209 protein-coding genes and 2 riboswitches (1 of these 211 running past the window's edge) are annotated in these 227,516 nt (G+C 59.4%); of the genes, 114 read left to right on the plus strand and 95 right to left on the minus strand.

Annotated elements, in window-relative coordinates; translation table 11 throughout:
* The first annotated feature begins 174 nt into the window (after positions 1-174).
* From BUC04_RS00005 to BUC04_RS00015, 3 genes are all read left to right on the plus strand, one after another.
* Entirely contained in the window at positions 175-666 is a 492-nt protein-coding gene (locus BUC04_RS00005; RefSeq protein ID WP_067664673.1) for a VC2046/SO_2500 family protein, read from the plus strand.
* A 132-nt stretch (positions 667-798) separates the two neighbouring features.
* Positions 799-1,080: a DUF406 family protein gene (locus BUC04_RS00010; RefSeq protein ID WP_067664671.1), complete on the plus strand. Its 282-nt coding sequence runs from the start codon at positions 799-801 to the stop codon at positions 1,078-1,080.
* Positions 1,081-1,166: 86 nt separating this feature from the next.
* On the plus strand, positions 1,167-3,302 hold the full coding sequence (locus BUC04_RS00015) for a putative bifunctional diguanylate cyclase/phosphodiesterase (RefSeq protein WP_067664669.1): 2,136 nt from the start codon (positions 1,167-1,169) through the stop codon (positions 3,300-3,302).
* On the opposite strand, the gene BUC04_RS00020 is transcribed toward BUC04_RS00015, so the two are convergent.
* Positions 3,283-3,744 carry a YchJ family protein gene (locus BUC04_RS00020; RefSeq protein ID WP_067664667.1) on the minus strand — a complete coding sequence of 154 codons (462 nt, stop codon included), beginning with the start codon at positions 3,742-3,744 and terminating at the stop codon, positions 3,283-3,285. The genes BUC04_RS00015 and BUC04_RS00020 overlap by 20 nt on opposite strands.
* Complete coding sequence (locus BUC04_RS00025; RefSeq protein ID WP_143165477.1) at positions 3,745-4,308, minus strand: YybH family protein; 564 nt, start codon at positions 4,306-4,308, stop codon at positions 3,745-3,747.
* Between the two features lie 162 nt (positions 4,309-4,470).
* Between BUC04_RS00025 and smrA the strand changes: the two genes are divergently transcribed.
* Complete coding sequence (gene smrA / locus BUC04_RS00030) at positions 4,471-5,049, plus strand: DNA endonuclease SmrA (RefSeq protein WP_200804640.1); 579 nt, start codon at positions 4,471-4,473, stop codon at positions 5,047-5,049.
* Between the two features lie 94 nt (positions 5,050-5,143).
* Here the strand turns inward: smrA and BUC04_RS00035 are convergent, their stop codons facing one another.
* Both BUC04_RS00035 and rimO read right to left on the minus strand, forming a co-directional pair.
* The gene (locus BUC04_RS00035) at positions 5,144-6,751 is read right to left on the minus strand and encodes an AbgT family transporter (protein ID WP_067664661.1); all 1,608 of its coding nucleotides are present in this window, start codon (positions 6,749-6,751) and stop codon (positions 5,144-5,146) included.
* A gap of 239 nt (positions 6,752-6,990) precedes the next feature.
* Complete coding sequence (gene rimO / locus BUC04_RS00040; protein ID WP_067664659.1) at positions 6,991-8,421, minus strand: 30S ribosomal protein S12 methylthiotransferase RimO; 1,431 nt, start codon at positions 8,419-8,421, stop codon at positions 6,991-6,993.
* 268 nt (positions 8,422-8,689) lie between these two features.
* On the opposite strand from rimO, the gene BUC04_RS00045 reads away from it, so the two are divergent.
* Positions 8,690-10,735 carry a S9 family peptidase gene (locus BUC04_RS00045; protein WP_067664657.1) on the plus strand — a complete coding sequence of 682 codons (2,046 nt, stop codon included), beginning with the start codon at positions 8,690-8,692 and terminating at the stop codon, positions 10,733-10,735.
* A 77-nt stretch (positions 10,736-10,812) separates the two neighbouring features.
* Here BUC04_RS00045 and BUC04_RS00050 read toward each other — a convergent pair whose 3' ends face one another.
* Complete coding sequence (locus tag BUC04_RS00050; protein WP_373277986.1) at positions 10,813-12,591, minus strand: M2 family metallopeptidase; 1,779 nt, start codon at positions 12,589-12,591, stop codon at positions 10,813-10,815.
* A gap of 328 nt (positions 12,592-12,919) precedes the next feature.
* Here BUC04_RS00050 and BUC04_RS00055 point away from each other — a divergent pair, with 328 nt between their 5' ends.
* Complete coding sequence (locus BUC04_RS00055) at positions 12,920-13,579, plus strand: TetR family transcriptional repressor PsrA (RefSeq protein ID WP_067664653.1); 660 nt, start codon at positions 12,920-12,922, stop codon at positions 13,577-13,579.
* Between the two features lie 18 nt (positions 13,580-13,597).
* Positions 13,598-15,871, plus strand: coding sequence for an acyl-CoA dehydrogenase (locus tag BUC04_RS00060; RefSeq protein WP_067664651.1), 2,274 nt, complete (start codon positions 13,598-13,600; stop codon positions 15,869-15,871).
* A 64-nt stretch (positions 15,872-15,935) separates the two neighbouring features.
* On the opposite strand, the gene BUC04_RS00065 is transcribed toward BUC04_RS00060, so the two are convergent.
* On the minus strand, positions 15,936-17,204 hold the full coding sequence (locus BUC04_RS00065; protein ID WP_067664649.1) for a cytosine deaminase: 1,269 nt from the start codon (positions 17,202-17,204) through the stop codon (positions 15,936-15,938).
* A gap of 2 nt (positions 17,205-17,206) precedes the next feature.
* A complete protein-coding gene (gene codB / locus BUC04_RS00070) occupies positions 17,207-18,451 on the minus strand; it encodes a cytosine permease (protein ID WP_067664647.1) in 1,245 nt (414 codons plus the stop codon).
* 143 nt (positions 18,452-18,594) lie between these two features.
* Here codB and BUC04_RS00075 point away from each other — a divergent pair, with 143 nt between their 5' ends.
* Together BUC04_RS00075 and BUC04_RS00080 are read left to right on the plus strand one after the other, a co-directional pair.
* Complete coding sequence (locus BUC04_RS00075; protein WP_067664645.1) at positions 18,595-18,969, plus strand: PH domain-containing protein; 375 nt, start codon at positions 18,595-18,597, stop codon at positions 18,967-18,969.
* Positions 18,970-19,049: 80 nt separating this feature from the next.
* Positions 19,050-20,063, plus strand: coding sequence for an endonuclease/exonuclease/phosphatase family protein (locus tag BUC04_RS00080; RefSeq protein WP_067664643.1), 1,014 nt, complete (start codon positions 19,050-19,052; stop codon positions 20,061-20,063).
* Positions 20,064-20,612: 549 nt separating this feature from the next.
* Here the strand turns inward: BUC04_RS00080 and BUC04_RS00085 are convergent.
* From BUC04_RS00085 to BUC04_RS00115, 7 genes are all read right to left on the minus strand, one after another.
* Positions 20,613-21,320: a class I SAM-dependent methyltransferase gene (locus BUC04_RS00085; RefSeq protein ID WP_067664635.1), complete on the minus strand. Its 708-nt coding sequence runs from the start codon at positions 21,318-21,320 to the stop codon at positions 20,613-20,615.
* Positions 21,317-22,186 carry a DUF547 domain-containing protein gene (locus tag BUC04_RS00090; protein ID WP_067664633.1) on the minus strand — a complete coding sequence of 290 codons (870 nt, stop codon included), beginning with the start codon at positions 22,184-22,186 and terminating at the stop codon, positions 21,317-21,319. The genes BUC04_RS00085 and BUC04_RS00090 overlap by 4 nt, the downstream gene beginning before the upstream one ends.
* Positions 22,183-23,637: a radical SAM protein gene (locus tag BUC04_RS00095; RefSeq protein WP_067664631.1), complete on the minus strand. Its 1,455-nt coding sequence runs from the start codon at positions 23,635-23,637 to the stop codon at positions 22,183-22,185. The genes BUC04_RS00090 and BUC04_RS00095 overlap by 4 nt, the downstream gene beginning before the upstream one ends.
* Before the next feature lie 88 nt (positions 23,638-23,725).
* On the minus strand, positions 23,726-24,124 hold the full coding sequence (locus BUC04_RS00100) for a hypothetical protein (RefSeq protein WP_067664629.1): 399 nt from the start codon (positions 24,122-24,124) through the stop codon (positions 23,726-23,728).
* Positions 24,125-24,239: 115 nt separating this feature from the next.
* The gene (locus tag BUC04_RS00105) at positions 24,240-25,130 is read right to left on the minus strand and encodes a LysR family transcriptional regulator (protein ID WP_067664627.1); all 891 of its coding nucleotides are present in this window, start codon (positions 25,128-25,130) and stop codon (positions 24,240-24,242) included.
* A 39-nt stretch (positions 25,131-25,169) separates the two neighbouring features.
* Positions 25,170-25,499 (minus strand): hypothetical protein, encoded by a 330-nt coding sequence (locus tag BUC04_RS00110; protein ID WP_143165478.1) that lies wholly within the window; start codon positions 25,497-25,499, stop codon positions 25,170-25,172.
* Positions 25,500-25,691: 192 nt separating this feature from the next.
* Complete coding sequence (locus BUC04_RS00115) at positions 25,692-28,277, minus strand: glycoside hydrolase family 3 protein (protein ID WP_067664623.1); 2,586 nt, start codon at positions 28,275-28,277, stop codon at positions 25,692-25,694.
* Positions 28,278-28,719: 442 nt separating this feature from the next.
* Here BUC04_RS00115 and BUC04_RS00120 point away from each other — a divergent pair, with 442 nt between their 5' ends.
* Complete coding sequence (locus BUC04_RS00120) at positions 28,720-29,721, plus strand: LacI family DNA-binding transcriptional regulator (RefSeq protein ID WP_067664621.1); 1,002 nt, start codon at positions 28,720-28,722, stop codon at positions 29,719-29,721.
* A 152-nt stretch (positions 29,722-29,873) separates the two neighbouring features.
* On the opposite strand, the gene BUC04_RS00125 is transcribed toward BUC04_RS00120, so the two are convergent.
* Both BUC04_RS00125 and BUC04_RS00130 read right to left on the minus strand, forming a co-directional pair.
* The gene (locus BUC04_RS00125) at positions 29,874-32,780 is read right to left on the minus strand and encodes a TonB-dependent receptor (protein WP_067664619.1); all 2,907 of its coding nucleotides are present in this window, start codon (positions 32,778-32,780) and stop codon (positions 29,874-29,876) included.
* 953 nt (positions 32,781-33,733) lie between these two features.
* A complete protein-coding gene (locus tag BUC04_RS00130; RefSeq protein WP_067664617.1) occupies positions 33,734-34,219 on the minus strand; it encodes a VOC family protein in 486 nt (161 codons plus the stop codon).
* A 294-nt stretch (positions 34,220-34,513) separates the two neighbouring features.
* Here BUC04_RS00130 and hmgA point away from each other — a divergent pair, with 294 nt between their 5' ends.
* The 3 genes from hmgA to maiA are packed head-to-tail and all read left to right on the plus strand — an operon-like array spanning position 34,514 to position 37,836.
* Positions 34,514-35,812 (plus strand): homogentisate 1,2-dioxygenase, encoded by a 1,299-nt coding sequence (hmgA, locus tag BUC04_RS00135; protein WP_067664615.1) that lies wholly within the window; start codon positions 34,514-34,516, stop codon positions 35,810-35,812.
* An 18-nt stretch (positions 35,813-35,830) separates the two neighbouring features.
* The gene (gene fahA / locus BUC04_RS00140) at positions 35,831-37,147 is read left to right on the plus strand and encodes a fumarylacetoacetase (protein ID WP_067664613.1); all 1,317 of its coding nucleotides are present in this window, start codon (positions 35,831-35,833) and stop codon (positions 37,145-37,147) included.
* Positions 37,148-37,206: 59 nt separating this feature from the next.
* Positions 37,207-37,836 (plus strand): maleylacetoacetate isomerase, encoded by a 630-nt coding sequence (gene maiA, locus BUC04_RS00145; RefSeq protein ID WP_067664611.1) that lies wholly within the window; start codon positions 37,207-37,209, stop codon positions 37,834-37,836.
* Position 37,837: 1 nt separating this feature from the next.
* Here maiA and BUC04_RS00150 read toward each other — a convergent pair whose 3' ends face one another.
* Positions 37,838-38,272 (minus strand): DUF4174 domain-containing protein, encoded by a 435-nt coding sequence (locus BUC04_RS00150; RefSeq protein ID WP_067664609.1) that lies wholly within the window; start codon positions 38,270-38,272, stop codon positions 37,838-37,840.
* A gap of 67 nt (positions 38,273-38,339) precedes the next feature.
* On the opposite strand from BUC04_RS00150, the gene BUC04_RS00155 reads away from it, so the two are divergent.
* From BUC04_RS00155 to BUC04_RS00170, 4 genes are all read left to right on the plus strand, one after another.
* Entirely contained in the window at positions 38,340-39,269 is a 930-nt protein-coding gene (locus BUC04_RS00155) for a ChaN family lipoprotein (RefSeq protein WP_159437640.1), read from the plus strand.
* 104 nt (positions 39,270-39,373) lie between these two features.
* Positions 39,374-41,353, plus strand: coding sequence for a DNA topoisomerase III (locus BUC04_RS00160; protein WP_067664605.1), 1,980 nt, complete (start codon positions 39,374-39,376; stop codon positions 41,351-41,353).
* 67 nt (positions 41,354-41,420) lie between these two features.
* Entirely contained in the window at positions 41,421-42,278 is an 858-nt protein-coding gene (gene yghU, locus BUC04_RS00165; protein WP_067664603.1) for a glutathione-dependent disulfide-bond oxidoreductase, read from the plus strand.
* 202 nt (positions 42,279-42,480) lie between these two features.
* Positions 42,481-42,861 (plus strand): cytochrome b562, encoded by a 381-nt coding sequence (locus tag BUC04_RS00170; RefSeq protein WP_067664600.1) that lies wholly within the window; start codon positions 42,481-42,483, stop codon positions 42,859-42,861.
* A gap of 418 nt (positions 42,862-43,279) precedes the next feature.
* On the opposite strand, the gene BUC04_RS00175 is transcribed toward BUC04_RS00170, so the two are convergent.
* Positions 43,280-45,097: a PAS domain-containing protein gene (locus BUC04_RS00175; RefSeq protein WP_067664598.1), complete on the minus strand. Its 1,818-nt coding sequence runs from the start codon at positions 45,095-45,097 to the stop codon at positions 43,280-43,282.
* 425 nt (positions 45,098-45,522) lie between these two features.
* Here BUC04_RS00175 and BUC04_RS00180 point away from each other — a divergent pair, with 425 nt between their 5' ends.
* Both BUC04_RS00180 and BUC04_RS00185 read left to right on the plus strand, forming a co-directional pair.
* Positions 45,523-46,359, plus strand: a complete 837-nt coding sequence (locus tag BUC04_RS00180) for a hypothetical protein (protein WP_067664596.1) — start codon at positions 45,523-45,525, stop codon at positions 46,357-46,359.
* Positions 46,360-46,710, plus strand: a complete 351-nt coding sequence (locus tag BUC04_RS00185) for a VOC family protein (protein WP_067664594.1) — start codon at positions 46,360-46,362, stop codon at positions 46,708-46,710.
* 21 nt (positions 46,711-46,731) lie between these two features.
* Here the strand turns inward: BUC04_RS00185 and pdxY are convergent, their stop codons facing one another.
* Positions 46,732-47,586 carry a pyridoxal kinase PdxY gene (gene pdxY / locus BUC04_RS00190; protein ID WP_067664591.1) on the minus strand — a complete coding sequence of 285 codons (855 nt, stop codon included), beginning with the start codon at positions 47,584-47,586 and terminating at the stop codon, positions 46,732-46,734.
* Between the two features lie 267 nt (positions 47,587-47,853).
* Between pdxY and BUC04_RS00195 the strand changes: the two genes are divergently transcribed.
* The gene (locus BUC04_RS00195) at positions 47,854-48,279 is read left to right on the plus strand and encodes a BamJ family beta-barrel-assembly machinery protein (RefSeq protein ID WP_200804648.1); all 426 of its coding nucleotides are present in this window, start codon (positions 47,854-47,856) and stop codon (positions 48,277-48,279) included.
* A gap of 159 nt (positions 48,280-48,438) precedes the next feature.
* Here the strand turns inward: BUC04_RS00195 and BUC04_RS00200 are convergent, their stop codons facing one another.
* The 4 genes from BUC04_RS00200 to BUC04_RS00215 all read right to left on the minus strand — a co-directional run bounded on the left by BUC04_RS00200 (position 48,439) and on the right by BUC04_RS00215 (position 51,984).
* Complete coding sequence (locus BUC04_RS00200) at positions 48,439-50,400, minus strand: monovalent cation:proton antiporter-2 (CPA2) family protein (RefSeq protein WP_067664587.1); 1,962 nt, start codon at positions 50,398-50,400, stop codon at positions 48,439-48,441.
* Positions 50,393-51,019, minus strand: coding sequence for an NAD(P)H-dependent oxidoreductase (locus tag BUC04_RS00205; protein ID WP_067664641.1), 627 nt, complete (start codon positions 51,017-51,019; stop codon positions 50,393-50,395). The genes BUC04_RS00200 and BUC04_RS00205 overlap by 8 nt, the downstream gene beginning before the upstream one ends.
* 85 nt (positions 51,020-51,104) lie before the next feature.
* A complete protein-coding gene (locus tag BUC04_RS00210; protein ID WP_067664585.1) occupies positions 51,105-51,503 on the minus strand; it encodes a MerC domain-containing protein in 399 nt (132 codons plus the stop codon).
* Between the two features lie 88 nt (positions 51,504-51,591).
* Complete coding sequence (locus BUC04_RS00215) at positions 51,592-51,984, minus strand: hypothetical protein (RefSeq protein WP_067664583.1); 393 nt, start codon at positions 51,982-51,984, stop codon at positions 51,592-51,594.
* 136 nt (positions 51,985-52,120) lie between these two features.
* Between BUC04_RS00215 and BUC04_RS00220 the strand changes: the two genes are divergently transcribed.
* Positions 52,121-53,887 carry a mechanosensitive ion channel family protein gene (locus BUC04_RS00220; protein ID WP_082766793.1) on the plus strand — a complete coding sequence of 589 codons (1,767 nt, stop codon included), beginning with the start codon at positions 52,121-52,123 and terminating at the stop codon, positions 53,885-53,887.
* 212 nt (positions 53,888-54,099) lie between these two features.
* On the opposite strand, the gene BUC04_RS00230 is transcribed toward BUC04_RS00220, so the two are convergent.
* Both BUC04_RS00230 and BUC04_RS00235 read right to left on the minus strand, forming a co-directional pair.
* Positions 54,100-55,119 carry an acyltransferase gene (locus BUC04_RS00230; protein ID WP_067664579.1) on the minus strand — a complete coding sequence of 340 codons (1,020 nt, stop codon included), beginning with the start codon at positions 55,117-55,119 and terminating at the stop codon, positions 54,100-54,102.
* 227 nt (positions 55,120-55,346) lie between these two features.
* Positions 55,347-56,831 carry a methyl-accepting chemotaxis protein gene (locus tag BUC04_RS00235; RefSeq protein ID WP_067664577.1) on the minus strand — a complete coding sequence of 495 codons (1,485 nt, stop codon included), beginning with the start codon at positions 56,829-56,831 and terminating at the stop codon, positions 55,347-55,349.
* A gap of 308 nt (positions 56,832-57,139) precedes the next feature.
* Between BUC04_RS00235 and pheS the strand changes: the two genes are divergently transcribed.
* The 3 genes from pheS to BUC04_RS00250 are packed head-to-tail and all read left to right on the plus strand — an operon-like array spanning position 57,140 to position 60,832.
* Positions 57,140-58,123, plus strand: a complete 984-nt coding sequence (gene pheS, locus BUC04_RS00240; RefSeq protein ID WP_067664575.1) for a phenylalanine--tRNA ligase subunit alpha — start codon at positions 57,140-57,142, stop codon at positions 58,121-58,123.
* Positions 58,124-58,137: 14 nt separating this feature from the next.
* On the plus strand, positions 58,138-60,525 hold the full coding sequence (gene pheT / locus BUC04_RS00245) for a phenylalanine--tRNA ligase subunit beta (RefSeq protein ID WP_067664574.1): 2,388 nt from the start codon (positions 58,138-58,140) through the stop codon (positions 60,523-60,525).
* Positions 60,526-60,529: 4 nt separating this feature from the next.
* Entirely contained in the window at positions 60,530-60,832 is a 303-nt protein-coding gene (locus tag BUC04_RS00250; protein ID WP_067664572.1) for an integration host factor subunit alpha, read from the plus strand.
* A 59-nt stretch (positions 60,833-60,891) separates the two neighbouring features.
* Here BUC04_RS00250 and BUC04_RS00255 read toward each other — a convergent pair whose 3' ends face one another.
* Both BUC04_RS00255 and BUC04_RS00260 read right to left on the minus strand, forming a co-directional pair.
* Positions 60,892-61,656 (minus strand): hypothetical protein, encoded by a 765-nt coding sequence (locus BUC04_RS00255; protein ID WP_067664570.1) that lies wholly within the window; start codon positions 61,654-61,656, stop codon positions 60,892-60,894.
* Between the two features lie 173 nt (positions 61,657-61,829).
* Entirely contained in the window at positions 61,830-64,145 is a 2,316-nt protein-coding gene (locus BUC04_RS00260) for a TonB-dependent receptor (protein ID WP_067664568.1), read from the minus strand.
* Between the two features lie 212 nt (positions 64,146-64,357).
* On the opposite strand from BUC04_RS00260, the gene BUC04_RS00265 reads away from it, so the two are divergent.
* The 7 genes from BUC04_RS00265 to BUC04_RS00295 all read left to right on the plus strand — a co-directional run bounded on the left by BUC04_RS00265 (position 64,358) and on the right by BUC04_RS00295 (position 72,330).
* Positions 64,358-65,029: a TetR/AcrR family transcriptional regulator gene (locus tag BUC04_RS00265; protein ID WP_067664566.1), complete on the plus strand. Its 672-nt coding sequence runs from the start codon at positions 64,358-64,360 to the stop codon at positions 65,027-65,029.
* A gap of 73 nt (positions 65,030-65,102) precedes the next feature.
* A complete protein-coding gene (locus BUC04_RS00270; protein WP_067664564.1) occupies positions 65,103-66,476 on the plus strand; it encodes an aldehyde dehydrogenase family protein in 1,374 nt (457 codons plus the stop codon).
* On the plus strand, positions 66,476-67,615 hold the full coding sequence (locus tag BUC04_RS00275; RefSeq protein ID WP_067664562.1) for an alanine racemase: 1,140 nt from the start codon (positions 66,476-66,478) through the stop codon (positions 67,613-67,615). The genes BUC04_RS00270 and BUC04_RS00275 overlap by 1 nt, the downstream gene beginning before the upstream one ends.
* 7 nt (positions 67,616-67,622) lie before the next feature.
* Positions 67,623-70,022, plus strand: coding sequence for a penicillin acylase family protein (locus BUC04_RS00280; protein ID WP_082766791.1), 2,400 nt, complete (start codon positions 67,623-67,625; stop codon positions 70,020-70,022).
* A gap of 2 nt (positions 70,023-70,024) precedes the next feature.
* The gene (locus BUC04_RS00285; protein ID WP_067664558.1) at positions 70,025-70,972 is read left to right on the plus strand and encodes a pyridoxal-phosphate dependent enzyme; all 948 of its coding nucleotides are present in this window, start codon (positions 70,025-70,027) and stop codon (positions 70,970-70,972) included.
* Between the two features lie 90 nt (positions 70,973-71,062).
* Entirely contained in the window at positions 71,063-71,605 is a 543-nt protein-coding gene (locus BUC04_RS00290; RefSeq protein ID WP_067664556.1) for a GNAT family N-acetyltransferase, read from the plus strand.
* Between the two features lie 5 nt (positions 71,606-71,610).
* Positions 71,611-72,330, plus strand: coding sequence for an aspartate/glutamate racemase family protein (locus tag BUC04_RS00295; protein WP_067664554.1), 720 nt, complete (start codon positions 71,611-71,613; stop codon positions 72,328-72,330).
* A 28-nt stretch (positions 72,331-72,358) separates the two neighbouring features.
* On the opposite strand, the gene BUC04_RS00300 is transcribed toward BUC04_RS00295, so the two are convergent.
* Positions 72,359-72,751, minus strand: coding sequence for a DUF4345 domain-containing protein (locus BUC04_RS00300; protein ID WP_067664552.1), 393 nt, complete (start codon positions 72,749-72,751; stop codon positions 72,359-72,361).
* 296 nt (positions 72,752-73,047) lie between these two features.
* A riboswitch (cyclic di-GMP riboswitch) is annotated at positions 73,048-73,125 on the plus strand.
* Positions 73,126-73,141: 16 nt separating this feature from the next.
* Between BUC04_RS00300 and BUC04_RS00305 the strand changes: the two genes are divergently transcribed.
* Positions 73,142-73,723, plus strand: coding sequence for a hypothetical protein (locus tag BUC04_RS00305; protein WP_067664550.1), 582 nt, complete (start codon positions 73,142-73,144; stop codon positions 73,721-73,723).
* 124 nt (positions 73,724-73,847) lie between these two features.
* Here the strand turns inward: BUC04_RS00305 and BUC04_RS00310 are convergent, their stop codons facing one another.
* Positions 73,848-74,129 carry a DUF427 domain-containing protein gene (locus tag BUC04_RS00310; protein WP_067664549.1) on the minus strand — a complete coding sequence of 94 codons (282 nt, stop codon included), beginning with the start codon at positions 74,127-74,129 and terminating at the stop codon, positions 73,848-73,850.
* A 367-nt stretch (positions 74,130-74,496) separates the two neighbouring features.
* On the opposite strand from BUC04_RS00310, the gene BUC04_RS00315 reads away from it, so the two are divergent.
* Both BUC04_RS00315 and BUC04_RS00320 read left to right on the plus strand, forming a co-directional pair.
* A complete protein-coding gene (locus BUC04_RS00315) occupies positions 74,497-75,225 on the plus strand; it encodes a glutathione S-transferase family protein (protein WP_067664547.1) in 729 nt (242 codons plus the stop codon).
* A complete protein-coding gene (locus BUC04_RS00320) occupies positions 75,218-75,856 on the plus strand; it encodes a DsbA family oxidoreductase (RefSeq protein WP_067664545.1) in 639 nt (212 codons plus the stop codon). The genes BUC04_RS00315 and BUC04_RS00320 overlap by 8 nt, the downstream gene beginning before the upstream one ends.
* A gap of 73 nt (positions 75,857-75,929) precedes the next feature.
* Here the strand turns inward: BUC04_RS00320 and BUC04_RS00325 are convergent, their stop codons facing one another.
* A complete protein-coding gene (locus BUC04_RS00325; protein WP_143165479.1) occupies positions 75,930-76,331 on the minus strand; it encodes a hypothetical protein in 402 nt (133 codons plus the stop codon).
* Positions 76,332-76,349: 18 nt separating this feature from the next.
* Positions 76,350-76,425: riboswitch (cyclic di-GMP riboswitch) on the minus strand.
* Positions 76,426-76,646: 221 nt separating this feature from the next.
* On the opposite strand from BUC04_RS00325, the gene BUC04_RS23815 reads away from it, so the two are divergent.
* From BUC04_RS23815 to BUC04_RS00335, 3 genes are all read left to right on the plus strand, one after another.
* Positions 76,647-76,817 (plus strand): hypothetical protein, encoded by a 171-nt coding sequence (locus tag BUC04_RS23815; protein WP_156480045.1) that lies wholly within the window; start codon positions 76,647-76,649, stop codon positions 76,815-76,817.
* Positions 76,818-76,855: 38 nt separating this feature from the next.
* The gene (locus BUC04_RS23495; protein WP_143165480.1) at positions 76,856-77,206 is read left to right on the plus strand and encodes a hypothetical protein; all 351 of its coding nucleotides are present in this window, start codon (positions 76,856-76,858) and stop codon (positions 77,204-77,206) included.
* Positions 77,207-77,329: 123 nt separating this feature from the next.
* Positions 77,330-78,493 (plus strand): acetyltransferase domain-containing protein, encoded by a 1,164-nt coding sequence (locus tag BUC04_RS00335; RefSeq protein WP_067664639.1) that lies wholly within the window; start codon positions 77,330-77,332, stop codon positions 78,491-78,493.
* 156 nt (positions 78,494-78,649) lie between these two features.
* Here BUC04_RS00335 and BUC04_RS00340 read toward each other — a convergent pair whose 3' ends face one another.
* Positions 78,650-79,327, minus strand: a complete 678-nt coding sequence (locus BUC04_RS00340; RefSeq protein WP_067664539.1) for an endonuclease III domain-containing protein — start codon at positions 79,325-79,327, stop codon at positions 78,650-78,652.
* 104 nt (positions 79,328-79,431) lie between these two features.
* On the opposite strand from BUC04_RS00340, the gene BUC04_RS00345 reads away from it, so the two are divergent.
* Entirely contained in the window at positions 79,432-79,800 is a 369-nt protein-coding gene (locus tag BUC04_RS00345) for a hypothetical protein (protein ID WP_067664537.1), read from the plus strand.
* A 24-nt stretch (positions 79,801-79,824) separates the two neighbouring features.
* Here BUC04_RS00345 and BUC04_RS00350 read toward each other — a convergent pair whose 3' ends face one another.
* The 3 genes from BUC04_RS00350 to BUC04_RS00360 form a co-directional block, all read right to left on the minus strand.
* Positions 79,825-80,301, minus strand: a complete 477-nt coding sequence (locus tag BUC04_RS00350) for a CHRD domain-containing protein (protein ID WP_067664535.1) — start codon at positions 80,299-80,301, stop codon at positions 79,825-79,827.
* A gap of 109 nt (positions 80,302-80,410) precedes the next feature.
* Entirely contained in the window at positions 80,411-81,007 is a 597-nt protein-coding gene (locus BUC04_RS00355; protein WP_067664532.1) for a TetR/AcrR family transcriptional regulator, read from the minus strand.
* Entirely contained in the window at positions 81,004-81,867 is an 864-nt protein-coding gene (locus BUC04_RS00360) for an alpha/beta hydrolase (RefSeq protein WP_067664530.1), read from the minus strand. Before BUC04_RS00360 ends, BUC04_RS00355 begins: the two co-directional genes overlap by 4 nt.
* Before the next feature lie 265 nt (positions 81,868-82,132).
* Here BUC04_RS00360 and BUC04_RS00365 point away from each other — a divergent pair, with 265 nt between their 5' ends.
* Both BUC04_RS00365 and BUC04_RS00370 read left to right on the plus strand, forming a co-directional pair.
* Positions 82,133-82,450: a hypothetical protein gene (locus BUC04_RS00365; RefSeq protein WP_067664528.1), complete on the plus strand. Its 318-nt coding sequence runs from the start codon at positions 82,133-82,135 to the stop codon at positions 82,448-82,450.
* A gap of 159 nt (positions 82,451-82,609) precedes the next feature.
* Positions 82,610-82,915, plus strand: a complete 306-nt coding sequence (locus tag BUC04_RS00370; protein WP_067664526.1) for a hypothetical protein — start codon at positions 82,610-82,612, stop codon at positions 82,913-82,915.
* Here BUC04_RS00370 and BUC04_RS00375 read toward each other — a convergent pair.
* The gene (locus BUC04_RS00375) at positions 82,912-83,850 is read right to left on the minus strand and encodes a LysR family transcriptional regulator (protein ID WP_067664524.1); all 939 of its coding nucleotides are present in this window, start codon (positions 83,848-83,850) and stop codon (positions 82,912-82,914) included. The two genes, BUC04_RS00370 and BUC04_RS00375, sit on opposite strands and share 4 nt — an antisense overlap.
* A 141-nt stretch (positions 83,851-83,991) precedes the next feature.
* Between BUC04_RS00375 and BUC04_RS00380 the strand changes: the two genes are divergently transcribed.
* Together BUC04_RS00380 and BUC04_RS00385 are read left to right on the plus strand one after the other, a co-directional pair.
* Positions 83,992-84,282 carry a putative quinol monooxygenase gene (locus tag BUC04_RS00380; protein WP_067664522.1) on the plus strand — a complete coding sequence of 97 codons (291 nt, stop codon included), beginning with the start codon at positions 83,992-83,994 and terminating at the stop codon, positions 84,280-84,282.
* Between the two features lie 265 nt (positions 84,283-84,547).
* Entirely contained in the window at positions 84,548-85,033 is a 486-nt protein-coding gene (locus tag BUC04_RS00385; RefSeq protein ID WP_073325479.1) for a DUF6789 family protein, read from the plus strand.
* A gap of 152 nt (positions 85,034-85,185) precedes the next feature.
* On the opposite strand, the gene BUC04_RS00390 is transcribed toward BUC04_RS00385, so the two are convergent.
* From BUC04_RS00390 to BUC04_RS00430, 9 genes are all read right to left on the minus strand, one after another.
* The gene (locus BUC04_RS00390; protein WP_067664520.1) at positions 85,186-88,836 is read right to left on the minus strand and encodes a response regulator; all 3,651 of its coding nucleotides are present in this window, start codon (positions 88,834-88,836) and stop codon (positions 85,186-85,188) included.
* A gap of 7 nt (positions 88,837-88,843) precedes the next feature.
* The gene (locus tag BUC04_RS00395) at positions 88,844-90,163 is read right to left on the minus strand and encodes an AAA-like domain-containing protein (RefSeq protein WP_067664518.1); all 1,320 of its coding nucleotides are present in this window, start codon (positions 90,161-90,163) and stop codon (positions 88,844-88,846) included.
* Positions 90,164-90,278: 115 nt separating this feature from the next.
* Positions 90,279-93,848: a response regulator gene (locus BUC04_RS00400; protein WP_082766788.1), complete on the minus strand. Its 3,570-nt coding sequence runs from the start codon at positions 93,846-93,848 to the stop codon at positions 90,279-90,281.
* A gap of 209 nt (positions 93,849-94,057) precedes the next feature.
* On the minus strand, positions 94,058-94,786 hold the full coding sequence (locus tag BUC04_RS00405) for a cysteine hydrolase family protein (RefSeq protein WP_073325480.1): 729 nt from the start codon (positions 94,784-94,786) through the stop codon (positions 94,058-94,060).
* Positions 94,787-95,003: 217 nt separating this feature from the next.
* Positions 95,004-95,861: a sulfite exporter TauE/SafE family protein gene (locus tag BUC04_RS00410; RefSeq protein ID WP_067666208.1), complete on the minus strand. Its 858-nt coding sequence runs from the start codon at positions 95,859-95,861 to the stop codon at positions 95,004-95,006.
* 238 nt (positions 95,862-96,099) lie between these two features.
* Positions 96,100-96,828, minus strand: coding sequence for a cysteine hydrolase family protein (locus BUC04_RS00415; protein ID WP_067666216.1), 729 nt, complete (start codon positions 96,826-96,828; stop codon positions 96,100-96,102).
* Between the two features lie 250 nt (positions 96,829-97,078).
* Positions 97,079-97,360: a glutaredoxin family protein gene (locus BUC04_RS00420; RefSeq protein WP_067654012.1), complete on the minus strand. Its 282-nt coding sequence runs from the start codon at positions 97,358-97,360 to the stop codon at positions 97,079-97,081.
* Positions 97,361-97,471: 111 nt separating this feature from the next.
* Complete coding sequence (locus BUC04_RS00425) at positions 97,472-97,720, minus strand: hypothetical protein (RefSeq protein ID WP_067654016.1); 249 nt, start codon at positions 97,718-97,720, stop codon at positions 97,472-97,474.
* Between the two features lie 284 nt (positions 97,721-98,004).
* Positions 98,005-98,751 carry a cysteine hydrolase family protein gene (locus BUC04_RS00430; RefSeq protein ID WP_067654019.1) on the minus strand — a complete coding sequence of 249 codons (747 nt, stop codon included), beginning with the start codon at positions 98,749-98,751 and terminating at the stop codon, positions 98,005-98,007.
* Positions 98,752-99,133: 382 nt separating this feature from the next.
* On the opposite strand from BUC04_RS00430, the gene BUC04_RS00435 reads away from it, so the two are divergent.
* Both BUC04_RS00435 and BUC04_RS00440 read left to right on the plus strand, forming a co-directional pair.
* A complete protein-coding gene (locus BUC04_RS00435) occupies positions 99,134-99,424 on the plus strand; it encodes a putative quinol monooxygenase (protein WP_067654022.1) in 291 nt (96 codons plus the stop codon).
* Between the two features lie 231 nt (positions 99,425-99,655).
* The gene (locus tag BUC04_RS00440) at positions 99,656-101,086 is read left to right on the plus strand and encodes a DUF1254 domain-containing protein (protein ID WP_200804641.1); all 1,431 of its coding nucleotides are present in this window, start codon (positions 99,656-99,658) and stop codon (positions 101,084-101,086) included.
* A 269-nt stretch (positions 101,087-101,355) separates the two neighbouring features.
* On the opposite strand, the gene BUC04_RS00445 is transcribed toward BUC04_RS00440, so the two are convergent.
* Positions 101,356-101,982, minus strand: a complete 627-nt coding sequence (locus BUC04_RS00445) for a hypothetical protein (RefSeq protein ID WP_067654028.1) — start codon at positions 101,980-101,982, stop codon at positions 101,356-101,358.
* 139 nt (positions 101,983-102,121) lie between these two features.
* Here BUC04_RS00445 and BUC04_RS00450 point away from each other — a divergent pair, with 139 nt between their 5' ends.
* Positions 102,122-102,307, plus strand: a complete 186-nt coding sequence (locus tag BUC04_RS00450) for a DUF1214 domain-containing protein (protein WP_067654031.1) — start codon at positions 102,122-102,124, stop codon at positions 102,305-102,307.
* Between the two features lie 6 nt (positions 102,308-102,313).
* Here the strand turns inward: BUC04_RS00450 and BUC04_RS00455 are convergent, their stop codons facing one another.
* On the minus strand, positions 102,314-103,693 hold the full coding sequence (locus BUC04_RS00455) for an FAD-containing oxidoreductase (protein ID WP_067654034.1): 1,380 nt from the start codon (positions 103,691-103,693) through the stop codon (positions 102,314-102,316).
* Positions 103,694-103,724: 31 nt separating this feature from the next.
* Complete coding sequence (locus BUC04_RS00460; protein ID WP_073325574.1) at positions 103,725-104,315, minus strand: heme-binding beta-barrel domain-containing protein; 591 nt, start codon at positions 104,313-104,315, stop codon at positions 103,725-103,727.
* A gap of 242 nt (positions 104,316-104,557) precedes the next feature.
* Between BUC04_RS00460 and BUC04_RS00465 the strand changes: the two genes are divergently transcribed.
* Positions 104,558-105,331, plus strand: coding sequence for an isochorismatase family protein (locus BUC04_RS00465; RefSeq protein ID WP_067654040.1), 774 nt, complete (start codon positions 104,558-104,560; stop codon positions 105,329-105,331).
* Positions 105,332-105,461: 130 nt separating this feature from the next.
* On the opposite strand, the gene BUC04_RS00470 is transcribed toward BUC04_RS00465, so the two are convergent.
* From BUC04_RS00470 to BUC04_RS00495, 6 genes are all read right to left on the minus strand, one after another.
* Positions 105,462-105,917 carry a hypothetical protein gene (locus tag BUC04_RS00470; protein WP_067654043.1) on the minus strand — a complete coding sequence of 152 codons (456 nt, stop codon included), beginning with the start codon at positions 105,915-105,917 and terminating at the stop codon, positions 105,462-105,464.
* A 752-nt stretch (positions 105,918-106,669) separates the two neighbouring features.
* Positions 106,670-107,662, minus strand: coding sequence for an alpha/beta hydrolase (locus BUC04_RS00475; protein ID WP_067654046.1), 993 nt, complete (start codon positions 107,660-107,662; stop codon positions 106,670-106,672).
* Positions 107,663-107,761: 99 nt separating this feature from the next.
* Positions 107,762-108,217 carry an aconitase X swivel domain-containing protein gene (locus BUC04_RS00480; RefSeq protein WP_067654049.1) on the minus strand — a complete coding sequence of 152 codons (456 nt, stop codon included), beginning with the start codon at positions 108,215-108,217 and terminating at the stop codon, positions 107,762-107,764.
* A complete protein-coding gene (locus tag BUC04_RS00485) occupies positions 108,214-109,401 on the minus strand; it encodes an aconitase X catalytic domain-containing protein (protein WP_067654052.1) in 1,188 nt (395 codons plus the stop codon). The genes BUC04_RS00480 and BUC04_RS00485 overlap by 4 nt, the downstream gene beginning before the upstream one ends.
* On the minus strand, positions 109,398-109,733 hold the full coding sequence (locus tag BUC04_RS00490) for an immunity protein Imm33 domain-containing protein (RefSeq protein WP_159437642.1): 336 nt from the start codon (positions 109,731-109,733) through the stop codon (positions 109,398-109,400). The genes BUC04_RS00485 and BUC04_RS00490 overlap by 4 nt, the downstream gene beginning before the upstream one ends.
* Positions 109,720-111,462 (minus strand): thiamine pyrophosphate-binding protein, encoded by a 1,743-nt coding sequence (locus tag BUC04_RS00495; protein WP_067654057.1) that lies wholly within the window; start codon positions 111,460-111,462, stop codon positions 109,720-109,722. The genes BUC04_RS00490 and BUC04_RS00495 overlap by 14 nt, the downstream gene beginning before the upstream one ends.
* Before the next feature lie 101 nt (positions 111,463-111,563).
* Here BUC04_RS00495 and BUC04_RS00500 point away from each other — a divergent pair, with 101 nt between their 5' ends.
* Positions 111,564-112,868 (plus strand): omega-aminotransferase AptA, encoded by a 1,305-nt coding sequence (locus tag BUC04_RS00500; protein WP_067654060.1) that lies wholly within the window; start codon positions 111,564-111,566, stop codon positions 112,866-112,868.
* Between the two features lie 487 nt (positions 112,869-113,355).
* A complete protein-coding gene (locus tag BUC04_RS00505; protein ID WP_067654063.1) occupies positions 113,356-114,204 on the plus strand; it encodes an enoyl-CoA hydratase/isomerase family protein in 849 nt (282 codons plus the stop codon).
* A 65-nt stretch (positions 114,205-114,269) separates the two neighbouring features.
* Here BUC04_RS00505 and BUC04_RS00510 read toward each other — a convergent pair whose 3' ends face one another.
* Both BUC04_RS00510 and BUC04_RS00515 read right to left on the minus strand, forming a co-directional pair.
* Positions 114,270-116,345: a M13 family metallopeptidase gene (locus BUC04_RS00510; protein WP_067654066.1), complete on the minus strand. Its 2,076-nt coding sequence runs from the start codon at positions 116,343-116,345 to the stop codon at positions 114,270-114,272.
* Between the two features lie 140 nt (positions 116,346-116,485).
* Positions 116,486-117,298, minus strand: coding sequence for a tellurite resistance TerB family protein (locus BUC04_RS00515; protein WP_067654069.1), 813 nt, complete (start codon positions 117,296-117,298; stop codon positions 116,486-116,488).
* A gap of 348 nt (positions 117,299-117,646) precedes the next feature.
* Between BUC04_RS00515 and BUC04_RS00520 the strand changes: the two genes are divergently transcribed.
* From BUC04_RS00520 to BUC04_RS00540, 5 genes are all read left to right on the plus strand, one after another.
* A complete protein-coding gene (locus BUC04_RS00520) occupies positions 117,647-119,158 on the plus strand; it encodes a leucyl aminopeptidase (RefSeq protein WP_067654072.1) in 1,512 nt (503 codons plus the stop codon).
* 522 nt (positions 119,159-119,680) lie between these two features.
* Positions 119,681-121,033 (plus strand): DUF5336 domain-containing protein, encoded by a 1,353-nt coding sequence (locus tag BUC04_RS00525; RefSeq protein ID WP_067654075.1) that lies wholly within the window; start codon positions 119,681-119,683, stop codon positions 121,031-121,033.
* Positions 121,030-121,800 carry a penicillin-binding transpeptidase domain-containing protein gene (locus BUC04_RS00530; RefSeq protein WP_073325482.1) on the plus strand — a complete coding sequence of 257 codons (771 nt, stop codon included), beginning with the start codon at positions 121,030-121,032 and terminating at the stop codon, positions 121,798-121,800. Before BUC04_RS00525 ends, BUC04_RS00530 begins: the two co-directional genes overlap by 4 nt.
* An 84-nt stretch (positions 121,801-121,884) precedes the next feature.
* Entirely contained in the window at positions 121,885-122,358 is a 474-nt protein-coding gene (locus BUC04_RS00535) for a GNAT family N-acetyltransferase (RefSeq protein ID WP_067654079.1), read from the plus strand.
* Positions 122,359-122,481: 123 nt separating this feature from the next.
* Complete coding sequence (locus BUC04_RS00540) at positions 122,482-123,171, plus strand: zinc metallopeptidase (RefSeq protein ID WP_067654081.1); 690 nt, start codon at positions 122,482-122,484, stop codon at positions 123,169-123,171.
* A gap of 54 nt (positions 123,172-123,225) precedes the next feature.
* On the opposite strand, the gene BUC04_RS00545 is transcribed toward BUC04_RS00540, so the two are convergent.
* Complete coding sequence (locus tag BUC04_RS00545) at positions 123,226-126,255, minus strand: Ig-like domain-containing protein (protein ID WP_143165482.1); 3,030 nt, start codon at positions 126,253-126,255, stop codon at positions 123,226-123,228.
* Between the two features lie 175 nt (positions 126,256-126,430).
* On the minus strand, positions 126,431-126,847 hold the full coding sequence (locus BUC04_RS00550; protein WP_067654085.1) for an MAPEG family protein: 417 nt from the start codon (positions 126,845-126,847) through the stop codon (positions 126,431-126,433).
* 126 nt (positions 126,848-126,973) lie between these two features.
* On the opposite strand from BUC04_RS00550, the gene BUC04_RS00555 reads away from it, so the two are divergent.
* Positions 126,974-127,489, plus strand: a complete 516-nt coding sequence (locus tag BUC04_RS00555) for a transcriptional regulator OhrR (RefSeq protein WP_067654087.1) — start codon at positions 126,974-126,976, stop codon at positions 127,487-127,489.
* A gap of 17 nt (positions 127,490-127,506) precedes the next feature.
* Here BUC04_RS00555 and BUC04_RS00560 read toward each other — a convergent pair whose 3' ends face one another.
* Together BUC04_RS00560 and BUC04_RS00565 are read right to left on the minus strand one after the other, a co-directional pair.
* Positions 127,507-128,778, minus strand: a complete 1,272-nt coding sequence (locus tag BUC04_RS00560) for an MFS transporter (RefSeq protein WP_067654089.1) — start codon at positions 128,776-128,778, stop codon at positions 127,507-127,509.
* Between the two features lie 18 nt (positions 128,779-128,796).
* Entirely contained in the window at positions 128,797-130,230 is a 1,434-nt protein-coding gene (locus tag BUC04_RS00565) for a pyridoxal phosphate-dependent decarboxylase family protein (RefSeq protein WP_067654091.1), read from the minus strand.
* Between the two features lie 93 nt (positions 130,231-130,323).
* On the opposite strand from BUC04_RS00565, the gene BUC04_RS00570 reads away from it, so the two are divergent.
* The 5 genes from BUC04_RS00570 (at position 130,324) to BUC04_RS00590 (ending at position 135,543) form a co-directional block, all read left to right on the plus strand.
* Positions 130,324-131,691 (plus strand): NAD-dependent succinate-semialdehyde dehydrogenase, encoded by a 1,368-nt coding sequence (locus BUC04_RS00570; protein ID WP_067654093.1) that lies wholly within the window; start codon positions 130,324-130,326, stop codon positions 131,689-131,691.
* Between the two features lie 3 nt (positions 131,692-131,694).
* Positions 131,695-132,654 (plus strand): ornithine cyclodeaminase family protein, encoded by a 960-nt coding sequence (locus BUC04_RS00575; RefSeq protein ID WP_067654096.1) that lies wholly within the window; start codon positions 131,695-131,697, stop codon positions 132,652-132,654.
* A gap of 72 nt (positions 132,655-132,726) precedes the next feature.
* On the plus strand, positions 132,727-133,485 hold the full coding sequence (locus tag BUC04_RS00580; RefSeq protein ID WP_067654099.1) for a hypothetical protein: 759 nt from the start codon (positions 132,727-132,729) through the stop codon (positions 133,483-133,485).
* A gap of 133 nt (positions 133,486-133,618) precedes the next feature.
* The gene (locus tag BUC04_RS00585) at positions 133,619-134,725 is read left to right on the plus strand and encodes a M20/M25/M40 family metallo-hydrolase (RefSeq protein ID WP_067654101.1); all 1,107 of its coding nucleotides are present in this window, start codon (positions 133,619-133,621) and stop codon (positions 134,723-134,725) included.
* A gap of 218 nt (positions 134,726-134,943) precedes the next feature.
* On the plus strand, positions 134,944-135,543 hold the full coding sequence (locus BUC04_RS00590; RefSeq protein ID WP_067654103.1) for a TetR/AcrR family transcriptional regulator: 600 nt from the start codon (positions 134,944-134,946) through the stop codon (positions 135,541-135,543).
* A gap of 83 nt (positions 135,544-135,626) precedes the next feature.
* On the opposite strand, the gene BUC04_RS00595 is transcribed toward BUC04_RS00590, so the two are convergent.
* Positions 135,627-136,571 (minus strand): LysR family transcriptional regulator, encoded by a 945-nt coding sequence (locus tag BUC04_RS00595; RefSeq protein ID WP_067654105.1) that lies wholly within the window; start codon positions 136,569-136,571, stop codon positions 135,627-135,629.
* A gap of 132 nt (positions 136,572-136,703) precedes the next feature.
* On the opposite strand from BUC04_RS00595, the gene BUC04_RS00600 reads away from it, so the two are divergent.
* From BUC04_RS00600 to BUC04_RS00610, 3 genes are all read left to right on the plus strand, one after another.
* Positions 136,704-136,946, plus strand: a complete 243-nt coding sequence (locus BUC04_RS00600) for a hypothetical protein (protein ID WP_067654107.1) — start codon at positions 136,704-136,706, stop codon at positions 136,944-136,946.
* A 119-nt stretch (positions 136,947-137,065) separates the two neighbouring features.
* Positions 137,066-137,581: a hypothetical protein gene (locus BUC04_RS00605; RefSeq protein ID WP_067654109.1), complete on the plus strand. Its 516-nt coding sequence runs from the start codon at positions 137,066-137,068 to the stop codon at positions 137,579-137,581.
* Between the two features lie 331 nt (positions 137,582-137,912).
* Complete coding sequence (locus BUC04_RS00610) at positions 137,913-139,433, plus strand: hypothetical protein (protein WP_067654111.1); 1,521 nt, start codon at positions 137,913-137,915, stop codon at positions 139,431-139,433.
* A gap of 220 nt (positions 139,434-139,653) precedes the next feature.
* Here the strand turns inward: BUC04_RS00610 and BUC04_RS00615 are convergent, their stop codons facing one another.
* Both BUC04_RS00615 and BUC04_RS00620 read right to left on the minus strand, forming a co-directional pair.
* Positions 139,654-140,334 (minus strand): glutathione S-transferase family protein, encoded by a 681-nt coding sequence (locus BUC04_RS00615; RefSeq protein ID WP_067654113.1) that lies wholly within the window; start codon positions 140,332-140,334, stop codon positions 139,654-139,656.
* A gap of 65 nt (positions 140,335-140,399) precedes the next feature.
* Positions 140,400-140,942, minus strand: a complete 543-nt coding sequence (locus tag BUC04_RS00620; RefSeq protein ID WP_067654115.1) for a carboxymuconolactone decarboxylase family protein — start codon at positions 140,940-140,942, stop codon at positions 140,400-140,402.
* Positions 140,943-141,343: 401 nt separating this feature from the next.
* Between BUC04_RS00620 and BUC04_RS00625 the strand changes: the two genes are divergently transcribed.
* The 3 genes from BUC04_RS00625 (at position 141,344) to BUC04_RS00635 (ending at position 144,351) form a co-directional block, all read left to right on the plus strand.
* Entirely contained in the window at positions 141,344-142,183 is an 840-nt protein-coding gene (locus tag BUC04_RS00625) for a DUF3626 domain-containing protein (protein WP_143165483.1), read from the plus strand.
* A 100-nt stretch (positions 142,184-142,283) separates the two neighbouring features.
* Positions 142,284-143,198: an AraC family transcriptional regulator gene (locus tag BUC04_RS00630; RefSeq protein ID WP_067654120.1), complete on the plus strand. Its 915-nt coding sequence runs from the start codon at positions 142,284-142,286 to the stop codon at positions 143,196-143,198.
* Between the two features lie 226 nt (positions 143,199-143,424).
* On the plus strand, positions 143,425-144,351 hold the full coding sequence (locus tag BUC04_RS00635; protein ID WP_067654122.1) for an alpha/beta hydrolase family protein: 927 nt from the start codon (positions 143,425-143,427) through the stop codon (positions 144,349-144,351).
* Positions 144,352-144,435: 84 nt separating this feature from the next.
* On the opposite strand, the gene BUC04_RS00640 is transcribed toward BUC04_RS00635, so the two are convergent.
* Together BUC04_RS00640 and BUC04_RS00645 are read right to left on the minus strand one after the other, a co-directional pair.
* On the minus strand, positions 144,436-145,026 hold the full coding sequence (locus BUC04_RS00640; RefSeq protein ID WP_073325485.1) for an NAD(P)H-dependent oxidoreductase: 591 nt from the start codon (positions 145,024-145,026) through the stop codon (positions 144,436-144,438).
* 53 nt (positions 145,027-145,079) lie between these two features.
* Positions 145,080-145,979, minus strand: a complete 900-nt coding sequence (locus BUC04_RS00645; RefSeq protein WP_067654124.1) for a haloalkane dehalogenase — start codon at positions 145,977-145,979, stop codon at positions 145,080-145,082.
* Positions 145,980-146,339: 360 nt separating this feature from the next.
* Here BUC04_RS00645 and BUC04_RS00650 point away from each other — a divergent pair, with 360 nt between their 5' ends.
* From BUC04_RS00650 to BUC04_RS00660, 3 genes are all read left to right on the plus strand, one after another.
* A complete protein-coding gene (locus tag BUC04_RS00650) occupies positions 146,340-146,933 on the plus strand; it encodes a TetR/AcrR family transcriptional regulator (RefSeq protein WP_067654126.1) in 594 nt (197 codons plus the stop codon).
* A 296-nt stretch (positions 146,934-147,229) separates the two neighbouring features.
* On the plus strand, positions 147,230-148,069 hold the full coding sequence (locus BUC04_RS00655; RefSeq protein WP_067654128.1) for an SAM-dependent methyltransferase: 840 nt from the start codon (positions 147,230-147,232) through the stop codon (positions 148,067-148,069).
* 316 nt (positions 148,070-148,385) lie between these two features.
* Positions 148,386-148,784 (plus strand): hypothetical protein, encoded by a 399-nt coding sequence (locus BUC04_RS00660; protein WP_067654130.1) that lies wholly within the window; start codon positions 148,386-148,388, stop codon positions 148,782-148,784.
* A 120-nt stretch (positions 148,785-148,904) separates the two neighbouring features.
* Here BUC04_RS00660 and BUC04_RS00665 read toward each other — a convergent pair whose 3' ends face one another.
* Positions 148,905-150,473 (minus strand): amidohydrolase family protein, encoded by a 1,569-nt coding sequence (locus BUC04_RS00665; RefSeq protein ID WP_067654132.1) that lies wholly within the window; start codon positions 150,471-150,473, stop codon positions 148,905-148,907.
* A 352-nt stretch (positions 150,474-150,825) separates the two neighbouring features.
* Between BUC04_RS00665 and BUC04_RS00670 the strand changes: the two genes are divergently transcribed.
* From BUC04_RS00670 to BUC04_RS00695, 5 genes are all read left to right on the plus strand, one after another.
* Positions 150,826-151,662, plus strand: coding sequence for an alpha/beta hydrolase family protein (locus BUC04_RS00670; RefSeq protein WP_373277922.1), 837 nt, complete (start codon positions 150,826-150,828; stop codon positions 151,660-151,662).
* A gap of 108 nt (positions 151,663-151,770) precedes the next feature.
* The gene (locus BUC04_RS00675) at positions 151,771-152,271 is read left to right on the plus strand and encodes a DUF3299 domain-containing protein (protein ID WP_073325486.1); all 501 of its coding nucleotides are present in this window, start codon (positions 151,771-151,773) and stop codon (positions 152,269-152,271) included.
* A gap of 345 nt (positions 152,272-152,616) precedes the next feature.
* Positions 152,617-153,135, plus strand: a complete 519-nt coding sequence (locus BUC04_RS00680; RefSeq protein ID WP_067654136.1) for a phosphoribosyltransferase — start codon at positions 152,617-152,619, stop codon at positions 153,133-153,135.
* 126 nt (positions 153,136-153,261) lie between these two features.
* The gene (locus tag BUC04_RS00685; RefSeq protein ID WP_067654138.1) at positions 153,262-153,918 is read left to right on the plus strand and encodes a DUF4386 family protein; all 657 of its coding nucleotides are present in this window, start codon (positions 153,262-153,264) and stop codon (positions 153,916-153,918) included.
* A gap of 421 nt (positions 153,919-154,339) precedes the next feature.
* Positions 154,340-154,729, plus strand: a complete 390-nt coding sequence (locus tag BUC04_RS00695; protein ID WP_143165484.1) for an MAPEG family protein — start codon at positions 154,340-154,342, stop codon at positions 154,727-154,729.
* Positions 154,730-154,893: 164 nt separating this feature from the next.
* Here the strand turns inward: BUC04_RS00695 and BUC04_RS00700 are convergent, their stop codons facing one another.
* Positions 154,894-155,772, minus strand: coding sequence for an SDR family oxidoreductase (locus BUC04_RS00700; RefSeq protein WP_067654144.1), 879 nt, complete (start codon positions 155,770-155,772; stop codon positions 154,894-154,896).
* 81 nt (positions 155,773-155,853) lie between these two features.
* Between BUC04_RS00700 and BUC04_RS00705 the strand changes: the two genes are divergently transcribed.
* Positions 155,854-156,204 (plus strand): MerR family transcriptional regulator, encoded by a 351-nt coding sequence (locus tag BUC04_RS00705; protein ID WP_067654146.1) that lies wholly within the window; start codon positions 155,854-155,856, stop codon positions 156,202-156,204.
* 251 nt (positions 156,205-156,455) lie between these two features.
* Here the strand turns inward: BUC04_RS00705 and BUC04_RS00710 are convergent, their stop codons facing one another.
* On the minus strand, positions 156,456-156,920 hold the full coding sequence (locus tag BUC04_RS00710) for a threonine/serine exporter family protein (protein WP_067654147.1): 465 nt from the start codon (positions 156,918-156,920) through the stop codon (positions 156,456-156,458).
* Complete coding sequence (locus BUC04_RS00715; protein WP_067654149.1) at positions 156,917-157,699, minus strand: threonine/serine exporter family protein; 783 nt, start codon at positions 157,697-157,699, stop codon at positions 156,917-156,919. Before BUC04_RS00715 ends, BUC04_RS00710 begins: the two co-directional genes overlap by 4 nt.
* 279 nt (positions 157,700-157,978) lie before the next feature.
* Here BUC04_RS00715 and BUC04_RS00720 point away from each other — a divergent pair, with 279 nt between their 5' ends.
* Complete coding sequence (locus BUC04_RS00720; protein ID WP_067654151.1) at positions 157,979-158,533, plus strand: peroxiredoxin-like family protein; 555 nt, start codon at positions 157,979-157,981, stop codon at positions 158,531-158,533.
* Between the two features lie 58 nt (positions 158,534-158,591).
* Here BUC04_RS00720 and metC read toward each other — a convergent pair whose 3' ends face one another.
* Positions 158,592-159,779, minus strand: coding sequence for a cystathionine beta-lyase (gene metC, locus BUC04_RS00725; RefSeq protein WP_067654153.1), 1,188 nt, complete (start codon positions 159,777-159,779; stop codon positions 158,592-158,594).
* 196 nt (positions 159,780-159,975) lie between these two features.
* Between metC and BUC04_RS00730 the strand changes: the two genes are divergently transcribed.
* Positions 159,976-160,359, plus strand: coding sequence for a nuclear transport factor 2 family protein (locus tag BUC04_RS00730; protein ID WP_067654155.1), 384 nt, complete (start codon positions 159,976-159,978; stop codon positions 160,357-160,359).
* A gap of 65 nt (positions 160,360-160,424) precedes the next feature.
* Here the strand turns inward: BUC04_RS00730 and katG are convergent, their stop codons facing one another.
* Positions 160,425-162,695, minus strand: a complete 2,271-nt coding sequence (katG, locus tag BUC04_RS00735) for a catalase/peroxidase HPI (RefSeq protein ID WP_082766517.1) — start codon at positions 162,693-162,695, stop codon at positions 160,425-160,427.
* 284 nt (positions 162,696-162,979) lie between these two features.
* Between katG and BUC04_RS00740 the strand changes: the two genes are divergently transcribed.
* Complete coding sequence (locus tag BUC04_RS00740; protein ID WP_073325488.1) at positions 162,980-163,528, plus strand: cytochrome b; 549 nt, start codon at positions 162,980-162,982, stop codon at positions 163,526-163,528.
* A gap of 73 nt (positions 163,529-163,601) precedes the next feature.
* On the opposite strand, the gene BUC04_RS00745 is transcribed toward BUC04_RS00740, so the two are convergent.
* Positions 163,602-164,333, minus strand: a complete 732-nt coding sequence (locus BUC04_RS00745; protein WP_073325490.1) for a DedA family protein — start codon at positions 164,331-164,333, stop codon at positions 163,602-163,604.
* A gap of 396 nt (positions 164,334-164,729) precedes the next feature.
* Here BUC04_RS00745 and BUC04_RS00750 point away from each other — a divergent pair, with 396 nt between their 5' ends.
* Positions 164,730-165,632: a LysR family transcriptional regulator gene (locus BUC04_RS00750; protein WP_067654159.1), complete on the plus strand. Its 903-nt coding sequence runs from the start codon at positions 164,730-164,732 to the stop codon at positions 165,630-165,632.
* A 40-nt stretch (positions 165,633-165,672) separates the two neighbouring features.
* Here BUC04_RS00750 and BUC04_RS24065 read toward each other — a convergent pair whose 3' ends face one another.
* Positions 165,673-166,173, minus strand: coding sequence for a hypothetical protein (locus BUC04_RS24065; RefSeq protein WP_200804642.1), 501 nt, complete (start codon positions 166,171-166,173; stop codon positions 165,673-165,675).
* Positions 166,174-166,278: 105 nt separating this feature from the next.
* Positions 166,279-167,220 (minus strand): NAD(P)H-dependent oxidoreductase, encoded by a 942-nt coding sequence (locus BUC04_RS00760; RefSeq protein ID WP_067654160.1) that lies wholly within the window; start codon positions 167,218-167,220, stop codon positions 166,279-166,281.
* A gap of 134 nt (positions 167,221-167,354) precedes the next feature.
* Between BUC04_RS00760 and BUC04_RS00765 the strand changes: the two genes are divergently transcribed.
* Complete coding sequence (locus BUC04_RS00765) at positions 167,355-168,257, plus strand: LysR family transcriptional regulator (protein ID WP_067654162.1); 903 nt, start codon at positions 167,355-167,357, stop codon at positions 168,255-168,257.
* Positions 168,258-168,399: 142 nt separating this feature from the next.
* On the plus strand, positions 168,400-169,224 hold the full coding sequence (locus BUC04_RS00770; protein WP_067654164.1) for a DUF4437 domain-containing protein: 825 nt from the start codon (positions 168,400-168,402) through the stop codon (positions 169,222-169,224).
* Between the two features lie 118 nt (positions 169,225-169,342).
* Here BUC04_RS00770 and BUC04_RS00775 read toward each other — a convergent pair whose 3' ends face one another.
* Complete coding sequence (locus BUC04_RS00775) at positions 169,343-169,774, minus strand: GNAT family N-acetyltransferase (RefSeq protein ID WP_067654848.1); 432 nt, start codon at positions 169,772-169,774, stop codon at positions 169,343-169,345.
* Between the two features lie 820 nt (positions 169,775-170,594).
* Here BUC04_RS00775 and BUC04_RS00780 point away from each other — a divergent pair.
* The 12 genes from BUC04_RS00780 to BUC04_RS24070 all read left to right on the plus strand — a co-directional run bounded on the left by BUC04_RS00780 (position 170,595) and on the right by BUC04_RS24070 (position 182,153).
* Positions 170,595-172,553: a TonB-dependent receptor plug domain-containing protein gene (locus BUC04_RS00780; RefSeq protein WP_067654166.1), complete on the plus strand. Its 1,959-nt coding sequence runs from the start codon at positions 170,595-170,597 to the stop codon at positions 172,551-172,553.
* Complete coding sequence (cobN, locus tag BUC04_RS00785; protein ID WP_067654170.1) at positions 172,553-176,470, plus strand: cobaltochelatase subunit CobN; 3,918 nt, start codon at positions 172,553-172,555, stop codon at positions 176,468-176,470. The genes BUC04_RS00780 and cobN overlap by 1 nt, the downstream gene beginning before the upstream one ends.
* Before the next feature lie 13 nt (positions 176,471-176,483).
* Positions 176,484-176,996: a MotA/TolQ/ExbB proton channel family protein gene (locus BUC04_RS00790; protein WP_067654172.1), complete on the plus strand. Its 513-nt coding sequence runs from the start codon at positions 176,484-176,486 to the stop codon at positions 176,994-176,996.
* A gap of 10 nt (positions 176,997-177,006) precedes the next feature.
* Complete coding sequence (locus tag BUC04_RS00795) at positions 177,007-177,318, plus strand: DUF2149 domain-containing protein (RefSeq protein ID WP_067654174.1); 312 nt, start codon at positions 177,007-177,009, stop codon at positions 177,316-177,318.
* Positions 177,319-177,596: 278 nt separating this feature from the next.
* Complete coding sequence (gene rsgA, locus BUC04_RS00800; protein ID WP_067654176.1) at positions 177,597-178,652, plus strand: ribosome small subunit-dependent GTPase A; 1,056 nt, start codon at positions 177,597-177,599, stop codon at positions 178,650-178,652.
* A gap of 269 nt (positions 178,653-178,921) precedes the next feature.
* On the plus strand, positions 178,922-179,329 hold the full coding sequence (locus BUC04_RS00805) for a hypothetical protein (RefSeq protein WP_067654178.1): 408 nt from the start codon (positions 178,922-178,924) through the stop codon (positions 179,327-179,329).
* A 40-nt stretch (positions 179,330-179,369) separates the two neighbouring features.
* Entirely contained in the window at positions 179,370-179,609 is a 240-nt protein-coding gene (locus BUC04_RS00810) for a DUF7661 family protein (RefSeq protein WP_067654180.1), read from the plus strand.
* A 150-nt stretch (positions 179,610-179,759) separates the two neighbouring features.
* Positions 179,760-180,158, plus strand: coding sequence for a hypothetical protein (locus BUC04_RS00815; RefSeq protein ID WP_143165485.1), 399 nt, complete (start codon positions 179,760-179,762; stop codon positions 180,156-180,158).
* 135 nt (positions 180,159-180,293) lie between these two features.
* Entirely contained in the window at positions 180,294-180,701 is a 408-nt protein-coding gene (locus tag BUC04_RS00820; RefSeq protein WP_159437643.1) for a nuclear transport factor 2 family protein, read from the plus strand.
* 62 nt (positions 180,702-180,763) lie between these two features.
* Positions 180,764-181,156 (plus strand): hypothetical protein, encoded by a 393-nt coding sequence (locus BUC04_RS00825; protein WP_067654186.1) that lies wholly within the window; start codon positions 180,764-180,766, stop codon positions 181,154-181,156.
* A 203-nt stretch (positions 181,157-181,359) separates the two neighbouring features.
* Positions 181,360-181,836 (plus strand): acyloxyacyl hydrolase, encoded by a 477-nt coding sequence (locus BUC04_RS00830; protein ID WP_067654188.1) that lies wholly within the window; start codon positions 181,360-181,362, stop codon positions 181,834-181,836.
* 152 nt (positions 181,837-181,988) lie between these two features.
* Positions 181,989-182,153, plus strand: coding sequence for a hypothetical protein (locus BUC04_RS24070; RefSeq protein WP_169799572.1), 165 nt, complete (start codon positions 181,989-181,991; stop codon positions 182,151-182,153).
* Positions 182,154-182,221: 68 nt separating this feature from the next.
* Here the strand turns inward: BUC04_RS24070 and hisIE are convergent, their stop codons facing one another.
* Genes hisIE through hisG form a run of 8 tightly spaced genes read right to left on the minus strand, consistent with a single transcriptional unit; the run spans position 182,222 to position 189,393 of the window.
* Complete coding sequence (hisIE, locus tag BUC04_RS00835; RefSeq protein ID WP_067654190.1) at positions 182,222-182,842, minus strand: bifunctional phosphoribosyl-AMP cyclohydrolase/phosphoribosyl-ATP diphosphatase HisIE; 621 nt, start codon at positions 182,840-182,842, stop codon at positions 182,222-182,224.
* A complete protein-coding gene (gene hisF / locus BUC04_RS00840) occupies positions 182,839-183,612 on the minus strand; it encodes an imidazole glycerol phosphate synthase subunit HisF (protein ID WP_067654192.1) in 774 nt (257 codons plus the stop codon). Before hisF ends, hisIE begins: the two co-directional genes overlap by 4 nt.
* Entirely contained in the window at positions 183,594-184,346 is a 753-nt protein-coding gene (hisA, locus tag BUC04_RS00845) for a 1-(5-phosphoribosyl)-5-[(5-phosphoribosylamino)methylideneamino]imidazole-4-carboxamide isomerase (RefSeq protein WP_067654194.1), read from the minus strand. Before hisA ends, hisF begins: the two co-directional genes overlap by 19 nt.
* Positions 184,343-184,945: an imidazole glycerol phosphate synthase subunit HisH gene (hisH, locus tag BUC04_RS00850; protein ID WP_067654196.1), complete on the minus strand. Its 603-nt coding sequence runs from the start codon at positions 184,943-184,945 to the stop codon at positions 184,343-184,345. The genes hisA and hisH overlap by 4 nt, the downstream gene beginning before the upstream one ends.
* 10 nt (positions 184,946-184,955) lie before the next feature.
* Complete coding sequence (gene hisB, locus BUC04_RS00855; RefSeq protein WP_067654198.1) at positions 184,956-186,059, minus strand: bifunctional histidinol-phosphatase/imidazoleglycerol-phosphate dehydratase HisB; 1,104 nt, start codon at positions 186,057-186,059, stop codon at positions 184,956-184,958.
* Complete coding sequence (hisC, locus tag BUC04_RS00860; protein WP_082766520.1) at positions 186,059-187,198, minus strand: histidinol-phosphate transaminase; 1,140 nt, start codon at positions 187,196-187,198, stop codon at positions 186,059-186,061. Before hisC ends, hisB begins: the two co-directional genes overlap by 1 nt.
* Complete coding sequence (gene hisD, locus BUC04_RS00865) at positions 187,195-188,481, minus strand: histidinol dehydrogenase (protein WP_067654851.1); 1,287 nt, start codon at positions 188,479-188,481, stop codon at positions 187,195-187,197. Before hisD ends, hisC begins: the two co-directional genes overlap by 4 nt.
* 12 nt (positions 188,482-188,493) lie before the next feature.
* Positions 188,494-189,393, minus strand: a complete 900-nt coding sequence (gene hisG, locus BUC04_RS00870; protein WP_067654200.1) for an ATP phosphoribosyltransferase — start codon at positions 189,391-189,393, stop codon at positions 188,494-188,496.
* A 368-nt stretch (positions 189,394-189,761) separates the two neighbouring features.
* Here hisG and BUC04_RS00875 point away from each other — a divergent pair, with 368 nt between their 5' ends.
* The 14 genes from BUC04_RS00875 to BUC04_RS00945 all read left to right on the plus strand — a co-directional run bounded on the left by BUC04_RS00875 (position 189,762) and on the right by BUC04_RS00945 (position 203,092).
* Positions 189,762-191,672, plus strand: a complete 1,911-nt coding sequence (locus BUC04_RS00875) for a DNA repair helicase YoaA (protein ID WP_067654202.1) — start codon at positions 189,762-189,764, stop codon at positions 191,670-191,672.
* Positions 191,672-192,364 carry a tRNA (adenosine(37)-N6)-threonylcarbamoyltransferase complex dimerization subunit type 1 TsaB gene (gene tsaB, locus BUC04_RS00880; protein WP_067654204.1) on the plus strand — a complete coding sequence of 231 codons (693 nt, stop codon included), beginning with the start codon at positions 191,672-191,674 and terminating at the stop codon, positions 192,362-192,364. Before BUC04_RS00875 ends, tsaB begins: the two co-directional genes overlap by 1 nt.
* 29 nt (positions 192,365-192,393) lie before the next feature.
* Complete coding sequence (locus BUC04_RS00885; RefSeq protein WP_067654207.1) at positions 192,394-192,675, plus strand: hypothetical protein; 282 nt, start codon at positions 192,394-192,396, stop codon at positions 192,673-192,675.
* An 820-nt stretch (positions 192,676-193,495) separates the two neighbouring features.
* A complete protein-coding gene (locus BUC04_RS00895) occupies positions 193,496-193,816 on the plus strand; it encodes a hypothetical protein (RefSeq protein ID WP_067654210.1) in 321 nt (106 codons plus the stop codon).
* 30 nt (positions 193,817-193,846) lie between these two features.
* Positions 193,847-194,230, plus strand: coding sequence for a hypothetical protein (locus tag BUC04_RS00900; protein ID WP_067654212.1), 384 nt, complete (start codon positions 193,847-193,849; stop codon positions 194,228-194,230).
* Positions 194,227-194,451 (plus strand): hypothetical protein, encoded by a 225-nt coding sequence (locus BUC04_RS00905; RefSeq protein WP_067654214.1) that lies wholly within the window; start codon positions 194,227-194,229, stop codon positions 194,449-194,451. The genes BUC04_RS00900 and BUC04_RS00905 overlap by 4 nt, the downstream gene beginning before the upstream one ends.
* A gap of 183 nt (positions 194,452-194,634) precedes the next feature.
* Positions 194,635-195,444 (plus strand): class I SAM-dependent methyltransferase, encoded by an 810-nt coding sequence (locus BUC04_RS00910; RefSeq protein WP_067654216.1) that lies wholly within the window; start codon positions 194,635-194,637, stop codon positions 195,442-195,444.
* Between the two features lie 76 nt (positions 195,445-195,520).
* The gene (locus BUC04_RS00915; protein WP_067654218.1) at positions 195,521-196,399 is read left to right on the plus strand and encodes an alpha/beta fold hydrolase; all 879 of its coding nucleotides are present in this window, start codon (positions 195,521-195,523) and stop codon (positions 196,397-196,399) included.
* A gap of 77 nt (positions 196,400-196,476) precedes the next feature.
* Positions 196,477-198,150, plus strand: coding sequence for a long-chain-fatty-acid--CoA ligase FadD (gene fadD / locus BUC04_RS00920; RefSeq protein ID WP_067654220.1), 1,674 nt, complete (start codon positions 196,477-196,479; stop codon positions 198,148-198,150).
* Positions 198,150-199,271, plus strand: coding sequence for a ribonuclease D (gene rnd / locus BUC04_RS00925; protein ID WP_067654222.1), 1,122 nt, complete (start codon positions 198,150-198,152; stop codon positions 199,269-199,271). Before fadD (BUC04_RS00920) ends, rnd begins: the two co-directional genes overlap by 1 nt.
* Positions 199,272-199,465: 194 nt before the next feature.
* Positions 199,466-201,136: a long-chain-fatty-acid--CoA ligase FadD gene (gene fadD, locus BUC04_RS00930; protein ID WP_067654224.1), complete on the plus strand. Its 1,671-nt coding sequence runs from the start codon at positions 199,466-199,468 to the stop codon at positions 201,134-201,136.
* A 157-nt stretch (positions 201,137-201,293) separates the two neighbouring features.
* A complete protein-coding gene (locus BUC04_RS00935) occupies positions 201,294-201,584 on the plus strand; it encodes a YcgL domain-containing protein (RefSeq protein ID WP_067654226.1) in 291 nt (96 codons plus the stop codon).
* A gap of 14 nt (positions 201,585-201,598) precedes the next feature.
* Positions 201,599-202,573: a lytic murein transglycosylase gene (locus BUC04_RS00940; RefSeq protein WP_067654228.1), complete on the plus strand. Its 975-nt coding sequence runs from the start codon at positions 201,599-201,601 to the stop codon at positions 202,571-202,573.
* 57 nt (positions 202,574-202,630) lie between these two features.
* Positions 202,631-203,092 (plus strand): YcgN family cysteine cluster protein, encoded by a 462-nt coding sequence (locus BUC04_RS00945; RefSeq protein ID WP_073325500.1) that lies wholly within the window; start codon positions 202,631-202,633, stop codon positions 203,090-203,092.
* 636 nt (positions 203,093-203,728) lie between these two features.
* On the opposite strand, the gene dsbB is transcribed toward BUC04_RS00945, so the two are convergent.
* Both dsbB and nhaB read right to left on the minus strand, forming a co-directional pair.
* Positions 203,729-204,250 (minus strand): disulfide bond formation protein DsbB, encoded by a 522-nt coding sequence (gene dsbB / locus BUC04_RS00950; protein WP_067654230.1) that lies wholly within the window; start codon positions 204,248-204,250, stop codon positions 203,729-203,731.
* 52 nt (positions 204,251-204,302) lie between these two features.
* The gene (nhaB, locus tag BUC04_RS00955) at positions 204,303-205,880 is read right to left on the minus strand and encodes a sodium/proton antiporter NhaB (protein WP_067654232.1); all 1,578 of its coding nucleotides are present in this window, start codon (positions 205,878-205,880) and stop codon (positions 204,303-204,305) included.
* Between the two features lie 292 nt (positions 205,881-206,172).
* Here nhaB and fadR point away from each other — a divergent pair, with 292 nt between their 5' ends.
* Positions 206,173-206,892 carry a fatty acid metabolism transcriptional regulator FadR gene (fadR, locus tag BUC04_RS00960; protein WP_067654234.1) on the plus strand — a complete coding sequence of 240 codons (720 nt, stop codon included), beginning with the start codon at positions 206,173-206,175 and terminating at the stop codon, positions 206,890-206,892.
* Between the two features lie 81 nt (positions 206,893-206,973).
* On the opposite strand, the gene BUC04_RS00965 is transcribed toward fadR, so the two are convergent.
* The 4 genes from BUC04_RS00965 to sodB all read right to left on the minus strand — a co-directional run bounded on the left by BUC04_RS00965 (position 206,974) and on the right by sodB (position 212,736).
* Entirely contained in the window at positions 206,974-208,482 is a 1,509-nt protein-coding gene (locus tag BUC04_RS00965; protein WP_067654236.1) for a SpoVR family protein, read from the minus strand.
* A gap of 82 nt (positions 208,483-208,564) precedes the next feature.
* The gene (locus BUC04_RS00970; RefSeq protein WP_067654238.1) at positions 208,565-209,836 is read right to left on the minus strand and encodes a YeaH/YhbH family protein; all 1,272 of its coding nucleotides are present in this window, start codon (positions 209,834-209,836) and stop codon (positions 208,565-208,567) included.
* Positions 209,837-209,857: 21 nt separating this feature from the next.
* On the minus strand, positions 209,858-211,792 hold the full coding sequence (locus tag BUC04_RS00975) for a PrkA family serine protein kinase (protein ID WP_067654240.1): 1,935 nt from the start codon (positions 211,790-211,792) through the stop codon (positions 209,858-209,860).
* A gap of 362 nt (positions 211,793-212,154) precedes the next feature.
* Positions 212,155-212,736 carry a superoxide dismutase [Fe] gene (gene sodB / locus BUC04_RS00980; protein ID WP_067654242.1) on the minus strand — a complete coding sequence of 194 codons (582 nt, stop codon included), beginning with the start codon at positions 212,734-212,736 and terminating at the stop codon, positions 212,155-212,157.
* Positions 212,737-213,011: 275 nt separating this feature from the next.
* Here sodB and BUC04_RS00985 point away from each other — a divergent pair, with 275 nt between their 5' ends.
* The gene (locus BUC04_RS00985; RefSeq protein WP_067654244.1) at positions 213,012-213,350 is read left to right on the plus strand and encodes a Grx4 family monothiol glutaredoxin; all 339 of its coding nucleotides are present in this window, start codon (positions 213,012-213,014) and stop codon (positions 213,348-213,350) included.
* Positions 213,351-213,415: 65 nt separating this feature from the next.
* On the opposite strand, the gene speB is transcribed toward BUC04_RS00985, so the two are convergent.
* On the minus strand, positions 213,416-214,336 hold the full coding sequence (gene speB, locus BUC04_RS00990) for an agmatinase (protein WP_067654246.1): 921 nt from the start codon (positions 214,334-214,336) through the stop codon (positions 213,416-213,418).
* A gap of 229 nt (positions 214,337-214,565) precedes the next feature.
* On the opposite strand from speB, the gene BUC04_RS00995 reads away from it, so the two are divergent.
* Positions 214,566-215,612 (plus strand): tetratricopeptide repeat protein, encoded by a 1,047-nt coding sequence (locus BUC04_RS00995; protein ID WP_143165486.1) that lies wholly within the window; start codon positions 214,566-214,568, stop codon positions 215,610-215,612.
* Between the two features lie 33 nt (positions 215,613-215,645).
* Here BUC04_RS00995 and BUC04_RS01000 read toward each other — a convergent pair whose 3' ends face one another.
* A complete protein-coding gene (locus tag BUC04_RS01000; protein WP_067654250.1) occupies positions 215,646-216,290 on the minus strand; it encodes a nitroreductase family protein in 645 nt (214 codons plus the stop codon).
* 124 nt (positions 216,291-216,414) lie between these two features.
* Here BUC04_RS01000 and BUC04_RS01005 point away from each other — a divergent pair, with 124 nt between their 5' ends.
* The 3 genes from BUC04_RS01005 (at position 216,415) to ilvN (ending at position 219,552) form a co-directional block, all read left to right on the plus strand.
* A complete protein-coding gene (locus BUC04_RS01005; protein WP_067654252.1) occupies positions 216,415-217,080 on the plus strand; it encodes an MliC family protein in 666 nt (221 codons plus the stop codon).
* A gap of 250 nt (positions 217,081-217,330) precedes the next feature.
* The gene (locus tag BUC04_RS01010) at positions 217,331-219,049 is read left to right on the plus strand and encodes an acetolactate synthase 3 large subunit (RefSeq protein WP_067654254.1); all 1,719 of its coding nucleotides are present in this window, start codon (positions 217,331-217,333) and stop codon (positions 219,047-219,049) included.
* Positions 219,050-219,051: 2 nt separating this feature from the next.
* Positions 219,052-219,552, plus strand: coding sequence for an acetolactate synthase small subunit (gene ilvN / locus BUC04_RS01015; RefSeq protein ID WP_067654256.1), 501 nt, complete (start codon positions 219,052-219,054; stop codon positions 219,550-219,552).
* A 65-nt stretch (positions 219,553-219,617) separates the two neighbouring features.
* On the opposite strand, the gene BUC04_RS01020 is transcribed toward ilvN, so the two are convergent.
* Complete coding sequence (locus tag BUC04_RS01020; RefSeq protein WP_073325501.1) at positions 219,618-220,715, minus strand: cytochrome-c peroxidase; 1,098 nt, start codon at positions 220,713-220,715, stop codon at positions 219,618-219,620.
* Positions 220,716-220,783: 68 nt separating this feature from the next.
* On the opposite strand from BUC04_RS01020, the gene mtoX reads away from it, so the two are divergent.
* Both mtoX and BUC04_RS01030 read left to right on the plus strand, forming a co-directional pair.
* Positions 220,784-222,115 carry a methanethiol oxidase gene (gene mtoX, locus BUC04_RS01025; RefSeq protein ID WP_067654260.1) on the plus strand — a complete coding sequence of 444 codons (1,332 nt, stop codon included), beginning with the start codon at positions 220,784-220,786 and terminating at the stop codon, positions 222,113-222,115.
* Positions 222,116-222,174: 59 nt separating this feature from the next.
* Positions 222,175-222,888: an SCO family protein gene (locus BUC04_RS01030; protein WP_159437644.1), complete on the plus strand. Its 714-nt coding sequence runs from the start codon at positions 222,175-222,177 to the stop codon at positions 222,886-222,888.
* A 610-nt stretch (positions 222,889-223,498) separates the two neighbouring features.
* Here the strand turns inward: BUC04_RS01030 and BUC04_RS01035 are convergent.
* From BUC04_RS01035 to rimJ, 4 genes are all read right to left on the minus strand, one after another.
* Entirely contained in the window at positions 223,499-224,401 is a 903-nt protein-coding gene (locus tag BUC04_RS01035; RefSeq protein WP_067654264.1) for a bile acid:sodium symporter family protein, read from the minus strand.
* Between the two features lie 706 nt (positions 224,402-225,107).
* Complete coding sequence (locus tag BUC04_RS01040) at positions 225,108-225,455, minus strand: DUF6966 domain-containing protein (protein ID WP_067654266.1); 348 nt, start codon at positions 225,453-225,455, stop codon at positions 225,108-225,110.
* Positions 225,456-226,083: 628 nt separating this feature from the next.
* The gene (locus BUC04_RS01045; protein ID WP_143165487.1) at positions 226,084-226,383 is read right to left on the minus strand and encodes a hypothetical protein; all 300 of its coding nucleotides are present in this window, start codon (positions 226,381-226,383) and stop codon (positions 226,084-226,086) included.
* Between the two features lie 616 nt (positions 226,384-226,999).
* Positions 227,000-227,516: the 3' portion of a ribosomal protein S5-alanine N-acetyltransferase gene (gene rimJ, locus BUC04_RS01050; RefSeq protein WP_067654270.1), read on the minus strand. 47 nt of this gene lie beyond the right edge of the window; 517 of the gene's 564 nt are visible here — the last part of the coding sequence; the start codon falls outside the window, past its right edge; the stop codon is at positions 227,000-227,002.

A 227,516-nucleotide genomic window follows, 5' to 3' on the forward strand; every position in this document is an offset into this window, starting at 1 on the left:
GAGCCGACAGATTTACAATCTGTTCCCTTTGGCCACTCGGGAACCCCTCCACAAGTGCGGGGCGTATACTAACAGCCAAATCGGCCCTGTAAAGCCTTGAAGTCAAATTTCTTCTAAAGTTTTGGCTGCTTAGGGCGATAAATCGAATGAATCAACGATTTTTGGATATTTTGTATGCGCACCGACGCCATCTTGGTCAACGAGCTTCAACTGGGGGATGCCCTTAACCAGGCGGTCCTGCAGGACCGTCGTGGCGAGTTCGGCCTGCTGTTGTCGATGCTGGTACAAGATGTGCGTTTTCAAAGCCAGTTCCAGTTGCAACGTGATGAGCTGGGTGAGCCCATCGACGCCCGTCGGGCGTTGGAGCTGCCGGAGCCGGCGCCACTGGAGCAGGAGTACCGTGAGGCCCAGGTGAGTGTGGCCGAGGCGTTCCAGCAAGGGGGCCTGGTGCAAAGCCGGTTGCAACACTGCCTGGTGCCTGAGCCGGTCTCCAGTCGGGGCGAGCATGGCCATGGCCTGACCGAAGCACTGAGCAATGCCGAGCCCTGGAGCGATCGACCCGCCGCGGTGGCGCAACAGATGCGACAACTGCCGCCGCAGGTCGACCTGGCGGATCTGATCGCCCAGCAGCGACTGCAGAGTGAAGCCCTCCACCGGGCAGCCTAATCGCCCACTTCGATTAAGTCTCCCATCCCCGTCAGTGCTTTACCCTTCGTTTGCGTGATCCGCTTGGCAGTTTTTGCCGGGACAGTGCCTATAATCACAGCTGATTCATTGTCCCCATGAAACGAGGTACGCATGGAAAACAAAACGCAGGATCTGATCACCGAGTGCTGCGGCGCCTTTATGGACGTCGGTGCCGTGATTGCCGAAGAGGATACGGTGCTGAGCCTGCCCATCACGGCGGACAATCAAGCCGCTGCCGAGGCGAAGTTTGCCGAACTGGCAGAGCGGGCCAAGAAGCGCTTTGACGATGTGCAGGTGAACGCCGATTGGCAGGAGCAAGATAAACGCCTGACCGGCACCCTGACCTTCTCTTGTGCGGCAGAACGGCTGATCTTCGAGATGGAATTGCAATAAATGTAAATACCGCTTTAACGCGTTGAAAAGATTAGGCTTGCACGTTAGTGTAAGCCTAATTTTTTGCCACCCATCATGAAGGTTGCATGGAGCAAGGAAGTGGCGCACTGCTTGAGCTGTTGCGTCAGCGCCATGGATTCAGTCATTTCTACCCGCTGGCGCGGGAGTGTTGTCGAGAGATCCAGCTAGAGTATCCCCAATGGCACGTCGCCATCTGGCTTTATGACCCCCAGCTGCAGGTACTGTTGCCGCTGTGTCAGCAGGGGCCTGAGCCACATCCGCTGGCCGGTTGCCTGTTGTCGGCGGCCCCAGAGCTGCTGGCAGATCTGCACAACCACCCCTTTCTCAGTCGAACCCTAACCCCCGGCGCCGCGCCTCTGCCGTCCCTCTCCCTGGATTCCTGTCAGGCCCTGCTGCATCTTCCGCTGGTTGAGCAAGGGCGCTGTTGGGGGGTGTTGGCACTGGAGAGCGGCGACGTGGCCACACCGCCGCCGGCAAGCGCACTGCTGCCAATAGCCCGTGAGCTGGGCCGTCACCTGGGACGCCATCGTTCCGTGCTGGAAAGCGAGGAGATGGCGCTGTACCGGGCTGCCCTGGCCACGACCCATACCGCGGTGGCGGCGCTGACCCTGGGAGATCTCACCCTGCGTCAGGCCAATCCGGCCTTCTTCGAGCTAACTCAGCTGGAGCCCCAGCGGGTGCTGGGGCGCTCACTGCGCCAACTGATGCGGCGTCTGCAGCTGCCCAAACAGCTGCCGGGGCTGGTGCACCAAGCGATTGCCGAGGGCGAGGCCAGCGGTGAGCTGGCGATGGGGCCCGATGGCCAGTGGCTGGGCTACCGGCTGACCCGGGTGGATGAACAGCCTGGCTACCTGCTGGTGCAGTTGGAGGATGTCAGCCGGCTGCACCGCCACCAACAGGACCTGGAAGCCAAGGCATGGCGCTGTCAGCTGACCGGGCTGGGCAATCGCCTGGCCCTGCAGCAGCGTCTGCAGGGCGACGGGCCCTGGGGGCTGATGCTGATCAATGTGGTGGGCTTTCGCGCCATCAACGATCACTACGGCGACTCGGTGGGGGACAAGATCCTGATTGAGCTGGCCCGCCGCCTGCGCCACGGTGGCCAGATGCTGGAGACCGACGCGCTCTACCGCATCGGCGCCGATGAGTTTGTGCTGCTGTTTGAGCGCCGTCCGCCGGCCAGCCTGGCGGAGATCGCCGCCTTGCTGCGCAAGCGCCTGCAGGGGCAGATGGTGTTTGGTATCCACAAGTGTGCGGTCAACCTGAGCCTCTCCTCACTGGTGTTGGAGCAGGTGCAGCAGCAGGACCAGCTCTCGCCCCTGGCAGCGCTGGAGTGGGCGATGACCCGGGCCAAAGAGGGGACGGGCTACCAGGCCTTTGACGCCCCCCTGTTGGCGCAGTACCAGGAGCGACGGCGAATTGAGCAGGATCTGGAACTGGCCCTGGGCAAGCGCCAGTTTGAGCTGCACTACCAGCCACTGGTGGACGTAAATCAAGGTCGCATCCTCGGTGCCGAAGCGCTGCTGCGTTGGCACCATCCCAGGCTGGGCCTAATGCTGCCGGGCCGGTTTATCGAGCTGGCGGAGCGCAGTGGCCAGATCGAGACCATTGGCCGCTGGGTGCTGGAAACGGCACTGTACCAGCTGCACCTGTGGCAGCGGCGCTGGCCGGCGCTGCAGATGCACGTCAATGTCTCGGTTAAGCAGCTGCTCAGTGGCGAGCTGTATGACATCTGTTGGGCCCAGTTGAACCGGTACCGGGTCAAGCCCGGTACCCTGGTGCTGGAGATCACCGAGACCACTTTGCTGGAGGATATCCAGCTGGTGACCAAGCTGTGCGACCAATTGGGCGAGCTGGGGATCGTACTGGCGATCGATGACTTCGGTACCGGCTACAGCTCGATGCGCTATCTCAAGCAGCTGCCGGTTAACAAGCTGAAGATCGACCGCTCTTTTATCGCCGATCTGGAGAGCTCACCGGAGAGCCAGCAATTGGTGCCGGCGATCATCGCCATGGGCAAGGCGCTGGGTTTGTCTATAACCGCGGAAGGGGTGGAGAACGAATACCAGCGCCAGTTCCTGGCGGCGCTGGACTGCGACGAAGCCCAGGGCTTCCTGTTCAGCAAGGCGGTGCTGCCTCAGACCCTGGAAACCCTGTTGGAAGCGGAGATCGACCTGCTACCCGCTAGCCGCAGCAGCGCTTAAACTTCTTGCCCGAGCCACAGGGGCAGGGGGCATTGCGACCCGCGGCCACCGGCTTGGGGTCAAACTCCCCGTCGCAGTAAAGCCAGCGACCCTGCTGCAGGGCAAAGCGGGAGCGCTCATGCAGTATCCCCTCATCCTCCCCCTGGTGAAAGCGCGCCTTAAACTCCACCACGCCCTGGCTTCCCTGGGGCGCCGGGGCTGCGACGATGGTCAGGCCCAGCCACTGGGTCTGCTGACTGGCCTCGGCCAGTTCATCGACGCTGAGGCCAGCGCGAAACTCCGGGTGATGGGTGTCATAGAGGTACTGCGCCTGGCCTTGGACAAAGGCACAGTAGCGCGAGCGCATCAGTTGTTCAGGGGAACTGGCCTGGGTCTGACCCAGGTGGAGGGGCTGGCAGCAATCGGCGTAGGGCCGGGTGCTGCCACAGGGGCAAAGCATCATTCAGGGCTCGGGGTGGCTGTCTTGGGCGGCCATTATCTCGAACGGCTCCGCAAAGTACAGGCCCTGTTTGGCGGTGGCCTGGTGAAACAGCTCAGCCTTGACCCGGCTGGCGGAGTCCACCTCGATCTGCCACTCGCCCTGGTCGTCCTGGCGGAAGGTCATGATGAACTTGCCGGCAAACTCTGACGGCGCTTGCTGGCTGCTCTCCGCTGGGCTGTAGCGGATCAGGTAAAAGCCGGCGTCGGTAACGGTTTCATCGCTGACGTTACGATTGACCACCCGGAAGCGGATGTCGATTGAGCCCTCTTTGGCGCGGATCTTGTCAAACCAGCGCTGGTAGGCAGTGCGGATCTGTTCCGGCCCTTCGAAGAAGCCATCCCGCTCGGACACCCCCATCATGCAGGCCTTTACGCCATAGCGCTGGGACAGTGGAGCGGCGTCGAGTTGCTGATAAGCCTGCACAAACAGGTCGTAGATGGGGTTGATCTCGGTATTGGGATCCACCACCTCCATGGCATGCGCCCAGGGCGCAAAGAGCAGGCCAATCATTAAAAAGCGGAACACGTGCACTCTCCTAAATCTCAATGTTAACAATTTGGCGGCAGCGCCGGCGTATGTAAAGCGAGGAAGGTTTACAAAATGTTAGCGAGGGGCCTAAGGGACTCCCCGACGGCCGGGAGCGAGGTATACTGGCTGCAAAGCAACAGACCCAATGCGGAGGTTATGATGGGGAAAGAGGAAACGGATCTGTTTCTTGAAGCGATGTCCGATGTGGTACCGCTCAACTCCGCGGATAAGGTCGTACAACAGGAACGACAGCAGGCCAGTGAGGCCCAGTTGGCCCGACGGGCGGCAGCGCAGCGGGAGGAGGATCCGGCCCAGGACGCCCTGACCCTGGAGGCGGTGGACCTGGTAGATCCAGACGACGTCATCGGTTGGACCCGCGGCGGCATGCAGCATGGAGTGTATAAGAACCTGCGGCTGGCTAAGTATGAGCTGGAGGCGAGGCTGGACCTGCATGGCCACACGGTGGAGCAGGCTCGACACGCTCTGCTGCAGTTCGTGGCCGATTGTCAGCGCAACGACATTCGCTGTGCCCTGGTGCTGCACGGCAAGGGGCTCAACTCCAAGCCCCATCGCGGGGTGCTGAAAAGCTACGTGGCCAAATGGCTGCCGATGATCCCTGAGGTGCTGGCCTATCACACTGCGCTGAAACAGCACGGCGGCACCGGTGCGGTTTATGTATTGATGCGTAAGAGTCCGGCCCAGAAGCTGGAGAACCGCGAACGTCATCAGAAGAAGTGAGAGCAGCCGGGCACGGGGTGAAGCCACGTAGCCCAGCAACTTCAGCAAACAAAAAGCCCGCTCATCTGAGCGGGCTTTCTTATCACCTTGGGGCTTAGCCGCCCGGGGTGTAGTAGGTCGGGGAGCCCGGACCCACCGGCATGCCCAGTACGAACACGTAGAGCACGAACAGGATGGTCCAGCCGATGAACAGTACGATGGAGTAGGGCAGCATGGTGGCCACCAGGGTACCGATCCCCAGGTCCTTCTTGTAGCGACAGGCCACCGCCAGGATCAAACCGAAGTAGCTCATCATCGGGGTGATGATGTTGGTCACCGAGTCACCGATACGGTAAGCCGCCTGGATGGTTTCCGGGGCGTAGCCCACCAGCATCAGCATCGGCACGAAGATCGGCGCGGTCACCGCCCACTGGGCCGAGGCTGAGCCCACCATCAGGTTGATGAAGGCGCACACCATGATGAACAGGATGAACAGCAGCGGGCCGTCCAGACCGATGCTGTTGAGGAAGTTCGCCCCCAGCACCGCGGTGATGGCACCCAGGTTGGTCCAGCTGAAGTAGGCAACAAACTGGGAGGCGAAGAACACCAGCACGATGTACATGCCCATGGTGGACATGGCGTGGCTCATGGCGTCGATCACGTCACGGTCGGTCTTCATGGTGCCCACCACCTTGCCGTAGACAAAGCCCGGGATGGCGAAGAAGAAGAAGATGAAAGCAACGATGCCACGTAGGAACGGCGAGCCAGCGACCATGCCGGTCTCCGGGTGACGCAGCGGGCCCCACTCCGGTACCACGGTCAGTGCCAGCAGCGCGGACAGACCCAGGATGGTCAGACCGGCAGCCTTCAGGCCACGCTTCTCTTGTGCGGTCAGGTGCTGCATCTCGTCGTGTTCGACGTCGTCAGCGGCCTCGGACTCATCGTACTTGCCCAGCTTGGGCTCGACGATCTTCTCGGTGACGAAGGTCGCCAGGCTGGCCACCACGAAGGTGGAGGTCATCATGAACCACCAGTTGGCCTCGGGGCCGACTGTGTAGCTGGGGTCAATGATGTGGGCAGCGGACTCGGTGATGCCGGACAGCAGCGGGTCAACGGTGCCCAGCAGCAGGTTGGCGGAGTAGCCACCGGATACACCGGCAAAGGCTGCGGCCAGACCGGCCAGCGGGTGACGGCCCAGGGAGTGGAAGGTCAGGGCCGCCAACGGCACCAGAACCACGTAACCCAGCTCAGAGGCGGTGTTGGACAGGATACCGGCCAATACCACGATGAAGGTCACCAGGCGCGGTGAAGCGCCCATCACCAGACCGCGCAGGGCGGCGGAGATCATGCCGGAGCGTTCGGCAACGCCGACCCCCAGCAGGGCCACCAGCACGGTGCCCAACGGGGCGAAGCCGGTGAAGTTGGTCACCATGTTGGAGACCATCATGCGCAGGCCTTCGGCACTGAGCAGGCTGAACACGGTGATCACACCGTCGGCGCTACGGCCAGCGGCACCTTCAGGACGGGGATCCGCCACAGACAGGTCGAAGAAGCCAGCGATGCCACTGATCAGGATGATGGCGGCACAGAAGATGGCGAACAGGGTGATGGGGTGCGGCAGCAGGTTACCGAGGCGCTCGACGACGTCGAGAAAGCGACGAAAGGCACCACTTTGGGCCATCTCCATCGGGTCCGTGCTGTTTTGAGCAGGTTTAGAACTCATGAAAAACTTCCAACGTTTAGGTCATTGTTATTGTGTTTTATGACAACTCGTACAAAGGCGAGACCGACCGATTGTAGGGGCGACCGGACGGCAAGAACAAGCTTTTCCTGGCGAATGTGACGCGTTGGTGACCGAGTCATTGCCTGTGGGGGTTGAGTTGTGTGAACGAAAGTCGGTGGTCAAGGGTTTTTATGGCGAAAAAAAAGCCGCTTACGCGGCTTCTTTCATTTCATGGGCGATCATTCGTCGTCTTCCACCAAGGTACCAAACAGGTCGTGATCATCCGCAAATTCGATGCTGACCCAGACCATGTCACCGGGGTTGAGATCGTACTCGCCGCCGATCACTACCTTGCCGTCGATCTCCGGGGCGTCGGCGTAGCTGCGACCGATGGCGCCGTCTTCACCGATCTCATCCACCATCACCAGCATCTCCTGGCCGACCCGGTCCGCCAGTTTCTCCCGGCTGATCTGTGCCTGCAGTGCCATAAAGCGCTGGTAGCGTTCCTCTTTTACTTCTTCCGGCACGGCGTCCGGCAGGTCGTTGGCGACGGCACCGTCCACCGGGCTGTACTTGAAGCAGCCGACCCGGTCCAATCGGGCCTCGGCCAGCCAGTCCAGCAGCAGCTCAAAGTCCGCTTCGGTCTCACCGGGGAAGCCGACGATGAAGGTGGAGCGGATCACCAGGTCCGGGCACTGCTCGCGCCAGGATTGGATCTGTTCCAGGGTACGCTCGGCGTTGCCCGGGCGCTTCATCAGCTTAAGTACCCGCGGGCTGGCGTGCTGGAAGGGGATATCCAGGTAGGGCAGGATCTTGCCCTCGGCCATCAGCGGCATCAGATCCGCCACGTTGGGGTAGGGGTAGACGTAGTGCAGTCGCACCCAGATCCCGAACTCCGCGAGCTTTTGCGCCAGCTGCAGCAGAGCAGTCTTCACCGGCATGCCGTTCCAGAAGCCGGTGACATGCTTGCTGTCCACACCGTAGGCCCCGGTGTCCTGGCTGATCACCAGCAGCTCCTTAACCCCGGCGTCCTTCAGCCGTTTGGCCTCGTCCAGAACGTTGCCGATGGGGCGGCTGTCCAGCTGACCGCGCATGGAGGGGATGATGCAGAAGGTACACTTGTGGTTGCAGCCCTCGGAGATCTTCAGGTAGGCGTAGTGACGGGGGGTCAGCTTAACGCCGTGATCCGGGATCAGGCTGGTCATCGGGTCGTGCTGCGGCTTGGGCAGGTGGGCGTGGACCTGCTCCAGGACTACCTCGTAGGCGTGGGGGCCGGTGATCCCCAATACCTTGGGGTGGATCTGCTTGATCTCGTCCTCTTTGGCGCCCAAGCAGCCGGTCACCAGCACCTTGCCGTTCTCCTTCAGCGCCTCGCCGATGGTGTCCAGAGACTCCTGCACTGCCGAGTCGATAAAGCCGCAGGTGTTGACGATCACCAGGTCGGCACCCTCGTAGGTGTTGACGATGTCGTAGCCTTCGATCCGCAGCTGGGTCAGGATCCGCTCGGAATCCACCAGGTTCTTGGGGCAGCCCAGGCTGATAAAGCCGATGCGGGTGCCGTCACCGGGGTTGGTCTGGCCCATCGCCGGCGCCACCTTGGTGGCGTGGGTGGTGTTGGGCTGTACCGCGGCGGGCTGGGACTCGGACGGGTCAAAGGTCTTTACGGTCATATCGTACGAAGGTTTCCTGGTTGAGCTGGCAAAAAGTCGGCGGATTATACCCAATGGCGATTGCAGATACAGCCATGGCTGGCGATTTATTGTACTGTTGAAGGACTAAGCGCTTCTGGTTACAGGTTATTTAGTTCAATTACCGGTAAATACCGGCTTTTCACTCAACTTTTAGTCCAAGCCATTGATTGTTAGCTACCTTTACTTAGGCATTGGCTCGGCTGCGGCCATGACGCGCCCCCTCCTCAACCGCGCAAGGACAGAGAACATGAAAAGGACATTCCCCGCCCTGGGCAGTCTGTTGCTGTGTGTCAGCCTTATAGGCTGCAGCAGCGAACCCACCGAGCCGCCGGCCGCTGCCGCAGCGCAACCTGAGCTGATCGATCGCCAGGTGCTGTTTGGCAACCCGGAACGCTTCCAGGGCCGTCTCAGCCCTGACGGTGAAATGATGAGCTTCCGTGCCCCGCTCAACGGGGTGATGAACCTGTGGGTGGCCAAGCGGGGTGATTTTGCCTCTGCCCGGGCGATCACCGAGGACACAGGTCGGGGGATCCCCAGCCACGGCTGGGCGCTGGACAGCGAGCATGTGATCTACAGCCAGGACATCGGCGGCGATGAAAACTGGCATCTTTACAGCGTGGCACTGACCTCCGGTGACGTGGTGGACCTGACCCCCTATGCCGGGATCTCCGCCCAACTGGTGGCACAAAGCAGCCAGGTACCGGGCATGGTGGCGGTGGGGATCAACGACCGCGACCCCAAGTGGCACGATCTCTACCTGGTGGACCTGGCCAGCGGTGAACGCACCCTGCTGGCGCGCAACGACGGCTTTGCCTCACTGCATGTGGACAACAGCCTGACGGTTCGACTGGCCACCCGCTCCGAGGCGGATGGCGGTGCCACCGTGCTCAAGGCACTAGGGGATCAGTGGCAGCCGCTGCTGACCATCCCGTTTGAGGACATCCTGCTGACCGGGATACTGGGCTTCGATCAGGACAACCAGGGCTTCTACATGGTGGACAGTCGCGGCCGTGACAAGGCTGCGCTGGTCTACGTTGACCTGGAAAGCGGCGACAGCCGGGTGCTGGCCAGTTCCGAGCGGGTGGATGTGAGCAACGTGCTGCTGCATCCGCAAACCCATCAGCCCATCGCCTATGCCGAGGATTATCACCGGCCCCGCTACCAGGCGGTGGATCCCCAGTACCAGGCCAGCATTGACCAGCTCAACGCGCAGCTCAGCGGCGGCGCCAGTGTGCTGGCCCAGACCCAGGACAATCGCTACTGGACCCTTTATACCGACGACAGCAACCGTTCGCCGGTCTACAAGGTGTTTGACCTTGAAAGCGGCCAGCTGAGCGAGCTGTTTGTCACCCAGCCGGCGCTGGAGGGGCTGAACCTGGCCAAGATGCAGGGCGTGACCATCCCCTCCCGCGATGGCCTGGAGCTGGTCTCCTATCTCACCCTGCCCAGCGGCAGTGACGGCAATGGCGATGGCCGACCGGAGCAGGCGCTGCCCATGGTGCTGCTGGTTCATGGTGGCCCCTGGGCCCGGGATGTGTTTGGCTACAGCCCCATGGTGCAGTGGTTAGCCAACCGCGGCTATGCGGTGCTGCAGGTGAACTTCCGCGCCTCCACCGGCTTTGGTAAGGCTTTCGTCAACGCCGGTAACGGCGAGTGGGGCCGGGCGATGCATGACGATCTGCTCGATGCCAAGGCCTGGGCGGTGGAGCAGGGCATCGCCAAGGCGGATCAGGTGGCGATCATGGGCGGCAGCTACGGCGGCTATGCCACCCTGGCGGGCCTGACCATGACCCCGGAGGCGTTCAGTTGCGGCGTCTCCATCGTTGGCCCCTCCAATCTGCAGACCCTGATGGCCTCCATCCCGCCCTATTGGGAGTCGTTCCGCCAGGTGTTCGCCCGCGCCATCGGTGACCCGCAAACCGAGCAGGGGCTGGCGCTGTTGCAGGAGCGCTCGCCGCTGACCTACGTAGAGCAGATCAAGCGGCCGCTGCTGATTGCCCAGGGGGCCAACGACCCCCGGGTCAAGCAAGCGGAATCAGATCAGATCGTGGAGGCGATGGTCGCCAAGCGGATCCCGGTAACCTATCTGCTCTACCCGGATGAGGGCCATGGCTTTGCCCGTCCGGAGAACAACATCTCCTTCGTGGCGGTGGCGGAGAACTTTCTGGCGCGCTGTAACGGTGGCTACGCCGAGCCTGTCGGTCAGGACTTTGCCGGCTCCAGCATCCAGATCCTGCAGGGAGCCGAGTTCCTGCCGGATCCGCTGCGCACGGTGATCACCTCCGCCCGCTGATCTTCGTCCCGGGGTTGCCCCTAGGAACCAAAAAGGCACGCCGGATGGCGTGCCTTTTTATTTCTTGTTGTTGCTATCTACCAGCCGCAGCGGCGGCCGGCCCAGGCGTTCTGGCGGTTGAGCCAGTCTTTTAAAGGGGCGAAGTAGTTCAGCATCGCCTGGCCACTCATCTGTTCTTCGCCGGTCACCAGCGCCAGGGCCTGGGGCCAGGGCTGACTCAGCCCCAGCTTGAGCATGGCGTCCAGTTTCTCGCCGGCTTCCCGACTGCCATAGAGGGTACAGCGGTGGATAGGCCCCTGGTGCCCGGCCTCCTTGCACAGCGCCTCGAACAACTGGAACTGCAGCAGGTGAGCCAGGAAGTAGCGGGTGTAGGGCACGCTGGTGGGGACGTGGTACTTGGCGCCCGGGTCAAAGTCCAGCTCGGAGCGGGGCACAGGTGGAGCGACCCCCTGGTATTCCAGGCGCAGATCCCACCAGGCCTGGTTGTAGTCAGACGGGGCTATCTCACCGGAAAACACCTGCCAGCGCCATTGGTCCACCAACAGGCCGAAGGGCAGGAAAGCCACCTTTTCCATCGCTTCCCGTAAGAGCAGGCCGATGTCACTTTCCGCTGGTGGCTCCTTCTCCAGCAAACCGATCTGCTTGAGGTAGGCCGGGGTGATGGACAATGAGATCACATCGCCGATGGCCTCATGGAAGCCATCATTGGCGCTCTCTTTGAACAGGAAGGGCTGATGCTGGTAGGCCCGTTGGTAGATGTTGTGACCCAGCTCGTGGTGGATCACCCTGAAGTCCTCACCGGTGCGCTGAATGCACATCTTGATGCGAAGATCCTCACGGTTATCCAGGTCCCAGGCGGAGGCGTGACACACCACGTCCCGGTCCTGCGGCTCGACAAACAGCGAACGCTGCCAGAAGGTATCCGGTAACGGGGCGAAGCCCATGGAGGTGAAAAAGCGTTCCGCCTGCTGCACCATCTTGAGTTCGTCGTAGCCGTGTTCGGACAGCAACAGGGTGAGGTCGTAGCCGGGGCCGGGCAAATCCTCCGGGGCCACCAGGTCATAGACGTTGCTCCACTGCTGGGCCCACATGTTGCCCAACAGATGAGCAGGGATCGGCTCAGACTGGCTCACCACCTCGTCGCCGTACACCTCGCCCAGCTCCCCTCGGACATAGCAGTGCAGCGCTTCATACAGCGGTTTCACCTCGAGCCAGAGCGCGTCCACCCGTTCGGCAAACTGGTCTGCGGGCATGTCGTACTGGCTGCGCCACATCTGGCCGACATCGTCAAACCCCAGCTCCTCGGCCCCCTCGTTGGCCAGGCTCACCTGCTCAGCAAACAGCGGCCGCATCGGTGGCGCGATGCTGCGCCAGCCAACCCAGGCCTGCAGCAGCTCATCCGGATCACGGCTTTGGTCCATCACGGTGGAGAGCTGCGGCAGTGACAGGCAACGTTCCGGTGCCATGCAGAATCGTCCGGTGCTGTAGAGTCGATTGAGTTCGATATCCAGCTCCGCCAAGCGCTGACTTTTGGCCTCATCACTGGGGGCGGGCAAAATCAGGTTACGCAGCAGCACCGACAGCTTGCGCTGATCCAGCGGCGAGAGGGTGGTGGGGTCGAGCTTTGCTGCGGCCGTGGCATGACGCACCGCCGCCTGGGTGAAGGCCAGGTTGGCTTCACTGGCCAGGGTGGCGGTGTCGGTGGTGATGTAGTTCTCGTAGATCCACTGGGCGCGGTTGGCCTCAGCGTCAAGCTGAGCCAGTTCCTGCTCGGCCTGTTGCAGCAGCGCCGCAGGTTCGGTCTTAACCCGATGGGCGGATTCCTGGCCGGTAGGACTGCAACCGGCCAACGCCATGGCCACGACAAGCGGCACTAAGCGGGGCACCAAAGCCATAGGGTGCACTCCTGATGTTATCGTTTGATTACGATGATAATGCACCCATGTTGCTGAGTGAAGGGCAAAAAAAAGCCCGATGGGGAATGACAGATTGGGTTCCACCGGGCCAGGGAGAGCGTTGTGTCTGTTTGACTGGGCCGGGACAGAAAGGTTCCGCAAGTGACTCAATAAGAGATAAAAATCTTTGTATAAGGGGTATTGCGGATTGAGCGTACGGCTGTTTTGACTTCTGAGTTTGAGCAGCTTATTTTAAACAAACGTTTGATTCTTCCGCGGGCTGACCATAATGGCTAACAGACTCAGTACCAAAGAACGCATTTTAAACGCCGCTGAGAAGCTGTTTGCTGAACGCGGCTTTTCGGAAACCTCCCTGCGGCTGATCACCAGCAAGGCGGAGGTAAACCTGGCGTCGGTAAACTATCACTTTGGATCTAAAAAGGAGCTGATCCAGGCGGTATTGGCCCGCTACCTCGACCACACCATGCCGAGCATGCAGGTGGCGCTTAAGCCACTGGAGTCTCAGCCGGGGCTAACCCTGGAACAGGTGTTCGAGGCGATGGTGCAGCCGCTGATGGAGGCCAACCGGATCCGTCCCAACGGCACCGCCATCTATCTGCAGCTGCTGGGCCGGGGCTACATCGAGAACCAGGGCCACCTACGCTGGTTTATGACTACCCACTACGGCAGCATCCTCACCCTGATCGGGGCGCTGGTGCATCGTGCTGCTCCCCATGTCACCCCGGTGGAGGTGTTCTGGCGCCTGCACTACGCTCTGGGCACCCTGGTGTTTACCATGAGCTCGTTCGATGCCCTGTGTGACATTGCCAATGCCGACTTTAAGCAGGATAACGACGTCGAATCTGTCCTGCGCCGTATCATTCCCTACGTGGCTTCCGGGGTCTCTGCCCCGCAGCCTCAGGCCCAGCCTGAACGCCAATTTGGTTAAGAAGAATAAGGATATCCCATGACCTTGCTGTTTCTGCTCATCATTGCCCTGGTAGTGATATTTGGTATCAAGGACATCCGGAGACAGGTCATCTCCCGACCGGCCTTCGATTTTATGAAGCGGGTGTTGCCGCCGCTGTCGCAAACCGAACGGGAAGCGATGGAGGCGGGCAACGTCTGGTGGGACGGTGAACTGTTCCGCGGCGCCCCGGACTGGAACCAGTTGCACAGCTACCCCAGCAATCGTCTGACCGAGGAGGAGCAGGCGTTCCTCGATGGCCCGGTGAACGAGCTGCTGGCGATGATCGACGACTACCAGATCGTCCGCGACGGCGACATGCCGAAGGAGATGTGGACCTTCCTGCGCAAAGAGAAGTTCTTTGCCCTGATCATCCCTAAATCCTATGGTGGCCTGGAGTTCTCCGCCTACGCCAACTCCACCATCGTGTCTCGTATCGCTACCCGCTCGCTGAGCGTGGCGGTGACCGTGATGGTGCCCAACTCCTTAGGCCCCGGTGAGCTGCTGGCCCACTATGGCACCCAGGAGCAGAAGGATCGCTGGCTGCCGGCTCTGGCCGATGGCACCGAGATCCCCTGTTTTGCCCTGACCGGCCCCACCGCGGGCTCCGATGCGGGCTCCATCCCGGACCAGGGCATCGTCTGCAAGGGCGAGTTCGAGGGCGAAGAGGTGGTGGGGATCCGCCTCACCTGGGACAAGCGTTACATCACCCTGGCACCGGTGGCCACGGTGCTGGGTCTGGCCTTTAAGCTGCGTGACCCGGATGGCCTGCTGGGTGAACAGGAAGACCTGGGGATCACCTGTGCCCTGATCCCCACCTCCCACCCGGGGGTGGAGAACGGCAACCGCCACAACCCGCTGGGCATGGCCTTTATGAACGGCACCACCCGGGGTAACGAGGTCTTCATTCCGCTGGATTGGATCATCGGTGGCGTTGAGTACGCCGGTCGCGGCTGGCGCATGCTGGTGGAGTGTCTCTCCGCCGGGCGTGGGATCTCCCTGCCGGCGCTGGCCACCGCCACCGGCCACATGGCCACCCGCAGCACCAGCGCCTACTGTGGTGTGCGCAGCCAGTTTGGCGTCAACATCGGTGAGTTCGAGGGGGTGCAGGAAGCCCTGGCCCGTATCGCCGGCAACACCTATCTGCTGGAGTCGGCCCGTAAGCTGACCCTGACCGCCATCGACAGCAAACAGAAGCCCTCGGTGGTAACCGCCATCGCCAAGTACCACATGACCGAACTGGGCCGTCAGGTAATTAACGACGCCATGGACATCCAGGCCGGTAAAGGGATCCAGTTAGGAAAGAACAACTACCTGGGCCTGAACTACATCGCCAGCCCGGTCTCCATCACCGTGGAGGGGGCCAACATCCTCACCCGCAACCTGATGATCTTTGGCCAGGGTGCCACCCGCTGTCACCCCTATGTGTTGGCGGAGATGGAGGCGGTAGCCGACAGCGACAGCGATAAGGGCCTGGCCCGCTTCGACAGCCTGCTGATGTCCCACATGGTCTACGCCACCCGCAACGCCGTGGTGTCGCTGTTCCATGGCCTGACCGGCTCGCGCTTTGCCGACAAGCCGGTGGCCGGACCGACCGCGCCCTACTACCAGCAGCTGACCCGACTCTCAGCCAACCTGGCCATCGTCTCTGATCTGGCGATGCTGACCCTGGGGGGCGATCTCAAGCGCCGTGAGATGATCTCGGCCCGCCTGGGTGATGTGCTCAGCCAGCTCTATCTGGCCTCATCCGTGCTGCGTAACTACGAGATGGACGGTCGCCAGCAGGGGGATCTGCCGCTGGTGGAGTACGCCCTGGAGAGCTGTCTGAAAGAGGCCCGCGAGGCACTGGCTCAGGCTCTGCGTAACTTCCCCAACCGCCCGGTGGCCTGGCTGAGCCGCATCCTGGTGATGCCGCTGGGCAACCACCACCATGGCCCCAGCGACGATCAGGCCAAGGCCGTGGTGAAGGCGGTGTCCCAGCCTGGCTGTGTGCGCAATCGCATCACCCACCTGTGCCAACTGCTGGACAGCGATGAGGGTGGCGTTGCCGAGGTTGAGCAGGCGTTCCTGGCCCAGCAGGCCAATGCCCCGCTGTACAAGGCACTGAAGAAAGCCCAGCGTGCTGGTCAGTTGCCTAAGCGTCCGGTGGATGCCGAGCTGCTGACCCTGGCCCAGGAGGCGGAGATCCTCAGCGCCGAGCAGGCCGAGGGGCTACTGGCAGCCCAGGCCCTGGTACGCAAGGCGATCGACGTGGACGAGTTTGCCAAGCTGTAACGGCAATATCGCAAACAAAAACACCGCCTTTTGGCGGTGTTTTTTTATCTGGCCGGGTTTGCGCCTAGCGACGAAAGTCGAGGGTTTCCGGTTGTTCCAGCATCAGCTCGGTGTGGGCGGGCTGGGTCTGGGCCAGCAGCCGGCCCTGGCGGATGGAGTAGCGCACCGGCACCTGGCGGCGCAGGGCGTCGAACTGGCTCTCGGCCGGCAACACCAGCAGGCTCATCGGCTTGCCGACTTCAATGCCATACTCCGACTCCACCTGCAGGGTGCGGGCGCTGTGCTGACCAATCAGCTTGAGGCTGTCGTTGAGCTGGTCGTAGCCCATCATCTGGCACACGTGCATCCCCATATGCAGTACCTGCAGCATGTTGGCGGTACCCAGCGGGTACCAGGGATCGAACACGTCGTCGTGGCCAAAGCAGACGTTGATCCCCGCCGCCAACATCTCCGGCACGCGAGTCACGCCGCGGCGCTTGGGGTAGCTGTCGAAGCGGCCCTGCAGGTGAATGTTCACCAGCGGGTTGGCGACAAAGTTGATGCCGGACATCTTCAGCAGCCGGAACAGCCGCGAGGTGTAGGCGCCGTTGTAGGAGTGCATGGCGGTGGTGTGGCTGGCGGTGACCCGGTGGCCCAGGCCTCGCTCCAGTGCCAGGGTGGCCAGGGTCTCGACAAAGCGCGACTGCTCATCGTCGATCTCATCACAGTGCACGTCCACCAGGGCGTCAAATTCGTCCGCCAGGTTGAACATGTAGTGCAGTGATTCCACTCCGTATTCGCGGGTGAACTCGAAGTGGGGGATCGCCCCAATCACATCGGCGCCCAGCTCCATCGCCTGACGCAGCAGATCCTTGCCATTGGGGAAGGAGAGGATCCCCTCCTGGGGAAAGGCGACGATCTGCAGGGTGACCCAGGGCTTCATCTCGTCGCGCAGGGCGATCATCGCCTTGAGGGCGGTCAGCTCGGGGTCGGACACATCCACGTGGGTGCGGACAAACTGCACGCCGTTGGCGATCTGCCATTTGAGGGTCTGGCGGGCCCGGGCCTGCACATCCTCGATGGTCAGCTGGGCCTTGCGCTCGGCCCAGCGCTCGATCCCCTCGAACAGGGTGCCGGAACGGTTCCAACTGGGCTGGCCGGCGGTCTGGGTGGTGTCCAGATGGATATGCGGCTCGATAAAGGGTGGCACCGCCAGGCCCTGTTCGCCATCGAGCTGCGGCCCTTCGCTATCCACCGCAGCGGTCATTGGCTCGATCGCCTGGATCACCCCGTTGTGCCCCAGGATCTGCCACAGGCCCTCACGGTCGGGTAGGCGTAGGTTGATGATCCGCATGGTTAAGCCCCTTCGCTGTTAACGGTTTGAGCCCTAGTATCCTCCAGACGGCTGAGCAGCACAAAGCTGGCGGCCGCCGCCAGTACCGCGTTGATCGGCACCACGCCGGGCAGCAGGTGACCGGCACCGACGCCAATGGCCACCGCCGCCAGGGCACTCCAGCGCACCGAGGCAAACTGGGCGTTGGCAAAATCGCGGTAACGGGCCCGGTTGAGCAGGTAGTCGGCGATCAGTACACCACCGATGGGTGGAATGGCGGCGGAGAGGAAGGTCAGCCAGCCGACAAAGTTGTGGTAGAGCCACATGGCGAACAGGGTACCGAGCAGGCCGTTGAGCATCGACAGGCTCTTGGCGTCAAAGCCGGTGATGTTGGCAAAGCCCAGGCCGGAGGCGTACAGAGCGTTGTCGTTGGTGGTCCAGATGTTCAGGCCCAGGACGATAATAGCGGGGACCAGCAGCCCCTGCAGCACCATCACCTCGGAGATGTCTGCCTGACCTGTGGCGGCGGCACCGGCCGCGCCGAACAGGAACATCAGCGAGTTGCCGATAAAGAAGGCGATCAGGGTGATCAGCACCGCCGCCTTGGGACTGCGACCGTAGCGGACAAAGTCGGCGGTCAGGGTACCGGCGCTGATAAAGGAACCCACCACCATCGCCAGGGCCAGGTTGAAGTCGATGGGCTCCTCCGGGGTCAGAGCGGCAAAGGCGGACCAGCCGCCGATGCTGTCGCTGGCCAGGTAGACCGAATAGCCTCCCAGTACCGCGATGGCCGGCACCGCAATGGCCGACAGCACCATTAGCGCTGAGATGCCGAAGTAGACGGTGGCGGTCATCGCCAGCCCCGCCACCATTACCAGGATGTGGGCATCGGCGCCGGTGAACTTCTGCACCGGGTAGGCAAACATGGCGACGCCGACCCCAAACCAACCCACCTGGGTGCCACCGAGCAGAGCGGAGGGCAGCCAGGAGCCCTTCACCCCAAAGGAGTAGCGTGCCAGCAGGTGGGTAGAGAGCCCAGTCTTAGCGCCGATGTAGCCCAGCGTGGCGGTGTACGCCCCCAGCAACAGGTTGCCCAGCAGCACCGCCCAGAGAAACTGGCTGAGATCCAGTCCGGTGCCCAAGGCTCCCCCGGTCCACATGCTGGCGGAGAAGAAGGTGAGGCCGAGCATCACCAGGGTGAGGGAAAGGAAGGGCTTTCGGGCGTGGCTGGGAACGGGTTCCAGGCCGTATTCGGTATCCGCCGACATGAGTCCGGGATCTCCTGTGGTGTGAGGGCTGGGCAAATTGCGAGGCAGTCTAGAGCATGCTGAGCTGCGTTCAAGTCGGCGGCTTGCTAATTTCGCCCGGGGTCACGAAACTGGGACAGTGCCAAACCACAAGGAGAGCAAGGATGGGATTTTTGAACGCCCTGATGGGCAACGCCAGTGAGGTCGATCTGGAGGAACTTAAGGAGGAGCTGGAGCCGCTGCTGGCCTCGGAAGAGCAGCTGCAACTGGCCTATAAGGTGGTGCGGGATCTGTTCGTGTTCACCGACAAACGCTTGTTGCTGATCGACAAACAGGGGATGACCGGCAGCAAGGTCAGCTACCACACTGTGCCCTTTAAATCGATCACCAGCTTCCGGGTGGAAACCGCAGGTCGTCTGGACATGGAAGCGGAGCTGAAGATCTGGATCTCCGGCCATAAGGAGCCGATCGAGTGGGAGCTTAAGCGTGGCACCGACGTGGTGGGCATTCAAAAAGCGCTGGCGGAGCTGGTGCTGTAACGGCGTCGGTGGGGCTGGTATCCACCGGCCCCAGGCCGTAGGTTAAGGGCACAGTCCCAAGGGTTTTCAAGAGGTTTGTAGTGTCCCTTCTGTCCGGCTTTCGGCTTGCCAGCTTAAACCTGTTTAACTACCTGGCGCCGCCAGGGGCCTACTACGAGCAGGCCAACATCTACAGTGCGTTGGAGTGGCAGCGCAAACAGGGCTGGTTGCACCGCTACCTGGCGGAACTGGCACCGGACGTGGTGGCGATGCAGGAGGTGTTCAGCCCCAATGCCCTGGCCCAGCAATGCCATGCCCTGGGCCTGACTCACTTCGTTTGCCTGGACCAGGCCAAACAGGACGAGTTTGTCCATTTCTCCCCGCCGGTGGCCTTGGCCAGCCGCTTCCCAATCCGCCAGGCGCGACTGGTGCATCCGGACCCCCGGGTGCTGCAATGGCTGGCGCTGCCGGACTTTGCCTTCAGCCGCCATCCACTCTGGGTGGAGCTGAACCTGCCGGGCTTTGGCCCACTGCAACTGGTGGTGGTGCACCTCAAATCCGCCCGTCCAGACCTGCCCGACCCGCCGCAGGATGACTCGCCGTTGTCGCAATTGTGGCTGAGGCCCCGCCTTGGGCATTGGCATTCCGCCCAGCAACGGGGCCAGGAGGCGGCGGTATTGATGGCCACCCTGGCGCTGCAGGCCCGGCCCGGCCCCCTGGTGGTGCTGGGGGACTTCAACGACCAGCCCCAATCGGAGACCCTGCGGCTGTTCCAACGCAGTCTGCGTCGACCGCTGCTGCCGCCGGGCTGGGGCATGTCGGAGCAGGCACTGGAGGCGCACCTGGCCCAGTGGGCTCTGGCCGACGGATTCGAGCTGGCCAAGGCACAGGGCAGCCGCTCCGCCCCGGTGCCGACCCACTACTGGGGCCCCCACGGCAGTCGGATTGATCATGTGCTTCTGTCGGGGGATTTCGACTCGGCCGCCCCCCAGAGTTTGGCTTCGGTGGCCGATGCCTGGGTGGCGGACCGCCACCTGGTGCGACCGGATGGCGAGGCGGACCGCCAGTGCAGCGATCATGCGGCGGTGGTGATGGACATTGAGGTGCGACACTAGGTACTAGGTACTAGGCACTAGGCACTAGGCACTAGGTACTAGGCACTAGGTACTAGGTACTAGGTACTATGTACTAGGTACTAGGTACTAGGTACTAGGTGCTAGGTGCTAGGTACTAGGTACTAGGTGCTGGTTGCTGGGTGCTGGGTGCTAGGTGTGAGGTGCTGGGTGCTAGGTGCTAGGTGCTAGGCACTGGGTGCTGGGTGCTGGGTGCTAGGTGCTAGGTGCTAGGTGCTAGGCGCTGGGTACTAGGTGCTAGGTGCTAGGTGCTAGGTGCTGGGTGTTAGGTACGAGGTGCTAGGTGCTAGGTGCTAGGTGCTGGGTGCGAGGTGCTGGGTATTAGGTGTTGGGCACTAGGTGCTAGGTGATGGGCGCTAGGTGCTAGGTGCTAGGTGCTAGGTGATGGGTGCTAGGTGCTGGGTATTAGGTGTTGGGCGCTAGGTGCTAGGTGATGGGTACTAGGCGATAGGCGATAGGCGATAGGCGCCAGGTGCTAGGCGCGAGGTGCTGGGTACTGGATTTTGAATGCCAGGTGGTGGGCGGTGAGTACTAGGTATTTTCTTTCCGGGCGAACCAGGCGCCGTAGCGGATCTGGCCGGCCTCGATGCGCTCGGCCAATTCACTAAACTGTGCTGCCTGCAGCTGCAAGGCGGTGGGGGCGGGCAGCCATTCCAGCCGCTGGCGGATCTGAGCAACGAACTGGCGCAGCTCCTGGTGGCAGTCGCGGTAGCGTATCGAGCCAAAGCCCGCTTGTTGGAGCAGGGCCTGGGTCGCCTCCGGGCTGCGGGCACCAGACAGGCACAGGGCCTGGGTCAGGGTGGTGTTGAGGGCGTCGGGCAGTGGCTCGGTCAGCACCATATCACTCAGTCCCAGCCAGGCCCGGGGCTTGAGCACCCGGTAGCATTCCTTCAACACCTGCAGCGGTTGGGCGAAGGTGCTCAGCGCGCATTCACACAGCACCGCATCCATGCTCTGGTCGGCGAGGGGCAGGGTATGGGCGTCGGCCTGCAATTGGGTCAGCTGGGATTGCGGGTCGACCTGGCCAGCATCCAGGGCGATCACCTCACAGCCCAGTTGCTGCTGCAGGCTCAGTGCGGTCTGGCCGGTGCCGGCAGCCAGGTCCAACACCCGGCTGTCGCGGTGAACCAGGCAACCCTGGGCCAGGGTCAGGCTTAGCGCTTCACCACCGGGATGAAACCGGCCCTGCAGCAATTCGTTGAGCCAGGGCAGGCGATAGAGGGCGACGCAGCAGTTCATGGCGGACTCTGATTGATCGACCAGTCGTAATCAAAGTACACCAGCTGGTAGCTATCCGCTTCGGACAATGCCGGTTGCATCTCCGGCGGTGCGATGGCCTGCAGGTAGCGGATCACCGCCTGGTCGTCGTTGTCGTAGTCCAGCCCGAGCTGGTCGCTGCCACGGACAAAATCCTCCTGGTACCAGTCGAAGATCTCCGAAACCCGAACCTGGCGACTGCTATGGTCCACCCGAACCCCGTCGGCCTGACGGAGAAAGTCCCAGCTGGCCTGCTGCAAGGTGGCCTCCATGTCCTCACTGGCGGGCGGAATAGGCCGCAGCGGTGGGCAGCTGGTGCTGGCGCAGTTGAGGACGAAATGCAGCCGGGGCTCCTCGATGCGCTTTAAGATCTTGTCCCGCTCCAGCTTGTACAGGTTGGTGGTCTCGCCCCCCACCTGGATCTGCAGGCTGTAGAAGAAGCCATAGCCCCGCACCAGCTCGACCCGGGCGGTGACATCCTGCACCGACTCCAGCGGCCAGTGGGTCAGCACCGCTTTGATCACCCAGGCGTTGTAGGCGTTGACCCAGTAGGCCAGACGGTCTGCCGGGGTGGGGAAGCGGTCGGGATCACTCTCGGGACTGATCTGAGCCACCTGGCTGAGGTAGCGATCCAGCTCGGCCCGGTCCTCGGGGCTGTCAAACCAGGCCTGGTAGTGTACTCGGCCCTGCTCATCCAGGTAGCGATCCAGCAGTCGGGCAAACGGGGCGTGATCGATGCCCTGGCTGGGCAGGGTGGATTGATGGTCCAGGTTCAACTGGGTATGGCCGGTTAACGTGGCACAGCCGGCCAGTACCAGGGTAGTCAGCATCGCCACCATCAGTTTCATCGGCCACCTCCCAGGCTAATGGGGCCACCCATGGGCAGGGTGGCGTCCCGCAGCGGCGCCAACACCTGCTGCTCCAGTTGGTCACGGTAGAGCAGGTTGTAGGTATCGAAGGGGATCACCCGCTCCCCGTCCGGGTGGACGATGTGAACGCAGCTTTTGCGGATCGAGCGCAGATCGAAGTTATGGGCATCGATGAACTCGACGATCATCACCCGGAACACCTGGCCGTAATCGGTGCTGGCCAAACTGGGCTGTTCAGCCTGGTTGAGCATCTCAGACAGGGCCTCCCCCTGGGAGTGGGGGTTGTGATGGGTAGAGAACAGGTTGAACAGGCTCTGCTGCAACCCGGTTTCCTGCTCGTAGCTGATGGTGTTGCCCGCCGCCTGGATCAGCAGTTCAGGGGTCACCAGCCGGGTCAGCGGGATCAGGTTATTGCCCTGGCGCAGGCCATAAGCCATGGCCACCGCATCGGCGTGGCAGGGCACCGGAATGATGTCCTCGGGGATAAAACGATCGCTTTGGGCCAGCAGGCGACGACGTACCTCAGACAGCGGCAGGCGATCGCGGTCGACCTGGTAGCCGTCCGGGTACTGCTCCAGTCGTCCGGCGGCCTGCACCGGCTGGAACACCACGCCGCGCACGTTGGGCCAGGAGAGGGCATGCTCGACGATGGCACCGAGCTCCTTGTCGTTGACGCCCCGGCGCAGGGTACAGACCAGGTTCACCGGCATGCCGATCTGGGCCAGGGCGCTCAGTGCCCGCTGGCGGGTCTGGGTCAGGTCCTCGCCGCGCAGGGTCAGCAGCGGGCCGCTCTCCAGGCTGTCGAACTGCAGGTAGATCTCCACCTGGTCACGATACTGACTCAGCCGCTCGACAAAGGCCGGATCCCGGGCCAGGCGAACACCGTTGGTGTTCACCATCAGGTGGCCCACCGGCCGGGCCAGCGCGGCATCCAGCACCTCAAAGAACTCCGGATGCAGGGTGGGTTCGCCGCCGGAGATCTGCACCACGTTGGGCTCGCCTTCGTTGGCCACCGCCCGGTCCAGCATCCGCTCAATCTGCGTCAGCGGCCGGTGGCTGAGCCGCTCCGGGCCGGAGTGGGCGTAGCAGGTGGGGCAGCGCAGGTTACAGCGATCGGTGATCTCCACCAGCAGGATGCAGCCATGTTGCTCATGATCCGGGCAGATCCCGCAGTCATAGGGGCAGCCGTAGCGGCTGGGGGTGTTGTAGCAGCGGCTCTGTTCCGGGGTCTTCAGATAGGTCTCTCGACAGGCGCGGTAGTAGGGGATGTCGTCACTGATCAACACCTTCTGTGCGCCGTGCTCGGGGCAGCGCTTGAGCATCCAGACCGCGCCATCCTGGAACACGATCTTGGCATCAACCCGGCGCAGGCAGTGAGGACAGAGCGAGACAGCAGTGTCGTAGAACTGGTAGGGACGTTCGGCGGCCATGGCTGCCTCCTTGTGGCTCAGTGCTAAGGAAGACCGGCGGATCTCCCTTAGGCTTTCATTGCCAAAGGATAGGTGGAGCAGGGCAGGGTCAGTCGACGCTGATAAGCGCCAGTGCCAGCAGGCCGGTGATGGCGCCGACGACCAGGGAGAGTTGGAACTGGTTGCGCTGTTGCGAGCGCAGCAGGCGGGATTTGAGGTAGGCGACCAGGGCCGGGTGGCCCACCAATTGCTCCGGCTTGGTCATAGGGTTGCCCTGGTGGTGCTGGACGATGGTGAACTCCGGCTGTGCCAGGTCGTCATTCCAGCGAGCCTGGATGGCCAGCTCCAGGTTGGCACTACAAAGCTGGATGATCCCATCGGCGTCCGGCGGCCAGATGGTGCCCAGGGTCGGCAGGGAGGAGAGCAGTCGGGCCGCCTCGTGAAAGGCCCCCAGTTGTGCCAGTCGATCCTGTTCGCTTTCCGCCAAGTTGAGGGTAGAGCTTTGCATAACATGCACCTGATGGATAAAAAAATGCATCCTATTTGCAACAAGGTGAACCGCAGCTGAACGGCCCCGGGCTTTTCCCGGGGCGTCGACCAAGGGTGCTGTTATTGCTCGGCAATTAGATCGGGTGCTGCGCTGGCATCAGGGCGCCGGCCATGGTCTCCAGCAGCAGCTCAAACCGCTTGGGCAGGGCCTGGTAGCGCCGCTGCACCCGGTACACCGTCTCCTCCACCGGGTTGGGCAGAGGGTGGATGCGAAGCGCGCTTTGGGGGGCAAAGGCCTGGACGGCGTTGGCGGGCAGCACGGTGAAGCCCAGTCCCCGGGCCACCGGGGCGAGAATGGTGCCGATGTTGTTGCTGAAGGCCCGCAGCGGTAGCGGATCGTCCTGTTCAAACTGGGGGAAATTGGCCCCCAGCAGCAGTCGGGCGTGGTGTTCGCCGTCCGGGTGGCCAACAAAGCCCAGGGATTGCAGGGTCGGCCAATCCACCTCGTGGCAGTGAGACGGGGTCACCAGCAGCAGTTGCTCGCTGGCGAAGGGCTCGCAGCGCAGCTCCGCCAAGGCGCTGGGTCGGGTCATCAACGCCAGGTCCAGCCGTCGTTCCGACAGGTCCCGCTCGATGCCGTCGTTGGGAGCAAAGCGGTAATCCAGGCTGAGACCGGGGTGACTGACCAGTTGCTCCAGTAACAGGGGGTAGAGCTTCAGCCCCAGGCTACCGGGAGAGGCCAGCCGGCAGTGGCCCTGGTAGGGGTCGTCGGTGGCCAGGCTCTGCTCCAGCTGGCTCAGCTGGGCCAGGGATTGACGCCCCTGACGATAAACCTGCTCGCCGGCGTCGGTGAGGCGAAAGCGTTTGCCCTCCCGCTGCAGCAGGTTTTGGCCAAAGTGCTGCTCCAGCTTGCGGATCTGCTGCGATACCCCGGGTTGGGTCATTGCCAGCTTTTCGGCGGTGCGAGTGAAGTGCCCGGTTTCCACCAGGGTGCAGAAGGTTTGCAGCCAGCTGAGATTGACCATAGCCATTCCTTATCAAAGAGACTGACTAGGATTCTAAATCTAAATGATAAAGGGGAACAGCACCGGGGTCTCAACGGCCGGTTTCAGTTCTGGGTCCAGGTAGCGCACCAGGCCCGACCCACGCACTGGCTCTTTTGTTGGCTCGGTGGCGATCACCACCACATCTTTGGCGTCGGTGTACCAGCTGATCACGAAACGGCTGTGGCTGGAGCGGTCACACTGGATGAGGCAACGCACCAGGGAGGGCAGAAAATCGGGCGGGATCAGCAGCGGTACGCGTCGACGATAGGGGCCGATGGTGCCGAGCAGCCCCTCCTCCAGCAGGGAGAGAGACCATGGGGGGTGAGCGCAATCCAACTGCAGCAACACGACACTTCCTTGTCATTGGGGTCAGGCCGGGCAGGATATCGGACTCAACTGAACCGCGGCTGTACCTTGTAAGCGGTTGTTGCCTGAGCGCAGGCTGATGAGTGAGATGGGGTGGGCGAAGTGGGGCTGAAGGTTCAGTCAATAATAAAAAGAGGAAGCCGGGGCTTCCTCTTTTTGTACTCAGGGCCGTGGTTACTGCGGGCAGGTCAGGGTGGCGGGCTGCTCGCTGCCGGGCAGCAGCAGCACCTCACCGAAGCTCAGCTTAGCGGCGGCCTGGCTGCTTAAACCGAAGGGCGAGAACACCCGGGCCAGGTTGATGCCCTGCTCGGCAAAGCAGTGCAGATCCACGGTGACCGTGGTCCATTCAGTGCCCTTAAGCTGCGGTGCGATGTCGATGCCACGGCGGACGCCCTCCTCGCTGAGCATGCTCAACTGCAGCGGCTGGGTGAGGGGCGCATCGGCCTTCACCTCGACACTGAGGCGGCCATTGGCCTCACTGAAGGCGCGCAGGTCGACCGGGAAGTTGCCCTGCAGGCTGACGATGCCGTTGCCCTTGCCATCGAACACCACCCGGCGGGCGTCTTCCTGGATCACCCGGTCGATGGTACGGATGGCCACCGAGCCGTGGCTCTGCACGTTAGAGGTGATCGCCTCGGCATCCAGGTTATCGCCTGCCAGGGTACCAATCACCATGTGCCAGGGGTCTTTCACCCCTTGCTGGAACAGCGGGCGCGGTGCCAGCAGGCTGGCATCGTAGCCACTGTCCTCGGACAGGTCATTGGCCAGGGTGCTGGGCTGGCCATACTTCAGGCCGAAGCCGTAGGGCAGCAGCGGGGTTTCCCGATCATCGTAGAAGTTCACCACCGCCTGCTGTGGCGTGGCCGGCCAGGAGAAGGGCAGGGTGCCGTGGAAGTCGTAACGGACTGCGCCCTGGGCATCGGTAAACAGCACATCGGCAACGCCGGCGCCCTCGGTGCCAGGCAGCCACACCGCGACAAAGGCGTCGGAGGCATTGAATTCCGGGTTCACCCACAGCGGACGGCCACTGATGAACAGTGACACCACCGGGATCCCCTGAGCCTGGAGCGACTGGAGCAGCGCCAGGTCGCGCTTGTCACCGCGCTGGTACTCCAGGTTATCGATGTCGCCGTTGCCCTCGGCGTAAGGGTCCTCGCCGAACACTACGATGGCGACATCGGGCTGCTCAGCGGCATCGAACAGGCCGTCCGGGCGCAGCAGGGTGCGGCCGCCGCTGGCCTGGACCACCTCGTTGATGCCGTCATAGATGGAGCTGCCACCGGGGAAGTCGCTGTTCTGGTTGCCGGTGCCTTGCCAGGTGATGGACCAGCCGCCGGATTGCTTGCCGATGTTGTCGGCGCCGTCACCGGCCACCAGCACGGTTTGACCCGGCTTGAGCGGCAGCAGCTGATCGTTGTTCTTGAGCAATACCAGGGACTCACGTACCGCCTGGCGGGCCACGGCCCGGTGATCGGCGTGGCCGATAAGCTCGGTGCGACCGGACAGGGGACGGTTGGCCGGGCTGGGCTTGTCAAACAGGCCGGCGCGGAACTTAACCCGCAGGATCCGGCTGACCGCATCGTCGATCCGAGCCTGGCTGATCTCACCGTTACGAACCTGCTCGATGGTGTTGTAGTACAGCGGCTTCCAGGCGTCGGTCGGAACCATAAAGATATCCAGACCGGCGTTGATCGCCTGCGGGCAGGAGTCGTTGCGGCAGCCGGCGATCTGGCCGTGGCCATTCCAATCGCCCACCACCAGACCATCAAAGCCCATGCGGGTCTTGAGTACGTCGGTCAGCAGGTACTCATCGCCGTGGATCTTCTTGCCGTGCCAGCTGTTAAAGGAGGCCATCACCGTTTGCGCCCCGGCGGTCAGGCCGCCGACGTAGCCCTGGGCGTGGATGTCGAACAGCTTCTGTTCGCTGGACAGGTTGTTGCCCTGGTCCTCGCCAAACTCGGTGCCGCCATCGCCGAGGAAGTGCTTCACGGTGGAGACCACCCGTTGATCAGACAGGAAGTCCTGGTCGAAGCGGCCCTGCAGACCTTCGACGATGGCGCGGGAGTAGTCGCGCACCACCGCCGGGTCTTCGGCGTAGCTTTCATAGGTGCGACCCCAGCGGTCGTCCTCCACCACGGCGACGGTGGGGGCGAACACCCAGTCGATACCGGTAGCCATCACCTCCTTGGCGGTGATGGCAGCGATCTGTTCGATCAGCGCCGGGTTGCGGGCCGCACCCAGGCCGATGTTGTGAGGAAACAGGGTGGCGCCAATCACGTTGTTGTGGCCGTGCACCGCATCCGTACCCCACATGGTGGGGATGGCGATGCCGTCCTCGCTGTCGTCCATTGAGGCCTGGTACATCGCCTCAGCCAGGGCGATCCAGTCGGCGGGGGTGGCGTGTTTGTCGTTGTTGGGGAAGGCACCGCCGCCGTTGAGGTAGGAGCCAAAGCCATACTTGCGCATGTCCTCGACGGTAAAGTCACGGATCTCCGGCTGGATCATCTGCGCGACCTTCTGCTCCAGGGTCATCTGGGCCAACAGTGACGCGACCTGCTGTTCGATGGCCGGATCGTTCTGTCCGGGGATCGCCAGTTGCGGCCAGATCTCGATGTTCTTGCTCGGCGGCGTGTCCACATTGCCTGACTCTGTTGCCGAGACAGCTTGCTTGTCGGTGCCGCTGCAGGCCGCCAACAGGGCGGCTGAAACCAATACGCTGCTGCGAAGTAACCCCGTCACGGGGCGTGTTGCGTGATCCATGCGTTTCCTCTTTATCCTTTCACCACATCGTCTCGTTCAAATCACCGGCAAGGGGATCGAGCTGCTGAGCCGAAATTCACAAGTGATTATTATGATTGACGATCTGGGACTGCTTTATTAGTTTGTGAAAGCGCTTACATTTTTGCCAGTGGAGCGAACCGGTGTCAATAGGCCAATGGCGGTTGTCGGCTCGGTTTTTACAGCGTCAAACCCTGGCATCAACGAAGGCAGCCCGAACGGGTCGCTTCAACGTATAGCAAGAGCCGGGTGTGTGCTTGCTGCCGGGCCTTGGTCAGTGGCTAGGCAAGGGTGCCAAACACCGGTTTAGTAAGGCGGTGGCCGAGGCTGCCATCTATTGTTATTTCTATTTAAATCATAATCTTGGCTTCAGGTTGGCTGTGTTACCATGGCCCCGAAGCAGACCCAACAGGAAACGCATTCTATGGCCACGATCTACGATGTATCGGTGATGGCGGGGGTGTCACTGGCGACCGTATCGCGGGTGGTGAACAACAACGCCAAGGTCAGTGAGAAGACCCGCAAGAAGGTGCTCGCCGCAATGGAGGCACTGGACTACCGTCCCAACGCGATTGCCCGGTCACTGGCTTCCAGTCGCTCCAACAGCGTTGGGGTGCTGGTGTCGCAACTGGATGGCCCCTACCACGGGCCGATGATGTCGATGATCGAGAGCGTGCTGCGCGACGCGGGAAAGCACGTGATCTTCGCCGCCGGCCGCTCCGACGAGGAGCGGGAGCGCGCCTCGGTCTCTTTTCTGCAAGACCGGGGCTGCGATGCCCTGGTGCTCGACATCGAAGCGGTGAGCGATGATTACCTGGTTGAGCTGGCCAAGGGTCAGACGCCCATTGTGCTGATCAACCGCTATGTCGAGCCGATCGAAGACCGCTGCATCTACCTGGACAATGAGCAGGGCGGTTACCTGGCGACTGAGCACCTGATCAAGCTGGGCCATCGCTCCATCGCCTGCATCTCCGGCCCGCTCTACAAGCTTGATGCCCGTCAACGCCTGGCAGGGCACAAACGAGCCCTGGCCGAGGCGGGGCTGCAGTTTGACCCGCGACTGTGCGTGGAGGGTAACTTCGATCAGCGCAGCGGCCGGGAAGGGGTGAATAGGTTGCTCGAGCAGAAGCGGCCCTTTACCGCCCTCGTTTGCGCCAACGATCGTATGGCCTCCGGCGCCATCGCCGGCTGCATGGCGCAAGGGCTGAGTGTGCCTGCGGATCTGTCGGTGATGGGCTACGACGACTTCCCAGTGCCGGAATACATCACCCCTAAACTCAGCTCGGTCAGCAATCCTATCCATGAGATGGGCAAGATGGCCGCCAACTGGGTGTTGCAGCACGTCTACCAACTTGAGGGGGCCCCGTTGGCTCGCCGTTTTGAGCCTGTGCTCAAGGCCAAGGAGTCCACCGGGATGAATCGCTAGTTTCGAGCGTTATCCTTAATCCGCATCCGTAAGGCCGGGCCTATGGCCCGGCCTTTGTGATCCTGCAGCGATATTGTCTGCGCCACCGGCCACGCTTCAGACGTAAAAAAGCCGCTGTTATGACAGCGGCTTTTGCGTTCTTTACCCGACTGTTACCAGGTGTAGCGGGTACCGATGGCGTAGCGGGCCTCGTTGTTCTGGGCCAGCAGCAGCTGCTCCTGGTAGCGGCCGTGGATCCGCATGTCCTCCTCGAGGATGTTGATCCCCTCGGCAAACACCACCCAGCGTTCGGTGAGCTGATAGCTGGCGCTGAAGTCCAACTGGCCGTAGGCCTCGGTGAACTGCGGGGCCGGACCACCGGACTCCGCTTGACCCGTGGCGGACAGGAACTCGTCGCGCCAGTTGTAGGCCAGGCGAGCCTGGAAGCCGTGCTTGTCGTAGAACACGGTGAAGTTGGCAGAGTCACTCAGCCCCGGCAGGGCAAACTGCTCGTCGACGCGTTCGACGTCGTAACTGGTGTCGCCGGAGACAAAGGTCGCGTTAGCAGCAACACCAAAACCACTCTCGCCGAACATGTGCTGGATGGCCACCTCCCAGCCGCGGACACTGAGATCCTCGACGTTGTTGGGGCGGCTGATCAGCCACTCCGCCACCGGGTCATCGGGGTTGGCGACGATGTTGCCATTGCCGTCGCCGTAACCGTTGGCAATCAGCCAGTCGAACACGGCGTAGTCACTCGGGGTGCCACCGGCGGCGATGATCTCCGAGCGAGCCTGCTCGGCCGCCGCACCCAGGTAGGGATCGCGGATGTGGTCGTAGAAGGCGCTGTCGATGGTGTTGACCAGGAAGTTCTCCACGTACTTGGCGAACCAGCCCGCCGACACGTAGCTGCCGACGTTGTAGTAGTACTCGAACGACAGGTCGAAGTTGTCGGACTTGTAGGGGCTGAGCTGGGTATTGCCGGCAAAGCCGGTGCGCGAGCCTACCTTGGGCTGGGAACCCAGTGAGGTGGTGGCACGCATCGCATCCAGGCTGGGACGGGTCATGGTCTTGCTGTAGGAGGCCCGCGCCACCAGGTCATGGGTCAGGTCCAGCTTGGCGTCGATGCTGGGCAGGAACTCCTTGTAGCTGTGGGTTTCGTTGCTGTAGGTGGCGTCATCGGCGTAGACGGTCACCCACTCGGTGGGGGTCAGCCATTTGATGTAGCTGGCCTCCTGCTGCAGGCTGCGCGCGTCCACATCGGTCTGCTCATAGCGCAGGCCCGCCACCACATCCAATGGCATGCCATTGAACTCGCTCTCAATGTTGAACTGGATGTAGGCAGAGGTGGTTTTCTCTTCGATGAAGTGATCGTCGGTGAACGGCGCTGCAACGTATTCCACCCCGTACTCGTTCTCGGCCCAGCCCACCATGGTGTCGAAGTCATAGGTGTAGTAGTAGGGGATGAGGATATCGCTGCCGCCGCCGCTGAAGCCGCCAAGGAAGTCGCCGCCCAGCCCGGCGTATTGCATCATGTGCGCCACCGCCCCCTTGTTGCCATACCAGCTGGCGTGCTCCTGGTGGTAGCTGCCCTGGGCACGGGTATCGAAGGTGGTGTGGGCCAGACCGAAGTCGATGGAGGCCAGCGAGTCGTGGCTGTCATTGATCAGGGTGCCGTCAAACTGGAACTGGGTGACCTCGGTTTCGTTCTTGCCGGCAACAATGCCGGAGAACAGGGTGGCGTAATCCTCCGGCTGCAGGTGCGGTCCGCCATTGGGGTTCAGGTTGACGAAGTTGGCCCCCATGATAGGGATCTGGGTGTTGCTGACGTCGTAGGTCTTGTCGGCAATGTTCAGCGCGCCGGCGATAAAGAAGTGGGCCGAGGTGCTGTTGCCCAGTGACCCCTCAGAGGTGGCGGTGGAGTTGTGGGCATCAAAGCGCAGGGTGAGCAGTTCGGTGGCCTGCCACTCCACGTTGAAACCCAGCGACTTGTTTTCGTTCTCGCTGCCGGACTGGGTCATGGTGCCGGAGTAGTCGCCGCCCACTTCGGTAACGTTCACAAAGGTGCCGTTCTCATTAATGGTGGCGCTGGTGGCGCTGCCCGGGCCATCGAACCACAAGCCCCAGGAATCGTTGATGCCACTGTCGCGCAGGCGCGAGTAGGTGTAATCCGTGGTAAAGGTCAGGGTGTCGGTGGGGGCGTACTGGAACACCACCTGGGCATTGGCCCGCTCACGCTCGACGTCGGTGATGTTAAAGCCAACATTACGGGCGTAGAAGGTGTTGCCGTAGGGGTTCTGGTTGTTGTCGGTGACATCGGCATTGGGGTTCATGTCGCCGTGGATGTTCTGCCGCCAGCCGTCGATGGTGGCGGAGGTGCTGCGGAAGTCGCGCTCCTGGTAGGAGGCGGACACGCCCAGGCCGATCTTGCGGTCCAGGAACACGTTGCTGAAGATCCCGGAGAACTCCGGGGTGATGTCATCGCCGTTGACCACACTGGTGTCGTGCAGTCCTTTGGCGCCAAAGCTGGCAACCAGGCCGTCCTGCTGCAGCGGACGAGCGGTTTGGATGTTGATGGTGGAGCCAATACCGCCGGAGGTGACGTTGGCCTTACCGGTCTTGGAGATCTCAACCGCGCTGACGCTCTCCGAGGCGATGTTGGCGAACTCGAACGATCGGGTGGAGACGCTGTTGGCCTGTGCCGTGGGCATCAGGCGATTGTTGAGCATCACCAGGTTAAAGTCCGGGCCGAAGCCACGCACCGTGACCTTACTGCCCTCACCATTGTTGCGGTCGATGGAGACACCGGAGATCCGCTGCAGAGACTCAGCCAGGTTGGTATCAGGGAACTTACCGATATCCTCTGCGGTGATCACGTCCACCACACCATCAGAGTCGCGCTTGATGTCCATGGATTTGATCAGGCTGTCGCGCATGCCGCGAACAACAATGGTTTCAACCTTATCTTGTTGGGCCGCGCCAGGGTCGTCGGCGGCGATGGCGTGAGTGGTAAAGCCCAGGCCCAAGGCCAGGGCCAGACTGCTAGCAACCTTTGTTTTTTTGAAATCTTTGGAGTCCATCATGATTCCCGTCAGGCTTATTGTTGAAGCCGCTATCGCGGCCCTTTTTTGTCACTGGATCAGGCAGCGCATTTCCATATCTGGACCCGATTCAAAAGTCCATGTAAGCGCTTACACGGGACATTAAAAAACAATAAATATATTGTCAACAAACGACAGTGTGACTGTCACATTTAGGTGGGAACGGTTGAATTTACCCTGCCGGTTGGTCTTTCGTTTTGCCACGGATTGGCTTATTGGTGGAGTCCGTCTCTTTGCGTTGAAGTTTCTTTCTTTTCAGCTTGAATTGGCGGGATTTTGCACAGGGTAAATAGGGCATTCCCGCCAATATGAATGAACAACTTCAACCCGTATTGATCGACATCATTAATTCGATAGTGACTTTAAGCGCGGGTATAGGACGGCATGCTGTTGGTATTGTGCGTGTGTGCATTGAGCAGGGGAGTGCCCCAGTTTGGGCCTGACACTTTTGCCGGTAATGCCCGTAATGCCAGAAAAGCCTGTCTGGCAATCTTTGCTTATATCGCTTTGGCGCTGCCTATTTATAATTAACCGGAGTGAACCTATTAACCGCAGTTAATACTGGTTGGTTTGAGTTGTAAGTGGATTTATGTGTCATCCATTCAAGCTAACTTTGCAGTGATGACTTATTTAAAGGTGTTTGCGAGTTAAATCTTGGCTATTATGTTTTCGCGCCCTATTCAATGGGCTGGTGGTGGGAAAGCAACGCAGCAGGCACTAGGCGAGAGAGATAGAGATAGCGATAGAGATAGAGAGGGCAGGGCGTGGCCAAAACAAGGGGGAACCCTAACCCATAAGGGTGATGCTGACCTGAATGGGTCTGGCTGGCTTGAGCGTTACACAGTGGTATCGAACCAAGCTGATAGCTGGCTTTTGCTCCGAGCGCGAAAAGGCGCCAGTGAAGGAGGATTCCACTGGCGCCGAAGCAAGGGTTACTCGTACTCGGAGGCGTAGGTCTCGGCGTAGGAGTGTGAGTACAGCTCAAACAGGTTACCGAAGGGGTCTTCCAGGTAGACCATCTTGGCCGGCTTGCTGTCGTCTTCCGGGTGGTAGCGCATCACCTCCATCCGCTGTTTGCCGCCGTACTTCAGGGTCTTCTCGATTACCCCTTCAAAGTCCTTAGTCTCCAGGCTGAAGTGGAAGATACCGATGCGGTTGAAATCCACCTCGTGGCGTGGCTGGCGGTGCTTCATCTCGAACAGCTCCACACCGATGCCGTCACTGGTGACCAGGTGGGCGATGTTGAAGCTGTCAAAGCCCTCACCAAACACGGCGATGCACATGCGGCCGATGGCGGTTTTGCGCTCTTCCAGCACCTCGCTCTTGCCCATCACCACTTCCAGGCCCAGGGCCTGGGTGTAAAACTCGATGGCCTGGTCCATGTCGCTGACCATAATGCCTACGTGACTCATCTTCATAATCTGCTCCTGCTCTGGCTATATTGGATTTGGCTGGATTTGGCTGGACACCAGCGTGTCCGTTGTCGATGTGGAGCAGTATAGGGCGGCAATCTAATCACCTGAAATTATCACTGGTGATTTATATGATTTCGTTTTGTTATGAATTGGCCGAGCCAGCCAGCGGCATTGCGATGGGCGTCATGACGGCTTTACGCCGGTGCAGGACGCTGCCATGGGGCGGGGTTGTATTGGCCAGGCGTTGTCGCTACATTTAGTTGCAAGTGAAACTAAATGGGTCTAGAGGATGGAGCCATGAACGAGACGCTGAGTTACCTGCACGGATTTGGCAACGAGCATGAGACAGAGGCACTCCCCGGTGCGCTGCCCCAGGGCCAGTTCTCCCCCCAGCGCTGCCCCTACGGCTTATACGCGGAGCAGTTCTCCAGCACTGCCTTTACCGCCCCTCGCGCAGCCAACCGGCGCAGCTGGACCTACCGGATCCGCCCCTCCATCGTCATGGGGGAGTATCAGCCGATCCCCCACGAGCACTGGTGTACTGCGCCTCAGCAAGGCGTGGCGGTGCCGCCCAACGTGATGCGCTGGGATCCGCTGCCACTGGACGACCAGCCGATGGATTTTGTCTCCGGCATGGTGACCATGGCGGTAAACGGCGATGCCAAGGCCCAGCACGGGGTGGGGATCCACGTCTACCGGGCCAACGTGGGGATGGGCGACAGCGCCTTCTACAACGCCGACGGTGAGATGCTGTTGGTGCCGCAGCAGGGCCTGTTGTTAGCGACCACCGAGCTTGGCCGCTTGCAGGTGGGACCGGGGGAGATCCTGGTGATCCCCCGTGGCATCAAGTTCCGCATCGACCCGCTGGACGGGCCGATCCGCGGCTACGTCTGCGAGAACTACGGTGCCCCCTTTATCCTGCCAGAGCGCGGCCCGGTGGGGGCCAATGGTTACGCCAACGACCGGGATTTCCAGTACCCGGTGGCCTGGTTCGAGGACAAGGAGACCCCGCATCGACTGATCACCAAGTTCTGCGGCGGTTTTCACCAGGCGATGTTGGGTCACTCTCCCTTTGATGTGGTGGCCTGGACCGGCAACAGCGCCCCTTACAAGTACGAGCTGGCCCGCTTCAACGTGATGAACACGGTCAGCTTCGATCACCCGGACCCCTCTATCTTTACCGTGCTGACCAGCCCCAGCGATACCGAAGGCTGGGCCAACCTGGATTTTGTTATCTTCCCACCGCGCTGGATGGTGGCGGAGAACACCTTCCGGCCGCCCTGGTATCACCGCAACATCATGAGCGAGTTCATGGGGCTGATCGAGGGCAGTTACGATGCCAAAGAGAGCGGCTTTGAACCCGGTGGCATGAGCCTGCACAACTGCATGACCCCCCATGGGCCGGAGGCGGCGGTGTTTGAGAAGGCGACCAAGGTCGAGTTGGCGCCCCAGCGCTATGAGGACACCATGGCCTTTATGTTCGAATCCCGCTACGCCATTGAGCCAACCCCCTATGCCCAACGCTGCCCCCAGCGCCAGCAAGACTACCTGCGCTGTTGGGATGGCCTGAAGAAACACTTTAATGGACAGGCTTAAGCCTAAGAGAAGGACGCTATGTACCAGTTAAACGAAACCCACGATCCCGCCCTGCGCAGTTGGGTCGCGGGGGCCAATCGCCCCGACGGCGATTTCCCTATTCAGAACCTGCCGTTCGCTTCCTTGCGCCCGATGGGCAGCAACCAGGCGTTTCGCGGTGCCGTGGCGATTGGCGATCATGCCCTGGATCTGGCCGCGGCCCTGGCTGCCGGGGTGTTTGATGCCGAGCTGGAGCCGGTGGTGCGCGCCGCCGCTCAGCCCAAGCTGAACGGGTTTATGGCGCTGGGCCCCGAGGCCTGGTCGGCCCTGCGTCTGGCCCTGTCCCGCTTGCTGCGCGAGGGCACTCCCCAGCAGGCGGCGCTGGCTCCCTGCCTGTTGCCGCTGAGCGAGGTGGAGTACCAGCTGGCCCACAACATCGGTGACTACACTGACTTCTACACCTCAGTCCACCACGCCACCGCCGTCGGCCGTCTGTTCCGTCCGGATAACCCGTTACTGCCCAACTACAAGTGGGTACCCATCGGTTACCACGGTCGGGCTTCTTCGGTGGACGTTTCCGGTCAAACCTTCCACCGTCCCTGCGGTCAGCTCAAGGCACCGGATGCGGCCGAGCCCAGCTTCGGCCCCTGCAAGCGTCTGGACTACGAACTGGAGCTGGGGATCATCATCGGTAAAGGCAATCCCCTGGGCCAGCCCATCGCCATTGAGCAGGCAGAGCAGCACGTATTCGGCGTCTGCGTGTTCAACGACTGGTCGGCCCGGGATATCCAGGCCTGGGAGTACCAGCCGCTGGGCCCCTTCCTGTCGAAAAGCTTCGCCTCCACCGTCTCCCCCTGGATCGTCACCCTGGAGGCACTGGTGCCGTTTCGGGCCGGATTTGTGCGTGACGCCAGCGACCCGCAGCCGCTGCCCTACCTTGACAGCGACCACAACCGCCAGGCCGGCGCGCTGGATATCCAACTGGAGTGTCTGCTGCAGACCGGCGCCATGGCCGAGCGGGGCGAATCCGCCACCCGCCTGTCCACCTCCAGCTTCCGCCACTCCTACTGGACCGTGGCGCAGATGGTGACCCACCACACGGTCAACGGCTGCAACCTCCAGCCCGGTGATCTGTTTGGCTCCGGCACCCAGTCCGGCCCGAAACCGGAGGAGGCCGGCTCGCTGCTGGAGCTGTCGGCGGGGGGCAAGCAGGCCATCACCCTGGCCAACGGCGAGCAGCGCACCTTCCTTGAGGACGGCGACACCGTGGTGATGCGGGCCCATTGCCAGCGCGAAGGCGTGGTTCGCATCGGCTTTGGTGAGGTGGTCTCCACCGTGCTGCCCGCCAAGGCATAACCCATGTTGAACCCCCAAGAGGGCGCCCGTGGCGCCCTCAGGTTGCAGGAGTGTCAGGGATGAAACTGTACGGCTACTTTCGCTCTTCGGCGGCCTACCGGGTGCGCATTGCGCTGAATTTGAAGGGATTGGATTACCAGTCGGTGCCGGTGAACCTGCTCAAGGGGGAGCAGCGTGAAGCGGCCTATCGTGAGCTTAATCCGCAGCAACTGGTGCCGCTGCTGGAGCTTGAGGACGGCACCAGGCTAAGCCAGTCCGGTGCCATCCTGGGTTACCTGGAGCAGGTCTATCCGCAAACCCCACTGTTGCCCCGGGACCCGTTGCAAGTGGCCCAGATCCAGGCGCTGTGCCAGGTGATCGGCAGCGACATCCACCCCATCTGCAACCTGCGGGTGCTCAAGTACCTGGTGGGCGAGCTGCAAACGGAGGAGGAGGGCAAGCTGGCCTGGATCCGCCACTGGATAGGCCAGGGCTTTGCCGCCCTGGAGCAGCAGGTGGCGGGAAATCCGCTGGTGAAACCCGACCAGCCCAACTTGTTCCATGTCTATCTGGTACCGCAGATCTTCAACGCCCTGCGGTTCGGCGTGGATATGGCCGACTACCCCAGCCTGATGGCCTGTTACCAGGCCTGCAACCAGCTGCCCGCCTTTATCGACGCTCAGCCGGCCAACCAGGCCGACGCAACCTGAATCAGATGGCGCAGGGATCGCCCCTCTGCGCCATCTCCACCTTGCGCATCGGCATGTCGTCGACCCATCCGGCCACTTTCTGCCAATCGGTGGCACCCTGCCAGCGGTGTTTGATGCCGCCATCCTTGCCAATCAGCACCGCGTTGTGCTGCGCTTCATCCAACTGGTAACGATCCATCAGCGCTTCGGTGTCCTGGGCTAACACCAGATCGTGGGGGTGTACGATCCCCTTTGGCGTCAGCACCATCAGGTGGATCTGCCGATCCTCAAGCTGACATTCGTGCATCGCCGCTTGCAGCAGGAATTGGTCGACCTGATCGTCCAGCTGCGGCGCAAAGTACACAATGGTGCGATGGTTCCAGTGATGGGAGTCGACGGGGTAGGCCAGCAGCGCAGGAATGCCCAGGGCCAACATCAAGGGGAGCAGGATCTTCATGGCAACACCTCCGTACAAGTCCAGTGTATACGCCCGGGGGCGCCGAAGAGCTCATAAGGAGAACAGGATGAGAATCACCGGAATGTTGTTGGCGATGCTGTTGAGCGTGGTTGTGTTGCTGCTGCCACATCCGTCGCAGGCTGAACAGTGGTTGAGCCCCCAGTTGCAGGAGCATCCGCTGGTGGGGCAGGTGATCCGCACCCGCGATGGGGCGGTGCTAAGCCAGTCCGAACTGGTGCTGGCGCTGGCGCCGGTACCTTATGTGTTGCTGGGTGAGAAGCACGACAACGCCGATCATCACCAGTTGCAGCAGCAGTTGATCCGTCAATTGACCAATGCCCAGCGTCCGCTGGTGCTGGAGATGCTGGCCGAGGGGCAGGGGGTGGTCGCGGGCCAGCTGACGGCGCAGGCCGATGAGCCGTCAATACGCCAGGCGCTGTCCTGGCCCGAGCGCGGCTGGCCCTGGCCCAACTACGGGGGCCAGATCCAGGCCGCTCTGGCCCAGGGCGGTGGTGTCGAGGGGGCCAACCTGTCCCGCGACGAGATCATGACCCTGATGCAGGATCCGACGGCTGAGCTGGCGCCCCGGCTGGCCAGTACCGACCAGATCCTGCCCCGGGTGGAGGCCGACTTTATCGAGGTGCTTTATGAGCAACACTGCGAGGTGATGCCCCGGGAGCAGCTCGGTGGCATGGCGCGGGTACAGGTGGCCCGGGATGCCAGTATGGCAGCGGCGCTGATGCGCCATGGCGAAGGTGGGGTGCTGCTGGCTGGCGGTTTCCATGTGGTTAAGCCCACCGGGGTACCGGCCCACCTGGCCCTGGCTGAGCAACCCAGCGTTAGCGTACTGATGTTGGAGGTGGCGGAGGACCTGGCGGCCTGGCAGGCCTACGGCGACGATCTGGCGCGGGATTTTGATTACCTCTACTTCACCCCCCGGGCCGAGGAGGTGGATTACTGCGCGGCGCTGAAAGAGAAGCATGGCCACACCGATTAGAGTCGAACGAGGCGCAATAACTGAGGTTTTATACAGTGTTTCTATTGCGCCGTAATACCCGCTTCAGTACCCTTTGAAGCCTTGATACCCAAACGCTTTCCCCCATGTCCCGACTCTACATCGCCGAGAAGCCCAGCCTCGGCCGCGCCATTGCCGCCGTGCTGCCCAAGCCCCACAAAAAGGGCGAGGGCTACATCGAGCTTGGCAACGGCGACACCGTCACCTGGTGCGTCGGCCACCTGCTGGAGCAGGTGGAGCCGGAGCACTACGATGCCAAGTACAAGACCTGGCGGTTGGAGCACCTGCCCATCGAGGTCGACCAGTGGCAACTGAAAGCCCGTCGAGGCATGGCCAAGCAGCTGGCCACCATCAAGCGACTGATGAAGCAGGCCAGTGAACTGGTGCACGCCGGCGATCCGGACCGGGAGGGGCAACTGCTGGTGGACGAGGTGATCGACCACCTGGGCGGTGCGGCCGCCCGACAGGGGGTGAAGCGGTTGCTGATCGCCGATCTCAACCCGGCGGCGGTCACCCGGGCCCTGGGCCAACTGAAGGACAACCGGGACTACGCGCCCCTGTCCCAATCCGCTCTGGCCCGCAGCCGGGCCGATTGGCTCTATGGCATGAACCTGACCCGGGCCTACACCCTGTTGGGGCAGAAGGCCGGCTACCGTGGGGTGCTGTCGGTGGGGCGGGTGCAGACCCCGGTACTGGGGCTGGTGGTGCGTCGCGATGCGGAGATCGCCGCATTTGAACCGCGCCCCTTCTACCAGTTGGATGCCCTGATTGAGCATCCCAAGGGCACCATTGCGGCGCGCTGGCAGCCCAGCGAGGCCTGTGCCCAATGGCAGGATGACGAGGGCAGGCTGTTGTCGCGCAAGCTGGTGGAACACGTGGCGGGGCGGATCCAGGGTCAGCCGGCCCAGGTGACCGACTCGCAACACAAGGAGAAGCCCCAGGGGGCGCCGCTGCCTTACTCCTTGTCGGCACTGCAGATCGACGCGGCCAAGCGGTTCGGTATGTCCGCCAGTGAGGTGCTGGCCTGCGCCCAGAAACTGTATGAAGGCCACCAACTGATCACCTACCCCCGCTCCGATTGTCGCTACCTGCCCAAGGGCCATTGGCAGGAGGCCAAGGCGGTCAGCGACGCTATCGCGGCCACCGATCCCAGCCTGACCGAGGCGGTGGCTGGGGCGGATCTCAGCCTCAAGAGCCGGGCCTTCAATGACGCTAAGGTGGGGGCGCACCACGCCATTATTCCCACCCCCAAATCGGGCAAGCTGGCCTCGTTATCGGCCAAAGAGGCCAAGGTTTACCAGCTGATCGCCCGGCAGTACCTGATGCAGTTCTACCCGGCGGCGCGCTACGCCGAGTCCCGGCTGGCGTTTGAGATCGCCGGCGGTCAGTTCGTCGCCAAGGGGCGGGTGCTGACCGCGCCGGGCTGGCGGGCGCTGCTGGGCCGCCCTGATCGCAACGACCGCAGTGAGCTTAATGAGGGGCAGGGGGGTGATCCCAGCACGGTTTTGCCTCGTTTGCAGGTCGGCGAGCAGTGGCCCTGTGTCGATAGCCGCATCAAGGACTGCATGACCGAGCCCCCCAAGGCCTTCACCGAGGCCAGCCTGCTGCAGGCGATGACCGGCATCGCCCGCTTTGTCCAGGACGCCAGCCTCAAGGGGATCCTCAAGGAAACCGATGGACTGGGCACCGAGGCCACCCGAGCCGGCATCATCGAGCTGCTGTTTAAGCGCGGCTTCCTGTTGCGCCAGGGCAAGGCGATCCACAGCAGCGACGCCGGTAAAGGCTTGATCGGGGCGCTGCCGGAGCAGGCCACCTACCCGGACATGACTGCACGCTGGGAGCACGAACTGCAGGCGATGGCGGAGCGCCAGCGCAGCTACAGCCCCTTTATGGCGGATCTGACCGGTCAGATCGCCCAGCTGGTGGACCAGGTGCGCACCGCGCCGCCGCCCAGCAGCCTGGCTGGGCTGAAAAGCGCGCCGCCCCGTCGACGTCGCAGGGGCAAGACCGGCGCCAGCCGCAGTGGCGCAGGCACACGCCGTCCGCGTAGCCGGGCGACGGGTTGATATCCGGCCTCGCCGCCCACAGATCCCAAGCAACAACGGATCTCACCACCGAGTAAAGAGGATTGTGATGGACAACAGCTACACCCCACCCAAGGTTTGGACCCACGACAGCGAGAGCGGCGGCCAGTGGGCCAAGATCAACCGGCCGGTTTCCGGCGCCACCCACGAGCAGCCGTTGCCGCTGGGCAAGCATCCGCTGCAGCTCTACTCCCTGGCCACCCCCAACGGCCAGAAGGTCACCATCCTGCTGGAGGAGCTGCTGGCGGCCGGCCATAAGGGCGCCGAATACGATGCCCACCTGATCCGCATTGGTGAGGGCGACCAGTTTGGCTCCGGCTTTGTCGAGGTAAACCCCAACTCCAAGATCCCCGCGCTGGTGGATCGCAGCAGCGATCAGCCCATCTCGGTGTTCGAGTCCGGCGCCATCCTGCTCTACCTGGCGGAGAAGTTCGATGCCTTCCTGCCCAAGGATCCTGCCGAGCGCACCGCGGTGATGAACTGGATGTTCTGGCTGCACGGCTCCGCCCCCTACCTGGGCGGCGGTTTTGGCCATTTCTACGCCTACGCCCCGGAGAAGTTCGAGTACCCCATCAACCGCTTCACCATGGAGACCAAGCGCCAGCTGGATGTGCTGGACAAGCAGCTGGCCCGCCACCCCTTCGTGGCTGGGGAGAGCTACAGCATCGCCGATATGGCGATCTGGCCCTGGTACGGCAACCTGGTGCTGGGTCGCCAGTACGAGGCCGCAGAGTTTCTGGACGTGGACAGCTACACACATGTGCAGCGCTGGGCCAAGATGATCGATGGCCGTGCCGCGGTGCAGCGGGGTCGCATCGTTAATCGAAGCTGGGGCGAAGCCTGGGAGCAGCTGCCCGAGCGTCACAGCGCCGCCGATATCGACCAGGTGCTGGCGCTCAAGCCTTAAGCATTGGGTATTTATCTAAGGCGCACCGGCTTAGCCGGTGCGCCTTTTTTGTGCCTGGGCAAAATCAGTCAAGGCATGTTGCGCACTTGTGAGGGCGTTTGTGGCGGGCTTGTGCTCACTTGCTGCATAAAGGAAAAGTCGATTGAGATGCGCTTGATTCAAAGGCAGATTCTATGTGATTAAGCTCAAAGGAGAGAGAAATATGCGATCTTACATCCCCGCTTTGCTGGCCTGTCTGGCCCTGACAGCCTGCTCTGGCCCGGCGGCTTCCGATAGTGACGGGGTCAACCTGCAGCGCACCATGAAGGCGATGGGGCAGGAGTGGCGCGGACTCAATCGCAGCGGCGACACCGAGCAGCAGGTCGCCCATCTTAATGAGCTGCGCCAACAGGCGGAGCAGGCACGCCAGGGTATGGTCCGCCGCGGTGAGCAGAGCCAGTATGAAAGCGGTATGGCCGAATTCATTGAGGCCCTGGACGCGGCGCTGGAGGCGCTGCAGGGCGAGGACATCGCGGGTCTGGCTGACCACCTGCAGCGGCTCGATGATCTGCGCAAACAGCACCATCGAAGCTTCAAACCCTGACGGCTCTTGTAGTTGTTAGTGACCAATGAAACCTCAGCAGTGTGTGATGTTGAGAACGACGTCTTTATTCCCAAGAATGTGTTGAAGAGCCCACTCTCAAGGAGGGGGCGGTTCTTCAGCCGACTTCGAGATGCCTGAGTGGAGACGTTTTTGACTAGGTAGAGGGCCAGGATGGCCCGAATTGCCAGCGGAGAAAGGGACGTCGACTCTGGCTAGTGCCGTCAGTCAATAACGCCGGAACAAAGAAGCAGCATCGAGTGGAGGCTACGGGGGTTCCAAGGGGGCGAGTCGCCCCTTTGGTTGGCCGCTCTAATGCATCCCTGCAGTCGCGGCATTGGTGCTTCCTGCACGGCCTGTCGCCAATGCGACTGGCAAAAAAAAACCACCCAGACTGCGGGTGGTAATCAAGGGAGGATCCTTATCCTGTTCGGCCCAGTGGCGGCCTCTCTTGCCGCAACACCCGGGCATCGACGCTCAGCACCAGTTGCTGGCCACTATTGGGGACGGGCGCCAGGGTTGCCAGCACCTGCAACCGGGCGCCATCGGCACGCACCAGCGGGATCACCCGGGGCGGCTCGCTCTGATTGGTCTGCTTAAGCCGGCTCAGGGTCGCAGTCATCTGCTCCGGTGTGGCCCGGGCCAGGCGGTGCTGCAGCGACTGGCCTACCAGTTGATTGGGATTAAGGCCCACCAGCTCCGCCAGGGCAGGGCTGATCTCGGCAATGGTGCCATCGGGGTTGAGCGCCAGCCGCTGCTGTTTCAGTGCCGCGGCACTGGCGCTGGGCTCAATCACTCCAACGAAATAGGCTTCGCCCTGGTGGTGGTGCTCACGGAAGCGGATCCGACCATTGATGCCATCCGGGCCACTGTCCAGTGGCAGCCAGCGGCTGTGGCTGGCCTGGGTGCCCAGTTGGATGGGGCGGCTACTCCGCTGCAGCAGGGCAAAGACGTTCTGACCGCAGATCCGCAGCCGGTCGTCACCGAGCCAGGCCTGGGCCAGCTCATTGCTGCTGAGGATGGTGCCTTTGGCGTCGCACAGCAGCAGGCCGTAGGCGCGCTGCTCAGTCAAGGTGGTGAGCTGGGCCTGTAACTGGAACAGCTGTTGCCCCACCGAGGCCTGTTGCTGGCTCTGGGCCAGTTGCTCGGTCAGATCCCAGGCGCAACCCACCAGGTAGCCCGGGTGATCGGGAGCCGCCTGGTATTGGCCGCAGAGTCGTAGCTGACGATGCTGGTGGCCGCCGCAACGGATCCGGGCCTGGAGGTCAAACCCGGTTTTACGTCGGATCGCTTGCTGGATCTGCTCCTCGACCCGCTTACGCTCCTCCGCCGGCAGCAGCCCCTGCAGGGCCATCACCGAACGGGTTTGTTGTGGCTTCAATCCCAGTCCTTCCAGGGCGGCTTCGCCGGTGATCTCCAGCTTGCGATCCGCCAGGCTCACCCGCCAATGGAGAATGCCGCTGCGCTCGGCACTGATCCGTAACTGCTTAGCCAGTTGGGCGTTGTTTTGCTGCAACGCCTTGTTGGCCTTGGCCAGCCGCTGTGCCCGGGCGGTGATCTGGCGTATCTGTTTCTCCACCGCGTGGACCAGGTAGGTGTCCTGATCGGTGCAGAGTGGGGCCTTGGTGAGGTTGTGCCGTTGCCAATAGCTGCTGCGCAGCAACTGACGCAAGGGCTTGACCAGGATCCGGCGCTGGCGCAGACCCAGCCAGGCCATCAGCATCACCATCGCCAGCACCAGTGCCAGGCCGATGACATTGAGGCGCTGGGTCAGTGGATTGGCGGCGTAGGCCAGGTCCAGCTGCACCAGCACGATGCCCTTGGCCCGACTGGGATCGATACCCGGCAGCTTGACCCGCTGGGTGTAGTTGAGGCGGTAGCCGTTGCCTCCGGGCTGGGCAAAGGTGCGGGTGTTATAGCGTTGTCGACGCAGCTGCTCTGAGCGGGCCAGGGTGGGCGCTTCGAACGGAGCGGTGATGGTGCGATCCAGGGTGGAGACCAGCAGCGCACCGGAGTTTTCATGGTAGACCTCAATGTTGAATACATTGGGCAGGGTAGCCAGATTGCGCACCAGAGTGTCTAAGGCCTCAGGATCGGAATTTTGCGACTGCATCGCATTGATACTGAGTGCAATCTGGTTTCCGGTTCGCATGGCATCGCTGCGCATGGCCAAGGCGCCGATCTGGTCCAGGACGATCAAGGTAGAGACGGATAGACTGAGTAGAACCAGCCAGGGCATCAGGGACACGGATCCCCTTTGCACCCAGCGTCTCAGCAGAGCACTGATGCTGTTCACTACAACCCCCAAAGTAACCTATGGTGCGGCGCTGACCCTCTTAAACGGGGCGGGCGCTCTTTGCTTTGTTGGACCTCGCCTGGGCGAGGTCTTGCGCTTAGTGTTGGTTATCTTGTCCAGTCACTGCATTTCGGCTGGGCGTTCATTAAACCTAGTAAAGGGTCTGAAATACCGCCAACTTTTAACTGAAAAAATGTCCAAATAGACGGCAGGGCCCGACAGCGCTGAATCCACATGGATGCCTACATACTATATCGACATTGAGGCTTCAGAATGAGGCCGGCAGATTACGGCGGCAACACTTCCGCACTGGCCTTTTTCGGGGCCGATTGATACTGTTTTGGCAAGGTCTAACAGAGTTGTTTTTTATGGCTAAATTGGTATCTACCTCGGCCCTTGCCAAGGCCCGCGGCCTGTCCGCCAAGGTGATGTTTGAGCGGCTGGAGCGGGCTGGTTACCTGGTGCGCAGTGCCCAGCAGTGGCAGCTAACGCCCCTGGGACAGAGCCAGGGCGGGGTGTTGCAGCAAAGCGAGAAGTTTGGCCGCTACGTGGTCTGGCCCGACAGCCTCAACCTGGGAGATCCCAAGGGGCTGCTCACGCCCCATGCCTTGGCAGAGCGACTGGGGATCGATAAGGACACCCTGTTGCTACTGTTGCAGGAGCTGGGTTGGTTACGTCGCGGCGCCAGTGGCTGGCAGGTGACCGCAGATGGTCAGAAGGGCGGCGGGGTGCCACAGCGTCAGTACGGCACCGGACGTGCCGGCAGCCTTTGGCCGGAAAGCATGGTGGATCAACCGGTGTTGAAGCAGCGCCTGGCCCAGTACCGCGGCGAGGTGGTGGGTTCCACCCATGAAAAGGTGGAGCTGTTCAAGCAGCGATTCGATGCCAAACTGCAGACCATGGACGGCCACTACGTGCGTCACGCCGACGAGGTGCGAGTGGCCAACTTCCTCTATCTGCACGGCATCAGTTATGCCTATCAACGACCGGTACCCGGTCAGGTCCAGTGGCAATCGGATTTCTATCTGCCCAGCCCCGGTCTCTACCTGGAGACCGACGCGCCCGACCCACTGCGTGAGGAGCGCCTGGCCTGGTATCTGGCGCAGGGCTGGCCCTTCCTTCACCTGGACTCCGACGGCCTGGATGCTCGCCGTTTTCGCGAGTTGCTGGGGGTGATGGGGGTACCACTGCCGGGAGGACAATAGATGACGGCACGGATCAACTACCTGGAGTTTCCGTCGCAGGACTTAGCGGCGACCAAGGCCTTTTTCAGCGAGGTGCTGGATTGGCAGTTTACCGACTACGGGCCGGATTACACCGCCTTTGCCGCCAAGGAGGCCGGTATCGACGGTGGCTTTTACCGCTCCGACACGCCAGCCCGCGTAGCAACCGGCTCCGCTCTGGTGGTGCTCTACACGGCGCAGTTGGAAGCTCTACAGGACCGGGTGATCGCCGCCGGAGGCAAAGTCTCAACGCCGATCTTTGCCTTCCCCGGTGGCCGTCGCTTTCACTTTATCGCGCCGGGCGGGTGTGAGCTGGCCGCCTGGTCTGAGTAGACGGCCAACGCTACCGCCTCGTTAGACCGATTGCGCGTCGAAGCGCTTGGGCGGGCAGACCAGGGCATCCTGGCTTGCGATCAACAGCAGTTCCCGGCTGTTCTGCTCATGGGTGTGGGCAAACAGGGCGTACATGGCGGCGGCGACGTGCTCCAGGCTGTCACGCAGGTTGCGAGTCTTCAGGTACTGAGCCAGGAACAGCGCAGTGGTGGCATCACCGGAGCCGTTCATCGGGGTGGGGAAGCGCAGCAGCGGGGTGGTGACCAGCCAGGCCTCCTGCTCACTCACGGCCAGCATCTCGATGCTGTCGGCATCGCCGTCCTGACGCATCAGTGAGGTGACCAATACCACGGAAGGCCCTTTGGCCAGCAGGCTTCGAGCCGCAGCCAGCGCTTGCGCCAGGGTTTCCACCTTGTCGCCCACCAGGTACTCCAGCTCGAAGTGATTGGGGGTGATGATGTCGGCCTGGGCCACCACGGTGTCACGGAAGTGCTCTGGAACTCCGGGACGAACAAAGATCCCCCGGTCCACGTCGCCAATCACCGGATCGCAGCAGTACAGGGCGTCGGGGTTGGCCTGTTTGACCTGGTGGGCCGCATCCAGGATGACATTGGCCATCTCCGGTGCTCCCATGTAGCCGGACAGCACCGCGTGGCACTGGGACAGAACCCCGCGCTCGCCAATGCCGGCAATCACATCTGCCACGGTATCCGGGGCAAACACCGGCCCACGCCAGCTGCCATGGCCGGTGTGGTTGGAGAACATGACGGTGTGCACTGGCCAGACGTTGCAGCCCATGCGTTGCAGCGGGAAGACCGCGGAGGCATTGCCCGCATGACCGTAGGCAACGTGGGACTGGATGGAGAGAATGTTCATTGGAAAACCTGTGACGGGGAAGATCAGACACGCTTTGTACCAGATAGTATGGCACCAGGCGAGCATTGCGATGGAAAGGATGCCCGGTGAGTTATCTTCTTTAGCGAGTTGGCTCAGTGAGTTAGCGCCCAGTTTCTGTACCCGTAACGCGAAGGATTCTGTCCAGAATCGACAACCTCTGCTAAAGTCCGGCTAATTCGACAGCTTAGGAGACCTGACGTGGTCAAGACAGTTATCGCCCTGATCATCATCGCGATTTCACTTTTTATGTTGCAACGCTCCATGGCCAACAAGAAGCTGGCCAAGGCCAACATCGAGGCCGGTGAGCGCTTCCTTGAGGAGAACGGCGGTCGCGAAGGGATCGTCACCACCGATAGCGGCCTGCAATACGAGGTGTTGGAGAACGGCAGCGGTGCCGTGTTCCCCCGTGCCACCGACAAGGTCACCGTGCACTACCACGGTTCGCTGATGGATGGCAGTGTGTTCGACAGCTCGGTCAATCGCGGTGTGCCCGCGACCTTTGGTCTGAACCAGGTGATCCCTGGCTGGACCGAGGGGGTGCAAACCATGGTCGTGGGTCAGAAGAACCGCTTCTATATCCCGGCCCGTCTGGCCTACGGTAATCGTGGGGTGGGCACCATCCCGCCGGGGTCGGTGCTGATCTTCGATGTGGAACTGCTGGACATCGATTAAGCCAGGCAGGTTAAAGCACAAAGGAGGGCTCAGGCCCTCCTTTGTCGTTGATGGCGCAGGGCAGGGATAGCAATCAACGCAGTGTGAGTGTTGGATGCTTGCCGCACTGAACTCCGCCATCAACAGCAACAACGGGGAGGCCAAGGCCTCCCCGTTTCGTTACGGCTTATCCGGATGTGGCGTGACCTCGCCGGGGTCTTCACCGCCTTGGGCCGGCTCCTCGGAGAAGTCGTCGGTGTAGTTCTTCGGTGGCGGCTGCCAGGCACGATGGCCGGCATCGAAGCCATCCTCCCGGTCCAGCTCCATCAGCGAGCTGGCCCGCTGCACCATGGCGATAAATTGAGCACGGTAGGCGGTATTGGAGAAGATGTTCTGGTCCTCCAGCCAGTGCTCGTACAGCTCGTTGAGGGTGCCCTCTTCGTAGCGGCGGAAGTTACGGATCTTCTGCTCGGCGTCAAAGGCGTGCATCCCCATTGCCTTGAGAGCCTGGTTGGCCACCTTGAGCGAGCCCTCAAAGGTTTCCCGGGTTAACCAGTCGGCGCCGGCCCGCTTGAGGTTGTAGTAGGCCCCGCGGTCGTAGGCGCGACACATCACCTTGATGTGGGGGTAGTGGTGCTTAACGTGTTTGACGATCTCCAGCGCCTTGTCCATGTCGTCGATGGCGACGATCAACAGCTGTGCTTTGTCGATGCCCGCGCTGTGCAGCAGATCAGGGCGGGAGGCGTCGCCGTAGTAGGACTTGATGCCAACGATGCGCATCGCCTCAATCTGGGTGGGGGAGAGGTCGAGGATCACCGGCTTAATGCCATTGGCCACCAGCACCCGGCTGACCACCTGGCCAAAGCGCCCCATGCCAGCAATCACCACCTTGCTCTGATGGCCGATCTCGTCGGCATCGCGCTCCTCGTTGTCGCTGAATTTGGGCAGGATCACCCGGTCAAACAGGATGAACAGTGCTGGGGTTAGCAGCATCGACAGGGCCACTACAAGGGATAGGATGGGCATCAGATCCGGTGGGATCACCGCGTTCTGGCTACTGAAGGAGAGCAGCACAAAGCCAAACTCACCGGCCTGGGCCAGGGACAGACTGAACAACCAGCGATCCGCCAGCCGTACCTTAAAGACAAAGCTCAGCACCAGCAAAATGGTGGCCTTAAGTAGCATGATCCCCAGGGTCAGCCCCATCACCAGAAAGAAGTCGTTGAACAGGATGTCGAAACGGATCCCGGCGCCGACGGTGATAAAAAACAGCCCAAGCAGCAGCCCCTTGAACGGCTCGATGTCGGACTCCAGCTCATGGCGGAACTCACTGGTGGCCAGTACCACGCCGGCGAGGAAGGTGCCCAGCGCCGGCGACAGCCCCACCAGCGACATCAGTACCGAGATGCCAATGACCAGCATCAAGGCGCTGGCGGTGAAGATCTCACGCAGGCGGGTGGCTGCGATCATCCGAAACAGGGGGCGGGTGGCGTAGTGGCCGCCCAGCACCACCACCGCGATGGCGCCAGCCACCACCAGGGCATTGGCCCAGCCCGGCAAGCCGTCCACCAGGCTGATGTCGCCATGATGGCCATCGTCGGCATGGACGGCGGCCTCGGTCATCAGCTCCGGTAGGGCCAGCAGTGGGATCAGCGCCAGCATCGGGATCACCGCGATGTCCTGGAACAGCAGCACACTGAACGCAGCGCGGCCGCCTTCGGTCTGGGTCAGCCCCTTCTCCTGCAGGGTTTGCAGCACGATGGCGGTGGAGGACAAAGCGAAGATCAAACCGATGGCCAGGGCCAGACGCCAATCCAGGCCGATCACCAGGCCGAAACCTGTGATGGCAGCAGCGGTCAGGCCGACCTGCAGGCCGCCCAGACCCAGCAGCTTGCCGCGCATCTGCCACAGCATGCTGGGCTCCAGCTCCAGGCCCACCAGGAACAGCATCATCACCACGCCAAACTCGGCGAAGTGCTGCAGGGTTTCGGTTTCCGAACCGACCAAGCCAAGGACCGGGCCGATCACCACCCCGGCGATGAGGTAACCCAGTACCGAGCCCAAGCCAAAGCGGTTAGCCAGGGGGACGGCGATGACCGCCGCCACCAGGTAGATAAAGGCGTAGAGCAGGATCTCAGTCATGGCTGGCCTCCGGTTCAAACGCCTGGTTCAGCAGCGGCAGGGCTTCCAGCTGGTCAAGATCCAGCGGTTCCCGGTGAAGCTGGTCGATCAGTTTGGTGACCGACTCGATGTGGGTCTTCAGCCGTCCCTCGTCCGCGGCTTTACGGGCAGCAAACAGGAAGAAGGGTGGCAGATAGCGCATGTGGCAGAGATTGGCGGTCATCTCCAGCGGGCGCATCAGTTCGCGCACCGGGAAATGGTTGTAGCCGCTTTTCGAGTAAGCGCTGGCGTCGCCGCCGGCGCTGACGACGGCAAGGAACAGCTTGCCCTCGAGCTCCCGACCATGGTGTCCGTAGGCAAAGCCGTATTCCAGCACCAGGTCCTGCCACTCCTTGAGGATGGCGGGGGTGGAGTACCAGTAGAAGGGGAACATGAACAACACCACGTCATGCTGGCGTAAGCGCTCCTGCTCACGACGTACGTCGATCTCCAGGGTGGGGTACTCGTGGTAGAGATCGACGAAGGTCACCCCGGGCAGATCGCGAACAGTGCGCGACAGCGGGCGATTCACCTCGGATCGTTGCTGGCTCGGGTGAGCGAACAGGATAAGAATGCGGCGGGTGTTTTGGGCTGTTGTCATGGCGTTGGGCATAAAGGACTTATGCCCAACAGGTTAGTACAGGGTTGTTGCTTTTTTGTAAAGGTCAGATTGTGACTTTGTGGATTCAGTGCTGGCAATTGCAGCGGCGGCACAGGCTGTAATTGCGGTAATGAGCCAGCACCAGCAAAGCGGTACCCACCAGGGTGATGACGGTTTCGGCATCGTGCCCCAGCGCGTCGTGGGCCCAGAAGGCCGCCAGCAGCAGGGTCGCCAGTCCGGACAGGCCCAGGCCGACGACCTTGGGATCGCGGTGCTTGCGACAGCCTAGGAAGAACGCCAGCGAGCTGACCGGGATAACGAAGAACAGCATCAGCTCGTGGAAGTGCGCCTCGTCGGCAAAGAACGCCGGGACGGTGGCACCGAGCAGGAGGAATACCGGTACCGCCAGGCAATGCACCATACAGATCAGTGACATACCGATGGAGAGGTAATCCAGACGTTTTTGGTTTTGCAGGCTGCTCATGGGCTTCCGATTCTTCAGCTTTTAAACGGGCGGCATTTATAGCACGGCGATGTCCACGACTCAACAAAAAGGGTGAGACGCATTCTCATTAAGATGCGGTGTTCAGCGCCGCCTTACAGGGCTCCTGGTATTGCGCCATCAAGGGCCGCAGGCTGTTGGGATCCGGCAGCGAGGCCAACTGTTGGTCCTTGGCCTGGGCGATCGCCTCATTCACCTCGGTTTCGCTCATGGTGCCTCGCAGCAGCTCCCGTGCCTTGGCGGCAGACTGGGCCAGGCGTCCCGCTACCGGCATCATCTGCGGTACCTGCATCCGATTGATGGTCTCGGTGCTCAGCTCGTAGTAGGCGGCACACTCGAGCAGTCCTTGCAGTTCCGGGGTACGTTGCGCCTTGGGCTGGGCACTGGTCTGCATCATCACCCAGTAGCTGGCAACCAGGCCAACCAATACCACCAGTACACTGATCCAGGTTGCTTTCTTCACGTAACTCTCTCCTTGAGTAAGTGGCCGCAATGGCCCTTGATTGGGGCCAAGCTAGTGGATCCAAACAGGATGCGCAATCCCGGCTTGGGCTCATCGTCACCTAAACTGGCTATGGGGTCGTGTGAAGGGGAAAAGGATGAAATGGCAATGTGCGTTGATAGGCGTGGTGCTTTCGATGGCCGCCTGGGCGGAACCGGAGACGGAGCCACCCGAACCCTCGCAGGAGAGCCTGGAGCAGCAACAGGCCTTCTCCGAGGAGGTGCGAGAGCAGGTCGAGTCACTGCGGGCCACGCTGTCGGAGGTCGAGCGGGACGTGGCCGGCTGGGAGCGACAGTGGCAGGGCACCGAATCGGAGTTTAATCGTCAGTTTCTGCAGCAGCAGATCCTCCAGTCTTCATCGCGCTTAAGCCGACAGATGGACCAGTTTATTCGCAAAGCGGTCGAGGATCGGCGCCTGGCCTATACCGATGGGGCAGTTAACCTGCTGCTGGAGGAGACGCGCTACCTCGACGGCCGGTTAAAAAGTGCCCGCACTGCCGTGGTGGATGTGTATAGCCGCTACGAGAAGGCGTTCTACGAGGAGGGCAGCACCCAGTGGGTTTCCATCAATGACATGTTCACCTATCTCAACTGGCTGCTGCAGGAGAAGGTGCGCAACGTTAACTACCTGAGGGAACTTAACGTTGCCGTGGCGGAGACCGAGGAGCAGCTGGCTGAAGAGCTCACCACCTATGCCGATTACCTGGCCCTGGCGCTCAAGGCCAGCAGTCATCAGATTGATGTGCTGGAGCAGGAGATGAAGCAGGTGCCGGAGGGCGTGCTGGGGGAGCTGCAAGCCGGGTTGCAGTCGCACCAGCGGATGGAGCGGATCAGCCTCGACAGCCTGCGGGAGCTGGTGCGGCTGATGGAAAACCTCGACATCAATACCAGCGAGTACAACGAGCTGATCTTCAAAAACACCGGTGATCTGGTGGAGGTGTTCAGCAGCTGGGATGCGATGAAGGCGGTGGCCCGTGGGCTGATGCAGGATTTCGAGACCTGGCGCGAGGTCAATATGGGATCGCTGCTGTCGCGGATGCTGCTGTTTGCGATGGCGGTGGCGGTGGCCTGGCTGGTGTCCCGTCTGGTACAGCACATGGTCAGCCGCGCGGTCAGCCACGAGAAGAGCAAGCTCTCCAACCTGGTGCAGGACTTCCTGGTGGGGATCACCGGCCGTACCGTATTGATCATCGGGATACTCTGGGCCTTGTCCCTGGTCGGACTGGACCCCACACCGATCTTCGCAGGTCTTGGGGTGGCGGGTATCGTCATCGGCTTTGCCTTGCAGGATACCCTGTCCAATTTTGCCTCGGGGATGATGATCTTGATCTACCGACCCTTTGACGTGGGCGACTTCGTTGAAGCCGGCGGTGTGGCGGGCAAGGTGGGCAAGATGAGCCTGGTTAATACCACCATCCGCACCTTCGACAACCAGGTATTCGTGGTACCCAACACCAAGATCTGGACCGATACCATCAAGAACATCACTGCCGAGCGGGTGCGTCGGGTGGATATGGAGTTTGGTATTGCCTACGAGGATGATGTGCCCAGGGCGGAGGCGCTGCTGGCGGAGATCGTCGAGGCCCACGAGATGACCCTGGCCACGCCTGAACCTACCATCAAGCTGCATCGGCTGGGGGAGTCGTCGGTGGACTTTATCGTCCGGCCCTGGGTGCGCACCGAGGACTATTGGGACGTCTACTGGGACATCACCCGAGAGGTGAAGATCCGCTTTGACCAGGAAGGCCTGACGATCCCCTATCCCCAGCGTCAGCTGCATCTGAGCGATAACGTCGATGTATCTGCGCTACCTCCACCGAATAGTGCTGATACCAGGCCTGCCGACCCAGGCGTTGAGCGCTGAGGTGCTCGCTGTCGCGTTTCCAGGCCAAGATATCCGCCTCGCTGTCCCAATAGGACAGTGCCACCTCGTCCTGGCCCTCGGTCAGTGCCACGAACTCGCGGCAACCGAACTGATTTAGGGCGCGGTCACGCAACTCAGTGGCCAGCGCGGAGTAGCGCGAGTCCAACTGGGCGATGCGGGCTCGGAAGATCACCACGTACATGCCGGGCTCCTTAGGGCACCAGTTGACGGATCACTGGGATACGGGCCAGAGCGGCGGTGATGGCCCAGGCTACCAGCAGGGTCACCAGGGTGATCGCCGGGATCGCCAGCAGGCTATGACCGAACCAGCCATACACGCCGTTACTCAGGTTACGGACCGGGATCAGCAGCAGCGGGTGCAGCAGGTAGATCCCCAGGCTGTACTTGGAGATGCTGGTGATCACCGCGCGGGCCTTGTCACCAAGGCGGTCGCCGTAGGCCTGGGCCAGGACAAAGATCATGCCACCAATCAACACGGTGTTGAGGGTCTTGTAGCCCATGAACATGGAGCTGTAGTCCCCCTTCCATTGGGAGAAGTACCAGGTCCCCACCAGGTTGACCACGGCTGAGCCCAGCCCCAGCCACAACCACAACTTGAGCTGCGGCCGGTTATCCCGGTTGATCAGGTACCAGCCAAGAATCAGGTAGCCGGTGTAGAGGATGAGATTCTCACGCAACGGCGTTTCCACCCGCAGCAGGTTCATCAGGGTCAGGGTGAACCAAGCCGCCAGCAGGATCTTGACCTGCTCCTCGGTCATCGCCTTGAGCAGCGGCGCCAGCAGTGGGATGACAAAGTAGAGCGGGATGAAGTCGTAGAAGAACCAGAGGTGATACCACACCGGCTGGTTGGGGGACTCGACCAAGGCACCCAGAGTGCTGCCCCAGTCGCCGGCCTGCCAGCCGATTACCACGGCATAGAGCACCGTCCAGGCGATGAAGGGCACCACCACCTTACCCAGTCGGCGCTGCAGGTAGTGGCTGCAATCGAACGGCTTGTTGGAGGAGAGCAGCAAGGCACCGCTGATCATCATAAACACCGGCACCGCCCAGCGGGTCAGGGCGTTGATCCCAATGGCACCAAACCAGTCGTGCATCGGCAGCAGGCCGTAGAAATCCCGGTAGGGGCCGAGAACATGGATGGCGATCACCGCGATGGCGGCCAGGGTACGCAGCAGGTGCAGGTAAAAGATATCTTGTCGAGGGGCGCTCATGGGCAAAAAGGGCAAGGATGCTTTGCACTTATGCTACGGCGCAGACAAAAAAAACGCGACAAAAAATGTCGCGTCAAGATCTTCTATGCAGGGAATGAGACGATGTCAGGTTATTCATCGCTCACAAGGTCAGACCCAAGCCACATAGAGAAGTTCAATCCGTAGGCAAAAAAATAAAAACCTTTCTGCCTACGCACTGGGCTTTCACAGTAACCGGTTGAGTGCCCTTACACTTTCAGCCCGCTGAGCTGATCGGCCAGGGTCTTGCCGGTGTCGCTGACGGTGTCGGTGGCGGAGACGGAGTTCTTGGCTGCCAGTTCCAGCTCGTGGGACTGGTTGCGGATCTGCATCAGGTTGCCGGCGATCTCATTGGCCACCTGGCTCTGCTGTTCCGCTGCAGTGGCGATCTGGGTGCTCATGCCAAACACCTTGTCGGCGTGTTGGGCGATGCGCATCAGGTCATCGCCGGTCTGGCCCACCATCTCCCGACCCTGCTCCGCCAGGTGCACGGTACTTTGCATCACCTGCTCCAGCGCCCCGGTGCCGGTCTGCAGCTCTTCGATCATCTGCTGGATCTCCACCGTGGCACTCTGGGTCCGGCCTGCCAGGGAGCGGACCTCGTCGGCTACCACGGCAAAGCCGCGGCCCTGCTGACCGGCCCGGGCGGCCTCGATGGCCGCATTCAGCGCCAGCAGGTTGGTCTGCTCAGAGATGCCGTTGATGGTGGTGACCACCGCATCGATGCGCGCGGCGTTGGAGGTCACTTGGGATACGGCACTGGAGGCGTTGTGCACATCCGCTACTAGCTGCTCGATGGTGCCAATGGTCTGCTGGATCTGCTGATGGCCGCGTTCCGCCTCGCTGTTGGCCTGCTGGGTCTCCAGCGAGGTCTGCTCGGCGTGGTTGGCCACCTCACGTACCGTGGCGGTCATCTCCTCCATGGCGGAGGCCAGGCTGTCCATGTGCTCACGCTGGCTGACTGACAACTGGCTGCTGCTGTCCGCTTCCCGCTGCAGGGCGTTGGCGGCGCAGCTCATCTGCTCAGACACCACCAGCAGCTCCTTCACCACCCGCTGACGGGTCGCAATCAGCGAGTCGATCTGCTTGGCCAGGGGGCGGAAATCGTCCCGTCCCGGGGCAAAGTTCATTCGTACCGTCAGGTCGTTGTCGGTGGCCCGGCCCATGATGTGATGCATAAAGCCCAGGGTACCGGTGATAAAGATCTGGATAGTGCGAGAGATGTAGATGGTCAGGGCCAGCATCACCAGCAGGGCAATCAGCATGGTGCTGTGCTCCTGCAGCACCGCGCTGAAGGGTACCACCTCGGATCGGACGGCCAGGTAGTGGTCATCGCCCACTCGAGCTGAGGCGCGATAGAAGCCGTCCTGCTCCAATACCTGGCCGCTGTCGGCCATTTGCGCCAGCTCAGAGCGATCCAGCGGTTGGATCTGCACGTCTCCCAGCGACTGGCTCAGTTGGGCCAGGGTCGCCGGGTTGTGTGGGACCGCGTTGAGCACGGTAGCGAGTTCCTCGGCCCGATGGATTACCTCGTCGTACTCGTGCTGATTCTCCCGCTGCCAGTCCAGCTGCAGAGACAGGCCAACGAACACCAGCAGGGTGAGGGTGGGCAGCATGTACAGGGCCACCAGCTTTTCACGAATGGTGAGGTGGATCAGCTTCATATCCCAGAAGCTCGGACGGAAATCACTCATTAAAGGCTCTTTGAAGGGAGTTTGGGTCACAGGCGTTAGTCGGCATTGAATCCCGTTTCTGAAGCGCTGTGCGGTTCGGACTGCGCTAACTTTGATGGGGATCACACCGGCGGTCTACACTGGTTCAGATTGTGACCAGAGCGGGACAGGGCCAGGCTCGAACAGGCAGGGGTGGCGTAAAATTAACCTATGAAAAGAAAAGAGCTTTCTGCCCTTCAATGGGTTTTTATGACGGCCACAATGCAGTAGAATTTGTACCCTTTTGTAATCCTATTCCTACCTGTCGGATCGGTACCGAGAAACTACAGATGCAGCAATTAGCAGATATCGTTGCTCAGGCGTTGGCGGCCATTGACGCCACTGACGACCTGAAAGCACTGGACGAACTCCGGGTTAACTACCTGGGGAAAAAGGGTGAGATCACCGCTCTGATGAAGTCCCTGGGGCAGCTTTCCGCCGAGGAACGTCCCGCTGCCGGGCAGAAGATCAACGCCGGCAAGCAGCAGGTGCAACAAGCCCTGAACGCCCGCATTGAGGCACTGCAAACCGAAGCGCTTAACGCCAAGCTGGCGCAAGAAGCGGTGGACGTGACCCTGCCGGGTCGCAAACTGAGCACCGGTGGCATGCACCCGGTGAGCCGCACCATCGAGCGGATCGAAGCGTTCTTTGCTGATCTGGGCTTCTCCGTCGCCAGTGGTCCGGAGATCGAGGACGGCTTCCACAACTTCGATGCGCTGAACATCCCGCCGCATCACCCGGCCCGTACCGATCACGATACCTTCTTCTTCAACCCGGACCTGATGCTGCGTACCCACACCAGTGGTGTGCAGATCCGGACCATGGAGAAGCAGCAGCCGCCGATCCGCATCATCTGCCCGGGTCGCGTCTACCGTAACGATTACGATCAAACCCACACCCCGATGTTCCACCAGGTGGAAGGCCTGCTGGTGGCGGAGAAGGTCTCCTTCGCCGAGCTCAAGGGTGTGCTCTACGATTTCCTGCGTAACTTCTTCGAGGAAGACCTGGAAGTGCGTTTCCGTCCCTCCTACTTCCCCTTCACTGAGCCGTCCGCCGAGGTGGATGTGCGCCGTAAGGGTGACAAGTGGCTGGAGGTACTGGGCTGCGGCATGGTGCACCCCAAGGTGCTGGAGTCCGTGGGCATTGATCCGGAGAAGTACACCGGCTTTGCCTTCGGCATGGGCGTTGAGCGCCTGACCATGTTGCGCTACGGCGTCAACGATCTGCGTTCGTTCTTCGAGAACGATCTGCGTTTCCTGAAGCAGTTCCAGTAAGAGGGCAATCCAAGATGAAATTCAGCGAATCCTGGCTGCGCGAGTGGGTGAACCCTCAGATCACCACCCTCGAGCTGTCTGAACAGATCTCTATGGCCGGCCTGGAAGTGGACGGCGTTGAGCCGGTGGCCGCGGAGTTCACCGGCGTGGTGGTAGGCGAAGTGGTTGAGTGCGGTCAGCACCCTGACGCCGACAAGCTGCAGGTGACCAAGGTCAATGTTGGCGGCGACGAGCTGCTCGACATCGTCTGCGGTGCCAAGAATTGCCGTCTGGGCCTGAAGGTGGCCTGCGCTACCGTCGGTGCCGAGCTGCCCGGTGGTTTCAAGATCAAGAAGGCCAAGCTGCGCGGCCAGCCGTCCCACGGCATGCTGTGCTCCTTCACCGAGCTGGGCATCGATGTGGAGTCCGATGGCATCATCGAACTGCCGAGCGATGCGCCGGTGGGTACCGACATCCGCGAGTACCTTAAGCTGGACGATCGTCAGATCGAGATCGACCTGACCCCCAACCGCGCTGACTGCCTCGGTATCGCCGGCGTGGCCCGTGAGGTTGGCGTGCTCAACAGCGTTGACGTCAGCGAGCCGCAAGTGGCAGCTGTGGCGGCGTCCACCGCCGAGCAGATCGGCATCCAGGTGGCGGCACCGGAGCACTGTCCTCGCTACCTGGGTCGGGTGATCACCGGCATCAACGCCCAGGCGGAAACCCCGCTGTGGATGCAGGAGAAGCTGCGTCGTGGCGGTATCCGTGCCATCGATCCTGTGGTCGACATCACCAACTTCCTGCTGCTGGAATACGGCCAGCCGATGCACGCCTTCGACCGCGCCAAGCTGTCCGGCGACATCCAGGTGCGTCTGGCCCAGGCCGGCGACAAGCTGACCCTGCTGGATGGCAGTGAGGTGGAGCCCCGTACCGACACCCTGCTGATCGCCGACGACAAGGGCCCGCTGGCCCTGGCCGGGATCTTCGGTGGTGAGCACAGCGGTGTGACCAGCGAGACCACCGACATCGTGCTGGAGTGCGCCTTCTTCAACCCGCTCTCCATCATCGGCAAGGCCCGTTCCTACGGTCTGCACACCGACTCCTCCCACCGCTTCGAGCGTGGCGTGGACAGCGAGCTGCAGGCCAAGGTGATGGAGCGTGCGACCGCCCTGTTGCTGGAGATCTGTGGCGGCGAGGCCGGCCCGGTGGTGGAGGTGAAATCCGACGCTCACCTGCCCAAGGCTGCCACCATTACCCTGCGTCGCACCAAGCTGGATGCCCTGCTGGGTCATGTGATTGATGACGCCACCGTGGCCAACATCCTGACCCGTCTGGGCTGTCAGGTGACCACCGTCGATGGCGGCTGGCAGGCGGTTGCGCCGAGCTGGCGCTTCGACATGGCCATCGAACAGGACCTGATCGAGGAAGTGGCCCGCATCTACGGCTACAACAACATCCCCAACCTGGCCCCGGTGGCGCCGCTGGAGATGACCGATCACACCGAAGCCAACCTGACCGTCAAGCGGGTGCGCAGCCTGCTGGTGGATCGCGGCTTCCAGGAAGCGATCACCTACAGCTTCGTCGATCCCAAGATGCAGGCCCGCCTGCACCCGGGTGTGGACGCCAAGATCCTGCCTAACCCCATCTCCTCCGAGATGTCTGCCATGCGCCTGTCGCTGTGGACCGGTCTGCTGGGCGCCGTCGCCCACAACCAGGCCCGTCAGCAGGCCCGTGTGCGCCTGTTCGAAAGCGGCCTGCGCTTTGTTCCGGACGCCGCTGCCGAGAACGGCATCCGTCAGGAGCCGATGCTGGCTGCGGTGATCGCCGGTACCCAAAGCGAAGAGCATTGGGACCTGGCCGCCAACACCGTTGACTTCTTTGACCTGAAAGGCGATCTGGAAGCGGCTCTGGCGCTGACCAACGATCCCTACAGCTTCACCTTCCGTCCGGCTCAACACCCGGCGCTGCACCCGGGCCAGTGTGCCGAGATCCTCAAGGGTGACAAGGTGGTCGGCCTGATCGGCGCGGTTCATCCGCAGCACGAGAAGAAGCTGGGCCTGAACGGTCGTACCGTGGTGTTCGAGATTGAACAAAGTGCCATCGAGCAGCGCCAGCTGCCCAAGGCGCAGCCGGTCTCCAAGTTCCCCGCCAACCGCCGTGATATCGCCGTGGTAGTCGAGGAAAAAGTGGGCGCCGGTGATGTGATCAACTTGATCAGAAAAGTTGGCCAAAATCAGTTGGTTGCCGTAAACTTGTTTGACGTATACCGTGGTAAGGGCGTGGCTGACGGGCATAAGAGCCTGGCCATCGCACTGACCCTGCAGGATGTCGAGCGGACCCTGGAAGAGAAAGAGATTGCCGAAGCAGTAGATGGCATCGTGGCTTCGCTGACCTCTGAGTTCAATGCACAATTGAGGGATTGAGCCCATGGCGCTGACCAAAGCCGATATGGCAGAAAAACTTGTGGAAGAGCTGGACCTGCATAAGCGGGACGCCAAAGACCTGGTGGAACTCTTTTTCGAGGAGGTTCGTCTTGCTTTGGAACGTGGTGAGCAGGTGAAGCTGTCGGGTTTTGGTAACTTCGAGCTGAGGGAGAAGAACGAACGACCCGGTCGCAATCCCAAGACCGGTGAGGACATCCCCATCAGCGCTCGCCGTGTGGTGACCTTCCGCCCTGGCCAGAAGCTCAAGGCCCGCATCGAGGAGTCAGACTCCTTGGGTGAAGAGTAACCTGGTAGTTAACAGAAACGCCGTCCATTGGACGGCGTTTTTTTATGGGTATTTGGCTTCTATTCGTTGGCCATGGAGAGGTCGTCGCGCAGCTGATACAAGGTGTAGCTGGTGCTCTCAAAGTTGTCGGCCCAATCCTCCATCAGGTCTTTGGCGCGGGACTCCGATTGCATCTGCTCTTTGAGCATGTCCATGAAGGTGACCTCCGGCGTCGCCATACCGGCGTAGTTCTCGTAGGGCAGCACCAGACTCAGGTTGTTGCCGCCGTCCACCGGCCAGCTCCAGGACCAGTTGTAGGGCCAGTTGCCCTTCTTGGCATGGTCACTGATCTTCTTAAGGTGCTCATTGGTTTCACCGCCATGGCCAGCTTTGACATGGTAGGTCACCACGCCAAAGTACTTGAAGGCGCTGTCGTCCTCCGGCCAGTTGGAGTTGTCCATGTCCACCTCAGACATATTGTGAGCCATCTTGCCCACCAACGGGGCCACGTTGCTCATCCAGTGTTCGACGATCTTGGACTCCTCCGCCCACGCGCGATACTTGTCGAACTCGGCCCATTCGTAGCAGCAGGCCCGCACGTAGTAGGTGTTGTTCATCTCACCGGTAACCTTGGTGTAGACCTTCCACTGGCGCGGGTCGCCACGCTTCTTGCGCTCTTCGACGTGGGCTTTGAAGGCGGCTTCAAACTCGGCCACCTTGCCCTTTTCCGGGGTAAAGACCCACATGTCGGCGACGGCGTCTTTGGCCTGTACGGGAGCGAGGGACAGCATAAGAGAGACACAGAGGGAGGGCAGAACCCATCCGGCACGTTGCAGGATATTCATGATGACTCCTTTTGGCCCTGTAGGGGCAGGGAAAAAGTGCGCCGGTAAGGATGGCAAAGATTTGAGGGCTTTGCCGAACAATCAAGGGCAGGGGAGTGAAATGGCGGAAAGGGGAGTGAACAGTTCGGCCCACCTCCGAAGGGGTGGGCCGAGTTACCGCAAAGCGGGGAGGATCAGAATCGGAACTTGTAGCTGGCGCCGAAGCGACGCGGCTCACCGACGATCATCTGGCGACCGTTGATGTAGGTCTCCAGCCCCTGGCTGCCGACCAGGTAGAACTCGTCCGCCAGGTTTTCCACGTACAGGGTGAACTGGTGGGTGCCGTTGTCCAGCTGGTAGCGAGCATTGGCGATGCCGTAGCTGTCCAGGCGGCGCTCCTCGCTGTTCTCCACGTCGGTGTACTGCTCATCCATGTAGCTGTACTCCAGCCGCAGGCGGCCGTCGAAACCGGAGATCAGGTCGTACTGGAACCAGTCCGCCGCCAGGTTGTAGGTCAGCTCCGGCGCATAAGGTACGGCGTTGCCGGTGGCGTCGATGATCTCGTTGTCGGTGGTGATCGCTTCCTTGAAGTCATCAAACTCCACCTCCTGGAAGCCGATACCGGCGTGGAACTTGAGGCTATCGATGGGCTCCCAGCTGACGTCAAGCTCGATGCCCTGGGCATGGGCTTCGGCGGCGTTCTGGATGAACTGACGCTGGGTCAGCACGTCCTGGCCACGCACCTGCAGATCGGCCCAGTCGAAGTAGTACAGCGCAGTGCTGTAGCGCAACTGGTTGCCCATGGAGCCCTTGATGCCGAACTCGTAGTTGACCCCGGACTCCTCGTCGAACTGGTCCAGCCCCTCCATATCCACGTTGGGGTTGAAGCCACCGGCCTTGTAGGCGCGGGAGACGGTGGTGTAGAGGGTCAGATCCCGGCTCGGCTGCCAGGTCAGATCCGCCCGCGGCGAGAAGTCGGAGAAGTCGCCTTCCCGGGTGCTGTTGTTGACCGGGTTGATCAGGTTGGGTCGGGTCACCTCGGTAAAGGTCACGGTATCGCTGGAGTAACGGCCGCCCAGACCCAGCTTCCAGTGGTCGGTCAGTTGGTAATCCAGGTTACCAAACACCGCCCAGGTATCGGTTTCGTTGATCCGGTCCACGTCTTCCAGCAGGCCGATACTGATGCCGCTGCCCAGGGCGGGGATCAGCTCCGGTGGCTGACCGAGGATGTCCCAGAAGGCGATATCCCAGTACAGCATGTAGGGATCGCTGGCCAGGTGCTCGGAGTAATCGGTCTCTTCAATCTCATCGTGGCCGACAATGGCACCTACCAGCCAGTTGAGGCGGTTGTTACCACTGGAGCGCAGCTGGAACTCCTGGCTCCAGGCCTTCATGGTGCTGTCGCGGCTGACCAGGAAGGAGGGGTAGACGGTCATGTCGCCGTCGCCCGCTTCGGCGAAGTCGTTGTTGATGTAGCCGGTAATGGAAACCAGCTCGGCCGCGCCCAGATCCCAGGTCAGGCGGGCGTTGGCGATGGTGGTTTCCGCTTCGCTGTCGCGGTTGAGATCGGTGGAGAGGGTGTCTTCGTTGTCCGGCAACAGGCCCGGACCGGCGACCGGCCAGGGATCCAGACCGAGATCCGGACCGGAGGGCACACCCAGCGCCGGCATGCCGTTGTTAACGATGGGGGCGATCATCGCCGGGATGCTGGAGAGCTGGCCGCTGGGCAGCATGTTGTAGTTGTCCTGCTGCATCTTGGAGTAGGACAGGGCAGCATCGGCGCTGAAGCGGTCGGTGGGCTGCCAGTTAAAGCCCACCCGGCCACCGTAGTTCTCGCCGGAGTTGCCGTCGGCGGAGCCGGCGTTATCGAGGAAGCCGTCGGTCTGGTCGTAGTAACCGGTGACGCGCATGGCAGCGGTGTCACCCAGCGGCACATTCAGGGCACCTTTGCCCTCAATGGTGTTCCAGCTGGAGTAATCCAGGGCGAACTCGCCGCCAACGGCGTCGCTGCTCGGTTGTACGGTACTGATGTTGAGTACACCGCCCATGGTGTTTCGACCGAAGTAGGTGCCCTGGGGGCCACGCAGGACTTCAATCTGAGCGGGATCAATCAGTTTCATGTCGGCAGTACGGGAACCGCCTGCCACGGTCACGTTGGGGGCGATGTTAAAGCCGTCAACGTAGATCCCGACGTTGTTGGCACGGCCGCCGATGTTGGCGATACCGCGGATGGTAACGCGAGTGTCGGCCCGGCTACCACGGCTGGAGACACTGACGTTCGGTGCTTTTTGTGCCAGATTGGTCAGGCCGTCCATACGGGACAGGGCCAGTTCCTGCTCATCGATCACGGCGATGGACACCGGCACATCCTGCAGCCGTTGTACCCGTTTCTGTGCCGTGACCTCGATAACCTCAATGTTCTCCTCGGCCTGTTCCTCAGCTTGCGCACCCCAGCCATAGAGGGCGGTGGCAACGGCGAGGCTCAGTACGTGGTGCTTCCTTGTCAGCATGGCATATCTCCCCAGTAGAGTTCTTCACCGCTTCGGTGGCGGTGTATGGCCGGGATCGAATTAATGATTGGTATGTGATCCCTGCACCAATTTGCACATATGTACAACAAGAACATATTTTTAATTGCACAATAGTGCAACAATTTTGTTTACTGAATCTAACCGGTTCGCCGTGGTAGGATCTCATAGTAACGAATTGAAAAGGAAAGCGTATGGAAAAGGCTGCAGAGAAGCCGCCGACCAAGCGTCGCGCCAAGGGTGAACAAACCCGTAGCAAGATTTTGGATGCCGCCTTACGGGTAATTGCGCGCCAGGGGATCCGTAGCGTGACCCACAGAGCCGTGGCCACCGAGGCCGAGGTGCAGCTGTCGTTAACCACCTATTACTTTAAGGACATTAACGACCTTATCTCCGAAGCCTTTGTCCGCTACACCACCCGCGGTCGCCCGGAGCTGGATGACCTCTGGGCCAAGGTGGAAGTGGCGATGGATCGTTTTCCCCCCGCCGAGCGCCGCCGTATCGAGCAGAAAGAGATGCTGTGTGCGCAACTGAGCGCCCTGGCGGAGGAGTACATCGCCGGCCAGATCCAGGAGCACGGTGACAACCTGGTGGTCGAGCAGGTGTTCTTTGCCGAGTTGAGCTTGGGTCCGGAGATCAAGCAGCTGGTGGATGAGCACCGTCAGGCGTTGTACCAGCCCTTGGTGACCCTGTGTCGCCGCTTTAACCGCAAGGATCCCGAGGTGGAGGCAGAGATCCTGCTGCGCACCATCCTCAGCTACGAATACGACGCCATCAGCAAGCCCTTTGATGACGAGGCGCGTCAACATCTGGCCCGCCTGGTGTCGCGGCTGATGGGCTGGGTCATGGGGCTGAAGCGGCAGTAATCCAGTAAATCAAAGTTGCACAAATGTGCAAAAATGGTAAAGCTATGGCTAACGCATCTGAAGGAATCGTGCCATGGAAAGCCAATACCAGCCTCTATGCCAACGCCTGCGCCAGCACTTTGACCAGGGGGTGACCCGCCCGCTGGAGTGGCGCCGCCAACAACTGACGGCGCTGCGTCGCCTGATCACCGAGAACGAGCCGGCCCTGCTGGCTGCCCTGCATCAGGACCTGGCCAAACCGGCCATGGAGGCCTGGTCCACTGAGCTGGCCTATGTCACCGGCGACATCGATCACAGCCTCAAGCGACTGAAGCGCTGGAGCGCCCCCCGTAAAGCCACCACCCCTATCGTTGCCCAGCCGGGCCAGGCCTGGGTCCAGCCCGAGCCACTGGGACTGGTGCTGATCATCGGTACCTGGAACTACCCGCTGCAGATCTGCCTGGCGCCGCTGGTAGCGGCACTCAGTGCCGGTAACTGCGCCATTCTCAAGCCCTCGGAACTGGCCCCCGCCACCGCCGCCATTCTCACTGAGCTGTTGCCTCAGTACCTGGATAACGAAGCGGTTGCCGTGGTCAATGGTGCCGTGGCGGAAACCACCGAACTGCTCACTGAGCGGTTTGACCACATCCTCTATACCGGCAATGGCGCGGTTGGGCGCATCGTGATGAGCGCGGCGGCCAAGCACCTGACCCCGGTGACCCTGGAGCTGGGGGGGAAAAGCCCGGTGTTCGTCGATGACAGTGCCGATCTCACCATTACCGCCCAGCGACTGGCCTGGGGCAAATGGCTCAATGCCGGGCAAACCTGCATCGCACCGGATTACGTGATGGTCACCGCCAAGCAGGCGGGGGCGCTGATGGATGCCCTGGCCAGCGCCGTTCACCAGATGTACGGGGGGGAGCCGAAGTCCAGTGACTCCTACGGTCGCATCATCAACGAGCGTCACTGCCAACGGCTGATCACCTACCTCGACGGGCACGAAGGTGTAATAGGTGGTGAGCACGATCTGGCCCAGCGCTACCTGGCCCCCACCATCGTACAGACCGATGACTGGGGCTGTGCCCTGATGCAGGAGGAGATCTTCGGACCCATCCTGCCGGTGCTGGTGGTGAAGGATTTTGATGAGGCGGTGTCTCGGGTACGTCAGGGTGAGAAGCCCCTGGCGGCCTACCTGTTCAGTAAGGATGGCGAGCAGCAGCGTCGCTGGGTCGAGCAGGTGAGTGCCGGTAACCAGTGCCTGAACGACGTGCTGATGTTCTCTGCGGTGCCGGATCTGCCCTTTGGTGGCGTTGGCGCCAGTGGCATGGGGCGCTACAGCGGTCAGGCCGGCTTTGATACCTTCAGCCACCTCAAGGCGGTGCTTAAGCGCGGCTGGCTCAAGGATCTGCCGCTGCGCTTCGCTCCCTACAGCGCAGATAAGTTCAAATGGCTCAAGCGGGTACGCTGATGACGCCGTTTCCTCAGCTGCAGCAGGCGCTGGAGCAATCCGGGCGGGCCGAGCCCAGCCTGGTGATCGATCTGGCGGCACTGGACCATAACCTGGCCCTGGTGCGGGACAAGCTGGCGGGGCAGGGGATCCGCCTGGTAGTGAAATCCCTGCCCTCTATCCCGCTGCTGCGCTACTGCCTGGAAGCGTTGCAGACCGATCGGCTGATGGCGTTTCACCGCCCCTTTGTCTCCCAGGTTCTGACTGAGTTGCCTCACTGCCGAGTCATGATGGGCAAGCCCTTGCCCAGGGCGGCGGTGGCGCAGTTGCTTGGTGCCCATGGACAGCGTGCTGCGGATCAAGTGCAGTGGCTGGTGGACAGCCCGCAGCGGCTGGAGGAGCTGGGCCAGTTAGCCCAGGACAGTCAACACAAGCTTAAGCTGGCGGTGGAGATCAACGTCGGCATGGAGCGTGGTGGCCTGGACAGTCCCCGGCAGTTGGTGACCCTGGCCCAGCGGATCCAGGCTCACCCCTGGCTGGAGCTTTCCGGGGTGATGGGGTACGACGCCCATGTGGCCAAGGCGCCATTGGGGCGTCGCCAAGCCGCCAGCGACCGGGCCAAAGCACGATACCTGGCGTTTCTCTCCGCCCTGACCAATCAGGCGGAAGGCCCCACACCTCAGCAGTTGGACTGCAATGGGGCCGGCAGCCCGACTCTGCCCTATCACCGGGCCCAGACCCCGGTGAATGACGTCAGTCTGGGCTCTTTGTTGCTCAAACCCTGCGATTTTGACCTGCCGGATCTGGCGGAGTTTCTTCCCGCGGCGTACATCGCCACCCCCATCCTCAAGCGCCTGCCTGGTGTGCGATTGCCCTTCTTAGGCCGGCTTAGTCGCAAACGGGACACCCTGTTTCTCTATGGCGGTCGTTGGATGGCCCAGCCGGTCTGGCCCGAGGGGATGGCGGAGAATCGTCTCTATGGCCTGAGCTCCAATCAGCAGATGATGACGGTACCGCAACAATGCCCGGCCCAGATCGACGATTGGGCCTTCTTTCGCCCCACTCAAAGTGAGGCGGTGCTGCTGCAGTTTGGCGACCTGCTGGCAGTGAGAGAGCACCAGGTGGTGATGCAGTGGCCACCGCTACAACAACAAGGATAATGACAAGATGGAAGCAAGCGTCGGACGGTTGGAGGCCTGGAGCGTGACTCGTTGGCTAAAGCGCACCCTTATTAGCCTGTTGATCCTATTGCTGCTGGCCGCGGCTGGGCTTTACGCCGTGATCGCAGGCTCCAAGGGTAAGCTCAGCGGCGAGGTGAGCGTGGCGGGGCTGGAACAGCCGGTCAGCATTCACCTGGATGACCTGGGTCGACCTCATGTTCAGGCGCAAAACCTGGCGGATGCCCTGGCCGCCCAAGGCTATCTGCATGGCAGCGAGCGCTTGTGGCAGATGGAGCTGTTTCGCCGGGCCGGCCAAGGCCGTTTGGCAGCGCTGTTTGGCAGTGACATGGTGGAAGCCGACATTGAGCTGTGGCGTATGGGCGTGCCCCAGCTTGGCCAACAGCTACAGCAGCACGCCAGTGACAGCATGAAGCAGTGGGTGACAGCCTATGTCGCCGGCATCAACCAGGCCATTGAGCTGCAGCGCAGCCGACCGCTGGAGTTGTGGCTGCTGCAGGGGGAGATCAGCCCCTGGACCGAATCCGATGTGTTTGCCGTGGGGGCATTGATCGCCTTTAACTCCGCCAACAACCACAAGAACGAGCTGCTACGCCTGGCGCTGGCACAAGCGCTGACCCCGGCCCAGTTTGAGCGCTTCCTCGATGACGGCTCCGATACCGCGGGCTTCCCCTTTATCCTGGCTGGAGAGGGCGAATCCCAGGCCTTGCTGAGCCCCAGCGCCATGCTGGACCCGATGGACAACCCCAATATTCCGCGGCTGCGCTTTGGCTCCAACGGTTGGGTGGTGGCGCCGGACAAGACCGCCGAGGGTCAGGCGCTGTTTGCCTTTGATTCCCATGACTACCTGGGCTTGCCCAACCTGTTCTACGAGGTGCACCTGCACTTTGGCCAGCAGCAGATCCGTGGCTGGTCGGTGCCGGGCTTGCCCGGGGTGATCAACGGCTACAACGATAAGATCGCCTGGGGCTTTACCAACATCGGCGATACCCAGGACTTGTTTATCGAGACCCGCCACCCGGACAAGCCGGATCACTTCCTGCTGGATGGCCAGTGGCTGCCCGCGGAGGTTAGCCAACACAGCCTGCCGGTGAAAGGCTCGGCCCCGGTGGCGTTCACCATTACCCGCACCCACAACGGACCGCTGATCCGCGAAGAGCCGCTGTTGTCGTTTCGTTGGACCATGCACCAGTTTGACCAGTTCGCTGACAGTGGCATGGGACTGGAGGGACTGCTAATGCTCAACCTGGCCACCGATTGGGACAGCTTCACCGCCGCGATTGATCGTCATGCCGCCCCGACCCTGAACGCCACCTACGCGGACAGTGACGGTAATATCGGTTTTCGTACCGCCGGGCTTATCCCCGAGCGGGGCCTGGGCGAGGGGCTTTACCCACTGGATGGCAGCCGCAGCGAGCACCAGTGGCAGGGCATGGTGCCGGTAACCGAGATGCCGCGCCGCTACAATCCACCGGAGGGCTTTCTGGCCGCCGCCAATGCCCGGGTTAATCCCCGTGGGGTTGGCCCGATGGTGTCGGCGGATAACGCGGCGCCTTACCGTATTGCTCGCTTGCAGCAGGTACTGGCCGAGGATAACGCCATCACCTTTGAACAGATGCAGCGTTGGCAGATGGACTGGCACGATGGCCAGGCCCAGGCACTGCTACCGGCGCTGTTGCGCCAGGCCCAGGCCGGTGGCGTCGACCAGGATGCCCGCTTTGCCGAGGGGATCTCCCTGCTCAAGGCCTGGCAGACGCAGCCGCTGGCGGATACCGACAGCGCCGCAGCGCTGATCTTCCAGCAGTGGTATCTGCAGATCGCCGACGCGGTGTTTGCCCAGCCGCTGGGTGAGTTTCTCTATGGCCAGTTGCTTAAGCGCAATTACGTGCTTAATTTTGCCCTGGATGGCCTGATCCTGGAGGCGGAAGACCCGCAATGGTGGGTGGAGGGGCGTGACGATATGGTGGCCAATGCATTGGCCCACACCCTGGCCAGCCTGCACGGCGAGCTGGGCGGCGAGCCCCGCACCTGGCGCCTGGATCAGAAGCAATCCGTCGCCTTGCCTCACGAGATCGGCAAGGCCGTCCCGGCACTGGGGCGTTGGCTCAATGGCGAGCAGCAACCCTGGGGCGGGACCCCGGCGGCGGTAGGGCGGGCCAGCTACCGCTACGACCGTCCCTTCAAGGTCAGCCATGGCGCAACCGTAAGGGTGGTGGCCCAGATGGGCGAGCAGGTGAAAGCCGCTTCGGTGATCCCCGGCGGTCAGTCTGGCCACCCCCTTAGCCCTCATTACCGAGACCAATACGATCTGTGGCGTGAGGGGCAGCTGATCCCCGTTGAGGACGCCCCCGCATCTGCGCCGCAGCTCACCCTTTTGCCTTTGGAGTAATCATGACAGTCACCCTGGACGACATTCGCATTGCGGCAGAGCGGATCCTGCCCCATGTACATCGGACCCCCATCCTCAGCTCAGCGCAGCTCGATGCCATTGCCGGCTGCGAGTTGCACTTCAAAGGCGAGCATCTGCAAAAGGTGGGGGCCTTTAAGGCCCGGGGCGCGCATAACGCGGTGTTTGCCCTGAGCGAAGAGCAAGCCCGGCTTGGGGTGGCCACCCACTCATCGGGCAACCACGCCGCGGCCCTGGCGCTGGCGGCCAAGCGCCGCGGGATCAGCGCCGACATCGTAATGCCCAGCAATGCCCCTCAGGCCAAGGTGGATGCGGTCAAGGGTTACGGCGGTCACATCCATTTCTGCGAGCCTACCCTGGAGGCACGGGAAACCACCTTGGCTGCGGTCCGGGCAGAGGGGGGACAGACTGAGATCCATCCCTACGACAACGACCAGGTGATTGCCGGTCAGGGCACCACCGGGCTTGAGATCACCGAACAGTTGGCGCAGACACCGCCGGATGTTGTCATCACCCCGGTCGGTGGTGGCGGCTTGCTGGCGGGCACGGCGGTGGCGATTAAATCCCTTTGGCCGCAATGCCAGGTGCTGGGGGCGGAGCCCAGCGGAGCGGATGATGCCCAGCGCAGCTTTCGCGCCGGTCGACTGATTGAGCAGACCGGCCCGGACACCGTTTGCGATGGCCTGCTGACCTCCTTGGGGGTACGCAACTTTGCCCTTATCCAGCAGCACGTGGATGACATCCTCTGCGCTGACGACTCCACCATCATCGAGGCGATGCAGCTGATCTGGAGCCGCCTTAAACAGGTGGTGGAGCCTTCCGCCGCGGTGCCTTTAGCCTGTGTGCTGGCCCACCCGGAACGCTTTGCCGGTAAGCGCGTGGCCATCGTGTTCTCCGGTGGCAACCTGGACCTGGCCAAACTGCCCTGGTGACGCTGGAGCTCGCTGCCCCTTTACGTTAGATTCAATCCTTCGCAGTACAGCGACTTACGCCTTAGTCGCTGGTGAAAGGAGGCAATCACAATGTTTAAGATGCGGGTAGACGAAGAGTTGGAGTTGGTACTGGTCTGCCAGGAGGTGATCGCCGATTTTCAGCGTTTGCGTTTGAGCAACCTGGGCTACCTCAGCCAATGGCTGATGTGGGTGCCGGTGTGCGTCAGCCGCAACGATTTTCAGAGCTATGTGGATGAGTCCGTGCGTGGCTATGGCCGGGGCGAGTCGATGAACTGTGCCATCCTGTATCGGGGCGAGGTGGTGGGTGCCGCTGCCTTTAACCAGATCCACCGTCAAACCGGCCGGGTCGAGATCGGCTACTGGCTCGACGAGGGCCACCAGGGCCGAGGGATCATCACCCGTTGTGTCCAGTTCCTGATTGACTACGCCTTTGAGCAGCTGAACATGGAGAAGGTGGAGATCCGTGCCGCGGTGGACAACCGTCCCAGCCGCAACGTGGCTGAGCGGTTGGGGATGAACCTGGAAGGGGTCCAAACCCGGGCCGAGTGTGTGGGAGACCGGGTGCTCGACCACGCCATCTATGGCCTGTTGAGAAGTGATTACCACAAGTGAGAAGCATGAAAACTTTAGGCGTGCTCGGTGGTATGAGCTGGGAGTCCACCGCCAGTTACTACCGATTGCTCAACCAAGGGGTTAAGGCTCGTCTGGGTGGGTTGCATTCGGCCCGGCTGCTGCTGCACAGCGTCGATTTTGCCGAGATCGAAGCTCAGCAAAGGGCAGGGCAGTGGCACCAGGCGGGCCAGCTACTGGCCCAGGCCGCCGAGGGGTTGGAGCGGGCCGGTGCCGAGGGGATCCTGATCGCCACCAATACCATGCATAAGGTCGCTGAGCAGGTGGCTGCTGCGGTGTCGGTCCCGCTGCTGCACATCGCCGATGCCACCGGGGCCCAGCTATGTGCCGATGGCATTAACAAGGTCGGCCTGTTAGGCACTGCCTTCACCATGGAGCAGGCCTTCTACCGGGAGCGATTGGAACAGCGCTTTGATTTGGAGGTCGTCACCCCGACCGAGGATGACCGGCAAACCGTGCACCGCATCATCTACGAGGAGCTTTGCCAGGGCCTCTGCCTGGATGCCTCCCGAGCCGCTTACGTCGCCATCATCGACAAGCTCAAGGCCCAGGGGGCCGAGGCGGTGATCCTCGGCTGCACCGAGATCGGCCTGCTGATCCAGTCCAAAGACAGCGTCCTGCCGCTGTATGACACCACCGAACTGCACGCCAGTGCGGCGGTAGATTGGATGCTGTCCCAGAGCAGCTCAGCCTCAGTCTTGGATTGAGCCAAAGCCCACATTCAGTGGGCTTTGCTCAATCAGGCTGGCGCAGCAACCATAGGCAGATGGGTACCATCAGCAGCTCCAGCACGATGTAGAACACCAGGATGGGCGAGGGCCATCCGTCGACCACGACACTGACAAGCCGACCCAGCACCAATCCCCCACAAAACAGGCACAGTACCAACGCCCCCGCGTCTCGATAGCGGTCGCTAAAGGCGCTCCACAGCCAGAACAGACCCAGTGCGAGGTACAGCATCATCACAGCTCTCATGATGTGGGCCTGGTCCACGCTGGGTGGAATGGGCGAGTCCAGAAAGGTTGCAAAGAACCAGCCCGGTGAAACGCCGTAGAGCAGGGCGATGACGCTGACAGTGGCAAAGGCGATCACCAGTAGCCCTTGTTTCAGCCTTAACCTTATTTCCATGGGGTTATCCGCATCCATCCAGGTTACGACCCAGTGTAGCGGTTGATGATGGGGCCGCGTCGGCTTTTCGGCGTGCATTAGTCCTAAGTAGCATTGATATTTAGAGAGGGAAGGTCGTGTGGGGCGAAAGGGAATTATCCTAATGAAATGTCATTTTGTGAATTTAACTCAGCGCAAACTCTGGTTGAAAAGGCAGTAAAATCCTTTACCCCATTAGCCACCTTTTTATAATGGATATTGGTTGCAGCCGTTGGGATGGAATCCAGTGAAACGGTTGCTGCAGCCTTAACCTAATCATTAAATTAGGCCAAACCTGTTGTGAGGCAGGGACGGAAAGCCACGGGTCTTTATTAAAAGACAGCCGGGTTGCAAGGCAAAGGAACTTATGCCATGAAAAAGCTGTTAGTTGCGTCTCTTTTCGCGCTCTCCCCCGCCGTATTGGCGACCCCGCTGGGGCCCTTCGAAATCACCTTACCCCAAGATAAGTACACCGGAACTCCTAGTATCAATGACACCGATTTTAGCTGGGTGGATACCAAACCGGGCAAAAAAGGTACCCAGATTGATGTGGTGGTGGAGCAGGTCGCTCCGAATAAAATTGAGGTCAATGGCATTGATGGCAATGACCTGCGCAGCTACTGGTCTTATGGCGTGAACGACGCCTCCATCGCTGTTGCTATCGTTTCCGCCATTCGGGTCAAGAAAGGCTTACAGGTGCAACTGGTGGTCACCGAATCCAAGTGCGGTAACATCGACTGTGCTGATTACACCGGCACCAACAAGAATAAGGTCAACACCAAGACCAACTACCCGGTGGGTCGTACCTTCGCGGTTGGCTTTGCCTTTAACGACAGCTATGGCAAGAATCTCGATATCGAATACGGCTCCAATAACGAAAAAGAGTATCGCAAGATGAACGAGCTGGGCTCAGAGAACAAGATGCTGGTCAATCCGGCGCCTTTCTTGCCCTAAAGCGTCATTGAGGCTGCTTTCTCCGGTCTGTAATCTGACCTGGATTTAGTCCCTAAGATAAATAAAAATGCCAGTGCTGATGCACTGGCATTTTTTGTTTCCGTGTTTTGAGTGAGTCGATACGCTAGTCGGAAACGATGACGCCATTCCAGAACGCCACCCAACCCTCGATATGTTTGGCCTTTTCCTTGGCTTCGGGGTAATACCAGGCCGCGTCCTTGAGGGTTTCACCTTCAATCTCGACGCTGTAGTAGCGCGCTTCGCCCTTCCAGGGGCAGTAGCTGGTGGTGTCACTGGGATGAAAATACTCAGACTTAATGGCCGACGGCGGGAAGTAGTGGTTGCCTTCCACTTGAGTGGTTTCGTCGCTTTGGGCTATCACGACGTCGTTCCAGATCGCTTTCATGGTGGGCCTCGAGGTGGTTGCCTGTGTCTGACTTCAGTTTACGACCGGGGCCTGAGCTCAGATCGACGAGACAGTGAACTTGAGTGGTTTGGGCGGTCTGATCCTGCTCTGAGCTATTTACCGCTTGTTTTGAAAGTGCAACAGGCGCAATTGGAGCCGTTGCCTTGCTCCTGCAGAGGAGTTTGTCGCGCACTCTTTGTCAGCCTCCATATTTATCAGCGATGTCAAATGTTTATAGCCAACATTCCTTGAGTGGTTACAAAAAGTATACTGGTTGACGCTAGTTATCTGTGTTTCATAATGGGCCCCAACACAAGCGCCTCTGTCAGAATCTGGAGGCGCAAACAGCGCAAAAGGGGTACGCGTTATGAGCAGCAACAACGACATCGTCCTGTACACTGCCTCCACCATGAACGGATGGAAGCCGGTGATCTTTCTTGAAGAGGCCGGGGTGGACTACGACCTGGTGCCCATCGACTTTTCCAAGCGAGAACAGAAGGCGCCGGAGTACCTTAAGCTCAACCCTAACGGCCGCATTCCCACCATCGTGGATCGCAGCAACGACGACTTCGTGGTATTCGAATCCGGTGCCATCCTCTGGTACTTGGCACAGAAGTACGGCAAGTTCCTGCCCTCCGATCCCAAGGCCCAATCCGAGACCTTGCAGTGGCTGATGTTCCAGATGGGGGGCATCGGTCCGATGATGGGCCAGGCGATGTACTTCCAGCGCATCGCCGCCAAACAGGGCGAGGAGCACCCCTTTGCTATTAAACGCTATGTGGATGAGAGCCGCCGCCTGCTGGAGGTGCTCAACACCCGGTTGGAGGGGCGCCAGTACCTGGTAAACGAAGAGTTTACCATCGCCGATATCGCCACCTACCCCTGGGCCCGGGCATTCTACTGGGCCAATGTGTCGGTAGAGGGGCTGCCGCATCTGCAGGCTTGGTTCGATCGCATCGATGGGCGGGAGGCGACCCAGCGGGCCCTGACCATCCCCAAACCCTTCTGGGCCTTCTTTGGCAGAGGCGATGTGGCCGCTCAGGAGCGAGAGAATGCCGACCGGTTTAAGACCGACGTAAGGAAGGACAATGAGTAAGCAACCGTTGCGGATCGATATCGTCTCTGATGTGGTGTGTCCCTGGTGCATCATCGGCTACAAACGACTGGAGCAAGCGTTGGCGTCCTTGGGTGAGGAAGTGGAGGCCGAGATCCATTGGCACCCGTTTGAGCTCAACCGACAGATGCCGGAAGGCGGTGAGAACCTGCGCACGCACCTGGCGGAGAAATATGGCACCACGCTGGAGGGCAGCATCAAGGCCCGAGCCAACCTGACCCAGATGGGGGCCGAGCTGGGCTTTCGCTTCGACTACTTCGACGAGATGCGGATGTACAACACCTTCAAGGCCCATCAACTGCTGCATTTTGCCCGCTTGCAGGGTAAGGAGAGCGAGCTGAAACTGCGGTTGTTCTCCGCCTTCTTTGGCGAACGCAAGGCGGTGGATGAGACTGAGGTGCTGGTGGCGGAAGGGGTCAGCGTGGGCCTGGATGAAGCCCAGTGCCGTGAGGTTCTCACCAGTGGACGCTATGCGGACGCCGTTCGAGAGGAGCAAGACCGCTGGATTCAAGCGGGCGTGCGCGCCGTGCCGACCTTTGTCTTTAATGGCGAGCAGGGTGTCTCCGGTGCCTACGACAGCGAGGCCCTGGTGGAGCTGATTCGAAGCCTTTGAGAAAGGCATCCGCCGGAGGACACGAGAAAGGCCACCTAAGGGTGGCCTTTTGCTTTAGCTGGTGCAATTCCCTTTACGGCTTGGCGATGAAGTCTGCGCCTTTGCCGATGCAGTTAAGCTCCGCTTTTTTGCCGACGATGCCCCAGGTGCCGCCGCCAGCTTTGTGGGCTGTAGTGGCTTTGACCAGCAGGGTACCGTTGGCGCCACCGCCTGTGGCGTGGCAGGTAAGCTTGCCACTGGTTTGGGGCACGCCGTCAATGGTGTAGAAACCCCCGGTATTTTGGCCCACAATCCAGGCCTTGTGGGAGCTGCCGTTACCGGTACCTACCTGTTTCACTGGCACCTCTATGCAGATGTCCTCCCCGTAGCTGTTCATGCCACAGCCTTTAAAGACCCGGTCGACCGTTTCTGTATTCCAAGCCAAAGCCGGTGCTGCCAGTAAGCTCAATCCAAATACGCCCAGAACTTTCTTCATTGTTGCGTCTCCATTCGCTGATGCAGCCCGGCTGTCTTTGACAAGACCCGTGGCTTTCCGTCCCCACCTCACAATGGGTTTGGCGATTGGTGTTTTGTGCAATGAAAAGCTAGTCGCTGAATGGTCGTCACGCCAATCAAATGAATCAAATTTTGTATGAGATATTACCGTTACAATTCAATGCTCTTAGCTAGGAATGTCGGCATGTGTCTTCCAATGCGAATCGCGCATTGCGCTATAGCAAATGCGTTGTTTCTCTCGGCTGTAGGAACCCTTGATTCCGTCTTGTGAAGCGTCGCCAAAGCGGTGGACAAAATGGCAGGCATCATCGACCTCGGTGAGCTGGGAGGCAATCTCGACACCATGGTCGGGATTGAGCGTTTAGCCTGGGTCTGCCAGCGCAGCACGATGGGCCGTCTGACAGACCCGGCTTGGACTGCTGTGCTGACGTGTTTTGCCATTGAGCAGGGTGGGGCTGCGTGGTAAGGTCGCGACCCCTTTGGTTTCACGGGCGATTTTTGCTCTTGTATCGCGCTCGTTCACCCCGCTACCTGGCGGCTTGCTTTGCACTTTGGATTGGCCTGCTTGGCCAAGGCCTGGTGCTGTCTGCGATGCACGAGGGCGAGCACCAGTTTGCGCTGCTCACAACGGAGCTTGCCGAGTTCAGCGCCGCCTATGAGCAACATCAGCAAGGGGATTGTCTGGCCGATGTTCTGCTGGAGCATTGCGTCGCCAGCCTGACGAACTGGGTCAGTGCGATGGCGGCGGTACCAGTGCCAAGCCTGCCGTTGCTGAGCTATCACCATCAACTACTCCTTGGCCTACGCCTCACCGGGACAATCCGTGGCCCACCCGCTCTGCTGCAGCTTGGTTAGTTCGTCGACAGCGTCCTCTTTTTATCCCGGATAGTTGTCGACCAATCCCCTTTAGGCGTTGCCGCTTAGAGGGAGCCCTTTGCTAGTCTCTGGCCCTATATGCTGGAGCGGGAAACCCAGATTTTGACGACTCAAACCTTACCAACCGGGGCGCCGGTCAGCACCCGCCTGGCCTCCATCGACCTGCTACGCGGCACCGTGATGCTGTTGATGCTGCTCGACCACGTGCGCGAGCGCTTTCTCTATCACCGCCAGGTGGCGGATCCCATGGATCTGGATGTCACCGATCCCGGCCTGTTCTTTACCCGCATGCTGGCCCACCTTTGTGCGCCGGTGTTTGTCTTCTTGACCGGTCTGTCCGCCTGGCTCTACGCCAACCCGGTGAAGGGTCAGGCACGTGATGCCAGCGCCTTCCTGTTCAAGCGGGGCCTGTTTCTTATCCTGCTGGAAGCCACCTTGGTAAACCTGTCCTGGTTTGGTCGCTACGAGACCCTGTATCTGCAGGTGATCTGGGCCATCGGTGTCAGCATGCTGGCGCTGGCGGCGCTATGCCGTCTGCCCCGGCCCGCTGTGTTTGGCTTGGGCCTGCTTATCGTCTTTGGCCACAACCTGTTGACCCCCATCAGCTTCGAGCCGGGCCAATGGGGCTACACCGCCTGGAGTATCCTGCACGACCGCGGCACCATCTTTACCAGCGAAGCCCTCACCATCCGCGCGTCCTACCCGGTATTGCCCTGGATCGGCGTGATCCTGCTGGGCTTTTCCGCTGGCCCGCTGTTCTCAGCAAAAGTTGATTCAGATACCCGCATCCGGCTGTTGGTGCAACTGGGCCTGGCGGCCTTGGCGATGCTGCTGGTGCTGCGTGGCCTTAACCTTTACGGCGAGACGGTGCCATGGCAATCCCAGGCCAGTGTGATTGAGACGGTGATGGACTTCTTCAACTACACCAAGTACCCGCCCTCACTGGATTACCTATTGCTGACCCTCGGCATTGGCTTTTTGCTGCTGGCCCTGTTTGAGCGGGCCCGGGGGTCGCTGGCCCTGGCGGTCTCGACCTTCGGCTCGGCGCCGATGTTCTTCTACTTGCTGCACCTGTACGTGCTGCTGCTGGGCTACCAGTTGGCGATGGCGTTCATTGGCCCCAACTACGGTGAGCTCTACGCCTTCGATAACCTCAGCCAGATCTGGTTGGTGACGGTCATCCTGGCGGTGGTGCTCTACTTCCCCACCGTGGCCTTTGCCCGCTTTAAGCGGCGCACCTCCTGGGGCTGGGTGAAGTACTTCTAAAGTCAGTCGGCAACCCAAAAGCCACGACCCTGGTCGTGGCTTTTTTGTGCTCTCAGGGTTGGGGTACGCGCCGCTGAACGGCCAAGGATGCTATTGCCGCGATAGTGAGGTGCTAGTGCCGTACTATCGCAACACTAGTGCGCTGCTAGTGCGCTGCTATTGCGCCGGGGAAGTCGCGAGTTGTGCGTCGGGGCAATTGGCGCGTAGCGGGCATTGTTGGCACTGTGGCCTGGGCCGACAGAACGCCTGGCCATGCTCGACAATCAGGCCGTGGAAGTAGGCGTGGGTCTGGTAGTCGTTGGGGACGGCCTGCTCGATCAATTGCTGAAACGCGCCGTAGCGTTTGGGCACCGCCAGGCCGTTGCGGCTGAACAGGCGCCGGGCATAGGCATCGATAACGAACGACGGCTTGTGCAGGGCATACACCAGGATGGCGTCGGCGGTCTCTTGCCCCACCCCCTTGATTGCCAACAGCTCCTGTCGCAGTTGTGCTTTGGGCTGCTGTCGAGCCAGCTCGATGTCGTAGTCGTAACTCTGGTACCAGCTCATCAGTGCCTTTAGCTTGGCGGCTTTCTGGTTGTAGTAGCCGCTGGGCCGGATCCGCTGTGCCAGCTCCTCTATCGGCAACCGGGCTACGCCCTCAGCACTAAAGTGCTCTCCAAGGTTGGCCATCGCCTTATCGGCGTTGCGCCAGTTGGTGTTCTGTACCAGCACCGCACCGAGCAAAATCGACAGCGGCGGTTGGTCAAGCCACCAGACGAAGGGGCCAAAGTGGTCGCTCAGGTCGGAAAATACGCTTTGGATTAGCGTGGGGTCATCGCTGGGGTAGGGCATGGCAGATCAGATATACAGGGCGAGGGGCCAGTATAGAGGGTGAACCGAGCGGATGGGAGTGCAGTGCTAAGCTGTGCTGTGGCCAAATCCACCGGGAGACCAAGATGCGACTGTCACTGCAGCTTTCCCTACTGTTGTTTTCCCTACAGCTGCCCCTGAGTGCTCTGGCGGCACCCGAGTTGACCGCCGAATACCTTGAGGGACGTTGGTGCCTGGAGTCGATGGACTTTGGTGGCGCACCGGAGCCGGAGAACCGTAACTGGCAGTTCGAACCGGATGGCCACTTCTTCCATCAAAACTCGGTGATGTCTTCGGAGATGAGCCATGGCGGTCAATGGCTGATTGAAGAGGGCAGGCTGCAGATCAAGCCGGTCTACCTGGGCGGCTTCCAGCGGGTTACCGTGGAGTCAGAATCCCGCTTTGTCTTTCACTGGAGCGCGGATATGAACATCAAGCGGGGCCCCTGTCCCTAGGGCCCCAATCGTTTTACACCAGCCTCAGTCTGCCATCTCCAACTGGCCGCGGATCTCGCCACTGGGATTGGCCAGGCTGTGTACGTTGATGTAGGTCCGTCCCTCACCCATCGCCACCAGCAGCTCCGCCAGGGTCGCACCGCAATCGGTGGCAACGATGTTGGCCTCGGTCAGAGTACCGCTGACCACCACGCGTCCATTTAATCCCGCCTCCATGCCGCCGGCCAGAAAGGCCACCACCGGGCCGTTCTCTTCCGCGGTGCCGCAGTGGATGTGTGCGCCAGGCCCGGCGAAGATCCCGGTGGCGCGGGTGATCGCCATGGTGAAGTCGATCTCGCCGGCCTCTTCAATCACGTCGACCTGGGCCAGGCCACGGGTGGCGGTGGCGACCGGTTCGGGTACCTCGGATAAACCACTGAGCTTGGCGCGGAAGCTGTCGTGGTTGTCTGCCAGGGCAGGGGCGAAAAGCAGGGGAAGCAGTAGGGGAAGCAGGGGTTTCATAGGACTACCTCTTTAACCATCGAAGTCGTATGTGGGGTGCAAAACACCGCAGCGGAGGATAGTCAAAGCTGGCGCCGTGGCCAGTGTAGGGAGTCAGAAAAGTGGTGAATCAGTGCTGATAGGGGCTCAGCCAGGCCCGAACCCGCTGTTCAAACCATTGCGGGCTGTTGGGGTCTGGGTTGGCAGACTGGGCAATGGTGTGGCCCAGGTTGAGTGCAAACAGCTGGTAGGCGAGGGCATCGGCGTGGGTGCCCGGTGCCAGCTGGTGGGAGTCGACCGCCCGCTGCACCAGCTTACCCAGGTAGCTGAGCAAGCGGGCTTGCTGGTCCAGGGCAAAGCGTTTGACCGCCGAATCCGGCCGGTGTTGGAACTCTACCAGCGCCTTGATCAGCGGGCAGCTGGTCTGCTCCTGCTCCAGCATCCGTACGGTCCAGCCCTGCCAGAGGGTAAAGAGTTGGTGCAGGTGGGTGAGCGGATCAGGGTCTCGGGCAGGCTTGAGCACCCATTCAGTAAAGCGCAGCTCGCTGTATTCCAGGATGGCGATCTGCATATCTTCCTTGTTCTTGAAATGCGAGATCACGCCTGTGCGAGACAGGTCGCACAGGCTGGACAGGTTGCCGATGGTGACATCCGCCAGGCCAAACTGGCTGCTGAACACCAGGCCCTGGTGGAGGATCTGCTGACGGGTGCGTTCGCCTTTGCTCATGCGGCCACTATCCGGTTGATCTTCGCGATGACCTCAGTGTCGCTCAGAATGCGGCGATGGCCAAGCCCTTCGGTGGCGGTGAGGGCCAAGCCGGCTTTCTCGGCAAAGGCCTGGATATCGGCAAACGGGGCGAAGCGGTCGCTGCGATCGTGGATCAGGTGTACCTGACCGTGGAGTTTGGGGATCTGGCGCTCACCCAGCAGCGACTGCCAGTCCACCTGGTATTGTGAGGCGATGCTCTCCAGCACCCGAACCATGACCCGGCGGGAGATCCCCACCCGCTCCAGGGTATGGAACATCTGGTCGAAGAAATTGATGGGGGCGGAGATCAGCACCACCTTGCGCTGGCGCAGCAGTGCCTCCGGCAGGTTGAGGGTGGCGAAGGCGCCCATAGAGTGGCCGATGATCGCTTCAACCTGTTGGCCGTCCGCTTCCAGCTGATTCATCAGGGCGGTCATCGCCTCAATAAAGGCCAGCAGATGGGCACGCTTGCCTTCCGATTTGCCATGACCGACGTGATCCAGTGCAGCGACCCGGTAGCCCTGTTCGATCAGCTGGTTGATCAGCGCGTGGAAGCAGGTGCTGTTGTCGGCCCAGCCATGGCTGAGTACCACGGTACGCTCTCCGTTACCAAACAGGTGGGCACGGGCGTTGCCCAGGCGGGTAGTCAGATCCCATTGCTGGGTGGGCTGGTGAGAGCCGAAATCGTATTGGCGTTTGCCATTGGGCTGGATCAGGAACTGTTGGCCCAGGCGGCCGGTCAGTTGTGGCAGCCAGCGGCTGAGCTGGCCGGTGACAAATCGACCCATGCCGGTAAACAGTGCGGCGGCCTGGTTTTGGTGAAAGTAGTTAAAGCGCATGACGATGCCTCTAAAAAAGTACAACTGCACTTTTAAAATAGTGCGACTGTACTTTAATGCAAGGTCGATCCTCGTTCAATACGGGGGTTCTGATTTAAGCTGCTGCTTCTATTAAACCTTTTCCGTCAGAGTGATTTGTTCTTAGGTCATGCAAGAACGCGTTACGTCTATGCTTGGCTAAACCCAACCCCACCGGCAGGTTGGAACAAAGGCGAGGTTGATAGAAGAGATGACGGTGTTGCGAGGGGCCCGGTATGCGGGCGTTTTGGCCCTGTTGATGCTGCAGGCCGGTTGTGGCCCGGCTAAGCCTATTCTGACAGAACAGGAGGCGGAAGCGCGCTGTGTCGAGCTGCGTCAGCTGGCGGCCTCGGTGATGCAGGCCCGTCAACAGGCGGTGAAACTGCCAGAGGCAAGCAAGCTGGTTGGCGAGGCGCCGTTGGAGCAACAGATGCTGACGGAGGCCTTTGGCCACAACATCTACGCCAATCCCCAGGTGGTGATCCGGGTGATTGAATCCTTCCGCCAGCGCTACTTCGAGTTGTGCCTGGAGCAGATGGAGGAGCAATACGATCTGACTAACTAATGGCCGTGCTCTTCAACTGACATTCCGCTCGTTCCTCTCCTCTCTTATCTGTTGCCTTAATGGAACCATGATCTTGATTTTTCATCACTTTCCTTGTTTTTGGATAAGCTGCTGCACTAGCCTGTGGTGGCGAAGTACGCACTCAACAAGGAGCGAGAGATGAAACGAGCATTGAGTATCGGCCTGATTGTCGCGGGATTAGCGGCGTGTACCGGTGGTGGTGAGACAGTGATCAGCGGTATTGGCAACTCCGGTAACCGATTTGGCGATGAGAGCGATCTGGAGCTGCTGGCCCGGGCGGTTGCCCGCCACGATGGCACCGAGAGCGTCACCGACGAAGAGCTGGCTAAGATCTTTGTCACCCTCAAGCAGCAGGCGATCGACGGCAATGCCGAGTCCGCCTTGGTGGTCTATCGCGTTGCAGCGATACAGCGGCGCAAGCAGGCAGAGGCCGAGGGCGGTTAATCCCCCAGCCGGTCAGCATCAAGTAGGCCGGCCTTCACCAGTGAATCCAGCCGGGCTTTGCAGTGCCCGGTCAGGCTTTCCCGCAGAAGCCGCACGGCGGGGGTGATGGAGGGCCGGCTGGGGCAGATCAGCCACAGCTCGGTGCCTTTGGGCTGGGAGTTGGTCAGCAGCGGCTGCAAGCGCCCGGCTAGCAGATCGTCGGCCAGATCCAGGCAGGACTTTACTGCCAGCCCTTTGCCTGCCACGCACCAGCGCCGCACCAGATCGCCGTCATTGGCGGCACGGTCACTGGGCATCTTGACCTTAATGTCCTGGCCGTCGCGCTGGAAGGTCCAGGTATCGTAGGTGATGTCGTACAGCTGGTAGAGCAGGCCGTTGTGGTGGGGCAGGTCCTCCAGAGACTGCGGCGTGCTGGCACGGGCCAGGTACTCGGGTGAGGCCACCAGCAGTCTGGGCACGCTGCAGATCTTAAAGCCGTAGAGGCTGGCATCGGTGGGGGAGCCATAGCGCAAGGCCAGGTTGATGGGGTCGCGGTAGAAATCCGCCTTGCTGTCACTGAGGTGCAGCTTCAGGCTCAGTCCCGTGTGCTCAGCCATCACCTCATCCAACCAGGGCGCGATCACATTGCGGCCCAGATCGGAGGCGGCGGCAATACGCAGTTCGCCCTCGATGCGTTCAGCGTCCTGTTGCAGGTTCTGTTGGGCCTGGGCCAGTAAGGTCAGGGCCTGCTCGCACTGGGGCAGGAAGCGCTCACCGGCACTGGAGAGGCGCAGTTGCCGGGTGGTGCGGACAAACAGCTCTGAGCCCAGGGCTTGCTCTACCCGCTTCAGTGCCGCGCTGGCGGTGGCAGTCCGCATATCCAGGCTGTTGGCGGCGGCGGTGATGCTGCGAAACTCCGCGACTTTGAGCACCACGTGAAGATCAGACAGCTGCATATTTTCAAATCTTGTTTGAGAATGATTCTGTCATTGTAGTGTTTATTGCATGGTAATAGGGCACTAAGCTGTATCTCGTTCGCTGCTTGGTACCACCGAGGTAAAGCAGCCCCCAACTCACAGAGGATACGAGGACCCGTTATGGCCAAGCTCACCATCGTTGCCAACATCATCGCCCACGCCGACAAGATTGACCTGGTTAAAGCGGAGCTGCTTAAGCTCATCGACGTTACCCGCGCCGAAGAGGGCTGCATCAACTATGACCTGCACCAGGACAACGACAATCCAGCCCACTTTATGTTCTACGAGAATTGGACCAGCCGCGAGCTGTGGCAGGTTCATATGAACAACCAGCACCTCAAGGACTACATGGCCGCCACCGAAGGCGCCGTTGAGACCTTTACCCTCAACGAGATGAGCCAGATCGCTTAATCTCAAACCTGCCTTGAAGCCCGCCCAGTTACCTTGGCGGGCTTTTTCGTTGTTGTCTCACTGATGTTTGCGCCTTACTGCGCTTGGTGTCCTTGGGAGTCACGCTCCTGGTAACAAAACACACATTGTCACCTCATGAAGACACATATTGATGTCGGTCAGCCGGGCAATATGAAAGCCATCGAAGACGGAGCTGAGTGCTCAGCTTCGCCGGAAATCAAAGTTTGCTGTAACGACTGACAATGCCGACAACCAGGAGTGTCCCATGAAGATTTCACGCAAAGAATTACTGAATGGTTTTATCGCAGGCCTGACCGCCACCGTTGTTTTAACCCTGATCATGATCATGAAGAAGTTGGTTGGCATTGCCCCGGCACTCGACCCGATAGAGATGCTTACAGAGATGGCCAGCGACCGGCTTGGGGTTGCTCTGGGTCCTGGCATCGGTTGGTTTATGCACTTTGTCATCGGCTCGGTGACCTGGGGCGGGGCGATGGCCATTTTCAGCTCGTTTCTGCCGAGTCAAAGCCAAACTCTCAAAGGGGTGGTGTTGGCAGTCGGTGCCTGGTTGCTGATGATGGTCGTGTTGATGCCGATGGCCGGTGAAGGTTTGTTCGGCCTGGCTATCGGGCCTCAAGCTCCGGTGATGACTTTCATCTTCCATGCCATCTTTGGTGCCGTGCTCGGGGCGACCTATCGTCTGCTGAATGATGAGCACACCCTGTTTAGCTTCAAGCAAGCAGAGGGCTAAGCCCAACCCCAACGCAAAAGGAGGCCACAACCGTGGCCTCCTTTTTGGATCTGTCACTGCATAAGTTAACAGGGGGCGGCGCCCTGGGTTTCACCGGAGAACGCCCTGACCGGCCCAATCTATTGTCTCGCCCGTCATCGTTGCAGACGCGATCAGCGGTTCTTCGCTGGTAAATGGCTGAGCCGACGTTTCAGTAGGGTGAGGTTCAAGGGAAGTGGCAAGACGTCACTTACCCCCTTTGCCAGGGCCTGGGAAACGAAATCCGGATCTGTTGAAGCGGTTGCCAGCAACAATGGGGCGGGCTGGAGTTGGGCACAGGCACTGACGCACAGCGACAATGCCGCTTCATCGTCACCAATGTCTGCCACGACCATCGCTTTCAGACTTTGGCTTGTCCCTTCGACTTGCTTTAGCAGTGCCAGCGCTTTGTCCGCATGGTTGGCGATCATGACCTTGTAATCGGACTTCAACTCGGTGATCTGGGTTTGATATCTGGCTGGCGTTTGGTCGACCAGGATCAGCACCGGCTTTTGCACGCCGCTTGCGGTGTGGGCGCTGTTTGACGCTGTATGATGCCTGGACTTCAGGGCGTGTTCGGAACGTGACAGGATCTGCCTGCACCGTTTCTTCAGCAGGAGTGACAAAGCATGCAGCTGGTTGGGGTTAGGGGACTGACCAAGGCGACAGAGCTGCTCCAGTTCACCGGCGCTGTCTGCAATCACATCAAGCCCGAGACGGCTGGCTTGGTTTATCAGCTCATGACATCGCCGAGAGAGCTCATCAAGAGGCAAATCGGAAAACGCCAGCCCATCGCGATAGTCAGTGGCAAACTGTTTGAGCAATGAGAGATACCTATCCCACTGGCCATCACATCGGCTCAGACCGGTTGCCGTGTCAATGTCATACAGGTCGGCCAGCTCAAGTCTGGCCAACTCCGGACTTAATGGGATGGCTGGCGTTCCCATCGGCAGCCAGCGGTTCAATACCTGATTCAGTCGAGCCGGATCTAACGGCTTTGTCAGGTGGTCATTCATTCCGGCCGCCAGGAATCGCTTTCGATCGCCGACCATCGCGTGCGCTGTCATGGCGATCACTGGCAGTTGCTCCAGACTGAACTGAGGCCGCTTTCGAAGGCGAGCGACCGCTTCGAGCCCATCCATCACGGGCATCTCTATGTCCATCAGAATGAGGTCAAAGGCTTGCTCTGATAGAGCGTCCAGAGCTGCCCGACCATCCCCAACCAGGACCACCGACAGCCCGAGCTGACCGAGCATCTCTATTACGACCTGCTGGTTGAATTCATCGTCTTCAGCCACCAGCACGCGGTATTGCTGCTGCGGCTGTGCGTTGGCAACGGGGCGAGCGACCGCTCGAGTGGCGGCAAGATCCTGGGCAAGTCGACGCAAGCTGCAAGGGGAGCTCAGAGCGGGTTTCAGTGCCAGTAACTCCAGACCTTCGGGCAGTTGTTCACCCAGGGCCAATAGCGGGTGCACGGACAAGGTCGGGTAACGGTCCAGAATGGGCAATAACACCGTGGGGTCAGTCAGTGAGGCGATGTCGACAATGAGTCGGTCGTACCGGTCCCATTCGACCTGGTTCAAGTCGGAAAGGGAAACCTCTTGGGTTTGATGACCCAATGCCAGTAGTTGCTCGCTGATCGTACTGCCGGAGCGGCTGGCGGATTGGGCAAGCACCACTTGCCAACCACTGTCGGGCGGTGAGGTGGCTTGGTCATCGGCTTCGAAGCTGAGGTCAAAAAAGAAGTGGCTGCCATGGGCGGGGTCACTTTCCACCTCCAATGCGCTGCCCAGCAGTGACAGCAGTTCGCAACAAAAGCTCAAGCCCAGTCCCGGCTTCATGACTGAGGCGCCGGTGCGATTAACCCGCCCTTGGGTGGGGCGGTCAGCGACACCGCAGCCTGTGTCGATCAGGCTGAAGCGCAATGACAGCCGACGTTCGCTGCTTGATAGCTGGGCCACCTGCAGTTCAATGCCGCCGGACTCGGTATAAAGCACCGCATTGTTAGCCAGGTTGAGCAACAACTGCTGCAGCCGCTCAGCGTCGCCCATGAGCGGTGGCAGCAGCTGCTGTGGTTGATGCAAAGCGAAACTAAGCCCTTTGCTATTGAGGCTGGGGGCAATCATGTCCAGCAGGTTATCCAGCACGGTATCCAGCAGGAAGGGTTCGCGCTTCAGGGCCAGCTCGCCGCGTTCCAGCTTGTTGATGTCCACCATGTCATCGACCACGGCCAGCATATGGCGGGTGGCACGGTTGATCTTCTGGAGGTAGTCCCGGTTTCTCGGATGGACGACGTGCCTCAGAGCCAGGTGGCTTAGGCCCAACACCGAGTTGATTGGCGTGCGCACCTCGCGGCTGACCCGGGTCAGAAAGTCGGTTTTGGCTTGGTTGGCTTGCTCGGCATCCCGCTTGGCGTGTTCGAGTTGATCCAGTGCCTCCTGCAGCTTCAACTGTGCTTGCTGCCGTTGCTCTACCTCCGCTTGAAGGCGCTGATTCCATTGCTGGACCTGTTGCTGGACCTGTTCTCGGCTGGCGCCAAGAAAGCGGTGATCGATCTCGGGCAGGTGTTTACCTTCGGCCCATTCGATGGCCGCCTGGAGTTCGCTGCCCTGCAGCAGACTCTCGGTGTTGCCCTGTTGCCAGGCGTGCAGCGCCTTGGCGTAGGGCCGTCGCTGGTCCAGCTGGGCCTGGAGCCAGTGTTCATCAAACACCCGGCGGTAGACTTGGGTACGTGGGCGTATTGTCCCCTGTTGCACGGCGATGAGGCCGGTAAGGTAGAGTCGATGGTAGTCGCCGGCGGATTCGACCGGCAGCGTCTCGTCGGGGGAGGACAGCAGCTGGGCGTAGCCGGCGAGGTTCACCGTGCTGTATTTCTCATCAAGCAGCATGCGGTCACGAATGGTACGCAGGTGTTCCGGGTTATCGTGGCTCTCCCAGTCGTTGATCAGCCTGCGATTGACCAGGCCGTCGACCCAGGCTTGTGTATCTGGGTTGGCGTCGTCGTCCCCATCAGCCGATGCGTCATTGATCATCTGGCACAGCTTCTGGGTCAAAAAGGGCTGTCCGCCACTGCACTGCAGTATGGCGGAGAGGACCTGGCTCGGATTGCGCCCAGGGCAGATCAGCCCCTGGCTCAAAGGTTGGGCTTCCTGCTCAGAGAACCCCTCCATGGCGATAGCACGGCCAATATTAAAGGGGGAGCGGCGCTCATCCTCGATAAGATCGGAGGGCAGGGCTACGCCAAAGAAGGCAAAGCGGATTTGGCTCATGCGTGCGTCATCTGCCCGTAGGTTGTAGCAGGCACGAAGCACAGAGAAAAAGTCGTCGGCAGGAAACGGCAGGCTCAGGACGGCGTCAATCTCATCGAAAAACACCACCATCTCCTGATCAGGGTAGGCACTGAGCAGCTTCCCCTGGAAGAAGGAGGCCAGTTTTAGTGCGGGAGGAATGTCACCTAACGAGTGCCACCAGGACAGCATCGCTTGCCCTGGCGGCAGTTCAAAGCCCCGCCACAGCTCCGAGATGATGCCGGCAAACCACTGCTGCTCGGTAATGTTGACGCTGCCCACGCGACTGAGATCAAGAAAGCAGCACTTTACTCCCTGTTGCTGTAAGCGGGTTTTGACCTCGAGCAAGAGCGAGGACTTGCCCATTTGGCGGGAATTGAACACGTAGCACAGCTCGCCCTGGACCAGGGCGTCAAACAGCTCCTGATCCGCACGGCGGGGAATATAGATGGAGGTTTGGCCGGAGATGCTGCCGCCGACTTGAAAGGATTGGCTCATCGTTGTCCTAGGCGTCATGGCTCGCCAGGTAGTCGGTCAGCAGGTGGCGCCCTGCGATGGGCTGGCCGTTTTGGATGCTCACCAGGCCAAGTCGTTCCAGCTGGTACATCTCAATGCGACTCAAAGGGTCTTCCTGGTCACTGCGTAACTTTTTGAATCCGCTCACTGCGTCAGCGTTGGCGCTGTAATCCTGCAGTAGCTGCTGCAAGAACTCGCTGAACAGTCCGCCGGGGGCCGAGGCCCCAGCCAGCAGTTGTTTTAACCCCTGGGAGGGGCTTTCCATAAAATCAGCCTGGTTAGCCAGTTCATACAGGGTCAGCTGGCACAGATAAGGGTGGCCCCCCAGCGACGTCAGCAGCAGTTGAATGGGGCTGCTGGCATTACCGTCGTTACGCCAGTTAAATCCGTAGACCGAGGCCAGTGCCGCGATTTGGTCGCCGTCAAAGGGCTTCAGCTCAATGGGAAGGCCCACGTTAAAGGGAGACAGGTTCATGTCTAACTGGACGTACACCTCAGTGGAGTAGACCAACATCTGACGGAGCTTTTGCATGTTTGTGTTGTGCTTGGACTCTTCGTGCCAGGAACGCAGCAGCGGCAAGAAATCCCGGCTGACGTTGTCGTCGTCAAATACCAGGTTGAGCTCATTGATCACCAGTAACATCGGCTGGTCCAACTTTGCCAGCACGGCCTGTTGCAGGAAGTTGCTGGCGCTGAGTTTGCTGCCGATCAGCTCGTTCCAGTGGTCTTCCAGCTTAACGTCCAGGCCCAATTGGCTGGCGGCCTGCAGGCAGACCCAGCGCAGTAGCCGGTCCAGATCGGTCAGGATCGCTCTGTCTGCTTGCAGAAAGTCGATCTTGACCAGATGAAAGCCCTCACTCTCTGCCTGATCGATGACTCGAAGCATCAGTGAGCGTTTGCCCATCTTTCTCGGACCCTTGATCCGCAGGATCGAGCCGGGGCGCTGTATCTCCTGGTAGGCTCGCGCTTCCTCTTCGCTGCGCTCTATGTAAAAGGGGGAACTGAACTGCATCGCGCCGCCGGGGTACTCCAGGCGTTGACTCCGCTTGGCACTGTCCGCCGCCCAGGTGGCTTCCAGCAGCGGGCGAAAATTGCGCTTGGTAATGCTCTGGCCCAATGCCTGGGTCAGCTCTTTCCATAATTGAGAGCCCGCTTTGCGCACGTAGTCGTGGTCGTAGCCACTCTCTTCGGCCACCACGTTGTAGCCCTTGCCTTCCCATGAGAGCCGGAAAACCTCTACTTTGATGAGGCTTAAGCTCTCTTCTGGCAGCAGAGTAATCAGCAGATCTTTGGCTTCCTGGTGGTTCATTGTTGCCCTTTCTCGTTCGCTTTTGTGTCTATCAAAATGGTTTCCTGGCCTGCCGTTATACGACTGAGCGGTTCCTTCAACTCTAGTGCGCTACACCTGTCGCTGTGGCCTGGCATTACTGCAGGCGGCCAGACTCGAGGGCGGTGACGGTGTCCAGCGCGGTATCGAAGTCATACTGGGCCAGCGCTTCGCTGAGCTTGGTATAGTCAGCGTCGGGGACCATGCCTCGCAGTGATGCCAGTTGCTCAGCGGCTTCGCTATCACACTCTTCGAGCATGGAGCGCAGTCGTTGAAGCTGCTGGGCTAAGGGTATTGAGTTGACGCCAGGGCTTGGCTCGGCCAGCTCTGCCTCCTCCTGGCTTGGCTGCAGGACCTGCAAGCCACGAAGGACGCGATTCAGTTCGGATTGCACTGCAGCTAAAGGCTCAGCGATGGTCTGGGCACTGAGGTTGGCGTCGTCGCTCAGCTCATTGCAGCGCAACTCCAGAGCGGCAGCCAGCTGTTGAAGCTCTGCTGCACCCAGGCTGCCCGCAGCCCCCTTGAGACTGTGGGCACAGCGACTGGCGGCTCGGCGATCTGTGTCGCTGAGTGCTTGCTGAAATTGCACGCTGAAATCTTGTTTTACCGTGTGGAACTTAATCAGGAGTCGCCGGTATAGCGGCAGGTTGCCGTGGCAATGATGCAAGCCGACCTGAGTATTGATCCCAGGCAGTGGCGGCAGCGGAGACTCATCTGAAACACTGGCGGTAGCAGCGGAGCGGGTGGGTTCTGGATCGGCAGGCGTAATCCAGCGCGCCATGGTATTGAACATCTCCTCCACCTTAATCGGTTTGCTGATGTGCTCGTTCATGCCGGCCGCCAGCACCTTTTCTCGGTCACCCACCATGGCGTTGGCGGTCATCGCCAGTATCGGCAGGTGGCGATGACTGGCTTGTGCCCGGATCCGGCGGGTCGCCTCGTAGCCGTCCATGACTGGCATCTGGCAGTCCATCAGCACACCATCGAAACGTTCTCTCGCAATGGCATCGAGAGCTTCCTGTCCGTTGTTGGCCAATACCACCTGCAGGCCATTGTTGACCAGTAACTCGTGGGCCAACTCCTGGTTAATGGCGTTGTCCTCAACCAATAGCACCTTGGCGCCTGCCAGATGAGTCAGGGCCTGTTCCATCCGATTGCTGCGATAGTGGGAGCGGTTGGGGTATAGGGGTTGTCGCCCCATGGAAAGCATGACCGCATCCAACAGCGCTGAAGGGGTGACCGGCTTACTAAGGATATTCTCCGGCGCCGCTTTACCCGCGGCGAGGCTAAGTTCATCCGTTCCATGGGCAGTGATCATGATGATGCGCGGTGGACGTGTTAGCGCATCGTGCGCCCGTATCCGCTCTGCGGTGGCCACGCCATCGGGCGGTGGCATTCGCCAGTCCAACAGGACCAGGTCGAACGGCTCCTCGCTGTCAGCTTGAACGAGCCGCGCCAGGGCCTGTTCACCGCCATTGACGGACGCGGTTCGCAGGCCAAAGCCCTCGAGCATGGTGCACAGCAGCTCACGCGCGGTGGCGTTGTCGTCGACCACTAACACCCTCAAGGCACCGATGGCACTTTGAGGAGGGGGCAGGGGGGTGACGTGCTGTTGAACCTGCACGGGACAGGTAAAGCGAAACAGGCTACCCACACCGAGGGTGCTCTCCAGCTCAATCTGGCCCCCCATCAACTCGACCAGGCGTTTGCTGATGGCCAAACCCAGCCCGGAGCCACCGAATTGTCGGGTGGTCGATGCGTCGGCCTGACTGAAGGACTCAAACAGCTTGGCCTTTTGTTCATCGCTGATGCCGACACCGGTGTCGGTGACGGAAAACTCCAGGGTCAGAGAATCACCTTGGTGTTGCACCGGCCTAACCCTGACCACCACCTCGCCCTGCTCGGTGAATTTCACTGCGTTGTTGCCGAGGTTTACCAGTACTTGGCTCAATCGCAAGGGGTCGCCAACCAGGTGTGTCGGCAAGTCAGCAGGGAGGTCGAACATCAGCTCCAACCCTTTTTCTTCCGCTCGAAGGCCGACCAGGTTGGCCAGGTTGTCGAACAGCTCCTCCAGCCGGAACTCGGTCTTTTCTATGTGCAGCTTGCCAGCCTCGATTTTGGAGAAATCGAGGATGTCGTTGATGATCCCAAGCAGGGACTCGGCAGAGCGGTGGACCTTATCGATGTAGTTGCGTTGTCGATGATCCAAGTCGGTTTGCAGGGCCAGGTTGGACATGCCGATGATGGCGTTCATCGGTGTTCGGATCTCGTGACTCATGTTGGCCAGGAACTCACCCTTGGCACGGTTAGCCAGTTCAGCGCGTTTGACCGCGACGGCCAATTCATCTGCCAGGGTACGCTGTTCGGTGATGTCACTGACGGTGCCACTGGTGCGGTACGCGCTGCCATCGGCTCGGCGTAAGGATTTAGCTCGGGCTCGGAACCAACGGTACTCGCCGGATTTGGTGCGCTGGCGGTACTCAATGTTGTAAGGCGTGTCGCTGCTGAGGTGGGCTTGGAAGGCGGCCTCGGTGGGGGTGAGGTCGTCGGGGTGAAGAAAGCCTCTCCAGTTATCCAGTGAGTGTTCTATCTCACCCTCGCGGTAGCCAAGAAGTTCCAGATAGCGTGGAGAGAACCAGTTGGTTTTGCTTTCATCATCGTACTCCCACAGCGCGTCACCTGAGCCTCGCACCGCCAACTCAAAGCGCAGCTGTGAGTCCTTCAGATCGGCAGTACGCTCGGAGACCTGCTGTTCCAGGTTGTCCCGCTCCTGTCGCAGTGCCTGCTCCAACTGCGCCTCTACCCGGTAGGTGTGCAGGTAGTCCAGCAGCAGGCCCAAGAAGGGAACCGCATAGGCGACGATCTTGAGGAAGTGGGCAACATTAAAATGGCTGTCGTAGATGGCGGTAGACCCAAATGCCATGTGCAGTTCGGTCATGGTCTGGGGGATCAGGCTGATCCAGAGCGCATGGGTAAACAGAGATGGACGGGCGCGATAGAAGCGCGGGTAGAGCCATAGGGCACAGAACAGGTAGATCATCAAAGGCCCGACGTCCCATGGACGGGTGATCCAGGCATCGGGGTAGGTGGTTTGAGGCAGCTCAGCCTGAGTCGCGCAGTACAGCACAATGGCGTAGGCCAGCGCGCCGAACGAGGCGCTGACCAGCAGAAGAAAGCCAGGGCTGGTTTCCCGCTGCCCTCGAACCATCAGCAGTATCACCCCCACGGTGGTAATACTGGCGTTGAATACTCGGCTGATGGCCCAGGTGAAGGGCACCAGGTTTTCGTTGGCGGCGGTGGCGTTGATCAGTCGATCGGCGGCCAAGGTGTGGAAGGCATCCATGCAGCCCGCAGTAAAGAGTGCGACACCAATGATGGGGGTGACCGCATCCTGCTTAATTTTAAAGTGGGCAAAGGCCAGGATCACCGTCACCATGGCGATGGTGATGGAGGTCCACTCCAAAATGGTGTGAGTAAAGCTGCCTTCCAGGTTGGCGTACATCAGGTCGCGAAAGGCGTTGTACTCCAGCTGATTGGCGAGCTCGGGCTTGAAAACGCCCGAATGAGAACCGAAATCCACCCCCAGCTGGATGAGCAGTAATGGCAGGGTCGAAACCAGGGCCACTCCCCAGACAAAGCTCGATGGAACGCGAGTCGCAGTTGGCATGAATATCGCTCTCACCGATGGCCAAAACCGGCAGTAATGCCATCGTATCCCCGCTCAATTGAAACGGGTTTGTGACTGTAATGTTGCGAGTTTCTCACACGGTGAGGCGCTTTCACAGTCCAAGGTTGAGTGAGCCGGGCAACCGAATCCCATCAACAACAAGGCCGCCATGGCCTGGTGGGCCATGGCGGCGGTAGGGGAAGTCGAGGTTATTTGGCTTCGTTGATGTTGGCGACCGCTTGCTTGGTGGACCAGATGTCACTGGCGATCATGCGGTAGTTGGTCAGGGCGGCGAGCATGCCATCCAGGCCGGGCACCTTGGCGGCGGCGCTGGCGTCGGCCACCACGGTGACCTCGAAGCCACACTCCACCAGTTCACGCAGGTGCGACTCGACGCACAGGTTGGCAGACATTCCGGCCAGGATGACCTTGTCGATGCGTTGCTTGCGCAGCTGCAATACCAGGTCGTTGTTTTCCGGACCAAACACCTTGTGTGCGCCGCAGATAACGGTGTTGCCGTTGTTGATGGCGGGCTTGAACTCCTCCATCCAGTCGGCGCCACTGCCCTCAAAGCCTTCCACATCCAAGGTGCCCTTGCGGTCAAACATCTTGATGGCGTGCATCAACTTCTCTAGGGTGCCCTCAAACTTCCATTTGTGGTCCGTCGGGAAGTAGTAGTGCGGGCTGATGAACAGGGGCAGGCCAGCTTCGACCGCGGTGTTCATCAGTTGCTCCAGGTTAGCGACGGTGTTGTTCTCCAGCACGCTTTCGCCAACCGCGCCCCAGGCCACCCCATCGGGATGGAGAAAATCACGCTGCGGGTCGGTGATAACCAGGGCAGTACGGCCCTTTTCGATGTCAAAGCCGGTTACCGGCAGGCCGTGGTCTTTGTTCACTTCCAGCCATTGTTCAACGCGGTTTTTCTGTGAGTCAGTCATGGTGTAATCCTTATGGGTTTCAGTCGTTAATGAGGCTTGGCTCGGTGTGTGCCTTAAGCTTGGAACCCATTTTAGGGAGAGGCGGTGGGTAAGGATGTGTGCTGCTAAGAGGGGAATGTGTGCAGTCCGAGGCACAAAGTGGTGGCCGGTGCTGAAAACAGAAAAGGCACGATACTCAGTGCGAGCATCGTGCCTTGGGCATGGAAAACGGGGGGAGTTAAACCAGGGTGTAGAGCATGAAGGCACCAATCAGCAGAAAGGCAATGGAGATAGCGACCTTCATCTTGTCTTCTGGCACCAGACTCTGCAGTTTGGGGCCGATCTGGCCGCCGATGATGACCCCGGGAACGGTAAAGATGATGATATTGATCACCTGGTTCAGAACATCGCCCCCTTCATGGAAAAACTCGTAGAAGTGGCCCACCGAGGCAGCCAGAACGGTTACCACAACCACAAAGATGGAGGTGGCCACGGCGACCGGCGTCGGCACTCGGCAACGTGCAACCAGGTGGTACTCCTGCAGCTCAGCCAGACCGACGGAGATCATGCCAACAAAGCCCCCGCCGATGGCGGCAAAGCTTTTGCCCATCCAGGGGTTGCAGATGGTGTAGCGGTACACCTTGCCCTGTTTATCGGTTAGCTCGGACTCAAAGGACTCGGCAAACTCTTCACGGGTTGCTTGCTCGTGCTTCTCTCGTTCCTCTTTACGCCAGGCCGAAAACAGCTGGGTGCCGATAAAGATCAGTCCTACCGCAAAGATGGCTTTCAGTACGACGGCGGGAACCCGATCTGCGTAAAGTGACCCGATTATGGCTGCTGGAACGGAAAACAGCAGCAGCTTCCTGGCCAGGCTGAAGTCGATCAGTCGGGCTTTGAGGTAGGCGACCAGACCGCTACCAAAGCCGGCCAGCTCGGTGGCCAATGCAGCGCCAATGGCGATTTGTGGGTCTAGCCCAAGGGCCAGCATAAACAGGGGTGAAAAGAATACCGCGCCGCCAATGCCGCTGGACATAGCGATGGTGGCGATGCCGATGGCGATGGGTAACAGGTACCAATATTCAGTGCTGAGTTCCATAACAGTACTTCCCGTGAGCTAGGTTAACGTTCGTGGATTTGCGAATCTGGGGTTACGATACCGGGTCACTGGAATGGGGTATGTGTGCCGCAAGACCGCCAATGTGTGTTGTGAACCAGCGCCTGTGGCCTGTGTAAACAGGACGTGCTCAGATGGTGAGGGGGCCGGAACGTCAGCCCCAAAGACGAGTAAGCCGCCATGGCCTGGGGGGCCATGGCGGCAGTGGGAGAAATCGAGGTTATTTGGCTTCGTTGATGTTGGCGACCGCTTGCTTGGTGGACCAGATGTCACTGGCGATCATGCGGTAGTTGGTCAGGGCGGCGAGCATGCCATCCAGACCAGGCACCTTGGCGGCGGCGCTGGCGTCGGCCACCACGGTGACTTCAAAGCCACACTCCACCAGTTCACGCAGATGCGACTCGACGCACAGGTTGGCAGACATGCCGGCCAGGATAACCTTGTCGATGCGTTGCTTGCGCAGCTGCAGCACCAGGTCGTTGTTTTCCGGACCAAACACCTTGTGTGCGCCGCAGATAACGGTGTTGCCGTTGTTGATGGCGGGCTTGAACTCCTCCATCCAGTCGGCGCCACTGCCCTCAAAGCCTTCCACATCCAAGGTGCCCTTGCGGTCAAACATCTTGATGGCGTGCATCAGCTTCTCCAGGGTGCCCTCAAACTTCCATTTGTGGTCCGTCGGGAAGTAGTAGTGCGGGCTGATGAACAGGGGCAGGCCAGCTTCGACCGCGGTGTTCATCAGTTGCTCCAGGTTGGCGACGGTGTTGTTCTCCAGCACACTTTCGCCAACTGCGCCCCAGGCCACCCCATCGGGATGGAGAAAATCACGCTGCGGATCGGTGATAACCAGGGCAGTACGGCCTTTTTCGATGTCAAAGCCGGTTACCGGCAGACCGTGGTCTTTGTTCACTTCCAGCCATTGTTCAACGCGGTTTTTCTGTGAGTAAGTCATGGTGTAATCCTTATGGGTTTCAGTCGTTAATGAGGCTTGGCTCGGTGTGTGCCTTAAGCTTGGAACCCATTCTAGGGAGAGGCGGTGGGTAAGGATGTGTGCTGCTAAGAGGGGAATGTGTGCAGTCCGAGCCACAAAGTGGTGGCCGGTGCTGAAAACAGAAAAGGCACGATACTCAGTGCGAGCATCGTGCCTTGCCAAACAACAGAGCTAAGAAGATCGGTCAGCAGCAACGGCGTGTTATCAGCCGCTAACGCGTTGCTGAGCCGAACTGCTGGTCAAGGTAATGGGCGATGTCCCTGGACTCCGGCATCCATACTTCGCTGCCGTCGGCTTTGGTGATGCGAAGCACCGGGACGGTCGCGCGCCCTCGGGCACGGACCAGTTGTTCGAGATACTCGGGTTCCTCATGAATGTCTCGCAATTCAACCTCGACATTGTTTCGAGCAATGGCCCGCTGGACGATGGTGCAAAAGGGGCAGCCGAAGAATTGATAGAGGGCCAGTTTGTCGGCTTGCGATTTGATGGTCATGGCATTTATCTCCAAAGGATGGGCTTGGGGTTATTGTCCGCTCTGTGTCGTTGCCATGATGTGTGTGGATGGTGTGCGAATGTGTGATTTGCCATTGCACCCTAGACCGCATTAACAGCGGTTTGCCGACCTCAGACATGGGGAGAGGGCATATCGTATGTGGAGAGGGTCTTGGCGTTCGTTGGGGTCGTAGTTTTCTGAACCATCCTCGGCGATGATGGTGAAGCCGATAGGTTCATCGGCCCATCTGGGCTTGGTGATCGCCTCCGGATTTTTCAGGTGAGTCTGCAGCAGGCTGTCATCTTGTGCTTCCTGGCACCTGCGATGATCCACGTACTGCTCTAGGGTCATCTCTAGCATCGCGAGATACTTGTTCAGATGCTCAAATTTTCAGATGTTTAGGGGTGAAATCGGTCAGCGGGTCAACTAGCTGGGCGCCGAGGCAGCGCGCGCAGCATTTTTCATCTGTCATCTCCCCAGGGTCTTCATCCAACCTGTATCGATACCCTGGTTTTATCAGGCGGCCAACTCAACATGGAGCGTAACCTCGCCACCGTAGGACAAGCCCAAAAAAAGCCGCCCATGGGGGCGGCGAAAGGTTGGAAAGGTGCCCGAAGGCATACATTACAGAGGGGCTTTGGTTCTTACAGTTGCTCGTCAATTTGCTTCAGTACCTCCTCTGTGGTTTTTACGGAGTTGGCAATCATCCGCACGTTGGTCATGGCTGCGGCGTAGCCATCCAGACCTGGCAGTTGTGCGGCTGCGGTGCCATCGGATACCACCTGAACCTCGAAGCCTTGCTCCATGAATTCACGCAGGTGTGATTCGGTACAAAGGTTGGCAGACATGCCTGCCAGGATAATCTTGTCGATGCCGCGCTTGCGCAACTGCAGTACGGTATCGTTGCTGTCCGGCCCGTAGACCTTGTGGGGTGTTGCCACCGCGGTTTTGCCATTGTTGATGTATTTCTTGTACTGGGGCATCCAGTCAACGCCGGTGCCTTCGGGGAAGCCATCTTGGTCGATTCGCGACTTGCTCTCAAACATGTGAATACCGTGCATCGCATGCTCTAGTGCACCACCGTGCTGAAAGGTCAGGTCCGTCGGTGCATAGAAATGGGGGGAGATGATCAGCGGGATGTCTTTCTCCCCAGCAATTTTCATCAGCTTCTCGATGTTCTCTACGGTGTTGTTGGCCTCGACACTCTTGCCTACGAGCTTCCAGGACACCCCTTTGGGGCTGAGAAAGTCGATTTGCGGATCTGTGATGACAATAGCGGTACGGCCTTTGGCGTAGTCCATGCCGGGGTCGGGAAGTTCCGCTTTTGCGCTGCTGGTGAAGGTCAGAAGGCCGATGCTCAGGGCGGCAACAGTGTTGGTCAGTGCGTTCATGATGGTGCTCTCCGTGGTACCTGGTCTTGAAGTCGATGGTTGATAACGCTGTTATCCGTTTTGGGCGTTGCCGCCCTTTCGAATATGGAGCCATGGTGCCGCAACGAAGGGTGTCTGGATGTGTTAGGCGATCCCGGCAATGTGTGATCTGGCCGAGCGGATGTGTGGCATGAGATCCGCCGTTCCCTCCAGCAGTGGTAGGTGATGCCTTGCCAGATTGACCGCTGTCGCTTTGGATCCTTGGCTATGGTTACCTCACCCAAACCAGGGCAAAACCTGAGGTGGTGATGGGTGGTTGGCCTCTGGTCAGGAATTGGGACTGGCAGGGTCGGACACTCAGGGCAGCACACTTCGAATGCACTCAGAACAAAGAGGATTTGTTATGGCCAAGCTCACCGTCGTTGCCAGTATCACCGCCCACGAGGACAAGATTGACCTAGTGAAGTCAGAGCTGCTCAAGCTTATTGATGTCACCCGTGCTGAAGAGGGCTGCATCAACTACGACCTGCATCAGGACAACGACAATCCCGCTCACTTCCTGTTCTACGAGAACTGGACCACCCGGGAGTTGTGGCAGGCCCACTCAAGCAATCAGCACCTTAAGGACTACCTGGCCGCCACTGAGGGCGCCATCGAGCGCTTTACCCTGACCGAACTCAGCCACATCGCCTGACCCGGGCTATCGACAACAACCTGCCTAGCCGGAAAACCGGCGGCAGGCTGTTGTTCTCCTTCCCAACGCAATCAACACCCCCGTCCTCGGCTATGGTTACCTCAACTCAGGATGGTGGAGGAGAACAGGGCGATGAACAGGAAAGGGCGAGGGAAATTGGGGCAGTGGCTGGCTGGATTAATCTCCACAGCAATGTTCAGCGGAGCGATAGCGGCCACTGAACCTCCGAAAATGCAGATGACCACCGCGATCCCGGAGGGGATCACCACTCCGGATAACGTCGATACCCGCCTGGGGGAGCTCAGTTTCTTCGATGGCGTGCCGGACCCGGCCTCGGCCCAAAAGATCTACGACTTCATCGACTTTCAACACGCCTATCAGGCCTACATGAGCGGCATCCAGATCGCCTCCATGTACGCTATCCGTCAGGGCCTGCTGGAGTTTGGTCCCGCTAACACCACTGCGGTCCAGTTTGCCGATCTGATGGACTCCAAGGCACTGTTTCTCACCGCCAACACCACCAGTGTGTACCAGATGGCCTGGTTGGAGCTGACTGATGAGCCGATGGTGATCGAGACACCGCCGGATGTGCTGGGGATCGTCGACGACCATTGGTTCAAGTACGTGGCGGACTTTGGCCGGCTGGGGCCGGATCAGGGCCAGGGCGGCAAGTTTCTGATTCTGCCACCGGGCTACGAGGGTGACGTGCCCGAGGGCTATCATGTGGCCCGCACCAATACCTATGGCAACTGGGTGATCTGGCGTGGCTTTCAGGTGGATGGTTCGACCGAGACGGCGGTTAAGGCAACGCAGGAAAAATTTAAGATCTATCCGCTGTCGCAAAAGGCCAATCCACCCAAGATGACCTTCATCAATGTGTCAGGCAAAGAGGTCAATACCATCCACCGGATGGATGCGGCGATCTTTGAGGAGATCAATGCGGTGGTGCAGGCTGAGCCAAGCATGGGAGAGAGTGAGGAGATCCTGGGCATTCTTGCTTCGATTGGCATCAAGAAGGGGCAGAAGTTTGAGCCCGATGAACGAATGCAGGGCATTTTGAGTGCAGCTGCTCAGGCGGGCGCGGTGAGCGTCAAAACCATCATGTCACGGCCACGGGATGAGATGTTTTACTTCTATCCTGGGGAGAGCGTGTGGATGAATCCCTTCCCCGGCGGCAGTTACCAGTGGCTGAACGAAGGGGCCAAGCTGCTGGATGCCCGGGCGGGGTTCCACTATTACGCCACCGGTATCACCCCGGCGATGGCCAAGAAGATCATCGGCAAGGGCTCTAAGTACGCCTATACCTTCCTGGACAAGGAGGGTTACCCGCTCAATGGCAGCGAGACCTACCGGGTCCATGTACCCGCCAATGTGCCCGCTAAGGACTTCTGGTCCTTCACCCTCTACGACAACCAGACCCGTTCGATGCTGCAGACCGACGCCCGCTTCCCGGGCATCGACAACAACCGCGAGGGGATGGTGCAGAACGAGGACGGCTCCTTTGATGTCTACTTCGGGCCTGAAGCGCCCCCGGGTCAGGAAAATAACTGGGTGCAGACCATACCCGGGCGGGGCTTTAACCTGATCTTCCGGCTCTACGGCCCGCTGGAGCCCTGGTTTGACAAGACCTGGCGGCTGGCGGATCCGGAGTTATTACCATGATGCGCCACGTTGGATAAAAGAGGCTAGCTGAGGTGTCAGGCCTAAGCTTTCATGGCAGAACTTTCATGGTAGAGCTAGGAGTGCGGTTGCACGAACTATCAGACTCTCTAAAAGCGCCTGCTCAAGGTGATTGAATCCTTCACGAATATTAAAATGACAAAAAAGGAAATAATGGCCAAGAATACTAAAACAAAAGGTGAACCCTACTGGTTCACCTTTTGTTATAACTCTTCGTCATGGCCATAGCCAATTGAACTAATGCACACGTCCTACTCTTCTTGAACACGGATTGTAAATACGACGGAGAAGGGCATATAGGTCTCGCGGTTTTCATAGCAAATGCCCATCATGTCGTCCGTTTTACAATCAGGGTCAGTGGCATCTTCCGTGTAGGCGGTGAGCTGTGTCGCTATGCCGGATATGGCGCCACTTAACACGTGATCGCTGTAGTCATTGAACTGAAGCAGCATGCCATCCGAATTATCTGGGTAAGTGTCTACGTTCAGTTCCGTAACCGGTTGCCGATGTGAAAAATACACATCTGTTTTTTCAGTGCTTTGATCAGGGAGTTTCAGTCTGAAATCAAGATAGTTGAAGTGCTCGGAGAGCGTCTGTAACGAATAGCTGTCGACGATCTCTGGTCCAAAAGAGAGATATATGTAGATGTTCTCATCTTCGAAGACCTGTGCTCGATAATCGAAGCTCTGATCACAGCTCACCCCTTCAGGGCAGCTAATTATCAGTTCACTGGAGGTCGCATAGGCTATTTCGGTCGTTTCGCCATTGAGATCGTAGGTCAACTGGATGCCGGCTTCTTCTTTTTGAAGAACATCATCAGAACTATTTAAGTCACACCCAGGTAGTAGCAGTAAAAACAGTAACCAGGTTATTCTCACGCGAACCTCCTTCGCCGAATTTCAATCATCCCTTTTGAGCTCCCCAATTGGCCGAGCGTACATTGATATTATTCTTCTCCGAGTGAGAAAGTACACGGGGCATTTACATTGGTGTGATCCTCTTAACAACCCGGAGGGGATGGTGCAGAACGAGGACGGCTCCTTTGATGTCTACTTCGGGCCTGAAGCGCCCCCGGGTCAGGAAAACAACTGGGTGCAGACCATTCCCGGGCGGGGCTTTAACCTGATCTTCCGACTCTACGGCCCGCTGGAGCCCTGGTTAGACAAGACCTGGCGGCTGGCGGATCCGGAGCCGGTAGAGTAGGGCGACCTACTCCAGCGGTTGCAACGACTGCAGTACCGTTGGCAGCAACTCCGTCACTGTGGGGTGGATGTGGACGGCCCGCGACATCACCGTATAGGGCTGCTTGGCGTACATCAGGGGCAGCAGCGACTGGATCACTTCATCGCCAGTCATGCCCAGGATTGATGCGCCCAGTATGGCCTGACTGTCGGCGTCCACCAGGATCTTGATAAAGCCCCGGGTGTCGCCAAACTCCTTGGCTCGGCCGACACGCGTCATCGGGCGGGTGCCCATCAGCACGCGTTTGCCTGAGGCTCGGGCCTGGGTTTCGGTCATCCCCACCCGGCCAAGAGGGGGGTCTATGAACAGGCCGTAACAGAGCAGCCGGTCGGTGACACGGCGGGGATCCTGGTCCAGCAGATTGGCGGCAACGATCTCAAAATCGTTGTAGGTGGTGTGGGTGAAGGCTCCGCGCGCGTTGACCTCGCCCAGAGCCCAGATCCCTTCAACATTGGTACGAAGCTGATCGTCCACCACGATGTAGCCGCGAGCATTGGTGGTTACGCCGGTGTGCTCCAGACTCAATGAATCCGTATTTGGAACCCGACCAACCGCAATCAACACATGGCTGCCGTCCAGTGGGGTTGCATCCTGCTGGCAGTCGATCTGCATACGAACGCCCATGGGGCCGGGCTCGAAGGCCAGACACTCCGCCCCGGTCCGGACCGTAACGCCTTCCCCCTCCAGGATCTCCTGTACCGCAGAAGAGACGTCTGGGTCTTCCCGGCCGATCAGCCGATCCTGCATCTCAATCACCGTGACCTTAGCGCCAAAGCGTCGATACATCTGGGCGAACTCCAGGCCGATGTAGCTGCCGCCGACGATCAGCAGGTGCTTTGGCAAGCTGTCCATCGCCATCATTGAGGAGTTGGTCAGATAGTCGACCTGGTCCAGGCCGGCAAAGTCCGGCACCCGGGCGCGGGCGCCAACGTTGATAAAGATGCGATCCGCCGTAAGAGCCTGACCCTCCACGTCGAGGCTCTTGGGACCGGTGAAGCGGGCGTGGCCACTGATCAGGGTGACGTTGTCCATGCCCTGTATCCAGGCCATGACATTGGCGTTAGCTCCGCCAGAGACCTCATCCTTGCGCGCCTTGACCTGTCGCATGTCCACCTCAACCGAGCCGTTGATGGTGACGCCAAACTCCGCCGCCTGACGGGCTGCATGGGCCACGCGGGCACTGCCCACCAGGGTTTTGGTGGGGATACAGCCTACGTTGACACAGGTTCCTCCCACCAAGTGGCGCTCGATGATGGCCGTTTTCATTCCCGATTTGCCAAGCCGTTCGGCCAGTGGCGGACCGGCCTGGCCAGCGCCGATGACAATCGCATCAAAGTGTTGCGCCATCTGAGTGATCTCCATAAGTGGTGCAGAGAGGTTAATCCACCATCACCTGGCCTTCCCGGTGCAGGGTGTTGCTATCAGTGTGGTCAAATCCTCGATGCTGATAGATATCCAGCGAAGTGGTTTGGGTGTAGCTAAGCTGGTTGCCGCTGAGCGTAAGCTGGTGAGTAAAGCCGATGGTGCTGGCGTGTTCTTGTAAGAAGGCCGTTTGGGCGATGCCATGGCCTTCAGCGCGGGTTTGCACCGAAAAGGTAATGCGCTCCTGCTCGATAGCGGACGCTGGCAGCTTACCCTCTGCTACCACGGCCACGCCCCTGGGGGTGACAAAGCACTCGAACAGGGCCTCACGCTCTTTGTCCCACAACCAGTAACCATGCTGCTCATGAAACTCCTGGTGATCGCTTTGTCGGTTGACTCGGCGATGGTAACGCAGCGCCACAAGACGCTGAGATTCGGCATTGGTGATTTGGCCTGCAGGACGGAAGATGAGGGTTTCGTAAAACGCGTTCTGCTCTGCGCCATCGGGTTCGGGCGAGCGGTCTTGCCCCTGTTCGCCTCGCCATTCCCCCAGCAGTCGAGCCAAGGGACCATAATCCACGCCATTAACTTTTGTGTCTGATGCCATCTGGGTTTTGCTGATTGGGCTGGGTGACTCAAGCATAGCCGCTAGCGGCAGCGGTCCAACTTAAGTTCAGCATGGGTGACGGGCAGTGATTGGACAGTGTTCAGAGGCGCCAACTACAGTTTCAAGACTTTGCCTGAGCGGGATTCATGTTTTGTTGGGTTCCTCTTGAAGACTGAATGCTCTTTTGATGTTGAGATAACGCTCGGCAGGTACTGTGAAGCAATCAACAGGAATAGAACATCATGCAAAAGTTCCAAAAGCTCGCTACCGCTCTGTCACTTGCCGCCTTGCTTGGTACCAGCGGCGCATTCGCCGCCGGTAACGCCGAAGACGGAGGGGATGGCCTGCCAAACCCTGGTGTGACCCTGGTAAAGGGTCAAACAGCCATCGTGATTACCGATCCGCAGATCGATTTTCTCTCGCCCAAGGGCGTTGCCTGGGCCCTGGTTGGCAAGAATGTTGAGGCCAACAACACCGTTGAAAACATCGAACGGCTGATGAAGATCGCCGGCGAGAAAGACATCCCGTTGATCATCTCCCCCCACTTCTACGCACCGACGGATCTGACCTTTAAACACGGTGGGGCGCTAGAGCACGCCATGCACGGCATCAAGATGTTTGAAAGCAGTTCCCGGCTGGACCAGGACGGCTTCCCGGAAGGCAGCGGTGTAGACTGGATGCCGCAATACAAGAAGTACATCAACAACGGCAAAACCGCGGTTTCCACTCCGCACAAGGTGTATGGGCCGGACACCAACGACACGGTGCTGCAGCTGCGCAAGCGCAACGTCAGCAAGATCATCCTGGCGGGCATGTCCGCTAACCTCTGTACCGAATCGCACATGCGCGAGTTTATGGAACAGGGCTTTGAAGTGATGGTGGTGAAAGACGCCTCTGCGGCTGCGCAACTGCCGGACTATGATGGTTACGCCGCGGCACTGGTGAACTGGCGGATGATCGCCAACTCGGTGAAGACCACCGATGAGGTGATTAAGCAGATCAATAAAGAGCTCTAAAGCGTTAAACGCGTGAATTTATAAAGGCACCAAGTCGATAGGGCTGGTGCCTTTTTTATTGCGACGACTTCTCAGTGAGTCTGCGCAGCGGTCATGGTGACGAGAGCTTGGTAACGAGCGCTAGCTCAGGCTAAGTGGGGCAGTGATGTTCTTTATGGCCATGCCTTTTCGAAGAGAAGTAAGAGGCAGCGATCAGGCATGTCGGGAGGACCATCATCGGAATGTAAAACACGCTGTCCGACACCTGGAATGGACTCCGTATTGGCCCGCCGTAGACAATGGCGATGCCAACGGAGGAGTAGAACAATACCGAGAGATAACAAATGACACTGTTAAGGAGCCAGTGTGAGGGACTGAGTCTTGCCAAGACACAACCGGCCAGCAATGCCCAAGGTCCAAAGCAAATAAAGTGCTCAGCTATCCCTAAAGGGATAAAGGCAACTCGAATATGCATGTGTTGGTGAAACCACAAAAAGTAGCCTTCCGGGATGGCGATGGCCGCGACGTATCCAAAGAAAAATGTCGCGATTGCGCCAATGAGTAAGCCGGCACATATTGCGATAATAATGAGCTTGGTCTGATTCATCTGTGTCCATCCTTAGACAATGATCTCGACCGACTAAACCAGTGCCTTTGTGCCAAAGCTGGCAAGGCTACCTGGCTTAGTCGCTGCACGGGTAAGAGCTGCGCGAAGGGCAGGCTAGTGATTAAACACTCGGGTTCATTGCAGCCTTTTCCAACTGTTGCTCTTTAAGTGCGTTGGTCTCTACGGCTTAATGTCAGGGCAAGAGATAGACTTGATCTCTTCATTGGTAAGGCCCACCCATTGAACAGACTTACAAAGCACCAGTTTTACCCTCAAACCGCGGGCAACCGTATCAACGATATGCTCATACCACTTTGCCAGGGACCAGTTCTTTATCGGCGTTGATATAAAACCTTTCGACACCGGGTCCCAGTAGACCCCGCTAGCTTCTCGGTAGATATATTGATACCCCGCGTTACCGCCGCTCGCTATTGAAACTAGCAACTCCCCTGACTCCAGCAGTGAAATCTGGTCTACCTGTTCAATCTGTACGATGCACGGGTCCTCAGGGTTGCGTGTGACGCAGTTGGATAGAACACATGGCTGCTTTCACCTGCGACTTTAAATCAATCTAGCAAGGGAGCCTATATTAATCAACGCGTTAGAGATGAGGCCTGACCGACGCGGCAGATTGAATGCTGTCGATGTGAGCAGGTATTGCTGTCGATGCAAGCAGGTGCAGATCGGCTGACTGGGGCCGGCGATAGAGCCCCAGGGTGTTCAGCCATGGGGCTCAAAAACGGTCGCCTGGCTTACTTGGGTTTTGCCAGGATGTGGCTGCGGTCGCTGGGGTCGACACGGCCGGTCTTCACTGCCTTGACCATGTGCAGCAGCACCGGGCTGACCTTGCCCTTAGGATTGGTGAGGAAGTAGCTGTGGCCCTTGGGCGGGTCGAAGCTGTTGTTGAAGTTGTCGCAGTCAACCTCAAACACGTTACGGGCCACCTTTTCCAGATCCTCTGGCCCGGTCATCCCTAAGCGACGGGACACGGTTTTGTTCTTAAGATTGGCCAGTTTGCTGGCGGGCATCGCCAGATCGTCGTTGGCGAAGTAGACCACCAGGTTGCGGGCGGCGTCGCTGATCACCGCACCCTCTTCGTCGGGCTCCAGGGTATGGTTGACCACATCCGCCGCCACCATAAAGCAGTTGCGAAACAGCTGGGGCATCTGGCCGATGTCGTTGTGGACCCAACGGCGCAACGCGTTGCGCAGCACCCGGTTGCCCATGGAGTGGGCCAGCACATTGATGCGGCGGGTACAGGGCGGGCGGTCCTCCTTCTTGCAAGCTTCAGCCTCCGCCTTACGCCAATCATCAAATTTGCCCAACATGCGGGCGAAGGCATCGCCTGAGGCGTCGGCGGCGCGCTGGTCATCCCAGTAGTCGTCGATAAAGGCGACGAAGCTGTCGTCGTCGCAGGGCCAGATCAGCGGCACCACATGAACCAGGCCCTTGCCGCCATGTTGATCGAACAGGGATTGCAGCTGCTGGGCGTTGGGGAAGATCTCCGACTCGAAGGTGTTGTTGAATCCGTGGATGTAGAGCAGCACCTGGGTCTTGGGATCGCTCAGCTCTTTGAGCTCGGCAAAGAAGGCCGGAGAGCCGATCTCGGTGTAATCGTCCGGGCCGTTGCGGCGACAGAAATAGAGGTTCTGGCTGACGCTGGTGTTTTGCAGCGGAAAGTCGATGGGGCGATTGGTGCGGGTGCGCTCAGACTGGCGTGGCGTCCGGTTGGTGACGAACAGCATGACGAAATCCTTCCAATGCTAAGTCCCCAAAGCTTAACGAGATTTTGCCGGAAGGGAAGGGCAATGAGTGCACCGGAGCGACCCGGTGCACTCAATCCTTTATGCCACGTTGGCCTGATCGCCGATGTGGATCTGGCCCTGCTCATCAATACTGATGCTCTGGCCGTTGTGGATGTGCTCGAACAGGTCGTCACCGGGGTACTCGATGATGGGGATGGACTTGCCAAACCACACCTGGGCCAGCACCACACCGGAGACCAGCAGGGAATCGTTCTGTTGGACGATCAGTGCCGCCGGGCCACGCTCCAGCGACACCAGATCCAGCAACACCAAGCCGGTGTGGGTAGAGCCGATGCAGCTGGGGAACACCAGCACCTTGTTGGCAATGTTCTGTTCAAACAGCTCGTGGTGGGCGTCGCGGATCTCCGCCCGTTTGCTCGGCAGCATGTTGGGTACCTTGCACATGCTGGCAGTGAAGTTGATGGGCTGCTGGGTCACCAGTGCCTCGCCCTGGGCGGTACCGGAAACCACGACCTTGCCTTGCAATATGCTCATGCTGCCTCCTCCATAACGCCGCAGATGGCCAGGACGTCTTCCAGGTTGCCGTAGCGGGTGCCCTCCAGGTAGTAGTAGAGCTTGCCCGACGGGGTTAGCACCTCCTTGCGACCCAGCCCGATGCGCAGCGACAGCCCGGCCAGCGGACAGTGCTGTAGCAGCTCCACCCCGGCATCCTTGAGCTGCTGATACTCCGGCCGTCCTTCCAGCTGCTCGTAGGCGGCGGGAATGAGGTGGAACAGGGTGCGCTTCTTCACCTTGCGCCCGGCAAAGTGCGGCGCCAGCTCCAGCACCTCCTCCAGGGTCATCTGCGGACAACCAAAGGCCACCACCTTAGCGTCCTTGGCGATGGCATGCTCGGTGCGCAGCTCATCCAGCATCGCCTGGGTAACGGTGACCGTCTCTTCCGGTTCGTTGCCGCCGAAGGCAGTAGCTTCGTCCGGCGCTTCCGGGGTAACACCGATGACGTGGAACAGGGTGACGCCACCGGAGGAGGCCATGGCCGCCCCCATGTTCTTGAGCTGGTCCAGGGTGAAGGGGTGGTGGTCTAGCACCGGCACCCGGTCCACCGCGATCTTACCGACCAGGAAGCCCAGCGCGGCAGCATCCATCTTGTCGACGTCCAGCTTGATCCGCACCTGGCCACGGCGGTTCTCATCCAACAGGTAGCCGAATTCCGGGGTCAGCCCGGTCACCGCCTGGCAGATGTCCACCATGATGGAGTTGCGATTGGTGCGTGCGCCGATCACCGAATTGGCGTAGATGATGGCGGAGCTCTCCGCCCAGCCCAGCACATCCCCTTGCTCCGGGATGTTGTGGTGGCGATAGCAGACGCAGGAGTAGTTGGGGATGATCCCCAGCGCTTCCAGCTGGGATTCATGCCACTGCTGGCCGCGAAACACCAGACGGTTCTGCGGGGTGTACTCGTAACCTGGGCGCGGGTTGAGGGTGGTAGGCACCTTCACTTTCACCCCATCCGCCACCAACTGCTGGATGATCTCGTAGTAGGCGGTGTAGAAGAAGATCTTAAAGCTGCCGGTCAGGTGGGCACTCTTGATCGGCACCAGGCGCTTGGCACCGAAGGCCTCGCCGTATTGCACCAGGGTCTGCAGGCACTTGGCCAGTGCCGCCCCGTTGGCTCCGTCCAGCATCGCTTGCTGATCCGGGGTCAGTGTCATGTTCATTCACTCTCTCCTTGATCGGAAACGCGGGTCCAGCGGCCATCCAGGCGCTCCCAGACCCGGCCCACCGGCCCCACCAGCTGTGGGGCCAGCTCCGGTAATCGGGCCAGCAGTTCGCTGCAGCCCAGCAGCTGGGTGTGAGCGGGCACCGCCAGGTACTCGCCACTCTCCTCACCACTGAACACCCGCCAGCCACTGTCACCGACGCCCATGGGACGCTCGCGGTAGACAAAGCCGGGCAGGGCACCGTCCAGCACCTGCTGGCTTACAATCAGCCACTCGGCACGGTGGCCCTGGGTAACCTGGCTGTCCGTCACCGGCTTACTCGTCGCCACCGCTGAGACGGCGCCACAGGGCGCGGGACATAAAGCGCACCTTGGTGTTGAGATCAAACCGCTTGAAGTTGGTTTTAACCGTACCGGCGGTGAAGGCAGTGGATTTGCTGTAATCGATCTGTACCTCGACAAAAGCCGGCTGCCCAAGCTCTGCCAGGGCCATCGCCTCGGCGATCACCGCGTCGCAATCGCTGTTGCGGGTCAGTGCCAGGTGGTGGCAACCGGTGGCCTCCGCCAGGGCACGCCAGTTTACCTGGGGCAACAGGGTGCAGGTCTTGCGGTTGTAGGGCACCTTCTGGGCCTGGGCGATCTGCGACAGTTCACCGTCATTAAACAGGAAATAGACGACACCGAGCTGCTTGTGGCTGGCGGTGAGTGCTTCCATGCCGGTCATCTGGGCGGCACCGTCACCGACGATCCCCACTACCTGCCGCTGCGGCTGGGCCAGCTTGGCGCCGTTCACTGCCGGGATGCAGTAGCCCATGGCGTTGAAATCGGTGGGGGAGATAAAGCCGCCGATGCAGTTGATCGGCATCAGCTCGGCGGTGAGGAAGGTGTGGTTACCGTCATCCGCTACCACCAGCGCATCGTCATTGAGGCTCTTGCGTAGGGCCTGGAAGAAGTGACCAGGGTTAACCCGCTCGCCACTGTCGTGGGCCAGCCAGGCGGCCAGGTAGTCGGCTTTGTCTTTGGCGATCTGATCAAGCAATGGCTGATGCTCGGTTGCGACCGGCTGTTGGGTGCAAACCTGATCCAGCAGCTTGGGCAGTAGATCGGCGGCATCGCCCTGCAGGGTGACCTTGGCCGGATAGTTCTTGGAGAACACCTCGGGGTTGATGTCCAGGTGGATCAGGTTCTCCGGTACGGTGCAGCCGTAGCTGCCGGTGGGGATCTCGGAGAAGCGGGTGCCGATGGCCAGCAGGCAGTCGCAATCGGCAAAGGCGTTCTTGGCCGCAGGCACGGCAGAGGGGCCAAACCCCATGCCGGTGTGCAGTGGGTGGCTGGCGGGCAGGGCAGAGAGCCCCTGCAGCGTGGTGGCCACCGGCGCACCAATCTGACTGGCCAGCTGGCCGATCGCCTCACTTGCGCCTCGGGCACCCCAACCGATGAAGATCCCCGGCTTCTTGGCACCCAACAGCAGTTTGGTGGCGGCGGTCAGCGCGGTATCGCGCTCCGCCAGCTCGGGCACCGGCGGCTGGTACTCCGGCAGGCTGTCCACCTCGCCGGCGATCAGTTGCAGGTTCACCGGGATCTCCACGTAGACCGGGCCGGGCTCATCGCCGGTGGCCACCTGGTAGGCCTGGTAGATCATCGGGATGATCTCTTCGTAGCGCTGGGGCTTGAAGCTGGCCTTGGTGATGGGGGCCATCAGGGCGTGCTGATCGATGTCGTGCAGCTGGTAGTGGGCACCGGTGTCGGTGCGCACGCCACCGGACAGCACCAGCATCGGGATCCCATCCAGGAAGGCCTCAGCGATGCCACTAGCGGCGTGGGTCAGGCCGGCGGCGGGAACCAGCACCAAGGTGCCGATGCTGGTATCGGTTCGGCTGATGGCGTCAGCGGCGAAGGCACCGCCCACCTCGTGGGTCACCAAATGGGGGGTGATCTGCTCGGAGCGGTTGAGCTCGTCATAGATCTCAGTGTTATGAACCCCGGGGATCCCGAAGGTGTGTTTAACCCCAATCTGCTCCAGTGCATGGCGCACCAGGGCGGCACCTGTTTTTTTCATTATTCCGGCTCCTTGGAGGATGAAAAAGCGTTACCAGTTTGTTATTGCATAAATTGCACAAAAGTACAATTATGTTGCTCAAGCAATGACAGGAGTCCGCCATGCAACAGGAACAACTCTCGGCCTATTGGATGCCGTTTACCGCCAACCGACAGTTCAAGCAAGCGCCCCGGCTGATCGCCAAGGCCCAGGGGATGCACTACTACGACAGCCAGGACCGTCCCATTCTCGATGGCACCGCCGGTTTGTGGTGTTGCAATGCCGGACACAACCGCACCGCCATCGTCGAAGCGATCCAGCAGCAGGCGGCCACCCTCGATTATGCCCCCAGTTTCCAGATGGGTCACCTGGGGGCCTTTGAGGCCGCCCAGGCCCTGGTATCCATTGCCCCCGAGGGGCTGACCCGCGCCTTTTTCGCCAACTCCGGCAGTGAGGCGGTGGACTCGGCGCTGAAGATTGCGCTTGCCTACCAGCGTGCCAAAGGAGAGCCGAGCCGTACCCGGCTGATCGGCCGCGAGCTGGGCTATCACGGTGTCGGCTTTGGCGGGATCTCCGTCGGTGGTCTGGTCAACAACCGTCGTGGCTTTGGTCATGGCCTCAGCGGGGTAGATCACCTCAGTCACAACAAGGGCCATGCCGGCCGTTTTGTGAAGGGGCAGGCCAGTGAAGGCGCCGAGCGGGCCGATGACCTGTTGGCCCAGATCCAACTGCACGGTGCGGAGAACATCGCCGCGGTGATCGTCGAGCCGGTGCAGGGCAGTGCCGGGGTGATTGTGCCGCCGCAAGGCTATCTGCAGCGGCTGCGTCAGATCTGCGACGAGCACGGCATTGTGTTGATCTTCGATGAGGTGATCACCGGCTTTGGCCGTATCGGCGCGCCCTTTGCTGCCCAGCGCTTTGGTGTTACCCCGGACATGATTACTTGCGCCAAGGGCCTGACTTCAGGCACCGTGCCAATGGGGGCGGTGCTGGTGAACGATGCCATCCATGACACCCTGGTGCAGGGGCCGGAGGGACAGATTGAGCTGTTCCACGGCTACACCTATTCCGGCCATCCTCTGGCTGCGGCGGCGGCCAAGGCCAGCCTGGCGTTGTACCAGGATGAGGCGCTGTTCGATCACGCTCGCGAGATGGAAGGCTACTGGCAAGAAGCACTGCATAGCCTGCGGGATCTGGACTCGGGTATCGTCGACATCCGTAACTTTGGCCTGATGGGTGCGGTGGAGTTTGCCCCGGAAGGGGGGCGTCGCGCCTACGCGGTGTTTGAGCACGCCTTCCACAAGGAAGACCTGCTGCTGCGCGCCTCCGGCGACTTCCTGGTGATGTCACCGCCGTTGATCCTGCAGCGCAGTGATGTGGACGCCATCATCGAGCGACTGTCTCGAGCGATCCACGCCCAGCGCTAACCTGCAGCGCGAACATCGAGAGTGAACTCTCCAACCAGGCCCAGCATCCGCTGGGCCTTTTACTTTTGAGCCAAAGCGAATGGCCGAACTTTTTGCTCGACGCCCTTGCTCTCCACCCCTTTGCTTCATGCTCCTCGTACCTAGCCCCTAGCCCCTAGCCCCCAGCCCCCAGCCCCTAGCACCTAGCACCTAGCACCTAGCACCTAGCCCCTAGTTCCCAGCGCCTGCCTCTTGAGTCATCCGGGGAGGCCAGCGATAGCTTGCGAAACTCCCGTGCAGACAGAGCATTGCGGCGCTATATAGCAAACGCAGATTCTCTTTTCGGCTTCGCCGCATACTCGCTCAATGGCCCCTGTCCTAGGGTTAAACCCGGTATCGCGGCGGTCGTCGCCGTGTGGGTTTTCAGGCCAGTGGCGGATTACCAATGCGCCAATGTCAGAGATGCGACTCAGGCCGTCAGCCTTCATCAAGTACAAGGGGAAGCAGCATGGACTACAAGAACTTTCAGACCTTCAGCGTGGAGGTGAACGAGGGGATCGCCTGGGTGACCTTCGACTTTCCTCCGGTGAACGTGCAGGGCCAGGAGATGCTGGCGGATCTCAGCAGTCTGGCATTGCGCCTGGAGCGGGACCGTACGGTGAAGGTGGTGGTGTTCCAGTCGGCCAACCCGGAGATCTGGGTATGCCACTACGACACCAACTTGCTGCGGGATATGTCCAAAGACCCTGTCTCCCGCGATGAGGCCAAGCTACTGGATCTGCAGGCGGTACTGGAGCGGATCAGCAAGCTGCCCCAGGCCACCATCGCCAAGCTGGAGGGCTACGCCCGCGGCGGCGGCCATGAGTTTGCCCTGGCCTGCGATATGCGCTTTGCTGCCCGTGGCAAGTTCAAGTTCATGCAGATGGAGGTGGCGATGGGGATCCTGCCCTGCGGTGGCGGCGCTTCACGCATGGCCCGCCAGGTGGGACTGGGCCGCGCGCTGGAGATCATCCTCAGTGCCCGCGACTTCGACGCCGACGAGGCGGAGGCGATGGGCACCATCAACAAGGCGATGGAGCCGGATGAGATCGGGCCCTACGTGGAGAACCTGGCCAAGCGCATCGCCCAGTTCCCGGCGGAGTCGATCAACGCCTGTAAGCAGACGGTGTACGAGTCCATCGACCGTCCCATTGAGGATGCCCTCAAAGCTGAGGCCTACTGGCTCTACCAGGCCACCAGCAAGACCGCCGCCATTACCCGCTTTACCTGGGCGGACGAGCAGGGCGCCCAGTTCGATATCGACAACCAGCGTAACTGGAACGATCTGGTAATGAACATCCAGTCGGTGAACGACTGAACGGGCGACAGGTCGCCATAAAAAAACGCCACCCGAGGGTGGCGTTTGTCGTTGTTGCGCAGAGCTTACCAGATGCGGATCCGGTCTTCCTCGGCGATGTAGAGCTTGTCACCGGGCTGCACATCAAAGGCGGCGTACCATGCGTCATGGTTACGCGGCGCCAGGCTGCGGTAGCGACCCGGTGCGTGGGTACCGGCACGCAGCTGGTTGAGCATGCTTTGCTCGGTGCGCTTCTCACGCCAGATCTGAGCCCAGGCCAGGAAGAAACGCTGATCGCCGGTTACGCCGTCGATCACCGGGGCTTCTTTTCCGTCCAGGCTCAGCTGGTAGGCCTCGTAGGCCATGGCGATGCCACCCACGTCACCGATGTTTTCGCCCAGGCTGTTGCGGCCGTTAACGAAGTTGTTGGGGATCGGCTCGTACTTGCTGTACTGCGCCGCCAGCTCGTCGGTCTTGGCTTCAAAGGCGGCGCGGTCTGCGTCGGTCCACCAGTTGCGCTGGATGCCGTTGGCGTCGGACTTGGAGCCCTGATCGTCAAAGCCGTGGCCCATCTCGTGGCCAATCACCGCGCCGATGGCGCCGTAGTTCACCGCTGGATCGGCGTTGGGATCGAAGAACGGCGGCTGCAGGATGGCAGCGGGGAATACGATCTCGTTAAAGGAGCTGTTGTAATAGGCGTTGACCCGTTGCGGGGTCATGCCCCAGCGGTTGCGATCGGTCTTCTCCAGCTCCTTGGCCACGCTGTCGGCGTTGAAGAAGCGGCGCAGCGCCTGCACATTGCCGACCAGATCGTCGTCGGACAGCTCGAGGCCATCAAACTCCTGCCACACATCCGGGTAGCCAATCTTGGGGTTGAAGGCGGCCAGCTTGGCGCGGGCGTTGACCTTGGTCTCCTCGCTCATCCACTCCAGGTTGTCGATGCGCTTGCCCAGCGCGGTGCGCAGGTTCTCCACCAGCTCGGACATCTGCTGTTTGGAGGACTCAGGGAAGTGCTCAGCCACGTAGAGCTTGCCGATGGCAAAGCCCAGTGACTGGGTTCCGGACAACTGCGCCACGGCGCGCTTCCAGCGCGGGCGCGGCTCTTCCTGACCACTCAAGGTTTGGCCGAAGAAAGCGAAGTTGGCGGCGTAGATCTCTTCCGACAACAGGCCGGCGTTGTTGGTGATGGTGTGGAATACCAGGTAGTCCTGCCATACCGCCAGCGGCTCGTTGTTGACCAGCTCAATCATGCCCTTGATGGGCTCCGGGTGGGCCATGTTCAGCTGCGGTAGCTTATAGCCGGACGGTGCGAAGAAGCGGCCCCAGTCAAAACCGGGGTATTCGGTAGCCAGCTCGGTGCGCTTGATCTGGTTGAGGGTGAGATCGCGGTTACGGCGCTTCTCACGGGGCCACTGGGCCTCGGCCATCTTGGTTTCCAGCGCCAGGATAGCGTCGGCACGCTGTTCGGCGTTGTCGATACCGGCAAAGCCCAGCACCTCAACGATGTGGGCGCGGTAGGCCTCCCGGATCTTGGCGAAACGCTCGCTGTCTTCCAGGTAGTAGGCGCGATCAGGCAGACCCAGACCGGTGGCGCCCACGGACATCTCGTAGCGGTTCGGATCCAGACGGTCGAACCACATGCTGCCAGCGATAGGGGATTCTGCCCCGGTCAGCCAGGCTTCACCGAATACGGTGGTGAGATCGCCGGTGGAGTCGATGGCGCGGATCTGATCCAAGGTGCCCTGGATAGGGGCGAGACCGGCAGCGTTGATGGTCTCGGTGTCCATGTAGGAACGGTAGAAGTCGGCAATCAGCTGCTCTTCGTCGTTTAGGTCATCCCGGCTAAGGATGTCGTCGATGATCGCCTTCACCTGCTTTTCGCTACGCTCGGCCAGGGAGTCGAACGCGCCGTAGCGGGTTTTATCCGAGGGCATCTCGAAGGTTTCGTACCAGCTGCCGCTGGCGTAGCCGAAGAAGTCATCGCCGGGCTTAACGTCGAGGTTACGGGCGCTGAGGTCGATGCCGAAGCTGCCCAGTTCTGCCTGTCCGGCGGCCACTTGGCTGGCTTCGTTTTGTGTAGCGTTGTCGGCGGTAGGGGCGGTGGAGCTGCCACAGCCGGCCACCGCGGCCGTCAGGGCCATAGCGATTAGAGTGCGCTTCATTGTTGTTGTTCTTCCTTGCTTAATCTTCATGAATCTAAAACCTGTTTATCTTCATTCGTTAACATAAAAAGTCAATCTCCCAGTGGAGATTGACTTGAACTCGGTGGGGTGTGCGTTCGGCGGCATTGCGCCGTGTGCACTTAAGCTCGCTGGGCCTGGATCTCCGCTTCCAGCTCGTTGGCCAGGCCCGGGGGCAGCTGTAACCGGGCTGCCAGCATGCCCAGGTAGGCTCGCTCCGCCGTGGTGTCTACATCGATGGCCAGTACTGAGGCGGCGTAGATCTCGGCCGCCACTTCAGGGCAGGTCGCGCTGTTGACGATGGCATCCATGTCGACCGGTTGACCCATCTCCTGGATCAGCAGGTTTTTGCTTTCCGGGTCGAGCTCCAGCATCTCAATGCGCTGGAAAATCGCCTGACTTTCCTGGGCATCCAGTCGGCCGTCGGAACGCGCTGCGGCGATCATGGCGCGGATCAGCGTCATCCCCAGCGCTTCGTTGGCCGCTGCGTCGTTCTCTGCAGGCAGAAACGCCGAACCGGCCGGGGCGGGAATAAGCTCACCGCGCTGCTGACTCAGCGAGGCAGACTCGTTGGGGTAGGCGGCTTGTTGAGGTGCGTTGGCCTGGTTGGGGTAGGCGCCGTTTACTGAGGTCGCCGCAGCGGCGGCGGTATGGCCGCCGTGATGTGCGGCGCCCTGCGGCTGGGCGTTGTTGACCGCGTGATCTGAGTTACCAGAGCTGTCGGAGTTACCGGAGTTGCTGTAGCGCTGGTAGGCGGTGTAGGCCAGGGCACCCACGGCAGCGATGCCGCCGACCTTCAGGGCCTTCTTGCCCATCTTGCGGCCAGATTTGCTCATTAGCATGTTGCTGGCGACCCCGCCGGCTAAGCCACCGGCAAAGCCCTTGGCGGTGCTGCTACCCAGCAGCGAGCCCAGTAGTTTGTTTACGTCGGCCATTGCGTCTCTCCCTTTCAATGTCATCCAATGAGGTGGAACCGGTCGAGCCAAACGTCACATTGCGTCTTGTTAAGCCAACGCAATCCTCGACTTAACATGATTCTACGTGCTGTTGGATGGGCTGAGATCATCCACTCCAGGTTGGACGGGGTGAAGATTGTAAGCAGGTGTTTAAGGCGGTTCCCTTGCAAGGGCGCTAATGGCTTAATGCTGGCCAGTGGCTCCGATAAAACAACGAAAGCCCGTTCGCGGACAGCGAGTTCACCTCGTTGTCCGTGATAAGCCTTGTGGCATGAGAGCGAATCGGCCACCGGGCTCCAGAACAAGATGTATTAGGGAAGATCATTAATGAAAGCCAAGCTTCTGAAACTGTCGTCAGTGTGTATGGCACTGGCCCTCTCTCAAACCGCCACGGCGGAAACCTTTGAGTTCAAATCCGAGCTGAGCGCGGACTCCGACACCCTCATCGTGTTTCAAAACGTTGAGCAATCCACCGACTTTGCCCAGTTCGACAGCCAGACCCAGGGGCAGCTGAGCCGCGCGCTGAACGCAAACGGTTTTGACGCCAGCTATGGCAGCTTTGTCGAAGTGCTTGCTCCCAGTCAGCTGAGCTACGACCGAGTATTGGTGGTGGGCCTGGGTGAAGAGGCACTCTCAAGCGGCCAACTGACCAAGCTCGGTGGCAACATCGCCGGGAAGCTGGCGAGCAGCAACATCAGTGATGTTTCGGTCGCAGCCAGCCACCTGGATGCCAGCCAGGCCTCTTACCTTGCCCATGGCATCAACCTGCGCGCCTACAACTTCGACAAGTACAAGCAAGAGAAGGGCAAAGAGAAGAACTACGTCTTTGCCGTGAGCGACAGCGCGGAAACCCAGTCTGCCTACGCGCAACTGGCACACATCGAGTCTGGGATCTTCCTGGCTCGGGATCTGACCAATGAGGTACCCACCGAACTGACCCCTGTCGACTTTGTTGAGGAAGCGAAAAAGCTCAAGAAGCTGGGTGTGAAGGTTAAGGTTCTGGAGCCCAAAGAGATTAAGAAATTGGGCATGAACGCGCTGGAAGCGGTGGGTCGCGGCAGCACCGACGGTTCCCGTTTGGTGGTGGCCCACTACGAGGGCAGTGACGGTGCTCCCATCGCCATTGCCGGCAAAGGCGTGACCTTTGATTCCGGTGGCTACCAGATCAAGAACCACAGCGGCATGTTCAGCATGAAGTCCGACATGGCCGGCGCTGCTGCCGCTATCGGCACGGTTAAAGCCCTGGCGGAGATGAAGGCCGAGGTGAACGTGGTAGTGGTATTGGGCCTGGCTGCCAACATGGTCTCCAAAGAGGCGTTTGTCCCCGGTGATGTGCTTACCACCGCCGAGGGCCTGACGGTGGAGATCACCCATACCGACGCCGAGGGCCGCTTGGTGCTGATCGATAGCATGTGGTACGTGCGCGAGCACTACCAGCCCAGTGTCCTGGTGGACATCGCCACCCTGACCGGCGGCAAGTACCGCGCCCTGGGCACCAAGCTGGGCGGGATCTTCAGCGAGAGCGACCAGCTGGTGAACGAGTTCACCGCGGCGGGTAAGGCCGTCAACGAGCCGGTTTGGCAGCTGCCGCTGGGCTACGAAGAGATGCTGGAAAGCGACATCGCGGATCTTCGCAACACCGGCAAAGGCGGCCCCAGTGCCACCACCGCCGCCACCTTCCTGCAGCACTTTGTTGGTGACACCCCGTGGCTGCACATCGACATCGCCGGTAACGCACTGAATAAGTCCGCAAGCGGCGAAGTGCCGGTGGGCGGCACTGGCTACGGTGTACGACTGCTGACTGAGTGGATCCTCAATCACCACGAGCAGGCAGAATAAAGGCAGCAAGCACTTGCCGGTAAAGCCCAAAGGCCCTGATTGAATATCAGGGCTTTTTTGTTCTTCCTTACTATTTGAGCGTCCCGCAAATAAAAAAATTATCAAATAAATATCTAAGACATATAGTTCATAACACTTTAAAAAGCCTCAGAGATCTATCATATGGGTAATTTATTAGACAAAAAACCATTGAAAATATAATTACTTTGATTTGGGTATAGGTGTTTTTTGTTTAGGGCATATCGAATGCAGAGCTTAGTTTTTATATTAATAAATACAGAGGCTTTTTCATTGATGGTATTGTCGCTTGCGAAACCAAGTTGCGTAAGGTTCTATATGCGTGGTGTTACTTAGCACTTGCTAGCTTGGTGAATCAAGTTGTTAGCCGCAAAGCGAAACAAATTTAGAAATTAATTGATTGAGTTTGATTCAACTGTTAGTGTTGACCTGATTGAATTTTAAGCTATTTTTTCTAGCTGGTGTGTAATAGAGATAAGTTTAGTACGCATCCTGAGGTATCGAATGAATCAAAACCAAATTAATCAAGTTAAAGCGCATATTGAGTTATTCTCCACACTGGATTTTACAGGTCTTATCGCCTCTAAGTTTGGAGACAAAATAGATTTGTCATCAGTGATGATTGGTGATTACTCATTGGAAGAGTATGTCAGGCAAGTAAACAAGATTTTTACGCAATTCGAAGAAGAAATTGATTCACCTTACGCAAAGGTAATGCCCTTTCAGTACAGCTTTCAGAATGAGCTTGGAAATGGAAATTTGAATCAGGATCTGACTAATCTTCTGAATCAAATAAGATCGGGTAATTTTTCAGGAAGCATTCCGCAGGTTAACAAGCTTATACACTATCAAGCAGTCAATGGGTTCTGGGAGAAGTCTAAAAGAAAGTACTTTCGAACCTCGGAGATAGACATTAATGAAAGTAAGGAAAAAGTGGATTTAGCTTCTAAGCATGTATTAGAGGCCTCGACAAACCTTAAAGTCCTGATTGAGAAAATCGATGAGCAAAAAGATGAGCTAACACGATTTATAAAATCTAAAGATAGTGAGCTTAGCGAGATTGAGTCACTTCTTTCATCATCAAGACAACATAATGGCGAAATAAATGACTTATATACTAAGTCATCTACTCTCGAAGAAAGAATATCTTTATTGGCGAAACAGTCAGAAGAAAAGAGCAAAGATGCTCATGAGTTAACGGAAAATTTAAAGTCTGTACTTGATGAGTTTAATTCTATTCAGAACGATAGCAAAAGAGAGGGTGAATCAAGTAAAAAAGATCTGGATAAACTAAAGTCTGATTTCAACGAAGCTTTGTCATTTGTCGAAAGTAAAAAAAGTTTTTTTGAAGAGAGAAATGAATATCTCAATGATTTGATAGGGCGAGAGGTTGGTTCATCTCTTTTTGAAACCTTCAAGCAGAGGAAGTTAGAGCTAATAAAGTCAATTAGATTCTGGAAGTGGGCGGTACCTATCAGTTCAGTTGCTACCATATTGTGGATTTTCTTTCTCTTTGGCAATGGGGATTTGAATGCTTTGTCTTGGCAAATTATTATTGTTAACTCTTTGAAGTCTCTTCCCGCTGTTGGATTATTGTTGTTTACCATTTCGCAGTACGTTAAAGAGCGAAATTTCCAAGAAGAGTACGCTTTCAAATCTGCTGTTGCACTAACGATTAATTCTTATGCGGAACAACTGATGATGTCTGAAAATAAAGATAGGATGATTCTTTCTTCTGTAGGTAAAATATATGAAAGTCCAATTCATGACAAAGGTTCGGTGAAAGACTCAAAATTAATTTCCTCAGAAGCAAAAGACCTTATTGAAACGGCAAAGTCATTGGTTCAAACTAAATGAAAGTTACTTTTGGCTTGTTTTGTGCGTTGGTTACTTTTTCTTCTAACATTCAGGCGTCAAATGCTAGATTAGTAAGTGCAACTCAAAACGATATACCTATTGCTTCATTCGTCATTGAGTCGCTGGATGGCCAACATAGTCACCGATACAACGTTAATGAGCAGGCCGATGAACGCTTCGTGCCGGCGTCGACCTTTAAGATCCCCAATACCCTGATCATGCTGGAGGAGGGGGCTGTCTCTGGGCCCGATGACGTCATCAAGTGGGATGGCGTCGAGCGTGAGTATCGAAACTGGAACCAGGACCAGACGCTGAAGAGTGCTTTCCAGCGCTCTTGCGTGTGGTGCTACCAGCGCTACGCCGAGCAACTGGGTAACGAGCTTTACCTCAACTACCTGCGTAAGCTGGACTACGGTAATCATTTGACTGGCCCCGAGATAACCCAGTTCTGGCTGGAGGGTGATCTTAAGATCTCGGTGCCGGAGCAGATCGACTTCCTGCGCCGGTTTTACAACAATGACTTGCCCATAGAGCAGCGCCACATCGATACGCTGAAGCAGATCATGTTGTTCGAGAGCGATGAGGGCTACCAGATTTCGGCCAAGACCGGCTGGTCGGGCAAGTACGGCTGGTACGTGGGCTACCTGGAAGTGGATGGTCAGGTGTGGTTGTTCGCCAACCATCTGGTCATTGAGAGCACCTCGGATCTCAAGTACAGAAAGTCCATCCTGCTTGATACCTTCAAGCAATTGGGAATCCTTCCCTAAGCCACAGCTGGATAGAGACAGGCAGAACGAGAAAAGGAATAAGGCAGGGAACGAGGCTGGGAAAGAGATAAGGAGATAGCTCTGATGCACAGCGAAACCTATAGCACCCAATACCGTGATGCCTGTTTGGCGCTGTTCGACAGCAACGTGGGCAAGTACTTTGCACCCTCAGAGCGGGCCGATTTTATCGAGTTCCTTGATAATCAGGCGGCGCAGGGGCATTACCTGGTCTTCATCGAAAGCGGTAAGGTGGTGGCTTGCGGCGGCGTGGCAGCCAGTGACGATAGCGAAGACGCAACCAAGCCAGCCCACAGCGCGTTTTGCTGGGGCATGGTGCGTCACGATCTACATGGGAAGGGCTTGGGCAGCGAACTGACTCAACAGCGCCTGGATTTGGTTGTTAAGCTCGGTTTGCCCAGCCAGGTGCGGATGGAGACCTCCCAGCACACCGAAGGCTTTTACGCCCGATTCGGCTTTGAAGCGGTCGAGCGGGAGAAAGACGGCTTTGCCCCGGGCATCGATAAGGTAGTGATGACCATGGAGCTAGCGAATCATTGAGAGCCTTCCCTTAAGGATGCTGCCAAGCTCTGAAGCAGGCCCATCGTCGGCGAGCATCTGCCGTTCGTTTCTCTGCGTACAATGATTGGTAGCCGCACAAACTCTCATTACATAGCGATTTAAATGATCTGGATAATCCTATTACTCATCATGATCTTATGCGTCTTCCTGCCGGGTATGTGGGTCAAACACGTGATGGAAAAGTACGGAGAGCCGGCAGATCGATACCGCGAGAAGGGCAGTGGTAGTGAACTTGCGCGCCACCTGCTCAAGCATCACGGCCTGGAAAATGTCAAGGTAGAGGAGACGCCTGCTGGTGATCACTATGACCCGGTCGCGAAGGCTGTGCGTCTTTCGCCAAACAACTATGCTGGATATTCCCTGACAGCCGTGACGGTTGCTGCTCATGAGGTGGGGCATGCCATTCAGGATTCACGTGGCGAATCCTTGTTCCTGGCGCGGCAAAAACTGGTAAAGACAGCAATAGCCGGCGAGCGCCTTGCTGGCATAATGCTAATGGCGACGCCGCTTATCCTGGTGCTAACCCGTATTCCCCAGGCGGGTGCATTCACAATGGTGATTGGCATTGGTTCCATGGCACTGAGTACCTTGGTGCACCTGATTACCCTCCCCGTTGAGTTCGATGCCAGTTATGGCAAGGCACTGCCGATCCTGAAGAAAGGTGAGTACCTGTACGAGGGGGATCTGAAACATGCGGAGAAGATTCTCAAGGCGGCGGCACTGACCTATGTCGCTGCCTCGCTGGCCAGCTTGTTAAACCTGGGACGATGGATCGCGGTGCTACGCCGGTAAGGTTCAAGGGCTCCAGCCTAAGAAAATGGCGCCCAAAGGGCGCCATTTGATGTTTCAATGCAGAAGTCGTCGCCTTGCAGTGGCGAACAGTCCAAGTAGGCCTAAGGCCCAGAAGCCAAGGCTTCCTTTGTCTTCAACAATTTTGACTCCATCATGCAGCGTGATGGTGACAGTTGAGACCTCGGATACATCATGAGCGTCCCGCACCTGATACTGGAAAGAAGCCACGTAGCCTTCGTTACCAACCGGTTTGTAGTGAAACAACCCGGTTTCAGCTTCAATGGATAGATCTCCTTTCTCTGGCCCCTCAATAATTTCGAACACGATGGCATCGTCATTTGGATCCTGTCCTAGCAATCGGGAGTGGACTTCAGTTTCGACACTAGCCTTGAGATGTAGGTCTTCACTAATCGGCGCATCGTTCGTCAGTGAGATAGTAACCACGGCGGTATCGGACTCCCCAAAAGGATCGGTCACAGCGAAACTGAATTTATCAGTTACATGGGCTTGGCCAGTGGGGACATAGCTGAAACTCGCAACGTTGCTATCGGGGATCTCTACCGACCCCAATTCGGGTTGGTTTAGAATCGAATAGGTAAGCGGATCACCGTCTTCGTCTGCTGCAATAAATTCAAGCATTTCCGTGTTGGCCCAATGGACTTCCACAGATTGGTTTTCGGCAGTGGGCGCTTGGTTGTACAAATCAATGACCAGGCTAGCCGGGGTAAGTGTTTGGCCATCTTTGATTGCAGAAAAGCTCAGGTACTCAGTACCCAGGCTTGTAGCGGATGGCGTGTAACGGAACTCACCTTTTTGGCGGTTGGTAAACTCGAAGGTACCGTGACTTGGCGCTGTATGTAGTAGGTATTGGTCAACCGATATTTCATCGGGGGCCAAACTCTCTTCAATAGATATGCTGCCGTGAGTTTGGATACTGATATCCACAAGTTCGCTGCCTGGTGCGCCATCAATGCGTTGAAAAACGCGAATCTGCAATCCACCAGAAATATACCACTCATCACTTCCGAAAACTCGGTACTTGACTGGACCCTCAACTCCTTGCACTGGTTGACGCCAAAGGACTTGATTACTTGCAATAGAGAAAGCACCAAATTCTTCCTCACATGTGAACAACACAGTCTGGACATCTTGCCAACTCAGTCCGGATACGGGTGAGTCGCACACTGGATAAAGTTGAGTCACAGATTCTGGATCAAAATGGTGGATAAGGCCGCTCTCGCTGCCTGCTAACAGGTACGGGACTTCAAATGCAGGATCACCTAGGAGGCTAGTAAACAAGCGACTGTGATTGAATGTAGTAAAGCTATTTGTATCCGTATGATACGCGAAGATCTGTTGGTCGCTCAGTGCATAGACTAGTCGTTCCCCAATAGAGCTGCTGATCGTCAAATCATCGATCGCGCTATTATACTGTGTAGGAACCTGTGGAGAGCTCTTTTCTAAAGATTGAGAGAATGGATTTATTTGGTGAATTTTCCCACTGAGGCTTCCAGCAAGGATTTTTTGACCAGAAGTGTCTGATGGATTCCCGAACTCGAGCGCACTGATTCCCTCCCCGTAATCGAGCTCGATGCTATAGAGTAACGAACCATCGTTGCTATCCATTACGTGCACTCGGCCATCGCGTATGACTGAGGTTCCGAGTAGGACTTCTAACTTCCCATCGTTGTTGCTGTCTACGACTTTTACCGCTCTATAACCTGTCCATGTGCTAGGGTATGGAGAATTTTCATAGTGGTCCCAGTAGGCATAATGATCATTCAATCTTCTCAAAGAGAGAGTCCCGGTGCCAAAGGAAACGTTACTGTCATAAGCACCCTGTAGTAGAGCAAAATCTCCATCTTCTTGCTGAATAAGGTCGTAGCCAGTGAATGGTGTTGTCAAACGTTGGCTTTTAAACAAAGAGTCACTGCTCGAATAGTCGTGAACATACAAATGATCAGATGCCCAAGCGACCTCGGTTTTTCCATCGCCAGTTAAATCCTCTACATGTATGAACGACACACCATTATCATCGTTTGCGATAGACCAAAAACGCTTGCCGTTCTTTGCTTGCAGTGCATGGATACTTCCCCACTGACCGTCTCCGTAAACGACGTCGAGTTGTCCATCTCCATTTACATCATAGAGACCAAGAGCGTGTATATTATGTTTGGATTCATGTTCCCACAGCTTTTCAAAGCTCTGAGCACTGTATGCGGAAATATCATACCAGTGTTGTGAACCAATGATTTCTAGAAGGCCATTGTTGTTAATGTCTGTAGCAACAATGTTGTAACCGAGCTGAGTATCGAAAGAACCGTAGAGTACGAAGTCTCCGTCTTCAAACCGATAAATACTTCCGTCACTAAAGACAAGCTCGGTTGAGTTTTGCTCACTAAAGCTACCCGGTAAGACCTGTCCTTCGCCAAGTTTATATGTGCCTTGTAAACTCCAGGAGTTTGGGTCCCAAATAGATAATGTACCGTATTCTTGCTGAATCAGTATCTTTGTCTTCCCATCTTGAAAAAGGTCTGCCTCAGCAATCGATATGACTTGACGCCAAGCTTCTGGAAGATCAATCGATTTAACAATTTGCTCTAATTGCAAATCAAGAATTGTAAGTTCTCCAGTTTGGCCAATAAGAGCAAAGTCTCGGTCTAGTGCAATATCACGATAGTGATATATTGCTCCTACTTTTTCGGAGAATAAGAGTTGCTCTTCAATTTCAAACCCATTTGCGACATTTAACTTTGATAGGTATGTATTGTAAGAAGAATTGGACCAACTGCTGAGCCAAAGAACATTATTTCCATCACCATTAAAATCACCAGAAATAGTACCAGCGTCTCCAATACCTGTCCCGAACGCAAAACGACCACCTGCCTTAGTAAGAAGCAAGTCAGATTCTGTCTGCGAGGCCGAATTTGCATAAGTATATGAAGAAAAGTGAGTGGACTTTCCATTTTGAACAAAAGGTGTGATGTAAGACTCGGCGGCGACTGTATGCTCAGATGCATCCATGGCTAAGATTAAAACCGCCAGCAGTGTTAGGGCTAGGGTTCCTGAGGCACGGTTTGTCATCCAATACTCCTTGCTTGGACGTAGATTAAATCGTGCTGGATGGTAATGCTGAGCAGGAATCACAACAACAAGGTAGCGTTTGCAATACGCTGGGGTAAAAGTGTCGACGTCGCCTTGAATATAAATAACGCCAACCTCGGTTGGCGTTTTTCTGTTTTGGTAGGGGGGGCGGCTATCAGAACCAGGCGAAGGGGATCGCCAGGATCAGCACAAGATTAGCCAAGGTGCCCAGCACAAAGAAGTAGCTACGCGGGCTGGGGTTACGTTCGGTGGCGATGGCGTAGTAGAGCACCATGTGGGCGATACGAGCCAGGGCATAAACCCAGACGGTAACCGCAACCAGAGTCGGGCTGAGCTCAAACACCATGGCCAGCAGGGCAGTGGCCAGCATCAGCGGGGTGTTGGCCAGGGAGTTTTGGTAGGTACGGTGGCTGCGAAACACGAAGGAGTCGTGACCCAGCTGGGCATCCACTACGCCCGGCACATACTGCGCCTGCTTTCGATGGGCACGGATGGCGATGAGGTGTTGCAGCAGCATGGTCAGCAGGGCCAGCCAGATCCCGGCAAAAGCAATGGCGTAGGTATCGAACATGGGGAAGGTCCTTTTTGTTTAGTGTCGCTCAGTCGTGTGCTGAACGGTGGTTGACAATTGGATTGTGCACAATGTTAATTGGCGCGCGCCTGGTAAAGCAAGTAAGTTGTGCACAATGTTTTTCCGATGGAGCCCATCGTGAGTACCGAAAATCTTCAAGGCAAATCAGACCCCCTGCGTCTGGATAGCCAGATCTGCTTCCCCCTCTACAGCGCCGCCAACGCGGTGACCCGTGCCTATCGCCCCTTACTTAAGGAATTTGACCTGACCTACCTGCAGTACATCGTGATGATGGTGTTGTGGGAGCGACAGCGGGTGAACGTGAAGACATTGGGTGAGGAGTTGCACCTGGACTCGGGCACCCTGACACCCCTGCTCAAGCGGCTGGAGGCCAAGGCGCTGGTGGTGCGCCAGCGCTCGGAGAGCGATGAGCGGGTGCGGGAGATCAGTCTGACCGACGAGGGCAGGGCGCTGAAGGCGAAGATGGCCCAGGTTCCGGCGGCGATGGCCTGTCGGGTGGCCTTGTCGGTAGAGGAACTGATGGAACTGAAGCGGTTGAGCCAGAAGCTGCTCAGTCAGCTGGCCGACAACGGGCCTGCAATCAGGCCCGTTGTCGGTGATGCAGAGAACTGTCTGACGTAAGCGCCAGACAATCGGATTCAGTAACGCAGTCGGCGGTACAGCAGCAGGAACAGCGCGCTGTTAATCAATGCGACCACCGATACCACCGCGGTACCGCCCCCGTCGCCGATGATGGGGGCGACGATCACCGGGCCCAGGCCGCCGCCGACCATGGTGGAGAGGCCGTTGTAGAGGCCAACCCCATTGGCGACGCTGCTGGGCGGCAACACCCGCTGCACCAGCGAAAACTCTGCCGCGGTGAAGGCCGAGATTGAAGCGGTGGCGCTGCAAAAGCCCACCACGGTTAGCCAGAGCGAATCGGCACTGAGTGCGACGTAGATGGCGATGGCGGCTATGAAGTAGCCCAGCCCCGCCAACTGACTACGGCGGTTGCTGCGATCCCCCAGTTGCGACCAGATGGCGACGCCGACCAGGGAGAAGATGAAGGGCAGGGGGATCAGCCATGACAGCTCGTTGTAGAGGATCCCTTTTTGCTCCGTGAAGTAGGTGGGCAGCCAGCTCACCAGGCCCAATCCGACGATGTTGTTGAGCATGCCCCCCAGTAGCAGCAAAGCGAAGGTGGGGTTGCGCAGCAACTGGTGCCAGCGCTGGCCGTCTTCGGTCAGGGTCTGCTCGGCTTGCAGGCCGGTTTCGATGTGCCGACGCTCATCGTTGTCGGTACGGTGGCATTGACGGGGATTGTCTTTGACCAACCAATAGATCAGTGGCCAGGTAATGAGCGCGCCCAGGATGGCCAGAACGTAAAAGCCGGAGCGCCAGCCGAAGGCGTTCATCAGCGGCACAAACAGCATCGGCGCCGCCAACATCGCCAGGAACAGCCCGGCAATCCAACAGGAGTTGGCACGGGCACGTTCGTTGGGTGGGAACCAGCGCTTGGTCAGCGCCGACATCATCGGGAAATGTGGCCCTTCGGCCAGGCCCAGCAGGATGCGGCTGGCGGCGAACACCAGCAGCCACTGGCTGAGCATCGCCCCCATGGCGGTGAACAGCGACCACAGCAGCACAATCACCAGCAGACTCTTGCGTGGGCCGAAGCGACTGGCCACCGGGGTGAGAAACAGGTTACCCAGGCCATAGCCGACGTAGAACAGACTCATCAGCAGACTGCCGTACTCCTGGGTCTGAGCACTGGTCCAGCCCATCTCGTCCGCCAGCAAAGGCACAGCAAACGAGATGTTGAGACGGTCCAGGTATCCGATAAAGACACTGATCCCCAGGACCCAGGCCATGCGCCAGCGCTGGCCGAGCTGGAGCCACTGGCGGCTTCGCGCGCTGGCTAGTTGTTCCATGGCGGTCTCCTGTCCCTGTTAGGCCGGCATATAGAGCTGGTTGACGAACTCACCCAGCAACACTTCCCGGCTGTCGGCGGAGATGTTGTTGAGCAGGATATTGATCTCCTCCATCCGCTCCGGTGGATTGGCGGGATCGATACCCAGCACCCCGGCCAGCTGGCCCAAGGTGGCCGGCGTGGCGTCCTCCAGCATCGCCAGGATGGCCTCTGGTAGCGGGGTGGCCTCAACGCTTTGCTGCTGCTGTCGCACCTTGGCGGTCAGCTCGGTCAGATCTGCGATGAAGGCATCCATCTGCTCGACGTTATGGTATCCGATCGACAGGTGCAAATTTTCCGCACTGTTGGCGTAGCTGAACTGGGGTTGGATGTACCAGCCGCGCTCCTTCATCTCATCCGCCAGCGGGAAGATATTGAAATCTGTAGCTTCCAGTGCAATCAGGTTGGTCTTGGGATCGCCCATGGCACGCAGTCCCGGGATCCCCTCCAGCGCGTTCAGCAGCTTTTGAGTGGCCTTCTGGCTGGCGTCCACCAGGCGATGGTAGCCCTCCAATCCCAGGTGGTTGAGGATGGCCCAGCAAGCCGCCACCGGACCGCCACTCTTGGTGGAGGTGACACCGGGGTTGATCACGGTGTAGCCGGTCCAGTTGGAGTGGCTGAAGATCTGGTAGCGACGCAGGTTGGCGTCATTGTAAAGCACGCAGGAAGCGCCCTTGGCGGCGTAGCCCCACTTGTGGAAGTCCATGGAGAGCTGGGTCACTCCGGGCACGCCCATGTCGAAATTGGGGATGTCGTAGCCCAGTTGCTTGGCAAAGGGCAGGTACATACCGCCGACGCAGCAATCTACGTGGAACAGGATATCGTGCTTCAGCGCTACCTGGCCCATCGCCTCGATGGGATCGATGGCACCGTGGGCGTAGGAGGGGGCGCTGCCCACCATCAGGATGGTGTTGTCGGTGATGGCGGCGTCCATCTTCTCCGGGATGGCGCGGAAGTTGTCGTCCACCTCAACCGTCACCGGGGTGAGGTCGAAGTACTGGCACGCCTTGAAGAAGGCGGCATGGGCCGTTACCGGCAGCACGATCTCCGGCTGCTTGATGTGTGGCTTCTGATCCCGGGCGTGGTCACGGGCGGTCTTGAGCGACAGCAGAATACTCTCGGTGCCACCGCCGGTGAAGGTACCGGTGCCATTGGGATCGGCGTTGACCAGATCCATCGCCATGGCGATCACCTCTTTCTCCAGCACCATGCAGCTGGGGAAGGAGGTGGGATCGAGACCGTTCTCGGTCATGTAGAGGGTAAAGGCGTCGCCCAGCAGCTGCATCGCCTCGGGGCCGGCGTCGTAAACGTATGCGAAGACCTTGCCTTCCTGCCAGGGGACATCCTGTCCTTTGGTGGCCTGAAGTTGGCTCAGCAGCTCGGCTGGCGCGCGGCCTGATTGCGGAAATTTCATCCTGACTCCTGCAAATGGTTGCGGTGGTGTTAATTAGTTGATACCAATAATTGCACGTTTGTACAAGAAACAATTTTGCTCGGGAGGGCAGCGATGGCCGAGTTCTATACCCAAAACCCCTATGACGGCGCTCTGATACAGGCATTTGAGAGCCACAGGGAACACCAAGTAAACCTGATCCTAGACCAGGCGGCTTCGGCCTATCGCCAATGGCGTACCACCGGCTACGGTGAACGAGCGGCGCTGCTGCATGCCCTGGCGGATAAACTGCTGGCGCAGAAGGCCCACCTGTCCACCACCATGACCCTGGAGATGGGCAAGCTGACCGCCGAGGCGGACGCCGAAGTAGAAAAGTGCGCAGCGGTGTGTCGCTATTACGCGGAGCAAGGGGAGGGGATGCTGGCGGCGGTGGCGCTGGAGGCCGCGCCGCAGCAGGCAGAGCTGCGCTACGCACCGACCGGACCTGTGCTGGCGATCATGCCCTGGAACTTCCCGCTGTGGCAGGTGTTCCGCTTCCTCGCGCCCTGCTTGATGGCGGGCAATGTGGCGCTGCTTAAGCACGCCCCTAACGTGGCGGCCAGCGCCCGCAATATCGCCCGCCTGTTCGAGCAAGTAGGCGCGCCGGCGGGGTTGTTCCAGAACCTGTTTATCGAGGTGGACGCCATCCCGGCGGTGATTGCCGATAGCCGGGTACGTGGGGTGACTCTTACCGGCTCCGAGCGGGCCGGGCGCAGTGTGGGTGCCTTTGCCGGGGCAGCTTTGAAGCCTTCGGTGTTGGAGCTTGGCGGCAGCGATCCCTTCATCGTGTTGGCGGATGCGGATATCGATGCTGCGGTGGCCGGTGCATTGACCTCCCGTTTTCTCAACGCCGGCCAAACCTGCATCGCCGCCAAGCGCTTTATCGTCGAGGCGCCGGTCTATGACGCCTTTGCCGACAAGCTTACCGCCGCCATCGCCAGCTTGAAGTACGGCGATCCCAGCGCTGAAGCCACCACGCTGGCGCCCATGGCGCGGCCGGATCTGCGTGATCAGCTGGCCAAACAGGTCGCAGCGGGCATTGCCGCTGGTGCCCAGGTACGCGCTGGTGGTGCCCTGGTAGAGGGCAGCTTTGCCGGCTTTCAGGCCACCCTGGTGGATGGCCTGAGCGCAGACAATCCGCTGCTGCAGGAGGAGGTGTTTGGCCCGGTGGGTTGCCTGCTTAAGGCCACCAACGCCAAAGACGCCATCGCCCAGGCTAATGCCACCCGCTTCGGCTTGGGGGCCAGCCTGTGGAGCCAGGATGCGGCGGGTGCCTCTGCCTGGGCCAATGAGATCGATGCCGGAGCGGTGTTCATCAACGGCTTTGTCAAAAGCGACCCTCGCTGGCCCTTCGGCGGTGCCAAGGATTCCGGCTATGGCCGCGAGTTGTGGCAGCCGGGCCTGACGGCGTTCTGCAACGCCAAGCTGGTGTGGCAGGGCTAACCGATGTGGATCCTAAGCGAACAGGAAGTAAAGCAACTGGCGGATGAGGCGCTGGCCTTTGATGCGGTCTCCCAAGCCCTGGTGGCAGCCTATCGGCAAAATGGCACCCTTAATCCGGTGGTGATCGCCGCCAGTAATAAGCCCGGTGCCAGCTTCTCAATCAAATCCGGCAACCTGGCCGAGCCGGCAGTCACCGGGGTGAAGCTCGGGGGCTACTGGCCGGGTAATGCCGAGCATGGCCTGCCCAATCACAGCACCGCCACGCTGCTGCTGGAGGAGGCCACCGGCTTGCCCCGGGCCTTAGTTAACGCCGGTTACCTCAACGGCCTACGCACCGCCGCGGCCAACGCGGTGGCAGTCTCCGCGCTGGCCCGGCCCGACAGCAGGGTACTGAGTGTGCTGGGGGCCGGTCACCAGGCCGGATTTGAGATCCGCGCGGTGTGTCGGGTACGGCCGATTGAACGGGTGCTGATCGCCAACCGCAACGTCGAACGGGCCGAGCAGTTGGCCCAGTCGCTGGCGGATCTGGACCTGCCTATCGAGGTGGTATCGGCCGAGGAGGCTTGCAAAACCGCAGATATCCTGGTGACGGTAACCAATGCCACCGAGCCGCTGCTGCAGGCGGAGTGGGTGCCGTCGGGCTGCCACATCAGTGCCATGGGGGCGGACCAAGGAGGTAAACAGGAGCTGCCGGTGAGCCTGGCGCTGCAGGCCGAGTGCTTTGCCGATCGACCGGAGCAGTCCCGTCAAATCGGTGAATTGGAAGCCGCTGCGCGGCAATTTCCCAGCCTCACCATTGACGCCATCGGCGCGGTGCTGAGCGGTGTGCATCCGGGTCGCAGCTCAGCGCAGGCTATTACCCTGTTCGACAGCTCGGGCATCGCCTTTCAGGATCTGTGCTGCGCCGAGGCGGTGTTGCAGCGGGCCAAGGCCAAGGGGATGGGCACTGAGGTCGCCTGGTAAATCCGCATAAGTGCTCGAAACGGGGGCAGCTTTGCTACCTTTAGGGTCCAACGAATGACAAGGACTGCCCCCATGATGCGGCTCCGTTTGGCCCTGTGCCTGCTCTGTCTCTGGCTGCCCAATACCAGTGTGGCCCGCAACCTGATTGATGCCTGGATCGTCCACCCCATCCCGGGCCAGCGTGGGGCACTGAAACAGGCACTGCTGGAGCACATGGCCTATAGGGAATCCCAGGAAGAGGAGTACACCTGGCTGATCTATACCCCGATGCTGGGGGACAACGTCAGCGCGGTGCTGTTCTATCGCTGCTGCGTGACCTGGGATGAGATGGAGAGGCTGGAACGTTGGCGGGTCACCTCGGGCGTCGACCAGCACTGGCTGGATTTCGTCGAGCCCTTCGTCCAGCGAATGGAGCGCTACATCAGCGACGTCGATCTGGAGAACAGCAACTGGCCCATTGAGCCTCCCATCGCGCCTTACATGGCGGTCACCGAGATGTACCTGGATGCGGAACACATGGAAACCGCCTGGGACGGAGTGAAACGGATCAGCGATCAGGCCAAGGCGATGGACTGGCCCTTCAGCTGGCAGTGGAGCCGGCAATTGGGTGGCGCCCCCATCATCAACTACGTGGTGCCTTACTCGACCCTGGTGGAGCTCAGCCCCACCGATACTGACTTCGAGACCATGATGGCGGAGTACCTGGGCGATCCGGCCAAGGCGCGCCAGGAGGTGCATCTGTGGCTGTCGCACTTTGACAGGTTTGACTATCAGATCTACAAGCTGGAGCCGGCGCTGAACCCGGACATCAACATCGACACCACGAACTGAGGTTCAAAAGTGGGATCTTGATCCCTAACCCTCGGACGCCTCATTGCCTTGGCGCTGAACGGTCATCTAATGTGGCCGCACCGTTAGTAACCAAGGTGCCCAGAGCCTGGCTTCGCCACGCTCCACTCTCTCTATGGCCAATATCCAGCAGGACCGTCTGGTCCAACACTTCCTCGATCTGGTTAAGATCAACAGCGAATCCACCAACGAAAAAGCGATCTCCGAAACACTGGCCGAACAGCTCGGCATGATGGGCTTTGCCGTCACCAAGCAGGCGGTACCGGCGGAGATCTCCAACGGCTTTAACCTCTACGCCAAGCTGCAAGGCACCCTGCCGGGCTCCGTGGTGTTGAGCTGCCACATGGATACCGTGGCCCCGGGCAACGACATTGAGCCGGTGATCGAAGACGGCGTGATCCGCTCCGCTGGCGACACCATCCTCGGCGGTGACGACAAGTCCGGCATCGCGGCCATCATGGAAGCGGTGCGTGCCATCCAGGAAGCGGGCGAAGCCCACCAGACCATCGAGTTGGCCCTGACCGTACACGAAGAGGGCGGCCTGCACGGCTCTCGCCACTTCGACATGAGCCAGGTGGAATCAGACCGTGCCATCGTGCTGGATTCCGGCGGCGCCATCGGCACCATCATCACCACCGCGCCGGGTCAGCAGAACCTGAAGGTGACCATCACCGGTCGTCCGGCCCACGCCGGTCTGGCCCCGGAGCAGGGGATCAACGCCCTGACCGTGGCCTCCGACGCCATCACCAAGATGAAGCTGAGCCGCATCGACGAAGAGACCACCGCCAACATCGGTGTGGTCAAAGGCGGCCAGGCCACCAACATCGTGATGCCGAGCCTCTACATCGAGGCGGAGACCCGCTCCCTGTGCGACAGCAAGCTGGAAGCCCAGGCTAAGCACATGATTGAGACCTTTGAATCGGCAGCCCAGCAGCACGGTGCCAAGGTCGAGATCGTCTCCACCAAGGCCTACAACGCCTACCGCATCGACGACCAGGATCCGCTGGTGCAGTCCGTCAGCGAAGCCTTTGAGGCGATCGGCGTGGCCCCGCAGACTCAGTCCACTGGTGGCGGCTCCGACGCCAACATCTTCAACGCCAAGGGCCTGAAGACCGTCAACTTGTCCACCGGCATGGCCAAGGTGCACACCTGTGACGAGTACATCACCGTGGCGGATCTGACCCAGATCACCGAGTTCCTGGCCGCCTACCTGACCCGTTAAGGGCAAAGCTAGCCAGTACAAAACGCGTTAAAAGCCCCACCCAGGTTCGCCTGGGTGGGGCTTTTTTGAATCTGCAAGTCGCCTAATGGTGCTGAATCCATTTCCCTTTGAGGTGGTTACAAGTGGACCAGGAGCCTGGGTGCCGATGTTGAAACAACCTTTGATGCCATCCTTACCGAGCGGTACAATCTCTGGTAGAGAGCTTGACGAGGTAGATCATGACAGCCGGACGAAAACGATCATTTGATGAAGAGGTCGCATTGGAAGCGGCGATGCAGGTGTTCTGGCGCAAAGGCTACAGCGGAGCATCGCTGACCGATCTGACCCAGGGCATGGGCATCAACAAACCCAGTATGTACAGCGCCTTTGGCAACAAGGAGGCGCTGTTTATCCGTGCGGCAGAGCGCTATATGGCGCGCAGGGCAGGCACTGTGCTCAAGTACCTGGATGTTTCGGAGCTTTCCCTACGCCAGCGGTTAGAGAAGACCATGCAATTGATCGTCACCCAACAATGCGATCCGGATACGCCGTTAGGGTGCCTGGTGGTGACCAGTCAAGGTGAGGTGGCCGGAGGCGATCTGCCTGAGAAGGCCAGTGAGTTGCTCGATAAGATGGGAAACCAGACTAAGCAGGCCTTTGCCCGAGTGATTCGCTCTGCGCCTGAGGCTCAGGAGAAAGGCCTCAGCGAACGGGCCGATGTACTTGCGCTGAGTTTAGCAACCACCTTGCGCGGCACTGCCAGTATGGCGCGTGCCGGAGTGCCTTATGCGGAGTTAGAACCGGTGATCGACTGTTCGCTCTCTGGCATTGGACTGTAGCGCTATTCGACACCCTGCTTGAGCACCAGGGAGGGCGGCTGCAACCTCCCTTCCTACCAAGGCTGTTGCAAAGCCTCCCTTTCTCAACTCTCCCCATTTTTATCATCGGCTTCATCGGCAGTGGCGATGCGCTTAAGGAAGGCATGGTCGTCGCCTAGCTGCTGCTCCAGCATGGCCCGAAATGCCCGCACTCGAGCGGATACCAGCTTGCGATCGGCCCAGACCAGGTAGATAGGCACGCTCATCACCTGGACCTCCGGCAGCACCGGTTGCAGCAATCCTTGCTCCACCAATGGCGCCATGGTGGCCTTGGGCACCAGGCAGATCCCAAGCCCCTGACTGGCCGCCTGAAGCACCAAGCGAATACTGTCGATCGCGTACTTAGGGGTAATGGGCAACCGAACCGGCTCACCATTCTCGATAAAGTCCCAGTACTCCAGCTTATTGCCCGCCAGCAATTGGTGGCTCAGCAGATCCTCCACCGAGTCCGGGGTACCAACGCGTTGCAGGTAATCCGGTGCGGCCGCTAGGGCGAGTTCTGGCTGAAACAACTTACGCTGAACTAGATCTGGTGCCTTGGGAGGATGTGTCGCTATGGCCAGATCGATCTGATCGTTAAAGAAGGCCTGGGTATCGGAGGCAAACTCGATGGCCACGCGTACCCCAGGATGCTGTGCCATGAACTCGATGGCGGCGGGCTGCAGAAAGCGATCGGCAAAGGGCTCAGGGCAAGAGATGCGGATCTCGCCGGTGAGCGCCGACTGTCGGCTGGCTACGGCATCCCATTCTTCATCCAGTTGCCGATACAGCGGTGAAAAACGCTGGTAGTAGGCCTCGCCGGCGGCGGTGAGCTGAAACTGCTTGGCATTTCGATGGATCAACTTTTCACCCAGCGTCTCCTCCAGGCCAGCTACTGCACGGGACAGGGTTGGAGCCGAGACGTGGATAGCGGCACTGGCGGCGGCAAAACTGCCGTGGGCAACCGACTGGCAGAACCAGTAGAGGTTAGTGATCTCTTTGCCTTTCATATATGCACGGTTGGATTTCAAGGTTGTCTATTTTTGAATGATAAGGCCGCTGGTAGATTTACGCCATCGAATCGACAGCGGCCGCACTGAAGCGCGGTGAGTCGAAACTACACACTAATGTGGAGAGTCGTTATGAAGAAGTTCCCGCGCCAGTTCCAATACCCGCTGATGGTGTCCATGGTCCTGCCCACCATGCTGATGGGCATGCCCGCTATCATGGCTTACAAATCCTTGCCTGAGGGCGGCGACTTCCTGGCCGCCTGGGGCAGCAACCTCGCCTCGATGTTGCCTTCCACGCTTCTGTTGCTGGCCGTGGTTGCGCCGACCGTCCGCTTGTTCGTGACCAAGGTGCTGCTGGAGCCCGCCAATTCCTAACCCGATTGAGAACAATCTGAGCCTGGCTGACAGGTCAGGCTTAGCCCCAAAGCCCATGTACTGCCTTATCTGCTGGGTAAGGCGCCTTTGAACGCTTACCCCTTTTGTTGGAGTTCCCCATGAATCAGCACCTGCTTGAGATCTCACTGATCAGTTCCGTTTTCATCCTGACCCTGTTCGGGATCCGCGCCTTACGAAAGTCGCCTCTCTCTGGCACCCAAAAGGCGGAGAAGGCCATTACCGGATTGCTTGGCGCCTACTTTGCCATGGCGGGAAGCGTGAAGTTCTTTGACCCCTTCACCACCATGTACACCACCCAGATTGCTCTGGCGGAGCTGCCGTTTCCGAGCCTGACCCGCTGGTCTGGACAAATGGTGGAGATCGGCGCTGGCCTGATGCTGTTGTGGTTGATGGTTAAGGGTAAGAGTCTGGCCTCGGGATTGTCCGATCGCCTGTTCTATCTCGGTAATTTCCTGATCTTCAGTGCGATGATCGTGGCGCTCTATGTGCATTGGCATCCGAACGTGCCTGCCACCGTGCTGCCGCTACAAAGTAAGGCGCCGATCATGACCCTGATTGTGATGCTGGTGGTGGGGATTAACGTGGCACTGCGTCGATTGAACCCGCAGGCATAGGACGAAGAGAAAGTCCAAAGGCAACCGCTCAACGGCGGTTGCCTTATTTTATGTATGGCTGAGCAGGGACAAGCAGTTAGCTCCCGATTGAGTGAAATGTATCTTATTTATTTTACGGCAAATATCTTGAAATCATCGACCCACACGCCACTCAATCCTTATTGGCTACAAGCCAGCATGAATTAATACCTTTAGCTAAGTAGCGCTAGTGGTCATGGCTTGCCTTGGCTCAGGGGTATCGTTGTCTCCAGCCTAATGGATACCGGGATATCCCGAACTAGATGCATCGTTCTCAATAGGGCCAAAAAATTGGCCTGAAAGGAGACTCATCATGTTCGACATCGAAAGACCCAAGCTCGACAACTTCATTTCGCGCTTTCGAGAGTGCACCCCCCGCATTTTGGTCGTTACCGATGGTCCACTTGACGAAAAGGACGACCCCTTCGGCCTCAGTCACTTTATTGAGGTGCTTTCGGCAACACAGATCCACGGTATGACACCGGATGTAGTGTATCGACATCGAGAATCAAATCAGGTCTTCAATGACCTCTCGATCAACACGTTCGATGTGGTTTTTCTGTTTGGTTTCAACCCAACAAGCAGCCCTCTCAGTTCCGATGCGTTGACCAGGATTAAGCGGTTTATGCAATCCGGCGGCGGTCTGTTCGCAACGGGAGACCACGAGGATTTGGGGACGGGGATGTGTGGTGACATCCCCAGGGTGCGGTCCATGCGTTATTGGGCTAAATCGGAAACGCCCGATGGTGCCGATTCGAGCAGAATAACGACTAATTTGCCTGGCAATGATGGCGTTTATGTTTTTGAGGACCAAGAGGATACCCACCCACAGCGTCTCTACCCCAATTACGCGGTAGGAACAGACAGTTTGTTGGTCCTACTGCCGGGTAATCAATCGCCGGCTCGGGCAGTTCACCCATTGATTCGATTTGGTGGAGCGAGCACTTTGCACGTCTATCCAGACCATCCCCATGAAGGCGAATGCCGTATCCCTGAGGATCTGAGCACCACCTTCGAGCTTGATGGCGAGATGGAGCGCGAATGGCCCGGCAGTGGATTTGTTTTTAACCGACCGCGCCCACGTGCGGTCGCGTATTCCATGTCAGCGGGAAACGGTTTTACATTTTCCCCGGACAAATCAGCGGTGGTGCCGCGTTCATTCATCGCACTGGCTGCTTACGATGGCCACCACGCCGATGTTGGCCGTGTCGTTACCGACTCAACATGGCATCACTACGTCAACATCAATCTGAAAGGAATGCGGCCAGGGAATATCTCCAACTCGGACATGCGTGCCATCGAGGCTTTCTGGTCAAACATGGCGAGCTGGTTGATGCCGAAGAAGACACGGCTGTGTCTTTGGCCTCTGCTCGTGGTCACTACTCTGCTAGAGCATCCCATCCTGGAGGAGATCAAAATACCTGAGCTCTCACTGGAGCGTACGGGGGAACTGATCACCTTGGGCGAACAGATCGTCGACGCGGTGGATGAGAGCCCCGGTTCTGTGGCGTCAGATCTGGTCGCAGATGTCATGGCGCAGTTTGGCCGCAATCAATCGGAGCCGGGCATTGAAGAAGAGGAGTTCGATGCCAAGCTGGCTACAAAGGTAAGCTGCGCCATCATCGGCGCCCATTTCACCCAGCTGGTGGCGGCGATGGCTGATGACGCGAAAGATTTTGATGAGCAAGATATTCACCTAATCGCTGCATCGATGGGCCCCAAACTGGTCGATGCGATTTTTGCCGAAGAACGTGCCAAGGTTGAGCGTTACGTTAAGCAACTGGAACGCACTGCGAATCTGTTTGCTCAGCCCCTGGGAGCCAGTGAAGCTTGATGCAGGTGCTTAAAGCAGGCTGGTAATTCGGTAAAGGAGAAGGGTTGTAACGCGTACCTTGGCTGATAACCGCATTGGCACAGCTTCCACACTGTCAGTGGGCTCGATGTAAGGCTCGGACGAAAAAGGCTGGCCGCGCGAGAAGTCGCGTTGGCCAGCTTTTTGGTTCTGCACCGCGTTGTGAGAAACTCCTTAGCGGGGAGCCGGAGGGATTTTCCGGTTAATCAGCCTTGGGGTAATTCTGCGGGTAGAGGGCGCGGCGCGCCACCTCGTCAAACTCGGCTTTAAGATCCAGACCCTTGGTCAGTCCTCGAGCGCGTGCTACTGCCGGGCGAGCATCAACGTTGGCAAACCAGCGCTGGATCTCTGGGTAGGGGGCCAGGCCCTCTTCACCCAACACCACAGCGGCTTTGTCGATCCAGCCCCAGGCAGAAATATCGGCGATGCTGTAGCTGTCACCCACCAGGTAGTCGCGACCTTTGAGGTGATCGTTCAGTACCTCGTAGTGACGTTGTGCTTCCCGCAGGTAACGGTTGGCTGCATAAGGCACCGGCTCCGGCGCGTTACGGCGAAAGTGCACAGACTGGCCGGAGAAGGGTCCCAGCCCCGTGGCGATGAACATCAGCCAGGACAGCATCTCACCACGCTCCTCCAACTTCCCGCCGAACTTACCGGTCTTCTCTGCCAGATAAAGCAGGATAGCGTTGGAGTCGAATACCCGTTGACCCTCATCGACAATGGCTGGGGTTTTGCCATTGGGGTTGATAGCGCGGTACTCCGCGCTGTGTTGCTCCCCTTTGAGTGTATCTACCGGGATCAGCTCATAGGGCAGGCCGGACTCTTCCAGGAACAGCGCGACCTTCATCGGGTTTGGTGTGGTGTGGAAATAGAACTTCAGCATTGCGGTTATCCCTAATCAAAAAGCAAAAAAAGAGGGGGGCCGATTAGGCCTCCCTCCATCTCCTGTTACCAGGCGAATTTCTTGTACACATCATCCACCGGGGTCTTAGCTAGGTGATTGACGTAGTTGCTGATCACCTTCTGAGACAAGCCCAACACGATCTCCAGCAGTTGTTGATGGCTGAAGCCGGCATCGAAGAAGCGGGTCATCTGCTCCTCGGTCAGGTTGCCGCGTTCGCGCACCATCAGCAGGGTGGTGTCATGCAGCACCTGTAGCTTCTCAGAGGGCATCGGTTGCTTGTTGCGAAGTGCTTCGGTCAACTCCGGGTCCACCTTCATGGCGTGAGCAATGCCGGTATGGGCAGGCACGCAGTAAGTGCACTCGTGCTCTACGTTGATGGTTTGCCACACCACCGTCAGCTCTTCGGCATTGAAGGAGGAGTTGCTGAACTGCTGGTGAAGGTGAAGGTAGCTGTTGAGGATCCCCGGTGCTTCGGCCAGAACGCCCAGCAGGTTAGGGATCATGCCAAATTGCTTGTTCACACCCTCGAGGGTTGCCTTGCTGCCGGCGGGTACGCTGTCCAGATCGTGAATGGTGAACGGCTTCATAACGATGCTCCTGTCTTACACACTGTTGGGCAAGCCAGAGTGTCATCTGGCTGCACTGTCACTGACTGTACCGATAGGTACACAATGTACCGTTCGGTACATAAAGTCAAAGTAAATTTCAGAGAGGTCATGGCCACCGGCGTAAGAGATGCTCGGTGCTGACGACGAGAACCATGCTAAAGGGATCGAAAAGAATCAAAAATAGACAATATGGAAAGGCAACATTGCAGATTTGAACGGATGAAGATCAGTGACAAACGGTGGTGGAGTCGGGGGCGCGCCCTTGCCAGGACAGAACGCTGGCGTATAAGCTCATCACGCTTTTCCTCTCTTTTGGTGTTTGGATTCGCCGTGGCACGATAAGGTCAGAGGGCTTGGATTGGTAATTGGAAGCGAGTGTAGTGAAACGATTTTATCTGGAGGCGATCGAAGCGGTGCGGGCTAAATCCTCTGGCGCCCAAGAGCCAAGCCGCTTCGATATCACCATCAACTTTCATCCCGATAGGCTGACCCGCGATGGCCGCCCGCTGCTTGAGGCTATCGCTGAAGATGGGCAGCTTAAGTCCCAGTTTGAGACCGGTACCAGCAACGGCGGCCTGACCGCTTACCAGGGCGGCGAGCGTTGGCGTTGGGAGCAGCGGGTGTTTGATGGCAGCTACGACAATGCCGCGGATTACCAGCGTCCCAAGTACGGCGCGCTCAACTATCTCCAGCATCCTGGTGGCGCTTCACCACGGTTTGGATCCGCATTCTTTCGGCTAAAGCCCGAGCTGATGACTCGCACCACCTTCTGCTATCCCGATAGCTACTTTGAGCCGGACCATTTCGCTACCCACGAGCACCTGCCAGCGTTGATTGACCAAGCTGAGCAGGACAAACCTGATTTTCTCGATGCCTACATCGAGGCGCAGATCCACGGTGAGGTATTGCTGGCGTCGGACATCGACAGCCTGTGGCTGGATGCTGTGTATCGCGGCACCGAGGTAGAGGCCCAGGCCGCTGAGCTGGGGCTACCCGTGCGATGGCACAACGGTTATCAGCTGGATATTGAGACTATGGCGCAGTATCCGGACTATCGGGGGCCTCAGTACCTGGAGCTGGCCAGGGAGCTGGCGGTGGATGGTGTTATCACTGCGGACTTGCTCGGCAGGGCGGTCAATGAGCGTCGTTTCGACGAGCAGGACGTCAAGAAGGTGTGGCATTACCTGGCTCGCTTTGGTTACCGAGGCGGTAAAGAGTGAACATCACTGGATGCCGATAGGGCGCTTCGCTTGGTGTGGTCCATAGTTTCTGGAATGAGCGGAAGGTCATTGCCGGAGCTTTGCCACGAGGGAGAGGGGCATGTCTGCGATCCAAGATCAGTTTCAGTCACTGTGCCAGACCCTGGGCCATGAAGCCCGGGAGGGGTTTCTTCCCACCTACAGCGATCACATCGTGTTGTTTCACACCCACACCTATTGCGAGAAGAGCCCGATCCTCTATGAGCCCGGGTTGTTCATCATGGTGTCGGGCAGCAAGGTTGGCTACATCAATGACTTGGAGATCCGCTACGGGGTGGGCCGTTACCTGATGACCACCTCGGCCTACATGATGGACTGCGAGACCCAGGCCAGTGCCGAGCAGCCGGTATCGGGGCTTTATATCCAACTGCAGACCGATCTCATCTATCGTCTGGTGGAGCAAATGGGGGAGGCGTCGCTGGCAGAACCGGCCTCTACGGCGGCACTGGGGATCTGCGAGATTGAGTCCACGCCTCGGTTGGACACCTGGCTGCTTCGCACGCTGCAGGCGCTGCACGACGAGACCGAAACCCGACTGCTGATGGATGGGATCATGGAGGAGCTGTACTTGCTGTTGCTGCGCAGCCCTCACGGGCCTTTGTTGCGCCGCTACGTCCGGCGGGAGAGCACCGACGTCAAGCTGGTCCGGGCTATCAACCACATCAATGAATACTACGGCACGGCCATGACGGTTGAGCAGTTGGCCGAGCTGTCAGGCATGAGCGTATCCAGCTTCCATCGGGCCTTTAAGGACAAGACCACCGACTCGCCAATGCAATACATCAAGAAGATCCGTCTGCATAAGGCCAAGGTGTTTATCGTCAAAGACAAGCTGTCGGTGAACCAGGCGGCGATGAAGGTGGGCTATCGCAGCGTGTTTCAGTTCAGCCGCGAGTTCAAGCGCTTCTATGGCTTGCCACCGAGCCAGGCAGATCAGCTCTCATACCGCGCCTTCACCCAATCCCTGGCCAACTGATCTCGCTGCCTTTCGTCTTTTCTTTGCTCTACAGATCTCCTTGCTCATCGTATAGGTCCATGAATTTTCGCTGATAAAATTTGCCGCAGGATTAGGCAAATCTTAGGTAGGGATCGGCATGGCCAGACTGGCGGTGCTGACTAGGTTTTTCTGTGTAGGCTTCGCCGGTGACCAGCGTCCCCACTTGGAGCCGAATGGACTGAACCTTCCGCCAAAGAGGCTTGATATGAGCGCGCATGAATTGAGTGACGAGAAGCTGGCCACGGTCAAATACCTTGCTGAGTTTGCTGTTCGCCCGATGTTTCGTACCCCGGTGTTTATCCAACCGGAGGATCACGGCATCACCGACTATGAGGCGATCTACTTCCCATCCGATGATGGCGTGCCGCTGGAAGGCTGGTGGCTTAAGGCCGCCGGTTCTCGCAAGCTGATCATTGCTAATCACCCGATGCCGATGTCGCGGGCCGGTTTTTGCGGCCATTGGGGCCAGCCCTGGAGCAACGTCGACGACATCCAGATCGACTTCGTCAAGATCTGGGCCCACCTGGTCAAGGCTGGCTACCACGTGCTGGCCTATGACCTGCGTAACCACGGCAGCTCCGGCGCCGCCAATGGCGGAGTGTGTGGCATAGGTCGTTACGAGTGGCGAGACTGCGTGGGGGTCATGAACTACGTCAAGGCGCACCCAGAGTTGAACCAGATGGACGTTGGCCTCTATAGCCAGTGCACCGGTGCCAATGCCCAGTTTGAGGCTTTTCATCGCAGACCCGAGCTGTTCACCGAGGTCAAATGCATGCTGGCGCCGCTGGCGGTGTCGATGGAGGCCTTGATGACCTCCTTTGCCAAGCTGCAAGGGGTCGAGGAACACATGGCGCTGATGGACCATGAACAGGTCAAGCTCGGCGGTTTCACCAATGCGCAGATGAATCCCCAGGCCTTTGCCGCGGCGGTGCATATGCCCACCTTTATGATCCAGGTTAAGGACGATCTTTGGACTGACAATCCCCGTGACGGCCAGCGCACCTTTGATTTGCTCGGCACCACGGAACGCAGTCTGTATTGGGTTGAAGGAACCACTCGTCGATTCGATGGCTACAACTTCTTCGGTGAGCAGCCACAGATGATGTTGGAGTGGTTTGAAAGGTACCTCTGATGGTGCCGCCGCTGTACGAGTCAGAGCGCCCTAGGGAAAGAAGCCCGGCTCATTGGCCGGGCGCTGTTTATGGCGAGCGCAGAGTCAGGCGTCGTAGTAGCTGTCGGCGTCGCTGGCCATCGATTCGTTGAGGAAGGCGCGGGGATCGGAGCGACGCGGATCGTCGATCATCTCGACCCAGCGGCTGCCGTACTCTTCGATCTCCTCCGGACTGGCAGCATCAGCACGGAACATCCAGACCGGGATCAGATAGTTCATCTGGGTCAGGTTGGCGGTCAGCTGGAAGGGGCGCAGCAGATCCGGGATGGTGGTGAACATGTCAAAGCCACTGTAGAACTTCTGACGACCGCCGACGGATACAATCAGCTGCAGGTCCTTGCCCTTGAGGCGGTCGCCCTGGCTGCCGTAGGCAAATTGGTAGGTCAGCACATCGTCCAGCCACTTCTTCAACAGCGGCGGTGAGGCGTACCAGTACAGGGGAAACTGCAACACGATCCGATCGTACTGCGCTAGCAGTTGCTGCTCCCGTTCGACGTCAATCTGATAGTCGGGGTACTCGGCGTACATGTCGCGGCTCAGCGCCACCTTACCACTGTCTTCCAGCTGCTGCTTCCAGCGTTGATTAACCCGGGACTGGGACAGGTCCGGGTGAAATACCAGGTTCAGGATCTTCATGTGTCTCTCGATTGGGTTGGATAGGGGCAGCGCGGATGCCGCCCCCAGAAAACTCATTGGGTGAAACCAAAGGCCTTGAGTGCTCGCTCGGCGATGGGTCCACCAAACTCTTGAACAAAGTGGCCCGCCTCCGGCACTTCCATCGGCTCTGGGCAACCACTGATCAGCGAGCGCATGTAGCCCATGACCTCCGGCCCCAGCATCTTGTCCTGCATGCCGATGGCCATGAAGCTCGGCCCTTGCCACTGGGTTGACCAAAACTCGGCAGCCCGGCGGGAGGTGTTGATCCCCGGGAAATCGGTGGAGGTCGCTACCATCTGAGGGAAGCGTCGCACCCCCGCCTTGTACTCGATGGAGGGGAAGGGCGCCTCGTAGGCCTCGGCTTCCGCTTCGCTCAAGCTCGGCGCGTACTTTTTCATGATCTGCGCCAGCGGCACGTCCGGATCCCGGTCAAAGTCCGCCTTCCAATCCAGAAAGGCCTGGTTGACGTGTCCGTTGATCAGGGCGGTGTTCATGATCAGCAAGCGCTTGAACCGCTCCGGTGCCTCCATCGGTAGGGTCAGACCCAGCAGGCCGCCCCAGTCCTGGCAGACCAGGGTGACGTTGCGAAGATCCAGCGCCTCGATAAAGGAGAGCAGGTAGTTACGGTGGAAGTGAAAGTCGTAGGTTGCCTCGTCCACCGGCTTGTCGGAGCGGCCAAAGCCCAGCAGATCCGGGGCGATCACCCGGGCACCGGCAGCGACGAAGTGGGGGATCATCTTGCGGTAGAGATAGCTCCAGGTCGGCTGGCCGTGCAGGCACAGGAACACCTCCTCAGCGTCCTTTGGCCCTTCATCGAGGTAGTGGCCCCGCAGCCCCTGGTAGTCGCCTTGCCCTTCAAAATAGTTCGGTGAAAAGGGGTAATCCGGCAGGGACGCAAAGCGCGCATCGGGGGTGCGTACAGCATCGATCATGACTTTCTCCTTTCGGCGGTTTCTGTGGGCACAATGGCAAACTCTTTGATACCTTTTGCCACCGCTTTGCCAGTTTAGGTCGGGTGACCTAGGCTCTAAATTAGGCTAGGTCAGGTGACCTAAACTTGTCAAATGCCGATTGGATCTGAGCGGTGCGTTCTGTGGAATGGTCAGCAGAAGTGCGATGTTCGACAGCAAGTTTGCCCTGCGCGTCTCGATCTTATTCTCGGTTTTAGTTAGTGTAGGTCAGTTGACCAAATTGTTTTGGTGTTCGCTGACCCGTTAAGAAACCAGTGAGGCTCAGCAACCAGAACGATGGCCGGCAATGGCGATGTAACCCAAAGGCAGTGAGAGGACGCGGTGAGCGCAGCGCAATCGAACAGCAGCAAGGTCTCGGTCATCTTGACCGCGGCATTGACCCTACTGAAGAGCAAAGGTGACCAGGGCCTGACCATGCGTCAGGTGGCCAACAGTGCCGGTATGACCCTGAGTAACCTGCAGTACTACTTCAAGAACAAGGATGCGCTGCTGATCGGCATGGCGGATCACTACTTCGAACAGTGCAGTCAGTTGCTGCTGGCCTATGAGCAGGAGCAGGGACGCGTAGAGGATGCTCAGGCTCTGCAGGCGCTCATCCGCTTCCACCTTGAGCACACCCGTGAACTGTCGGACATGTGCCGCACCTTCCGTGAACTCTGGGCCATCGAGACCCGCAACGACACCATTGCCGAGCATATGCGCGCCTACTACCAGCGTCTGGCGGGCCAGCTTCAGCACTTAATTGAACCGCTGTTGCCCGAACAGCAAGGGGTCCGGGCGGTCTGCCTGCTGCTGCCCTATTTTGAGGGCTACTCCCTCACCGGCAGGTCGCTACCGCTGGACAGCGAGGTGCTGTCTGCGCAGCTGACCGAGATGGCTATGACCTTGAGAGACAAGCCAAGCGATTCTGTGTGAGCTTACGGCGGCAGGTGCTATTGGCTGAACGAGCGTGCTAGCGGGACTGATTCGGGACGGTAATCACGTCGACCTCGGGTCGGCTTGAACGCCCAAGAGTAGGGTGGTAGCCTCGCCGCGAATTTCAGTATTGATGAGGAGGTGCACCATGAATTTTCAAGCGATGAGCAAGATGAAAAACAACATCAACGACAAAGTGATGCCGTTGACCCTGGTGACGCCTCAAACCCTTAGCCTGAGCGGAAATTAATCCCCAAGCCGGCGTCACCTCGCTTCCTTGATTGTGGTGACCCTAAATGTTCCACCAACTGACTGACATCAATAAACGACCCAAACCCTACGAGTTCAGCACCGTGCGCGAGTTGTGGACCGATCCACACCGTGCCGAGCAGATGCTGGCGTTCCACCTGGATGAGAGCACAGAGCTGGCGTCCCGGCCTGCGCAAAAACGGCAAGCTGCGACCGATTGGCTGATGAAACACTTTGCGGTTGGGCAAGGTAGCCGAGTGTGTGACTTTGGCTGCGGCCCCGGACTGTACGCCACCGCCTTTGCCCAAACCGGAGCCCGTGTTTCTGGGGTGGATTTCTCTGCCAACTCCCTAGGCTACGCCCGCGCGCAAGCGCAAAAAGCGGGACTGTCCATCGATTACATCGAGGCGGACTACCTGGAGTTTAAAACCGAGCAGCGCTTCGATCTCATTACCCTGATTTACTACGACTTCTGTGCACTGAGCCCTGACCAACGTGCAAAGCTGCTGAGCAAGTTTCGGGAATTGCTGGCACCGGGTGGTCGCATCGTTTTGGATGTGTTGTCGCTCAACGCCTTTGCCCAACGAGCTGAGGTCTCAAGCTATGAGAAGAACTCGCTTGGCGGATTCTGGTCAGCCCAGGAGTACTACGGCTTTCTCAATACCTTTAAGTATGAGGCTGAGAAGCTGGTGCTGGATAAGCACAGCATCATCGAAGCGGAGCGCCGCTATACCGTGTACAACTGGCTGCAGTACTTTGATCAAGCGATGCTGGAGCACGAGTTTGCCCAGGCGGGATTAAAGATCGAACAGCTGCTGGATGATCTCACCGGTCAGCCCTACACCGGCACCGGCTCCGATATCGTGGTGGTCGCCAAAGTGGCCTAAGACGCAGTGCGGATGAGCGAGGCTCTGGCCCCGCGCATCAGCGGATGAGAACCACTAAGCCGCCTTTTGGGGCGGCTTTTTTGTGGTTGTAGGCTGCAGAGGCAAGCCAAGCCAAGCTAACAGGTCATAAGCACTCAGAGGCTCGCTGTCCAAATGCGGCGAGTCGGTGTGTTGTTCGAAGTCGCTGTCACAACTTTATGTTGGCGAGCAGCCTGGGCACGAGGTTACCGCTACAATCCCCCGGATTTTGATGTCGCATCTGTCTGGAGTGGTCACAGTGAAGATTGGCCTTTGTACACGTTTTCTGATGGTCTCTATGCCCGTCTCTCTTGGTCTGTTTATCCTTGCTGACATCGTCTTTACCTTCGAGGCGAGCTACTTCGTTGCACTGGCTAGCAACGTGCTGTTTGCCTGGCTGGCCTTGAACTTTGCATCAATGATGGCGCTGGGTATCTACTTGGCGCTGCAGTCGGTGTTTGTGCTGAGCACCTCAAAGGGGCTGATCAATCTGCTCTGCCTGGTGTTCAATGTGCTGTCTCCCTACATCATCCTGAGAAGAGTAAAGGCCGAGGTGGAGTTGGTCTCGGTTAACAACATCAAAGAGTTCTCGCTGTTTGTTATTTTCGCTGCGCTCTTCTCTTTGCTGGCGGGGCAGGGGATGACCTTGGAGCAGTTCGCTTTGCGAAAGCCTCATTGGCAGAGCAGCCTGGCATAACAGCTTGGCCGCATAGGTTGGCCGGATGCGGCTGCAGCCAGACGCTGAATAACAAAAAGCCGCCCGATCAGGGCGGCTTTTTAGTGGCAGGCTCGGTAAGGAAGTCAGTGTCCTTGGAGCTTACTCGGCAATCTGGTTGCGAACGGCTTGGCCCGGGTAAACGTCCTTGAGTACCACCGAGTCCTCTACCACCACGGTGCCATTTACCACTACGTAGGGGATGCCGGTGGAGGGCAGCCCGGGCTGCTCCAGGGTGGCGTTGTCGGTGACAGTGGCCGGATCGAACAGGGTGATATCGGCGTCAGCGCCCACCTGGATGCGGCCTTTACTGCTCATCTGCTCAATGCCGTTCTCCTCCAGGAACTTGGCCGGCATGTAGGTCATCTTGGAGATAGCCAGCATCAGCGGCATCAGGTTGTCTTCACGCACCATCTTCAGTACTCGAGCCTGGGTGCCCGCGGCACGGGGGTGACCCTGAAGATCCTCGTACGGGGTGCTCCAGCTGTAGGCCATCATGCCGTCGGACTTCATCAGCGGGAAGGCATCGCTACCCACGATGGTGGTGTTGTGAGCCAGGGCGTCCTTCAGCTCCTCATTGGTGGCACCGTAGAACATCACGCTGGCGCCGGGATCTTCCTTAAGCAGCTGTTCGTAGCGCTCCTTAGTCAGCGGCTTCTTGGTAGCGGTCTCGATGATGTCGGAGTAGTCCCGGTTCATGTTGCGCTGGTAGTTGGCGGGATCCAGGTAATCCGCTGCCGCAATGGTGGCGCCAAAGTTGTAGGGGTAGATCTCTGCCATCACCTTGTAGCCTTTGCCACGGGCATCATCCAGCATCTTGAGTGCCGCCGGGGTTTCCGCCAGGGTCTGCTGGTGCATGTGCTGGACCAGCAAACCACCGCCGTAGATCCCAACACCGGAGAGCATCTCCTCGATGCCAAGCAGGCCAGAGGTCGGCGGCAGCTCGCTGGAGAAGCGGCCGTGCAGGTAGCTGGGCACACCGTATTCGCCAGCCAGGCGCTGCCACTCTTTGGTTTCCACCGTGGTGGCGGCCTTGGACATGTAGCCCACTGGCACACCGATCCCCAGGCCACCGGCCTTGAGCTCCTGGTCCACCATGGCGGTGATCTGTTCAATCTGGTCGCCGTCGGCGATGTCGTGCAGCGCTGCGCCAGACACGCCGGAGGCCTTGGTTTCCTCGGCATCAAAGATGTCGTTGATCATGGTGCCGGTGCGGGTGTTGTACTTGCTGTTCAGCACCTTGGTGCGGATCCCCGCAGCAGAGACGCTGGCGCCAAAGTTGGTTTGGGAGCGGCCCTCAAGGCGGTTGTACCAGTTCTTGATGGGATAGGCGCCTACCTCCAGTGCCAGCGGGGTGGTAACACCGCTGCGCAGGTGCAGCTTCTGCATGATCGGGATGGCGACCACGTGGCTGTGGGTATCGATAAAGCCCGGAGCCACCACCAAACCAGAAGCGTCGATGACCTTGTCGCCCTCAAGTGATTCATCCGTGATCTTGACGATCTGGCCTTGGTCGACCGCCACGTTGGTGATCTTATCGAGGCCAGTTTCCGGATCCATCACCCGGCCGTTCATGATCACCAGGTCGTAGGCAAAGGCACTGGGGGCTACTGCCAGCATCATTGCCAAAGCGGTCTTACGCAGTCGTTGGGCTTGGGTCGCTTGAGTCATGGTCTGCACTCCGGGTTATCTCCGAAAGGAGAGATGAGTTGAACACTTGTTGTGCTGTTGGGTGCATTATTGGACAGGTTTCGTCATTCGTTTAATCATCAAGAGAGGGTTTGGTCCATCATTATCGGTCAGGGGCTGAAGACGACGAACGTTAGTGTGTAGGGCTATGTGCAGAAACTTCTGAGAGAAAGGAGTGCGCCAAACTGGTCATACCACCGTATACTCTTTGACCTGGGTAACAGGATACCTGACCAAAGAGGGAACTGTTTTGAGTCGAGAGATCAGTGCAAAACCGACTGGGCGGGCTTCAAGCGAGGCTCGGCTGGGGCAGACCCTGGTGGAGGATGTTTCCATCTCCTGCCAGGATGGCACCGTACTGCAAGGGACGTTGTTTACCCCTCAGCAAGGTTTGATAGGCGCGGTATTGATGGGGCCTGCCACCGGCATCAAGAGGCAGTTCTACAGCAACTTTGCCCTGTATTTAGCGCAACACAACTACGCCGTGTTGACCTTCGACAACCGGGGTATTGGTGGGTCGCTGCAGGGTAGAGTGCAATACAGTGAGGCTTCGTTGCAGTGCTGGGGTGAGCAGGATATGCCCGCGGCGCTGGACTGTTTGATGACACGATTCCCTGAGACGGCCTATCACCTGGTAGGGCACAGCGCTGGAGGCCAATTGATAGGCTTGATGCACAACGCTCATCATATCAGCTCGGTATTTAATGTGGCCTGCTCTTCAGGCCGTCTGCGCAACATGCGCTTTCCCTTTGTGCTCTCGGCCCGGTTCTTTATGAACATGGTAATCCCGCTGAGTAATCGGCTGTTTGGTCACACCAAGGCGCAGTGGTTTGGCATGGGCGAACCACTGCCCAAGGGCGCTGCAGAACAATGGCGCCAGTGGTGCAATGGCCAGGGCTACGTCAAAACCGCCTTTGGCAAGACGGTGCACTCTCACCTTTACGACGAACTGGCGATGCCCGCGCTCTGGGTGAACGCGCCGGATGACTTCATTGCTAACGATGCCAATGTGGCGGACATGATCTCTGTCTTTCCCAAGATGCGGGCCGAGACCCTGACCTTAAGAAAAGAAGACTATGGCTTGGACGAGATAGGTCATATGAAGTTTTTCAGCCGCAAGTCAGAGGTGCTTTGGCGTCATGCCACCGACTGGCTGGACCGCTGGAGCTGAGGATTTGCCCAAACCTGTTTAAACCCTTTTCTCGTCGTGGTCGACTCTTGAGGTAGCAGTTGGATGTGATTAAGCTGCGACTTCGCACTGTTTCGGGTTGGGATTGAGATGAGATCTTTGCTGCTGTTTGTCAGCGCCATGCTATTGAGCGGCTCCTTGTTGGCAGAACCTTTAGAGCTGGAGTGGAAGGATCTGCGCCCCCTGATCGAGTACGAGCGCGAGCAGGAGTGGTTCGAGAACTTCCAGCATGGCCCCGATGACGATGACGAAACCGATGAGATCGATTGGGTTCAACCGGAAGGGGAGATCCTGACCGAGTTTGATGGCAAGACCGTCAAGTTGCCGGGCTTTATCCTGCCGCTGGAAGGGGACGACACCAAGGTGACCGAGTTTATCCTGGTTCCCTATTTTGGCGCCTGTGTGCATGTGCCCCCGCCGCCACCAAACCAGCTGGTGTACGTCGTGTTTGAGCCTGGTGTGCCGATGGACATCATCTGGGATGCGTTCTGGATTGAGGGCGAGATGAGCGTCAGCAGCTACGACATGGGCGACTTCCAAGCCGGCTACACCATCCACGCCACCAGGGCGTATTCCTACTCGGAAGAGTGAACACTCCCAAAAGCTGAGCTTGTCGTAGTTCAGTTGGCTTCTCCTTCAGTGCGAAGCGCTTTTCCTTAGCCAGCAGCGCCCGTTACCCATCGGGTTCATCCAAGCCTGACTTGCTGTCAGTTAATTCACTGGCCCATAACGCCCCACGGCGCTCAAGGGGCAGCTGGCCTCTGTTTCCTGAACACCAGCTCTGCTTCACTCCACAGCTAAGTCGTTGATAGAGCCGAGTCTGACTGCTAGGTTGGTCAAAGTTACAGCGTCCTGATGGTACGGCACCATTTCACCGGTTAAATTGGTCTGAACATAAGAGCACGGTTTGCTGAAATCCGACGTAAGGAAATTATCATGAAGTCTCCACATATCGGCGAATTAGTATTGAGTGAGCGACAGATCCAAGAAGGTGTTGAAATTGTCGCTGGCAAGCTGAATAGCCAGTTCAGAGACGCAGTGATAATTACGGTCGTTCCTGGGGGAATCTTGTTCACGGCTGACTTAGTTCGTAAGCTCAAGTTTGACATTAAAATGGATTATATTTCATGCCCTCACACACCGGGTGACAGTCAGAACCAGTCAGCCATTGTATTCCATGAGAACATTTCACTCCATGGCGAAGATGTCATCATGATTGATGATGCCATTGAGTCAGGTGGCACAATGAAGAGATTGGTTTCTTATATTCAAGACAACTACAGCCCCAAGTCATTATCTATAGCCACCTTGTTTGTTAAACCAAACCGAAAGCATATTCCGGTTCCACAAAACTATGCATTTGAAATGGAAAGTGATGATTTGCTTGTTGGTTACGGTTTACCATGGGGAGATAAGTTAAGAAATGTTCCTTATGTGTCTAAACTGGTGAAGTAAGTAACGAATGGCACAACAGCATATCAAGAATGGTTTTGCAATTTTGCATTCTATTATTTTGCTTGGTAATTAGTTTTTACTCCCTTATTCTGGCTTTACTCTTACGATAACACGGATGTCTATTGAATGAATAACCTTACTAAGCCGGCCGGAGTTGCATCTGTTTTTTTAGCACTCATCTATATTGCCGCCTTCGTCTATTTCGGTGCATTTTGGTCCTACCCTTCCGCTGCTAGTCCAGCTGAGAAGATGGCATACCTGGCTGCAAATCAGGTCATGATTTCAGCAATCTTCTTCCTAATGTATGTCTTATTTGGCGTTGTTCTCACTGTCCTAGTTGTTGGGTTGTATGAACAACTAAAGCATACAAATAACCCATTAAATGCAATAAGCACGGTATTCGGCTTAGTCTGGGTTGGTCTAGTGATAGCCAGTGGCATGATCTCAACCATTGGTCTTGCCCATGCCATTGACTTAATGGACTCAAGCTTAGAAAAAGCCTTTGATATATGGAACATCGTTTCCTTATTAACGGAAAGCCTCGGTGGGGGGAACGAGATAGTCGGCGGGCTTTGGGTTCTCATCGTGAGTATAGTGGCTTTGCGGGCTGGCGTGTTTCGACGAGCGCTTAACTACCTTGGTCTCTTTGTCGGCTTGGCGGGTATCGCAACGATCTACCCAAGCGATTTGGCAACCGAGACATTTGGAATAAGCCAAATCGTCTGGTTTATCTGGTTGGGGATGGCTTTACTTGGCAGAAGTAATGCCAATAATAAACTATAGCGAACCATTAAATCGCAGTTTGACTAAAGCATTAGGCCGGCAGAAATTAAAAGTGAACTAATTGATTCCAATGGAGCCCTGACTATGATAGACACGGCGATACTAAGAGAGTTGAAGTTAAAAAGAGTTGTTACCAATACCGCCACCGCAGTGGCTGGCATTTTGACATACTACTTCGTCAGTCCTGAGGGACTCAGTCTAGAGAGGGTGAATGCTAATTTGCAGACGTTAGTGCCCTTATCAATATTCTATGGTGTTCTTTTTGAGTATCTGCGGGTGAAAAAGAGTTCACCTAAGGTTGAAAGGCAAGACTCTTCTGCGCGACAGGGCCAGTGACTTCCTCAGCTTTGAACTTTGAACTTTCTAGCTCTGCTAGGCGTACGCGCCTTTCAGATTCCATGACTTAACTCAGGTAATGACATTGTCCACATTAATCTTCTGCTTGATCGCCGCTGCGCTATTACCCTACTTGGCCAAGATCCCATTAGGGATCGCTATGGCAAGAGAGGGCGGCTACGACAATCGCCACCCCAGGGACCAACAGGCCAGTCTGACGGGGTTCGGCGCTCGGGCATTTGCAGCGCATCAAAATGCCTTTGAGTCACTCTGTGTCTTTGCTCCTGCTGTATTGCTGGCTATCGCCACCGGCACGACCGGAGACACCATTCAATTGCTCGCCATGGCGCATATCGGCTTTCGAGTCGTCTACCACGTTCTCTACCTGCTTGATATCAGTACGCTGCGCTCAGTGATTTGGGGCTTCGCGATTGGCTGCTCTTTTGCCATCATGGCGCTGTGTCTGCCTGCTTGAGCTTGGCGGAAAACCTGGCGACCTCTGAGCCTGACAGCGACAACCAGTGTTTGTAACTACAAGTGCCAGTGACGATAGTCACTGGCACTTTGATATTAGATATCACGACTGGACAGTACTGCCAGAACAACGAGCTCCAAACGCTGTATCCGCGATGGCACCAGTTAGCCGAGGCGCAGTTGGCTGGCAAACTCTTCAATACTTCTTTGTGGCTCCCCCAGGTCCCAGTAGGTTTTCTCTGAAACGAAACGCTCTTTCAGCCCACCGGATACCTCCCATACCTGTTGAAGAAACTGCGCCTCTGAAGCGGGAAGCCCCAGTTCATTGATCACGGCGATTGGCAGAGTCTCTAGGGCGACTTTGGGATCGTAATTTGTGAAGAATCGACGTGCCGCCTCGGGAAATGAGATCGCCTCATCCCCTTGAACCGGGTAATGCTGATTCAACGCCTTGGGGTTTTGTATGGCCTGATTGATGTGGTCGGCCAACTGGAGGCTGTTAGTGAAATAGGTTTCATGAGGGAGTTCGCCAAACAGGTAGGCTGAATCATTCTCCACAAGGCGGACAAAAGAGTCGGCAAAGAAGGAGCAGTAAAAGAAGGTGTAGGGGATCCCCGAGTCCTTGATGAACTGCATACCGGCTTCTCTGATCACTCTGGATTCGATAACGCCATTTTGGAAGAACTCCTCGTGGAGTGATTCGATGCCGGCGATCTGCATGATGTGCTCAACCCGGTTGGCTTTGGCGGCCTTAACGATGTTGGCGACACCTTCTCGCTCAGTGTAGAAGGGCAGATCCATATCCGTCGTTTCGGTATTCAAGTGGATATAGAGTGTGCTGGTCCCCTCCAACGCGCTCATCAAGCTTTGCTCATCACTTACATCGGCCTTAACGATCTCCACACTGTCAGGCAGTGCCTCCCGGGCCTTGTCCGGATTGCGTGCAATAACGCGCACATTGACGCCATGATTAACTAATTGTCGAGTGATGGTGGTGGACAGAAACCCCGTCGCACCAATGATTGTCAGGTTCTTGCTCAGCATGATTTGCCTCGGTAAGTGACTTGGTGTGGTGCGATGATAAAATGTGGGGTATACCCTACAGTCAAGAGCTATTTCTCATCCATGAAGATCAGCGAATTGTGTAAGCGGACGGGCTTAAGCAAGGACGGCATTCGTCACTATGAACAGCTGGGTCTCATTCATTCACAGCGCCAGCCGGCAGGGACTCGCTTCTACCAGGACTATGATGAGGACTCGCTGGAGCGGATTGAGATCATCCAGTGCGGAAAGTCCTGTGGCTTCACGCTCAAAGAGATTAAGAACATCTTTGATTGCAGCGAGACGGATGCGCTGACGCTGACGGAGCTACGGCCTTTCCTGCTTGAGAAACTCGGCGAGCTGGAGCAAAGAGCGCAGGAGATTGAACGAATGAAGGCGATCATTCAGCGCAATCTTGCGGATGAGGGGTGCTAGGTCAGGTGCTTCGATATGAAGCCACCCCATAGAGGTCTGCCGTACCGGCTGCTTCGCGGGTTGGGCGGCTCTGTAGTCCGGTACTTTTCTCGGCCACCTTACACACCTTGTCTTTCCTGCAGCAAAATCCTTAAACCCGCATCCCTGATTACCGGGCCCAGTACAGCTTCGTTTGCAGCGGTAACTTGGAGCAAGGCCCTCAGACTGTCGTGAGAGCCTTTGTGTTTGTCAGAAGGTGAGCGTGCTGAAGCTCACACCACGGCGCGGCGGCGGTAGAAAAGTAGGCCAGGCAGGGCCAATCCGATGGCCAGGCCAGCGATGGTGAAGGTGGCGGTAAGCAGGTTGTCCACCAGGGTGGTGAACAGCTCAACGCTAAAGCCGCGCTGGTTCAGCTCCACCAGGGAGATCATCGAGCGGAAGGCGTAGACCCCGGGCAGCATGGGGATCACCGCCGCTACGGTGAAGATCTTTGGATGGGCTAATAGGCGCTGAGCCCAATACACCCCGAGAAACCCGACCGTGGTGGCGCCGAGGAAGGAGGCCATCTCGTAGCTGATGCCGAAGTGCATCAGCAGGGTGCGGACGAAGACGCCAATGGCACCGGCCAGGGCGCAGTACTTCAGCGCCTTAACCGGCACGTTGAACAGTAGGGCAAAGCCCAGGGCCGGAATGATCGCAAAGAAGCTCTGGTGGAGCAGGGAGGTGATTAGGGTCATATCAGCCAGGGCCACACTTGGAACAGGTTCATTGCTGCCACGATCCCGAGGCAGGTGGAGAGGATAAGCAGGGACGCCATGGTCCAACGCGCCAGTCCCATATTGATGTGGCCTTTGACCATATCCGAGGCGGCGTTGATCAGCGGGAAGCCGGGCACCAGCATCAGCACCGACGAGGCCATTACCAAGAAGGGCTCGTTGCCCAGGTTGTACAGCACCGCCGGGGTGGCCACCGTGGTGGTGACAAAGGCGGTCGCGCCAAAGTTGACCAGCGGATTGAAGTGGCGATGGCCCAGCTCCTGGCGCACCCACATACCGCAGGAGGATGCCACGAAGGTCAGGGCAAACACCATGGCGTCGCCACCGGCCAACTGACTGAAAGCGGCGCAGGACAGCGCCACCATCACCAGCACCAGCCAGCGGTTGTAGCGAGTGGGCGCAATGCCCTCAAGGCGCTGCTTCACTGCATTGATGTCGAGTTGCTGCCGCTCGGCCATCACCACCAGGTGTTGCAGCTCGGTCACCACAGACATGTTGATGCCCCGGTCGGGACACTCGCGGGCACTGGTGATGCAGTGTCCTTGGTGCAGGGTGGTCACCACCATGGCGCTCGCCGCTAGGGCAACCTCGACCGACTCTACCCCCAGTGCCAGGCCCAATCGTCGGGTCAGGCCAACCACCAGCGTGCTTTCGGCATTGTGTTGCATCAGCATCTGCCCGACCTGTACGCACAGGCGGGTGATGGTTCGCTGGTCCAGGTTAGGTTCGGTCTCGCTCATGGTCTTGCCCTGATGAAAATGCCGGCACACTCTACCAGCAGCAACTTGAACAAAGCTCGACCAAGATCAAACTCTTGCAGGTCAACGAGCCAGCAAACCACATTTCTTTACCGGCAGACTGATCGCCTTGTTCCTTTTGTGGGTATTGGCAAGGGTAGGCGAGGTGTTCTCGGTTTTGCGAGTGAGCCGTAGCCCCACTTAGCCGATGATGGACTAATCTGAAACCGAGAGTGGTACTGATAAGCCGTTCAATCAATTCGCGATTATCAAGGAGACACTATGTACACCAACAACAAGCTTCGCGCCGGCGGGATCTTTCCGCCGCTGACCGTCACCGGCCGGGATGGGGAGGAGCTGACCTTGGGGGTGCCCCGTGGCCACCTGGAATGGCAAATGGTGGTGGTGTACCGAGGTCGGCACTGCCCGCTGTGCACCAAGTATCTGAATGCCTTGGAAGGGCATCTGGCGGATCTCGCTGGGATCGGCGTCGACGTCATCGCCGTATCCGCCGACAGTAAAGACCAGCTGGAAGAGCATATGACCCGTTTGGAGATCTCCTTCCCCATCGCCTACGGCCTGACCGAGGGCAACATGAAGACGCTGGGGGTGTACATCTCAGAGCCGCGCTCAGAACAGGAGACCGATCATCGATTTGCCGAGCCGGGTCTGTTCGTGGTCAACCAGGATGGCCGGTTGCACGTCACCGACATCTCCAACAACCCCTTTGTCCGCCCTGAGCTGTCTCAGCTGGTCTCAGGCCTGGCCTGGATCCGCGACCCTGAAAACCACTATCCCATTCGCGGCACCTTCTGGGATGCGCCGGACGATACCTAAACGCGACGAAACAAAAACGGGAGGCCTCAGCCTCCCGTTTTTTATTGCCTTAACGCTGTCAGGCGATGCGGGCCAGGCCGGCTTCCAGATCGGCGATGAGATCCTCCACCGATTCCAGGCCGATGTGCAGTCGTACCAGGGTGCCGGAGAACGCCACCGGACCGGCGGGGCGGATGGCGTTGAGCTCTTCCGGTTGATTGGCCAGGATCAGCGACTCAAAGCCGCCCCAGGAGTAGGCCATGGAGAAGTGCTCGAAATGATCGAGGAAGTGGGCCATCTGCTCGTCACTGAGGCGCTGTTTCAGCACAAAAGCGAACAGGCCGTTGCCGCCGGCAAAGTCCCGCTTGAAGTAGGTATGGCCTGGGCACTGGGGCAGGGCGGGGTGGTTAACCTTGTCCACCTCGGGGCGCTCGGCCAGCCATTGTGCCACCTGCAAACTGGCGGTTTCGTGCTGGCGCAGACGCACCGCCAGGGTGCGCAGGCCACGGCTGGCCATATAGGCGGTATCCGCGTCCACCATCTGCCCCATCAGGTAGGACTGCTCGCGCAGTTGCGCCAGACATCGCTCGTTGGCCACGGCGGTGCCCAGCATATAGTCGGAGTGGCCAATCAGGTACTTGGTGCCGGCCTGGATGGAGATGTCGATGCCGTGGCTGAGCGCCGGGAACTGGATCCCCGCGGCCCAGGTGTTGTCGATCATGATCACCACCTCGGGGTTCACCGCCCGCACCGCCTGCACGATGGCCGGAATGTCCTGCACCTCCATGGTGATGGAGCTGGGGGACTCGAGGAACACCACCTGGGTGTTGGGCTGCATCAGCTCGGCGATTTCCGCGCCCTGATTGGGGTTGTAGTAACTGGTGGCCACGTTCATTTTAGCCAGCATCACGTTGCAGAAGTCCTGGGTCGGCTCGTAGGCGGCACCGGTCATCAACACGTGGCCGCCGGCGCTGACAAAGGAGAGGATGGCGTTGGTGACCGCAGCCGCGCCACAGGGGTAGAGCACGCAGCCGGCGCCGCCTTCCAGTTCGGTCATCGCCTGTTGCAGGGCGAAGTGGGTCTCGGTACCACGGCGACCGTAAAACAGCGCGCCATTGGCGCGGTTGGCGGTGGCGTGTTTCTTGTCGGCCACGGTGTCGAACACCAGCGAGGAGGCGCGCTGCACCACGGGGTTCACCGCGCCGTGGGCGAATTGCTTGTCGCGACCGGCGCTGACCAGTCGGGTTTCCAGTTTGTTTGAGCTCATTGGCTTCCTTTGCATTGCGCTGGGCAGAGGGCAACAGTACCAAAGAAGCCGTTCCAAGCCTACGGTACAGCAGCCAGTGGATGGGTCTGCTGGCTGGGCCTGAAACCTTGCCGCCAAGGCTATTCGCGATGATGAAGGCTGGATGGGCTGACTACGCTTTAGGGCGGATGACATCGGACTGAGCAGGAACCACGCTATGGGACAGGATCTGGACGCCAATAAGCGCAAGGCCATCGCTTTTTATCAAACCGCCTACGACGGCAATCCCCGCGCGGCGGTGGATCGCTACGTGGGTGACGAGTACATCCAGCACAACCCCTTGGTGGGCAATGGCAAGCAGCCATTCATTGATTACTTCGAGCGGATGGCGCGGGAATATCCTGAGAAGTCCATCACCTTTGTGCGGGCGGTGGCGCAGGGGGAGCTGGTGGCGCTGCACACCCACCAGGTGTGGCCCGACGGAGTGGAGTACGTCACCATGGATTTCTTTCGCTTCGATGGCAACGGCAAGATCGTTGAGCACTGGGATGCGATGCAGGAGATCCCCGAGGGGACCCTCAACGGCAACACCATGTACTGATGCTGGGGGCCAGGAGGAAACAAAAACGGCGGCCAATGGCCGCCGTTTTACTGCGTATTGGCTGATCAGTTGTTGGAGGCGCTCAGACTATGAGGGCCTTTCGCTTCCTGGCAGGGCTCGCCGCAGTGCAGATCGAAGCGATCCAGCTGCATTACCTTGGTCCAGGCGGCAGCGAAGTCCTCGGCGAACTTAGCCTGGCCGTCGTTGTAGGCATACACCTCAGCAACGGCGCGCAGCTCGCTGTTGGAGCCGAAGATAAGATCCACCGGCGTGGCGGTCCACTTCACTTCGCCACTGGCGCGATCTTTACCCTCGTAGATCCCTTCGCCGGCTTTCTGCCACACGGTGTCCATGCCTAGCAAGTTGACGAAGAAGTCGTTGCTGAGGGTGCCCACTTTGTCGGTGAAGACGCCGTGATTTTCGTCACCGGCGTTGGCGCCTAGTACCCGCATGCCACCCACCAGCACGGTCATCTCCGGCACGGTGAGGTTGAGCTTGTCCGCTTTATCCACCAGGTGCTCCGCCGGCGAATGGCGCAGACCCGGGGTGAAGTAGTTGCGGAAGCCATCGGCCATCGGCTCGAGCACGGCGAAGGAGTTAACATCGGTCATCTCGGCGGTGGCGTCGGTGCGTCCCGGGGTGAAGGGGATGCTGACCGGCGTGCCGGCGTCCTTGGCGGCCTTCTCAACCGCAGCGGCACCAGCGAGGACTATCAAGTCCGCCATGGAGATCTTACGGTTGCCGGAGTTGAAATCCTCCTGAACCTTCTCCAGCTCCTTAAGTACCTTGGCCAGCTCTTCTGGACGGTTTACAGCCCACTGGTTCTGCGGCGCCAGTTGGATGCGAGCACCGTTGGCACCACCGCGCATGTCGGTGATGCGGAAGGTGGACGCCGAGGCCCAGGCGGTGCGCACCAGCTCAGGTACGGTGAGATCCGTGGCCAGGATACGGCCTTTGAGTCGGGCGATATCGCTGTCGTTAACCAGTTCGTGCTCCACCGGCGGGACCGGATCTTGCCAGATCATCGACTCTGCCGGGACCAGGCTACCCAGGTAGCGAGACCGTGGGCCCATATCCCGGTGGGTCAGCTTGAACCAGGCCTTGGCAAAGGCCTCCTCGAACTCCTTAGGATTGTTGAGCCAGCGCTCGGTGATCTTCTGGTATTCCGGATCGTAGCGCAGGGCCAGATCCGTGGTGAACATGATCGGGGCGTGGCGCTTACTGTCGTCGTAGGCGTCCGGCACCAGGTTGGCGGCAGCAGGGTCGCTGGGGATCCATTGCGTCGCACCCGCCGGGCTCTTGGTTTGCACCCACTCGTAGCGGTAGAGGTTTTCCAGGTAGTTGTGGGTCCAGGCGACGGGGTTGACGGTCCAGGCGCCTTCCAGCCCACTGGTGATGGTGTCTGGCCCTTTACCCGTGCCGTAGCTGTTCTTCCAGCCCAGGCCTTGCTGCTCAATGCTGGCGGCTTCCGGCTCAACCCCGACGTTACCCTCGGGCTTGGCGGCGCCGTGGGCCTTACCGAAGGTGTGGCCACCGGCGATCAGGGCCACGGTCTCTTCGTCGTTCATTGCCATTCGGCCAAAGGTATCTCGGATATCCTTGGCGGCCAGCAGTGGATCAGGGTTGCCGTTAGGGCCCTCGGGATTCACGTAGATCAGCCCCATCTGTACTGCGGCCAGAGGCTTTTCCAGCTTGCGATCGCCACTGTAGCGTTTGTCATCCAGCCATTGGCTTTCCGGACCCCAATACACCTCTTCCGGCTCCCAGGCATCGACGCGGCCACCGGCAAAGCCAAGGGTCTTAAAGCCCATGGACTCCATCGCCACGGTGCCAGTGAGCACCATCAAGTCAGCCCAGGACAGCTTTTCGCCGTACTTTTGCTTGATGGGCCACAGCAGGCGCTGGGCCTTGTCCAGGTTGGTGTTGTCCGGCCAGCTGTTGAGCGGGGCAAAACGTTGCATGCCGGCGTAGGCACCGCCGCGACCGTCGCTGATCCGGTAGGTACCGGCGCTGTGCCAAGCCATACGGATAAAGAAGGGACCGTAGTGGCCGTAATCCGCTGGCCACCAATCCTGGGAGCTGGTCATGGCAGCGGTGATGTCTCTTTTCACCTCTTCCAGATCCAAGGTGGCAAAAGCCTGGGCGTAGTCGAACGCTTCGCCCATTGGGTTGGAGCTGGGGTTTTGGTTGCGCAAGGGAGATAGGTCAAGACGATTGGGCCACCAGTAATCGTTATTAGCGACCGTTTGGGCGCCTTGGTAGTCATCGCTGATTGCCATGCCAGGGGCCATGCCCAGGGTAAGGCCGACGACGATGGCGAGTGCAGAGAAACGCATGGGTGGATCCTCCAAAGATTTTGGGAAGGCAGTGCGCACGATGCAGTCACTACCGACAACACCCCTAAACCTACATGACGGCACAGCGGATTGCGTAACCTGTTGGGGCGGATAAAACAGATGGCGGTAAACGATTGAGTAGATTGATCCGTCAGGGCTTGTTGGACCAGGTAGGATTGGGGAACTCGCCGGCAGCGATAGGTAAAAGCGATTGATTTTGAAACAATAGACGACTTTTGGCGTGTTAGCATCGCGATTCCTGCAGTATCCAAGGAATCCGATCCATGAGCGACACTTCCGTTTCGCGTTACCCTACTTTGCTCCGTCTCAGCCATTGGATGATGGCGCTGGTCATCATTGGCTTGATCATCAGCGGCCTCTACATGGCCGATCTCCCTCGCGATGCCGCCAACCGTAGCGACTTTTACCATTGGCATAAGTCCTTTGGCGCGCTAATGATGCTAGCGATCTTCATCCGCCTGTTCATCCGAGTACGCAGCCTTGTGCCGGCCCCACCGGCGGTATTGAAGCCATGGGAACGCAAGGCCTCACATGCCGGCCACCATAGTCTCTATCTGTTGATGTTGCTGGTGCCCGCCAGCGGCTGGCTGATGTCGGCAACCTACAACGGCAGCCCGGGCATCAACTTCTTCTGGACCACCTTGCCAGGACTGTTTCCCCACAGTGAAAGCTTGTTCCAGCTGGGTAAAGCCCTGCATGCTCCGTTGGGCTACGCCATCGCCGCCGTTGTTGTGGTGCACATCGCGGCGGTGATAAAACATCGCTTCTTCGACAAGCCCGAGGCGGATGTTCTGCCTCGGATGCTGCCCTGAAGCGACGCACCCGATGCGCGAGAGAAAACAAAAAACGCCGGCATTCGCCGGCGTTTTTGGTCTCTGTTTTGAATCAGTCTTGAGCGGTACAGCGGCCCATAGTGCCCTTGCTGTCACTCTTGGCCGGGACCTTAGAGGTGCGGGAGACCAGGCAGGTCTTCTTGTTGCAGGCGCGTTTGCGCACCAGGCGAACCACCACTGCAACAGAGGCAGCGACGAAGAGCACCAGCGGGATCACCAGGGCGGCGCGGGCGATCTCATCGCCATACTGGGCATAGAAGGGGGTGTTGACCACGAAGCGGCCGAACAGGCCCAGGCTGGCGGCCCAGCAGAAGGCGCTGATAAAGCTGACCAGGGCAAAGCGGCCACGGGACAGCTGCGACGCTCCCATCATCATAGGCACCAGCACCCGCACGAAGGGGATAAAGCGGGCCACGAACAGGGCCAGGATCCCATGGCGCTCGAACAAGGCGGAGGCGCGCTCCAGGGTGCCCTCCGGCAGCAGTCGCTCGATGTTCCAGCGGCCTGGTCGTTGCTGTAGCCAGCGGCCCTGCTCGTAGGCGAGGCAGGCACCCAATGTCGCGACGGCAGGTACGATTAGCAGGCTGACGTAAGGGTCCAGTACCCCCAGGCCAACCAAGGCACCGGCGAAGATCACCAGGCTGTCACCGGGCAGGGGCAGAAAGACGAAGGCAGACTCGAGGAACAGGATCAAGCCGAGGCAGAACACCAGCAACCAGAGACGGTTGTAGGACTGCAGAAAGAGCAGATCCTGGTGCCAGATAGCTTGAAACAGTTCGGTCATGATGAGGGGATCCCTTGTTGTCGGTGCGCGCTGCAGGCAGCAAGCGCGGATCGATGCCCTACAGGCATCCTGGCCCAGCACCTTAGCAGGCCGAAACTGAACTGAACCTGAAGATGGGCCGTGCCAAGCGCACGTTTTTACACTGTCCTTTCCGGCAGTTAACAAATGGTTCGCTGTTATTACACCCCACACCTTTGCTTACATTCTCTGCCCTGGTTTCCAGATCGGGGCTATTGTCCATCAAGCGGGTGACAAGCGCAGTGTGATGGGTTGAGCAGGTGCCTTGGCTACACTTGCCGGACTTGGGCGATCGCTTTGGGTCCTGGCAGTGCGATGGTGATCTGAGCCCCAAGGCGCAGATTGTCAGGCCATCGTGTGGCCGATACGGGAGTGTTATTGGAGATCGAATCGATACGGCTGTTTGTGCTGGCAGCAGAGCGGCTCAATATCAGCGCCGCGGGTCGGCAGTTGGGGCTGGCGCCAGCGGTGGCCAGTACCCGCCTGTCCAAGTTGGAGGCGCAGATCGGTGTGGAGCTGCTGCACCGCTCTACCCGCAAGGTATCGCTATCGGAGGAGGGGCAGCGTTTCCTGCCTTTTGCCAAGGAGATCCTGGCCCAACAGGATGCGGCCCTGGCGTCGCTGGGGTTGGATCAGCCGGAGATCAGCGGCACCCTGCGCTTTGCCGCCTCCAGTACCTTTGCCCAGCTCTATGTCGCGCCGATCCTCACCGGCTTTCTGGAGCGTTACCCCGCTATTAATGTCGAGATGCGCCTATCTGACACCCCCTTCAACCTGATTGAGGAGGGGATAGATCTGGCCCTGCGCAATGTGCGCATCGACGACAGCAATCTGCGTGCTCGTAAGGTGGCGGATGACACCCGGATCCTCTGTGCCTCTCCGGCCTACCTGGCCCGCCACGGCACACCGTTGCAGCCCTCGGATCTGATGTCGCACCAGATGCTGGTGTTCCAGGGGGGCAGGGCACGTAAGCTGTTTCGCATTGGGGAGGAGGACAGTGAGGCCAGCTTTCCGCCTGTGGGGGCGGTGAAGCGGGTGGTGTGCGATGATGGAGCCAGCATGCGCATTGCCACCGAGGCCGGCGTTGGGATCGCCATGAACGCCTACTGGAGCGTGCATCAGCAACTGCAGTCTGGCGCCCTGGCTCGGGTATTACCCGAGTACGAGGTGGACAGCGATACCGCCATCTGGCTTATCTACCCCAAGGCCACTCTACTGCATCCCAAGGTGCGGGTGTTCATCGACTATCTGCTGGAGCATATCAAGGTGCCATCGCCGTAGAACCGGTCAGAAAGCAGGGCTGACCGGGTTCTGGAAGGGCTTAGCGCCGCTCGGCTTCGCTGGCGGTGCTGCCGGGCAGGGTGTCAGCAATGGCGGCCTGATAGGTTTCGATCACCGGATGGTCCAGGTCATCTTCTTCGCGCATCACCCAGCGCTGCTCCAGTTTCAGATCGGTGTACTGGCCATCCAGGAACTCGGCGCGCCAGCGCACCTGGAAGCGGGCCTGGTATCGGCCATCGCACAGGTTCTCAACCTGGATGTTACTGATGTCGTGATCGTCCGAGCGCAGCCGGCCATGGATCCAGCGGTGCCAATCGAGAAACTCGGCCCGGTTTTGGATGGTGCGGTCGGGGAACTGTACCTCAACCTGTTCGTCTACCAGATCAGTAAAGGCCTCGGCGGGAATCCGCGGGTTGCCGACGGTGGCGCGCTCGTACATGGAGAACACCCTGTGGACGAAGCTCTTGATGTCGTTATGGGTAAATTTACGCTGGGCAAATTCGTTGATGAGTTGAGCGTAGGCCAGGGACTTATGTTGCACAGGGTGCTCCTTGGAGATGTTAGCCTGTCTTAAAAAGTAGAGCAGGGGCCGCGGTGAGTGCGGCCCCTGGATTCCTTGCAGGGAATGGGATGAGAGGGTTCGGAATCAGCTGACGGACACGCTGTAGTATTGGATCTTCACCCCGCCTTGGCTCAGAACCAGTTGCCAGTGCTCGCTGGCGTTAACACTGAGTGACTCGCCATGGTGGCTTTTGGCACTCAAAGTGACATCAAAGCGCAGATCGAAGCGACCCTCCCCCAGTGACTCAATCATCAGCGGCTCCACTTGGTGCTGGCAGCCGGGTTGAAACAAGCCACGTAGCTGCCGGTACCAAACCTCAAAGCCATCGTGCCCCTCGAAGCGCCCCTCCGGTACCTCGAACACCACATTGTCCGCCAGGTGCGGCAGGTAGGGGGTGACGTCCTGCTCCAGCGTATCCAACTTGCGGAACCAGTCAGTCACGAACTGCTTGATCTGGCCATGTTCGGCGGGCAGCAGGGCCTCAATCTGATCAAGCAGGCGCTCGGCGTGCTGTTGGGCCTTGGCCTCTACCTCAGCCTGGCTGTTGTAGACACCGGGGATGTAGATCATGCCGTGGCTGATCAGCGGGGCCTGCCACTCCAACTGGGCCAGCTTGGCGGTTTGGTGCAGCGGATACAGCAACTGCTCGACGGTGTACTGGTTGTAGCCTTCGGCGCTGTAGGAGGCCTCTGGCCCACCGATGGTGGTGGAGATGATCAGTTTCTTGCCCTTGAGCTTGTCGCCGGTGGAGCCGTAGGCAAAGCCGTAGGTCAGCACATCATCCATCCACTGCTTCATGATCCCCGGTACGGAGTACCAGTAGAAGGGAAATTGAAGGACGATCACCTCGGCTTCCAGTAACGCGGCCTGCTCGGCGGCGACGTCGACCTTGCTGTCCGGGTAGAGGCTGGCCAGGTCACGGACATGGATGTCACTGCGGGCCTGCTTGAGTTGATTCAGGATCACGGTGTTGGTGTAGGATTGGCTCAGATCGGGATGGCCGGAGATCACCAGGATGTTGCTCATTGTTCTTTCCTCATCAAAGCGGGTCCGCCGGGGTCGGCGTTGTCGATGGGTGTAGAATACTGATGAGCTGGCATTAGCATAAGGCTCCCTTTCTCTATTAAACTGTTAGGCATTAGCTAACAGTGAGTCCCCCCATGAATCGCATCCCTTTTGGTCAGCTGGAGATCTTTCTCAGCATTGCTCGCCATGGCTCCATCCGTGGCGCTGCCCGGGCCCTCGCTATCAGCGCGCCGTCGGTTAGCCAGGGCTTGAAGCTGCTGGAGAGTCACCTGGGCCTGCCGCTGTTTATCCGCACCACCCGGCAGATTGAGCTGACCGAAGCGGGCCGACTGCTGCTGGAGCAGGCCGGCCCAGCCCACGCCGCCTTGACGGAAGCCCTGGTGGAGGCCGGCGCCCAAGGCCAGGCCCCCTCCGGCAAGGTACGCCTGACCCTGCCGCGTTTTGTCTACCGCCTCTACTTTCACGCCCACTACGCCGAGTTCTGCCGCCGGTTCCCGCAGATTGAGCTGGAGGTCTCGGTGGATGACCGCGCGGTGGATTTGATTGAGCAGGGCTACGATCTGGGCATTCGCTTGGGGGATCGCGTTGCCCAGGGGATGGTGGCCAAGCGAATCAGTCCGCCGATGGCCGAGGCGCTGTTTGCCAGCCCGGACTACCTGGCGGCACACGGCACACCGGACAGCATCGAGGCACTGCGGCAGCACCGTTTGATCCAGTACCGCTTTATCGCTTCTAACCAGGTCGCGCCGCTGATGCTGCAAACCGACGGCGAGCCGGTTCGCATCGAACTGCCCAACGCCATGGTGGTGAACGACACTGATCTGATGGTGGATGCGGCGCTGCAGGGGCTGGGGATCGGCCGCATCGTTACCCCGGCGGTGAAGTCGCACTTTAATCAAGGCACGCTGGTGCCGGTGTTGCCCCATCATTGGCACCAGTACCCGGGCTTGCATCTTTACTTCCCCCAGGGGGCGCAAAAGGCCCAGCGGGTGCGTGCGTTGATCGACTTCCTGTCGGAGCGACCGCTGCAACTGTAAGGCACCGCCTGATGAGCTTTACGTTGGAAAAGGCCGGGATTATCAAATAAACCTGTAAAGTGAATCTACGTTAGCCCGGTTGTTCGCATTCCGGCGGCTGCCTAAGATCCGGCTCCATCGTCATGCCCATTAGGAGTTGCCCATGCTGACCCAGAAGCCCTTGATTGCCCTCTCATCCTTGTTATTGGTCGCCGGACTCAATGCCGCCGAGTCGCCCCGTGTCGAGGTGGTAGCCGCCGAGCAGATCGACTGGGGCTATCTGAACCCGCTGCGGGGCAAGCTGAGTCCTGGGGCCGCGGATCTGTGGGGCGATCGCACCACCGACACCGCCACCGGCATGCTGGTTCGCTTCAACAAGGGCTTCTCCTCGCCACCGCACATCCACAACATCACCTATCGCGGCGTGGTGATCGAAGGGATGATGCACAACGACGATCCCACTGCCGCCAAGATGTGGATGCCGGCAGAGTCCTTCTGGACCCAGCCGGCGGGGGAGGACCACATCACCGCCGCCGATGGTGAGACCAACCTGATCTACCTGGAGATCGACAGCGGTCCCTACCTGGTGAAACCGTCAGAGCAGGGCTTTGATAACGGTGAGCGGCCGCTGAATCTGCACGCCAACAACCTGGTGTGGCAAGGCGCCGATGACGTCAGTTTCCTCTCTGCCGAAGGCAGCGAGCTGGCGATGCTGTGGGGCAGCCCGGAGCCGGGCGAGATGGGGGGCATGCTGGTGAAGCTGCCAGCTGATTTTGATGGCGAGCTGGCGGTGAATGCCGAAGAGTTTCGCGCCGTGGTGATCCGCGGCAGCGTCAGCTACCAGTCAGTCCAGCAGCCTGAGGCGATGGCCTTGGCGGCGGGCAGCTACCTGGGCTCTGAGGGCCAGGTATCCCACCAACTCTCTACTGCCAGCGAGGGCGCCACCCTCTACATCCGCACCAACGGACGCATCGAACTGGGCCAATAGCTGCCAGGCTCGATTGGTAGCTGGGTACTGTGGCTTTAGGCCAGATACGGAAGCGCCGAAGGTTATTAGCCTTCGGCGCGACTTCTGCCAAACCGTGAAACGGGGTCTCAACGGGGCTTTATAAGCTCAGGTGTAGGATGGGGAAGGGTTTGCCCATGCTGTCGGTGGGTGAGCGAGACACCACCTTGAACCCCATGTGCTGGTAAAACGCAGCGGCTTGGGGATTCTGTTCATTGACATCCACCTTGGTCACGCCAAAGGTGTCCATCGCGAAGTTCAGCAGGCGTTTTCCAATCCCTTGGCCTCGTGCGTCACTGCGCAGAAACAGCATCTCGATGCTGTCGCCATGAACGCCGATAAAGCCAAGGATCTTGCCCGCGTCATCCACCGCAATGCGCAGCGTGACGTTGGGGAAGGCCTGCTCAAGGATGATCGGTTTGAAAAACGCGATCTCCTCTTCGCCGATGAAATCATGGGTAGCCCTTACCGAGTCTTCCCATACCTCCAGCATCTCGTTGAAATGGTGGGGCAGGGCGTTCTCAATCTTCATGGCATACCTCAGGGTGAAGCGTGTCATTGTGGCAAGCTTCAATTTGCACGGCCGCGACAATGCGACGGCACCCCGACAGGGGTACCTGCCGAGCCCGCGATACTAGAGCAGTTCAAAAGAGCGAACAAGCGTCTCACCGTCTTTCTGCCACCCCTATCCCGTAACAACTCGCAACATTGCCGATATTGAAATTCGACCCCCTCTCAGGTCTAATGACGCGCCTCATTATTTTGTTGTTTTTGAGATGAATCCCACGCGTGGTCTTGCATTACTGTTGGTGCTTTGGACCTGTCTGATCAGCCAGACGGCTCAGACGATCGCGCTTGAGGAGTATCTTCACGGGCTGGGCTTCGAGTTCGGCAATCATCATCATGATCACCACGGTCATGATCTGCACTCCCACGCCGACAACGCCTGTCTACCCGGGCTGTTGGTGGATTACAGTCGAGACAGCACTCTCTCTTTTGCCTTTGTATTGCCGATGCAGCGCCCCATGGCTGTGGTCTATCGACCGGTGGTGGCACCCCTGCATCGCATCCCTGCGCTGGAACCCTCCAGTCGCGGTCCACCGCGTTTTACTGCCTGACCAAAACAATCCCTGATCTGCTCGCGCCCCTGATGCCGTGCGTTATGACGTCGCCCCTTTGGCCTGCCTGCCGCTGACAACCTCGGCCGCCGGTAAGCCTGGGCGTGCGTGCCTGCGCCAGCCACGGTGTTGCAGTAGATCCCTTTTGGCCCCCGTTGATTCGGGCTGGCCCAGCTTTGTGGAATCTGTTTTCTGCAGGGCCTGTGTTAATGCAGTAATTCTAAGTACAAAACAATGAAAAAATGCTCTATCAGCCTGGCCGTTGCGGCCGGCCTTTACCTGCCCGCCGCCTTGGCGGACAACGCCGAACAGAACCTGGCGGATGCCGATCATGAAGTATTGGTCGTCACTGCCAGTACCCGAGCTCAGAGCGTGGCGCTGGCGCCGGCCACCGTGGCGGTGATCGATCGAGAACTGATCGAGTCCGTGCCTTACCGGGACCTGACTGACGTGCTGGATAACATCGCTGGCGTGCAGGTTGAGGACGTGGGCCAGGGTAAGAAAGGGGTCTCCATCCGTGGCCTGGATACCACCCAGACTCTGGTGCTGCTCGATGGTGAGCGGATGTCCGGCGCCGATACCCTGATTGGCCACGCCAACTTCGACATGCAGGGGATCTCCCCCAACCAGATTGAACGCATTGAGGTTATCAAGGGGCCACTGTCGGCGCTTTATGGCTCCGATGCCCTGGGTGGTGTGGTCAACATCATCACCAAGCCCGCCTCTAACGAGTGGGGCGGCATGCTGACCGTTACCGGTGGTGCCGAGGCGCACTCTGGCAGCGGCAATGGCAGCGTGCAGGTGAACGCCGGTGGCGCATTGATCCCGGATCGTCTGCTGTTGGATGTGGGTGTCAGCTACATGTACAACGACGATGTGGCCAGTCGTCTGGATGAGCGGGAGTCCGATCTGGCCGGTAACGAGTCACTGACCGCCCACGCCCGTCTGGCTTACCACGTCAATGATGAGCACACCCTGAGCCTGCGTCTGGAAGGCACCCAGCAGGAGGTGTGGTACGACATCATCGACAAGCAAAGCGATCTGTCCGATCGCAGCACCGACCAGGTGGATACCTTCCGTGTCAGCGCCGCCCACCACGGCGACTTTGCCTGGGGTGGCACCGAGCTGCGGGTCTACCATACCCAGTTCTCCCAGGAGAACACCCGCTCCCTGCCGGATTCCGAGATCAACGATCCCAACGACATCGACGAGACTATGGTTGAGGGTAACGTCCAGATGGACCGCGACCTGTTCGGCATGGATCACAGCCTGGTGTTTGGTGGCAGCTTCTTCCATCAAACCCTGGTGAATCCGGCGGTCAACGCCGAGGGGGAAGCCTCCACCTCGCAAGGTGCCGTGTTCTTCCAGGATGACATCGCTCTGACCCACAACCTCAACCTGTTGCTGGGCGCACGGGTTGATCACCACGACGAGTTTGGCACCCACACCACCCCTCGTGCCTACCTGGTGTATCAGCCGAGCGCCAGCTGGGTGATCAAGGGGGGCTACGGCGAGGGCTTCAAGGCACCGTCACTGAAGCAGCTGTCGGATGACTACCTCAGTAACCCGATGAATCGGCCCTTTGACCTCATCGGTAACTCAGATCTGAAGCCGGAAGAGAACGCCGCCTACGAGCTGTCCGCCCATTACCTGGGTGAGCGCTGGAACATGGAGGTGACCGGCTTCTACAACGATGTCACCAACCTGATTGGCATCGTCTGCATCGAGGACTGCCCGGTCCCGGGCGAGCGCCCTGGCCGCTGGACCTCCCAGTACTTCAACATCGACTCTGCCCGCCTGCAGGGGGTGGAAGCCAACCTCAGTGCCGATCTGACCCGCGATCTGGTGCTGGATATGAACGCCACTTTCCTGGATGCCAAGGATCTGGATGCCGACGAGTTAATTGAAGGCAAAGCCCGCTGGCGTGCCGGTGCCAGCCTGCGCTGGGATTTGAACGACGCGCTGTCACTGGCCCCGCGGGTTCGTTACATCGGTGAGCAGATGAAGGAGGGCCAGACCCTGCCGGGCTACACCCTGGTGGATCTCAACGCCAGCTGGCACGTTCGTGAGGATCTGCGCCTCAACATCGGCGGCGCCAACCTGACCGACGTCTACCTGCCGGAGAAGAGCGCGCTGTTCAACCACGTTGAGCCGGGCCGCCGCTTCTACATCAACGCCAGCTGGGAATTCTAATGATGGCCTCACTGCGACAACGCATACGGGTTGCAGCAGGGTCGGTGCTGATCGGGGCGTTGGCCCTGATCAGCCCATTGCTGGCACCAGTGGCCGTGGCGGCAGAGGTGGTGATCCTCACCACCGATTTCCCGCCGGAGGACAAGTATGTCCGCATGACCCAGATGGCCGAGGCGCAAGGCGTGACCCTGCGCTATCACCGTACCCCGGAGCTGAATCCTGTCCAATGGCAAGACGCGGATCTGGTGATCTTCGATACCCCACGTTTCCCGGACCGGCAGCGGGTGCAGGCGATGGTGGACACCGAATCAATGGAGCGCCCCTTCCTGATGGTCGGCGGCGGGCCGCCGGTGGCCAATGGCTTGCCTGGCCCGCTAATGGGGCGTTTGCTCGGTTACTACGGCCACGGCACCGCGCTGAACTTTGAACGTCTGTTCCAGACCGTTGCGGCCTGGCAGTCCGGCGACAACTTTATGGCCATTGCCGAGGCCCAGCCGGTGCCGGAGCAGGGGATCTACCACCAGGGCGGCTGGCATGACTCACTGGCACAGCACCTGGAGGCGCAGACCCTAGAAAGGCTGAGCGTAACGGAGCAGCCTCTGCTGGGGGTCATCATCAGCCGCGCCAGCATCGTCAACATGCAGCTGCGCGAGCTGGATGACCTGCACCAGGCCATCAGCGATGCGGGTATTCGTCCGGTAATCTACTGGTTCGATGCCAACGATCCCGATGGCATGAGTCGGATCTGGGCTGAGCACCAGCCCACGGCGCTGCTTAACACCACTCACCTGCAAGGCGGCGACGCCCGTAAGGCGGAGCTCGAAGCCCTGGGTGTGCCAATGATGAGTGCCCTGGGCTTTACCGATACCATCGCGGAGTTTCGCCGTGTCGACAGCGCCATCCCGCCGCACTCACTGACCGCACTGGTGACCGGCCCCGAGTCCTGGGGCATGAGCGATCCGCTGGTGCTGTGGGCGCAATCAGATGCCGGTGTGGGGGGCGAGCCGCAATTGATCCCAGAGCAGCTGCGTCTGTTGACCGAACGGATCCACGCGCTGCATCAGCTGCGCACCGTTCCGGTGAGCGAGCAACGCCTGGCGCTGGTGTTCTACAACAGTCCGGCCGGGGCGGAAAACCTCTCCGCCAGCCACCTCAACGTACCGGTCAGTATTGATAAGATCGCATCAGCACTGAACGAGGCGGGCTATTCGGTGGCCGAGACCAATGAGGAAGCGGTGATCGCCATGGGCAAGGAACTGCTGTCCGGCTACTACCAGACCGAGCGTTTGCCCGAGCTGCTGGCATCGGGCCATGCCCAGTTCCTGCCGCTAACCCGCTACGCCATCTGGTTTGAGCGCCTGCCTGCCCAGGTGAAGCGGGAGGTCAATCGCAAGTGGGGCCCGGCGGCCAATCACTCAGCCCTGGTTGAGCATAATGGCCAGTTGGGTTTTGCCTTCCCCGCCTATGGCTTGGACGATCTTTGGATCCTGCCCCAACCGCCGCGCACGGCGGAGCTGTCTCAGCAGGGCGGCCATGCGGTGCACGACACCAAAACCGCGCCGGATCACCGCTACCTGGCGGTGTACCTGTGGCTGCAGCAGGAGATGCACGCACTGATACACCTGGGTACCCACGGCTCCCAGGAGTGGACCCCGGGCAAGGATCGCGGCTTATGGGCCTACGACTACCCGATGCTGACTTTAGGTGGCTTGCCGGTGGTCTATCCCTACATCCAGGACAACGTGGCCGAAGCGCTACAGGCTAAGCGCCGTGGCCGTGCCACCATCGTCAGCCATCAGGCTCCGGCCTTCGGCCCGGCGGGCTTGTACAGCGAGCTGATCGAGCTGAACCAACTGATGGATCAGTTTGAGCAGGCCGAAGGTGCGCTGCGCATCGAGGTGGGCAAGCAACTGCGCCAGGTGGTACGGGAGCACGGCTTTGATCAGGACCTGGGATTGGCTCTTGATGAGGCGGAGGTAATGGATGAGGCATTGGCCGAGCAGGATATCGATCTGGATGATCGCCTGGATCAGCAGCTGGAGACCCTGCGTGACCACGTGGACCTGATTGCCGCCTCTGCCGTGCCCCTGGGGCTGCATCACTTTGGTGACCCAGCCAAGGTGGAGCACCGCCTGCTGACTGTGCTGCAGCAACTGGGCGAGGAGTTTTATGCCGAGTTTGACCTCACCCCGGGTCAGCTGCTGAGTCAGCCACCGGAGGCGCTGGCACAGAGCGAACCGGTTCAATGGTTGCAGGCGGTGTTATTGGATGAGCTTGGGGCTGAGGCTTCCCGCCAACTGGCACCGGTGCTGCCGCAGTGGCAAAAGGAAGCCCGCGAACGCTTTATCTGGCTGACCGAGACCCATGAGATCCCGGCGCTGATGACGGCACTGCGCGGTGGCTTTGTCAAAGCCGGCTTAGGGGGCGATCCCCTGCGCCAGCCCCAGGCTACCAGTGGCACCAACTTGTATGGCTTTGACCCGGCGATGGTGCCAACCCCCGCAGCCTTCCGTGCGGCGGAAGCCGAGTTGGATGCCTTGCTGGCGGCCCAGGCCGATGCCACCGATCAGGGAGAGGCGCTGCCTGAGAAGTTGGCGTTCTCGTTGTGGGCCGGCGAAACCCAGCGCCACTTTGGTCTGCTGGAGGCCCAGGTGCTGCATGCCCTGGGGGTCGAGCCGGTGTGGGATCGCGGTGGCCGAGTGGTGGCAATGACGGTATTGCCCGAGTCGGAGCTGAAGCGGCCCCGTCTGGATGTGGTGCTTCAGATCACCTCGGTCTACCGGGACCAGTTTGATGGCTTTATGCGCTTGCTGTCCGGTGCCATCGAGGAGATTGCCGCACTGGATGAAGACAATGCGCTGCGCCGCTCCAGCCTGGCGCTGGCCGCCGAGTTGGAGGCCCAGGGCGTTGACACACAACGGGCCTGGCAGCTTGCCACCCTGCGTCTGTTCAGCAATGCCCCCGGGGATTACGGCAGTGGTGTCAACGATCTGGCCATCGACTCCACCGAGTGGGAGGACGATCTTGAGCTGGGTCAGCAGTATCTGAACCGGCTGCAGTACGCCTACGGCAGCGCCCTATGGGGTGAGAAGCTGGAGGAGACCAATCTGTTTGCCGAGCAGCTCAAGGACGTGGACGTAGCAGTGATGGCGCGGACCAGTCGTCTGCATGGCCTGCTCTCCACCGATCACCCGTTTGAGTACCTGGGTGGCTTGTCGGCGGCAGTACGCGCCGCCGGGGGCGAGGCACCGCAGCTGTTTATCAGCGACCTGCGTCAGCCCCAGTCACGGATGGTGTCGGTGGATCGGATGCTCAGCGAGGAGTTGCGGGCCCGCTACCTCAACCCCCAGTGGATCAGCGCCATGCAGGAGCAGGGCTACGCCGGAGCGGTGGAGATGCTCAACGTCACTAACAACCTGTTTGGTTGGCAGGTCACTGCGCCAGAAACGGTGCGGGATGACCAGTGGCAGGCGATGTTTGACACCTTTGTTGAAGACCGCCACGAGCTGGGTCTGAACGAATGGTTCGAGCAGCACCAGCCGGCGGCGCAGATGCAGATCCTCGAGCGCATGGCCGAGGCGATCCGCAAAGACTACTGGGAGGCGGATGAAGCCACCCTGCAGGCCCTGGTGGAGCGTCATAGCGAGTTGGCGGAGATGGTGGAGTACCACCAGGCTGCCAACAAGACCCAAGAGTTTATCGATACCGCCGCAGCGGGCTTTGGCCTGGGAGCCGGGGCCGGTGGCAGCAGCGGACAGAGCGTCAGCGGCTACCAGATGGTGGAGGTGCCGGCCACTGAGCTGGCGGCTCTGCCGGATCGGACGGCGCTGTTGGTTTCCCTTTTCCTGATGATGATTGTGGGTGCAGGCATGCTGGCGCAGGTTCGCCAGCAGCGCACCCTCAGAAAACGTGACTGAGAGTGAATGAGTAATGGTTCAATTTGAGAGCTTCCTGTACCAGTTCGCCAGCCTGTTTATGCTGCCGGTGATGGTGCTTATCCTGGCGTCCATGGTGTACGCCCTGTTTGTCGCGGGTCAGTTTGTGGTGGAGTGCGCCCAGCGTCGCTCGCCCAAGCATGTGTCCCGGCTCGGCCAACTGGTGCGCAACCAGCCGACCATCGCCCTGGATGACATCGAGCTGTGGATTATGAAGGCACTGGAGATGCTGCGCATGGTCAGCCGCATCACCCCGATGCTGGGCCTGGTGGCCACCATGATCGCCATCGGTCCGGCCCTGATCGCCATGGGCGATGGCCGCGGTGATGAGGTGGCGTCGCAGATGGTGGTGGCCTTCTCGGCGGTGATCCTGGCCTTGGTGGCGTCCTCCATCACCTTCTGGGTGATGACCATCCGCCGCCGCTGGTTGCTGGAGGAGCTGCGTGCCATTGAACGCGGCCGCGAGCAGGCGAACCTGACCCCGGCCGCCGCGGCCAAAGCCGCCTGAGGAGCCGAGCATGCGTTTTCTCGAATCCGATGAAGCGGATGACCCGATCCTGTCGGTGGTTAACCTGGTGGATCTCTTTCTGGTGGTGATTGCCGTCCTGATGGCGATGAACATCAACAACCCGCTCAATCAGGACAATGTGATGATCATTGAGAACCCCGGTGAGGCGGACATGACCATCACCATCAAGGACGGCGAGACCCTGACCCGCTACGAGTCCACCAGCGAGATTGGTGAGGGGACTGGTGTGGTGGCCGGGCAAACCTATCAGCTGGATGATGGCCGCCTGATCTATGTGCCGGCGGAGGGGGTGAACCCCTAAGCCGCTGCACCTTAAACCGCTGCAGCTTAAGCCGCAGCACTAAGCTATCAAGGCTCCCTTGGAAACAAGGGAGCTTTTTTCTGGCCGTTGCCCCTGCTTGGCAAAGGGCTTATCATCGCCGCCGAATAGAGAACATAACCGAAGGAGAGATTTGATGATTGTGGTAAAGCGTAACCGGGCTGCGGAGCACGCCCCGCGTTGATCCGCCAAGGCCCGGACCCCAGTGCGCATGGCCGATGCCAGCGCAGTAATAACACGCTAATAGTCCGGGAAGAACAATGATCCCAAACCAAACTGAATCCACCGAGCTGAATCTGAACACGCTGGGTTGGAAACCCTTTTTTCAACAACAACTGACCCTGGAGCAGTGGGAATACTGTCCCGCCAGAGTCACCGCGGTACATCGAAACCGGGTCGAGCTGCTGACCGAGCAGGGCTCGGCCGAGATCCCGGTGCTGCCCAACATGCCGGAGATCGCCGTGGGCGACTGGCTGCTGCTTGATGGCGAGCGGTTCGCTGCGCTGCTCGAGCGACAAAGCCTGTTTCGCCGTAAGGCCGCAGGCCCTGGTCTGAGTGAGCAGTTGATTGCCGCCAATGTCGACACCCTGCTTATCGTCAGCTCGCTCAACGACGACTTTAACCTCAACCGCATCGAGCGCTACCTGGCACTGGCGCGGGAAGCGGAGGTGGAGCCGATACTGGTGCTGACCAAGGCCGATCTTTGCGATGATGCTGACGAGTTGACCCGTCAGGCACAAAGGCTGGATCCGCTGCTGATGGTTGAGGCGGTCAATGCCCTGTCCGACGAGGTGATCGAGCGTCTGGCCCCCTGGTGTGGCAACGGTAAGACCCTAGCGCTGATGGGCTCCTCCGGTGTGGGCAAGTCCACTTTGGTGAACACCTTGATGGGGCAGGAAACCCTGGCCACCGGCGGCATTCGTGAGGATGACAGCAAGGGGCGTCACACCACTACCGGGCGCTCGTTGCACCGGATGGGGCAGGGCGGCTGGCTGCTGGATACCCCTGGAATGAGGGAGCTGCAACTGACCGAGTGCGAGCAGGGGGTCAGCGAGGTGTTCTCCGAGATCACCCAGCTGGCCGAGCAGTGCCGCTTTGCCGATTGCCAGCACGACAACGAACCCGGCTGTGCGGTTCAAGCAGCACTGGCCTCAGGCGAACTCGACCCCCGCCGTCTGGCCAGCTATCGCAAACTGCTTCGAGAGCAGGCCCACAACAGCGAAACTTTGGCTCAGCGTCGGGCACGGGATAAGGACCTGGGTAAGATGTACCGCAGCGTCCAGAACCACCGCCGTTCCCAGAAGGGCAACCGATAGCTGTTCTCCGTGCCTTGTCTGTTGAAAAGCGATTAATCAAAAAGCCCCAGTAATGGGGCTTTTTTTGTGCCCGGTTGAGACCGGGTAAATTGAGCGGCACATACGTTTTTTACCCCCCAGCTTTATTTCTAACCTTCTGATCCAGTTAATTATTGCGGCTATCAGTCTGTCCCCGTAAGTTGGTGATTGTCATCGCGCTACCAAGCCCTTGGTTGGTAGCTCGAAAACCGATGGAAGGGAACTGGATGGGTATTCACAGTGGAGGTGATATGAAAGGTTATGTAGCCGGTGTTGTCCTGGCTGTTGCACCGCTGGTTGCCAGCGCAGGCCAGACACCGTTTGAACGAGAGCTGTCGGTGGCGCTGTCTCAATCCGTGGTCGAAATGAACGCAGGACTGCCGATGGAACTGGATGAAGAAACCCGGCTGGACTCGGTGACCACCGTCAGAAACCTCATGGTCTACAACAACACCCTGGTGAATTACAGCGCGGATGAGTTGGATGTCGACAGACTGGAGGAGGCATTGGCCGAGACGGTAATCGGTCCGCTGTGCAGTAATGCCGGACTGAACACCTTTGTCGATCTTGGGGTGGAGATGGTGTACCGATACTTTGGCAAGGACGGCGTGTTCGTGACGGAACTGTCCAAGGACATGGCGACCTGTCGCAAGCCCTGACCGGGCAGCACCTGTCTCTCAGCTGAGAAGGAATGGATGCGTGTATCTTTTGTTTGATGTGTTTGGTCGAAGGATGTCGGTAAAGCGGGTTGGTGAGGAGTGGCAGCTGTTCCGGGATTCGGAGTCGGGTCTGCGGGCGCGTGTTTATGATGTGGTGATTCCTGCTGACCTGGCGCAGACGCAACTCAGTCGCTATCTCGCTGACCTTTACCATGAGTGGGCCAGTGAACGTCATCCCGGCGTAACTTGGCTTAATCCGCCCAGCGACGGGGAAGATTGACGCACGCAATGTCACGGCGAGTGGCTCTGCCAGCCCGGCACTGAACTGCTGTTTTGGCTTGTGAGTTGAGTTCAAATAGCCAGGTTAGGCATCAGCTTGGCGGGATCCCAAGGAGAGAATATGGCGCGACTGCCTCAAAGAATCGTAAGGATGGTCTCGTTGTTACATCAACGGGGCTACACCCAGCTGTATCTCTACTCCGGCATGTCGCCCTCCGGCCTGTTCTGGCGTTTCGAAATCGGCGAGATGAAAGGCGGCTCATGGCCAACGGACAAGGTACTCGTTTCCGACACTGTTCAGGACAGTGGTCCGCTGGATTGGTCGGTCGACACCGATAGCCTTGAGCAGCTCTGCCAGCGCTTTATCGAGCATTATCAGTTGGACAAGCCGAAGCAAGACGCGACAAACCGAAGCTACGTGCAGTGGTTTAGTGAGCTGAGCGACTCAATGGGTGAGGATGAGTTGCTGATATTTTATGCCGACTATCCAGGCCCCTATGAGGAGCGATTGCGCTCGGCCCCGGGCTACAACCCCGATTGGGATAGTTAGTGTGAAGTGATGGCACACACTTGAGCGCGACATCAACAGCAGGAGAGCGAGGCAATGAGTGGGAAAGGGCGGTTTTCTCTATCGCAATACCGAAAGGCAGCGCCCGTCGCGCTGCTCTTGGCGTCTATGGCGTCTATGGCGACCACGGCGCCGATGGCCGACGAGAACCTTTTTGAGCAAATCAAAGCGCAGGACCAGCGCTTCTTTGATGCCTTCAACGCCTGTGACATCGATACGATGGCGCAGATGTTCTCCCCCTGGCTGGAGTTCTACCATGACCTGTCGGGCTTAAGCGATTTTGAGCAAACCATGCAGGCCACGCGGAACAATTGCCAACGCAACCTGGGGCTTGAGCGCACCCTGATTGAGGGGTCACTCAAGGTCTATCCGGTGAAGGAGCTCGGTGCCATTCAGACCGGCAAACACCGCTTCTGTCACCCGGTGGAGGGCACCATGGACTGCGGCACCTTTGAGTTTCTTCATATCTGGAAGCGGGATGGTGAGCAGTGGAAGATCCATCGGGTGGTCAGCTATGGCCACTAGCCTGGCGTGCGCCAATGGCGCCATTCCCAGACATCACGCCCGGGCAGCGAGCGGGAGGCTCGATGGGTTCTAAGGCAAAGATCTGGCTGGGTGTCGGGGCGCTGCTCGGTGTTCTGCCCATGGTGCTACTGCTGGCCGCAGGGCTCTATTTCTTTCCCAATAACCTGGCCCAAGTAGTTCGGGGCGAGGTTGGCGCCCTGGCCTCGGTGTTGCTGGTGGTATTGGGGCTGTTCGGCCTGTGTGCGTGCCTGTCACTGCTATGGGCCCTGCTTCGTGAAACCGCCCCTTGGCTCTCACCTTTGTGGCTACGGTGGGGGCTGGGTTGTGGCGCCATCGCCATTGTGGGCGTGGCAGTGCAAACCCTGCTTCCTGTAGCGAACTGGGATACGGCGCTGTTGCTGATCCCACTGGTGGTGCTGGTCCACTTGGGGTACAAGGGTCGTAGCTACCTGTGAGTCGAATGGCTCGTCTGGCTACTCGCTAGACGGCAATCAGGCTCACCTACACTGAGAGTCAAAGCAATGCGGGGCAGGCAGCCATGATGGAAAACACGGCAAGCGGTCAAACCCGAGGCGAACACAGGCTGAGGCAACGGCTTCAGGCCACGGTGGTGGGCGCTCTGCTTTGTTCGACGCCGGTAGCGGCTCAGGACTGGCTTGTGCTTGAGGACGTCAGTGCTCGTTTTCGGCTGTCGGAGCAAACCGTACTGGGCGACGACGCCCCCGAGGAGTTTGATGCCTACGATGTGGCGGCAAACTTTCTGCTGCCCTGGGATTATTATTCCGACGGTGGCTGGGGCATTGGCTCTGAGGTGATGTTTAGCGTCGGCCTATTGCGTGGGGCGGGCGAGACTGCCCTGGTGGTATCGGCGGTGCCGGAGATCACCTTTGGCAGCGAGGATGGCCGGTTCCAGCTGGACCTGGGGGCGGGGTTTGCCCTGTTCAGCCGGCACCAGTTTGGGGTCCAGGACTTTGGCGGGCCGTTTCAGTTTGCCCTGACGGCCGGCTTGCGCATTCCCATCTACAAGCAATGGGGCCTGGGTTACCGCTTTCAGCACTATTCGGATGCGGGGGTGAATGGCCCGGATACCACCGGAGCCGATCTTCACATGTTGGAGGTCGTTTACCGGTTCTAGCCCCGGGCGTTGGCCCAATGGGGGATTGACAGCTGTCGAGCAACCTTGGTTAAGTGGCTGTTGCAAAAGTCGTTTCGTCTGATCTGCTGTAGGGAAACAAGAGATCCGGCGAGAATCGTTCATACTTGAGCTCATGATAAAGGGAAACTTACATGACCAGACTTAATCGATTCTTGCTGCTGAGTTTGCTGCTGGTGTGTGCCATCGCCTGCTACGTCGCAGGGAGCCATACCGGTGCTCTGGCTTTGATCCTGCTGGGCGCCGCCCTGGAGCTGGCGTTCTGGGTGGGACTGTTTCGCCGGCCCAAACGCAGTTAGCCATAAGCGCCACAAAAAACGGCGCAGCCCGATAGGGGCTGCGCCGTTTTGCTTTCTATCCGAATGGACTACTTGTGGCGCTCGGCCAGCTTGGCCACCACCTCGTTCATCGGCACCTGCTGTTGTTCCAGCAACACGGTGAGGTGGTAGAGCAGATCGGCGGCCTCGTCGATCAGGTTCTCCCGGTCGTTGGTGGCGGCGGCCAGGGCAACCTCAACCCCCTCCTCACCAACCTTTTGTGCCACCCGGCGCGGATTGCCCTTGAGCAGCGATGCGGTGTAGCTGGAATCCGCGGGAGCATCCCGGCGAGCCGCGACCACCGCAGCCAGTTTGGCCAGGAAGGGCTGATTGGCGCTGTCATCGAAGCAGCTCTCCACCCCCAGATGGCAGGTGGGGCCGATGGGGTCTGCCTGTACCAGGATGGCATCGCCGTCGCAGTCGTTGCCCAGGGTGATCAGCTTGAGCACGTTGCCGGAGGACTCGCCCTTGGTCCACAGTCGCTGCTTGGAGCGGCTGAAGAAGGTGACCTGGCCGGTCTCCAGGGTTTTGCTCAAGGCGGCGTCGTTCATGTAGCCGACCATCAAAACCCGACCACTGTGATGGTGCTGCACCACGGTGGGCACCAGGTTATCCATCTTGGCCCAGTCGATGCGTTGAACGTCAAATTCCATACTGTTCGGGTTGCTCATGGGCGTACCACCACCTGTTGTTGTAAAAGGTATTGCTTGAGTTCGGGAATGGGGATGATCCCCTTGTGAAAGACCGAGGCGGCCAGGGCGCCGTCCACCCGGGCCTGCTGAAACACCTCGGTGAAGTGGGCCATGGTGCCGGCGCCGCCGGAGGCGATCAGCGGTACGGAGCAGACCTCGCGCACTGCCGCCAGTTGTTTTACATCGTAGCCCTGGCGCACCCCATCCTGGTTCATCACGTTAAGCACGATCTCGCCGGCACCCCGTTTGATCACCTCCTGGATCCAATCCAGGGTGTCCCAGGTGGTCTCGATGGTGGAGGCCTCGGAGCCGGTGAACTGCTTCACCTTGTAGCGGCCGGTTTGCTCATCAAACCAGGAGTCGACGCCCACCACCACGCACTGGCGGCCGAAGCGATCGTTGAGTCGGTTGACCAGGTCCGGATCCGACAGTGCCGGGCTGTTGACCGAGATCTTGTCAGCACCGTCGGCCAGGATCTTCTGCGCATCCTCGATGGTCTTGATGCCACCAGCGACGCAAAAGGGGATGTCCAATTGCTCCGCGACTCGGGCCACCCAGCTCTTATCGACGGTGCGGCCATCGGCGCTGGCGGTGATGTCGTAGAACACCAGTTCATCGGCACCCTCGGCGGCGTAGCGGGCGGCCAGGGGCACGATGTCGCCGATGATCTCGTGGTTGCGAAACTGCACGCCCTTAACCACCTGGCCATCACGCACGTCCAGGCAGGGGATTATCCGTTTTGCCAGCATGCCAGCGCCTCCTCGATGTTGAAGCGGCCGGCCAACAGCGCCTTGCCGATGATGATGCCGCCGATATTGATTGCTTTGAGATCCGACAGGTCCTTGAGCTCCGCGATGCCACCGGAGGCTTGCCAGCGGATGGTGGGGTATTGGCCGATCAAGCGTTGGTACAGCGCCACGTTGGGGCCGGTGAGCATGCCGTCGCGATCAACGTCGGTGCAGAGTACGTCGGTCAGGCCAGCCTCCAGCAGCGGCGCAATCACCTCGGACAGTGCCTTGCCGGAGCCCTTTTGCCAGCCGTGGGTCAGCACCTCGGGCTCACCCCCGGTTTCTTCACATGAGCCGTCCAGCCGCACATCCAGCGCCACGGTGATCGCCTGCGGCCCGTACTGCTGGATCCAGCCGGCAACCCGCTGCGGCTGGCTGACCGACAGCGAGCCGATCACCACCTTGGCCACACCGACCTTAAGCAGCGCTTTGACGTCCTCTTCACTGCGCACCCCGCCACCCACCTGGATTGGGGCGTTGAGGTTCTGTACCAACTGCTCGATGGTAGCCAGTTGGCGGTTGTTGGGATCCTTGGCGCCGTCCAGGTCTACCAGGTGGAGCAGTTCGCTGCCGGCATCCTGGTAGGCGGTAAGCTGCTCCAGTGGGTCGTAGGCAAACTCGGTGACGGCGTTGAAATCGCCTTTTTCCAGGCGGACAACCTTGCCGCCAATCAAATCAATGGCCGGGATGATCATGCCGGGTACTCCAGGAAGTTCTTTAGGATGCGGGCGCCAACGGCACCGGAGCGCTCGGGATGGAACTGCACCCCCATGATGTTGCCGCGGCCGACCGAGGCGGAGAAGCGCTGGCCGTAGTCGCAGCTGGCCAGGGTCAGTTCACCCTCCGCCACGCCGTAGCTGTGAACAAAGTAGACGTAGTCCCCGGGATTGATGCCTGCAAACAGCGGGTGGTCGATGGGGGTGATGGCGTTCCAGCCCATGTGGGGCAGAGGCTGGTCGCCCACCTGGAGGCGTTCGGTGGTGAAGGGCAGCAGGCCGGGCAGGGCGGTCGGGGTGCCTTCCACCGCGCCCTCCTCGGAGGCCTCACCCAGCAGCTGCATCCCCAGGCAGATCCCCAGCATCGGCTGGTCGATCTTGGGCAGCACCTCGAGCAGGCCGCGCTGCTGCAGTTGGGCCATGGCGGCCTGGGCGGAACCCACCCCGGGCAGGATCACCCGCTCGGCGCTGAGGATGGTGTTGGCGTCGGCGCTGATGACGGGGTTGGCGTCCAATCGCTCCAGGGCAAAGCGCACCGAGGCGAGGTTGGCACAGCCGGTATCGATGATGACGGTCATGGTCTTCTCCTCAGAGTACGCCCTTGGAGGAGGGCAGGGCATCGCCCTCCTTGCGGATCGCCTGGCGCAGGGTGCGGCCCAGGGCCTTGAACAGCGCCTCCACCTTGTGGTGTTCGTTGTTGCCGGCCACCTTGAGGTTAAGGGTGCAGGCCAGGCCATCGGCGAAGCTGCGGAAGAAGTGGGGCACCATCTCGGTGGAGAGGCCACCGACGGCGTCGCGCTCAAACTGGGCATCGAACACCAGGTAAGCACGGCCGGACAGATCCAGCAGGCAGTGGGCTTCGGTTTCGTCCATCGGTAGGGAGAAGCCAAAGCGGCCAATACCGCGCTTGTCTCCCAACGCTTCGCGCAGGGCCTGGCCCAGTGCCAGGGCGGCGTCCTCGATGCTGTGGTGATCGTCGATCTCCAGATCGCCGCTCATCTTCAGCTGCAGGGCAAAGCCGCCGTGGGTGGCGATCTGATCCAGCATGTGGTCGAAGAAGCCGATGCCGGTGTCGATCTCAACCGGGCCACGGGCATCGAGGTTGACGCCCACCTGGATGTCGGTCTCTGAGGTGGTGCGGCGCACCATGGCAGTACGGTCCTGACCGGTGAGCTGTTGGGCGATCGCCTCCCAGCCGTTTTGTACCGGATCGTATTGGATGCCGCGGATCCCCATGCCCTGGGCCAGCTGCAGGTCTGTTTCCCGGTCGCCGATGACGTAGGAGCGTTCAAAGTCGACCTTGCCCTCTACCAGGTAGGACTGGACCAGACCCAGTTTGGGCTTGCGGCAGCTGCAGTTGTCTTCATCGAAGTGAGGACAGATCAGCACCTCGTCAAAGCGGATCCCCTGGCTTTCAAAGATCGCCATCATGGCGTCGTGAGGGGCATCGAAATCCGCTTGGGGGAAGCTATCGGTGCCCAGGCCATCCTGGTTGGAGACCATCACCAGGCGGTAGCCGGCCTGCTGCAGCTGACGCAGTACCGGGATCACCATCGGCTCCAGTTTAAGCTTGTCGAGTCGGTCCAGCTGTTTGTCCACCGGCGGCTCTTCCACCAGGGTGCCGTCGCGGTCGATAAACAGGATGGGCTGACGCACCGCCTTGGGCACGAGTTGAGAAAAATCTTGGGACATCAGAGGGTCTCCTTGCGCGCTTTGGCGAGAATTCGGGCGGTATCACGATCAATGGGTTGCTGAGACTGGGCCTTGGCATTGAGCTCCCGGCTGGCACTCTTCAGTGCGGTTTCAACCTGGGCCAGTTCGCTGTCGCTGCCGATGCTGATGCGCAGCCAGTCACCCAGTTGCGGGTTGCTGTAGGCCCGAATGAGCAGGCCTTGTGCCACCAGGGCATCGTACAGGGCGCGGGCGTGATCAATCTTGAACAGGATGAAGTTAGCTTTGGAGGGCAGCACCCGGCGCACACCCGGGTAGCAAGAGAGTCGCAGCGCCAGGGCATCGCGGCGGGCGTTGAGCTGGGCCACCTGGGTCTGCATCCGCTTTAATCCCTCAGGACTCAAGGCCTCCAGTGCCAGTTGGGCCACCGGCTCCGGCACCGGGTAGGGCGCAATCACCTTTTCCAGGGTCTCGATCACCGCCCGGTTAGCCAGGACAAAGCCGCAGCGGGCACCGGCCAGGGCGAAGGCCTTGGATAGGGTGCGCAGCACCACCAGGTTGGGACAACGGTCGATGGCCTTGGCCAGGGTCTGCTGCGGGCAGAACTCGATGTAGGCCTCGTCCACCACCAGCAGGCTGTTGGGCAGTTGGCCCGCCAAGGTTTCCAGTTGCTCCGGCGCCAGCACGGTGCCGCTGGGGTTGTTGGGGTTGCAGACAAACACCAGCTTGCTGTCCTGGCAGCGCTGGGCAAAATCATCCGGCAGCTGGTACTCGCCTTGCCAGTCGAGGATCTCGCAGTCCACCGCGTTGGTGGCGGCACTGATGGCGTACATGCCATAGCTGGGGCCGCAGCTGCTTACCTTGTCCTGACCCGGACGGCAAAAGGCCCGAAACAGCAGATCGATCCCCTCGTCGGCACCGCGGGTGATCAGCACCTGCTCTTCTGCCACCTCGGCGTAGTTGGCGTAGGCGCTGCGCAGGCGCGGCGGTTGGCAGTCGGGGTAGCGATTCACCCCAACCACGGTGCTGTTGTTCCAGGGGGATTCGTTGGCGTTGAGCCAGACGGTGCCACCGCTGACCTCTCGACGCGCCGAGGCGTAGGGGACCAGGGCGGCGATCTCCGGACGGACCAGGCGGTCTACCAGTTGCTTAGGGGTCATCCTTGGTTCTCCTGCAGTCGAATGGCAACGGCGTTGGCGTGGGCCTGCAGCCCTTCGGCGTCGGCCAGGGTGATCACGGTGCGGCCCAGGCCATCCAGGCCTTCCCGACTCAGTTCTTGCACGGTGTAGCGGCGCTGGAAGTCCGCCAGAGAAAGGCTGGAAACGGTGCGTGCTGCGCCGTAGGTGGGCAGTACGTGGTTGGTGCCGCTGGCATAGTCTCCCACTGATTCCGGGGTCCAGGGGCCGAGGAAGATGGAGCCGGCGGCGCGCAGTTGCGGCAGCAGGGCTCGGGGATCGGCAGTTTGCACAATAAGGTGCTCCGGCGCGTAGGCGTTGCTGATGGCGCAGGCCTCGGCCAGATCCTGTGCCAGCAGGGTGCGGCTTTGGCTCAGGGCTACCCGGGCGATCTCAGCGCGGGGCAGCTCGGCCAGTTGCGCCTCCACCTGCTCGGCCACCCGCTGGGCCAGTTCAGCGCTGTCGGTCACCAGGATCACCTGGGAGTCCTCACCGTGCTCGGCTTGGGACAGCAGATCGGCGGCAACAAAGGCCGGGTTGGCCTGGCCATCGGCGATCACCAACACCTCGGAGGGGCCGGCGGGCATGTCGATGGCGGTGCCTTGCTGACTGACCTGGGTCTTGGCCTCGGTGACGAAGCGATTGCCCGGGCCGTAGATCTTGTCCACTTTAGGCACGGTCTCGGTACCGTAGGCCAGTGCGGCCACGGCCTGGGCGCCACCGATGGTGAAGATGGTATCAATACCACACTGGTCAGCGGCGTAGAGGATGGCGTCGTTTACCGGCGGCGGCGTCACCATCACCCGGGTCTGGCAGCCGGCGATCTGGGCGGGCAGGGCCAGCATCAGCACGGTGCTAATGAGTGGCGCGCTGCCACCTGGGACATAGAGCCCCACCTTCTCGATCGCCTCGCTGCGCAGTTCACATACCACCCCGGGAGCCACCTCCTGGCGCAGCGATTGCGGCTGCTGGGCCTGGTGGAAGCGGCGGATGTTGTCGATGGCTTGGTCAATGGCGGCTTTCAGCTCTGGCGAGAGGCGCTCGGCGGCACTGGCCATCTCTGCCGGCCCCAGGGCCCAGTCGCTGCCCAGCTCCCGGCGGTCAAAGGCCTGGGTCAGCTCGGCCAGGGCTTGATCACCGCCCTGTTTCACCTGGGCCAGGATCTCAGCCACCTTGCTGCCCAGTGCCTCGTCGGTGACGATGTCGGAGCGGGTCAGGGCGGCTTGGCGCTCGCTGTCGGAAAGGGCGTTCCAATCCAGGGTGGTCATCAAGGTCATGGTTTACCCCAGCATCTTCTCAATCGGCATCACCAGGATGGAGCTGGCACCCAGGGCCTTGAGCTCTTCCATGGTGTCCCAGAACAGGTTTTCGCTACTGACCGAGTGCAGCGCCACCCGGCCCTGGTCATCGGCCAGCGGCAGGATGGTGGGGCGCTCAGCACCGGGCAGCAGGGCGATGATCGCTTCCACCTGGTCCTTGGGGGCGTGCAGCATGATGTACTTGGATTCCTTGGCCTGGATAACGCCGTTGATGCGCACCTGCAGTTTGTCGATGAGGGATTGCTGCTCCTCGCTTAGGCCGCGGGTGCCCTGGATCAGGGTGGCCTTGGAGCGGAAGATCACCTCCACCTCTTTGAGGCCATTGGCCTCCAGGGTGGCACCGGTGGAGACCAGATCGCAGATGGCGTCGGCCAGGCCGGCACGGGGGGCGACCTCCACTGACCCTTTGAGCATCACGGTAGAGCAGTCGACCCCTTTCTCCTTGAGGAAGCGTTGAGTCAGGTAGGGGTAGGTGGTGGCCAGGCGGCAATTTTGCAGCGAGTCCGGGGCGGCGTAATCAAACTCTTCAGGGACGGCCAGGGAGAGGCGGCAGCCGCCAAAATCCATCCGTCGTACCACGCTGTACTCGGCCTTGTCGCCCTTAGCCTCGCGCTCCAGACGCTCCTCCTCCAGTACGTTCTCGCCGACAAAGCCCAGGTCGACCACGCCATCCATCACCAGGCCAGGGATGTCGTCATCCCGCACCCGCAGGATATCGATGGGCATGTTCTCAACGTGGCTGATCAGCCGTTGTTCACGCAGGTTGAGCTTCATGCCACAAGCTTTAAGCAGCGCCTGGGTTTCGGTAGAGAGTCGACCGGACTTTTGGATTGCGATTCTAAGTCTTTGAGAAGTCATGATTACTAGTTCCTTTAATGCCTAAAACGAAAAACCCCCGGCGCTTGGGCCAGGGGTTTTGTCTTCTCTTGACTCGAACCACTGGCGGCGCCGTTACGGCAGCCACCAGCGATGTCGCAGGGGCTACCGCGTCACATGATGGTGGTGATGGTGAAAAGCGCCGCTGCGAATGATCATCGTGGTTGGTCTTCCTAATCTGATTGGTTATGCATCTGTATGCTTGGGTTTAACGCTAATACAGAGCGTCAGTCATTGCAACCGCTCATTTACGACATTTTTGTCACAACGCTGACAGGGGATCTTTCTGCCTATCGCCGCGGATCCCCCTGCCATCTATGGCATAATGCGCGGGCATTTTGTTTGGAAACCCCATGAGTCGATTAGAAAAAGAGGTGGCGCTGGCGCTATCGGAGCAGGGCCTGCTGGGGCAAGGGGTGGTGGGCTTCCGCCCCCGGGCTGTGCAACAACAGCTGGCCGCCGCGATTGCCCGCAACATTGACCAACGGGCAACCCTGGTGGCGGAGGCGGGTACTGGCATCGGTAAGACCTTTGCGTACCTTATTCCCGCCCTGCTCAGTGGTCGCAAAGCGGTGATCAGCACCGGCAGTAAAAATCTGCAAGATCAGCTCTTTTTCAAAGATCTTCCCGCCATTTTGTCGCTACTTTCCATGCCGCCTAAGGTGGCGCTGCTAAAGGGGCGGGCCAACTACCTGTGCCATTACCACCTGGGACGTCGGCTGGCGGATCTGCCTCAGGATCCGGAACTGGTTGATCACCTGATGCGCATCCGCGCCTGGGCCAACGGCTCCATCAGCGGTGACTTCGCCGAGCTCAACTCGGTGCCTGAGGGCAGCGCCGCACTGGCGATGGCCGGCTCCACCAACGAAAACTGCCTGGGCAAGAAATGCCCGGAATATGACCGATGCTGCCTGCATCGGGCCCGGGCCAAGGCGGCCGACGCAGATCTGGTGGTGATCAACCATCACCTGTTCTTCGCCGACATGGCCCTGAAGGAAACCGGGTTTGGTGAGATCCTGCCCAGCGCCCAGCTGTTCGTATTCGATGAGGCTCACCAGTTGCCGGACGTGGCGTTAAGCCACTTTGCCGAAAGCTTGTCCAGTCGACAGCTCAAGGACATCAGCCGGGAGATGAGCCGGGCATACCACACCACGCTGCGGGATTGCCGCCAACTGCATAGTGCCGCCCAGCGCCTGGACGCGGCCTGTGCCGATCTCTACGAGCTGTTGGAACAAATCGGCAGCACCGACTGGGTTCAGCTGCTGCAAGCACCGGCGGTGAATACCCATCTGGCCCAGCTGCATGAGGCGTTGGCCTTTGCCCAGCGGGTGGCACAAAGCCAGCTCAGTCGGGACGAGATGCTGGATAACGTATTCGAGCGTATTGCGCCGCTACTCGACCGGCTGGACCGCTTTCGTCAGCCTACGGGGCAGTCCATGACCCTGGAGCTTCACCGCGGTCACTTTGTGCTGCGGTCCTGCCCGCTGTCGGTGGCAGAGAAGTGCCAGCAGTTTTACCAGGGCTATCCCGCCAGCTGGCTGTTTACCTCGGCTACCTTGACGGTGGCGGGGCAGTTCGCCCATTTCTGCCAGCAGATGGGGATCGACAACGCCGAGGAGTTGGCGCTGGATTCCCCCTTTGATTATCCCAACCAGGCCCTGTTGTGCGTGCCTCGCTACCTGCCGGAGCCCAACCGGGTTGAGGTGAGTAACGCCCTGGCCCAGGTGGCGCAGCAGTTGGTGGAGGCCGCCGATGGCCGCACCTTCCTGCTGTTTACCAGCTACCGGGTGATGCACGAGGTGGGGGCGCTACTGTCCCGCCGGTTGAGCCAGCCAATCCTGGTGCAGGGGATGGGCTCTAAGCGGACCTTGCTGGATAAGTTCCAGCGTTTGGGCAACGCGGTGTTGCTGGGCACCGCCAGCTTTTGGGAGGGGGTGGATGTTCGAGGCCGAGCCCTTTCCTGTATACTGATCGACAAATTGCCCTTTGTTTCTCCTGACGATCCCCTGGTGAAAGCCCGCTCCGACGCCGCCCTGGCGCGGGGGGCGGATCCCTTTGCCGAGGTGCAGATCCCCCAGGCGGTGATCGCGTTGAAACAGGGTGCCGGTCGATTGATCCGGGGCGAACAGGACAGAGGGGTGCTGGTGATCTGCGATCCCCGTCTGGTACACCGCCATTATGGCCGTACCTTCCTGTCCAGCTTGCCGCCGATGCGGCGAACCCGGGATCTCGACCAGGCCCTGACCCTTTTGAGAGAGATTTGATGTCCAACACCATCCTGATTATCGATACCGCCACCGAAAACTGCTCCGCTGCGCTGCACCATGAGGGCAAGACCTACGCCCAGGTTGAAGAAGCGCCGAGAGAGCACAGCCAGAAGATCTTGCCCATGGTGGACGATCTGTTGGCGCAGGCGGGTTTAACGCTGAACCAGGTGAGCGCCATCGGCTTTGGCCGAGGGCCGGGCAGCTTTACCGGGATCCGCATCGGTACGGCGATGATGCAGGGACTGTCGTTGGGTGCCGACCTGCCGGTGCTGCCCATCTCCAACTTGGCCGCCATGGCCCAGGGGGCGATTGACCTGGGTGCCAAAGAGGTGATGGCGGCCATCGACGCCCGGATGGGAGAGGTGTATCTTGGTCATTTCGTGGCCAAAGATGGTCTGGCGACGCTGGTGGGCGAGGAGCGGGTACTCAAGCCGCAAGACGCTATGGCCCAATGGCAGCTGCAAGGCGATGCCGTGGTGGCAGTGGGGACCGGCTTTGAGACCTACCCTGAACTGCTGGCGGATGAACGCCTCGAGTTCGATGCACGATGCCGACTGCCCACCGCGCAGATGATGCTGCCGCTGGCCCAGGCGATGTGGCAAGCCGGTGAGGCCCTGCCGCTGGAGCAGGTAGAGCCTGTTTACCTGCGTAACGAGGTGGCCTGGAAGAAGCTGCCGGGTCGGGAATGATCCCCCGGTAAACCAAGGAAACAAAACTGATGCAGCCGATTGGATGGAGCCCGGTTAATCCCGGGGAGCACAAACCGGTTAAGAGCGATGCCAACGGCGAGCGGGTTAAGCTGGATGCGCTGGCGCCAGTCAGTGGCACCTCGTTGGTGGTGCCCAAGGACTCCCAGGGCTGGGAGGCCTGGCATAATGGCCGTGACCGCTTGCATCAAGACCGCCCCTTCCACCCCGGCCTGGCCCAGTACCAGGCCATTGCCGACGACGGTTTGCGCAACCAGCTGCAGCGCATGGTGGGCGTCGACCTCTACGTCTAGGCCAGTTCGGGCACCAGGGTGTGCCCGCTGAACCTGGCTTCCTCATCCAGCTTTACCTCCTTTTGCCCTGCGGCGCTAGCTAGTCTTGACCGATGCACTCTCTGGTTCACTCTTTCATTACGCCTAAGCGACTGTTTGTGCTTGCCGATTATCCAAGCGTTCGGTCGATGCATCTCACTTCTCGGTGACGTTGGCAGTCAAAGCCTGTGAGCTGGCTCTCATTGCCGACAACATCCACCACCGACTCTCTTCTCTTCGGCGCGATAATGCTTATAATCCACCAAAAGCAACGAATCGTAGCCTAAAAGGGTCTTTGGTGCGTTTCGGTTGCGTGGTGCTGACCTGTTGCTGCTGCATTGAGCAGCCGCAAGATGGAAGTTGAGGAGACTGCACTATGACCTGGATTACTCGGTGGTTTGCCGACCTTAGCGGCCTCCGGTGGCGACCGAAACCCCGGGTCGGCTATCGACCTGCAACAAGGTGTGAAGGCTGCGACGTGCGCATTCGCACTGGCAACAGCGCCAAATAGGCCAAAGCAACTGACGATTACCCATGGGACCAAGGAGGGCCCGGGATACGAGAACCTGATGATGAGAAACGAAACGCAACAGCCATCCTCACCGCCAAGGCAAGCGGCCTTTCGCCTTGAGACAGCAGAGCCCATGCCAGTGCAAGGCCAGGCAAAGGGTAAACCGATCCGCCTGGTGTCGGTCGCGGCGCCCGCTCGAGCAGCAACGCCTGCGAATATCGAGCAGCAGATGAAAGCGGCGCACTGGATGCTGAGTCAGCTAGCCGAGCCTGTTGAGAGGAGCATAGGTCGATGAAGCCCTATTTGCTCTTTCCGGCGATGCTTGCTGTTGCCTTGTTGAACCCGGCGTTAGCCAGTGAAGGGACGATGCCCCTTAGCACCGGGCAACCGATGGGTTCATTGTCCAGCGAGCGGGACAACTGCTACAGCACAGCGCCTCAGTACAACCTGGGCACTCAAGGGGCACTGGGATTGACGGTTGCCGCCGGTGCGGCAGGGGCCTGGCCCCTGGTGGCGGCGGGAGCCCTGGTTACCGGTGTGATGGCGCGGGACAACAAACAGCAATGGGATCAATGCCACAGCCGAATGACCGCAGATCCTGCCGGTTCGTAACGACCAGTGGCAATGCAGAGGAGAAAGAGGATGTTCAAGCTTGTTCATATCGCCGCCCCGGCCTCGGCCCTAGTACTAGTGCTGGGCTGCCAAGCGGAGATTGAGATGGCACCCAGTGCCCTGGATCTGACCTGCAATAACGAGCAGTCCTTCCTGGATCTCCAGGTACAGCAAGGCGGCCTCAGCTACCATGCAGGGATCCTGGGAAAGCCCGGCACCAACAGCCAAAGCACCATCGCCACGGTACGTCGATATCAGGATGGTTGGTCCTATTACACTGCCGAGCAAGCAGGGCGCTCACAGCGCTTTCATGTCACCACGGGGCGGGTCAGCCACAGCGAACTGATTGATGGTGTCGAGGGGACGTCTTCGGTGTTTCTCTGCACCCGCTCGGTTAAGGGGTTGGCAGGATGACCCTCATCAGTCGTGCCGAAGGGCAAAGGATCAGTCTGACCCTGATCCGCCAACGTGAAGGCAGCTTCACCATGACCCAGCGTAAGGCGGGCAGGGTGACGGCCTGGTGGCATTGGTCCGCCGAACAACAGCTGCGAGCCAAGTGGGCGTTTGTCCAGCAGGTCAAAGCGATGGAAGAGGAGTGGCACTGCCTGCGTACCTTCGGCCCCGAAGCCCGGTAACCCCAGCCAGTCGCGGCTCATTGCCGTGACGTTGACTGGAGAGCGAGTTAAGCGATCGCCGGTCCAGTGAGTTCGGCCTGTTAACTGGGTCAACTTTCACCAGTTGGACAGCCTTTCCCCCGGTGGGCTTGCCACAGCCTGCCAAGCTGCTAGCTTATGCATCAGTTCTAAGGAGAGAACCTGATGAAAAAGCTAACTGTACTACTGTCTTCCCTGCTGTTGGCCGGCACTGCGCTGGCGGATAATCACACCCCTGACCTTGCTGCCATCGCCAAGGGCGAACACCGCAGCGAGGCCAACGTGGCCCGTAATGCATCGCGCAATCCGGTGGAAACCCTCGAGTTCTTTGGCCTGCACCCGCACATGCGGGTGATTGAGCTGTGGCCCGGCGGCGGCTGGTACACCGAGATCCTGGCTCCTTACCTCAAGGCTGAAGGTCAGTTCACTGCGGCCAGCTTTGAGCTCAATCCGGCCGATGACAGCAGCCCCGCCTACCGTGTGCGCATCGGCAATCGTTATGCCGAGAAGCTGGCGGCGGATCCCGCCAACTACGACAAGGTCGAGGTGGTGACCCTGGATCCGCCGCGTAAGACCAGCCTCGGTATCGAAGCGACCGCCGACATGGTGCTGACCTTCCGCAACCTGCACAACTGGGCGATGGATGACCAGTTGGAAGCGGTATTCCAGGCGGCCTGGGATGTACTGACCCCTGGCGGCGTGTTCGGCGTGGTGGAGCATCGGGGCTACCCGGGCATCGATCCCCGTTCCGGCTACATGGACCAGCAGGAGGTGATCGACCTGGCCAAGAAGGTGGGCTTCCGTCTGGCCGAAGCCAGCGAGATCAACGCCAATGCCAAGGACACCAAGGATCACCCCAAGGGGGTGTGGACCCTGCCGCCGTCACTGCGTCTTGGCGATGAAGACCGCGCCAAGTACGAGGCCATCGGCGAGTCAGACCGCATGACCCTGAAGTTCTATAAGCCTGAAATATGAGCAAAATTAACCTCCTCTTAACTGCTCCAACCAGCTTGGGCGGCGCGGCAAAGTGTGACCCGGATCCGGACAGCGCATGACGGCTGTGGCACCCTTGCCGCCGGTAAGTGAGAGGCGGTTTCAGCTCGATGGGCTGGTCCTAGCAGCACAACATTTTGGCCAGCGGGACTGGCCCTTTCTGTTGGCCCTGCATGGCTGGCTGGATAACAGCGAAAGCTTCCGTCCGCTGGCCCAGGCACTGGCACCCCACGAGATAGGGGTGCTGGCGCTCGAGTGGGCCGGCCATGGCCATTCCGAACACCGCGGCAGCGGTACCGACTACCACTTCCTCGATAACCTGTATGAGTTGGACCAGGTGCTGACCCAGCTGGAGCGGCCACCGGTCGCCCTGTTGGGGCACTCCATGGGCGGGATCCTGGCGGCGTTGTACGCGGGTACCTACCCGGAGCGGGTGCCCCGGTTGATCTGTATCGAGGCGCTGGGACCGCTGGTGGCGGAGCCAGGCCAGACCGTGGCGAATCTGCGGGCGGGCTTTGCCAGCCGACAGCGTTCCGCCTCCTCCCGGCCACTGGACCGAGCGACCCTGGTGCGAGCGCGCCAGGCGGGCAGTGGACTGAGCAGTGAGCTGGTCGAGACGCTGTTGGAACGCAACCTGACAGAACACGAAGGCCAGCTGAGCTGGCGCTCGGACCCGCGGCTGCGCAGGCGCAGTGCCTGGCGCATGACCGAGGCGCAGGGCAGGGCGGTGATCACGGCCATCGAGGCGCCGACCCAGTTACTGCTGGCCGAGCAGGGCTTACCTACACTAAGAAGCGGTTTGTCGCAGCGACAGACCTGGTTTCAACAGGCCGAGGTAACCTGGTTACCCGGTGCACACCACTGCCATATGACCCATCCCGAAGAGGTGGCGCAGGCGGTGACCGATTTTATTGGCAGGCCGATGGGCTTGTCGTGATGCGGGGCCGGCTTGGCCCCGTGGCGATATTTGGCAGTACCCCAAAGCAGTACTGTTCGTACAATTAGGAGAACAGCGTGGATAAACCTTGGCTAAACAGTTACGCAGACAATGTACCGACGGAGATCAATCCGGATCAGTACCAGAACCTTCTCGAGCTGTTTGAAGAAAGTTGCCGCACTTACGCCGATCAGATCGCCTTTATCAACATGGGCGCCATCCTCACCTACCGTCGCCTGGAGGAGCAGAGCCGTGCCTTTGCCGCTTACCTTCAGGATGAGCTGAAGCTGCAGCCCGGCGACCGGGTGGCGTTGATGATGCCCAACCTGCTGCAATACCCCATTGCCCTGTTCGGTATCCTTCGTGCCGGCCTGGTGGCGGTGAACGTCAACCCGCTTTACACCCCCCGTGAGCTCAAGCACCAGCTCAACGACTCTGGTGCCTCCGCCATCATCGCGGTGACCAACTTCGGCTCCAGCCTGCAGAAGGTAGTGAACGAGACCCCGGTCAAGCACGTGATCCTGACCAAGATCGGCGATCAGCTGTCCGGGCCCAAGCGCACCGTGGTGAACTTCGTGGTGAAGTACGTCAAGAAGATGGTGCCCAAGTACCACCTGCCTGGCGCCGTTTCCATGCGTCGTGCCCTGGCCAAGGGCCGTCACCTGCAGTACGTCAAACCTGAGCTGAAGGGCGAGGACGTGGCCTTCCTGCAATACACCGGTGGCACCACCGGCGTGGCCAAGGGCGCTATGCTGACCCACCGCTCGGTGCTGGCCAACATGCTGCAGTGTGAGGCCTACTACGGTGCTCGTCTCGATGCGGGTAAGGAAGTGGTAGTGACGCCGCTGCCGCTCTACCACGTGTTTGCCAACACCGTGAACCTGCTGCTGTTCATTCGCATGGGCGGTCAGAACCTGCTGATCACCAATCCCCGTGATCTGGACGCCTTCTTTGCCGATCTTAAGGCTCACCCCTTTACTGCGATGACCGGGGTAAACACCCTGTTCAACGCCATGGTGAACCACCCGCAGATCCACAACGTCGACTTCAGTAAGTTCAAGCTGTGCATCGGTGGTGGTATGGCGGTACAGCGTGCGGTTGCGGAACAGTGGGAGCGCCTCACCGGCGTGCCGCTGATCGAAGGCTACGGCCTGACTGAGGCCTCCCCGGTGGTGGCCGCGGGTCGTCACGATCAAACCGAGTACACCGGCGCCATCGGCCTGCCGCTGCCCAGCACCGAGATGCGGGTCGTGAGCGAAGAGGGCGAGGTGCTGGCCCAGGGCGAGGTGGGTGAACTGCAGGTGCGCGGTCCCCAGGTGATGAAGGGCTACTGGCAGCGTCCGGAAGAGACCGCCAAGGTGATGGACGGCGAGTGGCTGCTGACCGGCGATATCGGTTACATGGACGAGTCCGGTCAGTTCTTTATCGTTGACCGCAAAAAGGACATGATCCTGGTGTCCGGCTTCAACGTGTTCCCCAACGAGGTGGAAGATGTGGTGGCCCTGAACGACAAGGTGCTGGAAGTGGCCGCGGTGGGCGTACCCCACGAGGTGTCCGGTGAGCTGGTGAAGATCTTCGTGGTTAAGAAGGACGATAGCCTGACCGAGAAGGAGATCATTTCCCACTGCCGCAAGCACCTGACCGGCTACAAGGTACCCAAGTTGGTGGAGTTCCGTACCGAACTGCCCAAGACCAACGTGGGTAAGATCCTGCGTCGCGAGCTGCGCGACGAAGTGAAGGAGAACGCTTAATGGCGATGCCCCAGTGGCAATGGATCGACAGTGACGAGGCCCTGCTGGCGTTATGCCAGCAGTGTCAGCAAGCGGATTATGTGGCGCTGGACACCGAGTTTGTCCGCACCCGTACCCTCAATGCCCAGCTGGGTTTGGTGCAGATCTACGATGGCACCACCCTGGCACTGGTGGATCCCCTGGCGATCAATGACCTGGGGCCGTTGTGGCGGCTGCTGCTGGATGAGTCTGTGGTCAAGGTGCTGCACTCCGCCAGTGAGGATCTGGAGATCTTCGCCCACCAGGGCGGGGTGATCCCCAAGCCGCTGTTCGACAGTCAGGTGGCTGGCGTGCTGCTCAATCTCGGTGGAGCCATGGGCTACGCCAAGCTGATCCAGCACTACCTGGATATCGAGCTGGATAAGGGCGAGTCGCGCACCGACTGGCTGCGCCGGCCCTTGAGCGAAAAGCAGCTGAGTTACGCCGCCGCGGACGTCTACTACCTGCACAAAATCTACCCCACCATGCGCCAGTCCATTGAGCAGATGGGCCGACTGGAGTGGTTGTGGCAGGAGGGCGAACGCGCCTGTCGTGGCCGGCTTAAGCCGGACGATCCCAGCAAGGCTTACCTCAAGGTAAAGAACGCCTGGCAGCTGAAGCCACAGCAGTTGGCGGTTCTGAAAAGCCTGGCCGCCTGGCGGTTGGAGGTAGCGCAACGTAAGGACCTGGCCCTGAGCTTCGTGGTTAAGGATGCGGTGCTGCTTAACCTGGCCCGCCGTGCCCCGCGCTCCATGGCCGCCCTGCATAAGCTGGAGGGGCTGGATGAGCGTACCCTGCAGCGCCATGGCCGGGCGATCCTCAAATGCGTCACCAACGCCGATACCGACAACCCGCCGGAGGCGATCGATGCCCTGGGGGTGGATCCGGACTTCCGTGAGGCGGTGGCCCAGTGCCGCGAGTGCTTGCAGGCGGTGGCCAAGCAGCACGAGGTGGCGCCGGAGTTTCTCGCCTCCAAGAAGCTGGTGACCCAGTACGTAACCTGGTTATGGAACGATCGCTTCGGTGCAACGCCTGATGTGCTGCAGGGCTGGCGCGGCGAGCTCTGTTACGAGCCGCTGTCCAAGCTGAACCTGAACGATTGACGCTGCATAAGCGAATCGCTTTCAACAAAATGAAACAGAATGCCCGGCAATAGCCGGGCATTTTTTCATCAGCCGGTCAGTGAAATGCTGGTGAAGCGCACAGTTTGGTGACATAGTAGTGAAGATTTATTCAAACGTATGTTTGATACAAAAACTACTAAAAAACACAGGTTGCGAAGCGCAGGAGACACAATATGGAACCGTTGTGGCTTAACCAATATCCCAAGGATGTTCCCCACACCATCGATCCCGATCACTACGACTCCCTGGTGACCTTGCTGGAGCAGTCGGTCGAACGCTACGGCGACCGGGCGGCGTTCAGCAATATGGGTGAGGTGCTCACCTATCGCCAGCTGGAAGGTTTGAGCCGGGATTTTGCCGCTTACCTGCAGCAGGATCTGAAGCTCGAAGCCGGGGATCGTATCGCCCTGATGATGCCTAACCTGCTGCAATACCCGGTGGCGCTGTTTGGTGCCCTGCGAGCCGGCCTGGTGGTGGTCAACGTCAACCCGCTCTACACCCCGCGAGAGCTGGAGCATCAACTGAAAGACTCAGGTGCCAAGGCGATCGTCATCGTCTCCAACTTTGCCCATACCCTGGAGCAGGTGGTGGAGCATACTCCGGTGGAGCACGTGATCCTGACCACCATGGGGGACCAGCTGTCCCTGCCCAAGCGCACCCTGGTCAACTTCGTGGTCAAGCACATCAAGAAGATGGTGCCCAAGTACGATCTGCCGGGGGCCAAGCCGTTCCGTGGTGCGCTGGCCAAAGGTCGGCATCTGCAATACGTTCGCCCTAAGGTGGATGGCGAAGCGATCGCCTTTTTGCAGTACACCGGTGGCACCACCGGGGTGGCCAAAGGCGCGGTGCTGACCCACCGCAACATGGTGGCTAACCTGGAGCAGCTCTGTGCCTATATTGGCCCGCTGCTTAACGAGGGTGAGGAGACGGTGATCACCGCCTTGCCGCTCTACCATATCTTCGCGCTAACGGCGAACTGCCTGCTGTTTATGAAGCTGGGTGGCACCAACGTGTTGATCACTAATCCCCGTGACATGCCGGCCTTTGTGAAGACGCTCAACGCGCAGCCCTTTACCGCGCTGACAGGGGTCAACACCCTGTTTAACGGCCTGCTCAATACCGACGGCTTTGCCGAGGTGGACTTCTCCAAGCTCAAGGTCGCTCTGGGTGGCGGCATGGCAGTGCAGCGGGCGGTGGCCGAGCGCTGGCAGGAGGTGACGGGTTCCCGCCTGCTGGAGGGCTACGGCCTGACCGAGTGTGCGCCGGTGGCCTCGGTGGCGCCTTACACCAGTGAAGGCTTCGATGGCACCATTGGCCTGCCGTTGCCCTCTACTGCCATGCGCCTGGTCGACCCCTTCGGTGAAGAGGTGGCCATCGGCGAGCGCGGCGAGTTGCAGGTTCACGGGCCCCAGGTGATGCGCGGTTACTGGCAGCGACCGGACGCCAGCGCTGAGGTGCTGAAGGATGGCTGGCTCTCCACCGGTGATATCGGTGTGCAGGATGACAAGGGCTACTTCACCATCGTTGACCGCCTCAAGGACATGATCCTGGTGTCTGGCTTTAATGTGTTCCCCAACGAGATCGAGGACGTGGTGGTGATGCACCCCGGTGTAACCGAGGTGGCCGCCATCGGCGTGCCGGACGACAAATCCGGCGAAGCGGTGAAGATCGTGGTGGTGCGCAGTGACAACAGCCTGGATAAGGACACCCTGTTGAGCCATTGCCGCGAGCACCTGACCAACTACAAGGTGCCGCGCTTCGTTGAGTTTCGTGATGAGTTGCCTAAGACCAACGTTGGTAAGATCCTGCGCCGTGCCCTGAGGGATGAGGGCCGAGCTGCCTAATCTGCGCAAGCGGTGAGATGCCAAGCCCCCGTTGCGATTGCCACGGGGGCTTTTTGTTGCCGGGCTAGGCGGGTTTAGGCGTCGCTTTTGCCAGGCCGGATTGTTATAGTCTGACGCAGATCGAACCTGATTCCACTTCTGAAGTACCCCAATCCCAATGATTTGTTCCGTATACAAAAGCAGTAAGAAAGCCGATACCTACCTGTACATCAATAAACGCGATGACTTCTCCCAGGTGCCTGAGGCGCTGATGACGTTGTTCGGAACGCCGCAGTTTGTCATGCTGCTGCCCATCGTTAAATTGCAGCAGTTGGCCGGCGCTGACCTGGACAAGGTGAAACAATCGTTGGTTGATCCGGGCTACTACCTGCAGATCCCACCGCCGACGGAAAATCTGCTGAAACAACACCGATCTGAACTAGGCTTAGATCGGGAAGAAAAAGAATGACTTAGGGAACAGCCATGTTGAAGAGGACCCTGACTGCTCTGGCGCTTGCGCTGGGCAGCACCGCCTTTGCGGCGGAACAGCAAGAGTTCAACGCCTACGTTGAGGAGTTGAAACAGGAAGCGCTGGCAGCCGGGATCACCCCCGCCACCGTCGACAGTGCCTTTGACGGCATCAAGCTGTACAAACGCGCCATCTCCGCCGACCGCAACCAGCCGGAGCAGAAAAAGACCCTGGACACCTATCTGCCCCAGGCGGTTCCCCAGTGGAAGGTGGACCAGGCGGTCAGACTCTACCGTGAGCATAAGCCACTGCTTGAGGAGATCGGTGAAACCTACGGCGTTCAGCCGCGCTTTATCGTTGCCCTGTGGGGGATTGAGACCAACTTTGGCGGCTACACCGGTAACTTCTCAGTGATCGGTGCCACCGCTTCCCTGGCCTTTGAGGGCCGTCGTGAAGCCTTCTTTAAAGAGCAGTTGATGGCGGCGCTGACCATCATTGACCAGGGCCACATCACCGCGGACAAGATGAAGGGCTCCTGGGCTGGGGCGATGGGCCAGACCCAGTTTATGCCCACTTCGTTCCTCAGCTACGCTCAGGATTACGATGGCGATGGCCGGATGGATATCTGGCACACCCTGCCGGACGTGTTTGCCTCTGCCGCTTACTACCTGCAGCAGGTGGGTTGGAACGACGATCTGACCTGGGCGCGCCAGGTGACGGTCACCCAACCCATCGATGATGAGCTCAAGGGCACCAAGGTTAAACGCAGCCTGGCCCAGTGGCAGGAGATGGGGGTGCGTCGCTATGATGGCACCGACTTGCCGCAGCGGGATATCCAGGCTTCGCTGGTTTTCCCGGATGACGAGTCCGGCCGGGTGTACCTGACCTACGACAACTATGATGCGCTGCTGCGCTGGAACCGAAGCCACTATTTTGCGGTGGTGGTCGGATATCTGTCAGACCGCATCAAGTTTGCCGACACAAACTGAGTCCTTCCGGTATACTACGCGCTTTTTTTCCATCAGCGCGTAGACCAAGGAGCCGCCGTGAGCGAGAGCCAGCCGTTTTGGCATAAACCTCTGAGTGAGATGAGTGAGTCCGAGTGGGAAGCACTCTGCGACGGCTGCGGCAAGTGTTGCCTTAACAAGCTGATCGATGACGATACCGAAGAGGTGCACTTCACCAACGTGGCGTGCCAACTGCTCAATCACAAGAGTTGCCAGTGCACCAAGTATCCGACCCGCTTCAAGCTGGTGCCGGATTGCTTCAAGGTGACCCTGGACAACCTGGATGAGCTCTACTGGTTCCCGCCCAGCTGTGCCTATCGTCGCCTGCATGAAGGCCGCGGCCTGCCCAGCTGGCACCCGCTGCTGACCGGCAGTGCCTCAGCGATGCATGCCGCGGGCATGTCGGTGCGCAACAAGGTGCTCAATGAGCTGGATGTGGGCACTGACAGCGAAGTGCTGGTGGGCTGCATTGTGCTCTGGCCCGCTGAGGACATCGACTGAGTCGAGATATAAAAAAAGCCCCCGCAATGCGGGGGCTTCTTTTATTTTTCTTCGCAGGTTTGCGAGTGATCTCACCGCTGGTGAGATTAACAGCTATTCAATTAGTAACTTCGTCGCGTTGGCGAGGTGCCGTGCAGGATGCACCAATGCCGCGTCTGCATGGATGCAGAAGAGCGGCCAACCAAAGGGGCGTTCTGCCCCGGCTTCGCGCCCCGCTTGTAACCCCCGTCGCCTCCAATCGGTGCTGAATCCTCGCATCGATGACATCGACTAACGGCAAAGACCAGAGTCGGCTTTGTTGCTGCGCAGTCCCTGCTTCGCATCAAAGGCCGGCTACGGCATCCCTGCCTGCGCGTTCAAACCTTCGGTTTTCACCCATGCCTCCGCTGGCCACTCGGGCCGTCCTGGCCCTCGGCCTTGCCGATGACAGCTCTGCTCGGGCACTCTGCCATACAGGGAAGTATCAATGCCGCGAGTGCAGGGATGCACTGGAGCGGCAAAGTCGGCAAAGGAGCACTTGGTTCATCATGCCTTGGAGGGCTAATCAAACTGAGTCGTGATGGCTTCAATGAATATCAAAGCTTCAACCTGAACTGTCCACCGAGAGCTTCGATGGGCTTTTTTTGTGCCGTGAGTTTAGCGCCGTGCCAGGCGGCTGGCGGCGAACAGGGCCCACATCACCAGGTAGATGACGAACACCACCACCATCCATTCGGCCATGGTGATCCCCAGCCATTGCCAGGCCTCATCGCCGCACTGGCCGCGGGGCTCAAACAGAGATGGCAGCCACTGGTGCAACGGCATCCAACTGGGGAAGTTGGGGATGTAGTCGCAGCTGGGGCCAAACAGTCCGGTGGGCTGGGTACCCGCCTGCTTTTCTACCAGCGTCAGTGACAGCTGCAGTCCCCAGCCGGCACTGATCGCCCAGCCCAGGAATCCTACCCCAGCCACGGCAGGGTTTCGCGGTGCCAGCAGGCCCACCAGCGCCGCCAGGGCCAGGGCCACCACGGCCACGCGGATATAGATGCAGTAAAGGCAGGGCTCCAGGTTGAGGGCGTACTGGAATACCAAGGCAGCGATGAACAGGCCGATGGCAGAGAGCAGCAACAGGGCCCAGGCCAGGCGCTGCTGACTGAATCGAGAGAGGGTTTGAATCATATGGGGTTACTCATCCTTGACGAAAACGGCGCCCGAAGGCGCCGTTGAAAATTTAGTGGCCGCCACTTTGGCCGACCAGGCTGCCTGCATGGTGTATCACCTCGGCATCGTACATCCAGTGGGTCATCTCTGTCAGCACCCCAAACTGGATGGCCGCCAGGCCAACGATGGTGAGTACGATGGTGTAGGGCAGGGCGAGCCACACCATCTGGCCATAGGAGAGCCGAATCAGCGGAGCCAGTGCTGAGGTCAGCAGGAACAGGAAGGCCGCTTGGCCATTGGGGGTGGCCACTGAGGGCAGGTTGGTACCGGTATTGATGGCCACCGCCAGCAACTCGAACTGGGCCCGGGTGATCTCACCGTTAAGCAGGGCGGCCTTAACCTCGTTGATGTAGACGGTACCAACGAAGACGTTGTCCGAGACCATGGAGAGCAAGCCATTGGCCAGGTAGAACATCACCAGCTGGGCATCCCCCTCGAACTGCAGCACCCAATGGATCACCGGGTGGAACAGTTGCTGATCGATGATCACCGCCACCACGGCAAAGAACACCGCGAGCAGCGCAGTGAAGGGCAGGGCCTCTTCGAATGCCTTGCCCAGGGAGTGTTCGTCGATGATGCCATTAAAGGAGGTGCAGAGGATGATCACCGACAGGCCGATCAGGCCCACCGCCGCCAGGTGTAGTGCCAGACCGGCAATCAGCCAGACTCCCACCAGGGCCTGGACGATCAGCTGCATCTTCTCTTTGTTGGTGCGATGGGTGTCTTCGTATTGATCGAACTCCACCAGGATCTGGCGCACCGGGGCCGGCAGCTTGGCGCCATAGCCAAACCAGCCAAAGGTCTCCAGCACAAAACAGGTAACCAGACCGGCGGCCAGCACCGGCAGGCTCACCGGTGCCATGCGCAAGAAGAACTCGCCGAAGTCCCAGCCGGCCTGAGCTGCGATGATCAGGTTCTGTGGCTCCCCCACCATGGTACAGACGCCACCCAGTGCGGTGCCCACCCCAGCGTGCATCATCAGGTTGCGCAGGAAGGCACGGAACTGTTCCAGCTCCTCTTTGCCCACGTGGATGGATTCGTCGTCGTTGTGATCGTGGTGATGGCCGAAGTCCTTACCGGAGGCCACCTTGTGGTAGATGGCGTAAAAGCCGACGGCCACGCTGATCACCACCGCAATCACGGTCAGGGCATCGAGAAAGGCGGAGAGGAACGCTGCGGCGGCACAGAAGGCCAGGGAGAGCAGGCGCTTGGAGCGCAGTCGGGTAACAAGCTTGGTAAAGACAAACAGCAGCAGCTGCTTCATAAAGTAGATGCCCGCCACCATGAAGATCAGCAGCAGCAACACCTCCATGTTGGCTTCCAGCTCATGCAGCACCTGGTTGGGGCTGGTCATGCCGATGGCCACCGCCTCAATCGCCAACAAACCACCGGGCTGCAGCGGATAACATTTCAGCGCCATTGCCAGGGTAAAGATGAACTCCACCACCAGGGCCCAACCGGCAATAAAGGGATCGATCGCGAAAAGGACGGGATTGATCAATAAAAAGATAAGAATTGCCGCTTTGTACCACTTGGGAGCGTTGCCCAAGAAGTTGTGGATGAAAGCTTGCCCAAGACTTAATGACATAGGCTCCCCTAGGGTGTTAGGTAGTGGTAGCGCGTGTTGACGTAAGGTTGTCGCTGGCGGCCCGATTTTAATGATTTTGTTACTGCTGGCAAAGGTTTCAAAGAAAAGATGATTCAGATGGTTAAATGTTGAGCGTTTGCTCAAAACTGTTGGTTTTCATATCTTGGCCAGATAGGGACAAAGTCTTGCCAATTCGACGACAAAGCAGGAAGCTTTCTATTTGGGGCTGCTCTGGTATGATCAGCCGACAACTACAAATCGCGATAACAGATCTCACAGGCTACTCGAACTAATGATTATTAAAGCCCAAAGTCCTGCCGGTTTCGCCGAGGAATACATCGTAAAGTCCATTTGGAACAACAAGTTCCCGCCGGGATCCATCCTCCCTGCGGAGCGTGAGTTGTCTGAACTGATCGGGGTGACCCGCACCACCTTGCGGGAGGTGCTGCAGCGTCTGGCCCGGGACGGTTGGCTGACCATTCAGCATGGCAAGCCCACCCGCGTAAACAATTTCTGGGAGACCTCCGGTCTTAACATCCTGGAAACCATCGCCCGCCTGGATCAGGACGGGGTTCCCGAACTGATGGACCAACTGTTGGCGGCGCGCACCAACATCAGCGGGATCTACACCCGTAGCGCGGTGCGCAATAACCCGGCCAAGGTGCGTGAACTGCTGGCCGAGGTTGCGGATCTGCCGGAAGAGGGCGCGGCCTATGCCGAGTTCGATTACCGTCTGAACCACTCCCTGGCATTTGCCTCCGGCAACCCGATCTACTCGCTGATCCTGAACGGCTTCAAAGGCCTGTACAGCCGAGTGGGCCGCTACTACTTCGACCACTCGGAAGGCCGCGATGTGGCCAAGCGTTACTATGCCGAGCTGGATAAGCTGGCCCAGACCGGTGACGTTGAAGCGGTGCTGCCGCTGGTACGTCAGTACGGTATGGACTCCGGTCGGGTCTGGCAGCTGATCCGCAGCGACATGCCGGCGGACATCGCCGAGACCAAGGTGTAATCAGCCAAAGCGGCTTTCACTCAAGGCCGAGACGAAAAAAAGCGCCCAAGGGCGCTTTTTTTGATCCCGCCGGGGCGGCGGTTAGCTGGACTCGCTGGCAGGGCAACGGGACAGGATCTCCACGCTGCCGTTGTCCCGAACCTCCTCCAGTCGCACATCGAAACCCCAGAGCCGATGCAGGTGCTTGACCACCTCAGCGTGGCTGTCCGCCAGTGGTGTGCGGTTTTGCGGGGTGTAGCGCAGGGTCAGGCTGCGATCGCCACGGACCTTCACATTCCAGATCTGGATGTCGGGCTCCAGGTGACTGAGGTTGTACTGTTTGGCCAGGGCGGTGCGTACCTCGCGGTAGCCCACCTCGTCGTGGATGGCGCTGACCTCCAGGTAGTTCTTGCGATCGTCGTCGCGCACCTCGAACAGGCGGAACTGGCGCATCAGCCGCGGCGACAGGTACTGGGCGATGAAGCTCTCATCCTTGAAGTTGGCCATGGCGAAGTGGACCGCGTCGAGCCAGTCGGTGTCCACCAGGTCCGGGAACCACTCCCTGTCCTCCTCATCCGGGTTCTCGCAGATGCGGCGGATATCCTGGAACATGGCAAAGCCCAGGGCGTAGGGGTTGATGCCGCTGTAATAGGGGCTGTTGTAGGGGGGCTGGGCCACTACGTTGGTGTGGTTATGGAGGAACTCCAGCATGAAGCGGTCGGTGAGTTTGCCCTCGTCATACAGGTGATTGAGGATGGTGTAGTGCCAGAAGGTGGCCCAACCCTCGTTCATCACCTGGGTCTGTTTTTGCGGGTAGAAGTACTGGGAGATTTTGCGCACGATGCGGACCAGTTCGCGCTGCCAGGGCTCGAGCAGCGGCGCGTTTTTCTCAATGAAGTAGAGCAGGTTTTCCTGGGGATCCTTGGGGAAGCGCTGCTCTTCGTCGTCGTGCTCGGCGTGCTCCCGGCGGGGCAGGGTGCGCCACAGGTCGTTGACCTGGCTTTGCAGGTACTCCTCCCGCTCCTTCAATCGCTGTTTCTCCTCCCGCAGAGAGATCTCGCTGGGACGCTTGTAGCGATCGACCCCCAGGTTCATCAGGGCATGGCAGGAGTCGAGGATCTCCTCCACCGCGTCGATGCCTTGCTGCTCCTCGCACTGGGCGATGTAGTTCTTGGCAAACACCAGGTAGTCGATGATGGAATCGGCATCGGTCCAGGTCTTGAACAGGTAGTTGCCCTTGAAGAAGCTGTTGTGGCCGTAGCTGGCGTGGGCCATCACCAGCGCCTGCATGGTGATGGTGTTCTCCTCCATCAGGTAGGCGATGCAGGGGTTGGAGTTGATCACGATCTCGTAGGCCAGTCCCATCTGGCCACGTTTGTAGTGGCGATCGGTCTCGATGAACTTCTTACCGAATGACCAGTGGGAGTAGCCGATGGGCATCCCCACGCTGGCGTAGGCATCCATCATCTGCTCGGCGGTGATGATCTCAATCTGGTTAGGGTAGCTGTCCAGCCGGTAGTGCTCGGCGACGCGGGCAATCTCCTGCTGGTAGGCATCCAGCAGGGGAAAGGTCCAATCGGGTCCGTCCGGCAAGGGGTTGCGTTCACTCATGGTCACCTCCCTTCAGGCTATACGCTGTCTCGTCGACAGTTTCTTAGGCGTCACAGCTTGCACTGTTTGCATATCGTCTCCCTCAGGCCGCGTGCTGCTTCTTAAACAGTTCGCGGAACACCGGGTAGATGTCTTCTACCGAGCGGATGTGTTGCAGAGCAAAGTGGGGATGGACTTCGGCCAGGCTCTCGTACTCGCGCCACAGGGTCTGGTGGGCCCGGTTGGTGATCTCGATATAGGTGTAGTAGCGACACACCGGCAGGATCTTGTTGTTCAGCAGCTCGCGACACTGGGGCGAATCGTCGGCCCAGTTATCGCCGTCGGAGGCCTGCGCTGCGTAGATGTTCCACTCGTCCGAGGGGTAGCGATCCAGCTGAATCTCATGCATCAGCTTGAGGGCGCTGGAGACGATGGTGCCGCCGGTCTCCTGGCTGTAGAAGAACTCGTGCTCGTCCACCTCTTTGGCCTGGGTGTGGTGGCGAATAAACACCACGTCCAGCGACTTGTAGGTCCGGGTCAGGAACAGGTAAAGCAGGATGTAGAAGCGCTTGGCCATGTCCTTGGTGGCCTGGTCCATCGAGCCGGAGACGTCCATCAGGCAGAACATCACCGCCTTGGAGGTGGGCACCGGCCGCTTAACGAAGGCGTTGTAGCGCAGATCAAAGGTGTCGATAAAGGGCACCGCGTCGATCTTGCGTTTCAGCGCCGCGATCTCCTGCTCCAGCGATTGAATGGTGTCAGCGCAGGAGCCGGGGGTGTCGAGCAGTTGGCTCAGTTGCTGTTCCAACTCGCTCAACTGGCGACGCTTGCCGGCGGTCATGGCGGTGCGACGGGCCAGCGACTGGCGCAGCGAGCGGACGATGTGGATGTTGGCGGGTACCCCGTCGGTGGTCACCCCGGCCCGGAAGGTCTTGAATTCGACCATCTTGTCCAGGCTCTTGCGCTCCAGGTTGGGCAGCGCCAGGTCGTCAAACAGCAGATCCAGGTACTCGTCTTTGGAGATGTCGAAGACGAAATCGTCCTGACCCTCACCGGAGTTGGAGGCCTGGCCCTGGCCTGCGCCCTGGCCACCCCCGGAGGGCGGCCGCTCGATGCGATCGCCGGGGGTGAACTGGTCGTTGCCCGGATGCACACGCTGGCGATCGCCGCCGGCGCCGTGGTGGAACACAGGTTCGGAGATGTTCTTGGCGGGGATACTGATCTTCTCCCCGCTGTTGACATCGGTCACGCTGCGTTTGGTGACGGAGTCGGACACCGCTTTCTTGATCTGCTGCTTATAGCGTCGCAAGAAGCGCTGCCGATTTACCGTGCTCTTGCCCTTGGTGTTTAACCGTCGGTCGATAAAATGCGCCATACCCGGTCCTCCATAGGCAGATCAGCTGGATTTGCGTACCCGCAGGTACCACTCCGACAGCAGGCGAACCTGCTTGCGGGTGTAGCCTTTCTCCATCATCCGGTCGACAAAGTCGTCGTGCTTCTTCTGCTCGTCGGCGGAGGTCTTGGTATTGAAGGAGATCACCGGCAGCAGATCCTCGGTGTTGGAGAACATCTTCTTCTCGATCACCGAGCGCAGCTTCTCGTAGCTGGTCCAGTTGGGATTCTTGCCACTGTTGTTGGCCCGGGCCCGCAGGACGAAGTTGACGATCTCGTTACGGAAATCCTTGGGATTGCTGATCCCGGCGGGCTTCTCGATCTTCTCAAGCTCGGCATTGAGCGCGGCCCGGTCGAACAGCTGGCCGGTTTCCGGATCCCGGTACTCTTGGTCCTGGATCCAGAAATCCGCATAGGTCACGTAACGGTCAAAGATGTTCTGGCCGTACTCTGAATAACTCTCCAGGTAGGCGGTTTGGATCTCTTTCCCGATGAACTCGACGTATTTGGGGATCAGGTAACCCTTGAGATGCTCCAGGTACTTCTCCGCCATCTCGGTGGGGAACTGCTCGCGCTCGATCTGCTTCTCCAGCACGTAGAACAGGTGTACCGGGTTAGCCGCTACCTCGGAGTGATCAAAGTTGAATACCCGCGACAGGATCTTGAAGGCGAAGCGGGTAGAGAGGCCGTTCATGCCTTCGTCGACACCAGCAAAGTCCCGGTATTCCTGGTGGGATTTGGCCTTGGGATCGGTGTCTTTGAGGGTTTCGCCGTCGTAGACCCGCACCTTGGAGTAGATGGAGGAGTTCTCCGGATCCTTGAGCCGTGACAGCACACTGAACTGGGACAGGATCTTAAGGGTGCCCGGGGCACACTGGGCCTGGGACAGCTCGGAGTTGGACAGCAGTTTCTCGTAGATCTTCTGCTCTTCGGAGATCCGCAAGCAGTAGGGCACCTTGACGATGTAAACCCGGTCAAGGAAGGCCTCGTTGTTCTTGTTGTTGCGGAAGCTCTGCCACTCCGATTCGTTGGAGTGGGCCAGGATGATGCCGCTGTAGGGCAGGGCGGACAGGCCTTCGGTGCCGTTGTAGTTGCCCTCCTGAGTGGCGGTCAGCAGCGGGTGCAGCACCTTGATCGGCGCCTTGAACATCTCAACGAACTCCATCACCCCCTGGTTGGCCTTACACAGGGCACCGGAGTAGCTGTAGGCGTCGGCGTCGTCCTGGGCGAAGTGCTCCAGCTGGCGGATATCCACCTTGCCCACCAGTGAGGAGATATCCTGGTTGTTCTCGTCGCCCGGTTCGGTCTTGGCCACGGCTATCTGGTCGAGCACCGAGGGGTAGACCTTGGCCACGCGGAAGCGGGAGATGTCGCCGCCAAACTCGTGCAGCCGCTTGGCGGCCCAGGGAGACATCACGCTGCGCAGGTAGCGCTTGGGCACGCCGTACTCTTTGCTGAGGATCTCGCCGTCTTCATCCAGGTCGAACAGACACAGGGGGTGGTCGTTCACTGGGCTGCGTTTGCCGTCAGCGGTGAGCACGTAGATGGGCACCTTGCACATCAGTTGCTTGAGTTTTTCTGCCAGGGAGGACTTACCGCCGCCCACCGGGCCCAGCAGGTAGAGGATCTGCTTGGACTCTTCCAGCCCCTGGGCGGCGTGCTTGAGGTAGGAAACAATCTGTTCGATCGCCTCTTCCATGCCATAGAACTCGGAGAAGGCGGGGTATCGGGCGATCACCCGATTGCTGAAGATGCGAGAGAGGCGCGGTTCCAGCGCCGTATCGATCATCTCCGGCTCGCCAATGGCCATCAGCAAACGCTCTGACGCGGTGGCGTAGGCGCTGCGATCATTGCGGCACAATTCCAAGAAATCTTGCAGGCTATAGTCTTCGTCACGGGTCTGTTCGTAACGATGTTGATAATGCTCAAAGATGCTCATCTTGCCACCCCCTAATTCGAATATGGCTGCGACGACGGCCAGTGTCGGGATCAGCCCTCTAGCTAAGCGTAGACTGAAAACGTCTAATAGATTCAAGCAAAAAGGAAAATTCCGCTTAGTACCTGAGGGTTTTATCCGCCGGGTACCTGACACTTCTATATGAACACCAAAGAAGCGAGCCGTCCACTACTGCATTAGACCCACTTGTACGTGTTTAGCTTGCGCTCGGTTTCACCAAAGGCCGTATTTCCTGTGTGGATGGGCTGGTGGAGGGAAGGGGTACCTGAAAGGTAAGTCTGACCGTTATGGTGCGATAAAAAACAAAAAGGGCCCCGAGGGGCCCTTGTTCAATCCGGTTGGGATCAGCCAGCAAAGTTGGCGTTGACGAAGTCCCAGTTGACCAGGTTCCAGAACGCTTCCATGTAGTTCGGACGGGCGTTGCGGTAATCGATGTAGTAGGCGTGCTCCCATACATCCACGGTCAGCAGCGGGGTCACGTCGTCGGTCAGCGGGGTGGCGGCGTTGGAGGTGTTGACGATGGCTACGGAGCCGTCAGCCTTCTTCACCAGCCAGGTCCAGCCACTGCCGAAGTTGTTGATGGCGGAGTTGGTGAACTCGGTCTTGAACGCCTCGAAGGAGCCAAACGCTGCGTTGATGGCATCGGCGATGGCACCGTTGGCGTCGCCGCCGGCGTTAGGGGCCAGGCAGTGCCAGTAGAAGGTGTGGTTCCATACCTGGGCAGCGTTGTTGAAGATCCCGCCTTCGGAGCTCTTGATGATCTCTTCCAGGCTCTTGGAGGCCAGGTCAGTCCCTTCGATCAGACCGTTCAGTTTCACCACGTAGGTGTTGTGGTGCTTGCCGTAGTGGAACTCCAGGGTCTCGGCAGAGATATGGGGTTCCAGCGCATCCTTGGCGTAGGGCAGGGCGGGTAATTCAAAAGCCATTGCTCGTCTCCTTTACAGAGTGGGATAGTAAAAAAATGGAATTGCAGCTAACGCCCTCGACCTCGATATTTCGGCTCACAGTCGATAGCGATAACAGATCAGACTCAGTTTGTGCTGTGGCTCAGTTTACCCGACGTAAACGTGAGGCGCATCAACTTAGATCCCCGGATGCGCTTGATTGGCGAAAATTTTACCCGCACAAAAAATGGCGTTTTGTGGGAGCAGTCAAATGGCATAAAATGGCATTAACCGCATAAACAGAGAATTGTGAGTCAATGGAAACCATCGAGAAGATTAAGAGCCAGATTGAGCAGAACGCCATCATCCTGTACATGAAAGGCTCCCCCAAGCTGCCCAGCTGCGGCTTCTCCGCTCAGGCGGCCCAGGCGATGATGCAGTGTGGTGAGCAATTCGCTTACGTAGACATCCTGCAAAACCCGGACATCCGCGCCGAGCTGCCGGCTTACGCCAACTGGCCGACCTTCCCCCAGCTGTGGGTTGAAGGCGAGCTGGTCGGTGGCTGTGACATCATGATGGAGATGTTCCAGAAGGGTGAGCTGCAGTCCCTGGTGAAAGAAGCGGCGGCCCGCAACAAGGGCGAGCAGGAAGCCTAAGCGGCCCTGTAGAGAAAGCAAAACGGAGCCCAAGGGCTCCGTTTTTTGTTGTCGGCGTTTCGGGATTAGCCCCGACGCACTGCCTGCAGGTGCAGCATCTCGGTGGCCAGGGTCGCCCCGGCCAAGGCAGTAACGTCGGCATGGTCGTAGGCCGGTGCCACCTCCACCAGGTCCATGCCGACGATGTTCATTCCGGCCAGGCCACGCAAGATCTTCAGTGCCTTGTCGGTGCTGAGCCCACCGCACACCGGGGTACCGGTGCCCGGAGCAAAGGCCGGGTCCAGGCAATCGATGTCGAAGGTCAGGTAGACCGGCAGGTCACCCACCCGCTGGCGGATCTGCTCGACAATCTGGTCGGCGCCCAGATCGTTGGCCTGATCAGCGTGGACCACCTCAAACGGGTGGTTGCTGCGGTCGTAATCGGTGCGGATCCCCAGCTGGATCGAGTGGGCCGGATCGATCAATCCCTCCTTGGGGGCGTGATAGAACATGGTGCCATGGTCGAAGCGACTGCCGGCACTGTAGGTGTCGGTGTGGGCATCAAAGTGCACCAGCGCCATCGGACCGAAGTGCTTGGCATGAGCCCGCAGCAGCGGCAGGGTGACAAAATGATCGCCGCCGAAGGTCAGCAAGGTCTTACCCAGACCAAGCAGCCGGTCGGCGTGGTCGGTCAGGCCCTGCATCATCTGCTCGGCATCGCCGCAGTCAAACACCAGATCGCCGCAGTCCACCATCTTCAACCGCTCTTTGAGGACAAAGTCCCACGGGTAGCGGCGATCCTCCCAGGCCAGGTTGACCGACGCCTTGCGCAGGGCCTCCGGGCCTTGACGGGCGCCAGGCCGACCGGTGGTTGCCAGGTCGAACGGGACGCCGGTGATCACAAGATCAGCATCGCTGTCGTGGGGGGCAAACTGCAGCGGCGTGCGCAGGAAGCCAAAGGCGTTGGCGTACAGGGAGTAGTCGGGTTTGTCGGCAAGGGTGGACATAGAGCGCGTTTCAAATGGGGAAAGTGGCTATTGTCGCCCACCCCGGCGGTGTTGTCATCTGTCGGATAAGGCGCTGGATGGTGTTTGATCAGGATCCGACCATTGGACAGATCTCAGGCCAATGCCTAGGGTCAAAGAACACCTCAATTTGGGATACCGCGAGCCTATGCGCTGGATATTCTTCACCTTGCTGTTAGCTGGATGCTCAAGCCTGCCCCAACAAAATACCATGGTCACCCTGTCCGAGCAGGAGCTGACGCTTTCCCGTCACGCACCGCTCACCCGGGCTCTTAATCTGGACGATGAGGCGACCCTACTAACCCTGTTTCAGCCGACCCATCCGTTGGCGGACATCGAGCCGCTGCTGCAGGATGATCCCGCCTGGCAGGAGCTGACCCATGAGTGGGTAGCGGATCTGGTGCTGCACGGTCAAGAGGGCGAGTGGCACTATCGCGGCGCACATGCCCTGGGGCAGCAGGAGGCGGTGCGGCTGGAGTACCGACTGGTGCACGAAGATTTCAGCGTGGAGTATTTCTATTTCGATACCGAGCCGGGCACGCCGCTGGTCATCACTGACATGGGCAACCGCCTGTTCCAGCTCAGTCAGGTGGCGCTGATGGCCCAGCTGTATCAGCGCATGCTGATTAAGCACACCGTGGGGGACGAGGAGTTCGCCCACTTCTTCTCCCTGTTGGCACCCTACAACCGTGGCGAGCTGACCAGCGACGAGATGGTGTCGGTGTACGCCCAGCTCTCGGCTGAGATGCAGGACAATGTCCTGGTGCGGGATCTGTTGTTGCGGGCGTTGATGAGCGAGGGGGCTTATTGGTACTGGCGCATGCCCGAAACCTTGCGAGAAACCCTGCTTCAGTCCGACTACGCCTTACTGGAGGCTACCTTCTGTCTGCAGCAGGATGAGGAACGGTGTGACGGTCGCTACGCCCAGTTGGACCCGGACTTGCAGCAAGATGTGGCGCTGCAGACGGAGATGGGGATCCGCGCGCTGGAACGTAACGAGGTGGCCCGGGCGGAGCAGTTTTCCCGCAGTGCTTTGACGGCAGAGCCCAGCTTCTTCCCCACCTATTGGTTGCAGATGCAGCTGGGGATCGTCAATGGCGATCACAGCCAAGCGCTGGCGGGGCTGGATAAGCTGGTGCAGGAGTTTGATGTGCCGATCAACAAGCAGATGCTGACCCAGCTCTATCCCAACCAGGGTCAGGCCTTTCTTAAATCCGCCCAGTTCCGCCAGTGGGCGGAACAGTTCCCGGAGGAGTAGGCGGGCGGCCATCGCGACTGCCCGCCGAACGGCTTAGACGATGCGGGTGATCATCGCGTCCTGGCCGAAGCGCACCTTGGAGGCCTTGTCCAGGCTGTTGAAGTCCTCTTCGCTGCGTTGGCCCACCACGGCGGCCACTACCGAGGTCAGTCCCTTGGCCTTGAGATCCAGTACCTGATCCATCTGCTCCGGCAGGAAGCCCTCCACCGGGCAGCTGTCCAGATCCAGCAGGGCGCAGGAGAGCAGGAACTGGCCAAACACCAGGTAAACCTGGCGCTTCATCCACTCCAGTCGCTGTTCTTCGGTCATGGTGTTGACGTAGTTGGTCATCATGGCAACACGCTGCTCATTGACCTCGGTACCCCGAACCTGGGCCACCAGGGCCTCAATCTCACGCACCTCGGCTTCACCAAACTGGGTTTTGGCACAGAACAGGAACAGGTGAGAGCCGTCGTTGAACTTGGGTGCATTGGCTTCCCAAGCGGCCTTCGCCATCTTGGCTTTCTGCTCAGCGTCGGTTACCAGGTAGAGGTGCCAGGGCTGACTGTTGATGGAGGTAGGCGCCAGGCACAGGGTATCGAGCAGGGCCTGGATCTTCTCCTCCTGGGCATTGCCCTGGGGATTGAAGACCTTGGTGGAGTAGCGCTGTTCCAGCGCGGTTTGGAGGGTTTGGATCATGACGACCTCTTGAAATCCATGCAAATATAGAACGAGCGCAAGGATCGCCAGCGGACTAACCTTGTGCAAGCCACCGCGTGCTTCTGGCCGTGATTGAGCTCACATATCCTGCAAAAGGTGTCATATGAAACAGTGGGTTATTCCATTCAGCCTGATCTTGGGACTGGTTGGCGGCTGCGCCGAGTCTCCAACCGAGACCACCGCCAACCCGGTTGCCGCTACAAGCGACGCCATTGAACCTCATACCACCCTGGTGATGGAGTGTGCCCAGCACAGCTTTGTGGTGGATTTGAAGGGCGAGCAGGCCTGGCTGTTCCTGCCAGAGCAAACCCTGGCATTGAACCAGGTGGTCAGTGCCTCCGGCAGCCGTTACCAGGGCGAGGGGGTGACACTGTGGCTGAAAGGCGAGGAGGGGCGACTGGAAGGGGCGTTGGGGGATCCCAGTGATTGCCGAAACAACCGCGCCAAGGCGCAATGGGAGCAGGCCAAGCTCAGTGGCGCCGATTTTCGGGGCCTGGGCCAGGAGCCGCCCTGGATCCTGGAGATCTACCCCGACCAGGTGCGCTTCTGGCAAGGCTACGAACGAACGCCAGTGCCGTTGGTGCTGGTGGAACGGACCCAGCTTGCGGATCGCACCCGCTACCAGTTGCAGCAACAGGGCGAGACCTGGTGGCTGGAGCTGAGCCCCGGACCATGTGCCGACAGCATGAGCGGGGAGCCGTTTGAGACCAAGATCCGACTGGAGCAACCACAACGCACCCTTTTGGGCTGTGGCCGGGCACTGCATTAGGGCCCGGACGTTACCCGGTGGTGAAAGCAGTAAGCCACGGTTGTTGAAGAAGTTCCTACCAATACCGAGTTGAAATGTACACCTTTGTGTACAAAATCTTTCACTGGCGAAAACTAATGTTTCGCGTTAGTGTTGACTGCGTGCATAGGTTGTGACCCGGTTACCGCCGCGCTGAACAGGCCCATGCGCACCGACCTCTTAACTCTTTAGGCTACGAATAAGCCCTAATCACGTTGGCTTTGGAGGCTACATGGAACAGTTATCCGGCGCGGACATGATCGTCCGGTCGCTGATCGATCAAGGCGTGAAACACATCTTCGGCTACCCTGGTGGCTCCGTTCTCGATATCTACGATGCCCTGCATGAAAAAAGCCACATAGAGCACGTGCTGGTGCGCCATGAGCAGGCCGCCGTGCACATGGCCGATGGCTATGCCCGGGCCACGGGTGACGTCGGGGTGGTGCTGGTCACCTCTGGCCCCGGTGCCACCAATGCCATCACCGGGATCGCCACCGCCTACTACGATTCGGTGCCGCTGGTGGTGCTGTCTGGCCAGGTGATGTCCAACCTGATCGGCAACGATGCCTTCCAGGAGTGCGACATGGTGGGGATCTCCCGCCCGGTGGTGAAGCACAGCTTCCTGGTGCAGAACACCGAAGATATCCCCGAGATCATCAAAAAGGCCTTTTACCTTGCCGCCAGTGGCCGACCGGGGCCGGTGGTGGTCGACCTGCCCAAGGATCGCCTCAACCCCGCCATCACCTTTCCCTACCACTACCCGGAAGCGATTAAGCTGCGCTCCTACAACCCGACCCAGCAGGGCCACAAGGGCCAGATCAAGCGCGGCCTGCAGGCGCTGATGGCGGCGAAGAAGCCGGTGTTATACGTGGGCGGCGGGGCGATCACCGCCGGGGCGGAAACCCAGTTGCGCAGCCTGGCGGAGCAGCTGGATCTGCCGGTGGTCTCGACCCTGATGGGGCTGGGTGCCTTTCCCGGTAGCCATCGCCAATCCCTGGGGATGCTGGGGATGCACGGCACCTACGAAGCCAACATGGCGATGCATAACGCGGATCTGATCTTTGGTGTCGGCGTGCGCTTTGATGACCGCACCACCAACAACCTGGCCAAGTACTGCCCCGATGCCACCATCCTGCACATCGACATCGATCCCTCCTCCATCTCCAAAACGGTCAATGCCGACATCCCCATCGTGGGGTCCGCCGAGCTGGTGCTCGACAGCATGCTGGCGATGCTGGAGGCCAAGGAGTCGGATCAGCCCGACAACCCATTGGCGGCCTGGTGGGATGACATCGGTGGCTGGCGCTCGCGCCACTGCCTGGCTTACGAAGAGCAAGCGGACAAGATCAAACCGCAGCAGGTGATTGAGGTGCTGCATCGCCTGACCAATGGCGATGCCTATGTGTCCTCCGACGTGGGCCAGCACCAGATGTTCGCCGCGCTCTACTACCCATTCGATAAGCCGCGGCGCTGGATCAACTCCGGTGGCCTCGGCACCATGGGCTTTGGTCTGCCTGCCGCCATGGGGGTCAAGTTTGCCCTGCCTGAGGCCCAGGTGGTCTGTGTCACCGGTGATGGCAGCATCCAGATGAACATCCAGGAGCTCTCTACCGCACTGCAGTACGATATCCCGGTGAAGATCATCAACCTCAACAACCGCTTCCTCGGCATGGTGAAGCAGTGGCAGGACATGATCTACCAGGGCCGCCACAGCCACTCCTACATGGACTCGGTACCGGACTTTGCCGCCATTGCCGAGGCCTATGGCCATGTGGGGATCCGCATTGAACACCCGGACGATCTGGAGGCGGGGCTTTCCAAGGCCCTGGCGATGGAGGACCGGCTGGTGTTTGTCGACATCAACGTGGATGAAACGGAACACGTCTACCCCATGCTGGTGCGGGGCGGTTCCATGGGTGAGATGTGGTTGAGCAAGACGGAGCGGACCTGACCATGCAAAGAAACATTCTCTCTATCTTGTTGGAAAACGAGTCCGGGGCGCTGTCCCGGGTGGTGGGTCTGTTCGCCCAGCGCGGCTACAACATCGAGTCGTTGACCGTGGCACCCACCGACGATCCCACCCTTTCCCGTCTGACCATCACCACCTCGGTGACTGATCAGGCCACCTGCGAGCAGGTGGAGAAGCAGCTGCATAAGTTGATCGACGTGCTCAAGGTTAACAACCTGTCCGAAGCCAGCCACATCGAGCGGGAACTGATGCTGGTAAAGGCACGGGCCCAGGGCGCGGTGCGGGCCGAGGTGAAGCGGATGGCCGACATATTCCGTGGCCAGGTGGTGGACGTTACTGGCAGCCAGTACACGGTGCAATTGTCCGGCACCAGCGACAAGCTCGATAGCTTCCTGTCAGCGCTGGCGGAGGTCACTGAGATCATCGAGGTGGCTCGAAGCGGCGTGGTCGGGGTGGCCCGAGGGGAGCGCTCCCTGCGCGCCTAATCGGGCAAGCCAACTAACAAAACGCCGCCCTTGGGCGGCGTTTTTTGTGCCGTTTCACCTGGCCGTCAGTCGCCAGGATTACCCACCGTCGTGTCTTCGGCCTGCTGGACCCAGCGCTGGGCCTCGCGCCCGGTCAGCGCCTGCAGAAAGGCCACCAGCTGGCGCTGCTCCTCGGCACTGAGGTGCAGCGGCATCACCCGGGGGTTCTTGTCCGCCACCGGCCCACCCCCTGCGTTATAGAAGGCCACCACCGCCGCCAGGGTCGGCAGCGAGCCGTCGTGCATGTAAGGCGGGGTCAGTGCCACGTTGCGCAGCCCCGGGGTGCGAAACTTACCCTGATCGGCTGGCTCGCCGGTCACCTCGGCCCGACCCAAATCTGCTCGGGCAGCACCGCCGACGTTGACCAGTGCCCCCAGTTGGGTCTGGCTGCCATCAGGAAACTGTACCGGGCGTTGGTCTCGCTGGGGCGCGCCGGCGCCGGTGCGGTGGTAGTGATGATCCGTCATCAACCCGTCAGCGGATTGCAGCGGGTGGCAGGCGTAGCAACCGGCCTTGCCACCAAACAGCACCAGGCCCTGGCGGGCTTCGTCGGAGAGCGCGTCCACCTCGCCATTCATCCAGCGCTGCCAGGGGCTGTCCATCGCCACCAGGCTGCGCTGATAGGCTGCCAGCGCCTCGCCCAGCCTCTGGGCGGTGACCGGGCCGGCAAAGGCCTCTTCAAAGCGGGCTTGATACTCGGGCAGTGCGGCCAGACGGTCAACCACCGCTTCTCGACTGGGGTTGGCCATCTCGTTGGGATCCAGCAGCGGCCCCCAGATCTGCGCTTCCAAGTCCTCCTCCCGCCCATCCCAGAACAGCGCTGGCAACGAGCCCACGTTGAGCAGGGTGGGGGCATTGCGCCGACCAGCGCGTCCGGCAACGCCCACCGCAGTCTCCATCTGGTGGTGGGTAAAGCCCATGGCGGGGACATGGCAGTTGGCGCAGGAGAGGGTGCCGTTGACTGACAGGCGACGATCCAGAAAAAGCAGACGACCGAGCTCAATCCGGAGCGGATCCGCCGCAGCGTTAATAGTGCTGGCCGACGTGGTCGGTGGCGTGAGTGGGGCCAAGGTAAGGAGCGGCAGCGTCACCAACAGCTGCCAGGCCCATAGTGGTGCGTTCATGGCCAAAGTGTAGCCCCGCAGAGGGGCCAACTATACTGGCCCTGATGCAAGCCACGGGAGCGTTCAACATGGTTAATGTTCAACGAGGGCTGCTGCTCGGTGCCGCGCTGATGGCACCGGCCATGGCCGATGAAACCTGCATGTCCCCCTACATGGCCAAGATCGTCGGTCAGGAGGATGTGCTCTACGTCTGGACCCTGGGGGTAGAGGGGATTGGCGACGGTGAGGACAAGCTGGTCACGGTGGATGTGAATCCCGACTCTGACCGCTTTGGTCAGGTGATCCATCAGGTCTCGGTGGGCGGGCGGAACGAGGCCCACCACAGCGGCTTTACCGACGACAGACGCTATCTCTGGGCCAGTGGCCTGGACAGCTCCAAGATCTTTATCTTCGATGTCCATAGCGATCCGGCCAAGCCCCGTCTGCACAAGGTGATCGAGGATTTCGTTAAGGCGTCTGGCGGGGTGGTTGGCCCCCACACCAACTATGCCCTGCCGGGGCGGATGATGCTCACCGGTCTGTCCAACGACCGCGATCATGGCGGCCAGACTGGCATGGTGGAGTACAGCAACCAGGGAGACTACGTTGCCACCCACTGGATGCCCAAAGAGGGTGCCCTCAACGGCGCCAACAAGACCGGGCAATTTGCTGATGGCTATGGCTACGATGTGCGGGTGCTGCCCCGGCGCAACGCCATGTTCACCTCCTCCTTTACCGGCTGGAACAACTACATGATGGGGTTGGGCAAGATGATGGCCGATCCGGAGGCGATGAAGCAGTTTGGCAACACCGTGGTGGTGTGGGATCTGCACACTCGGCAACCCAAGACCATCCTGGATGTGCCCGGTGCGCCGTTGGAGCTGCGCTGTGCCTGGGGCGCCCAGAACAACTACTGCTTCACCACCACGGCGCTGACCTCCAAGCTGTGGCTTATCTATGAGCAGGATGGCAAGTGGCAGGCCCAGGCGGTGGCGGACATTGGCGATGCCAGCAAGATCCCGCTGCCGGTGGATATCTCCATCAGCGCCGATGACAACCACCTATGGGTCAACACATGGAACGATGGCCTCACCCGATTGTTCGACATCTCCGATCCCTTTGCCCCCAAGCAGGTACTGAGCGAAAAGATCGGCGGCCAGGTGAATATGGTGTCGCAAAGCTGGGACGGTGAACGGCTCTATTACTCGTCGTCGCTGCTGGCCAACTGGGACAAGACCGAAGGGGAAGATCTGCAGTACGTCAAAGGCTACCGCTGGGATGGTAAGGCGCTGGAGCAGACCTTCTCACTGGACTTCCACCAGGCGGAGCTGGGCAGTCCGCACCAGATGCGAATGGGGGCTTTTGCACTTTATGGCCAGCGCCCCGATTCGCCATCTGGCAGCCCGACAGTGAGTCGCTGAGTCATTGAGTTGATAAGCAGATGAATCGAGCATTGGCGTTTGCGAAGGCGATTGCGACTGTGATTGTGACTGCGGCTGCGATCGCGACTGTATTAGCGCTTTGCCTGCTGCCGCTGAGGCTTGGGGCTGAGGAGGATCCCCACGCCCAGCACCGGGAACTTCCGGCAGATGCGCCCGCCTACCAGGGACTGGGCTACACCTTGCCTGCGGCGGGCAGCTACCGCTTACCCCCCATCCATGGGGCAAAGGATGGCGAGGTGCTACTCAGCACTGGCGAGCCGGCGCAGCTGTTCTCGCTCTACCAGGGCCACTACGTGGTGCTGAGCTTTATCTACACCCGCTGTCCGGATCCCAACGCCTGCCCCCTGGCCAGCTTTGTGCTGTCGCGGCTGCAACTGAAGCTGGCACAACAGCCAGAGTTGGCAGCACAGGTGCGCCTGATCACCCTAAGCTTTGATCCCCAGTTCGACAGCCCAGCCACCATGGCAGCGTATGGCCAACGCTTTAACCGGCCAGGGGCACCACAATGGCTGTTTGCCACCACCTCCGGAGCGGAGCAGCTGGCCCCGATCCTCGAAGACTACAACCAGTGGGTGCTGGCGGAGTATGACCAGCAGGGCAACCCCACTGGCATGTTGTCGCACCTGCTGCGGGTCTACCTGATTGACCCGCAGCGGCAAGTGCGCAATATCTACAGCACCGGCTTCTTGCACGCGGATGTGGTGCTCAACGATTTAGGGACCCTGGTGCTGGAATCCCAGGCGGCTCGGTAAGGGCAGGGGGCGTCGGCATCACCAAGCGGAGCACCTGGCCGCGACGCAGGATCTGAATATCCATTGCCAGTGCGTTACTGCGAGGCAGAGATCGGGCGGGCCTGGGTAGGTAATGCGGCTGACCGGCCACGGCGAGCACAATATCCCCCGGCTGCAGTTGACTCATACTGTCCAGCCCGGTTGTCGGCAGAGGCAGCAAGCGGGGAAAGCCTAGCTGCCAGTGAAGCGGGGAGACCAGGGGCAGGGGGCGGCGCTGACGCCACATCCGATCGGTTTCACTCTGTGCTGCCCAAAGCGCGGCAGATAGGCCCTTGGCCTTATCGGCCAGGGACTGCGTGGTGGTTAGTGCCCGGTCGGGCAAGGGTAGGGGCTCCGTAGGGTGGGGTTTGAGGCTTAACCCCACCAGACCTGCCAAGACCAATCCCGGCAAGAGAGTAAACAACCAAGGCTTCATCCGTGAATCCATGTATGGGGGCGGCGACCTTGCTGCCCCATCCTGCTCTAAAGGCTAGCTAAGGCTGACGGCTCTGCAAGCCTTGGGTTTCTCCCTTCCCCCCTCCCCGAGGCCCGCAAACGAACCGGGTCACTAACTGGTAGAGGACTCGACCGCTCAGGAGCGTTCGGCCGTCGTTGCCGGATGACGCTGCCGTTGCCAGACGATCACCACGGCCGCTCCCAGCATCTGTAGGGCCCCAAACAGTAGCAGGGTAAACAGCACCTGATCCCCCAACATGCTGGCCAGGCTGGCGGGAAACAGCAGGGTCTTTAGCAGGATACCCAAGTTGATGTTGCGCACCAGCACCTCTAGCTGAATGGCGGTGCCATCGGCCTGAGGAAGACGCAGGAGGAGAGTGATTACCGCCGCCATTGCCCAGAGCAGCAAGGTATACAGCACCACCAGACCGACATTGGCCATTCCGAAGGCGTTGATGTCCAGGCGGCCGGCCAGGGCGGAGCCCAGTACGATCGCCGCCAGGCCCAATAGCGAGGCGCGGATCGACCAGCGGGAAAGGCCCGGGGCGATCTTGGGAAAGAAGTGGAAACAGGCCATGCCCAGCGCCAGGGGCAGCAACAGGGTCAGCAGGATCTCCCGCATGATCTGCGCCGTGGGCATGGTGAAGGCCAAGGGCATATGACTGGCTGCCAGCCACTGCAGCACCAGAGGCGTGGTGGCCAGGCAGATCAGGGTAGTGATCACCGTAATGGCAATGGACAGGGCGATGTTGCCGCGAGCCAACAGAGTGAAGATGTTAGAGGTGGTACCGCCGGGGATGGCGGCGATCACGGCGATGCCGATGGCCACCCCGGCGCTGGGGGAGAGGCCCCAGATAAAAGCGAAGGTTAACAGTGGGACCATCAAAAGTTGCAAAGCCAGGCCCACGCCGACGGCCTTGGGTTGTTGCAGCAGACGGCCGAAGTCGGCCAGGGTCAGAGTGGCTCCCATGCCCAACATGGCACAGACCAATTGAAATACAGCAACGCCGTATTCATGCTCTAGGTATAACTCGACCATCAAAGCTCCCGGATCCGATTAGGAAGGCATCTGCCGTCAGTGCTTGTGGCTTAACCTAGTGCAGTACGTATTTATAAACAATCACTTATAGCTCCAACGGGGTTGCTGGCGATGGCCAGTGTTTGGACTTGAGCTGGACCGCACCTGCTCCATGCTTCTCTCCGAAGGGCCCGGCCCGTTGTTTATTCTCCTGACGAGCTACTCTGTCCACTTAACTCCGACATAGCCGTCTCTATAATATAGAGCGACGTTATCTTTGTCTCTCAACAGGGACTTGAAATCACTTGGGAAGTCACCATTTATGTCAAATGTTCTTAGGTATCCACCTCCGCACTTATGCGTACCATCGTCAGTTATTTGATCCATAAAGTGATGATATCTTTCATCTGCTAGACCAGAGTAGCCTAATGCACCTATATATTCCTCAACCCCGCCCAGGGGTAGAATCGTATCGTAATAATGAACGTTTTCACCATTGACACTTTCTATTTCGAAATCACATGGCTTCTTAAATAGAAACAGGTATCTTAGGTTGAATATTCTATTCTTTCTGGTTTGGAGTACTTTACCTCAGGCATTCTAGGCACATATATCAATATCAAACAAAGTAGAAATCCAGTCACTAGCGAAGACAATGATGCAAAAATTGATTTTATGCTCACCGTATATCCTTTGATATCTATAACGCCTAAAGCAGCGTCGCACGTTAGCGCGTCCAGCCCGAAGGGCGATGCTGCCTTTGCTTGTTAGCTGCACGCCGTATACCTCGGGAGAATGCATACAGTGAAGACAGCAGCTCTTGATATTTACTGTTTATTTCTTCGTGGTTTAGCTTCCATTGGAACTTGCCATGTTGATCTGTAGTTTGACCTAGAACCAGATCATTAAGACTACCCATGCCGCCGCTACCTGAAAGTATGATTTCGGCACAGCGACGGTATTCGCCGTTATCAAAGGCGACCAAGGCTCTTTGAAAGAACTGTGACCATCGAGTATCGTCTTCTTCAAGCAGCTCAATCATCTGAATCAAATCTTTTCTAGTTTGACCGTACATGGCTTCCTTAAGGCAGCTAACGCCAGTAACATCGGGCCGGCCCGGCGAGTGAAACGAGCATTCTGATTACTCTTGTTACGATGCTTAATCACCAACCAATCAACTCTTCCGATAGTTGCTCAACTATATTGGTAATGAAATGCTTATCTGAGGACATTACGGAAAGGCATAGCTCATCGTTACATACGGAATACAAACTCACCTCATGTCCAGCCAAGCTCAACACGACAACATTATGAGCAAATTTATCTATTACCCTTTCTTCGTGTCTCAAGTATTCCATGTTGCCATCACTATCAGATGATTGAGAACTGATAACGTTACTAATGCCTACTTTATTATCTGACTTTGTGTGGAAACCTACAGTATTTCTAGTGTAATCATTCGTAGGACAACTATAGCTAAAATCATCTGAGGCCCGAACAACCAACTTACAGTTATCTGGAATCTCGATTGAATTAGCAAACACATTTACTTCAGCCGAGTTCGACAAAGGTACATAAAGAGTTAGTAACAGCAATAACCTTGATAGTTGCACTACTGTCTCCTGATGGCATCGTAACGCCCCCAACAGGGGCCGAGCGTAGCGAGATCCCGCGCACGCAGTGCGCATTTCTGATTGGGCCTGTTAACTGTCGCTATTTGCAATGCGCTCAACCTCTATCCAGTTCAACACTGTCTTCATAAAGCCCCAGGACTTTGAAGCAGACTGTAGCCAGCTATAGTCCTGGATAGTCATACCCAGATAAATCCCTATCAAAAGGACAAAGATGGGCTTGCCGCCCGAGAAATAGAAAAACGCAGCGCAGGCTACAACTAGAAACAGGCGAAGCATCATTCGTCGCTTCATAGAAGCAAAGCCACTGGCGATACTTACACCCTTCTCTCGCTGATTCAGTAAGTGTCTTGCTTCATGTGATTTATTCATGTGTCTGTACAGTTAACGCCCCAAGCAAGGGCCGACTGTAAGGAGGTCCCGCCCCGAAGGGGCAAATTGCCTTGGCTTGTTAGGCAACACACCGGCCCTACTTAGTAAATGTTTTAGATAAAACCTTTCCACTCTTCTCATCTATGATGCAGTCGTAGCACATAAAATTGAAGACATGGAGTTTGCCATTAGTAGATGATATGTGAGTGTAGCAATCCGTATCGCCTCCTCCAATATCTTCAATTACCCAAATTAGCTCACCGTTGCTGTCGAATGCTTCAACATTTCGAGCAGGTCTTCCCCTTGGGTAATCCATCCAGTTATAGAGCTTGAGCACGATATCTTTATGGGTAACAACTAATGGGAATTCCATAGGTATGCCTAACAGTTAATTATGTGGAATTTCCACTTTCCCCGTCACCCGGTTAAGTCTCTGTATGAGCGGTAAAACTTTGACCAAGCTAGCAAGCGAAACGCGTTGAATCAACGAGTTACCGCGTTCTAACCAGTGTTCTTCTGGTGAAACAGAGAAGTCTGGGGGTGAAAGGGAGCCTCGAGACGTAAGACTCCCATTAGCGCCATAGCGTTCTGTACCGCATGAGAGCGAATCACTTGCTCAACTCTCAGGAGCCAACTTGGCGGTGAGGATATGGTCTCGCCACTGGCCGTTGATCTTGAGGTAGCGCCGGGCGTAGCCCTCCCTTTCAAAGCCCAATCGCCGCAACAGCGCGGCACTGCGCTGGTTCTCCGGCAGGTAATTGGCCATCACCCGGTTCAGTCCTTGTTGCTCGAAGGCGTAGGCGAGGGCGGCTTGCAGGGCCTCGCTCATCAGTCCTTTTCCCTGGCATTGCTGATCCAGGGCATAGCCGAGGTGACAGGCCTGAAAGGGGCCACGGATCAGGTTGTCGAAGTTACACACCCCAATCAGTCGTTGTCGGTCCGGGGTGAGCACCACCCAGCGCAGGGCCCGTCCCTGCTCAAAGGCCAAAGTGGCCTGCTCCAGCCGGGCTTGGCACCCCGCCAGGCTATCGAACCCCTGGGGACGTAGCGGCTCCCAGGGGGCCAGGTGTTCCCGGTTGCGCTCCAGGTAATCCCGCATCCTAGCCGCATGTTGCGCCTGGCCTATCTCGAGG

It is taken from the genome of Ferrimonas marina (assembly GCF_900129905.1).
GTDB classification, from domain to species: Bacteria; Pseudomonadota; Gammaproteobacteria; order Enterobacterales; family Shewanellaceae; genus Ferrimonas; species Ferrimonas marina.

What these genes read in the sequence shown, in the direction of transcription:
- BUC04_RS00005 (WP_067664673.1), top strand. Translation starts at nt 175, where the DNA reads ATGCGCACCGACGCCATCTTGGTCAACGAGCTTCAACTGGGGGATGCC.
- BUC04_RS00010 (WP_067664671.1), top strand. Translation starts at nt 799, where the DNA reads ATGGAAAACAAAACGCAGGATCTGATCACCGAGTGCTGCGGCGCCTTT.
- BUC04_RS00015 (WP_067664669.1), top strand. Translation starts at nt 1,167, where the DNA reads ATGGAGCAAGGAAGTGGCGCACTGCTTGAGCTGTTGCGTCAGCGCCAT.
- BUC04_RS00020 (WP_067664667.1), bottom strand. Translation starts at nt 3,744, where the DNA reads ATGATGCTTTGCCCCTGTGGCAGCACCCGGCCCTACGCCGATTGCTGC.
- smrA (WP_200804640.1), top strand. Translation starts at nt 4,471, where the DNA reads ATGGGGAAAGAGGAAACGGATCTGTTTCTTGAAGCGATGTCCGATGTG.
- BUC04_RS00035 (WP_067664661.1), bottom strand. Translation starts at nt 6,751, where the DNA reads ATGAGTTCTAAACCTGCTCAAAACAGCACGGACCCGATGGAGATGGCC.
- rimO (WP_067664659.1), bottom strand. Translation starts at nt 8,421, where the DNA reads ATGACCGTAAAGACCTTTGACCCGTCCGAGTCCCAGCCCGCCGCGGTA.
- BUC04_RS00045 (WP_067664657.1), top strand. Translation starts at nt 8,690, where the DNA reads ATGAAAAGGACATTCCCCGCCCTGGGCAGTCTGTTGCTGTGTGTCAGC.
- BUC04_RS00050 (WP_373277986.1), bottom strand. Translation starts at nt 12,591, where the DNA reads ATGGCGTTGGCCGGTTGCAGTCCTACCGGCCAGGAATCCGCCCATCGG.
- BUC04_RS00055 (WP_067664653.1), top strand. Translation starts at nt 12,920, where the DNA reads ATGGCTAACAGACTCAGTACCAAAGAACGCATTTTAAACGCCGCTGAG.
- BUC04_RS00060 (WP_067664651.1), top strand. Translation starts at nt 13,598, where the DNA reads ATGACCTTGCTGTTTCTGCTCATCATTGCCCTGGTAGTGATATTTGGT.
- BUC04_RS00065 (WP_067664649.1), bottom strand. Translation starts at nt 17,204, where the DNA reads ATGCGGATCATCAACCTACGCCTACCCGACCGTGAGGGCCTGTGGCAG.
- codB (WP_067664647.1), bottom strand. Translation starts at nt 18,451, where the DNA reads ATGTCGGCGGATACCGAATACGGCCTGGAACCCGTTCCCAGCCACGCC.
- BUC04_RS00075 (WP_067664645.1), top strand. Translation starts at nt 18,595, where the DNA reads ATGGGATTTTTGAACGCCCTGATGGGCAACGCCAGTGAGGTCGATCTG.
- BUC04_RS00085 (WP_067664635.1), bottom strand. Translation starts at nt 21,320, where the DNA reads ATGAACTGCTGCGTCGCCCTCTATCGCCTGCCCTGGCTCAACGAATTG.
- BUC04_RS00090 (WP_067664633.1), bottom strand. Translation starts at nt 22,186, where the DNA reads ATGAAACTGATGGTGGCGATGCTGACTACCCTGGTACTGGCCGGCTGT.
- BUC04_RS00095 (WP_067664631.1), bottom strand. Translation starts at nt 23,637, where the DNA reads ATGGCCGCCGAACGTCCCTACCAGTTCTACGACACTGCTGTCTCGCTC.
- BUC04_RS00100 (WP_067664629.1), bottom strand. Translation starts at nt 24,124, where the DNA reads ATGCAAAGCTCTACCCTCAACTTGGCGGAAAGCGAACAGGATCGACTG.
- BUC04_RS00105 (WP_067664627.1), bottom strand. Translation starts at nt 25,130, where the DNA reads ATGGTCAATCTCAGCTGGCTGCAAACCTTCTGCACCCTGGTGGAAACC.
- BUC04_RS00115 (WP_067664623.1), bottom strand. Translation starts at nt 28,277, where the DNA reads ATGGATCACGCAACACGCCCCGTGACGGGGTTACTTCGCAGCAGCGTA.
- BUC04_RS00120 (WP_067664621.1), top strand. Translation starts at nt 28,720, where the DNA reads ATGGCCACGATCTACGATGTATCGGTGATGGCGGGGGTGTCACTGGCG.
- BUC04_RS00125 (WP_067664619.1), bottom strand. Translation starts at nt 32,780, where the DNA reads ATGGACTCCAAAGATTTCAAAAAAACAAAGGTTGCTAGCAGTCTGGCC.
- BUC04_RS00130 (WP_067664617.1), bottom strand. Translation starts at nt 34,219, where the DNA reads ATGAAGATGAGTCACGTAGGCATTATGGTCAGCGACATGGACCAGGCC.
- hmgA (WP_067664615.1), top strand. Translation starts at nt 34,514, where the DNA reads ATGAACGAGACGCTGAGTTACCTGCACGGATTTGGCAACGAGCATGAG.
- fahA (WP_067664613.1), top strand. Translation starts at nt 35,831, where the DNA reads ATGTACCAGTTAAACGAAACCCACGATCCCGCCCTGCGCAGTTGGGTC.
- maiA (WP_067664611.1), top strand. Translation starts at nt 37,207, where the DNA reads ATGAAACTGTACGGCTACTTTCGCTCTTCGGCGGCCTACCGGGTGCGC.
- BUC04_RS00150 (WP_067664609.1), bottom strand. Translation starts at nt 38,272, where the DNA reads ATGAAGATCCTGCTCCCCTTGATGTTGGCCCTGGGCATTCCTGCGCTG.
- BUC04_RS00155 (WP_159437640.1), top strand. Translation starts at nt 38,340, where the DNA reads ATGAGAATCACCGGAATGTTGTTGGCGATGCTGTTGAGCGTGGTTGTG.
- BUC04_RS00160 (WP_067664605.1), top strand. Translation starts at nt 39,374, where the DNA reads ATGTCCCGACTCTACATCGCCGAGAAGCCCAGCCTCGGCCGCGCCATT.
- yghU (WP_067664603.1), top strand. Translation starts at nt 41,421, where the DNA reads ATGGACAACAGCTACACCCCACCCAAGGTTTGGACCCACGACAGCGAG.
- BUC04_RS00170 (WP_067664600.1), top strand. Translation starts at nt 42,481, where the DNA reads ATGCGATCTTACATCCCCGCTTTGCTGGCCTGTCTGGCCCTGACAGCC.
- BUC04_RS00175 (WP_067664598.1), bottom strand. Translation starts at nt 45,097, where the DNA reads ATGCCCTGGCTGGTTCTACTCAGTCTATCCGTCTCTACCTTGATCGTC.
- BUC04_RS00180 (WP_067664596.1), top strand. Translation starts at nt 45,523, where the DNA reads ATGGCTAAATTGGTATCTACCTCGGCCCTTGCCAAGGCCCGCGGCCTG.
- BUC04_RS00185 (WP_067664594.1), top strand. Translation starts at nt 46,360, where the DNA reads ATGACGGCACGGATCAACTACCTGGAGTTTCCGTCGCAGGACTTAGCG.
- pdxY (WP_067664591.1), bottom strand. Translation starts at nt 47,586, where the DNA reads ATGAACATTCTCTCCATCCAGTCCCACGTTGCCTACGGTCATGCGGGC.
- BUC04_RS00195 (WP_200804648.1), top strand. Translation starts at nt 47,854, where the DNA reads ATGTTGCAACGCTCCATGGCCAACAAGAAGCTGGCCAAGGCCAACATC.
- BUC04_RS00200 (WP_067664587.1), bottom strand. Translation starts at nt 50,400, where the DNA reads ATGACTGAGATCCTGCTCTACGCCTTTATCTACCTGGTGGCGGCGGTC.
- BUC04_RS00205 (WP_067664641.1), bottom strand. Translation starts at nt 51,019, where the DNA reads ATGACAACAGCCCAAAACACCCGCCGCATTCTTATCCTGTTCGCTCAC.
- BUC04_RS00210 (WP_067664585.1), bottom strand. Translation starts at nt 51,503, where the DNA reads ATGAGCAGCCTGCAAAACCAAAAACGTCTGGATTACCTCTCCATCGGT.
- BUC04_RS00220 (WP_082766793.1), top strand. Translation starts at nt 52,121, where the DNA reads ATGAAATGGCAATGTGCGTTGATAGGCGTGGTGCTTTCGATGGCCGCC.
- BUC04_RS00230 (WP_067664579.1), bottom strand. Translation starts at nt 55,119, where the DNA reads ATGAGCGCCCCTCGACAAGATATCTTTTACCTGCACCTGCTGCGTACC.
- BUC04_RS00235 (WP_067664577.1), bottom strand. Translation starts at nt 56,831, where the DNA reads ATGAGTGATTTCCGTCCGAGCTTCTGGGATATGAAGCTGATCCACCTC.
- pheS (WP_067664575.1), top strand. Translation starts at nt 57,140, where the DNA reads ATGCAGCAATTAGCAGATATCGTTGCTCAGGCGTTGGCGGCCATTGAC.
- pheT (WP_067664574.1), top strand. Translation starts at nt 58,138, where the DNA reads ATGAAATTCAGCGAATCCTGGCTGCGCGAGTGGGTGAACCCTCAGATC.
- BUC04_RS00250 (WP_067664572.1), top strand. Translation starts at nt 60,530, where the DNA reads ATGGCGCTGACCAAAGCCGATATGGCAGAAAAACTTGTGGAAGAGCTG.
- BUC04_RS00255 (WP_067664570.1), bottom strand. Translation starts at nt 61,656, where the DNA reads ATGAATATCCTGCAACGTGCCGGATGGGTTCTGCCCTCCCTCTGTGTC.
- BUC04_RS00260 (WP_067664568.1), bottom strand. Translation starts at nt 64,145, where the DNA reads ATGCTGACAAGGAAGCACCACGTACTGAGCCTCGCCGTTGCCACCGCC.
- BUC04_RS00265 (WP_067664566.1), top strand. Translation starts at nt 64,358, where the DNA reads ATGGAAAAGGCTGCAGAGAAGCCGCCGACCAAGCGTCGCGCCAAGGGT.
- BUC04_RS00270 (WP_067664564.1), top strand. Translation starts at nt 65,103, where the DNA reads ATGGAAAGCCAATACCAGCCTCTATGCCAACGCCTGCGCCAGCACTTT.
- BUC04_RS00275 (WP_067664562.1), top strand. Translation starts at nt 66,476, where the DNA reads ATGACGCCGTTTCCTCAGCTGCAGCAGGCGCTGGAGCAATCCGGGCGG.
- BUC04_RS00280 (WP_082766791.1), top strand. Translation starts at nt 67,623, where the DNA reads ATGGAAGCAAGCGTCGGACGGTTGGAGGCCTGGAGCGTGACTCGTTGG.
- BUC04_RS00285 (WP_067664558.1), top strand. Translation starts at nt 70,025, where the DNA reads ATGACAGTCACCCTGGACGACATTCGCATTGCGGCAGAGCGGATCCTG.
- BUC04_RS00290 (WP_067664556.1), top strand. Translation starts at nt 71,063, where the DNA reads ATGTTTAAGATGCGGGTAGACGAAGAGTTGGAGTTGGTACTGGTCTGC.
- BUC04_RS00295 (WP_067664554.1), top strand. Translation starts at nt 71,611, where the DNA reads ATGAAAACTTTAGGCGTGCTCGGTGGTATGAGCTGGGAGTCCACCGCC.
- BUC04_RS00300 (WP_067664552.1), bottom strand. Translation starts at nt 72,751, where the DNA reads ATGGAAATAAGGTTAAGGCTGAAACAAGGGCTACTGGTGATCGCCTTT.
- BUC04_RS00305 (WP_067664550.1), top strand. Translation starts at nt 73,142, where the DNA reads ATGAAAAAGCTGTTAGTTGCGTCTCTTTTCGCGCTCTCCCCCGCCGTA.
- BUC04_RS00310 (WP_067664549.1), bottom strand. Translation starts at nt 74,129, where the DNA reads ATGAAAGCGATCTGGAACGACGTCGTGATAGCCCAAAGCGACGAAACC.
- BUC04_RS00315 (WP_067664547.1), top strand. Translation starts at nt 74,497, where the DNA reads ATGAGCAGCAACAACGACATCGTCCTGTACACTGCCTCCACCATGAAC.
- BUC04_RS00320 (WP_067664545.1), top strand. Translation starts at nt 75,218, where the DNA reads ATGAGTAAGCAACCGTTGCGGATCGATATCGTCTCTGATGTGGTGTGT.
- BUC04_RS00325 (WP_143165479.1), bottom strand. Translation starts at nt 76,331, where the DNA reads ATGAAGAAAGTTCTGGGCGTATTTGGATTGAGCTTACTGGCAGCACCG.
- BUC04_RS23815 (WP_156480045.1), top strand. Translation starts at nt 76,647, where the DNA reads ATGGCAGGCATCATCGACCTCGGTGAGCTGGGAGGCAATCTCGACACC.
- BUC04_RS00340 (WP_067664539.1), bottom strand. Translation starts at nt 79,327, where the DNA reads ATGCCCTACCCCAGCGATGACCCCACGCTAATCCAAAGCGTATTTTCC.
- BUC04_RS00345 (WP_067664537.1), top strand. Translation starts at nt 79,432, where the DNA reads ATGCGACTGTCACTGCAGCTTTCCCTACTGTTGTTTTCCCTACAGCTG.
- BUC04_RS00350 (WP_067664535.1), bottom strand. Translation starts at nt 80,301, where the DNA reads ATGAAACCCCTGCTTCCCCTACTGCTTCCCCTGCTTTTCGCCCCTGCC.
- BUC04_RS00355 (WP_067664532.1), bottom strand. Translation starts at nt 81,007, where the DNA reads ATGAGCAAAGGCGAACGCACCCGTCAGCAGATCCTCCACCAGGGCCTG.
- BUC04_RS00360 (WP_067664530.1), bottom strand. Translation starts at nt 81,867, where the DNA reads ATGCGCTTTAACTACTTTCACCAAAACCAGGCCGCCGCACTGTTTACC.
- BUC04_RS00370 (WP_067664526.1), top strand. Translation starts at nt 82,610, where the DNA reads ATGAAACGAGCATTGAGTATCGGCCTGATTGTCGCGGGATTAGCGGCG.
- BUC04_RS00375 (WP_067664524.1), bottom strand. Translation starts at nt 83,850, where the DNA reads ATGCAGCTGTCTGATCTTCACGTGGTGCTCAAAGTCGCGGAGTTTCGC.
- BUC04_RS00380 (WP_067664522.1), top strand. Translation starts at nt 83,992, where the DNA reads ATGGCCAAGCTCACCATCGTTGCCAACATCATCGCCCACGCCGACAAG.
- BUC04_RS00385 (WP_073325479.1), top strand. Translation starts at nt 84,548, where the DNA reads ATGAAGATTTCACGCAAAGAATTACTGAATGGTTTTATCGCAGGCCTG.
- BUC04_RS00390 (WP_067664520.1), bottom strand. Translation starts at nt 88,836, where the DNA reads ATGAGCCAATCCTTTCAAGTCGGCGGCAGCATCTCCGGCCAAACCTCC.
- BUC04_RS00395 (WP_067664518.1), bottom strand. Translation starts at nt 90,163, where the DNA reads ATGAACCACCAGGAAGCCAAAGATCTGCTGATTACTCTGCTGCCAGAA.
- BUC04_RS00400 (WP_082766788.1), bottom strand. Translation starts at nt 93,848, where the DNA reads ATGCCAACTGCGACTCGCGTTCCATCGAGCTTTGTCTGGGGAGTGGCC.
- BUC04_RS00405 (WP_073325480.1), bottom strand. Translation starts at nt 94,786, where the DNA reads ATGACTGACTCACAGAAAAACCGCGTTGAACAATGGCTGGAAGTGAAC.
- BUC04_RS00410 (WP_067666208.1), bottom strand. Translation starts at nt 95,861, where the DNA reads ATGGAACTCAGCACTGAATATTGGTACCTGTTACCCATCGCCATCGGC.
- BUC04_RS00415 (WP_067666216.1), bottom strand. Translation starts at nt 96,828, where the DNA reads ATGACTTACTCACAGAAAAACCGCGTTGAACAATGGCTGGAAGTGAAC.
- BUC04_RS00420 (WP_067654012.1), bottom strand. Translation starts at nt 97,360, where the DNA reads ATGACCATCAAATCGCAAGCCGACAAACTGGCCCTCTATCAATTCTTC.
- BUC04_RS00425 (WP_067654016.1), bottom strand. Translation starts at nt 97,720, where the DNA reads ATGCTAGAGATGACCCTAGAGCAGTACGTGGATCATCGCAGGTGCCAG.
- BUC04_RS00430 (WP_067654019.1), bottom strand. Translation starts at nt 98,751, where the DNA reads ATGAACGCACTGACCAACACTGTTGCCGCCCTGAGCATCGGCCTTCTG.
- BUC04_RS00435 (WP_067654022.1), top strand. Translation starts at nt 99,134, where the DNA reads ATGGCCAAGCTCACCGTCGTTGCCAGTATCACCGCCCACGAGGACAAG.
- BUC04_RS00440 (WP_200804641.1), top strand. Translation starts at nt 99,656, where the DNA reads ATGCAGATGACCACCGCGATCCCGGAGGGGATCACCACTCCGGATAAC.
- BUC04_RS00450 (WP_067654031.1), top strand. Translation starts at nt 102,122, where the DNA reads ATGGTGCAGAACGAGGACGGCTCCTTTGATGTCTACTTCGGGCCTGAA.
- BUC04_RS00455 (WP_067654034.1), bottom strand. Translation starts at nt 103,693, where the DNA reads ATGGCGCAACACTTTGATGCGATTGTCATCGGCGCTGGCCAGGCCGGT.
- BUC04_RS00460 (WP_073325574.1), bottom strand. Translation starts at nt 104,315, where the DNA reads ATGGCATCAGACACAAAAGTTAATGGCGTGGATTATGGTCCCTTGGCT.
- BUC04_RS00465 (WP_067654040.1), top strand. Translation starts at nt 104,558, where the DNA reads ATGCAAAAGTTCCAAAAGCTCGCTACCGCTCTGTCACTTGCCGCCTTG.
- BUC04_RS00470 (WP_067654043.1), bottom strand. Translation starts at nt 105,917, where the DNA reads ATGAATCAGACCAAGCTCATTATTATCGCAATATGTGCCGGCTTACTC.
- BUC04_RS00475 (WP_067654046.1), bottom strand. Translation starts at nt 107,662, where the DNA reads ATGCTGTTCGTCACCAACCGGACGCCACGCCAGTCTGAGCGCACCCGC.
- BUC04_RS00480 (WP_067654049.1), bottom strand. Translation starts at nt 108,217, where the DNA reads ATGAGCATATTGCAAGGCAAGGTCGTGGTTTCCGGTACCGCCCAGGGC.
- BUC04_RS00485 (WP_067654052.1), bottom strand. Translation starts at nt 109,401, where the DNA reads ATGAACATGACACTGACCCCGGATCAGCAAGCGATGCTGGACGGAGCC.
- BUC04_RS00495 (WP_067654057.1), bottom strand. Translation starts at nt 111,462, where the DNA reads ATGAAAAAAACAGGTGCCGCCCTGGTGCGCCATGCACTGGAGCAGATT.
- BUC04_RS00500 (WP_067654060.1), top strand. Translation starts at nt 111,564, where the DNA reads ATGCAACAGGAACAACTCTCGGCCTATTGGATGCCGTTTACCGCCAAC.
- BUC04_RS00505 (WP_067654063.1), top strand. Translation starts at nt 113,356, where the DNA reads ATGGACTACAAGAACTTTCAGACCTTCAGCGTGGAGGTGAACGAGGGG.
- BUC04_RS00510 (WP_067654066.1), bottom strand. Translation starts at nt 116,345, where the DNA reads ATGAAGCGCACTCTAATCGCTATGGCCCTGACGGCCGCGGTGGCCGGC.
- BUC04_RS00515 (WP_067654069.1), bottom strand. Translation starts at nt 117,298, where the DNA reads ATGGCCGACGTAAACAAACTACTGGGCTCGCTGCTGGGTAGCAGCACC.
- BUC04_RS00520 (WP_067654072.1), top strand. Translation starts at nt 117,647, where the DNA reads ATGAAAGCCAAGCTTCTGAAACTGTCGTCAGTGTGTATGGCACTGGCC.
- BUC04_RS00525 (WP_067654075.1), top strand. Translation starts at nt 119,681, where the DNA reads ATGAATCAAAACCAAATTAATCAAGTTAAAGCGCATATTGAGTTATTC.
- BUC04_RS00530 (WP_073325482.1), top strand. Translation starts at nt 121,030, where the DNA reads ATGAAAGTTACTTTTGGCTTGTTTTGTGCGTTGGTTACTTTTTCTTCT.
- BUC04_RS00535 (WP_067654079.1), top strand. Translation starts at nt 121,885, where the DNA reads ATGCACAGCGAAACCTATAGCACCCAATACCGTGATGCCTGTTTGGCG.
- BUC04_RS00540 (WP_067654081.1), top strand. Translation starts at nt 122,482, where the DNA reads ATGATCTGGATAATCCTATTACTCATCATGATCTTATGCGTCTTCCTG.
- BUC04_RS00545 (WP_143165482.1), bottom strand. Translation starts at nt 126,255, where the DNA reads ATGACAAACCGTGCCTCAGGAACCCTAGCCCTAACACTGCTGGCGGTT.
- BUC04_RS00550 (WP_067654085.1), bottom strand. Translation starts at nt 126,847, where the DNA reads ATGTTCGATACCTACGCCATTGCTTTTGCCGGGATCTGGCTGGCCCTG.
- BUC04_RS00555 (WP_067654087.1), top strand. Translation starts at nt 126,974, where the DNA reads ATGGAGCCCATCGTGAGTACCGAAAATCTTCAAGGCAAATCAGACCCC.
- BUC04_RS00560 (WP_067654089.1), bottom strand. Translation starts at nt 128,778, where the DNA reads ATGGAACAACTAGCCAGCGCGCGAAGCCGCCAGTGGCTCCAGCTCGGC.
- BUC04_RS00565 (WP_067654091.1), bottom strand. Translation starts at nt 130,230, where the DNA reads ATGAAATTTCCGCAATCAGGCCGCGCGCCAGCCGAGCTGCTGAGCCAA.
- BUC04_RS00570 (WP_067654093.1), top strand. Translation starts at nt 130,324, where the DNA reads ATGGCCGAGTTCTATACCCAAAACCCCTATGACGGCGCTCTGATACAG.
- BUC04_RS00575 (WP_067654096.1), top strand. Translation starts at nt 131,695, where the DNA reads ATGTGGATCCTAAGCGAACAGGAAGTAAAGCAACTGGCGGATGAGGCG.
- BUC04_RS00580 (WP_067654099.1), top strand. Translation starts at nt 132,727, where the DNA reads ATGATGCGGCTCCGTTTGGCCCTGTGCCTGCTCTGTCTCTGGCTGCCC.
- BUC04_RS00585 (WP_067654101.1), top strand. Translation starts at nt 133,619, where the DNA reads ATGGCCAATATCCAGCAGGACCGTCTGGTCCAACACTTCCTCGATCTG.
- BUC04_RS00590 (WP_067654103.1), top strand. Translation starts at nt 134,944, where the DNA reads ATGACAGCCGGACGAAAACGATCATTTGATGAAGAGGTCGCATTGGAA.
- BUC04_RS00595 (WP_067654105.1), bottom strand. Translation starts at nt 136,571, where the DNA reads ATGAAAGGCAAAGAGATCACTAACCTCTACTGGTTCTGCCAGTCGGTT.
- BUC04_RS00600 (WP_067654107.1), top strand. Translation starts at nt 136,704, where the DNA reads ATGAAGAAGTTCCCGCGCCAGTTCCAATACCCGCTGATGGTGTCCATG.
- BUC04_RS00605 (WP_067654109.1), top strand. Translation starts at nt 137,066, where the DNA reads ATGAATCAGCACCTGCTTGAGATCTCACTGATCAGTTCCGTTTTCATC.
- BUC04_RS00610 (WP_067654111.1), top strand. Translation starts at nt 137,913, where the DNA reads ATGTTCGACATCGAAAGACCCAAGCTCGACAACTTCATTTCGCGCTTT.
- BUC04_RS00615 (WP_067654113.1), bottom strand. Translation starts at nt 140,334, where the DNA reads ATGCTGAAGTTCTATTTCCACACCACACCAAACCCGATGAAGGTCGCG.
- BUC04_RS00620 (WP_067654115.1), bottom strand. Translation starts at nt 140,942, where the DNA reads ATGAAGCCGTTCACCATTCACGATCTGGACAGCGTACCCGCCGGCAGC.
- BUC04_RS00630 (WP_067654120.1), top strand. Translation starts at nt 142,284, where the DNA reads ATGTCTGCGATCCAAGATCAGTTTCAGTCACTGTGCCAGACCCTGGGC.
- BUC04_RS00635 (WP_067654122.1), top strand. Translation starts at nt 143,425, where the DNA reads ATGAGCGCGCATGAATTGAGTGACGAGAAGCTGGCCACGGTCAAATAC.
- BUC04_RS00640 (WP_073325485.1), bottom strand. Translation starts at nt 145,026, where the DNA reads ATGAAGATCCTGAACCTGGTATTTCACCCGGACCTGTCCCAGTCCCGG.
- BUC04_RS00645 (WP_067654124.1), bottom strand. Translation starts at nt 145,979, where the DNA reads ATGATCGATGCTGTACGCACCCCCGATGCGCGCTTTGCGTCCCTGCCG.
- BUC04_RS00655 (WP_067654128.1), top strand. Translation starts at nt 147,230, where the DNA reads ATGTTCCACCAACTGACTGACATCAATAAACGACCCAAACCCTACGAG.
- BUC04_RS00660 (WP_067654130.1), top strand. Translation starts at nt 148,386, where the DNA reads ATGCCCGTCTCTCTTGGTCTGTTTATCCTTGCTGACATCGTCTTTACC.
- BUC04_RS00665 (WP_067654132.1), bottom strand. Translation starts at nt 150,473, where the DNA reads ATGACTCAAGCGACCCAAGCCCAACGACTGCGTAAGACCGCTTTGGCA.
- BUC04_RS00675 (WP_073325486.1), top strand. Translation starts at nt 151,771, where the DNA reads ATGAGATCTTTGCTGCTGTTTGTCAGCGCCATGCTATTGAGCGGCTCC.
- BUC04_RS00680 (WP_067654136.1), top strand. Translation starts at nt 152,617, where the DNA reads ATGAAGTCTCCACATATCGGCGAATTAGTATTGAGTGAGCGACAGATC.
- BUC04_RS00685 (WP_067654138.1), top strand. Translation starts at nt 153,262, where the DNA reads ATGAATAACCTTACTAAGCCGGCCGGAGTTGCATCTGTTTTTTTAGCA.
- BUC04_RS00700 (WP_067654144.1), bottom strand. Translation starts at nt 155,772, where the DNA reads ATGCTGAGCAAGAACCTGACAATCATTGGTGCGACGGGGTTTCTGTCC.
- BUC04_RS00705 (WP_067654146.1), top strand. Translation starts at nt 155,854, where the DNA reads ATGAAGATCAGCGAATTGTGTAAGCGGACGGGCTTAAGCAAGGACGGC.
- BUC04_RS00710 (WP_067654147.1), bottom strand. Translation starts at nt 156,920, where the DNA reads ATGACCCTAATCACCTCCCTGCTCCACCAGAGCTTCTTTGCGATCATT.
- BUC04_RS00715 (WP_067654149.1), bottom strand. Translation starts at nt 157,699, where the DNA reads ATGAGCGAGACCGAACCTAACCTGGACCAGCGAACCATCACCCGCCTG.
- BUC04_RS00720 (WP_067654151.1), top strand. Translation starts at nt 157,979, where the DNA reads ATGTACACCAACAACAAGCTTCGCGCCGGCGGGATCTTTCCGCCGCTG.
- metC (WP_067654153.1), bottom strand. Translation starts at nt 159,779, where the DNA reads ATGAGCTCAAACAAACTGGAAACCCGACTGGTCAGCGCCGGTCGCGAC.
- BUC04_RS00730 (WP_067654155.1), top strand. Translation starts at nt 159,976, where the DNA reads ATGGGACAGGATCTGGACGCCAATAAGCGCAAGGCCATCGCTTTTTAT.
- katG (WP_082766517.1), bottom strand. Translation starts at nt 162,695, where the DNA reads ATGCGTTTCTCTGCACTCGCCATCGTCGTCGGCCTTACCCTGGGCATG.
- BUC04_RS00740 (WP_073325488.1), top strand. Translation starts at nt 162,980, where the DNA reads ATGAGCGACACTTCCGTTTCGCGTTACCCTACTTTGCTCCGTCTCAGC.
- BUC04_RS00745 (WP_073325490.1), bottom strand. Translation starts at nt 164,333, where the DNA reads ATGACCGAACTGTTTCAAGCTATCTGGCACCAGGATCTGCTCTTTCTG.
- BUC04_RS00760 (WP_067654160.1), bottom strand. Translation starts at nt 167,220, where the DNA reads ATGAGCAACATCCTGGTGATCTCCGGCCATCCCGATCTGAGCCAATCC.
- BUC04_RS00765 (WP_067654162.1), top strand. Translation starts at nt 167,355, where the DNA reads ATGAATCGCATCCCTTTTGGTCAGCTGGAGATCTTTCTCAGCATTGCT.
- BUC04_RS00770 (WP_067654164.1), top strand. Translation starts at nt 168,400, where the DNA reads ATGCTGACCCAGAAGCCCTTGATTGCCCTCTCATCCTTGTTATTGGTC.
- BUC04_RS00775 (WP_067654848.1), bottom strand. Translation starts at nt 169,774, where the DNA reads ATGAAGATTGAGAACGCCCTGCCCCACCATTTCAACGAGATGCTGGAG.
- BUC04_RS00780 (WP_067654166.1), top strand. Translation starts at nt 170,595, where the DNA reads ATGAAAAAATGCTCTATCAGCCTGGCCGTTGCGGCCGGCCTTTACCTG.
- cobN (WP_067654170.1), top strand. Translation starts at nt 172,553, where the DNA reads ATGATGGCCTCACTGCGACAACGCATACGGGTTGCAGCAGGGTCGGTG.
- BUC04_RS00790 (WP_067654172.1), top strand. Translation starts at nt 176,484, where the DNA reads ATGGTTCAATTTGAGAGCTTCCTGTACCAGTTCGCCAGCCTGTTTATG.
- BUC04_RS00795 (WP_067654174.1), top strand. Translation starts at nt 177,007, where the DNA reads ATGCGTTTTCTCGAATCCGATGAAGCGGATGACCCGATCCTGTCGGTG.
- rsgA (WP_067654176.1), top strand. Translation starts at nt 177,597, where the DNA reads ATGATCCCAAACCAAACTGAATCCACCGAGCTGAATCTGAACACGCTG.
- BUC04_RS00805 (WP_067654178.1), top strand. Translation starts at nt 178,922, where the DNA reads ATGAAAGGTTATGTAGCCGGTGTTGTCCTGGCTGTTGCACCGCTGGTT.
- BUC04_RS00815 (WP_143165485.1), top strand. Translation starts at nt 179,760, where the DNA reads ATGGTCTCGTTGTTACATCAACGGGGCTACACCCAGCTGTATCTCTAC.
- BUC04_RS00820 (WP_159437643.1), top strand. Translation starts at nt 180,294, where the DNA reads ATGGCGACCACGGCGCCGATGGCCGACGAGAACCTTTTTGAGCAAATC.
- BUC04_RS00825 (WP_067654186.1), top strand. Translation starts at nt 180,764, where the DNA reads ATGGGTTCTAAGGCAAAGATCTGGCTGGGTGTCGGGGCGCTGCTCGGT.
- BUC04_RS24070 (WP_169799572.1), top strand. Translation starts at nt 181,989, where the DNA reads ATGACCAGACTTAATCGATTCTTGCTGCTGAGTTTGCTGCTGGTGTGT.
- hisIE (WP_067654190.1), bottom strand. Translation starts at nt 182,842, where the DNA reads ATGAGCAACCCGAACAGTATGGAATTTGACGTTCAACGCATCGACTGG.
- hisF (WP_067654192.1), bottom strand. Translation starts at nt 183,612, where the DNA reads ATGCTGGCAAAACGGATAATCCCCTGCCTGGACGTGCGTGATGGCCAG.
- hisA (WP_067654194.1), bottom strand. Translation starts at nt 184,346, where the DNA reads ATGATCATCCCGGCCATTGATTTGATTGGCGGCAAGGTTGTCCGCCTG.
- hisH (WP_067654196.1), bottom strand. Translation starts at nt 184,945, where the DNA reads ATGACCGTCATCATCGATACCGGCTGTGCCAACCTCGCCTCGGTGCGC.
- hisB (WP_067654198.1), bottom strand. Translation starts at nt 186,059, where the DNA reads ATGTCCCAAGATTTTTCTCAACTCGTGCCCAAGGCGGTGCGTCAGCCC.
- hisC (WP_082766520.1), bottom strand. Translation starts at nt 187,198, where the DNA reads ATGACCCCTAAGCAACTGGTAGACCGCCTGGTCCGTCCGGAGATCGCC.
- hisD (WP_067654851.1), bottom strand. Translation starts at nt 188,481, where the DNA reads ATGACCACCCTGGATTGGAACGCCCTTTCCGACAGCGAGCGCCAAGCC.
- BUC04_RS00875 (WP_067654202.1), top strand. Translation starts at nt 189,762, where the DNA reads ATGAGTCGATTAGAAAAAGAGGTGGCGCTGGCGCTATCGGAGCAGGGC.
- tsaB (WP_067654204.1), top strand. Translation starts at nt 191,672, where the DNA reads ATGTCCAACACCATCCTGATTATCGATACCGCCACCGAAAACTGCTCC.
- BUC04_RS00885 (WP_067654207.1), top strand. Translation starts at nt 192,394, where the DNA reads ATGCAGCCGATTGGATGGAGCCCGGTTAATCCCGGGGAGCACAAACCG.
- BUC04_RS00895 (WP_067654210.1), top strand. Translation starts at nt 193,496, where the DNA reads ATGAAGCCCTATTTGCTCTTTCCGGCGATGCTTGCTGTTGCCTTGTTG.
- BUC04_RS00900 (WP_067654212.1), top strand. Translation starts at nt 193,847, where the DNA reads ATGTTCAAGCTTGTTCATATCGCCGCCCCGGCCTCGGCCCTAGTACTA.
- BUC04_RS00905 (WP_067654214.1), top strand. Translation starts at nt 194,227, where the DNA reads ATGACCCTCATCAGTCGTGCCGAAGGGCAAAGGATCAGTCTGACCCTG.
- BUC04_RS00910 (WP_067654216.1), top strand. Translation starts at nt 194,635, where the DNA reads ATGAAAAAGCTAACTGTACTACTGTCTTCCCTGCTGTTGGCCGGCACT.
- BUC04_RS00915 (WP_067654218.1), top strand. Translation starts at nt 195,521, where the DNA reads ATGACGGCTGTGGCACCCTTGCCGCCGGTAAGTGAGAGGCGGTTTCAG.
- rnd (WP_067654222.1), top strand. Translation starts at nt 198,150, where the DNA reads ATGGCGATGCCCCAGTGGCAATGGATCGACAGTGACGAGGCCCTGCTG.
- fadD (WP_067654224.1), top strand. Translation starts at nt 199,466, where the DNA reads ATGGAACCGTTGTGGCTTAACCAATATCCCAAGGATGTTCCCCACACC.
- BUC04_RS00935 (WP_067654226.1), top strand. Translation starts at nt 201,294, where the DNA reads ATGATTTGTTCCGTATACAAAAGCAGTAAGAAAGCCGATACCTACCTG.
- BUC04_RS00940 (WP_067654228.1), top strand. Translation starts at nt 201,599, where the DNA reads ATGTTGAAGAGGACCCTGACTGCTCTGGCGCTTGCGCTGGGCAGCACC.
- dsbB (WP_067654230.1), bottom strand. Translation starts at nt 204,250, where the DNA reads ATGATTCAAACCCTCTCTCGATTCAGTCAGCAGCGCCTGGCCTGGGCC.
- nhaB (WP_067654232.1), bottom strand. Translation starts at nt 205,880, where the DNA reads ATGTCATTAAGTCTTGGGCAAGCTTTCATCCACAACTTCTTGGGCAAC.
- fadR (WP_067654234.1), top strand. Translation starts at nt 206,173, where the DNA reads ATGATTATTAAAGCCCAAAGTCCTGCCGGTTTCGCCGAGGAATACATC.
- BUC04_RS00965 (WP_067654236.1), bottom strand. Translation starts at nt 208,482, where the DNA reads ATGAGTGAACGCAACCCCTTGCCGGACGGACCCGATTGGACCTTTCCC.
- BUC04_RS00970 (WP_067654238.1), bottom strand. Translation starts at nt 209,836, where the DNA reads ATGGCGCATTTTATCGACCGACGGTTAAACACCAAGGGCAAGAGCACG.
- BUC04_RS00975 (WP_067654240.1), bottom strand. Translation starts at nt 211,792, where the DNA reads ATGAGCATCTTTGAGCATTATCAACATCGTTACGAACAGACCCGTGAC.
- sodB (WP_067654242.1), bottom strand. Translation starts at nt 212,736, where the DNA reads ATGGCTTTTGAATTACCCGCCCTGCCCTACGCCAAGGATGCGCTGGAA.
- BUC04_RS00985 (WP_067654244.1), top strand. Translation starts at nt 213,012, where the DNA reads ATGGAAACCATCGAGAAGATTAAGAGCCAGATTGAGCAGAACGCCATC.
- speB (WP_067654246.1), bottom strand. Translation starts at nt 214,336, where the DNA reads ATGTCCACCCTTGCCGACAAACCCGACTACTCCCTGTACGCCAACGCC.
- BUC04_RS00995 (WP_143165486.1), top strand. Translation starts at nt 214,566, where the DNA reads ATGGTCACCCTGTCCGAGCAGGAGCTGACGCTTTCCCGTCACGCACCG.
- BUC04_RS01000 (WP_067654250.1), bottom strand. Translation starts at nt 216,290, where the DNA reads ATGATCCAAACCCTCCAAACCGCGCTGGAACAGCGCTACTCCACCAAG.
- BUC04_RS01005 (WP_067654252.1), top strand. Translation starts at nt 216,415, where the DNA reads ATGAAACAGTGGGTTATTCCATTCAGCCTGATCTTGGGACTGGTTGGC.
- BUC04_RS01010 (WP_067654254.1), top strand. Translation starts at nt 217,331, where the DNA reads ATGGAACAGTTATCCGGCGCGGACATGATCGTCCGGTCGCTGATCGAT.
- ilvN (WP_067654256.1), top strand. Translation starts at nt 219,052, where the DNA reads ATGCAAAGAAACATTCTCTCTATCTTGTTGGAAAACGAGTCCGGGGCG.
- BUC04_RS01020 (WP_073325501.1), bottom strand. Translation starts at nt 220,715, where the DNA reads ATGAACGCACCACTATGGGCCTGGCAGCTGTTGGTGACGCTGCCGCTC.
- mtoX (WP_067654260.1), top strand. Translation starts at nt 220,784, where the DNA reads ATGGTTAATGTTCAACGAGGGCTGCTGCTCGGTGCCGCGCTGATGGCA.
- BUC04_RS01035 (WP_067654264.1), bottom strand. Translation starts at nt 224,401, where the DNA reads ATGGTCGAGTTATACCTAGAGCATGAATACGGCGTTGCTGTATTTCAA.
- BUC04_RS01040 (WP_067654266.1), bottom strand. Translation starts at nt 225,455, where the DNA reads ATGTACGGTCAAACTAGAAAAGATTTGATTCAGATGATTGAGCTGCTT.
- BUC04_RS01045 (WP_143165487.1), bottom strand. Translation starts at nt 226,383, where the DNA reads ATGAATAAATCACATGAAGCAAGACACTTACTGAATCAGCGAGAGAAG.